At 40.7% G+C, this 230,686-nt stretch carries 194 protein-coding genes, 7 tRNA genes, 6 rRNA genes and 1 riboswitch (2 of these 208 only partly in view); of the genes, 84 read left to right on the top strand and 123 right to left on the bottom strand.

All coding sequences use genetic code 11. The annotated features are described in order from the left end of the window. On the top strand, positions 1-397 hold the 3' portion of the coding sequence (locus tag JG479_RS01575) for a sensor domain-containing diguanylate cyclase (RefSeq protein WP_138488409.1). Its footprint begins 2,168 nt before the window's first position; the window shows 397 of its 2,565 coding nt (coding positions 2,169-2,565); the start codon falls outside the window, past its left edge; its stop codon occupies positions 395-397. Positions 398-412: 15 nt separating this feature from the next. Here JG479_RS01575 and rep read toward each other — a convergent pair whose 3' ends face one another. Beyond that, positions 413-2,431: a DNA helicase Rep gene (gene rep / locus JG479_RS01570; RefSeq protein ID WP_024605304.1), complete on the bottom strand. Its 2,019-nt coding sequence runs from the start codon at positions 2,429-2,431 to the stop codon at positions 413-415. Positions 2,432-2,592: 161 nt separating this feature from the next. Between rep and ubiK the strand changes: the two genes are divergently transcribed. Further along, complete coding sequence (gene ubiK, locus JG479_RS01565) at positions 2,593-2,856, top strand: ubiquinone biosynthesis accessory factor UbiK (RefSeq protein WP_002959905.1); 264 nt, start codon at positions 2,593-2,595, stop codon at positions 2,854-2,856. A 217-nt stretch (positions 2,857-3,073) separates the two neighbouring features. Here the strand turns inward: ubiK and JG479_RS01560 are convergent, their stop codons facing one another. The 8 genes from JG479_RS01560 to ilvG form a co-directional block, all read right to left on the bottom strand. After that, positions 3,074-3,718: an NAD(P)H-binding protein gene (locus JG479_RS01560; protein WP_039486098.1), complete on the bottom strand. Its 645-nt coding sequence runs from the start codon at positions 3,716-3,718 to the stop codon at positions 3,074-3,076. A 4-nt stretch (positions 3,719-3,722) separates the two neighbouring features. Beyond that, positions 3,723-4,385 (bottom strand): carbonate dehydratase, encoded by a 663-nt coding sequence (gene can / locus JG479_RS01555; protein ID WP_039485938.1) that lies wholly within the window; start codon positions 4,383-4,385, stop codon positions 3,723-3,725. Positions 4,386-4,415: 30 nt separating this feature from the next. Then, the gene (locus tag JG479_RS01550) at positions 4,416-5,591 is read right to left on the bottom strand and encodes a methyltransferase (protein WP_039485940.1); all 1,176 of its coding nucleotides are present in this window, start codon (positions 5,589-5,591) and stop codon (positions 4,416-4,418) included. A gap of 60 nt (positions 5,592-5,651) precedes the next feature. Continuing rightward, positions 5,652-6,686, bottom strand: coding sequence for an ABC transporter substrate-binding protein (locus JG479_RS01545; protein ID WP_052201200.1), 1,035 nt, complete (start codon positions 6,684-6,686; stop codon positions 5,652-5,654). 97 nt (positions 6,687-6,783) lie between these two features. After that, positions 6,784-8,337 (bottom strand): threonine ammonia-lyase, biosynthetic, encoded by a 1,554-nt coding sequence (ilvA, locus tag JG479_RS01540; protein ID WP_039485942.1) that lies wholly within the window; start codon positions 8,335-8,337, stop codon positions 6,784-6,786. A 2-nt stretch (positions 8,338-8,339) separates the two neighbouring features. Beyond that, positions 8,340-10,196 (bottom strand): dihydroxy-acid dehydratase, encoded by a 1,857-nt coding sequence (gene ilvD / locus JG479_RS01535; RefSeq protein WP_024596945.1) that lies wholly within the window; start codon positions 10,194-10,196, stop codon positions 8,340-8,342. A gap of 103 nt (positions 10,197-10,299) precedes the next feature. After that, the gene (gene ilvM, locus JG479_RS01530) at positions 10,300-10,545 is read right to left on the bottom strand and encodes an acetolactate synthase 2 small subunit (RefSeq protein WP_002959893.1); all 246 of its coding nucleotides are present in this window, start codon (positions 10,543-10,545) and stop codon (positions 10,300-10,302) included. After that, on the bottom strand, positions 10,542-12,191 hold the full coding sequence (gene ilvG, locus JG479_RS01525) for an acetolactate synthase 2 catalytic subunit (RefSeq protein WP_002959891.1): 1,650 nt from the start codon (positions 12,189-12,191) through the stop codon (positions 10,542-10,544). The genes ilvM and ilvG overlap by 4 nt, the downstream gene beginning before the upstream one ends. A 540-nt stretch (positions 12,192-12,731) precedes the next feature. Between ilvG and JG479_RS01520 the strand changes: the two genes are divergently transcribed. From JG479_RS01520 to JG479_RS01495, 6 genes are all read left to right on the top strand, one after another. After that, positions 12,732-14,402, top strand: a complete 1,671-nt coding sequence (locus JG479_RS01520; RefSeq protein WP_200219781.1) for a phosphoethanolamine transferase — start codon at positions 12,732-12,734, stop codon at positions 14,400-14,402. Next, positions 14,399-14,770: a diacylglycerol kinase gene (locus JG479_RS01515; protein ID WP_007582120.1), complete on the top strand. Its 372-nt coding sequence runs from the start codon at positions 14,399-14,401 to the stop codon at positions 14,768-14,770. Before JG479_RS01520 ends, JG479_RS01515 begins: the two co-directional genes overlap by 4 nt. Next, positions 14,761-16,707: an LTA synthase family protein gene (locus JG479_RS01510; protein WP_200219780.1), complete on the top strand. Its 1,947-nt coding sequence runs from the start codon at positions 14,761-14,763 to the stop codon at positions 16,705-16,707. The genes JG479_RS01515 and JG479_RS01510 overlap by 10 nt, the downstream gene beginning before the upstream one ends. Positions 16,708-16,770: 63 nt before the next feature. Then, positions 16,771-17,445 (top strand): response regulator transcription factor, encoded by a 675-nt coding sequence (locus JG479_RS01505; RefSeq protein ID WP_200219779.1) that lies wholly within the window; start codon positions 16,771-16,773, stop codon positions 17,443-17,445. Then, the gene (locus JG479_RS01500; protein ID WP_002959884.1) at positions 17,426-18,862 is read left to right on the top strand and encodes a sensor histidine kinase; all 1,437 of its coding nucleotides are present in this window, start codon (positions 17,426-17,428) and stop codon (positions 18,860-18,862) included. Before JG479_RS01505 ends, JG479_RS01500 begins: the two co-directional genes overlap by 20 nt. A 49-nt stretch (positions 18,863-18,911) precedes the next feature. Beyond that, positions 18,912-19,790 (top strand): TraB/GumN family protein, encoded by an 879-nt coding sequence (locus tag JG479_RS01495; protein WP_033038531.1) that lies wholly within the window; start codon positions 18,912-18,914, stop codon positions 19,788-19,790. A 47-nt stretch (positions 19,791-19,837) separates the two neighbouring features. Here JG479_RS01495 and JG479_RS01490 read toward each other — a convergent pair whose 3' ends face one another. From JG479_RS01490 to JG479_RS01445, 10 genes are all read right to left on the bottom strand, one after another. Next, on the bottom strand, positions 19,838-21,247 hold the full coding sequence (locus JG479_RS01490) for an ATP-binding cassette domain-containing protein (RefSeq protein ID WP_200219778.1): 1,410 nt from the start codon (positions 21,245-21,247) through the stop codon (positions 19,838-19,840). A 76-nt stretch (positions 21,248-21,323) separates the two neighbouring features. Beyond that, positions 21,324-23,054 (bottom strand): response regulator, encoded by a 1,731-nt coding sequence (locus JG479_RS01485; RefSeq protein WP_200219777.1) that lies wholly within the window; start codon positions 23,052-23,054, stop codon positions 21,324-21,326. Between the two features lie 131 nt (positions 23,055-23,185). Beyond that, positions 23,186-25,519 (bottom strand): fatty acid cis/trans isomerase, encoded by a 2,334-nt coding sequence (locus JG479_RS01480; RefSeq protein WP_200219776.1) that lies wholly within the window; start codon positions 25,517-25,519, stop codon positions 23,186-23,188. After that, positions 25,516-25,881, bottom strand: coding sequence for a hypothetical protein (locus tag JG479_RS01475; RefSeq protein ID WP_200219775.1), 366 nt, complete (start codon positions 25,879-25,881; stop codon positions 25,516-25,518). Before JG479_RS01475 ends, JG479_RS01480 begins: the two co-directional genes overlap by 4 nt. Positions 25,882-25,969: 88 nt before the next feature. Continuing rightward, on the bottom strand, positions 25,970-26,764 hold the full coding sequence (locus JG479_RS01470) for a VOC family protein (RefSeq protein ID WP_002959875.1): 795 nt from the start codon (positions 26,762-26,764) through the stop codon (positions 25,970-25,972). Positions 26,765-27,292: 528 nt separating this feature from the next. After that, positions 27,293-27,407: ribosomal RNA gene (gene rrf, locus JG479_RS01465) — 5S ribosomal RNA — on the bottom strand. Positions 27,408-27,613: 206 nt separating this feature from the next. Further along, positions 27,614-30,503: ribosomal RNA gene (locus tag JG479_RS01460) — 23S ribosomal RNA — on the bottom strand. Positions 30,504-30,808: 305 nt separating this feature from the next. Then, a tRNA-Ala gene (locus JG479_RS01455) sits at positions 30,809-30,884 on the bottom strand. A gap of 50 nt (positions 30,885-30,934) precedes the next feature. Further along, positions 30,935-31,011 (bottom strand) — tRNA-Ile (locus tag JG479_RS01450). 76 nt (positions 31,012-31,087) lie between these two features. After that, positions 31,088-32,623: ribosomal RNA gene (locus JG479_RS01445) — 16S ribosomal RNA — on the bottom strand. Together the 16S, 23S and 5S rRNA genes with 2 tRNA genes alongside form the textbook arrangement of a ribosomal RNA operon. A gap of 666 nt (positions 32,624-33,289) precedes the next feature. On the opposite strand from JG479_RS01445, the gene JG479_RS01440 reads away from it, so the two are divergent. Beyond that, entirely contained in the window at positions 33,290-33,769 is a 480-nt protein-coding gene (locus tag JG479_RS01440; protein ID WP_024596401.1) for an RNA recognition motif domain-containing protein, read from the top strand. Here the strand turns inward: JG479_RS01440 and murI are convergent. Next, positions 33,732-34,532 carry a glutamate racemase gene (gene murI / locus JG479_RS01435; RefSeq protein WP_002962063.1) on the bottom strand — a complete coding sequence of 267 codons (801 nt, stop codon included), beginning with the start codon at positions 34,530-34,532 and terminating at the stop codon, positions 33,732-33,734. The two genes, JG479_RS01440 and murI, sit on opposite strands and share 38 nt — an antisense overlap. 65 nt (positions 34,533-34,597) lie before the next feature. Further along, on the bottom strand, positions 34,598-35,737 hold the full coding sequence (locus JG479_RS01430; RefSeq protein ID WP_200219774.1) for a DUF5610 domain-containing protein: 1,140 nt from the start codon (positions 35,735-35,737) through the stop codon (positions 34,598-34,600). Positions 35,738-35,899: 162 nt separating this feature from the next. On the opposite strand from JG479_RS01430, the gene trmA reads away from it, so the two are divergent. After that, complete coding sequence (gene trmA, locus JG479_RS01425) at positions 35,900-36,997, top strand: tRNA (uridine(54)-C5)-methyltransferase TrmA (protein WP_200219773.1); 1,098 nt, start codon at positions 35,900-35,902, stop codon at positions 36,995-36,997. A gap of 65 nt (positions 36,998-37,062) precedes the next feature. Here the strand turns inward: trmA and JG479_RS01420 are convergent, their stop codons facing one another. From JG479_RS01420 to ccoG, 4 genes are all read right to left on the bottom strand, one after another. Next, positions 37,063-37,701 carry a thiol:disulfide interchange protein DsbA/DsbL gene (locus JG479_RS01420; RefSeq protein ID WP_002962055.1) on the bottom strand — a complete coding sequence of 213 codons (639 nt, stop codon included), beginning with the start codon at positions 37,699-37,701 and terminating at the stop codon, positions 37,063-37,065. 16 nt (positions 37,702-37,717) lie between these two features. Then, positions 37,718-38,341, bottom strand: coding sequence for a thiol:disulfide interchange protein DsbA/DsbL (locus tag JG479_RS01415; protein WP_002962054.1), 624 nt, complete (start codon positions 38,339-38,341; stop codon positions 37,718-37,720). Positions 38,342-38,375: 34 nt separating this feature from the next. Continuing rightward, positions 38,376-39,350, bottom strand: a complete 975-nt coding sequence (locus JG479_RS01410; protein WP_024596396.1) for a serine/threonine protein kinase — start codon at positions 39,348-39,350, stop codon at positions 38,376-38,378. Between the two features lie 85 nt (positions 39,351-39,435). Then, on the bottom strand, positions 39,436-40,866 hold the full coding sequence (gene ccoG, locus JG479_RS01405) for a cytochrome c oxidase accessory protein CcoG (RefSeq protein ID WP_002962052.1): 1,431 nt from the start codon (positions 40,864-40,866) through the stop codon (positions 39,436-39,438). A gap of 288 nt (positions 40,867-41,154) precedes the next feature. On the opposite strand from ccoG, the gene JG479_RS01400 reads away from it, so the two are divergent. Together JG479_RS01400 and JG479_RS01395 are read left to right on the top strand one after the other, a co-directional pair. After that, the gene (locus JG479_RS01400; protein ID WP_002962051.1) at positions 41,155-41,514 is read left to right on the top strand and encodes a hypothetical protein; all 360 of its coding nucleotides are present in this window, start codon (positions 41,155-41,157) and stop codon (positions 41,512-41,514) included. Beyond that, positions 41,514-41,720, top strand: a complete 207-nt coding sequence (locus JG479_RS01395) for a hypothetical protein (RefSeq protein ID WP_002962050.1) — start codon at positions 41,514-41,516, stop codon at positions 41,718-41,720. The genes JG479_RS01400 and JG479_RS01395 overlap by 1 nt, the downstream gene beginning before the upstream one ends. Before the next feature lie 27 nt (positions 41,721-41,747). Here JG479_RS01395 and JG479_RS01390 read toward each other — a convergent pair whose 3' ends face one another. The 13 genes from JG479_RS01390 to gspC form a co-directional block, all read right to left on the bottom strand. Further along, on the bottom strand, positions 41,748-42,335 hold the full coding sequence (locus tag JG479_RS01390; RefSeq protein WP_002962049.1) for a UPF0149 family protein: 588 nt from the start codon (positions 42,333-42,335) through the stop codon (positions 41,748-41,750). A 22-nt stretch (positions 42,336-42,357) separates the two neighbouring features. Continuing rightward, positions 42,358-43,116: a type II secretion system protein N gene (locus JG479_RS01385; protein WP_182683009.1), complete on the bottom strand. Its 759-nt coding sequence runs from the start codon at positions 43,114-43,116 to the stop codon at positions 42,358-42,360. A gap of 3 nt (positions 43,117-43,119) precedes the next feature. Continuing rightward, positions 43,120-43,593 (bottom strand): type II secretion system protein GspM, encoded by a 474-nt coding sequence (gene gspM, locus JG479_RS01380; protein WP_002962046.1) that lies wholly within the window; start codon positions 43,591-43,593, stop codon positions 43,120-43,122. Further along, positions 43,590-44,798 (bottom strand): type II secretion system protein GspL, encoded by a 1,209-nt coding sequence (gene gspL / locus JG479_RS01375; RefSeq protein ID WP_039488555.1) that lies wholly within the window; start codon positions 44,796-44,798, stop codon positions 43,590-43,592. The genes gspM and gspL overlap by 4 nt, the downstream gene beginning before the upstream one ends. Continuing rightward, positions 44,795-45,784, bottom strand: a complete 990-nt coding sequence (gene gspK / locus JG479_RS01370) for a type II secretion system minor pseudopilin GspK (RefSeq protein ID WP_002962042.1) — start codon at positions 45,782-45,784, stop codon at positions 44,795-44,797. The genes gspL and gspK overlap by 4 nt, the downstream gene beginning before the upstream one ends. Then, on the bottom strand, positions 45,777-46,415 hold the full coding sequence (gene gspJ / locus JG479_RS01365) for a type II secretion system minor pseudopilin GspJ (RefSeq protein ID WP_165744596.1): 639 nt from the start codon (positions 46,413-46,415) through the stop codon (positions 45,777-45,779). Before gspJ ends, gspK begins: the two co-directional genes overlap by 8 nt. Next, positions 46,416-46,790: a type II secretion system minor pseudopilin GspI gene (gspI, locus tag JG479_RS01360; RefSeq protein WP_002962039.1), complete on the bottom strand. Its 375-nt coding sequence runs from the start codon at positions 46,788-46,790 to the stop codon at positions 46,416-46,418. It lies immediately after the preceding gene. After that, a complete protein-coding gene (locus JG479_RS01355; RefSeq protein ID WP_002962037.1) occupies positions 46,790-47,377 on the bottom strand; it encodes a pilus assembly FimT family protein in 588 nt (195 codons plus the stop codon). The genes gspI and JG479_RS01355 overlap by 1 nt, the downstream gene beginning before the upstream one ends. Positions 47,378-47,426: 49 nt before the next feature. Continuing rightward, positions 47,427-47,849 carry a type II secretion system major pseudopilin GspG gene (gene gspG, locus JG479_RS01350; RefSeq protein ID WP_002962036.1) on the bottom strand — a complete coding sequence of 141 codons (423 nt, stop codon included), beginning with the start codon at positions 47,847-47,849 and terminating at the stop codon, positions 47,427-47,429. A gap of 82 nt (positions 47,850-47,931) precedes the next feature. Beyond that, a complete protein-coding gene (gspF, locus tag JG479_RS01345; RefSeq protein ID WP_002962033.1) occupies positions 47,932-49,167 on the bottom strand; it encodes a type II secretion system inner membrane protein GspF in 1,236 nt (411 codons plus the stop codon). A 2-nt stretch (positions 49,168-49,169) separates the two neighbouring features. After that, a complete protein-coding gene (gspE, locus tag JG479_RS01340; RefSeq protein ID WP_002962032.1) occupies positions 49,170-50,735 on the bottom strand; it encodes a type II secretion system ATPase GspE in 1,566 nt (521 codons plus the stop codon). Next, complete coding sequence (gene gspD, locus JG479_RS01335) at positions 50,728-52,791, bottom strand: type II secretion system secretin GspD (protein ID WP_200219772.1); 2,064 nt, start codon at positions 52,789-52,791, stop codon at positions 50,728-50,730. Before gspD ends, gspE begins: the two co-directional genes overlap by 8 nt. Positions 52,792-52,814: 23 nt before the next feature. Further along, positions 52,815-53,756 (bottom strand): type II secretion system protein GspC, encoded by a 942-nt coding sequence (gene gspC / locus JG479_RS01330; RefSeq protein ID WP_197099179.1) that lies wholly within the window; start codon positions 53,754-53,756, stop codon positions 52,815-52,817. 209 nt (positions 53,757-53,965) lie between these two features. On the opposite strand from gspC, the gene hslR reads away from it, so the two are divergent. The 4 genes from hslR to JG479_RS01310 all read left to right on the top strand — a co-directional run bounded on the left by hslR (position 53,966) and on the right by JG479_RS01310 (position 58,360). Further along, complete coding sequence (hslR, locus tag JG479_RS01325; RefSeq protein ID WP_002962027.1) at positions 53,966-54,388, top strand: ribosome-associated heat shock protein Hsp15; 423 nt, start codon at positions 53,966-53,968, stop codon at positions 54,386-54,388. Between the two features lie 12 nt (positions 54,389-54,400). Beyond that, on the top strand, positions 54,401-55,246 hold the full coding sequence (hslO, locus tag JG479_RS01320; protein ID WP_002962025.1) for an Hsp33 family molecular chaperone HslO: 846 nt from the start codon (positions 54,401-54,403) through the stop codon (positions 55,244-55,246). A 271-nt stretch (positions 55,247-55,517) separates the two neighbouring features. Continuing rightward, on the top strand, positions 55,518-57,056 hold the full coding sequence (locus JG479_RS01315) for a phosphoenolpyruvate carboxykinase (RefSeq protein ID WP_039488561.1): 1,539 nt from the start codon (positions 55,518-55,520) through the stop codon (positions 57,054-57,056). A 182-nt stretch (positions 57,057-57,238) separates the two neighbouring features. Beyond that, positions 57,239-58,360 (top strand): PepSY-associated TM helix domain-containing protein, encoded by a 1,122-nt coding sequence (locus JG479_RS01310; RefSeq protein WP_200219771.1) that lies wholly within the window; start codon positions 57,239-57,241, stop codon positions 58,358-58,360. 597 nt (positions 58,361-58,957) lie between these two features. Here JG479_RS01310 and rrf (JG479_RS01305) read toward each other — a convergent pair. The 6 genes from rrf (JG479_RS01305) to rph form a co-directional block, all read right to left on the bottom strand. Next, positions 58,958-59,072, bottom strand: a 5S ribosomal RNA gene (gene rrf / locus JG479_RS01305). Between the two features lie 150 nt (positions 59,073-59,222). Continuing rightward, a 23S ribosomal RNA gene (locus tag JG479_RS01300) occupies positions 59,223-62,110 on the bottom strand. Positions 62,111-62,407: 297 nt separating this feature from the next. Then, positions 62,408-63,943 (bottom strand): 16S ribosomal RNA (locus tag JG479_RS01295). A 561-nt stretch (positions 63,944-64,504) separates the two neighbouring features. Then, positions 64,505-64,885 (bottom strand): diacylglycerol kinase, encoded by a 381-nt coding sequence (locus tag JG479_RS01290; protein WP_002958892.1) that lies wholly within the window; start codon positions 64,883-64,885, stop codon positions 64,505-64,507. Positions 64,886-64,941: 56 nt separating this feature from the next. After that, complete coding sequence (gene pyrE / locus JG479_RS01285; RefSeq protein ID WP_200219770.1) at positions 64,942-65,586, bottom strand: orotate phosphoribosyltransferase; 645 nt, start codon at positions 65,584-65,586, stop codon at positions 64,942-64,944. 18 nt (positions 65,587-65,604) lie between these two features. Continuing rightward, the gene (rph, locus tag JG479_RS01280; RefSeq protein WP_002958890.1) at positions 65,605-66,318 is read right to left on the bottom strand and encodes a ribonuclease PH; all 714 of its coding nucleotides are present in this window, start codon (positions 66,316-66,318) and stop codon (positions 65,605-65,607) included. 179 nt (positions 66,319-66,497) lie between these two features. Between rph and JG479_RS01275 the strand changes: the two genes are divergently transcribed. After that, positions 66,498-67,358, top strand: coding sequence for a YicC/YloC family endoribonuclease (locus JG479_RS01275; protein ID WP_200219769.1), 861 nt, complete (start codon positions 66,498-66,500; stop codon positions 67,356-67,358). Between the two features lie 207 nt (positions 67,359-67,565). Here the strand turns inward: JG479_RS01275 and tuf (JG479_RS01270) are convergent, their stop codons facing one another. From tuf (JG479_RS01270) to deoC, 15 genes are all read right to left on the bottom strand, one after another. Next, complete coding sequence (gene tuf, locus JG479_RS01270; RefSeq protein ID WP_002958888.1) at positions 67,566-68,750, bottom strand: elongation factor Tu; 1,185 nt, start codon at positions 68,748-68,750, stop codon at positions 67,566-67,568. A 62-nt stretch (positions 68,751-68,812) separates the two neighbouring features. Beyond that, positions 68,813-70,927: an elongation factor G gene (fusA, locus tag JG479_RS01265; RefSeq protein ID WP_002958887.1), complete on the bottom strand. Its 2,115-nt coding sequence runs from the start codon at positions 70,925-70,927 to the stop codon at positions 68,813-68,815. 27 nt (positions 70,928-70,954) lie between these two features. Further along, entirely contained in the window at positions 70,955-71,425 is a 471-nt protein-coding gene (gene rpsG, locus JG479_RS01260) for a 30S ribosomal protein S7 (protein ID WP_010555004.1), read from the bottom strand. Between the two features lie 97 nt (positions 71,426-71,522). After that, on the bottom strand, positions 71,523-71,897 hold the full coding sequence (rpsL, locus tag JG479_RS01255; RefSeq protein ID WP_002958885.1) for a 30S ribosomal protein S12: 375 nt from the start codon (positions 71,895-71,897) through the stop codon (positions 71,523-71,525). Positions 71,898-72,092: 195 nt separating this feature from the next. After that, the gene (rpoC, locus tag JG479_RS01250) at positions 72,093-76,268 is read right to left on the bottom strand and encodes a DNA-directed RNA polymerase subunit beta' (protein WP_002958884.1); all 4,176 of its coding nucleotides are present in this window, start codon (positions 76,266-76,268) and stop codon (positions 72,093-72,095) included. Between the two features lie 104 nt (positions 76,269-76,372). Then, a complete protein-coding gene (gene rpoB / locus JG479_RS01245; protein WP_200219768.1) occupies positions 76,373-80,398 on the bottom strand; it encodes a DNA-directed RNA polymerase subunit beta in 4,026 nt (1,341 codons plus the stop codon). 271 nt (positions 80,399-80,669) lie between these two features. Further along, entirely contained in the window at positions 80,670-81,032 is a 363-nt protein-coding gene (rplL, locus tag JG479_RS01240; RefSeq protein ID WP_002958882.1) for a 50S ribosomal protein L7/L12, read from the bottom strand. Positions 81,033-81,108: 76 nt separating this feature from the next. Then, the gene (gene rplJ, locus JG479_RS01235; protein WP_002958881.1) at positions 81,109-81,603 is read right to left on the bottom strand and encodes a 50S ribosomal protein L10; all 495 of its coding nucleotides are present in this window, start codon (positions 81,601-81,603) and stop codon (positions 81,109-81,111) included. 323 nt (positions 81,604-81,926) lie between these two features. Then, on the bottom strand, positions 81,927-82,631 hold the full coding sequence (rplA, locus tag JG479_RS01230) for a 50S ribosomal protein L1 (RefSeq protein ID WP_002958880.1): 705 nt from the start codon (positions 82,629-82,631) through the stop codon (positions 81,927-81,929). Positions 82,632-82,634: 3 nt separating this feature from the next. Beyond that, entirely contained in the window at positions 82,635-83,063 is a 429-nt protein-coding gene (rplK, locus tag JG479_RS01225) for a 50S ribosomal protein L11 (protein ID WP_002958879.1), read from the bottom strand. A gap of 214 nt (positions 83,064-83,277) precedes the next feature. Next, positions 83,278-83,841, bottom strand: a complete 564-nt coding sequence (gene nusG / locus JG479_RS01220) for a transcription termination/antitermination protein NusG (protein WP_002958878.1) — start codon at positions 83,839-83,841, stop codon at positions 83,278-83,280. Between the two features lie 4 nt (positions 83,842-83,845). Beyond that, positions 83,846-84,223 carry a preprotein translocase subunit SecE gene (secE, locus tag JG479_RS01215; protein WP_002958877.1) on the bottom strand — a complete coding sequence of 126 codons (378 nt, stop codon included), beginning with the start codon at positions 84,221-84,223 and terminating at the stop codon, positions 83,846-83,848. Between the two features lie 132 nt (positions 84,224-84,355). Further along, positions 84,356-84,432, bottom strand: a tRNA-Trp gene (locus JG479_RS01210). Between the two features lie 106 nt (positions 84,433-84,538). Further along, entirely contained in the window at positions 84,539-85,387 is an 849-nt protein-coding gene (locus JG479_RS01205) for an SPFH domain-containing protein (RefSeq protein WP_149602006.1), read from the bottom strand. A gap of 10 nt (positions 85,388-85,397) precedes the next feature. Then, positions 85,398-86,144: a deoxyribose-phosphate aldolase gene (gene deoC, locus JG479_RS01200; RefSeq protein ID WP_200219767.1), complete on the bottom strand. Its 747-nt coding sequence runs from the start codon at positions 86,142-86,144 to the stop codon at positions 85,398-85,400. A gap of 450 nt (positions 86,145-86,594) precedes the next feature. Between deoC and cysG the strand changes: the two genes are divergently transcribed. From cysG to cysQ, 6 genes are read left to right on the top strand one after another with little or no spacing between them, the layout of a single operon-like run. Then, entirely contained in the window at positions 86,595-88,022 is a 1,428-nt protein-coding gene (gene cysG / locus JG479_RS01195) for a siroheme synthase CysG (RefSeq protein WP_200219766.1), read from the top strand. Between the two features lie 49 nt (positions 88,023-88,071). After that, complete coding sequence (gene cysD, locus JG479_RS01190) at positions 88,072-88,971, top strand: sulfate adenylyltransferase subunit CysD (RefSeq protein ID WP_002958873.1); 900 nt, start codon at positions 88,072-88,074, stop codon at positions 88,969-88,971. Then, the gene (gene cysN / locus JG479_RS01185) at positions 88,971-90,395 is read left to right on the top strand and encodes a sulfate adenylyltransferase subunit CysN (RefSeq protein ID WP_024603862.1); all 1,425 of its coding nucleotides are present in this window, start codon (positions 88,971-88,973) and stop codon (positions 90,393-90,395) included. Before cysD ends, cysN begins: the two co-directional genes overlap by 1 nt. 31 nt (positions 90,396-90,426) lie before the next feature. Beyond that, positions 90,427-92,151, top strand: coding sequence for an SLC13 family permease (locus JG479_RS01180; protein ID WP_200219765.1), 1,725 nt, complete (start codon positions 90,427-90,429; stop codon positions 92,149-92,151). Between the two features lie 32 nt (positions 92,152-92,183). Continuing rightward, positions 92,184-92,777, top strand: a complete 594-nt coding sequence (gene cysC, locus JG479_RS01175) for an adenylyl-sulfate kinase (RefSeq protein ID WP_200219764.1) — start codon at positions 92,184-92,186, stop codon at positions 92,775-92,777. Between the two features lie 9 nt (positions 92,778-92,786). Continuing rightward, positions 92,787-93,557, top strand: a complete 771-nt coding sequence (gene cysQ / locus JG479_RS01170; protein ID WP_200219763.1) for a 3'(2'),5'-bisphosphate nucleotidase CysQ — start codon at positions 92,787-92,789, stop codon at positions 93,555-93,557. 131 nt (positions 93,558-93,688) lie between these two features. On the opposite strand, the gene JG479_RS01165 is transcribed toward cysQ, so the two are convergent. Together JG479_RS01165 and JG479_RS01160 are read right to left on the bottom strand one after the other, a co-directional pair. Next, positions 93,689-94,174: a hypothetical protein gene (locus JG479_RS01165; protein ID WP_200219762.1), complete on the bottom strand. Its 486-nt coding sequence runs from the start codon at positions 94,172-94,174 to the stop codon at positions 93,689-93,691. 384 nt (positions 94,175-94,558) lie between these two features. Further along, positions 94,559-95,356 (bottom strand): alpha/beta fold hydrolase, encoded by a 798-nt coding sequence (locus JG479_RS01160; protein ID WP_024597059.1) that lies wholly within the window; start codon positions 95,354-95,356, stop codon positions 94,559-94,561. A gap of 446 nt (positions 95,357-95,802) precedes the next feature. On the opposite strand from JG479_RS01160, the gene JG479_RS01155 reads away from it, so the two are divergent. Both JG479_RS01155 and JG479_RS01150 read left to right on the top strand, forming a co-directional pair. Then, the gene (locus JG479_RS01155; protein WP_193226833.1) at positions 95,803-97,086 is read left to right on the top strand and encodes an aromatic amino acid transport family protein; all 1,284 of its coding nucleotides are present in this window, start codon (positions 95,803-95,805) and stop codon (positions 97,084-97,086) included. A gap of 133 nt (positions 97,087-97,219) precedes the next feature. After that, entirely contained in the window at positions 97,220-98,563 is a 1,344-nt protein-coding gene (locus JG479_RS01150; RefSeq protein WP_200219761.1) for a M24 family metallopeptidase, read from the top strand. Positions 98,564-98,614: 51 nt separating this feature from the next. Here the strand turns inward: JG479_RS01150 and speD are convergent, their stop codons facing one another. The 9 genes from speD to JG479_RS01105 all read right to left on the bottom strand — a co-directional run bounded on the left by speD (position 98,615) and on the right by JG479_RS01105 (position 107,620). After that, entirely contained in the window at positions 98,615-99,427 is an 813-nt protein-coding gene (speD, locus tag JG479_RS01145) for an adenosylmethionine decarboxylase (RefSeq protein WP_024597058.1), read from the bottom strand. 88 nt (positions 99,428-99,515) lie between these two features. After that, entirely contained in the window at positions 99,516-99,929 is a 414-nt protein-coding gene (locus JG479_RS01140; protein ID WP_002958863.1) for an OsmC family protein, read from the bottom strand. A gap of 86 nt (positions 99,930-100,015) precedes the next feature. Beyond that, positions 100,016-100,363, bottom strand: a complete 348-nt coding sequence (locus JG479_RS01135; protein WP_002958862.1) for a DUF3802 family protein — start codon at positions 100,361-100,363, stop codon at positions 100,016-100,018. Between the two features lie 132 nt (positions 100,364-100,495). Continuing rightward, positions 100,496-101,965: a succinylglutamate-semialdehyde dehydrogenase gene (gene astD / locus JG479_RS01130; protein ID WP_200219760.1), complete on the bottom strand. Its 1,470-nt coding sequence runs from the start codon at positions 101,963-101,965 to the stop codon at positions 100,496-100,498. A gap of 15 nt (positions 101,966-101,980) precedes the next feature. Further along, a complete protein-coding gene (astA, locus tag JG479_RS01125) occupies positions 101,981-102,997 on the bottom strand; it encodes an arginine N-succinyltransferase (RefSeq protein WP_002958860.1) in 1,017 nt (338 codons plus the stop codon). Positions 102,998-103,082: 85 nt separating this feature from the next. Next, on the bottom strand, positions 103,083-104,288 hold the full coding sequence (locus tag JG479_RS01120) for an aspartate aminotransferase family protein (protein WP_002958859.1): 1,206 nt from the start codon (positions 104,286-104,288) through the stop codon (positions 103,083-103,085). A 379-nt stretch (positions 104,289-104,667) separates the two neighbouring features. Beyond that, the gene (locus JG479_RS01115; RefSeq protein WP_002958858.1) at positions 104,668-105,828 is read right to left on the bottom strand and encodes an HDOD domain-containing protein; all 1,161 of its coding nucleotides are present in this window, start codon (positions 105,826-105,828) and stop codon (positions 104,668-104,670) included. 43 nt (positions 105,829-105,871) lie between these two features. Then, the gene (locus JG479_RS01110; protein ID WP_024596662.1) at positions 105,872-106,453 is read right to left on the bottom strand and encodes an anthranilate synthase component II; all 582 of its coding nucleotides are present in this window, start codon (positions 106,451-106,453) and stop codon (positions 105,872-105,874) included. 177 nt (positions 106,454-106,630) lie between these two features. After that, positions 106,631-107,620 (bottom strand): zinc-dependent alcohol dehydrogenase family protein, encoded by a 990-nt coding sequence (locus JG479_RS01105; RefSeq protein ID WP_200219759.1) that lies wholly within the window; start codon positions 107,618-107,620, stop codon positions 106,631-106,633. Positions 107,621-107,744: 124 nt separating this feature from the next. On the opposite strand from JG479_RS01105, the gene JG479_RS01100 reads away from it, so the two are divergent. Together JG479_RS01100 and JG479_RS01095 are read left to right on the top strand one after the other, a co-directional pair. Beyond that, positions 107,745-108,641, top strand: a complete 897-nt coding sequence (locus tag JG479_RS01100; protein WP_200219758.1) for a LysR family transcriptional regulator — start codon at positions 107,745-107,747, stop codon at positions 108,639-108,641. Between the two features lie 159 nt (positions 108,642-108,800). Continuing rightward, the gene (locus JG479_RS01095) at positions 108,801-109,043 is read left to right on the top strand and encodes a YdcH family protein (protein ID WP_002958856.1); all 243 of its coding nucleotides are present in this window, start codon (positions 108,801-108,803) and stop codon (positions 109,041-109,043) included. 62 nt (positions 109,044-109,105) lie between these two features. Here JG479_RS01095 and JG479_RS01090 read toward each other — a convergent pair whose 3' ends face one another. Continuing rightward, positions 109,106-109,462: a putative quinol monooxygenase gene (locus JG479_RS01090; RefSeq protein WP_200219757.1), complete on the bottom strand. Its 357-nt coding sequence runs from the start codon at positions 109,460-109,462 to the stop codon at positions 109,106-109,108. Further along, entirely contained in the window at positions 109,462-110,292 is an 831-nt protein-coding gene (locus tag JG479_RS01085; protein ID WP_200219756.1) for an SDR family NAD(P)-dependent oxidoreductase, read from the bottom strand. Before JG479_RS01085 ends, JG479_RS01090 begins: the two co-directional genes overlap by 1 nt. Positions 110,293-110,559: 267 nt before the next feature. Here JG479_RS01085 and galE point away from each other — a divergent pair, with 267 nt between their 5' ends. From galE to glpD, 7 genes are all read left to right on the top strand, one after another. After that, the gene (gene galE / locus JG479_RS01080; protein WP_101164424.1) at positions 110,560-111,573 is read left to right on the top strand and encodes a UDP-glucose 4-epimerase GalE; all 1,014 of its coding nucleotides are present in this window, start codon (positions 110,560-110,562) and stop codon (positions 111,571-111,573) included. Between the two features lies 1 nt (position 111,574). Beyond that, positions 111,575-112,639: a UDP-glucose--hexose-1-phosphate uridylyltransferase gene (locus tag JG479_RS01075; RefSeq protein WP_182720190.1), complete on the top strand. Its 1,065-nt coding sequence runs from the start codon at positions 111,575-111,577 to the stop codon at positions 112,637-112,639. Beyond that, positions 112,629-113,777 carry a galactokinase gene (gene galK, locus JG479_RS01070; RefSeq protein WP_200219755.1) on the top strand — a complete coding sequence of 383 codons (1,149 nt, stop codon included), beginning with the start codon at positions 112,629-112,631 and terminating at the stop codon, positions 113,775-113,777. The genes JG479_RS01075 and galK overlap by 11 nt, the downstream gene beginning before the upstream one ends. 19 nt (positions 113,778-113,796) lie before the next feature. Further along, on the top strand, positions 113,797-114,801 hold the full coding sequence (locus JG479_RS01065) for a Gfo/Idh/MocA family protein (protein ID WP_200219754.1): 1,005 nt from the start codon (positions 113,797-113,799) through the stop codon (positions 114,799-114,801). 29 nt (positions 114,802-114,830) lie between these two features. Beyond that, positions 114,831-116,153, top strand: a complete 1,323-nt coding sequence (locus JG479_RS01060; RefSeq protein WP_200219753.1) for an alpha/beta hydrolase family protein — start codon at positions 114,831-114,833, stop codon at positions 116,151-116,153. A 207-nt stretch (positions 116,154-116,360) separates the two neighbouring features. After that, entirely contained in the window at positions 116,361-117,860 is a 1,500-nt protein-coding gene (gene glpK / locus JG479_RS01055) for a glycerol kinase GlpK (protein ID WP_200219752.1), read from the top strand. A gap of 211 nt (positions 117,861-118,071) precedes the next feature. Beyond that, positions 118,072-119,577: a glycerol-3-phosphate dehydrogenase gene (gene glpD, locus JG479_RS01050; RefSeq protein ID WP_200219751.1), complete on the top strand. Its 1,506-nt coding sequence runs from the start codon at positions 118,072-118,074 to the stop codon at positions 119,575-119,577. 59 nt (positions 119,578-119,636) lie between these two features. Here the strand turns inward: glpD and JG479_RS01045 are convergent, their stop codons facing one another. Both JG479_RS01045 and JG479_RS01040 read right to left on the bottom strand, forming a co-directional pair. Further along, the gene (locus JG479_RS01045) at positions 119,637-120,587 is read right to left on the bottom strand and encodes a 2-dehydro-3-deoxygalactonokinase (RefSeq protein ID WP_200219750.1); all 951 of its coding nucleotides are present in this window, start codon (positions 120,585-120,587) and stop codon (positions 119,637-119,639) included. A 3-nt stretch (positions 120,588-120,590) separates the two neighbouring features. Continuing rightward, the gene (locus JG479_RS01040; protein WP_002958845.1) at positions 120,591-121,349 is read right to left on the bottom strand and encodes an SDR family NAD(P)-dependent oxidoreductase; all 759 of its coding nucleotides are present in this window, start codon (positions 121,347-121,349) and stop codon (positions 120,591-120,593) included. A 199-nt stretch (positions 121,350-121,548) separates the two neighbouring features. Between JG479_RS01040 and JG479_RS01035 the strand changes: the two genes are divergently transcribed. Continuing rightward, positions 121,549-122,250 carry a FadR/GntR family transcriptional regulator gene (locus tag JG479_RS01035; protein ID WP_149594479.1) on the top strand — a complete coding sequence of 234 codons (702 nt, stop codon included), beginning with the start codon at positions 121,549-121,551 and terminating at the stop codon, positions 122,248-122,250. A 208-nt stretch (positions 122,251-122,458) separates the two neighbouring features. Here the strand turns inward: JG479_RS01035 and accC are convergent, their stop codons facing one another. The 5 genes from accC to cutA all read right to left on the bottom strand — a co-directional run bounded on the left by accC (position 122,459) and on the right by cutA (position 127,158). Beyond that, positions 122,459-123,799: an acetyl-CoA carboxylase biotin carboxylase subunit gene (gene accC / locus JG479_RS01030; RefSeq protein WP_002958843.1), complete on the bottom strand. Its 1,341-nt coding sequence runs from the start codon at positions 123,797-123,799 to the stop codon at positions 122,459-122,461. Positions 123,800-123,825: 26 nt separating this feature from the next. Then, positions 123,826-124,290 (bottom strand): acetyl-CoA carboxylase biotin carboxyl carrier protein, encoded by a 465-nt coding sequence (accB, locus tag JG479_RS01025; RefSeq protein ID WP_002958842.1) that lies wholly within the window; start codon positions 124,288-124,290, stop codon positions 123,826-123,828. A gap of 38 nt (positions 124,291-124,328) precedes the next feature. Continuing rightward, a complete protein-coding gene (gene aroQ, locus JG479_RS01020) occupies positions 124,329-124,781 on the bottom strand; it encodes a type II 3-dehydroquinate dehydratase (protein ID WP_002958841.1) in 453 nt (150 codons plus the stop codon). Positions 124,782-125,008: 227 nt separating this feature from the next. Continuing rightward, positions 125,009-126,838, bottom strand: a complete 1,830-nt coding sequence (locus JG479_RS01015; protein WP_200219749.1) for a protein-disulfide reductase DsbD — start codon at positions 126,836-126,838, stop codon at positions 125,009-125,011. Next, on the bottom strand, positions 126,838-127,158 hold the full coding sequence (gene cutA / locus JG479_RS01010; protein ID WP_002958839.1) for a divalent-cation tolerance protein CutA: 321 nt from the start codon (positions 127,156-127,158) through the stop codon (positions 126,838-126,840). The genes JG479_RS01015 and cutA overlap by 1 nt, the downstream gene beginning before the upstream one ends. A 178-nt stretch (positions 127,159-127,336) precedes the next feature. On the opposite strand from cutA, the gene JG479_RS01005 reads away from it, so the two are divergent. The 5 genes from JG479_RS01005 to JG479_RS00985 all read left to right on the top strand — a co-directional run bounded on the left by JG479_RS01005 (position 127,337) and on the right by JG479_RS00985 (position 130,845). After that, complete coding sequence (locus JG479_RS01005; RefSeq protein WP_002958838.1) at positions 127,337-127,813, top strand: FxsA family protein; 477 nt, start codon at positions 127,337-127,339, stop codon at positions 127,811-127,813. A 110-nt stretch (positions 127,814-127,923) separates the two neighbouring features. Beyond that, positions 127,924-128,211 carry a co-chaperone GroES gene (locus JG479_RS01000; protein WP_002958836.1) on the top strand — a complete coding sequence of 96 codons (288 nt, stop codon included), beginning with the start codon at positions 127,924-127,926 and terminating at the stop codon, positions 128,209-128,211. Positions 128,212-128,259: 48 nt separating this feature from the next. Next, positions 128,260-129,909, top strand: coding sequence for a chaperonin GroEL (groL, locus tag JG479_RS00995; protein ID WP_002958835.1), 1,650 nt, complete (start codon positions 128,260-128,262; stop codon positions 129,907-129,909). Positions 129,910-130,045: 136 nt separating this feature from the next. After that, the gene (locus tag JG479_RS00990) at positions 130,046-130,336 is read left to right on the top strand and encodes a hypothetical protein (RefSeq protein WP_033030484.1); all 291 of its coding nucleotides are present in this window, start codon (positions 130,046-130,048) and stop codon (positions 130,334-130,336) included. Between the two features lie 92 nt (positions 130,337-130,428). Then, positions 130,429-130,845, top strand: a complete 417-nt coding sequence (locus JG479_RS00985) for a VOC family protein (protein ID WP_200219748.1) — start codon at positions 130,429-130,431, stop codon at positions 130,843-130,845. A gap of 22 nt (positions 130,846-130,867) precedes the next feature. On the opposite strand, the gene JG479_RS00980 is transcribed toward JG479_RS00985, so the two are convergent. Beyond that, positions 130,868-132,343 carry an NAD(P)H-hydrate dehydratase gene (locus tag JG479_RS00980; RefSeq protein ID WP_200219747.1) on the bottom strand — a complete coding sequence of 492 codons (1,476 nt, stop codon included), beginning with the start codon at positions 132,341-132,343 and terminating at the stop codon, positions 130,868-130,870. A gap of 239 nt (positions 132,344-132,582) precedes the next feature. Here JG479_RS00980 and gmk point away from each other — a divergent pair, with 239 nt between their 5' ends. From gmk to JG479_RS00955, 5 genes are all read left to right on the top strand, one after another. Then, a complete protein-coding gene (gene gmk, locus JG479_RS00975; protein ID WP_002958830.1) occupies positions 132,583-133,203 on the top strand; it encodes a guanylate kinase in 621 nt (206 codons plus the stop codon). A gap of 124 nt (positions 133,204-133,327) precedes the next feature. Then, positions 133,328-133,603: a DNA-directed RNA polymerase subunit omega gene (gene rpoZ, locus JG479_RS00970; RefSeq protein ID WP_002958829.1), complete on the top strand. Its 276-nt coding sequence runs from the start codon at positions 133,328-133,330 to the stop codon at positions 133,601-133,603. A gap of 387 nt (positions 133,604-133,990) precedes the next feature. Next, on the top strand, positions 133,991-136,096 hold the full coding sequence (gene spoT, locus JG479_RS00965; protein ID WP_039488599.1) for a bifunctional GTP diphosphokinase/guanosine-3',5'-bis pyrophosphate 3'-pyrophosphohydrolase: 2,106 nt from the start codon (positions 133,991-133,993) through the stop codon (positions 136,094-136,096). 12 nt (positions 136,097-136,108) lie between these two features. Next, positions 136,109-136,501 carry a RidA family protein gene (locus JG479_RS00960; RefSeq protein WP_039488601.1) on the top strand — a complete coding sequence of 131 codons (393 nt, stop codon included), beginning with the start codon at positions 136,109-136,111 and terminating at the stop codon, positions 136,499-136,501. Positions 136,502-136,652: 151 nt separating this feature from the next. Continuing rightward, on the top strand, positions 136,653-138,260 hold the full coding sequence (locus JG479_RS00955) for a DUF342 domain-containing protein (protein WP_149601983.1): 1,608 nt from the start codon (positions 136,653-136,655) through the stop codon (positions 138,258-138,260). A gap of 39 nt (positions 138,261-138,299) precedes the next feature. Here JG479_RS00955 and asnA read toward each other — a convergent pair whose 3' ends face one another. Further along, a complete protein-coding gene (gene asnA, locus JG479_RS00950; RefSeq protein WP_200219746.1) occupies positions 138,300-139,295 on the bottom strand; it encodes an aspartate--ammonia ligase in 996 nt (331 codons plus the stop codon). A 197-nt stretch (positions 139,296-139,492) separates the two neighbouring features. On the opposite strand from asnA, the gene asnC reads away from it, so the two are divergent. From asnC to recG, 3 genes are read left to right on the top strand one after another with little or no spacing between them, the layout of a single operon-like run. Beyond that, entirely contained in the window at positions 139,493-139,951 is a 459-nt protein-coding gene (gene asnC, locus JG479_RS00945; RefSeq protein WP_024595831.1) for a transcriptional regulator AsnC, read from the top strand. A 41-nt stretch (positions 139,952-139,992) separates the two neighbouring features. Continuing rightward, positions 139,993-140,679 carry a tRNA (guanosine(18)-2'-O)-methyltransferase TrmH gene (gene trmH, locus JG479_RS00940; RefSeq protein WP_007580009.1) on the top strand — a complete coding sequence of 229 codons (687 nt, stop codon included), beginning with the start codon at positions 139,993-139,995 and terminating at the stop codon, positions 140,677-140,679. A gap of 58 nt (positions 140,680-140,737) precedes the next feature. Beyond that, the gene (recG, locus tag JG479_RS00935; RefSeq protein WP_200219745.1) at positions 140,738-142,819 is read left to right on the top strand and encodes an ATP-dependent DNA helicase RecG; all 2,082 of its coding nucleotides are present in this window, start codon (positions 140,738-140,740) and stop codon (positions 142,817-142,819) included. 160 nt (positions 142,820-142,979) lie between these two features. On the opposite strand, the gene JG479_RS00930 is transcribed toward recG, so the two are convergent. From JG479_RS00930 to JG479_RS00900, 7 genes are all read right to left on the bottom strand, one after another. After that, entirely contained in the window at positions 142,980-145,112 is a 2,133-nt protein-coding gene (locus tag JG479_RS00930; protein WP_200219744.1) for an alpha-galactosidase, read from the bottom strand. Positions 145,113-145,433: 321 nt separating this feature from the next. After that, positions 145,434-146,912 (bottom strand): SLC5 family protein, encoded by a 1,479-nt coding sequence (locus JG479_RS00925; protein ID WP_182682444.1) that lies wholly within the window; start codon positions 146,910-146,912, stop codon positions 145,434-145,436. 53 nt (positions 146,913-146,965) lie between these two features. Then, positions 146,966-147,727: a SapC family protein gene (locus JG479_RS00920; RefSeq protein WP_149601978.1), complete on the bottom strand. Its 762-nt coding sequence runs from the start codon at positions 147,725-147,727 to the stop codon at positions 146,966-146,968. Between the two features lie 12 nt (positions 147,728-147,739). Further along, positions 147,740-149,266, bottom strand: a complete 1,527-nt coding sequence (locus JG479_RS00915; protein WP_138489953.1) for a tryptophan halogenase family protein — start codon at positions 149,264-149,266, stop codon at positions 147,740-147,742. A gap of 192 nt (positions 149,267-149,458) precedes the next feature. Next, a complete protein-coding gene (locus JG479_RS00910) occupies positions 149,459-152,206 on the bottom strand; it encodes a TonB-dependent receptor (protein WP_200219743.1) in 2,748 nt (915 codons plus the stop codon). Between the two features lie 187 nt (positions 152,207-152,393). Next, a complete protein-coding gene (locus JG479_RS00905; protein ID WP_200219742.1) occupies positions 152,394-153,368 on the bottom strand; it encodes an aldose epimerase family protein in 975 nt (324 codons plus the stop codon). A 200-nt stretch (positions 153,369-153,568) separates the two neighbouring features. Next, positions 153,569-153,967, bottom strand: a complete 399-nt coding sequence (locus JG479_RS00900; protein WP_200219741.1) for an acyl-CoA thioesterase — start codon at positions 153,965-153,967, stop codon at positions 153,569-153,571. 33 nt (positions 153,968-154,000) lie between these two features. Between JG479_RS00900 and JG479_RS00895 the strand changes: the two genes are divergently transcribed. Continuing rightward, entirely contained in the window at positions 154,001-154,705 is a 705-nt protein-coding gene (locus tag JG479_RS00895; protein ID WP_197121328.1) for a 2OG-Fe(II) oxygenase, read from the top strand. 20 nt (positions 154,706-154,725) lie between these two features. Here the strand turns inward: JG479_RS00895 and JG479_RS00890 are convergent, their stop codons facing one another. From JG479_RS00890 to JG479_RS00865, 6 genes are all read right to left on the bottom strand, one after another. Then, entirely contained in the window at positions 154,726-155,961 is a 1,236-nt protein-coding gene (locus tag JG479_RS00890) for a cysteine desulfurase-like protein (RefSeq protein ID WP_200219740.1), read from the bottom strand. Between the two features lie 11 nt (positions 155,962-155,972). Then, positions 155,973-156,605 (bottom strand): 2OG-Fe dioxygenase family protein, encoded by a 633-nt coding sequence (locus JG479_RS00885; protein ID WP_039488617.1) that lies wholly within the window; start codon positions 156,603-156,605, stop codon positions 155,973-155,975. Positions 156,606-156,805: 200 nt separating this feature from the next. Next, the gene (gene acnB, locus JG479_RS00880) at positions 156,806-159,403 is read right to left on the bottom strand and encodes a bifunctional aconitate hydratase 2/2-methylisocitrate dehydratase (RefSeq protein WP_039488618.1); all 2,598 of its coding nucleotides are present in this window, start codon (positions 159,401-159,403) and stop codon (positions 156,806-156,808) included. Positions 159,404-159,695: 292 nt separating this feature from the next. Beyond that, entirely contained in the window at positions 159,696-160,751 is a 1,056-nt protein-coding gene (locus JG479_RS00875) for an OmpA family protein (protein WP_039488619.1), read from the bottom strand. A 390-nt stretch (positions 160,752-161,141) separates the two neighbouring features. Further along, on the bottom strand, positions 161,142-162,551 hold the full coding sequence (locus JG479_RS00870; protein ID WP_149601970.1) for a protein adenylyltransferase SelO: 1,410 nt from the start codon (positions 162,549-162,551) through the stop codon (positions 161,142-161,144). Positions 162,552-162,562: 11 nt separating this feature from the next. Continuing rightward, positions 162,563-163,258: a DNA-3-methyladenine glycosylase I gene (locus tag JG479_RS00865; RefSeq protein WP_149601969.1), complete on the bottom strand. Its 696-nt coding sequence runs from the start codon at positions 163,256-163,258 to the stop codon at positions 162,563-162,565. 191 nt (positions 163,259-163,449) lie between these two features. Continuing rightward, positions 163,450-163,650: riboswitch (Lysine riboswitch) on the top strand. Positions 163,651-163,840: 190 nt separating this feature from the next. Here JG479_RS00865 and dapA point away from each other — a divergent pair. The 5 genes from dapA (at position 163,841) to JG479_RS00840 (ending at position 169,226) form a co-directional block, all read left to right on the top strand. Then, on the top strand, positions 163,841-164,725 hold the full coding sequence (dapA, locus tag JG479_RS00860) for a 4-hydroxy-tetrahydrodipicolinate synthase (protein WP_002958800.1): 885 nt from the start codon (positions 163,841-163,843) through the stop codon (positions 164,723-164,725). Positions 164,726-164,740: 15 nt separating this feature from the next. Next, positions 164,741-165,481, top strand: coding sequence for a 2,3,4,5-tetrahydropyridine-2,6-dicarboxylate N-succinyltransferase (locus tag JG479_RS00855; protein ID WP_002958799.1), 741 nt, complete (start codon positions 164,741-164,743; stop codon positions 165,479-165,481). Then, positions 165,481-166,686: a PLP-dependent decarboxylase gene (locus JG479_RS00850; RefSeq protein ID WP_200219739.1), complete on the top strand. Its 1,206-nt coding sequence runs from the start codon at positions 165,481-165,483 to the stop codon at positions 166,684-166,686. The genes JG479_RS00855 and JG479_RS00850 overlap by 1 nt, the downstream gene beginning before the upstream one ends. A gap of 5 nt (positions 166,687-166,691) precedes the next feature. After that, positions 166,692-167,813, top strand: a complete 1,122-nt coding sequence (locus JG479_RS00845) for a succinylglutamate desuccinylase/aspartoacylase family protein (RefSeq protein ID WP_200219738.1) — start codon at positions 166,692-166,694, stop codon at positions 167,811-167,813. Between the two features lie 378 nt (positions 167,814-168,191). Continuing rightward, positions 168,192-169,226 (top strand): phospholipase A, encoded by a 1,035-nt coding sequence (locus tag JG479_RS00840; protein WP_002958796.1) that lies wholly within the window; start codon positions 168,192-168,194, stop codon positions 169,224-169,226. A gap of 72 nt (positions 169,227-169,298) precedes the next feature. Here JG479_RS00840 and JG479_RS00835 read toward each other — a convergent pair whose 3' ends face one another. After that, a complete protein-coding gene (locus JG479_RS00835) occupies positions 169,299-170,192 on the bottom strand; it encodes a bifunctional GNAT family N-acetyltransferase/hotdog fold thioesterase (RefSeq protein WP_002961136.1) in 894 nt (297 codons plus the stop codon). Positions 170,193-170,438: 246 nt separating this feature from the next. On the opposite strand from JG479_RS00835, the gene JG479_RS00830 reads away from it, so the two are divergent. Then, positions 170,439-171,146, top strand: coding sequence for a spermidine synthase (locus tag JG479_RS00830; RefSeq protein WP_200219737.1), 708 nt, complete (start codon positions 170,439-170,441; stop codon positions 171,144-171,146). On the opposite strand, the gene dtd is transcribed toward JG479_RS00830, so the two are convergent. Beyond that, positions 171,143-171,580 carry a D-aminoacyl-tRNA deacylase gene (gene dtd, locus JG479_RS00825; RefSeq protein ID WP_024597209.1) on the bottom strand — a complete coding sequence of 146 codons (438 nt, stop codon included), beginning with the start codon at positions 171,578-171,580 and terminating at the stop codon, positions 171,143-171,145. The genes JG479_RS00830 and dtd overlap by 4 nt on opposite strands. Continuing rightward, entirely contained in the window at positions 171,581-172,486 is a 906-nt protein-coding gene (locus tag JG479_RS00820; RefSeq protein WP_002961130.1) for a virulence factor BrkB family protein, read from the bottom strand. It abuts the gene before it with no gap. An 87-nt stretch (positions 172,487-172,573) separates the two neighbouring features. Between JG479_RS00820 and JG479_RS00815 the strand changes: the two genes are divergently transcribed. From JG479_RS00815 to JG479_RS00805, 3 genes are all read left to right on the top strand, one after another. Continuing rightward, positions 172,574-173,230 (top strand): DUF2959 domain-containing protein, encoded by a 657-nt coding sequence (locus tag JG479_RS00815; protein ID WP_002961128.1) that lies wholly within the window; start codon positions 172,574-172,576, stop codon positions 173,228-173,230. 74 nt (positions 173,231-173,304) lie between these two features. Further along, positions 173,305-174,384, top strand: coding sequence for an MBL fold metallo-hydrolase (locus tag JG479_RS00810; protein WP_200219736.1), 1,080 nt, complete (start codon positions 173,305-173,307; stop codon positions 174,382-174,384). 67 nt (positions 174,385-174,451) lie between these two features. Beyond that, on the top strand, positions 174,452-175,180 hold the full coding sequence (locus JG479_RS00805; RefSeq protein ID WP_200219735.1) for a CBM9 family sugar-binding protein: 729 nt from the start codon (positions 174,452-174,454) through the stop codon (positions 175,178-175,180). A gap of 367 nt (positions 175,181-175,547) precedes the next feature. Here JG479_RS00805 and typA read toward each other — a convergent pair whose 3' ends face one another. Then, positions 175,548-177,371 carry a translational GTPase TypA gene (gene typA, locus JG479_RS00800; protein WP_002961123.1) on the bottom strand — a complete coding sequence of 608 codons (1,824 nt, stop codon included), beginning with the start codon at positions 177,369-177,371 and terminating at the stop codon, positions 175,548-175,550. 507 nt (positions 177,372-177,878) lie between these two features. On the opposite strand from typA, the gene glnA reads away from it, so the two are divergent. The 5 genes from glnA (at position 177,879) to JG479_RS00775 (ending at position 182,961) form a co-directional block, all read left to right on the top strand. Beyond that, the gene (gene glnA / locus JG479_RS00795) at positions 177,879-179,285 is read left to right on the top strand and encodes a glutamate--ammonia ligase (RefSeq protein ID WP_002961121.1); all 1,407 of its coding nucleotides are present in this window, start codon (positions 177,879-177,881) and stop codon (positions 179,283-179,285) included. Between the two features lie 113 nt (positions 179,286-179,398). Next, entirely contained in the window at positions 179,399-179,920 is a 522-nt protein-coding gene (locus JG479_RS00790) for a DUF4124 domain-containing protein (protein ID WP_138489940.1), read from the top strand. An 82-nt stretch (positions 179,921-180,002) separates the two neighbouring features. Then, on the top strand, positions 180,003-181,073 hold the full coding sequence (gene glnL, locus JG479_RS00785; protein WP_002961118.1) for a nitrogen regulation protein NR(II): 1,071 nt from the start codon (positions 180,003-180,005) through the stop codon (positions 181,071-181,073). 14 nt (positions 181,074-181,087) lie between these two features. Next, positions 181,088-182,473, top strand: coding sequence for a nitrogen regulation protein NR(I) (gene ntrC / locus JG479_RS00780; RefSeq protein ID WP_002961117.1), 1,386 nt, complete (start codon positions 181,088-181,090; stop codon positions 182,471-182,473). 29 nt (positions 182,474-182,502) lie between these two features. After that, positions 182,503-182,961 carry a cyclic nucleotide-binding domain-containing protein gene (locus tag JG479_RS00775; protein WP_182674046.1) on the top strand — a complete coding sequence of 153 codons (459 nt, stop codon included), beginning with the start codon at positions 182,503-182,505 and terminating at the stop codon, positions 182,959-182,961. A 145-nt stretch (positions 182,962-183,106) separates the two neighbouring features. Here the strand turns inward: JG479_RS00775 and JG479_RS00770 are convergent, their stop codons facing one another. After that, on the bottom strand, positions 183,107-183,394 hold the full coding sequence (locus JG479_RS00770) for a hypothetical protein (RefSeq protein WP_182712460.1): 288 nt from the start codon (positions 183,392-183,394) through the stop codon (positions 183,107-183,109). A 245-nt stretch (positions 183,395-183,639) separates the two neighbouring features. On the opposite strand from JG479_RS00770, the gene JG479_RS00765 reads away from it, so the two are divergent. The 4 genes from JG479_RS00765 (at position 183,640) to JG479_RS00750 (ending at position 187,877) form a co-directional block, all read left to right on the top strand. Beyond that, the gene (locus tag JG479_RS00765; protein WP_002961114.1) at positions 183,640-184,023 is read left to right on the top strand and encodes an RNA-binding S4 domain-containing protein; all 384 of its coding nucleotides are present in this window, start codon (positions 183,640-183,642) and stop codon (positions 184,021-184,023) included. A 100-nt stretch (positions 184,024-184,123) separates the two neighbouring features. Then, positions 184,124-184,552, top strand: a complete 429-nt coding sequence (locus JG479_RS00760; RefSeq protein WP_039488637.1) for a hypothetical protein — start codon at positions 184,124-184,126, stop codon at positions 184,550-184,552. 205 nt (positions 184,553-184,757) lie between these two features. Beyond that, positions 184,758-187,502, top strand: a complete 2,745-nt coding sequence (acnA, locus tag JG479_RS00755; RefSeq protein ID WP_200219734.1) for an aconitate hydratase AcnA — start codon at positions 184,758-184,760, stop codon at positions 187,500-187,502. Between the two features lie 120 nt (positions 187,503-187,622). Further along, a complete protein-coding gene (locus tag JG479_RS00750) occupies positions 187,623-187,877 on the top strand; it encodes a hypothetical protein (protein WP_200219733.1) in 255 nt (84 codons plus the stop codon). Here the strand turns inward: JG479_RS00750 and JG479_RS00745 are convergent, their stop codons facing one another. From JG479_RS00745 to JG479_RS00730, 4 genes are all read right to left on the bottom strand, one after another. Further along, positions 187,878-188,426: a DUF4124 domain-containing protein gene (locus JG479_RS00745; RefSeq protein ID WP_165743535.1), complete on the bottom strand. Its 549-nt coding sequence runs from the start codon at positions 188,424-188,426 to the stop codon at positions 187,878-187,880. A 145-nt stretch (positions 188,427-188,571) separates the two neighbouring features. Continuing rightward, complete coding sequence (locus tag JG479_RS00740) at positions 188,572-189,312, bottom strand: phosphoadenylyl-sulfate reductase (RefSeq protein WP_002961106.1); 741 nt, start codon at positions 189,310-189,312, stop codon at positions 188,572-188,574. Between the two features lie 43 nt (positions 189,313-189,355). Continuing rightward, positions 189,356-191,053: an assimilatory sulfite reductase (NADPH) hemoprotein subunit gene (cysI, locus tag JG479_RS00735; protein ID WP_002961104.1), complete on the bottom strand. Its 1,698-nt coding sequence runs from the start codon at positions 191,051-191,053 to the stop codon at positions 189,356-189,358. Positions 191,054-191,114: 61 nt separating this feature from the next. Continuing rightward, entirely contained in the window at positions 191,115-192,929 is a 1,815-nt protein-coding gene (locus tag JG479_RS00730) for an assimilatory sulfite reductase (NADPH) flavoprotein subunit (protein ID WP_200219732.1), read from the bottom strand. Positions 192,930-193,232: 303 nt separating this feature from the next. On the opposite strand from JG479_RS00730, the gene JG479_RS00725 reads away from it, so the two are divergent. Then, entirely contained in the window at positions 193,233-194,858 is a 1,626-nt protein-coding gene (locus JG479_RS00725; RefSeq protein WP_200219731.1) for an endonuclease, read from the top strand. Positions 194,859-195,279: 421 nt separating this feature from the next. Next, positions 195,280-196,779, top strand: a complete 1,500-nt coding sequence (locus JG479_RS00720) for a DUF3360 family protein (RefSeq protein ID WP_039488646.1) — start codon at positions 195,280-195,282, stop codon at positions 196,777-196,779. 93 nt (positions 196,780-196,872) lie between these two features. On the opposite strand, the gene leuD is transcribed toward JG479_RS00720, so the two are convergent. The 5 genes from leuD to fabR all read right to left on the bottom strand — a co-directional run bounded on the left by leuD (position 196,873) and on the right by fabR (position 202,588). Then, complete coding sequence (gene leuD / locus JG479_RS00715; RefSeq protein WP_200219730.1) at positions 196,873-197,472, bottom strand: 3-isopropylmalate dehydratase small subunit; 600 nt, start codon at positions 197,470-197,472, stop codon at positions 196,873-196,875. Next, positions 197,472-198,872 carry a 3-isopropylmalate dehydratase large subunit gene (gene leuC / locus JG479_RS00710; protein ID WP_200219729.1) on the bottom strand — a complete coding sequence of 467 codons (1,401 nt, stop codon included), beginning with the start codon at positions 198,870-198,872 and terminating at the stop codon, positions 197,472-197,474. The genes leuD and leuC overlap by 1 nt, the downstream gene beginning before the upstream one ends. Positions 198,873-198,932: 60 nt before the next feature. Further along, positions 198,933-200,009, bottom strand: a complete 1,077-nt coding sequence (leuB, locus tag JG479_RS00705; RefSeq protein ID WP_149601953.1) for a 3-isopropylmalate dehydrogenase — start codon at positions 200,007-200,009, stop codon at positions 198,933-198,935. Further along, positions 200,006-201,559 carry a 2-isopropylmalate synthase gene (gene leuA / locus JG479_RS00700; RefSeq protein WP_002961090.1) on the bottom strand — a complete coding sequence of 518 codons (1,554 nt, stop codon included), beginning with the start codon at positions 201,557-201,559 and terminating at the stop codon, positions 200,006-200,008. The genes leuB and leuA overlap by 4 nt, the downstream gene beginning before the upstream one ends. Before the next feature lie 405 nt (positions 201,560-201,964). Continuing rightward, positions 201,965-202,588, bottom strand: a complete 624-nt coding sequence (fabR, locus tag JG479_RS00695; RefSeq protein WP_002961087.1) for an HTH-type transcriptional repressor FabR — start codon at positions 202,586-202,588, stop codon at positions 201,965-201,967. Between the two features lie 126 nt (positions 202,589-202,714). Here fabR and JG479_RS00690 point away from each other — a divergent pair, with 126 nt between their 5' ends. Then, positions 202,715-203,848, top strand: a complete 1,134-nt coding sequence (locus JG479_RS00690; protein ID WP_008138662.1) for an acyl-CoA desaturase — start codon at positions 202,715-202,717, stop codon at positions 203,846-203,848. Between the two features lie 13 nt (positions 203,849-203,861). Beyond that, positions 203,862-205,292 carry a Si-specific NAD(P)(+) transhydrogenase gene (gene sthA, locus JG479_RS00685; RefSeq protein WP_007378904.1) on the top strand — a complete coding sequence of 477 codons (1,431 nt, stop codon included), beginning with the start codon at positions 203,862-203,864 and terminating at the stop codon, positions 205,290-205,292. Positions 205,293-205,399: 107 nt separating this feature from the next. Here sthA and hemE read toward each other — a convergent pair whose 3' ends face one another. Beyond that, on the bottom strand, positions 205,400-206,464 hold the full coding sequence (hemE, locus tag JG479_RS00680) for a uroporphyrinogen decarboxylase (protein WP_002961084.1): 1,065 nt from the start codon (positions 206,462-206,464) through the stop codon (positions 205,400-205,402). Positions 206,465-206,993: 529 nt separating this feature from the next. Between hemE and rsd the strand changes: the two genes are divergently transcribed. Next, the gene (rsd, locus tag JG479_RS00675) at positions 206,994-207,464 is read left to right on the top strand and encodes a sigma D regulator (protein ID WP_138489928.1); all 471 of its coding nucleotides are present in this window, start codon (positions 206,994-206,996) and stop codon (positions 207,462-207,464) included. Between the two features lie 65 nt (positions 207,465-207,529). Here the strand turns inward: rsd and fkpA are convergent, their stop codons facing one another. Further along, positions 207,530-208,276: an FKBP-type peptidyl-prolyl cis-trans isomerase gene (fkpA, locus tag JG479_RS00670; RefSeq protein WP_004335950.1), complete on the bottom strand. Its 747-nt coding sequence runs from the start codon at positions 208,274-208,276 to the stop codon at positions 207,530-207,532. A gap of 215 nt (positions 208,277-208,491) precedes the next feature. Between fkpA and JG479_RS00665 the strand changes: the two genes are divergently transcribed. Further along, a complete protein-coding gene (locus JG479_RS00665; protein ID WP_138489926.1) occupies positions 208,492-209,490 on the top strand; it encodes a WD40 repeat domain-containing protein in 999 nt (332 codons plus the stop codon). Next, entirely contained in the window at positions 209,477-209,692 is a 216-nt protein-coding gene (locus tag JG479_RS00660) for a SlyX family protein (protein WP_004335946.1), read from the top strand. Before JG479_RS00665 ends, JG479_RS00660 begins: the two co-directional genes overlap by 14 nt. 32 nt (positions 209,693-209,724) lie before the next feature. On the opposite strand, the gene JG479_RS00655 is transcribed toward JG479_RS00660, so the two are convergent. Then, positions 209,725-209,928, bottom strand: a complete 204-nt coding sequence (locus tag JG479_RS00655; protein WP_007378899.1) for a YheV family putative zinc ribbon protein — start codon at positions 209,926-209,928, stop codon at positions 209,725-209,727. 132 nt (positions 209,929-210,060) lie between these two features. Here JG479_RS00655 and JG479_RS00650 point away from each other — a divergent pair, with 132 nt between their 5' ends. The 5 genes from JG479_RS00650 (at position 210,061) to JG479_RS00630 (ending at position 215,606) form a co-directional block, all read left to right on the top strand. Next, positions 210,061-211,983, top strand: a complete 1,923-nt coding sequence (locus JG479_RS00650; RefSeq protein WP_200219728.1) for an ATP-binding cassette domain-containing protein — start codon at positions 210,061-210,063, stop codon at positions 211,981-211,983. Then, positions 211,967-212,389 (top strand): TIGR02444 family protein, encoded by a 423-nt coding sequence (locus JG479_RS00645; RefSeq protein WP_200219727.1) that lies wholly within the window; start codon positions 211,967-211,969, stop codon positions 212,387-212,389. Before JG479_RS00650 ends, JG479_RS00645 begins: the two co-directional genes overlap by 17 nt. A 712-nt stretch (positions 212,390-213,101) precedes the next feature. After that, positions 213,102-214,088 (top strand): hydrolase, encoded by a 987-nt coding sequence (locus tag JG479_RS00640; RefSeq protein WP_024606596.1) that lies wholly within the window; start codon positions 213,102-213,104, stop codon positions 214,086-214,088. A 2-nt stretch (positions 214,089-214,090) separates the two neighbouring features. Next, positions 214,091-214,345 (top strand): YheU family protein, encoded by a 255-nt coding sequence (locus JG479_RS00635; protein WP_004335925.1) that lies wholly within the window; start codon positions 214,091-214,093, stop codon positions 214,343-214,345. A 64-nt stretch (positions 214,346-214,409) separates the two neighbouring features. After that, entirely contained in the window at positions 214,410-215,606 is a 1,197-nt protein-coding gene (locus JG479_RS00630; RefSeq protein WP_024606595.1) for a dipeptidase, read from the top strand. 640 nt (positions 215,607-216,246) lie between these two features. Here the strand turns inward: JG479_RS00630 and tuf (JG479_RS00625) are convergent. The 8 genes from tuf (JG479_RS00625) to murB form a co-directional block, all read right to left on the bottom strand. Beyond that, complete coding sequence (tuf, locus tag JG479_RS00625; protein ID WP_024606594.1) at positions 216,247-217,431, bottom strand: elongation factor Tu; 1,185 nt, start codon at positions 217,429-217,431, stop codon at positions 216,247-216,249. Between the two features lie 129 nt (positions 217,432-217,560). Beyond that, positions 217,561-217,636 (bottom strand) — tRNA-Thr (locus tag JG479_RS00620). A gap of 11 nt (positions 217,637-217,647) precedes the next feature. Next, positions 217,648-217,722 (bottom strand) — tRNA-Gly (locus tag JG479_RS00615). Positions 217,723-217,766: 44 nt separating this feature from the next. Beyond that, positions 217,767-217,851: transfer RNA gene (locus JG479_RS00610), tRNA-Tyr, on the bottom strand. 40 nt (positions 217,852-217,891) lie between these two features. Beyond that, positions 217,892-217,967 (bottom strand) — tRNA-Thr (locus JG479_RS00605). Positions 217,968-218,093: 126 nt separating this feature from the next. Further along, positions 218,094-218,804 (bottom strand): type III pantothenate kinase, encoded by a 711-nt coding sequence (locus JG479_RS00600; protein ID WP_039488659.1) that lies wholly within the window; start codon positions 218,802-218,804, stop codon positions 218,094-218,096. Further along, the gene (gene birA, locus JG479_RS00595) at positions 218,801-219,793 is read right to left on the bottom strand and encodes a bifunctional biotin--[acetyl-CoA-carboxylase] ligase/biotin operon repressor BirA (RefSeq protein ID WP_200219726.1); all 993 of its coding nucleotides are present in this window, start codon (positions 219,791-219,793) and stop codon (positions 218,801-218,803) included. Before birA ends, JG479_RS00600 begins: the two co-directional genes overlap by 4 nt. After that, on the bottom strand, positions 219,793-220,800 hold the full coding sequence (gene murB, locus JG479_RS00590; protein WP_200219725.1) for a UDP-N-acetylmuramate dehydrogenase: 1,008 nt from the start codon (positions 220,798-220,800) through the stop codon (positions 219,793-219,795). The genes birA and murB overlap by 1 nt, the downstream gene beginning before the upstream one ends. Positions 220,801-220,943: 143 nt before the next feature. Between murB and JG479_RS00585 the strand changes: the two genes are divergently transcribed. Then, a complete protein-coding gene (locus JG479_RS00585) occupies positions 220,944-222,785 on the top strand; it encodes a M1 family metallopeptidase (RefSeq protein ID WP_039488662.1) in 1,842 nt (613 codons plus the stop codon). A 58-nt stretch (positions 222,786-222,843) separates the two neighbouring features. Here the strand turns inward: JG479_RS00585 and JG479_RS00580 are convergent, their stop codons facing one another. Further along, a complete protein-coding gene (locus tag JG479_RS00580) occupies positions 222,844-223,443 on the bottom strand; it encodes a DUF2057 domain-containing protein (RefSeq protein WP_004334921.1) in 600 nt (199 codons plus the stop codon). A 92-nt stretch (positions 223,444-223,535) separates the two neighbouring features. Between JG479_RS00580 and JG479_RS00575 the strand changes: the two genes are divergently transcribed. The 3 genes from JG479_RS00575 to JG479_RS00565 all read left to right on the top strand — a co-directional run bounded on the left by JG479_RS00575 (position 223,536) and on the right by JG479_RS00565 (position 227,103). Beyond that, a complete protein-coding gene (locus JG479_RS00575; RefSeq protein WP_197121680.1) occupies positions 223,536-223,904 on the top strand; it encodes a histidine triad nucleotide-binding protein in 369 nt (122 codons plus the stop codon). Positions 223,905-224,123: 219 nt separating this feature from the next. Further along, positions 224,124-224,780, top strand: coding sequence for a helix-turn-helix transcriptional regulator (locus JG479_RS00570; protein ID WP_004334929.1), 657 nt, complete (start codon positions 224,124-224,126; stop codon positions 224,778-224,780). Between the two features lie 166 nt (positions 224,781-224,946). After that, on the top strand, positions 224,947-227,103 hold the full coding sequence (locus tag JG479_RS00565) for a response regulator (RefSeq protein ID WP_024606307.1): 2,157 nt from the start codon (positions 224,947-224,949) through the stop codon (positions 227,101-227,103). 30 nt (positions 227,104-227,133) lie between these two features. Here the strand turns inward: JG479_RS00565 and JG479_RS00560 are convergent, their stop codons facing one another. The 3 genes from JG479_RS00560 to JG479_RS00550 all read right to left on the bottom strand — a co-directional run bounded on the left by JG479_RS00560 (position 227,134) and on the right by JG479_RS00550 (position 230,528). Further along, the gene (locus JG479_RS00560) at positions 227,134-228,549 is read right to left on the bottom strand and encodes a mannose-1-phosphate guanylyltransferase/mannose-6-phosphate isomerase (protein ID WP_200219724.1); all 1,416 of its coding nucleotides are present in this window, start codon (positions 228,547-228,549) and stop codon (positions 227,134-227,136) included. Between the two features lie 75 nt (positions 228,550-228,624). After that, positions 228,625-229,398: an amidohydrolase gene (locus tag JG479_RS00555; RefSeq protein ID WP_200219723.1), complete on the bottom strand. Its 774-nt coding sequence runs from the start codon at positions 229,396-229,398 to the stop codon at positions 228,625-228,627. Then, the gene (locus JG479_RS00550) at positions 229,386-230,528 is read right to left on the bottom strand and encodes a methionine aminotransferase (protein ID WP_200219722.1); all 1,143 of its coding nucleotides are present in this window, start codon (positions 230,526-230,528) and stop codon (positions 229,386-229,388) included. Before JG479_RS00550 ends, JG479_RS00555 begins: the two co-directional genes overlap by 13 nt. Positions 230,529-230,636: 108 nt before the next feature. Between JG479_RS00550 and JG479_RS00545 the strand changes: the two genes are divergently transcribed. After that, positions 230,637-230,686: the 5' end (the start) of a methylthioribulose 1-phosphate dehydratase gene (locus JG479_RS00545; protein WP_004334937.1), read on the top strand. The gene runs 580 nt beyond the window's last position; only the first 50 of its 630 coding nucleotides appear in the window; it begins with the start codon at positions 230,637-230,639; the stop codon falls past the right edge of the window.

Here is a 230,686-nt window from a genome sequence, read left to right as displayed (position 1 = left end):
ACTCTGTTTATTATTTGATGAACAAGAAATTCGCCACGCATGTGCAACGCAAATAAAAAACCTCAAAACGCTATCACAACTTGGTTATTCAATTGGTTTAAACAATTTTGCTAAAGACAGGTGCGAACTTAATTTACTAACCGATATTAATTTTGATTATTTACTACTTAGCTCGACCTTTAGTAAACGTGTTTTACAACAAGAAAGTTACGATTTTCAGCTACAGGGCGTGCTTGCAATTACAAAGCTCAAAGCAATGAAGGTCATTGCTAAAGGCCCATCAATACTTAATTTTATAGCTTTATTAGATAAACACGGTTTGGCATTTTTTGTAGGAAAACAACACGCTCTAGTATGTTCTGAGTTACCTGAAGTGCAAGCAACCCAGTCTTTATAAAGTTAGCCTGAGGTATTACTCAGGCTTTTTAAACATCGCTCGTAAGTTAGCGACTCTTGCTTGGCCTTTTTCCATGCGCTCTGCTTGGGTATTTGGCGCCTTTTTGTTTTCGAACGCGAGATCGTCCTGCGGTAACTCTTGTACAAATCGGCTTAATTCAGTTTGTGAGGTTTCACCAAATTGACGACGTATCTTTGCATAAGTAAGTGTTAACTCCTGCTGTGCGCGAGTAATACCAACATAAGCTAAGCGACGTTCTTCATCTACGTTGTCCTCATCAATACTTACCTGATGCGGAAGTAAACCCTCTTCCATACCCACCATAAATACGTACGGGTACTCTAAGCCCTTTGATGCATGTAGTGTTGATAAGTGCACTGCATCGGTTTCATCTTCTTCTTCGTTACGCTCAAGCATATCGCGAAGGGTTAGCTTGCTAACAACCTCGGCTAATGTCATTGGTTCGTTGTCGGCATCACCTGTCAACATATCTGTTATCCAACGATACAGCTCTGATACGTTTTTCATACGCATTTCAGCCGCTTTTGCACTCGGTGACGACTCGTACAAATATGCCTCGTAATTAATATTACGCACTAAGTCTTTAACAGCTTCGAGCGTATCACCGCGTACTGCGTTATCAGATAGCTCAACAACCCAGCGTGCAAACCCTGCAAGCGCATTAAAGCCACGCCCTTTTAGTCTGTAGCCTAAATCGTTATCAAAACAGGTAGCAAACAAGCTCGCGTGCTTTTCATTAGCAAGCGTACCAAGCTTTTCAAGGGTAACCGTACCTATTTCGCGTCGCGGTGTATTTACGATACGTAAAAAAGCATTGTCATCATCTTGATTAACTAGCAAACGTAAATACGCCATAATATCTTTAATTTCTGAGCGAGCGAAAAACGACATACCGCCACTAATTTTATAAGGGATACGGTTACTCATTAGTGATTTTTCAAAGCCACGTGCTTGATGATTACCACGATATAAAATCGCATAATCTTTATAGCTGGTTCGCTTCATAAACTTATGTGAAATTATTTCAGCAACCACACGCTCAGATTCATGCTCTTCATCGCGGCACCCTATTACTTTAATCGGCTCACCATAACCTAGCTCACTAAATAGCTTTTTCTCTATGTCATGTGGGTTATTGGCAATTAAAATGTTAGCCGCTTTTAGTATTCGCCCTGCACTTCGATAGTTTTGTTCAAGCTTTATAAGTCTAAGCCCAGGGTAGTCTTTACCTAATAACACTAAGTTTTGCGGGCGAGCACCACGCCATGAGTAAATTGATTGATCGTCATCACCTACCACAGTAAAACGGGCACGCTCGCCTACTAGCAATTTAACAAGTTGATATTGGCTTGTATTGGTATCTTGATACTCATCCACCAGCAAGTATTTAAAGCGTTGCTGCCAGCGCTCACGAGATGTGGCGTTATTAGTAAGTAACAAAGTAGGGATCATAATTAAATCATCAAAATCCAGTGCATTATAAGCACGCAGTTGATTTTGATATCGCGCATACAACTGTGCAAACAATGCCTTTTGCGCATCACGCGCTTCGCGTATTGCTTGCTCTGGCAGTACTAATTCGTTTTTCCAACTACCAATTTCCATTTTAAGTAGTTTGAGTAAGTCCTTGTCTTTTTTTAGCTCATCTTCGGTGAGTTCACTAAGAAGCTGATTGGTATCTTGATCATCAAATAGCGAAAAGCCGGGTTTAAACCCTAATGTACTCAACTCTTTTTTTATTATTTCTAAACCGAGTGTATGAAACGTTGATACCCATAAACCTTTAGCGTCTTGCTTACCGAGCGTTTGCAGTACTCGCTCACGCATTTCTTTGGCTGCTTTATTGGTAAAAGTAACGGCGGCAATATTTCGCGCTTTGTACTCACATTTTTTCACTAAATAAGCGATTTTATTCGTAATAACACGGGTTTTACCAGAGCCTGCGCCCGCGAGTACTAAGCAGGGACCACTAATATATTTTACGGCTTCATCTTGTTTAGGATTGAGTTTCATAACGACCAAAGAAATTTAAAAGACACGCAATTTTAACGTAACCATTACAGCGAGCATAGCAATTGCCTTAATTAATTAAGGTAAAGATGATCATGTGTTAAATACCGTGGGTATAAGGTAATATTAGTTATTATCATTTAGGCAATGCCGAAGGGACAAATATGATCAACCCAGCAAAACTTGAAGAAATTGCTAAGCAAATTACTAGCAATATGCCACAAGGTGTAAAAAACCTAGCAGACACACTCGAAGGTAAAACAAAGCAAGTTCTACAAAACAAGCTTGCTGAGATGGACTTTGTGAGCCGTGAAGAATTTGATGTGCAAAGCCAAGTACTTATTCGTACTCGCGAAAAGTTAACCGAACTTGAAGCTAAAGTTTCATTGCTTGAGCAACAACTTAGCGCTAAAACTGACGCTGAATAATTATACCAATTGCATTAAATTAGTGTTCTATTATAGCGATAAGAAAATAGCTCAATAACAAGGCTAAAATTATGGTACATAGTTGTTCTATATAAATAATTTTTAACGTAGTTAGTGAGTTATTTAATACGCTAAAATGATCATTTTTTTAATAAAATTGGTATTAATTTAATGTACAAAAAAGGCAGCTTAGGCTGCCTTTTGCGTTTTACCAAGTTTATTCAAATAGCTCATCAAGTACATAATAAGACAACTTAGCCTGCTGAGCTAAACTCACACTCAGCATTTTTTGCGCAACTTGTTCGCCAGTTATTGGTTTGTAACGCTTTAAAAACGCAAATCGTGTAATAACAGGAAAAATAATACTGCCTATCTTTTCTGCCACTCTAAATTGCTCACGATCGCCTAATAATAAAGATGGTTGTAAAATACTTATTTTATCAAAAGGGAGTGCTTTAATATGTTGCTCAAGCTCTCCCTTCATTTTCAAATAAGCACTATTACTGTGCGTATTCGCCCCGCTTGATGACACTAAGCAATAATGCGTAACGCCATTACATGCCGCTAACTGCGCCGCTATAAACTGATAATCAAAATCTACTTTACGCTGAGCGTGTATCGAGCCCGCTCGTTTACGGGTTGTGCCCAAACACGAAAACAATACATCACCTTTAAAAAGCTCAACATATTGAGTTAATTTTTCAAAATCAATAACGTGATTAACTAGCTTTGCGTGTGTAATAGGCAAAGCCCGACGACTTAACGTAACTACTTTGGTATAACGATCGCTATTAAGTAACTTATGGAGCAACTCATTACCGACCAAGCCTGTAGCACCTATCAACACCGCCGTTTTAGTCATGGATTTATTTATTTTCACCCACTTTTTTAAGTACGTACTGTACTGCTTTTTTGTAGCTTTGCGTTTCTTCACTCGCGCACGTTACTACAGATTCTAAATCATGAAGATGGCCGTTTTCTAAACCATAAACCCAACCATGAACGCTTAGTTCTTGGCCGCGCTCCCAGGCATCTTGCACAATGTTAGTACGACACACATTACGTACTTGCTCAATTACATTTAGCTCAATAAGGCGGCTTAAACGTTCGCTTTCTGGCATTGCGTCAAGTTGTTCAAGATGCTTTTCTTTTACATCTCCTACATGGCGTAGCCAATTATCAATAAAGCCAAATTTAGCATTGTTTAAAACGGCTTGTACGCCACCACAACCATAGTGACCTACTACCATTATATGTTTTACTTTTAAAACCTCTACAGCGTACTGCATAACCGATAAGCAGTTATGGTCAGTGTGTACAACCACGTTAGCAACGTTACGATGTACAAATAATTCGCCTGGTAATAAATCAACTATTTGATTTGCAGGTACACGAGAGTCTGAACAACCAATCCATAAATACTCTGGATTTTGTTGCATAGATAAAATTTTAAAAAACTCAGGGTCTGCTTCACTTGTACGAGCAGCCCAACGTTTGTTGTTATCGAATAAATTTTTTAACTTTCTCATTGCATCTCTTATTAAGTCGAGGACGGAAATTTAATGGACATTAGCAAGAATCAAAATATTACGAGGCGTTAACTGCTTTTCACAAAACGTTTTAACGCTTACTTGATAACCTTGCTGTTGCAAATATAAAGCACGATCGAGCACAAGCCAAACTTCAATTGCTCTTCTGAACACATGTCGAACCAGTTCAACTCGGTCAGTTATTTTTTTTCGAGCCACCCCAACCTCTAAATATTTAATATAATCAATGTCTTGAGGTAACTTTATTGCCTTTTCATCTGCAGCCCATGCACAAAACGATTTAAACGAATCTGAGAATATAGCTTTGTTGACCGAAGGTACGCTTACGTAATATTGCTCGCCAGTGATCGACTTTCTTAGTGCATCAAAACCAAGTCGCCACTCAAGTTCTGTTTTACGCACTTTTTCCAGACGAGAAGGCGCTGTGACAGTTTCTTGTAATGCGAGCTTTAAATCACGATGCGTTAGGTTAAGCTCACTTTTATTTGCATCCTCACTCATTGCACGGTACTCATTAGCCGTGAATAAATGGTAGCAACAAGGTGAAAAGCTAATTTGCTGTACTTTCGCTAAACTTGCTTGGCGCATAAATGCTTGGTGTAAGCCACCGCATGCGTGAAGTGCTACAGCATGCATATCTGTATTAAAAAATTGAGTGACATCGTCTTTTAATACATCTGCTTGGCTAAAGTGCATTGCTAAGCCTTGTTGCTGTGCACTTTTTTGTCCTTGCTCGCATAAGCTTTGTTGCAGTTCAATACTATGCACATTGCTTGCGCCATTAAACGCAAGCATTCGACCTAAGTGCCCTTTACCCGCGCACCACTCTAAAACAGGTTGCTTGGTATTAGGTAGTGCAGATACAAAATCTTGTAACTGTGCAAACTTGCGACCTTTAATGCCGTTACTTATCCAAAATGGATAATCAGCTTGAGAGTGGGCTGAGCTAGGTAACTCACATAGCTTTGCAAGTTCATCAAGTTGGCTTATGTGCTGGCTAAAAAGTTGGTATAGCTGGTTTTGATCGTTATCAAGAACGCTTACCTGATCATCAGTTAGTTCGCTAAGTATGCCTTGTAGCTCTGGCCAAGGTATAGTGTCAAAATCAAATGCGGTGCACTGCCAATACTGACGATGACGCATTAAAAGTGAATCAAGTGCTAAAAATTGCTCAGCTAAAGTCATAACAGCTTAAAAAATAAAAAAGACAATTAATTATATCAGTTTCGGGAATTACCTAAGCAGTTAATTTTTACTAAAAATCAGCCGTAAATACAAAGGTATTGAAATAATACTTACCAAAATAGCTGCCATGAGCATCCACGATAACTGCATCTTTTCAGGTTCTTGGTATTTATAAATAAAGTGAGATTTTACTTCGTCAAATTCGTTTTGCTGTATACCATATAAGTCCGCAATTAAGCGCCACTTTGCTATCGACATATGTCCTAAACTGGTGGTGGGTGGGGTTATATAACTTTTTAGTACTTCAGCCTCAAAAGCGAGCTGATAAAAGCTTTTACCCGGTGCATAGTTTTGCTGGGTGACTGCAATGGCTTCATCCATGTTCATCATTGCATAACGCCATCCTTTTAGGCTCGCTTGGTAGAATTTTTCGACCGTTTGAGGATTTTTCTTAAGCATGTTTTCGCTGGTAAATAAAATGTCGCTATATACGTCCATACCATAACGCTGTGGGCAAACAAGTCGATGAGCAACGCCTTGTTGAGTCATATAATAAGGCTCTGTAGTAACATACACTTGCATAGCATCTAGCTTGTTTTCAATCCAAGCCTGGCCTGGATTTTCGCCATCGTAAACTTTGAGTTTATCGACATCAACGCCACTGCGTTTAAGCATAATAAGTAGTTCGGTGCCATCATTTTTGCTTACCGCAGTGATACGTTTATTAACAAAGTCACGTGGATGAAAAATATCAGACGTGTCTTTAACCATCCAGCAGTAAGGTGAAAATTGCAATAAGGCAGCCATAGCAACAAGAGGTTGGCCATTTATACGTTGCTGTAAAATACCAGAATGCCCTACTCCAAATTGTGCTTCGCCACTGGCGACAGGAGCAAAGGTATCAGGTTTCATTGGATTAGCTTGTTTAATGGTTACATCAAGGCCCGCTTCATTATAAAAGCCTTTTTGCTTTGCCATATAGTAGCCAGCAAACTGAAACTGATGTGTCCATTTTAGCTGTAATGTGACTGATTCTTGCGCCGCGATATGGCTACAAAAAAAGCACAATCCAATGATTAATCCTTTAAATAGCAACTAGGTGTCCTCAAAAAGTATGACGATTACCTGTAACTATATGTAAAACGTGTAATAAAGCAAGCACCCTAGTTAGGTGCCTGCCTTTAAAGAAGGGCTATACTGAGGCGAGTTTTTCGGCTTTTTCTGCTTGGGGCTTTGATGTTAAGAATTGGCTAAAGCACGGATTTTGTGTTTCATCTTGTACACTGTAACCTAAACGGTTTAAGTGCTCGTTAAACATCTCATACTGACTCGGCTCAATAGCAAAACCTGCCAGTACATTCCCCATCGAACCACCGTGATTACGATAATGAAATAAGGTAATGTTCCAATTACTACCTAAAGTATCTAAAAAGCGTGCAAGCGCACCTGGATACTCCGGAAATTCAAAGCGAAGTAAGCGCTCATGTAATTGCTCGGGTGCTTTTCCGCCAACCATATAGCGCACATGTAATTTAGCGAGTTCGTTATCCGACAGATCGCAAAATTGGTAATCATTATTTGTTAAGTCTTGCTTTAGCTCATTAAGCTCTTGCTCGCCTTGGCGCAGGGCAATACCTACAAATATTTGTGCTTCACCAGGTCCTGCATAACGATAGTTAAACTCAGTAATAGCACGGCCACCTAAAGAAGCACAAAACTGTTTAAAGCTGCCTTTTTCTTCTTTAATAGTAACCGCTAATAACGCTTCGTTTTTTTCACCCAGCGCAGTGCGCTCTGCAACATAACGCAGGCGATCAAAGTTTAAATTAGCACCGGATAAAACAGCCGCTAAATGTAACCCTTTTAAACCAGACTGCTGGCTCCACTTTTTAAGCCCTGCCGTTGCAAGTGCACCTGAAGGCTCTGCTATTGCACGGGTAGATACAAAAATATCCTGCATGGCAGCACATATTTCGTCGCTGGTGACGGTTATAACTTCATCACAAAACTTTTGCGCTAAGCGAAATGTTTCAGTGCCAATAATTTTAACCGCTACGCCATCAGCAAAACTACCAACGCGCTCAAGCTCTACCGGTTTACCTGCTTTAAGTGCCGCTTGTAAACATGCACTTTCGTCGGCTTCTACACCAATTACTTTTATATCTGGACGCAGCGATTTGATATAAACCGCCATCCCAGCAAGTAAACCGCCGCCGCCAACAGGAATAAACACCGCATCAAGCTCGTTTAATTGCTGCATGAGCTCACGTGCTACAGTACCTTGACCAACAATGACGTCTGGGTCATCAAATGGTGGAACAAATATACCGTTTCGTTGCTCTGTAAGCTCAAGCGCATGTGCTTTTGCGGCATCAAAATGATGCCCATGTAGCACAACTTCACCGCCAAGCGCACGTACCGCACTTACTTTTATTTCAGGCGTTGTTACTGGCATTACAATTGTGGCTTGATGCCCTAAGTGAGAAGCACTTAGTGCAACCCCTTGAGCATGATTACCCGCTGAAGCAGTGATAACCACTGAGCCTTTAGGTAATTTATTTAATTTGTTATACGCACCGCGTAACTTAAATGAATACACGGGCTGTTGGTCTTCACGCTTTAACCAAACATGGTTACCTAATTTAGCACCAAGCTCAGCCATTTCGCTGACCTCGGTAACTTTAGCCAAAGGCTCCATGTTTGCTTGAATAATAGCGCGAAAATAATCGAGCTCTTGAGAGACCATAATTAACTAAGCGCCTCCAATTTAGCTAAGTCACGCACTGCGCCTTTATCAGCACTTGTTGCAAGTAATGCATAGGCTTTTAAGGCAGACGATACATAGCGCTCACGATCAACTGGTTTGTACGCCAGTTTTCCGCGTGCTAATTGTTTTTGTTTACGTGCTTCAAGCTCTTCATCACTTAACGCTAACGTAATTTCACGGGTTGCGATATCAATAATGATTTTGTCGCCATTTTCAACATAAGCAATTGCACCACCACTTGCCGCCTCTGGTGATACATGACCAATTGATAAACCCGAAGTACCACCCGAAAAGCGACCATCAGTAATAAGTGCACATTTTTCAGCTAGGCCTTTTGATTTCAAGTAGCTAGTTGGATATAGCATTTCTTGCATACCTGGGCCGCCTCTAGGGCCTTCGTAACGAATAACCACGATATCGCCGGCTTTTACTTCATCGTTTAAAATACCTTCTACAGAATCATCTTGTGATTCGTACACGACTGCAGTACCTTCAAAATGTAGCATTTCATCAACAACGCCAGCGCTTTTAACAATACAGCCATCAACTGCTAAATTCCCCGAAAGTACAGCTAAGCCACCATCTTGACGAAAAGCATGTTCGACACTTCGGATACACCCATTAACACGGTCATTATCGCCCTCGTCCCAACGACACTCTTGGCTCATTGCTTTAGTAGTACGAATGCCCGCAGGGCCAGCACGGTAAAATTTGCGCGCTGCTTCGTTAGTAGGATCTGTTGCATCCCATTTTTTAACGAGCTCAGCCATAGTTGACCCAGCAACATGATTAACTGACATATCAACTAAGCCTGCTTTGCCAAGTTCACGTACGATTGCCATCATGCCGCCTGCGCGGTGCACATCTTCAATGTGATATTCAGGTGTCGCTGGTGCAACTTTACATAAAAATGGTGTTTTACGAGAGAGCGCATCAATGTGCGACATATCAAAATCAACGCCCGCTTCTTGCGCTGCAGCAAGTAAATGCAATACCGTATTTGACGAGCCACCCATTGCAATATCAACAACCATTGCATTCATAAAGGCTGTTTTGTTAGCAATAGCACGTGGCAATACATCTTGATTATCTTTTTGATAATACTCACGACATAAATCAACAATACGAGCCCCCGCTTCAACATAAAGTTGTTTACGGTCTTTATGAGTCGCAAGCGTCGTGCCGTTACCTGGCAATGCTAAACCAATCGCTTCTAGCAGACAGTTCATTGAGTTTGCAGTAAACATGCCTGAACACGAGCCACATGTTGGACACGCAGAGCGCTCTACTTGCTCTGAATCTGCATCACTTACCGATTCATCAGCGCCTTTAACCATGGCATCTACTAAATCAAGTTTAATATCGATGTTAGCAAGCTTAGTTTTACCTGCTTCCATTGGACCGCCTGATACAAATATTACCGGAATATTTAAGCGTAGTGCTGCAAGCATCATTCCTGGAGTAATTTTGTCGCAGTTTGAAATACAAATCATCGCATCAGCACAATGACCATTTACCATATACTCAACTGAGTCAGCAATTAAGTCGCGTGAAGGCAGCGAATAAAGCATGCCGCCGTGACCCATTGCAATACCATCATCAATCGCAATAGTATTAAATTCTTTAGGGACGCCACCGGCTTGTGTAATGGTTTCAGCCATAAGTTCACTTAACTGATTAAGGTGAACATGCCCTGGTACAAATTGTGTAAACGAGTTAACTACGGCAATAATCGGCTTACCAAAATCGGTGTCGGTCATACCTGTTGCGCGCCATAATGCACGAGCGCCTGCGCGTTTACGCCCTTCAGTTGTTGTTGCACTTCTTAATTTAGCCATAGTTACCTCAGTTTTTGCCGCAAAATAAGCGGGCATTCCTCATTCTAAAATTGGTGAGTAACCGAGTGATTCAGTTACTCGTAAATTGTTTTTCAGTTCGTAATTACACAGCCTGTTGTTGCTGTAAATTTTGTAAAGTGACTTCTTTGACATCCACCAGCTTATTTAACTGGCTGGTTAAAAGGTGAATTGGTTTATCACTATCTACCGTCATGTCTACATTATAAAAACCATCATCCATATTGAGCTGAAAATGCGTAAGGTCAAAACCACGATGACGCACCACTCGTAAAAAGCGCTCTACCGCTATACTTTGGCTTTTTAATGCAATAGTTAGGCTATGTTTCATTTTGCTTTCTCCGTCATCATTTCGTCGTTAGCAGCCCCAGGTGGTACAAGCGGCCAAACATTTTCTTTATCATCAATACAGGCATGTACTATGTACGGACCTTTACTGTTAACTAATGCAGTTATCGCATCATCAACTTGGTTAGCGTGAGTAATTGTTTGCCCTGGGATACCAAATACAGCAGCTAATTGCACAAAGTCTGGGTTATCCGACAGGTTAGTTTCAGAATAACGCCCTTCAAAAAATAGTTCCTGCCATTGGCGAACCATTCCTAAACGCTGGTTATCTAAAATTAATATTTTTACAGGTAAATTGTTACGACGAATCGTGGCCAATTCTTGAATATTCATCATTATAGAACCATCGCCCGATACAGTGATAACAAAGTCATCAGGGCGTGCTACTTGTGCACCAATAGCCGCAGGTAGACCAAAGCCCATTGTCCCTGCACCACCACTGCTTAAATGATTACTCGGATGAGTAAACTTCATGTGTTGTGCTACCCACATTTGGTGCTGACCTACATCGCAGCACACAACCCCTGTTTTTGGCATGCGTTGGCTTAATTGGTTTAATAAGTACGGTGCAAAAACCTTCTCACCTGGGTAGTCGTAACGCCATGCATGCTTAATATTCATTTCTTTATTTGTGTCACACCAAGCTTTAGGTGTTACAAAGCACTCAAGTGCGGGTAACGACGTTTTTAAATCAGCAATTAATGAAGCTTTAGCAGGTTTTCGCTTACCAACTTCAGCAGCATCTATATCTAAATGGATTACTTTAGCTTTAGCTGCAAATTTAGCTAAGTTGCCTGTTACGCGGTCATCAAAGCGTGCCCCGATACATACAAGTACATCACATTCTTGCACTGCGATATTAGCAGCTTGACCACCATGCATACCCAACATACCTAAGTAATGTTCGTAATCTGGTAATACACTGCCTAGCGCTTTAAGTGTTGATACAGCTGGCATCTGAGTTTTATTTAAAAATTGCATTAGTTCGTCTTGCGCATCAGCGGCTTGTACACCACCACCTACATACGCTACAGGCTGTTTAGCCTCACTCAACAATTGATTAGCAATAGCAACTTGCTTTAAATCTAACTCTGGTAAGTATTCATCAGCTGCTAGCCAAGGTTTAAAAGGGACTTGCGCCATTTGAATATCTTTTGGGATATCGACAAGTACAGGACCTGGGCGGCCGCTTTGCGCTAAATGAATTGCTTCTTGTAATATCTCTGCTAAGTCTTCAGCTCGTTCTACCATGTAGCTGTGCTTAGTACACGAAAGCGACATACCTAGTACATCTATTTCTTGAAACGCATCTGAACCAATCGCTGCAGTAGGCACTTGGCCGGTGATCGCCAATAATGGTACTGAGTCCATCATCGCATCAGCAAGAGCGGTTATTAAATTAGTTGCACCTGGGCCCGATGTTGCAAAACATACGCCTAATTTACGTGTGCTACGAGCATAACCAACAGCTGCAAACCCTGCACCTTGCTCATGGCGAGTTAGGTAGTGTTTGACTGGCGCGCCATACAGCGCATCGTAAATTGGCATAATAGCTCCGCCTGGGTAGCCAAATACTTCATTTACGCCGTGTTTGGCCAATAAGTCGATTGTTAGTTCTGCGCCTGTCATTAATAAACCCTCATTCCTCAGTGACAACCCAATTACAAATTTTACCCTTAAAACTAAAAAGCCCTCCGAACGGTTAAGTGCGGAGGGCTTTTTTAATGCTTAAGTTTTTAAAGCACTACGAAGCCCTCGCGGGAATAATCACCACGATAATAATCAGGACTAGGTTAAGTGCGTTTGTAAGCATGTAATTAATACCAAATTTTGTTCAATTATCGCGAAGGTTATTCCTTCGCTCTCTTTTTATATTAGTACCGCGCTAGGCCCTTTAAGTCAACACCAAAGTTAATCTAACAAAAAGACTAAAAGGCAATTTATCAGGTTTTAAAATTCATTATACAAGCTAGTAGTGGTTTTTTTATGCTCTAATTTTAATCTCAGAAATTCACTATTCTTATATCCCTTATTTAAGGTTTGATTAATTTTTGAGAATATTTTTATAAATAAAATTATTTATCACCTTCAGGTAATGCGTAGGTTCTCTTAAGCGACTCTTAAGTGTTGTTGCATAGCATGGCGTTGTTATTTTAAACGAGCCTAAATATGAACATAACTAGCCAAACACCAGCACAAAAAAAGCCAAATCGTAGTAAGCGGTTTTACATTCACTGTAGTGCAAATGCCTTTGTAGTGATGATTGCCTGTTATTACTGTTTAGTTATAAACATTCCTTTTATTCAAGGTTCGTTTAGCGCCATCACCTCCCTTGCATCTTTTTCGTGGCTATTTTTATTTTCAGTGCCACTGCTGTTGTTATGCCTTTTAATTATTTTCTTTTCAATAGTGTCGGTTAGGTGGTTACTAAAACCAATTAACTACCTTTTACTGATAATTTCGAGTGCCGTACTTTACGGCTCATTAAATTACGGCGTCGTGTTTGACTATTCAATGATTCAAAACACGTTCGAAACCGATTCAAGCGAAGCGATGAGCTATTTAAACCCTCAGCTCATAGGCTTTCTACTACTGTTTTGTGCGCTACCTGTTTTTGTATTAAGCAAAGTAAAAATACACTTTACCCGCCCTCACCAAGAAGCAATTAGTCGTATAAAACTTATTGTAGCGTGCTGCTCATTAATTGCTTTAGTGGTCGTAAACTTTTACGCCGACTACGCAGCCACTGGCCGCAATAACCGCATTTTGAAAAAAGAACTCATCCCATTTCAGTATCTCTCTAGCGGTTATAAATATATGCGCGATCAGCTGCTGTATACCAATATGGAATTTAAAAATATAGATGCAACACCTACCTTAATTGCGCCTAACACCACCAGCGTAACAGTTATGGTTGTTGGCGAAACCGCACGAGCAGAAAACTTTGCTTATCAAGGTTATAAGCGCAACACCAACCCTTATACACAAAAGTATAATGTGACGTATTTTAATAATATGGCGTCTTGTGGCACCGCTACTGCAGTGTCTGTGCCGTGTATGTTTTCACTGCAAACACAAGATAACTTTGATCGATTAGCAGCCGACAACCAACAAAACCTGATTGATTTAGCACAACAAGCTGGCAGCGACGTACTGTGGGTTGATAACAACAGCGGCTGTAAAAACGTATGTACCCGTGTTGTTAACATTGATATCCCAACCACCCCATCAGCGCTTTGCGATGGAAAATATTGTTTTGATGAAGCACTGCTTGCTCCACTTAAGCGCAAACTCGCTAATTTGAGCCAAGCTAACACCGTTATCGTCCTACACATGATGGGCTCACACGGACCAACCTACTTTAAACGCTACCCAGATAAGTTTAAGCAATTTACGCCTACGTGCGATAGAAGCGACATTCAAAACTGCTCACTCGATGAATTAGTTAATACCTACGACAACACAATTGCGTACAGCGACTTTGTTAACGCCCAGGTAATTGAGCAATTAAAAGCGCTGCCAAACAATATAGATAAGCAGTTTTTATATGTCTCTGATCATGGTGAATCACTTGGCGAAGCCGGGGCTTATTTACATGGTTTTCCGTATAGCTTTGCACCTAGCACACAAACGCACGTTCCTCTTTATATCTGGGCTGATGAGCATAACCAGCGCATTACTAATACCTGTTTAGCTAATTTAGACACCCGCGCTGCGCGCTCACATAACAATATTTTTCACACCCTTTTAAATTTAATTGGCATTAAAAGCAAAACCTATCAGGCATCGCTCGATTTACTTGCTAGCTGCCAAACAACACCAAGCGAAATAAAACTATGAGTAATAAAACCGTTATAAAACGCCAAGGCTTAATGCGCCTTATTTTTACCTTAAGCCATTCTTTTAACGGCTTAAAATGGATGAGTCGATTTGAAGCGGCGTTCCAACAAGAGCTAGCACTGTTTTCGTTACTCGGTGTGTTTGTGTGGCTACAAGAAATTGCACTAAGGGATAAATTACTGCTTATAGCCAGCCTGCTTTTTGTATTGTTTGCTGAGCTGGTAAATACGGCAGTTGAGGTTGTAGTTGATAGAATTGGCAGTGAATACCATGAGCTTTCGGGGCTAGCTAAAGATATTGCCTCTGCAAGCGTGTTTATAGCTATGCTAATTGCCGCTCTTATTTGGTGGGCTGTGTTATGGGCATAAAGCTAACTTTTATACCTAAAATACAAAATGCACTTGGCCCTGTATGGATTTTTGTTGTATTTACTGTTTTGGCACTTAGCTTTTTAACACTTGCTCGCTTTGGATTAAGTGTATGGCAAGGGGAGCGTGTATTTGGATCGCATGCGTGGTTGTCTATATTTATAGGTGGTTTAAGAGTTGATATAGCCACTCTAAGCTACATTATTATGCCCGCATTACTACTTACTTTACTGATGCAAAGCGTAGGTTGGCAAAATAAAGTACGCGGCCTCATTAAAATTTATTTAGTGGGAATGTCTGCTTTACTTGTTTTTTTTGAAGTGATTACGCCTACGTTTATAAACGAGTACGATTTACGCCCAAACCGCTTATTTATAGAATATTTAATTTATCCTAAAGAAGTCTCAAAAATGATTTTTTCAGGCTATAAGTTAGAAGTATTTATTGCTGTTATAGCACTTATTTTAAGCTGTAAATTTGCAAGTAAAGTATTTAGCAATCAATGGCAAAGCAAGTCATCACTAACAGGCTTAAACCAATCAATTTTAGCGCTCGTTTTAGTATGCTTAACTATTTTTGGCGCCCGCAACTCATTAGGACACAGACCACTTAACCCCGCCATGGTCTCGTTTTCTACCGATCATTTACTTAACGACTTAACCCTTAACTCACTTTATAGCGTCGCGTTTGCAGTTAAGCAACTTTCTAATGAGCAATCGAGCCAAGACTATTACGGTAAAATGCCCACCGATGAATTACTTAGTATTGTGCGTAATAACATGCAAAATACGCAAGGCACATTTAGTGATGTAACCGCCCCTACAAAAACGTTTCATGGCGCAAGTAATACAGGTAAACCCAAAAATTTAGTCATTATTTTACAAGAAAGTTTAGGTGCTCGTTATGTAGGCACGCTTGGCGGTTTACCGCTTACACCTAATATAGACGCCCTTTATAAACAAGGCTGGGGGTTTGATAATTTATACGCCACGGGCACACGTTCAGTACGTGGAATTGAGGCAGTAATTACAGGATTTACACCAACGCCTTCGCGTGCAGTTGTTAAGCTTGATAAATCACAACGTGACTTTTTTACCATTGCTGACTTTTTAGCGAAGCAAAATTACAACACGCAGTTTATTTATGGTGGCGAAAGCCATTTTGATAACATGCGCAGCTTCTTTTTAGGCAACGGTTTTAAAAGTATCGTAGATACAAATAACTTTAAAAAAATAGACTTTAATGGCTCGTGGGGCGCATCAGACGAAGACTTGTACGACCAGGCCGACATAGAACTTACTAAGCTTAAAAATCAAAACAAACCCTTTTTTAGCCTTATATTCTCAAGCTCTAATCATAGCCCGTATGACTTTCCTGACGATAAAATAACGCTGTACGATAAACAAAAACAAACCCGTAATAATGCTGCCAAGTATGCCGATTACGCACTAGGCACCTTTATCGAAAAAGCTAAAAAATCGAGCTACTGGGATGATACTGTATTTATAGTTATTGCCGATCACGACTCGCGCGTATCGGGTTCAAATTTAGTACCGGTTGATCACTTTAAAATTCCGGCCGTTATTTTTGGAAAAGGTATTACCCATAAACGAGATAGCCAACTAGCCAGTCAGCTCGATATTCCTGTTACTCTACTGTCTTTAATTGGCGCAAGTGGTAAGCACCCAATGATAGGTCATGATTTATCAAAGCCAATTAGCGACAACAAACAACGCGCAATGATGCAATACGACAAAAACTTTGCCTACATGCACGATAATAAAGTGGTGGTGTTACAACCACAAAAACCAGCAACCACCTATACGTATAGCAATAACCAGCTTGTACCATGTGAAAATGATGAGCAACTAGTTAGAAAAGCCCTAGCCCACGCGAACTTGGGTAATTTAGCCTACACAAATGGTTGGTATCATTAACCAAGTGACTTGATAATAAAGCCTTGTTAAAGTAACAAGGCTATTTTTATAAACCGAGTAAACATGAAAATCCTCGTTATTGAAGACTCTGAAGCACTAAGACGCAGCTTGCAAGTTGGCCTTAGCAACCTTGGTTTTACCGTAGATGAAACTGGTGATGGCTCAGAAGGGCTGAGTATGGCACTGAGTGGAAACTACGACCTCCTCGTACTTGATTTAATGCTACCGAGCGTTGATGGCATGAGTATTTTACAAGCACTGCGCAGCAGTAATAGCCAAAGCCGTGTGCTAATTTTATCGGCACGAAGTGAGCCTCAAGATAAAATTAACGGCCTTATGAAAGGCGCTGACGATTATTTAACTAAGCCATTTTCGTTTGAAGAACTCCATGCTCGTGTCCTTGCATTACTTCGTCGTGGTTCACTGCAAAACCAACAAAATACCCTAACCGTAGGTGATTGCGTATTAGATCTCTCCCTTAAAACTCTTCACTACAAGCAACATGCTATTGAGCTCACGCCTAATGAATACAAAATAATAGAATGCTTATTTAACGCCCCAGAGCGAGTATTGGGGCTTGAACTTATAAGTGAAGCGGTGGTAGGTCAGTTTGATATGCTCTCTAAAAATGCGCTTGAAGCACACATCTCAACTATACGTAAAAAAGTAAGACAGTTTGATGGCGAGCTCCCGATAAAAAATAAACGTGGATTTGGTTATGTCGCAACAACAAAATAAAAATCACTCAATAAAACGTAAACTCGTTAATAATATTAGCGCTGTGATCTCAGTTATTTTGTTCACCATATTTTTAACCGTTGATTTAAGTGTTGATACTTGGGTGGAAGATCAGTTCAATCAGTCTTTAACTAATAAAGCTAACTACTTAAAAACCTTAGTTGAAGATGACAACAACGTGGTTGAATTTGATTTTGCTGGTGAGTTTATGTCGGAATATGAAGCTGCAGATGCTACGGAGTTTTACCAATTATGGCATGGCCGTGATGTGTTTGAACGCTCGGACTCATTAGCGCTTTATGAAAATGCTAACCTGCCTTTTTTAGAAATGCCGATAAACGAATCTAAAATTATAGATTACGAGCTTCCTAACGGGCGTGATGGTCGCGCACTTATAAGTCACTTTGTAGCCCAAAAAGATGATAGAAACCCCACTCACTCTGCTGTTTTTAATACCATGACGCTTGCAATTGCAGCGCCCACCTCTGAGCTTAATAAAGTACTGATTATTATTGATGTGGTCTTTATTTTAACCTGTGTACTTGGTGTGTTTGGTGTGCGCTATTTAGTGACACGTATTGTAAATAAAGGCCTGCACCCTCTACACAATTTAAACGACCAAATTAAGTTACTCGATATTACCGGTGTTGCGCAAACAATAGAAAGCGACTTTAAAGTAGAAGAAATAGAACCTATACGTAACGAGCTAAATAAGTTTATTACCGTTAATCAGCAACTCTATAGTAATGAAAAACGCCTAACAAGCGACATTGCACACGAGCTAAAAACCCCAATAGCTGAACTCATAAGCCTCTCAGAGGTGGCTATTCGCTACCCTGACGATAAACGTATTAGCGACACCTATACAAGTGATGTACTTAGTATTTCACAGCGTATGAAAACGATTGTTAACAACCTCTTATTATTGCAGCGCTCAAGTAGTAGTGCTATGCAATTGAATGCGCAAAATATCATTCTAAATAACTTAGTAAATCAAATTATTGATGAGCTGACCTTTAAGCATCCAAGTATCAAAACGCGTTTAAATAACGAAATAAGTGGCGAACTTATGCTTAATGTTGACGAATTTAGTTTAAATACCATTTTGTGTAACTTAATCGATAACGCACTATTTTATGGACTCCCTGAGGCGCCAATTAAATTAACTGCCGTAAATAACAGCACAAACATGAGCATCTCTGTTAGTAACAAAGTAAATAAACCACTAAGTGGTGAACAGCTAACTGCTATTTTTGACCCGCTCTATCAGCTAGATTCATCTAGAACTAATAATCAGCGCCATGGTTTAGGATTATCTATTGTACAGAGCTTATGTAACTTAAATGGCTTTACTATTAAGGCCAGTAATACCGAAAACAATACGCTAACGTTTATATTAACGTTACCTCTGAAGTAAATTTAGGTTAGTATTTACACTACTAATTTTGAGATTTTAAGGACAAACCATGAATGCTCTTACCCGTATTAGCCACTTTTTTATTGTGGCGTTACTTATAACATTTAGCCTGAACAGCTATGCAGCTCCTGCCTTATATAAAATAGAAAAAAATGGCGTCAGTTCTTACCTATTTGGCACTGTACACGTTGGTGATGCCAGCATGAAAGGCTTACCTAAAAATGTAACCGATGCAATTAGTGCAAGCAAAGAAGTGATTGTTGAAGTTGATATAAGCAAACTTACACCACTTGAAATGCAACAGCGCTCAATGCCATTTATGATGCTAAGTGACGGTAAAACACTGCAAACTGAGCTTTCAAAGCAAAATTATACCAAGCTAAAAGATTACTTTGCTAAAAAGTCGATTGATATTGCTATGTTTAATGGCTTAAAGCCTTGGGCTGTTATGGTGACTATGATGCAAATTGAATTTCAAAATGCAGGATATTCAGATAAAACCGGCATAGACAAGCAAGTGCTTAGTTATGCTAAAGAGCATAATATTAAAATTGGCGAGCTTGAAACCCTAGAGCAACAACTACAAATGTTTGATGGTATGGCGCTATTAAGCAATGAAATGATTGAAGAAACCTTTGAGCAACTAGCCGATATTAATACTTACTTTATCAAGTTAGTTAATGCATGGAAAAGCGGTGACATGGACACACTAACCGATTACTACAACATGAGTTTTGATGACAGTAATTACGGTGAAATTAGCGAGCAAGTAATGCTAACTAACCGCAATAATAATTGGGTTAAGCAACTCACACCGCGTTTAGCAAACGAGCAGCTATTTATTGCTGTAGGCGCTCTGCATTTACCTGAAAAACACGGGTTACTTAAACAGCTTCGAGATAAAGGCTTTAGCGTTACTCGTCTTTAAAATAAAAATGGGTTGAGTGAATTCTCGCTCAACCTTTCTCTAAGCTTTTAATGAAAGTCTTCCATTTTTAAGTAATTCTCTATTCCTTTAATTTTGTCTGCCGCATGATGATTTACATAAATCACAGTACTTGTATTGGCAGCACAAATTTTCTCTATTAGTAGCAGTACACGCTGCCTGTTTGCTTCATCTAAGCCTAAGCAAGGTTCATCTAAAATAAGTAACGTTGGATGTTTTACCATAGCCCGCACAATTAATAACATACGCTGATCGCCGTACGATAGCTGGGTGAATGAGGTGCTTTGCTTGTCACTTAAACCAATAAATGCCAGCCACTGCTTAGCAATATTAATTTGTGCGTCGCTCGGTTTTTGATATAAACCTATGCTGTCGTAAAATCCTGAAATAACAGTATTTAAAGCCGATATACTTACGCGGTAATCCATATGTAGCGCGTTAGATATAAAACCAATATGCTGTTTTATATCCCAAATACTCTCCCCTGTCCCACGTTTAAAACCGAACACTTCAATGTCATTGTTATAACACTGTGGGTTATCACCTGTTATTAAATTTAATAAGCATGTTTTGCCTGAACCGTTCGCTCCACTAAGCTGCCAATGCTGATGCTTTTTTATAGTCCAATTGAGATTTTTGAATATGCTTACATTACTGTAACTAACTTTAGCATTACTCAATTTAACTAAGGTATTACCGGTGAATGCCTTTTGCTCTTGTTCGGTATCAGGAGATGGCACATCCAATGAGGTATGTTCTAAATGAAGTAGTTTTAGTAAATCACTCAATTGCTCACTACTTGGCTTTGCCAAAGTATGTAACAAGCAACCTTGGTTTACATAGCCATAGTGAGTAATGAATGAAGGGATTTCGTCTAGGCGGTTTAGTACAAAAACAAAAGTAATAGTTTTGCTAAGTTCTATGAGTATTCTATTAAGCTGCTGGCAAGATTGTACGTCGAGTCCATGAAATGGCTCATCAAGCACGACTAACTCACTATGGGAGCTGAGTCCTTTTATAAGTAGAAGTTTACGAGTTTCACCCGTTGAAAGGTCTCTAAAATGCCTATTTAGTAATGAGCTAAATTTAAATAATTCTATTAGCTGCGCTAATAATTCATCATTATTACTATGCCCTGTAAAAATAAGGTCTTTAACGAGGGTGTGCTTTTCATGCTCTAATTCTTGAGCTAGTAACTGTTTATGTGAATCTGAAGACACGAGCATAAGCTTATTAATACTACTTATACGCTTACCACTTTCACACTTAGCCTCACCGATTAACGCAGCTGTCAGAGCAGATTTACCAGCTCCATTAGCACCTAAAAGTAACCAATGTTCTCCTAGGTTCACTTGCCAATCTAGGTTGCGTATATCGTAACGGCTTTTACCTTGCCCTTGTAAGTAACCATTAAATTGCTCAAGCGTAATTGACTGCACTAACTTTTCCTAATTAACCTTAAAACAGCAAGTTAACGTATATTAAAAGTGCTTAGCAAGCTTGTTATCTGCAAAATTAATTTATTTCACTAACAACGCTAATACTATTTAATGCGTCTTTAATTGCTTGCTGGCTTATTGGCTTATGAATATGGAGGTTAGCTCCGTATTCATAAACTCGCTCTATATCATTTTGTGAGGTATTTGCTGTTATAACAATAATTGGCATTACTTTATTAAGATCGGAACGTATTTTTTTAATAGCCTCAAACCCATCCATTACTGGCATGTTTAAGTCCATAAAAACAATATCGTACTGATTTTCACTCACCATATCACACGCGACTTTACCATTTTCTGCGCAATCATAGCTTAAACCTAATAAGCTAAGTATGCGGGTTAATAACATAGTGTTTAATGGGTTATCTTCAACGACTAAACACGTTAGCTTGTTGTTTACTTTAAGAGGTGTTGGGAGGGCTTTACTTATTGTCACTGGTAAATACAAAGACACCAAAGCACCATGAGTTTTATTATTTGTAAAAGTAATTTCACCATGCAGTGCTTTTACAACGTATTGAACCCGGGTTAGGCCTGTTCTCAACCCTTGAAAGTGATTAGTTTGTTTAAATGAGTCAAATTCAAGACTAGTAATCTTCTTCGAAAAGCCACTGCCAGTGTCACTCACCGTTAAATGAAATTCATCATTTAAAAGCTTAGCTGAAACAGTAATTTCACCTTTTTGTGTAAACTTAATTGCATTACTAATTAACTCTGTAAGTGTGTGCTGCAAACGTTGATGATCCAATTTACATACACAATTTAACGATTCATCTAAAGAGCTAACTAGTTTTAGGCCTTTTTGCTTGCACGCATGCTTGTAAGCTATTACTACTTTATTACACGACTCTAAAAGGTTTTCGTCATTTAAATGCGGTACCCATTTACCTGCACTTAAAGCCTGCAAGTCTTGTAATTCATCTAATATGGCTATTAACCTAAGCGCGCAATAGTTAGCTTGGGTTTTAACGCTTTGCTGTTTATTAGAAACCTCTAGCTCCTCAATAGACGTAATAAGTCCCTGCAAAGGTGTTCTAAATTCGTGACTAGCTCTGGCAATAAAATGTTCTTTATTTTGACTTGTTTGATAAACAAAATCTTTTTGTTTTTGTAGCTCTAAAAGCGTGTCTGAAACCTCTTTTTCCATTGGTATAAAAACAAATCTTAACTCAATAAGTAATAATGTCATTGCCAATAACCAGCATAGTATCTCTAGGTTGGCGACCCAATTTACTTTTTTAACAGCTTGAGATTCAAATAAGCTCACTGCCTTATCAAGCTTTGTTAATAACGTTTCAACATGCTTTATAGAAAATACTGAGTGGTTTATCTCTCCTTGCTGATACAAAAGCCGCTCTGTTTGTTCTATATAGTCAAATACCGCTTTATCTAACCCAATCGTTTCACCAAAATATAAGTCTACTAACGCTGGATTTAAGTAAATGTATTCGTCATCAGAGTTTTTAGTTAATAATATTTGATGGGACTTTTTAAATGTATTGAGGGACTTTTCAAGTGACTCAGTATGAGCGGGCGAGTAATTACTGATGTTAAGCATAGCATTACTGTGCCAAGCAATTTTCTGTGAGAGCATACGCTGGCTACCAGCGATGTTAATAATTTTTGCATCAAACTTTTGAACAGAAAAACTATGCTGCATTAATAAAGCAGAGCCACTTATTAATAGCGCTATTGCAATTAGTGCCCATCGGTAACGTGTTCTCACGCTTTTAATAATATTGAACATGTATAAACCAGTTTTTTATATAAGTGTAGACTAATTTTTTAAAACGAAGAATCAGTCAAAATAATTAAGCGAATTATTAATACCCAATAAAAAAGCCCAGCATCAAGCTGGGCCATAGTAGTAAAATTATATTAGCGATTCTCTAATCGATTATAATCGAACATTCCATATTCTATCCCACGATACTTTTTAGCTGTATCGTGCAATATATCGCTGTATTGCCAAAACTGTGGATGAGTACGTCGAATGCCAAACTTAGATTTCAAAGCACCATAATCGGCTTCTATTTGCATCATAGGCAATTGCTCGGCAAAAGCATTTACTTGCTGCTCGTTATTTAAATACCAAATAGCTGCTGGGTAATCACCGATAAAGCCAGGAACAATAGTCGCGGTATCTTCATCATAAGCACGTTGACCATCTTCGTTTAATAAACTAGAAATATTGTAGTGCGCATTATGATGAATAATAGTGTAGCCCTTATGACTATTATCTTTTTGCTTTACAAGTACAAAAGAAAGCTGAGGTAACAAGTTTACCGCTTTTGCTGGCATATTACTTACTACATTTAACGGCTTTGGTACTTCAGTGTAGTTGTATCTTTCACTTAAAACTGGCGCTAAGGCTTCTTTCATCAAAGTATATAGCTCATGCTGTGGATCATCAGTTTTATAGTTAATACCACTTGGCTGACTAAATTCTCGGTTATTTTTAAAGAACTTAGATAAGTCAGGTGGTGAATTACGATACCACTGCTTTTTAATTTGATTACGTTTAGCCTCAGGTAACAATGCTAAAAAGTTTTGCTCTCCCTCTAAACGTAAAAAATCCATATATAGGCGTGTCACTAATTGATGGCCTATATTTCCGTACACATCAAAGCCTGCTACAAGCAAATAGTGAATACGCTCAAACAAAGCATAATCTAATATCCAGGTGGTTTTAGGCTCTTGACCAATAAAACCTTTAACTACAGTTGCACTATCAAAATGGCGGAAAATAGTTAGTGCCGCATTTTTATTATGCCCATCACCTTTCCAAAGTAAGTCTGTTGTAAGGTGCTCACCACCTTTGAACATTTTGTTAGCCAGCTCAACTTTCGCCTGTAAATACTTTTTCTCGCGAACTGAATATTTAACCCAGCTAGAAATGGGTAAGGCATTACTTTCCTCAGCGGCAGGAAGTTCTAATGCCTCTTCATGTTGCATTAGCATTTCCCCTACAGCCGGAGTCGCTACTTTATTAGGATCAGCAAAAGCTACCCAAAAATGATCGTTTATAACATTTAAAGCAATCTGACCACGACAAACAGGCCCTTTTATAAAGCCCATAATAATTAACTCTGCCTCATCAAGCATAAATTGATACTTAGAATTAATTGGAATAACTTCAAAAGTTTTAAAAGGGTTAGATGCTGCCTTAGGCTCATAACTAGGCATTTTCGTAACAGTATAATCTGGCGCAATAAACTGCTCATATAAACGCAGTAATTTAGCTTCATTAAGCTCAAGTGGTAAATGTGTTTTAGAAAGTATGGTTGTACGTTCTTGCATAAAACGATAATAAACACGGCTAACTTTAGGGTCATCGTATGGGCGGCGCGTGTTAATTAACTTTATTTCCTCACCAGGAGGCGTACTTGAGCGAACTAGTTTGAAAAAGCTTTGTGGATTTTCTGAAGTAAAATAAATATGTGCTAAAAACCAATGCTCATAAATATACCGTGCTGATAACTGATACTTTAAGCTATCTTGATTTAAAAATGCTTCCCAACCCGCTATTTTATTCTGATCATATTTACTTGGTGGCTGAATATGTGACATTTTACCACCACCTTTAAGCCAGTTCTGTAAGTGATTAAACTCTTCACGCGAAACACCAGGTAAACCATAAGGCATGCCGCCATGAGGTTGATCACTTGCCAATCGATCGAACTCACCCATTGTTGCGCAGGTTTGCGAACGCGCTAACGAAAAGTCAAACTCATCACCTAACACTTCATTTACTGGCAATTCATGGCTTTGCTTTAACACTAAGCTATTAAATAACACACTGCCCGCTAAGTTAGCTTCTTCACTTTGCACGCGCTCATTTAGCACTGGCGTAAAGTTTTTCTCTCGCCATTGCTGAGTATTAGTTGCATCAAATAATAAACGGCTTGGGGTCGTTGCCAATAAACGAGTTCCATCGTAAACGAGCTCTTTACTCAAACCTCGGTCAATACCTTCAGGGGATGAGAGCTTAAGCTGGCAAGGTGCGTCGTAACAACCATGACAAACGACGCAGCGGGTATCGAGTACTGGTTTTACATTTTGTAAAAAATCAGCACCAGCACCTGTTGTATGAGGCACCATTCTCTCTTGTGTTTGTTCAGGTCCAAAAAGATCATCGTAGTGAGCATTTCCCAAATATGCACAACCGCTTAAAATAATGAGTACTATCGTACTTATTAGTATTTTTCTCATTCGTCGTCCTCATCACCTAAATCAAAGGTGGGCATCATATCCATTTGAGGAGAAACGAATGTATTCTGACCTTCAGTATTCAAAACAATACTTAAAAGAGGGCCATGCGTTAATGTTATCTGCGCATCGTGCTCTTGATCTAATATAGCTAAGTACAGAGGATTAGTTATAAGCAACTCATAACCGCTAACAGTAATAGCGACACTGCTATCTTCACTTGGGTTCTGGCAAATTTGAGCAAGTAACTCATCATCAAGTCCAATTGATATTTCAAAATCAGGCTGCTCTAAGTCTCTATTACTTAATAATTCATCTAATAGAAATAAAGGGAGGGTTAAATTACTATCTTGTTCAAATTCCATTGCGTTCTCTGCACTTTCTGACGATTTAATTGACGAGTATTATATCAAACTAGCGAGCAAATTAACGCTAAAGCTAATTTAACTGTGTTTAAACGTCATCCATAACAGATTCGATCACCGAAAATACAGCACCTTGAGGGTCGCATATAACACTAAAACGACCAACATCGGGGATATCTGTTGCAGGAACACATACTTGTCCACCTAAGCTAGCGGCTTTACTAACAATTACATCGCAACTCTCTACTGCAAAATAAATCATCCAATGAGCAGGGGTATCATCAGGCCATTCACTTGTCATTTCAAGCATACCGGCAATTGGTTGTCCATCGACTAAAAATAAAATGTAGTCCATCCCTTCCATAGGCTTTATTTCGCTTTCCCAGCCTAGTAAAGCACAGTAAAAGTCTCGACTTACTTTACTATCTCTTGTTGCTAACTCATGCCAATAAGGCGTATTTAATTCACCTAAGTGCTTACAACCTTTATGCTCATTCCCCTGCCATAGTGCAACAGTTGCGCCTACTGGATCTTTTAGCATCAACATTCGTCCTGCATTCATAACATCATGAGGACCGGCAATAACTTCAGCACCTAGTTCTTTTGCTTTTAGCGCACAATCATCAACATTATCGACGGCAATGTAAGCCAACCAATGACTTGGGATCCCTGCACTAATTTGCTCTTTAGGCATTTCGTACATTGCAGCGATATCATCACCTTGCTTTTGTAGCATGGTGTAGTATATGTTCTCTCCAATAGGTTGATCGTCATGCCCCCAATCAAATAAAGATGTATAAAACGCCTTACCGTCTTTCCAATTGTGTGTACAAAGCTCTGACCAACAAAAAATACCATGCGGATGGTTTTCAACTTTACTCATGATTAAGCCCTTATTATTCTAATTTCACCTAAACGAACTCTGTCACACTTTATAAACGAAATAATGGAACAGACTATAAATTGAGATTAGAGCAATAACTAAGCAGAGTCGATAAAAGAAGGGCAAAAATTCGTTATTCAGTTGTTTCATATTTGAGGTTTTTAACGCAGTCAGGGTCAGATTTAACCTCTCAAATGGATTAAATATTATTGCTGATTGATATAAATGATTTACTAAGAAGTCCTTCGCTCTAGAGGAATCCCTAAATTACTTTTCTGCAGACGTAAAAAAGCCCGACTATTTCTAGTCGGGCTCTCTACAATTTGAAGTCTGGTACTGTCGTAGTGCCCACAGCGGTGGAGAGTCACATAACAAATGCTACACTATCGTTGGTCGGGGCTCGCCTTCGAGCTGTTTTGTTTGACTACCGAGTTCGGCATGCAAGTTCTATATAGCCTATAGGCTTTTTCTAAACCTCAGAAAGCAAAAAACCCGTCACATTGCTGTAACGGGTTTCTTTAATTTGAAGCCTGGTAATGTCCTACTTTCACATAGCAAATGCTACACTATCATCGGCGCTGTTTCGTTTCACTACTGAGTTCGGCATGGAGTCAGGTGGGTCCAAAACGCTATTGTCACCAAGCAAATTAGGTGCAAAGAATCAATGACAAGCACGTAGTGCTACCATTTTCTTTGCGCAAGGTGCCTCAACTTTAACGCTACGCGCTAAGAGTCACCTCTTGAATTTGGAAAATATCTGATAATATTTTTTAAGTCTTTCTAAGTAATTTCTACTTTAGTTATATTAACTTCTGTCTAAACTGTCGCATAAAACGCGTTTGGCGTTGTATGGTTAAGCCTCACGGGTAATTAGTACAAGTTAGCTTAATGGCTCACACCACTTCCACATCTTGCCTATCAACGTTGTAGTCTTCAACGGCCCTTCAGAGACTTTAAAAGTCTAGTGAGAACTCATCTCGAGGCCTGCTTCGCGCTTAGATGCTTTCAGCGCTTATCAGTTCCGAACGTAGCTACCGGGCAATGCCATTGGCATGACAACCCGAACACCAGCGGTTCGTTCACTCCGGTCCTCTCGTACTAGGAGCAACCCCTCTCAATTCTCAAACGCCCACGGCAGATAGGGACCGAACTGTCTCACGACGTTCTAAACCCAGCTCGCGTACCACTTTAAATGGCGAACAGCCATACCCTTGGGACCGACTTCAGCCCCAGGATGTGATGAGCCGACATCGAGGTGCCAAACACCGCCGTCGATATGAACTCTTGGGCGGTATCAGCCTGTTATCCCCGGAGTACCTTTTATCCGTTGAGCGATGGCCCTTCCATTCAGAACCACCGGATCACTATGACCTACTTTCGTACCTGCTCGACGTGTCTGTCTCGCAGTTAAGCTGGCTTCTACCATTACACTAACCGTACGATGTCCGACCGTACTTAGCCAACCTTCGTGCTCCTCCGTTACTCTTTAGGAGGAGACCGCCCCAGTCAAACTACCCACCAGGCACTGTCCGTAACCCCGATTCAGGGGCCAACGTTAGAACATCAAAACTACAAGGGTGGTATTTCAAGGTTGACTCCACAACAACTAGCGTCGCTGCTTCAAAGTCTCCCACCTATCCTACACATGTAGGTTCAATGTTCAGTGCCAAGCTGTAGTAAAGGTTCACGGGGTCTTTCCGTCTAGCCGCGGGTACACAGCATCTTCACTGCGATTTCAATTTCACTGAGTCTCGGGTGGAGACAGCGTGGCCATGGTTACACCATTCGTGCAGGTCGGAACTTACCCGACAAGGAATTTCGCTACCTTAGGACCGTTATAGTTACGGCCGCCGTTTACCGGGGCTTCGATCAAGAGCTTCTCCCTAAGGATAACCCCATCAATTAACCTTCCGGCACCGGGCAGGTGTCACACCGTATACGTCATCTTGCGATTTTGCACAGTGCTGTGTTTTTAATAAACAGTCCCAGCCACCTGGTCACTGCGGCTCCCGTCCGCTTAGAGAGCAAGTCTCATCACAGATAGGAGCGTACCTTCTCCCGAAGTTACGGTACGATTTTGCCTAGTTCCTTCACCCGAGTTCTCTCAAGCGCCTTAGTATTCTCTACCTGACCACCTGTGTCGGTTTGGGGTACGATTCCATATAATCTGAAGCTTAGAGGCTTTTCCTGGAAGTATGGCATCAACAACTTCATCACCGTAGTGACTCGTCTCGTGTCTCAGTCTTAATAGCAACCCGGATTTACCTAAGTCGCCAACCTACTCACTTTCACATGGACTACCAACGCCATGCTTGTTTAGCCTGCTCCGTCCCCCCATCGCAATTATATCGAGTACAGAAATATTAATCTGTTTCCCATCGACTACGCCTTTCGGCCTCGCCTTAGGGGTCGACTTACCCTACCCTGATTAACATGGGATAGGAACCCTTGGTCTTCCGGCGTGGGAGTTTTTCACTCCCATTATCGTTACTCATGTCAGCATTCGCACTTCTGATACGTCCAGCATACCTCCCGGTACACCTTCAACCGCTTACAGAACGCTCCCCTACCACTCAGAATAAATTCTGAATCCGCAGCTTCGGTGCATAGTTTAGCCCCGTTACATCTTCCGCGCAGACCGACTCGACCAGTGAGCTATTACGCTTTCTTTAAAGGATGGCTGCTTCTAAGCCAACCTCCTGGCTGTCTGGGCCTTTCCACATCGTTTCCCACTTAACTATGACTTTGGGACCTTAGCTGGCGGTCTGGGTTGTTTCCCTCTTCACGACGGACGTTAGCACCCGCCGTGTGTCTCCCGGATATTACTTTACGGTATTCGGAGTTTGCAAAGGGTTGGTAAGTCGGGATGACCCCCTAGCCTTAACAGTGCTCTACCCCCGTAAGTATTCGTCCGAGGCTCTACCTAAATAGATTTCGGGGAGAACCAGCTATCTCCCGGTTTGATTAGCCTTTCACTCCTAGCCACAGGTCATCCCCTAACTTTTCAACGTTAGTGGGTTCGGTCCTCCAGTTGATGTTACTCAACCTTCAACCTGCCCATGGCTAGATCACCGGGTTTCGGGTCTATACCTTGCAACTAGTCGCCCAGTTAAGACTCGGTTTCCCTACGGCTACCCTATTCGGTTAACCTCGCTACAAAATATAAGTCGCTGACCCATTATACAAAAGGTACGCAGTCACCCAACAAGTGGGCTCCTACTGCTTGTACGTACACGGTTTCAGGTTCTATTTCACTCCCCTCACAGGGGTTCTTTTCGCCTTTCCCTCACGGTACTGGTTCACTATCGGTCAGTTGGGAGTATTTAGCCTTAGATGATGGTCCACCTATATTCAGTCAAAGTTTCACGTGCTCCGACCTACTCGATTTCACTTAAAATGTCTTTTCATGTACGGGACTATCACCCTGTATCGTGGCACTTTCCAGAGCCTTCCATTAACACATAATAAGCTTAAGGGCTGTTCCGATTTCGCTCGCCGCTACTTTCGGAATCTCGGTTGATTTCTTTTCCTACGGGTACTTAGATGTTTCAGTTCTCCGCGTTCGCCTCGTTAACCTATGTATTCAGTTAACGATACCTGCAAGCAGGTGGGTTTCCCCATTCGGAAATCCTAGTCTCAAGCGCTTTTTACTAGCTTGACTAGGCTTATCGCAAGTTAATACGTCCTTCATCGCCTCCAACTGCCAAGGCATCCACCGTGTACGCTTAGTCACTTAACCATACAACCCAAACGGGTCTTTGTTTTGTGACAGTTTAACTTCGCCAGAAGTCAATATTGAATACTAAAGTAGATACCAATCAATCAACTCATAAGAGTTAATTAAATGGCACTGAATGGTACTGCTACCATTCTTTTTTTACTTTTGAAAACTCTTGATAAATACAATGTATTCATCAGAATTTTATTATCAGCTTTTCCAAATTTTTAAAGAGCAAGAGATACAAAACCTCTCAAAATTAAACACACTCTATTCTCAGGCGGTTAATGGCCCGATAAAGAATATTTATTTTTAAGAAGTAAAAGTGGTGGAGCTAAGCAGGATCGAACTGCTGACCTCCTGCGTGCAAGGCAGGCGCTCTCCCAGCTGAGCTATAGCCCCACATATGCTGGTACTTACTGTTTTAACCATCTTCTTGATTAGACAAGAAGTGGTGGGTCTGAGTAGATTTGAACTACCGACCTCACCCTTATCAGGGGTGCGCTCTAACCAGCTGAGCTACAGACCCAAAACAATAAGTGTTGTTCTCTTTACAATAACAATCATCTGTGTGGACACTACGAACAAATAAGTTCTAAATCGTATAAGGAGGTGATCCAGCCCCAGGTTCCCCTAGGGCTACCTTGTTACGACTTCACCCCAGTCATGAATCACTCCGTGGTAAACGTCCTCCCGAGGGTTAGACTATCTACTTCTGGAGCAACCCACTCCCATGGTGTGACGGGCGGTGTGTACAAGGCCCGGGAACGTATTCACCGCGTCATTCTGATACGCGATTACTAGCGATTCCGACTTCATGGAGTCGAGTTGCAGACTCCAATCCGGACTACGACGCACTTTAAGTGATTCGCTTACTCTCGCGAGTTCGCAGCACTCTGTATGCGCCATTGTAGCACGTGTGTAGCCCTACACGTAAGGGCCATGATGACTTGACGTCGTCCCCACCTTCCTCCGGTTTATCACCGGCAGTCTCCTTAGAGTTCTCAGCATTACCTGCTAGCAACTAAGGATAGGGGTTGCGCTCGTTGCGGGACTTAACCCAACATCTCACAACACGAGCTGACGACAGCCATGCAGCACCTGTATCAGAGCTCCCGAAGGCACCAAACCATCTCTGGTAAGTTCTCTGTATGTCAAGTGTAGGTAAGGTTCTTCGCGTTGCATCGAATTAAACCACATGCTCCACCGCTTGTGCGGGCCCCCGTCAATTCATTTGAGTTTTAACCTTGCGGCCGTACTCCCCAGGCGGTCTACTTAATGCGTTAGCTTTGAAAAACAGAACCGAGGCTCCGAGCTTCTAGTAGACATCGTTTACGGCGTGGACTACCGGGGTATCTAATCCCGTTTGCTCCCCACGCTTTCGTACATGAGCGTCAGTGTTGACCCAGGTGGCTGCCTTCGCCATCGGTATTCCTTCAGATCTCTACGCATTTCACCGCTACACCTGAAATTCTACCACCCTCTATCACACTCTAGTTTGCCAGTTCGAAATGCAGTTCCCAGGTTGAGCCCGGGGCTTTCACATCTCGCTTAACAAACCGCCTGCGTACGCTTTACGCCCAGTAATTCCGATTAACGCTCGCACCCTCCGTATTACCGCGGCTGCTGGCACGGAGTTAGCCGGTGCTTCTTCTGTCAGTAACGTCACAGCTAGCAGGTATTAACTACTAACCTTTCCTCCTGACTGAAAGTGCTTTACAACCCGAAGGCCTTCTTCACACACGCGGCATGGCTGCATCAGGCTTGCGCCCATTGTGCAATATTCCCCACTGCTGCCTCCCGTAGGAGTCTGGGCCGTGTCTCAGTCCCAGTGTGGCTGATCATCCTCTCAAACCAGCTAGGGATCGTCGCCTTGGTGAGCCATTACCTCACCAACTAGCTAATCCCACTTGGGCCAATCTAAAGGCGAGAGCCGAAGCCCCCTTTGGTCCGTAGACATTATGCGGTATTAGCAGTCGTTTCCAACTGTTGTCCCCCACCTCAAGGCATGTTCCCAAGCATTACTCACCCGTCCGCCGCTCGTCAGCAAAGTAGCAAGCTACTCTCTGTTACCGCTCGACTTGCATGTGTTAGGCCTGCCGCCAGCGTTCAATCTGAGCCATGATCAAACTCTTCAATTAAAAAGTTTTATGTCTTTCGACAGCTCAATGAATTCTGAATTTTTGTTTTTGTTGCCAAAAACGAATTGACTGTGCGTTATTATTTTCACTTTTAAAAAAGTGAAATCAAAACAGCTCAAGGCTGAATCTTTTAATAACATATGGTCACTCAGTTTCAATTGAGACTCTAATTTGTTTGCCTCACTACCTAAGTAGCTTGGCTGTTAGAACTCAATCTGTACGAGTGCCCACACAGATGATTGCTTTATATTGTTAAAGAACGTTTTGAGTCGCTTTAGCGTCTCAAGGGATGCGAATAATACACCCTTTATTTTTTGAGTCAACACTTAGTTTTAAATTTTCTTTTGGAAGATTTAAAACCGAAGTTTTATTTAACTCTCTGAGTAGTTCGTGCCTCGCTATGCGTTGGCGTTTCCCGTCTCAGTGGGGTCGCATTATAGGGAGATCCGAAAACAGATCAACCCTTTTTTTAGATCTTTTTACTGTTCGAACAAAAATAGAACAAAACCACGTAAAACCACATGAAAACCCGTCTAAGATGATGCTTTTTTATGCTCTTATTTATTATTTAATACAAATATCATTGCTATGTTTGATTTAGGCGTTAAGATAGCAAGTTCACAATGTTAAATTAATGTTTATTTCCTGTTTATTGGTAGATCTAAAATGAAATTACCCGATCAAAAATCTTTTATCTTCTCTGTTATTCTTGCTGTAGTTGGTTTTGTTGTTGTTGAGTTTGCTTTAGGCGGCTTAGCTTTAAACCCTGCATTACTATTTGGTGCTGGTTTATTAATAGGTGCGATTGCTATTGCTGCAATATCATCTGATGTGACTGAAGAAGCTGAAGTTAAAACAAAAACGCTTTATGTTGGTAACCTTCCTTATCGTGCAAACGAAGGTGTGGTTCGTGCATTATTTGAAGAACAAGGCAAAGTATTCAATGTTCGTTTATTAAAGGATAAGAATACTGGCAAACGTCGTGGCTTTGGTTTTGTTGAAATGGCGCAAGCTGATGCAGACAATGCAATTGCTAACTTGAACGATAGCGAGTTCCAACAACGTACTTTAAAGGTACGTGAAGCAAAACAAAAACAAGAAGATGATTCTAATGCTCTACGTACTGAGACGGATCAGTCAGTGTAACTAGCTTTACCGCTAGCTTATTGCTAAACACATCAGCCGTTGCATAATATTGCAGCGGCTTTTTTATGTCTGTTTGTTTATCCGCACATAAGTTAAGTTGGTTAAGTAGGAAGTTGACTCTATTTGCTATCGCTACACCTGAATCAAGTAATTTTACATTCCCTTCAAAGTACTGACTAATCGGCCCTGCTAATATCGGAAAGTGCGTACACCCTAGTACAAGTACATCTATAGTTTTATCTATATGTAGTTCATCAAGTACTTGATACAACTTATTTGTATCTAAAGAGCCTGTAAAAAAGCATTCCTCAGCTAACGTTACTAATTCAACACTGCTATACAGATTAACGATCACATTACGTGCATGTTCAGCAATTAATGTTTTTGTGTATGAACTGGCGACCGTTGCCGGTGTGGCTAACAAGCCAATATGATTTGAGCGTGTTAATTCTGCCGCAGGCTTTATTGCTGGCACAACACCTACAATAGGAATATCCGTAATTTGGCGAACAGCGCTGAGTGCAGATGTAGAAGCGGTATTACACGCTATTACAATTAAATCGACGTTAAGCGTGTTGGCTTTGATGAAATGAATAAGTGAACATAATCGGTTAATTATAGTTTGTTGGGACTGAGCACCATAAGGTAGTAATGCATTATCCATAAAATAGCTGTACTGAGCATTGGGGATACTTTGCTTGATATGTTCAAGTACAGTAGTTCCACCAATACCTGAATCAAAGACCATTATATGCGCTGACAAACTACCGTTCCTACTTTACTTTAAGAACGGCAGTTTGCCATGGGGTATTTATAAAAGAAAGTAGTTTAACTTTGCGTGGTTTCTAAATCAGTAAGCCTGTCGGCTGCTGAATTTAACTGATTAAGGTTTTCGAACATAGACTTTGTATAATCTACTAACTTATCTATTTGTTCCTGATCTTGATTAAACCATTGGAGAATGCCAGCTAGCTGATTTTGTAATCCAAGCTCACCCGCTTTGTCAAAAGCATTTTTAAGGTCGTCATTAAAAGGGGCTAACCCCTCTGCTACTTGTTTTTCTGGTGCTGGTTTATATTCTTCATAGCTTTTAACTGTTGCTATTGTTTTTGTTTGGCGTAAATCCATAGAAAAAGCCACCAGCTGATCGCTGTCTAAACTCAGCTCTTGCGCTTGTTCAAATGCTTCATCTAAATCACCACCAAAAAAGGTTTTACTTAAATCTTGTAAGTCTTCCATCATCGCATTAATAGCTTCTTGCTCTTGCTCGTTTAAGTCACCATTTACCGACATCGAAAATGATACCTGTCGAGATTGCGATGATGAGCTTGCAAACGACTCACTATTACTATTTTGCTGATAGCCACTTGCCGACTGAGATTCAAATGCATCAGCAAAGCTAATACTTACCTCATCGCCTTCTGCGGTTGTAAATTTATACTCTGCATTACTCGTCATACTGACGTATTGGGCCTGGCTTATATTTACGCTGGCAGGTTGTGGGTTAAATAACGACTCTTCAAACTTATCCAGCCCATTGTAAATTCCCTCTTTGGACTTATTAATGCCCTCTTCCATGTCATCATTAAATACGCCAGTACCTTTGAGTTCATCAACAGCGTCATCAATCCCTATTTGGACTCCTTTGCGCGCATCGCCTAGCATATCTTTGAGCTTTTCGTCATCAGCGCCGTTAGCTTTTGCTTTATTTACAGCACTACTTACAAAATCGAGTACGTTTTTTACTATTTCATCAAAATCAAATAGTGGTTTATCTGCTTTTTTTTCTGCGATAGGTAATCCAAGCTGCTCAGCCATTTTATCGCCAAGCACCTTTGCGGCCAACTCTCGGCCTCGTTGTTGATAGCTATCTTGAGGAGACGTAATTGTAGGTTGCTGTATATCAGCTTTATTATTGAATTTATTGATGTTGTTGTTTGGCGTAAAGCCATAATTACCTATTTTCATGATTCGTCTCCTAAGCGTGCGTAGTTTATTATCGGCTATAACAACAAAAACTAAAGTACAATGTTCAATAAAACAGCATAAATGCTAGCCAAAACTAGACAAATACGCAGCGCTCCCTACAATAGCGCCGATAAACAGATCTTAGATAAGGTAGTAGCGTTAATGGCAGTTATTAAAATAGATACCACACAGTACCAAGCGCAGTTAAGTGAAAAAGAGCAGCGCATTAGTACGCAGTTTCAACGTTTTGGTGTGGAGCAACTAGAAGTATTTAGCTCAGAGCCAACTAACTACCGCCAACGTGCTGAATTTAGAGTATGGCACGACGGTGATGATCTGTTTCACATTATGTTTGATCAACAGACAAAAGAAAAAATCCGTGTTGATACATTTGACCCAGCAGCGCCTCTAGTAGGTGAAATAATGCAGGTGATGATTGAAAATCTTAAGCCTTGTGAAATATTACGCCGTAAGTTATTTCAAATCGATTATCTATCAACGCTAAGCGGTGAAATTTTAGTAAGCTTGCTTTATCACAAACCACTGGATGATGAATGGTTAAGTGAAATTAAAGCACTGAAAGAAAAGCTTAGCAGTAAATACAAAATTGACTTTATAGGCCGTGCTCGTAAACAAAAAGAAGTACTAGGTGATGACTTTGTAACTGAACGTTTAACAGTTAATGGTCAAGAGCTTATATACCAACAAGTAGAAAATAGCTTTACTCAGCCTAATGCAAAAGTAAATATTAATATGCTGGAGTGGGCACAAGATTTATGTAAACCACTTAAAAATGATTTACTAGAACTGTATTGTGGTAACGGTAACTTTTCAATTGCATTAGCGGGCTGTTTTAATAAAGTATTAGCGACGGAAATATCAAAATCATCTGTTCACTCTGCTCAATACAACATTGCTAAAAACAACGTAGAGAACTTAGATATTATTCGTATGTCGAGTGAAGAGTTTACTCAAGCAATGAATGGCGAACGTACTTTCTCTCGTTTAGAAGGGATTGATTTAAAAAGCTATGACTGCCAAACCATATTAGTTGATCCACCACGCGCGGGTATGGATGAATTAACGTGTGACTTAGTGGCTAACTACGAAAACATAATTTATATATCGTGTAATCCTGAAACCCTTGAGCGTGACCTTGATCACTTAACACGTACGCATAACGTTAAGCGCTTTGCTATATTTGATCAGTTCCCTTATACGCATCACATTGAGTCGGGCGTTTTCTTACAGCGCAAATAAATACGCTCAGTAAACGTTACCCATAAAAAAAGCTCCTTAAGGAGCTTTTTTTGTTTTAGCTAAACTTACTTGTTAGCTAAGTAATTAATTAATTTGCTAATGTCTTCAGGTTTAGTAATACCCGACTCACGACCTAGGTTTAATTTGTACTTACCATTTACAATAAAGGTAGGTACGCCACGTAGTGCGCCTTTTTCTTTAAAGTAGTCTTGATCGCGTTTCATTTTAGAGCTCAGCGTACGTACCGAGAAGCTTTTAAACAGCTTATCAAACTTATCACCATCAACGCCCTGCGCTACAAATATATCTTTTACATCTGCAAGCTCATTAAATTTAGCGCGCTTTGTATGGATATGATTAAAGATTGCAGAAATAATCTGATCTTTTTGTGGAAGCACTTCAGCTGTCGCCAGTGCTTGGCTCATCATCTGTTGGTTTTCGGGGTCACGTACACCTACAAAATCAACATGACTCTTTTTAAATTTAACGTTTTTATCAAGCTTAGGCTTAAACTCACCAATTAGTGCTTCCATGTTATTACATGCAGGGCAGTAAAATGAGAAGAACTCTTTAACCTCTGGCTTTTTAGTTGCACGCTCAGAAACTACGTCGTAATGCACGCCTTCTTCATACGTTGCTGCAAAGCTTGTTGCTGCCATAGGAAGTAATATTGCAAGCAAACCTGCTTTAACTAATTTAATCATTATTATACTCCGAAATTTATAGTGCTAATAAAAACGCTACTAACTCATCAAGTTCTTTTTGATTTTTGATGGTGTTGAGGTTTATTTTATATTTATCGTTAACAATAAAAGTAGGTACACCTGTAAGTGCGCCTAATTTTGAATATTTATTCTGTTTGTTTTGCATTGCTTGCTCAGCTGAAATAACAGGCATGCTTGCAATCTCTTGATCAAACGTTGCGCTATCAATACCATTTACTTCAAGTAATTTTTTAACGTCTTTCATTTCAGTTAATGGTGCACGTTGAACATGGATACTTTTAAAAATTTGATCGCTAATACTTTGCGCCTGACCATGCTGCTTAGCAATTAAGTAGGCAAAGCTTAAATTACTTTGTGCTTGTGGTGACACGCCACCTAAAAAGTTCACGTGGTTTTTAATAAACTCCGCGCCTTCAGGCAAGCCTTTTTCAATTGCTTTTGCTACTGGTTCAAACTTAAAGCAATGTGGACAGTAAAATGAGAAAAACTCGGTTACTTGCGGTGACTTGCTTTTGTCTACATCTATAACAGTGTATTGATTATCAACTTCAAACTGTGCAGCAAGTGCTGCAAATGGTAAACATAAAAGTAATAAACTCAGTTTTAATTTTTTAAGCATTTGTATCTCGTTGTACTTGTCTTTAAATAAAATATTACGGCAATAACTTTAACGGTGCTTCTTGCAATGCTGCAAGTTGCTCTTTCAGTGCTAAAATTTGTTGCTCCCAGTATTTGTCATCAGCAAACCATGTAAAGTTCCGCACAAAAGCAGGATCACTCCATCGTTTAGCTACCCATCCCATATAATGGATAATACGCATCGCTCGCAGCGGTTCAATTAATTTGAGTTGAGAGTGATCAAAATCGCAAAACTCTTCATACGCATTTACAAGGGTGTCTAACTGTAACAGTTGCGTCGCTCTATCGCCACTGAGCATCATCCATAAATCTTGGATTGCAGGACCTTGGCGGCTGTCATCTAAATCAACAAACATTAGCGCATCACCTGCCCATAAAATATTACCAACGTGGCAGTCACCATGTAAGCGAATACTTTGCACATCTTTATACTGTTTTTGCGCCTGCTCTATCACTAAATCTAAAATAGTATAAAAGGCAGTATTTATTCCCATGGGCACTAAGTTACTTTTTTGAAGATGAACTTTGGCTGTATGCAAATACTCCTCGCAGGTAACTGTTGGCCTATAAGTAAAAGGTTTTGTTTTAGCTACTTGGTGCATACGGCCAATCAATCGCCCCATTACATCAAGCTGATCTAAATTATCAACCTCAAATAAACGCCCACCTACACTTGGAAACAACACAAACAAATACCCTTCGTGTTCAAACAAGCTTTGCCCATTATATAAAATAGGGGCAACAACGGGTACTTCTGCATCCGCTAGTTCAAATGCAAAGTCATGCTCTTCTTGAATTTGCTCTTTACTCCATCGCTCTGGGCGATAAAACTTCACTACGTAACGCAGGCCATCATCCGCTTTAAATTGGTATACTCTGTTTTCATAGCTATTGAGCGCTAATAAACCAGATTCGGCGTACACACCTACGCTTTCTATTGCATCGAGTATTAGGTCAGGTGTTAAGTCAATAAAACTAAATTTACTCATACTCTTCTTATATAAAATAAAAGCGGGTTATATACCCGCTTTTGTTAATTGCTATATCAACTTACCTAATTAAGGTAAGTTGCGATTATCGCGCTTTAAAAAAGTTACTCGACTGCGATATTGTCTCATCCGGCTCATCTACCGGTGAAAGCACAAAGTTAAACTCAGTCATCGGCGCCTTCAAATCATAAGGGTCCATTACAAGTGACAATGGTACGTTATGAGATTCCCCTGCCTGCACAGTAAATGACTGCTTACCAATATACTTAAAGTTATCTAACCCTTGTACTTTAATATTAAAGGTTTGCTCGTACTGCGCTTTATTAATTACCTTTAATGTATAGGTGTTCTCTACTAAACCATCAAAATCGACACGATATAATTGGTTTCGGTCACGAATAATATCAAAGTCCATTGTTTTACGCAGTGCTATATTAGCGACAAGCGCTCCCGTAAGCACAACAAGTATGACCGTGTAACCAATAATTTTAGCTCGCAGTGGATTCGTTTTATTTTCTGGGGTTTCAAGATTTCGCTCTGTCGTATATGAAATAAGCCCACGCGGGTATTCCATTTTATCCATTACGCCATCACACGCATCAATACATGCACCACAGTTGATACACTCAGCTTGTAGCCCATTTCTAATATCAATACCTGTTGGGCACACTTGAACGCACAAGTTACAGTCTATACAGTCGCCTAGTTCTAAATCTTTATGGTCTACTTTACGTGAACGAGGACCACGGCTTTCACCTCGGCTTTCGTCGTACGTTACGGTGTATGTGTCTTTATCAAACATAGCTGATTGAAAACGAGAGTAAGGACAGATGTGTAAACACATAATTTCTCGCATCCAACCGGCATTACCATAGGTACACGCAGCAAAGAAAATAATACTGACTAGTGCATAACCGCCTACATCAAACGTTACAAAGTCAGGGAGTAACTCCCTTATTGGCGTAAAGTAACCCACAAAAGAAATAGCGGTATACAACGAAAACAATACCCAACTAGTATGCTTTGCCGTCTTACGCCAAAACTTATCAAAATTCATGGGTCGTTGATCGAGTTTTTTACGTTGATTAGCCGTGCCTTCAAGCTTTTCTTCGAACCAAATAAAAATAAAAGTCCAAACAGTTTGCGGACATGTGTAGCCACACCACACCCGTCCATAGAAGGTGGTCACTAAAAACAACGCAAATGCTGCCAACATAAAGATAAACGCTAATATAGTAAAATCTTGAGGCCATAGCGTTAAACCAAAAATATTATATTTTTGACCAATTAGATCAAACAGCACAGCTTGCTGGCCATTAAAATTAATCCAAGGTAGTAACATAAACGCAAGCAGGCCTAAGAAGCCAATGCGCTGTCTAAGTAATTGATGTAGGCCTTTTACAGCACGCACATAAATACGATTTCGGGGATTGAACCTATCATCTTGACGGCTTAAATCCGGTTTTTGGATTTTCACCTCTACAGGGATATTCTTTACTTTAATTTGCTTGTCCATCGAAGTTCCTCAACGCCGCTTGGAAATAAAAATCCAGCAATACTCAAGTACTCTATACTTAAAGTTAGCAAGTTACTTGCTAGGCATATTTACTTTAATAAATTGCCTTCTCGAATACTTTCAGATATTTCAGAAATATCTGACTGCTGTTAACCATTATAACAATGTTGGTTAAAATTACTGGCATAGATTGCTAATAATTTATTCATCCCAGTTACTTGCTTTTAAAATGCAGTTTATTACACTGCATGGTAATTCAACCCTACTTAGATCAAGGTTTACGTATCCATGAAAAAATTTATTATTTTGGTAGTTGTGATCCTTGCCTTTTTTACAATCGATCACCCACTTATAAAAGAACCTCGCGAAAGGTTACTAGGTGAAGGCATTGGCTTTTTAAGTGATGCAAGTAAGGTCAACAGAAGCCCAGCTGCAAATATGGCTAAAAATAGGATCAGCAGTCAACTTAAACTATCTGAATCTGAAGGTGAGTATGTAGAAAAAACGTTTACAACAGATGACTCTGTTCAGTTATTTCACCTACGCTATTGTCGTGAGCGTGACTTAAACCTTTATTTTTATGACGACCGTTTAAATACGGTATGTAAAATAGTGACTGAAGCATTAGAGCAAAAGCGAGCAAAGTAGTGGATTTTTCAGGATTAAATAAAAAAGCAAGCGACTCATTTCATAAGCAGCGCAATATGCTCAAGCAATTAGCGCAAGGCAAAACATTAAAGTGTGAGAAGTGTAATGGGGTTTTAACACTTGATTTAGCCACCAGCGAGCCTGGTAAAGGCATAGTAAAGTGCAAACAAGGCTGTACGGATATTATATTAGAGCTAGGCACTTAGATTAAACTAAGCGCCTAGTATTAATAATTACTCTTCCCAACTCTCGTCGGTTATCAAGCCGCTATTAATTGCGACCACTTCAATTAGTTCAGCAAACCCTAATGCAAAGTCACCCATAGATTCATACTGATACTGACACAAAGCTTCTATTGTCATGTTATTTTGTTTGGCAATCTGAGCTATTGCTAGCTGGTCGAGTGAAAAAAAGCTTAGTGTGCTTAACGCACTTTCTAGTGCTTGTTTAAAATCAACGTCTAATTGCGGTGCATTTAACAAAGGTTCTGCATAAGCTTTCGTTGCAACTAAGAAGCCTTTACTCCACGACTTACAAAATTCAGCATCAAATGTGTCTGGTAATTTATATCCAGTTTCGAACACCTGCTCACTAATTTTGTGATAAAGCGCCATAAACAAAAAAAGCATTTCTTCATCTAAATCATTAGCTGTGTTTGGCAATATCTGCTCAAGCCACTCATGTACATCTAATGGGTTGGGCGAACAAATTACACCAAATAAATAGCCTTGGCTTTGTACAAGGGTCATTGCTTGAGATTGGGTATTTAAAAATGAGCTGAGCTGCTTTGCGTGCAACTCAGTAAATTGGGGTATTTGCATTAAAACTCTTTATATTAAAACATTAAAAGTTGAGCGGATAGCGACCTTGGTTATCTGGTCGGCCTAAAAACTTAACCGCATCATGTACATCTTTAGGTAAGCTGGCATCTGGTTTTACATAACCTGCCACTCTAAAGTCGAAATTAGCTTTAAGTGTAGCATCTGCCTCAAGGCCAAGCGTATTATCTGGGTCAATTAATATAGCAACATCACCCGATTTACAGCTTAACTTACCAGCTAGAGGACCAATATTAAACCATCCATTTAAGCCTTGAACATCAATATTAGGGCTCGCTATTTCACCTTTTAGTGAATCACAATAAGGTGCGCCTGAGCTGTATTCATCAAGTTCTAAAATCACACGCCCTTTAGCGGTAACAGGCAGAGGAAGTTGCACACGTTGCATTGCACGCTCTACTGTTGAGCGCACTAGGGCATCAGTCACTATTACTTTTTTATTAAAAAACCCATAACTTACATCTGCGTAACCCGAAATATCACTGCGTTCTCGTGGATTACCAAATTTTATGTTCGCATTTAGTTTGCCTGTAAATAATTTCCAGCCTGCAATATCCCAACGCACATTATTTAACTGCTCACCATCAAAACGAACTTGCATCATTTGACCTTGCCAAACAGTACCTACAGTTTGCCCAACTTCTAATTGCTTTGGAAAATACGGCTTAGCTATATCAAGCGCAATACTGGCTGGTAATTTAATAATACAAAACACAATAAAACTAATTAAAAAGACAGCCGATAACGTTATTATTTTTTTCATTAATTAATTCTCTAATACTAAACGGCTTACGCGCACATAGCCTGATTTATCATCGCGACTTAAATCTAAATTTTCAATTTTTAAACCATGCTGATTTACTAGCTCATCTAGCCATTCTATTAACTGATTAAACTCTACTGAGTCAAGCGTCAAACGAAGTGAATCACTACTGGGCTGCATTTTACTAATATTGATTTTATAGCGTCCACGAGTAGAGTTTACCACTTGGCTTAAGTTTGTATTGCTAGCAACACTGGTGTTGCCTGCAGCCTTTAGCCTAACAATACTGTCATCAACCCAAGCTAATAGCTCTTGTTGTTTAATTTGAGATTGCTGTGCTTTTTCTATCGCGTTATTTAATGGCCTAAATATTCCCATTACTAAAACAAAAATAATAAACACGCCACCAGCGACCATTACCAATTGTTGTTCTTGCTCTTTAAGCGAACGCCACTGTTTCATTAACTGCTTTTTCATACTGCACCTCGCAGTTTAATTTCACCTACGACATAATCACCGTCATTATTTAAAGACCCTTGCTCAACAGTTAAACCTTGCTTTTCAAGTATGATTTTTACTTTACCAAAAGTTTGGAAGTCTTTAGCCCGTGCACGAATGCGCAGCTCATTACGACGTTTGTCATAACGAAGTGTTTCAGGTGTAAATTCGCTGACTTGCGAAAATACATCAACCAAATTAGTCGTTAAGTCTAAAAAGCCGGATTCACTTGAGCCTTGTATTTTATCTAACGCGCCTTTAATTTGGCTTTTAATTAGATTAGGGCGAACTTTAGTTCCCGGAAATGCTTTTTGATACCTGTCGACTACTTGAGCTTTAGCTACTTCTACTTGTGTATTAAGTTGGTGTAACTCAATAGCTTTTATTGTAATTGTAGAAACCAATGCAACACTTGCTATAATTGCGGCGCCTTTCCAGTAACCCCACCACAAAGCGCTTTGTTTTTTAAGCTGATACATACCTTGGCGTAAGTTAAAATTAACGCTATCTAACTGTTTTGCAAATAATGCTAAAGGTAAGTCGTAATCGCTTGTTTGGGCTTGTAAGTTAACGCTTTCAGGAAACTGATTAGCAGGACTAAAATGTTTAATGTCGGGGTTACCCATGGCTGTTAAATAGCCATTCAACCAACTAGATTCAACCGCACCAATATGCCACTGCCCTTGCTTAAACAACCATTGGTTGTTGAGCTCAATAGCAGTTACGGCGCCATCATCTGCAAGCGGTAACAACAAAGCATCGGGTAATATTCTGTATACTGATAGATTATGCTCAGCAAATAATGCAAGCCATTGTTCAAACCATTCACGGTCTGTCATTGCTACACGAATTGCATGTTGCTCACCAAGCATTGTCGGCTGCGCTACTGCTATAAACAGTTCATCTACGTCACATGCTATATCTTCTTCAAGCATGTATGGCAATGCTTGCTCAAGCTTGCGATTCCATTTTGTTGGCAAAGCGACCGTTTTTAATTGCACTTGGTCACTGGGTAATAACACGACAACTTCTCGGGTAAGTGCTTTTTCGCTTAGCTCACTTAAATGCTCTGCATTTGGTAACTCGCCACTGGCTATTATTTCTTGTTCTTGTGGTGAGTAAATTAACCAGTTAAGTAATTCTTGTTCGGTTTGACCCGTGCGGATCAACAGTATTTCTGTCACTGTACGCCTCCAAATTTTCGCGCCAGTATCGTTACGTCGCCGTCTTTAGCGTGCAGTAATGTGGTCATCGAAAAACGCAGGTCGACAAAGTTTGCCTGCGTTTGTAATTTAAAATATTCGCTTTTAATACTAAATAAACTTTTTATTGAGTCAGTATTAGTACCGCCTTGCTGCTTCACCTGTTCAAAAAATTCATCGATGGTGTCAAATCCAGTTTGCGGTCTTGCGCCTAACACCGCTTCTGCGCCAGATAAGCTCAAGCTTTCTATCAAGGCACTGAGTATGAGCGCTTGCTCTGGCATTAATGTATTTACGTTAATTGATAAAAGCGTACTGCCTGGTATTACACATACATATGGCAATACTTTTTCCATCACTAATGGGTTAAAGCCCTTAACTAAACGCAGCTCCGATGTTGATGCAAATAAACTATTGGCTGTCATATACGGAAAATCTCGTGATAAGTACTCGTCTTCTTCTGCGCCTGAGCGATACGTAATACTGTTCTCATCAAGCCAATCAAATACGCTATCTGCCATTGTCTCTTCTGATTCATCAGCAGGTAAATCTTCAATGTTTTCAAGTAATGCAAATAGTGCTTTATGTGCAGGGTTTGTTTTACTTGCGCTATTTTCTTCTGGCGCTATGGCTAAAGCATTTAAATTTAAACATGCTTGTAAATCTGTAATTTTGCCACTTAACGTGCCGTTATCAACAGGGTATGAAGCATCTCCTTGAGTTGCCCACACTTGATCGAGTGTGGTTTTATCGGCATCATCTTTTTTACTTTGTATTAGCCCTTTAATAGCAAGCTCTTCTGCACCGTAGGCGTACCATTTAGCTTGTTGGTGACCTTGCAAGTTTGTACTTTTTTGCACTTGAACCATTAAATTAGCACTCATTTCTACTGCTAAAATAGCCGCTAATGCCACAATAAACAAAACAATAACAAGTGCTGCGCCGCGCGATGATTGCTGCTTAACCATTATTCACATCCGTAGTTTGTGTAGCAACAACTTTGCCTTGCCCAGGAACTAAAAATACACGACGAATTGGCTCTGCTTCTATTTGTTGCAACGTAACAGCAACCGCTTTTGGGAGGGCTTTAATTTCCCACTGTTCTTGCCATTCGTTTTTATCATCTAAAAACTCAAACTTAAGCTCTTCAATATTTTCCAGTACACGTTGAACCCGCGGCTCCATATTATCAAGCTGATCAACATAAACCCGATAAACACGCTCAAGGTTATCGTCAATCACTCTATAACCAACAGCTTGTAGTTCTGAACGTGGCAATAAGTTAATTGGATTTATCCAGCCATCTCGCACAAACGCGATACCATCGTATTGGCTTTCTAAAACGTAACGACCAGCAAGTAAATATTGTTCTTGAACATCACCCGACTCATTGCGAACTGCGCGTTTGGTCATTTGGCTAAAATCTTGATCCATTAATCTAAATGTTGTTTGCAATCCATTTAGCTCAGCAATCTTTTCATCGGAGGCATCTTTTGCTCTTGTTGTCGTCTCGAGTATTTGATGCGTAGCAATAATAACAAAAGCTAAAATACCCAGTGCAACCATAACTTCAAGTAATGTAAACCCGCGCTGCTTCACTTACTTTTTGCCTTTATTTAAATACGTTGATAACTCATATGCTGAATGCTCATATTTTTCATCCGTAAAAACATTTATGGTTAGTTTTACAAAGCTTTTGTCAGCAGTGGCTGTAACTTCTTGTTGCCAAAACCATTCAACACCGCCCATTACTTCGCTGCCTTTAAGGTTATTTTTACCTTGCCATTGTTCGCCTTTAGTACGCTGTTCAATAATAACGTTTTCGGCGACCCAAGATGCATAGGTTTGCTCTTCAATAGTCGTTAAGTGGTGTATATGCTCGCTTGTTGCTTGCATTGCAGCTATACCCGCCATGGCACAAATACTTAATGCCACTAACACCTCTAATAAGGTAAACCCTTTAGTGCGCTTCATTATTCTGGCTCTCGGCGAAAGTTTACTGGTGCAGTAAATTCACCTTCAATGTAATACACAGGCTCGCTTTGCTCTTTTAACTCTAATATAAGTTGAAACGCGCTTACCTCACCTGATGACAAAATAAGTACTTGTGGGATTTTTAACTTTTTAAGCTCAAGTAAACTGTCTTCATCGCCGCCACTCATAAGCTCGCGCCAGTTAGATTGCTCTAAGAGGTTATCTTGCGCCCACGCTAAATCTTCTAAATTAAGCGTGAGCTTTAATCTTTCATCTAATTCTATTGGTTTAAAAAGATCTTCACGGTCAAAAGTAATCCACTTTTCACCATCGAAAACTAAATACTCTAATGTATTTTCTTCTACTAATAAGCCCAATTCAACTTGGTTTAAAATAGCAAATTCCGATGCCATATTAATGGTGGTATGCAGCCTTAGTGCTTGAGTATCTAACTCCTCCTCAGCACCGCCTTCTAAGCTATATACCACCATTTTGGTGGCAAAAGCGATGATCACTAATACCACTAAAATTTCTATTAAACTAAAGCCTCTGTTTTTTGCATGGCGCTGCTTAAGGCTTGCTTTCATAGCAAGCCTCTAGCATTAACATGTTCATACAGAACGGTGTACTTAAGCATTATTGTTTTTCTTCGTCCCAGTTACCGATATCGTCATCAGTACCTGCTTCACCGTCTGGGCCCATAGAAAAAATATCAAACTTGCCAATTTCACCTGGGCTAATTAACTGATAAGTATTACCCCAAGGATCTTCTGGTAATTCATTAATAAAGCCACCATCAGGGAAACGTTTTGGAACCGGTTCAATGCTTGTTTGGGTAACTAGCGCTTCAAGACCTTGCTCTGTGCTTGGGTAGCTCTTATTTTTAAGCTTGTATAAGCTCATTGCATCTTCTAATTGCTGGATATCTAGATGTGCTTTATCAATAGCGGCCTCTTCTTGCTGACCCATAATGTTAGGTGCAACAATTGACATAATCATCCCGATGATAACCAGTACCACCATCACTTCTAGTAAAGAAAAACCTGATTGTTTATTCACGTAATTACCTCATTATTCTAAAAACATTTAAGTAAAAATGGTTTAGGTAAAACCATTAATATATTTAAAAATTTATTCTAACTTAAAGTCCAACAGCTTTATTCATCGCCATTATTGGCTGCAATATTGCCATTACTATAAATAATACAATAACCGCCATTGAGGCGATCATCGCAGGCTCTAGTAGTTTAAGCGATACATTAACCATGCTCTCAAATTCGCGATCTTGGTTATTTGCAGCACGCTCTAACATTTGCTCTAGTTCACCTGATTTTTCACCACTTGCTATCATATGCAGCATCATTGGTGGAAACAACTTAGTTTGCTGAAGTGCAGCTCTTAAGCTTGCACCCTCACTCACTCTATCGGATGCATCTGCAACCGCTTTTTTAATTTTTTCGTTAATTAATACGCCACCCGAGATACGCATTCCTTCAAGTAATGGTACCGAGCTTGACGATAAAATACTTAAAGTACGCGCAAAACGTGCGGTGTTAATACCACGAGCCACTTTACCTATACCTGGCATATGTAGCACTCGGTCATCCCACCAAAAACGTATTTTAGGCTGCTTAAGTGCATGCTTAATTCCAATGGCTATAGCTGTAATAGCTATTAAACTAATAAACCAATAATTTTGCACAAAATGGCTGCCTGCCATAACCCATTCGGTTGTCCAAGGAAGTACTTGTTTTGTTTTTTCAAACGTTTTTAATATTTTTGGTACTACGGTGCCCAGTAATACCGACACAATACCAATTGCAAATACCACTAATATAATAGGGTAAACCATAGCCTGAGTTATTTGGCTACGCATATGTTGGCGCTGCTCGGTATAGTCGGCTAAACGATTAAGAACTTGGTCAAGGTGACCCGACTTTTCGCCTGCGGCTACCATTGCACGATATAAATCGTCAAAAACATGAGGAAACTCACTAAGACCATCGGCAAGGGTGTAACCTTCAACTACTTTTGAGCGTACCGACATAAGCATCCGCTTTAAACGCGGCTTTTCGCATTGCTCAGCAACCGCCATAACAGCGCCTTCAACAGGGAGTGCCGATTGAATAAGTGTTGCTAATTGCCTTGTAATTAATGCTAAGTCTGAAGTTGAAATTGTCGGCTTAAAAAAGCCACCGAGTAAAGGGGCCTTTTCGCCTTTGACCTGTTTATCACTTTGCGCCGCAGGAACAACTTCAAGCGGCGTTAGTTTTTGATCACGTAAAGTTTGGCGGATTTGTTTAGCTGTATCGGCTTCTAAAATGCCTTTTTTTTCTTTACCTCGGCCATCTAAGGCACGATATTCAAACGCCGCCATAGTTAACCTTCCTCACGGGTAACACGCAATACTTCTTCAAGTGTTGTTTTGCCTGCCAGTACACGGCTACACCCATCTTGACGAATACTTGGGCTGCGCTTACGAATGTATTTTTCTACGCTTTGCTCGCCTTTACCGTTGTGAATCATTTCGCGTATGGTTTCATCAACTACAAGTAACTCATGAATACCTGTACGACCACGGTAACCATTAAAGTTACACTCCTCACACCCCACCGCTCGATAGATTGTCGGTTGGCTTTCAAAAGGAACTCCTAACAGCTGGCATTCATGCTCATCAGCCGTGTGACCTTCTTTACAGGTATTACATAACGTACGTACTAAGCGTTGCGACAATACACCGAGTAACGACGATGAAAGTAAAAAGGGTTCAACACCCATATCTTCCATACGTGTAATTGCACCCGATGCGGTATTTGTATGCAAAGTAGACATAACAAGGTGACCGGTAAGTGACGCTTGAACACCAATTTGCGCAGTTTCAAGGTCGCGTATTTCACCCACCATTACTACATCAGGATCTTGACGTAATATTGCACGTAAACCACGTGCAAATGTCATATCAACTTTTGCATTAACTTGTGTTTGCCCAATGCCTGGAATTTCGTACTCTATCGGATCTTCAACGGTAAGAATATTACGATCGCGTGAGTTAATTTGGCTCATACCAGCGTATAAAGTGGTACTTTTACCAGAGCCCGTTGGCCCTGTTACCAAAATAATGCCGTGGGGTTTACTAATTAAATCTGAAAACAATGCGCGATTTTCTGCAGTCATACCTAAGTCTTCAAGGTTTAATCGCGCGTTATTTTTGTCAAGTAAACGCAGTACTACGCGCTCACCAAAGCTCGATGGCATTGTAGATACACGCACATCAACTGCACGCCCTGCAATACGTAAGCTAATACGACCATCTTGTGGAATACGTTTTTCAGCTATATCAAGCTTAGCCATTACTTTAATTCGAGATACAAGTAACGATGCAAGTTTACGATTAGGCTTAAGTACTTCTTTAAGCACGCCATCGACCCTAAAGCGAATAACAAGCTCTTGCTCGAAGGTTTCGATATGAATATCAGAAGCCCCTTCTTTAATCGCTTCACTTAGCATGGCGTTAATAAGCTTGATGATTGGTGCATCATCGTCACCAGCAAGTAAATCTTCAGTTTGCGGGAGCTCATCAGCAAGTGAGAATAAATCAACCTCGTTGCCAATATCCTCCATCATTTGTTGCGTTTCAGAGCTATCACGTTGGTATGACGCTTCAAGCAATAGCTCAAATTTATCATCATCCAATTGCTCAAGTGTAAAACCATGGCCTGCGATACGGCGTACTTCTAATAGTACCTCCACATCTAGCTCACCACGGTAGTAAACTATACGATGATCTTTGTTTTTACCCAGTAACACACCTGCGCGTCTTGCATAGGAAAATGGCAAACGCTTTGCTGGTAACTCAACTAACACATCACTCGTTAATAGCTCATCCTGATTATGCGTTTGAGGATGAACCACATCTTGGTTTATCTCTTGAATCGCATTAGTCATCTTTACGCTCTTGTGCATTTTGTTTACGTAGAGACTCTTCATACGTAGGTGGAAGTACTAGTTCGTCATTCCACTCAGGTAAAATAGGCGTATCAGTCATTGGCATTAACTCAATACCATCTTCTTTTTGTTTAAACTGCTCACCACGAATAAAGTTATATTTATTAAAGCTTAACTTATTCATGCTTACACCATCACGAATAATGGTTGGGCGAATAAATACAATAAGATTACGCTTACGGCGCGTTGTATTTGTTGATCTAAACAGCTGACCTAAAATAGGGATATCGCCTAATAACGGTACCTTAGAAACACTTTCTTGTACGTCTTCGTCAATTAAACCGCCAAGTACAACCATACCGCCATCATCGGCCATAACCGTTGTTTTAATTGCACGTTTATTAACTGAAATATCAACAGCAGTTGCACCACTTACACTCGATACTTCTTGCTCAATAGTAAGTTGTACTGCAGAGCCATCGTTAATCTGTGGCGTAACTATCAGTTTAATACCGACTTCTTGACGCTCAACTGTTTGAAATGGGTTAGCATTATTACTGCCCGTTTGTGAGCCTGTAATAATAGGCACTTCTTGACCGACTAAAATAGAGGCTTCTTCGTTATCCATTGTAGTAATAGAAGGGGTAGCCAATATATTTGAATTTGTATCAGTGGCAACAGCCTGAATAATTGCGCCCCAATCATTTTTAACAACGCCCAGCGCTAAACCATTAATGCCACTTAGCAATGAAGCAAGCGCATCATAGTCACCCTCAGTCGTTTCGTCATAACTAGTAACGGTTCCAGTTTCTGTACCAATGATAGTTTTAGTTACGGTTGTATCTTGTGCTTGCTCTGCAGCAACAGCTAATGAACCCACGGGAACCGTAGTGCCGTTGTTAAACTGCAGCATACCGCCCTGCTCAGAAATCCACTGCAGGCCTAAGTTAACCCCGTCGCCTTCCATTACTTCAATAATAATGGCTTCAACTAGTACTTGGGCACGGCGAATATCAAGGCGTTCAATTACAGATTCAAGTGATCGCATTGTGTCTGGCTGTGCGGTAATAATTAATGAGTTTGAGTCAGGGTGAGACTCTATACTGCTTTCATTATTGCTTCTGCTACGAGTTTTAGTAGTACCGCCTTGTGCATCTTCAACAAGTGACTTACTAACACCTTGCAATACTTTGACCAAATCTTCAGCTTTAGCATAATTTAAGTAAAACACCTTGGTGTTACCTTGGCTTTCTAGCTCACCATCTAAGCGCTTAATGAGCTCAATAGCACGTGTACGTGCTTGGCCTTCACCACTTACAATAACGCTATTAGTTCGGCCATCAGCCACAACTTTTGGAATTAAGAATTCAGGTACGCTGCCTTTACCGCTGTCTTTATAAATATTATCTACCACAGAGACAACATCATCTGCCGTCGCATATTTAAGCTTAACGATGTCTACACGCTTGTCACCCGCCTGATCAACAGAACGAATGATCTCAACTAAGCGATTAACCGATGCTGCATGACCCGTTAGCATCATAACGTTAGCCGCATTAAAGTTGGCAACGTGGCCACCATCTTTTTGATCGCTAAATTGGCGAACCAAAGGGCCAAGCTCTTGTACACTTACATTTTTAACACGTACAACACGTGTAATCATCATGTCGCCGCTAGCTTCACTACCTTCGTCAATAAGTGGTACATTTGATTTTTTGGCGTCTGAACTTTTTTCTATCTTAATTATGCCATTGTCCATTTCAACAGCTGAGTAGCCATAAACTTCCAATACATTTAAGAAGAACTGATAATAAAGTGCTTCGTCCATTAACTCATAGCTGCGAACATTTACTTTGCCGCGCACGTTAGGGTCAATAATCACTGTTTTATTAAGGTTTTTACCAACAATATTAATAAACTCGTTGATATCAGTTCCTTTAAAGTTAGCAGCATATTCAACAGCAGAAACAGACAAAGAAATACTTGCCGCCAAAAAAAGTGCTGCGTACTTAGCTAACCCTTTTTTAATTTTTTTGAGGTGTAGCACCTGAACCATTATATTAAAACTCCAAAGCTAAATTATTGCAGACTAAATTGCACATCGATTTGTTCACCATCACGTTCTATAGTGATATTGGCATCTGTACTATTACGCAGCTCGTTGATAGCTGACATAGCCTGTTTTAAATCTGTTAATTGATAGCCATTTATAGAAATAGCCAAATCGTTATTTTTTAATCCCATTTGTTTAAACAGTTCAGGCTCTTTACCTGGACTTAAACGATATCCGATTAGTTCGCCATCATTCATGGCTTGTGAAACACGTATATAGTCAAATAATTTGCCTGGCTCTTCGAGCAGTTCTTCACGTGTTTCTATAATTGCTTCTTTAACGTCTGGATCTGCAGTAGCATCTATTTGTAGTTCACTTGGCTCTACTTTTTGCGGACCCATTTCAGCATCATCACGGGCAGCGAGTACTGGCATAGATACCGTTTTATTAAAATCGAGCCCATCAAGCATCAATGTCTCAAAACGCCCATTAACATTCAAAATAACACGATCTGGTAATATTTGTGCTACTTCAGCGCGCGTGCCTAATACAACTTCTTCAACAAGATAGCTTACTTGCTTACCTTGTGATTCAATAATTGCGATACCTGCTTTATCATCGTTATTAACCGCTACAATACCGGTTAAATTTATACTTAGGCGTGTTTCTGGCGCATTGTTTATAACCTGCGATTGCTTTGCAGTATTATTGTTGTTTGTTACAGTTTTTTTACCAAATAAGAATTGCTCAACAATATGCTGCGCAGAGTTATTACTCGCACCAGATGACTGATTAGCATGATGGCTAGGGGTAAGCAGAGTTATCGGTGGTTTTGGCCACAAAAGCCAAACTAGTTTTGATAATAAAAATGCAAGATAAACAACAACTAAGAGTGTCACTAATGCACTTAACTTAGCATGCGGTAAACGAGTTAAAAATTGTTTTAGTTGTTGGATTTGCTGTTCCATAAATAGTGTTCTTATTTTAATTTACTGCGTTAGCGCGTACCCATAGTACCCTTTCATTTTTCTTTCAACAAGCACACTAATATTAAACTTTGTAAACAGATTCAATTAACTTTACATAACCGTATAAAAAGTAAACGGCTGTTGTAATACCTTCATCCTACGATGATTTCATGATAAATTTTAAGCTATAAAACGCGGGGAAATGCCTTATGAGTAAAAAAAGTAACGCTAATACCAACTCAGACCATGCGGATGGGTTAAAAGTTCGATTAGATAAATGGTTGTGGGCTGCGCGATTTTATAAAACTCGTGCTATTGCACGTGAAATGGTACAAGGCGGCAAAGTGCATTATAATGGACAACGTACAAAAGCGAGTAAAATAGTAGAAGTTGGCGCAAACATAAAACTTGCACAAGGAGTAGATGAAAAGCTGATAACCATACTCTCAGTGCTTGAAAAACGCCAAAGCGCCCCCATTGCACAGACCATGTATCAAGAATCTGATGCCAGTATTGCTAAACGCGAAGAGAACAGCATCGCACGCAAAAATAACAGCTTTTTTGCCCCCCATCCGGATAAAAAACCGGATAAAAAGCAAAGACGCGAACTTTTAAAAATGAAATCAAGTTAGGTATAGCCGCTCATGCAACAAGATTTACTTCACCGTTATTTATTCAACGAACTAGATGTTCGTGGCGAACTCGTACAAATCGAGAGTGCTTATAATGAAATGATTGCCGACCATAATTACCCAGACCCTGTTAAAGCATTACTTGGTGAGTTACTCGTTGCAACCTGTTTACTTACTGCTACCTTAAAGTTTGAAGGTGAAATTGCTGTACAGCTTCAAGGTGATGGCCCAGTTAAATATGCTGTTATAAATGGTGATGACAAACAAAATATGCGTGGTATTGCACGCCTGCAAAGCGAAATTACGGGCACAACTGTAAAAGAGCTTATTGGCCAAGGCTATATGGTAATCACTATTACCCCTGAAAAAGGTGAACGCTACCAGGGTATAGTGCCGCTAGAGCATGATACTCTTAGTGAATGTATCGAAAGTTACTTTGAGCAATCTGAGCAGCTAAAAACACGTCTTTGGTTTGCAACTGACACTACTGAAGGTAGCGCAAAAGCATGTGGTCTATTTCTACAAGTGCTTCCAGTTGATAAACAAAAATCAATTGAAGACTTTGCACACCTAGAAGCTTTAAGTAACACGATTAAAAATGAAGAGTTGTTACACTTAGATGCGAACACTGTTCTTACACGTCTTTATCACGAAGATAATCCTCGCGTATTTGAACCTCAAGCTATTAAATTCAAATGTGGTTGTAGTCGTGATAAAACAATTACTGCGCTTGTTAATATTGGACAAGAAGAGCTACTCAAAGATGTAGCTGAGAAAGGGACTGTTAACATTAACTGTCATTACTGTTTAAAAGAGTATGTTTTTAACGAACAAGACATAAAAAGCATTTTCAACTAAATGTTCAGCTTCATTTATATATAGTAATTAAAGCCGCAAAATATGCGGTTTTATATTATAAAAAGATGATACCGGTGTCATGAATTTTGTTAATTTACTGACACCGGTATCATTGAAATTATTCATGTTTTTTAGCAAATATATGTGTTTTTAGAGGCTTTACGGGCTCGAATATCTCAAAACCTTCTGTTACTATAATTTCAGCTTAAGGGCACTGATAACCCCAGAGCTATCCCGTTCAAACTCTCACACATTATAGTTAGGTATAAACATGACTACAGGCGCTACACGTTTTGTCGATTTAACCGCAGCTGAACTTGTCGAGCATGCGATCCGCCGTGGCGAAGGTACTTTAGCCGCAAATGGTGCTTTTGTTGCAATTACAGGAAAACGAACTGGCCGTTCACCAAAAGATCGTTTTATTGTTCAAGAAGCGACAACTCAAGATGACATTCAATGGGGCAACGTTAACCGCCCATTTGATGCAGAAAAATTTGACGCATTATGGGCTCGCGTAGAAGCACATGTTCAAAGTAATGACCACTTCACCTCTCACCTAGAAGTTGGCGCTGACCCTGAGCATTATCTACCTGTAGTCGTAACTACAGAAACAGCGTGGCACCATATTTTTGCCAAAAACATGTTTATCGAACCACAAAACTATAACGCCTCAAACTTACCACAATGGCAAGTAATGAACGTTCCTTCGTTTGTATGTGAGCCGGAACGTGATGGCACAAATAGCGATGGCACCGTTATTATTAACTTTGCACAGCGTAAAGTATTACTAGCAGGTATGCGCTACGCCGGTGAAATGAAAAAATCGATGTTCTCTGTACAAAACTTCCTACTACCAGCAAAAGGTGTATTACCAATGCACTGTTCTGCTAACGTTGGTGAAGCAGGCGATACAGCATTATTCTTCGGTTTATCTGGTACGGGCAAAACAACTCTTTCAGCAGATCCTACTCGCTTTTTAATTGGTGATGACGAACACGGTTGGGCACCTGGAAGCGTGTTTAATATTGAAGGCGGTTGCTATGCTAAATGTATCGACCTGTCACAAAAGAACGAACCTGTAATTTGGAATGCAATTCGCTTTGGTACTATTTTAGAGAATGTAGTGCTAGATGAAAAAGGCGTTCCAGATTTTAACGATACTAGCCTTACTCAAAATAGCCGTGCAGCATATCCACTTGAACATGTTGAAAAACGTAAAGTTGAAAATCGCGCAGGCGAACCAAAAGCTGTTGTATTTTTAACTTGTGATGTAAGCGGTGTATTACCACCGGTATCTGTTCTTAGCGAAGAAGCTGCTGCTTTTCACTTTTTAAGTGGATACACAGCTAAAGTTGGCTCAACTGAGATTGGCTCTACTAGCGATATTGAATCAACGTTTTCAACCTGCTTTGGTGCGCCATTCTTCCCACGTCCTGCTGGTGTTTACGCTGAGCTTCTTATGAAGCGTGTACGCGAGTTTGGCGCTAAAGTATACCTTGTGAATACAGGTTGGACTGGCGGTCCTTACGGCACAGGTAAGCGCTTTGATATTCCGACTACTCGCGCAGTAGTTGATGCAATCGTATCTGGTAAATTAGCCGGTGTTGAAACTCAGCACATTGATGTTTTAAACCTAGATGTACCGGTAGCAGTTCCAGGTGTAGATACTAACTTACTTAATCCTATAAATACGTGGGAAGATAAAGCTAAGTACAATGAATATGCAGCAAAACTTGCCGCTGACTTCACTGAAAACTTTGCTAAGTATGACGTATCAGACGATATAAAAAATGCAGGGCCAAAAGCTTAAATAAGCTTCAAGCTTGTATTTTGACGCCAGCCAAGGGCTGGCGTTTTACTTTCTAAATACCTAATTGAATAAGTGCGACAAAATGCCGCACAACTCATATCAAAAACCATATAATATACCGCGTAATTAATCATTCCTTAATGCCCAATAAACCTGCATTACTCATTACGGCTATTTAATTAATGACACTAAAGCTTTCATGGCGAAAAACATTCAGGCGGTTACATTTATACTTAGGCCTATCAGTAGGTGTTTTACTTACTATTATCACTCTTTCTGGCTCTATATTAGTTTACTATCCGCAAATAGACTTACTGCTAAATCCAGCAAATGACGCTACTACAAACATAAAAACGCCTAATTGGGATCAAGCATATAATACGCTAAGAGCCAATTTCCCTTCAAAGCAAGGGCCATGGCGATTAGAAAACACAGGTATAAACTCAGTAATTCCCGCGCGATACTACAATCCAACAGAAACAAAAGAACAAGGCTTTGCCCCCTTAATGGTATGGCTATCTAGCAGTAGTGATAAAGTAATACGTAAAAACTATTGGGGAAAATACTTAGTAACTTGGATGTACAACTTACATTTTTCATTACTAACAGGAGCAACGGGCACTCTCGTCGTTGGCTATATAGGCATAGCCTCAATAGTTCTTCTTATCTCTGGGTTCTTTGCTTGGTTTCCAAAGCCTGGGCAGTGGGTAAAGGCACTAAAATTTAAATCTCGTAGCTCTAAAATAGGTTTGCTATACGACTGGCATAAACTAATTGGTTTAACCTTCTGCATACCGCTACTAGCTTTAACTGTTACAGGTGTTATGCTCGCTATTCCAAAACAAACAGATCCTATATTAACCGCTCTAGTTAGCGATATAAACTCCCCACCAAAAACACAAATTCAACCGAGCAAACAAACCGATATTTCTTTATCACAAGCGGTATTAATAGCTGAAAAAGCATTACCGAATGCGCGTTTAGCTTGGATTGAAACACCATCAAACTTAAATGCTATTTACAGATTAAGATTTCAAACTGTAAACGATCCTTCGTATCGCTTTCCACATAGCTATATAGAGGTTAATGCACTTACAGGAAAGTTAGAGAGCGTGTTTAATATAGATAAGCAAAGTACGGCTAGTAAAATAAAAAACTGGATACACCCTCTACATGACGGCAGCATTGGCGGTAACATTTTAAAAGTCATTTGGGTGTTAAGTGGCTTCGGATCTGCTGCATTGTTCATTATCGGCGTATATAGGTGGTTAGTTAGAACCAAGAGAATACAAAATAAACTTTAGCTGAAGGAGTACATGAATTGCTTTTCAGTAAGTCTTGTCGATAGTTTTTAATATAAAGTATATGGCCTTCGTTAATCTTAGGATTAAAAATTAATAACGCTCAGTACATATGAAATTAAAGCAGCCCCTAAACGCCTATCTGGCTATAAAACAATTAATGAAGGGTAGTTAATACTGCAAGTTTAGATAGGCACTCCATGAACACTATTATTTAAAAACCTCATGCCCCTTAGATTTAAGTTCTATGCGTAAACCTCTGTATCAACCTCTGCCTAACTACTTTTATTCTCTTCAGTAACCTACCCAAAGCGTATATAAGGGCTTAAAGTTCATGTTCAATACTTATCACAAGACCAGATAATTAACGCTTTTATATTAGGTCAGATGTTAAACCAATTGGTATTATTTACCCATAGTACAAATGCTACCACTCATTGTCGAGCGGAGGTTTTTTATGCTTTTGACGTCGGGAGTCGCTACGCTCGCCCGACCTACGTGATGGGTGTTGCTGTGAGTGTGTATTAATTACGCGTATTTTACTTTTCTGCAGACGTAAAAAAGCCCGACTGTTTCTAGTCGGGCTCTCTACAATTTGAAGCCTGGTAATGTCCTACTTTCACATAGCAAATGCTACACTATCATCGGCGCTGTTTCGTTTCACTACTGAGTTCGGCATGGAGTCAGGTGGGTCCAAAACGCTATTGTCACCAAGCAAATTTGGGCGTTAATTCGTATTTCTACGCACTAACTGAATTTGGAAAATATCTGATAATATTTTTTAAGTCTTTCTAAGTAATGTCTACTTTAGTTATATTAACTTCTTCGCTTGTTTCACTATCACATAAAACGCGTTTGGCGTTGTATGGTTAAGCCTCACGGGTAATTAGTACAAGTTAGCTTAATGGCTCACACCACTTCCACATCTTGCCTATCAACGTTGTAGTCTTCAACGGCCCTTCAGAGACTTTAAAAGTCTAGTGAGAACTCATCTCGAGGCCTGCTTCGCGCTTAGATGCTTTCAGCGCTTATCAGTTCCGAACGTAGCTACCGGGCAATGCCATTGGCATGACAACCCGAACACCAGCGGTTCGTTCACTCCGGTCCTCTCGTACTAGGAGCAACCCCTCTCAATTCTCAAACGCCCACGGCAGATAGGGACCGAACTGTCTCACGACGTTCTAAACCCAGCTCGCGTACCACTTTAAATGGCGAACAGCCATACCCTTGGGACCGACTTCAGCCCCAGGATGTGATGAGCCGACATCGAGGTGCCAAACACCGCCGTCGATATGAACTCTTGGGCGGTATCAGCCTGTTATCCCCGGAGTACCTTTTATCCGTTGAGCGATGGCCCTTCCATTCAGAACCACCGGATCACTATGACCTACTTTCGTACCTGCTCGACGTGTCTGTCTCGCAGTTAAGCTGGCTTCTACCATTACACTAACCGTACGATGTCCGACCGTACTTAGCCAACCTTCGTGCTCCTCCGTTACTCTTTAGGAGGAGACCGCCCCAGTCAAACTACCCACCAGGCACTGTCCGTAACCCCGATTCAGGGGCCAACGTTAGAACATCAAAACTACAAGGGTGGTATTTCAAGGTTGACTCCACAACAACTAGCGTCGCTGCTTCAAAGTCTCCCACCTATCCTACACATGTAGGTTCAATGTTCAGTGCCAAGCTGTAGTAAAGGTTCACGGGGTCTTTCCGTCTAGCCGCGGGTACACAGCATCTTCACTGCGATTTCAATTTCACTGAGTCTCGGGTGGAGACAGCGTGGCCATGGTTACACCATTCGTGCAGGTCGGAACTTACCCGACAAGGAATTTCGCTACCTTAGGACCGTTATAGTTACGGCCGCCGTTTACCGGGGCTTCGATCAAGAGCTTCTCCCTAAGGATAACCCCATCAATTAACCTTCCGGCACCGGGCAGGTGTCACACCGTATACGTCATCTTGCGATTTTGCACAGTGCTGTGTTTTTAATAAACAGTCCCAGCCACCTGGTCACTGCGGCTCCCGTCCGCTTAGAGAGCAAGTCTCATCACAGATAGGAGCGTACCTTCTCCCGAAGTTACGGTACGATTTTGCCTAGTTCCTTCACCCGAGTTCTCTCAAGCGCCTTAGTATTCTCTACCTGACCACCTGTGTCGGTTTGGGGTACGATTCCATATAATCTGAAGCTTAGAGGCTTTTCCTGGAAGTATGGCATCAACAACTTCATCACCGTAGTGACTCGTCTCGTGTCTCAGTCTTAATAGCAACCCGGATTTACCTAAGTCGCCAACCTACTCACTTTCACATGGACTACCAACGCCATGCTTGTTTAGCCTGCTCCGTCCCCCCATCGCAATTATATCGAGTACAGAAATATTAATCTGTTTCCCATCGACTACGCCTTTCGGCCTCGCCTTAGGGGTCGACTTACCCTACCCTGATTAACATGGGATAGGAACCCTTGGTCTTCCGGCGTGGGAGTTTTTCACTCCCATTATCGTTACTCATGTCAGCATTCGCACTTCTGATACGTCCAGCATACCTCCCGGTACACCTTCAACCGCTTACAGAACGCTCCCCTACCACTCATCCTAAGATGAATCCGCAGCTTCGGTGCATAGTTTAGCCCCGTTACATCTTCCGCGCAGACCGACTCGACCAGTGAGCTATTACGCTTTCTTTAAAGGATGGCTGCTTCTAAGCCAACCTCCTGGCTGTCTGGGCCTTTCCACATCGTTTCCCACTTAACTATGACTTTGGGACCTTAGCTGGCGGTCTGGGTTGTTTCCCTCTTCACGACGGACGTTAGCACCCGCCGTGTGTCTCCCGGATATTACTTTACGGTATTCGGAGTTTGCAAAGGGTTGGTAAGTCGGGATGACCCCCTAGCCTTAACAGTGCTCTACCCCCGTAAGTATTCGTCCGAGGCTCTACCTAAATAGATTTCGGGGAGAACCAGCTATCTCCCGGTTTGATTAGCCTTTCACTCCTAGCCACAGGTCATCCCCTAACTTTTCAACGTTAGTGGGTTCGGTCCTCCAGTTGATGTTACTCAACCTTCAACCTGCCCATGGCTAGATCACCGGGTTTCGGGTCTATACCTTGCAACTAGTCGCCCAGTTAAGACTCGGTTTCCCTACGGCTACCCTATTCGGTTAACCTCGCTACAAAATATAAGTCGCTGACCCATTATACAAAAGGTACGCAGTCACCCAACAAGTGGGCTCCTACTGCTTGTACGTACACGGTTTCAGGTTCTATTTCACTCCCCTCACAGGGGTTCTTTTCGCCTTTCCCTCACGGTACTGGTTCACTATCGGTCAGTTGGGAGTATTTAGCCTTAGATGATGGTCCACCTATATTCAGTCAAAGTTTCACGTGCTCCGACCTACTCGATTTCACTTAAAATGTCTTTTCATGTACGGGACTATCACCCTGTATCGTGGCACTTTCCAGAGCCTTCCATTAACACATAATAAGCTTAAGGGCTGTTCCGATTTCGCTCGCCGCTACTTTCGGAATCTCGGTTGATTTCTTTTCCTACGGGTACTTAGATGTTTCAGTTCTCCGCGTTCGCCTCGTTAACCTATGTATTCAGTTAACGATACCTGCAAGCAGGTGGGTTTCCCCATTCGGAAATCCTAGTCTCAAGCGCTTTTTACTAGCTTGACTAGGCTTATCGCAAGTTAATACGTCCTTCATCGCCTCCAACTGCCAAGGCATCCACCGTGTACGCTTAGTCACTTAACCATACAACCCAAACGGGTCTTTGTTTTGTGACAGTTTAACTTCGCCAGAAGTTAATATTGAATACTAAAGTAGATACCAATCAATCAACGTAAAACGTTAATTAAATGGCACTGAATGGTACTGCTACCATTCTTTTTTTACTTTTGAAAACTCTTGATAAATACAATGTATTCATCAGAATTTTATTATCAGCTTTTCCAAATTTTTAAAGAGCATATTAATTAGTTATTCCGAAGAACAAGCACTAATTAACAATCATCTGTGTGGACACTACGAACAAATAAGTTCTAAATCGTATAAGGAGGTGATCCAGCCCCAGGTTCCCCTAGGGCTACCTTGTTACGACTTCACCCCAGTCATGAATCACTCCGTGGTAAACGTCCTCCCGAAGGTTAGACTATCTACTTCTGGAGCAACCCACTCCCATGGTGTGACGGGCGGTGTGTACAAGGCCCGGGAACGTATTCACCGCGTCATTCTGATACGCGATTACTAGCGATTCCGACTTCATGGAGTCGAGTTGCAGACTCCAATCCGGACTACGACGCACTTTAAGTGATTCGCTTACTCTCGCGAGTTCGCAGCACTCTGTATGCGCCATTGTAGCACGTGTGTAGCCCTACACGTAAGGGCCATGATGACTTGACGTCGTCCCCACCTTCCTCCGGTTTATCACCGGCAGTCTCCTTAGAGTTCTCAGCATTACCTGCTAGCAACTAAGGATAGGGGTTGCGCTCGTTGCGGGACTTAACCCAACATCTCACAACACGAGCTGACGACAGCCATGCAGCACCTGTATCAGAGTTCCCGAAGGTACCAAACCATCTCTGGTAAGTTCTCTGTATGTCAAGTGTAGGTAAGGTTCTTCGCGTTGCATCGAATTAAACCACATGCTCCACCGCTTGTGCGGGCCCCCGTCAATTCATTTGAGTTTTAACCTTGCGGCCGTACTCCCCAGGCGGTCTACTTAATGCGTTAGCTTTGAAAAACAGAACCGAGGCTCCGAGCTTCTAGTAGACATCGTTTACGGCGTGGACTACCGGGGTATCTAATCCCGTTTGCTCCCCACGCTTTCGTACATGAGCGTCAGTGTTGACCCAGGTGGCTGCCTTCGCCATCGGTATTCCTTCAGATCTCTACGCATTTCACCGCTACACCTGAAATTCTACCACCCTCTATCACACTCTAGTTTGCCAGTTCGAAATGCAGTTCCCAGGTTGAGCCCGGGGCTTTCACATCTCGCTTAACAAACCGCCTGCGTACGCTTTACGCCCAGTAATTCCGATTAACGCTCGCACCCTCCGTATTACCGCGGCTGCTGGCACGGAGTTAGCCGGTGCTTCTTCTGTCAGTAACGTCACAGCTAGCAGGTATTAACTACTAACCTTTCCTCCTGACTGAAAGTGCTTTACAACCCGAAGGCCTTCTTCACACACGCGGCATGGCTGCATCAGGCTTGCGCCCATTGTGCAATATTCCCCACTGCTGCCTCCCGTAGGAGTCTGGGCCGTGTCTCAGTCCCAGTGTGGCTGATCATCCTCTCAAACCAGCTAGGGATCGTCGCCTTGGTGAGCCATTACCTCACCAACTAGCTAATCCCACTTGGGCCAATCTAAAGGCGAGAGCCGAAGCCCCCTTTGGTCCGTAGACATTATGCGGTATTAGCAGTCGTTTCCAACTGTTGTCCCCCACCTCAAGGCATGTTCCCAAGCATTACTCACCCGTCCGCCGCTCGTCAGCAAAGTAGCAAGCTACTTTCTGTTACCGCTCGACTTGCATGTGTTAGGCCTGCCGCCAGCGTTCAATCTGAGCCATGATCAAACTCTTCAATTAAAAAGTTTTATGTCTTTCGACAGCTCAATGAATTCTGAATTTTTTAATATCTTTCGATATTGAATTGACTGTGCCGAATAATTACCGAAATAACTATTCTGTTGGTCACTCAGTTTTCAATTGAGACTCTAATTTGTTTGCCTCGCTACCTAAGTAGTTTGGCTGTTAGAACTCAATCTGTACGAGTGCCCACACAGATGATTGCTTTATATTGTTAAAGAACGTTGCGATTATAAAGTTGAACTTTATCTCGCTAGGGGCTGCGCATATTACGCTTTCCTATTTTTTTGTCAATACTTAAATTTAAACTTTCTAAAAAGATTCACTCTAAGTTTTACTTAACACCCTGAGTTGTTCGTGCCTCGCTATGCGTTGCTGTTTCCCGTCTCAGTGGGGTCGCATTATAGGGAGATCCGAAAACAGATCAACCCTTTTTTGAAGAAAACTTGAAATAATGTGCTGTTCGCTGAGTATTTGAGCTAAACGCGTTAAAAACACAACATAACCATCAAATTATTAACAACTAAGGGGGTTTAAACCTATTTTATATTAGAAGTAGAGTTAAACGATCTTCATATAGAGGCTTACACCCCAGATGATCAATACGATCGTTAATGAAAGTGTTACGGCTGCAGATCCCATATCTTTGGCCCTACCTGACAATACATGTAACTCTGTACTTACTCGATCTGTTAATGCTTCAATGGCGGAGTTTAGTAATTCAACTATTAATATAATAAGCAGTGAGCTAATTAGTATTGCCCAGTGTAATAGTGATGAAGCAAGCCAAAATGAAATAGGGAATAATATAAGGCTTAATAGTAGCTCTTGCCTAAATGCTGCTTCTTCTTTAAATGCTGCTTTAAAGCCGAGGTAAGAGCAATAGGTTGCTTTGAAAACACGCTTGAGGCCTAAGCCATTTGGTTTTAATACATCTTTCATTAATAAACTCTATGAATGAAGGTCAAAATAAAGCCCCGCACTGCGAGGCTTTTTATTTATGCTACGCCGTATTGATCACGGTAAGCTTTAACTGAGGCTAAATGCTCATCCATTGTGCCTTGGCTTTCAAGGTAACTGATAAGATCAGCTAATTTTACAATTGAAATCACTTTGGTATTAAAGTCACGCTCAACTTCTTGAATAGCTGATAATTCAGCTTTACCCTTTTCTTGGCGATCTAACGCAATTAAAACACCACTAAGGTCAGCACCATTTTGTGCAATGATTTCCATCGACTCACGAATAGCAGTACCTGCAGTAATTACATCGTCAACTAGCATAATTTTGCCATTGAGTTCTGAGCCTACTAATGTACCGCCTTCACCGTGTGCTTTTTTCTCTTTACGATTAAAGCAATAAGGTACATCTTTATCATGGTGATCTGCCAGCGCTACTGCGGTAGTGGTTGCAATAGGAATACCTTTATAAGCTGGGCCAAATAAAACGTCGTATTCTATTGCAGCGTCTTCAAGGGCTGATGCATAAAAACGCCCCAAACGTGCTAAATCACGTCCTGTATTAAAAAGGCCAGCATTAAAAAAGTAAGGACTTGTGCGTCCAGACTTTAATGTAAACTCACCAAATTTTAACACCTGCTTCTCTAGAGCAAATTCTATAAACTCTTTTTGATAATCTTTCATATCTTGTGGCCTACCTATTTATGCTAATGCTTGCTTTTGTACGTCAATAATTTCGCGAATAGAATGTTTAGCTAAAGTAAGTAACTCATCTAGCTCATCAAACGAAAAAGGTTCGCCTTCAGCTGTACCTTGAATTTCAATAATTTTACCTGTTTCGGTTAAAATTACGTTCATATCAGTCTCTGCTGCTGAATCTTCAATGTATTCTAAATCGCTAATTGCTTGGCCTTTGTAAATACCAACTGAAATAGCTGCAATCATATGTTTAAGTGGGTTTGAATTAATCATACCTTTTGCACGCATATGTGTTAGTGCATCAACAAGTGCAACACATGCACCACTTATAGAAGCTGTACGTGTACCGCCATCAGCTTGAATAACGTCACAGTCAATGGTAATTGTGTTTTCGCCAAGTGCTTTTAAGTCAACAGCCGCACGAAGTGCACGTGCAATTAAGCGTTGAATTTCCATAGTACGACCGCCCTGCTTACCACGTGCAGCTTCTCGAGCATTACGCGTATGCGTTGCTCGCGGTAACATACCGTATTCAGCATTGATCCAACCTTTACCCTGACCTTTCATGAAACGAGGAACGCCCGATTCAACAGTAGCTGTACAAAGTACTTTGGTGTTACCAAACTCAACAAGTACTGAGCCTTCAGCATGCAAAGTATAATTACGTGTAAATGTAACAGGTCTAATTTGGTTAGGTGTTCTTTCGCTTGGACGCATTGACGATCCCCTTAATTCAGAATTTGCGACATTATAAGTGTATGTGGGTATAGATACCATGTTGATTTAAATAAATAGCTGTATGCAAAATATTCAGTGTATTAAATTTTCCCTAGAGCTTAAGCAGTGTTACGGTATAATCATAATAATATTGTATTTATAAATTTAGGAAAATATCCATGATCCACAGTATGACAGCTTATGCGCGTCGCGAAATAAAAGGCGATTGGGGTACTGGCACTTGGGAAGTTCGCTCAGTAAACCAGCGTTACCTTGAAACATTTATACGCGCACCAGAGCAATTTCGTGGCATGGAGCCAGTTATTCGTGAGCGTTTACGCAAACACTTACAACGCGGTAAAGTTGAGGTCTTTTTAAAGTTTGTGGCAAATCCAGCCCACGTTGGCGAGCTATCAATTAACCAAGCCCTTGCTGAACAACTAATAAATAGCGCTAAATGGGTTCAACAACAAAGTAATGGTGATATTAACCCTGTTGATATATTACGTTGGCCTGGCGTTATGGAAGCAGAAGAGCTTGATATGGATAGCGTTAATACAGCATTAATAGCTGGTCTTGATCAAGTAATCGAAGATTTTAAATCTGCACGTGGCGATGAAGGTGCAAACCTTGAAGAAATGATAGCAATACGCCTTGATGCAATTCTAAAGCAAGTAGAAATTGTAGAAACGCATATGCCTGAGATTGCTAAATGGCAGCGTGAAAAACTTGCTCAAAAGCTAGAAGACTTAACAGCAAACATTGACGAGTCACGCCTTGAACAAGAACTAATTTACCTTGCGCAAAAACAAGATGTGGCTGAAGAATTAGATCGCTTAAAGTCTCACGTTAAAGAAACTAAAAAAATCCTTAAAAAAGGAGGCGCATGTGGCCGCCGCTTAGATTTTATGATGCAAGAATTTAATCGTGAAGCTAACACGCTAGCGTCTAAGTCTATCAATAGTGACATCACTACTGCAGCCGTAGAGCTAAAAGTACTAATTGAACAAATGCGTGAGCAGATCCAAAATATTGAATAGTTTTCAGCTAAGTATGACACATTCATAACTTATCAAAACCCGAGCTTAGCTCGGGTTTTTAGTAATACCACTAATGATACTTTGAGTATTGTTACCAAGTATCTTCACCTAAGGTTAAAGCGGCATCTTAAATCGTACTTTATTTTAGACATTAAAAAGCCCGAGACTAAGCTCGGGCTTTTTGGTAATAATTAGCTAGGCTAATAATTACGCTACGATAGTTGCTACAACACCAGCACCTACAGTACGACCACCTTCACGGATAGCAAAACGAAGACCTTCATCCATCGCGATTGGTGCGATTAGAGTTACTGTCATCTTGATGTTATCACCAGGCATTACCATTTCTACGCCATCTGGTAACTGTACGTCACCAGTTACGTCAGTTGTACGGAAGTAGAACTGTGGACGGTAACCTTTGAAGAATGGAGTATGACGACCACCTTCATCTTTAGAAAGTACGTATACTTCTGAAGTGAATGTAGTATGTGGGTTGATTGAACCAGGCTTAGCTAGTACTTGACCACGTTCAACGTCTTCACGCTTAGTACCACGTAGAAGTGCGCCGATGTTTTCGCCAGCACGACCTTCGTCAAGAAGCTTACGGAACATTTCAACACCAGTACAAGTAGAACGAGTTGTATCATTGATACCAACAATTTCTACTTCGTCATTGATGCGGATGATACCAGCTTCAACACGACCAGTTACAACAGTACCACGGCCTTGGATTGAGAAAACGTCTTCGATAGGCATGATGAATGGCTTATCGATGTCACGCTCTGGCTCTGGGATGTAAGAATCAAGTGCATTTGCAAGCTCAACAATCTTATCTTCCCACTCTTTCTCGCCTTCTAACGCTTTAAGCGCAGAACCAGCGATTAGAGGTAAGTCATCACCTGGGAAATCGTATTCAGAAAGAAGTTCACGAACTTCCATTTCTACTAGTTCAAGTAGCTCTTCGTCATCAACCATGTCACATTTGTTCATGAATACGATGATGTAAGGAACGCCAACCTGACGAGAAAGAAGGATGTGCTCACGCGTTTGTGGCATAGGGCCATCTGTCGCAGCAACTACTAAGATCGCGCCGTCCATTTGAGCAGCACCAGTGATCATGTTTTTAACATAATCGGCGTGACCAGGACAATCTACGTGTGCGTAGTGACGTGTAGGTGTATCGTATTCAACGTGAGACGTTGAAATAGTGATACCACGTTCGCGCTCTTCTGGAGCGTTATCGATTGATGCGAAATCTTTAGCAACACCGCCGTATACTTTTGCAAGTACGTTAGTGATTGCTGCAGTTAGTGTAGTTTTACCGTGGTCAACGTGGCCGATTGTACCAACGTTTACGTGCGGTTTTACGCGTTCAAACTTTTCTTTTGCCATCTTAAAAAATTCCTAATAAAGAAATTAAAGCCTGACTCACTATTGAGCCAGACAAGCTAAAATTATATAACAGCGCGAGCTGAAATTATTGTATCTGCGACATTTTTAGAGGCTTCAGCGTACTTCACAAACTCCATAGAGTATGAGGCACGGCCCTGTGTTGCAGATCGTAAAGCAGTTGCATAACCAAACATTTCAGAAAGAGGAACTTGCGCATTAATTTGCTTAAGTCCACCTAATGCATCTTCCATGCCTTCGATTATGCCGCGGCGACGGTTTAAGTCGCCAACTACATCACCCATATTTGAATCAGGAGTGAGTACTTCAACCTTCATTACTGGCTCTAAAAGTACAGGGTTAGCTTCAAGCGCCCCGTTTTTCATTGCCAGTGAACCTGCTATTTTAAATGCCATTTCATTCGAATCTACATCATGGAATGAACCATCATATAAAGTCGCTTTAACGCCAAGTAATGGGTAGCCTGCCAGTACACCTTGAGACATTTGCTCTTGGATACCTTTGTCTACCGCAGGAACGAATTCTTTAGGAACTGAACCACCTACGGTTTCGTTAACGAACTCGTAAATTGGTGACTCATCATCCGTAATATCCATCGGTTCAAGTTTAATCCAAACGTGTCCATATTGGCCACGACCACCTGACTGACGTATAAACTTCCCTTCAACCTTAACAGTTGAACGAATAGCTTCTCGGTATGAGACCTGCGGCTTACCAACGTTACATTCAACACTGAATTCACGTTTCATACGGTCGACGATGATATCTAGGTGAAGTTCACCCATGCCAGAGATTATAACCTGGCCTGATTCTTCGTCAGTTTGTACGCGAAAAGAAGGATCTTCAGCAGCTAGTTTACCTAGTGCGATACCCATCTTATCTTGGTCAGCTATAGTGCGGGGCTCAACCGCAATAGAGATTACTGGTTCTGGGAATTCCATACGCTCAAGCGTAATAATAGAATTCGGATCACACAGTGTTTCACCTGTTGTTACGTCTTTAAGACCAATAGCTGCCGCGATGTCGCCTGCGAAAACTTCTTTGATCTCTTCACGAGAGTTTGAATGCATCTGTACGATACGGCCAAGTCGCTCACGCTTACTTTTTACTGGATTATATACCGTGTCACCCTGTTTAACAGTACCAGAGTAAACACGGAAAAAGGTCAAGGTTCCAACGAACGGGTCTGTTGCAATCTTAAATGCGAGTGCAGCAAACGGCGCTTTATCATTAGCTGGACGTTCTTCCTCAGTACCATTTTCTAAGATACCTTGGATTTGTTTCACTTGCTCTGGTGACGGCATATATTCAACAACGCCATCAAGCACAGCTTGAACGCCTTTGTTTTTAAATGCGCTACCACAAGTAACTGGAACAATCTCATTTGCTAATGTTCGTTGGCGTAAAGCATTTTTAATTTCTGCTTCACTTAACTCTTCACCTTCTAAGTATTTATCCATTAGTTCTTCTGTTGCTTCAGCAGCGCTTTCAACTAAATGAGCGCGCCATTCTTCAGCTAATTCCAGAAGTTCTGCCGGTATTGCCTCATAAGAGAAAGTCATACCCTGGTCCGCTTCGTTCCAGTTAATCACTTTCATTTTTATAAGGTCAATAACACCTTTAAAGTCGTCCTCAGCGCCTACAGGCAACTGAATTGGAACAGGCGTTGCTCCAAGACGAGATTTCACCTGGCTGACCACTGCTAAGAAGTCTGCGCCCGTGCGATCCATTTTATTTACGAAGATCATTCTCGGAACTTCGTATTTGTTCGCTTGACGCCAAACTGTCTCAGTTTGCGGCTGTACACCAGATGAAGCACAAAGAACAACTACCGCACCATCTAGTACGCGTAAAGAACGCTCAACTTCGATAGTGAAATCTACGTGTCCTGGAGTATCAATAATATTGATACGATGGGCGTCAAATTGAGCGTCCATCCCTTTCCAAAAACACGTTGTTGCAGCAGAAGTGATTGTGATACCACGCTCTTGTTCCTGCTCCATCCAATCCATAGTTGCAGCGCCATCATGTACTTCACCGATCTTATGAGAAAGACCTGTGTAGAACAGAACACGTTCTGTTGTGGTGGTTTTGCCTGCATCTACGTGAGCAACAATACCTATATTACGATAGCGCTCAAGTGGAGTTGTACGTGCCATATGATCCTCTTAAAGGTTAAAGACAGATTACCAACGGTAATGAGCGAATGCTTTATTCGCTTCAGCCATACGGTGAACGTCTTCACGTTTCTTAACCGCAGTGCCTTTATTATCAGAAGCGTCAACGATTTCTTGAGCTAAACGTAAGCCCATAGATTTTTCGCCACGCTTACGTGCAGCGTCTACTAACCAACGCATACCTAATGCGTTACGACGAACTGGACGTACTTCAACTGGTACTTGATAAGTTGAACCACCAACACGGCGAGATTTAACCTCTACCTGTGGACGGATGTTATCAAGTGCAGTTTCAAAGATTTCTAGGTGCGACTTGCCTGATTTCTCAGCAGCCACGTCTAGCGCACCATAAACAATTTTTTCAGCAGTAGATTTCTTGCCGTCTAACATCACGATGTTAACGAATTTAGCAAGAAGTTCCGATCCGAACTTAGGATCTGGAAGAATTTTACGTTGACCGATTACGCGTCTTCTAGGCATTTTGTATCTCCGGTTTATTCAGGTTTGCTCTTTCGAGTCAATCACCCAAAACAATAATTATAAATATTTAGTGCTTGGCCTTACTAACGGAATACAATTACCCTTTAGGGCGTTTTGCACCGTATTTAGAACGAGCTTGACGACGATCGCTAACGCCTGCACAGTCAAGTGCACCACGAACAGTGTGAAAACGCACACCTGGTAAATCTTTAACACGACCACCACGGATTAGGATTACACTATGCTCTTGAAGGTTATGACCTTCACCGCCAATGTATGAAGTTACTTCGAAACCGTTAGTTAAACGTACACGTGCTACTTTACGTAACGCCGAGTTTGGTTTCTTAGGTGTAGTTGTATATACGCGAGTACATACACCGCGCTTTTGCGGACACGCTTTTAGTGCAGCTGAGTTACTTTTCGTAACCTTGCTACGGCGTGGCTTACGCACTAGCTGGTTAATAGTTGCCATTTAAATAGCTCCTGAAATTAAAATTACTACTGAAAAAAATAAAAAAATCCGCCCTTTATTTACGAGCCTGCATTAAGCACACAAGTAAATGGGTGGCGGAATTTTAATGAGCAAAGTTTAACCTGTCAACCTAAACTAATCGTAAGACAGCATATAACTGCCTTACGATCACTTAATCTATTGATTAAGAACAGTTTATTGATTTCCAGACAAATCAGCATTTAGAGCGTCTGTAAGTGCTTGAGTCGCCTCTTCTGCACTTACTGTTTGCTCTTCTACTACTACTTTGCTTTGTTTACGGCGAGCCATACGTTCTTGATGATACGCAAAACCGGTACCGGCTGGGATCAAACGACCCACAATTACGTTTTCTTTAAGACCGCGAAGCTCATCGCTCTTACCATTCACTGCCGCATCTGTAAGAACACGTGTTGTCTCTTGGAAAGACGCTGCAGAGATGAAAGATTCTGTTGCTAGTGATGCTTTTGTGATACCCATTAACTGGATTTCAAACTTAGCTGGTATCTTACCTTGTTTTTCAAGGTCACGGTTTGCGATATTAACGCGCGCCACTTCGATTTGTTCACCAGCTAAGAAGTCAGTATCACCGCCGTGCATAATGGTACATTTACGTAACATTTGACGGATAATTGTTTCAATGTGCTTGTCATTGATCTTAACGCCTTGCAAACGGTAAACCTCTTGCACTTCGTTAACGATATAGTTAGCAACATGAGTCACACCACGTAGGCGTAAGATGTCATGCGGTGATTCAGGACCATCGGCAATAACTTCACCTTTAGACACTTGCTCACCTTCAAACACGTTAAGTTGACGCCACTTAGGAATCATCTCTTCGTAATGATCACCTTCAGCTGGAGTAATAACTAAACGCTTCTTACCTTTAGTCTCTTTACCGAAGCTAATTGTACCAGTTACTTCAGCTAATATAGCTGGATCTTTTGGCTTACGAGCTTCAAATAAGTCGGCTACGCGTGGTAGACCACCCGTGATATCACGAGTTTTCGAACCTTCTTGCGGAATACGTGCTAACACGTCACCTGGGTTTGCTGTAACGCCGTCAATAACTTCAATCGTAGTGAATGAAGGAAGACGTGTTTCTTGCAGACCGCGCTCTTCACTTTCAATGATAAGCTTTGGTTCTTTCGTATTTACTTTAGCAAGATCTTTTACAACTACACGGGTTAAACCGGTTAGTTCATCAGTCTGTGCTTCAGTATTTGAATCATCGATATCGCTGAACGATACTTTTGACTTATGCTCAAGAACGATTGGGTGACTATGCGGGTCCCAAGTAGCAACGATGTCGTTACCTTGAACTTCTGCATTGTCTTGCACTGTTAGTACCGCACCGTAAGGTACTTTATAACGCTCTTTCTCACGACCATGACTATCGATGATAGTAATTTCCGTAGAACGAGAGGTAATAACAATCTTACCGTCTGTGTTTAATACGTACTTAGAGTTATGAAGTTTTAATGTACCGTTAGTTTTAACTTGTACATTATTTTCTGCAGATGCTCTAGATGCCGCACCACCGATGTGGAAGGTACGCATTGTTAACTGTGTACCCGGCTCACCGATTGATTGAGCCGCGATAACACCCACTGATTCACCAGCGTTAATGATGTGACCACGTGCTAGGTCACGACCGTAACAGTTAGCACAAACACCAAAGTCATTATCACATGTGATAACAGAACGTACGCGAACTTCATCAACTGAGTGCTCTTCTAAAAGGTCACACAGTTTTTCGTCAAGCATAACATTGCGTTCAACAAGTACAGTATTAGTACCTGGAATTACAATATCTTCAGCAACAACACGACCTAGAACACGTTCGCGAAGTGCTTCTACAACATCACCACCTTCAATAAGCGGTTTCATTGTTAAGCCATCTTCTGTGCCACAGTCATCTTCATTGATTACCAAATCTTGTGCAACGTCTACTAGACGACGCGTTAGGTAACCCGAGTTTGCTGTTTTAAGTGCTGTATCGGCAAGACCTTTACGCGCACCATGCGTTGAGATGAAGTACTGAAGTACGTTTAGACCTTCACGGAAGTTAGCTGTGATTGGCGTCTCGATGATTGAACCATCTGGACGTGCCATTAGACCACGCATACCCGCCAACTGACGAATCTGTGCAGCACTACCACGAGCACCTGAGTCGGCCATCATAAACACTGAGTTAAATGACGGTTGCTCTACTTCTTCACCTTTTGCATTGATAACTGTATCTTTTGACAAGTTAGCCATCATCTCACGTGATAAGTTTTCGTTTACACGTGACCAGATATCGATAACTTTATTGTACTTTTCACCAGCCGTTACAAGACCTGATTGGAATTGTTGGTTGATTTCAGTCACTTCAGCTTCAGCTGATTCAATTATCTGTGCTTTAATCGGTGGGATAACTAAGTCATCAATACCGATAGAAACACCTGACTTCATTGCATAATGGAAACCGGTGTACATAACTTGGTCAGCAAAGATAACTGTATCTTTAAGACCTAGACGACGGTAACACTCATTCAATAAGCCAGAAATCTGCTTTTTACCTAGCGGCTGGTTGATTGACGCAAACGGCATGCCTTTAGGTAAAATTAGAGACAGAATTGCACGACCAACAGTTGTATCGATAACAGTAACAGTGTCTTCTACTATGCCGTCCTCGTTTTTAACTGATTGGCTAATACGTACTTTCACGATTGCGTGAAGGTCTGCATTGCCGCTGCGGTATGCTTTTTCTGCTTCTTTTGGATCTTTAAATATCGCGCCTTCGCCTTTAGCGTTAATGCGGTCACGAGTCATGTAATAAAGACCCAATACAACATCCTGTGAAGGAACGATGATTGGCTCACCATTCGCAGGAGATAGAATGTTGTTTGTTGACATCATTAAGGCACGAGCTTCAAGCTGTGCTTCGATTGTTAACGGTACGTGTACCGCCATTTGGTCACCATCGAAATCGGCGTTGTAGGCCGCACATACTAATGGGTGCAAATGAATCGCTTTACCTTCGATAAGCACAGGTTCAAACGCTTGGATACCCAAACGGTGAAGTGTTGGTGCACGGTTAAGTAATACTGGATGTTCACGAATTACTTCGTCAAGTACATCCCATACTTCCGGAACTTCACGTTCAACCATCTTCTTAGCTGCTTTGATTGTCGTAGCCATGCCGCGACGTTCTAACTTGCCATAGATGAATGGTTTGAATAGCTCTAGTGCCATCTTCTTAGGAAGACCACATTGGTGAAGCTTAAGTGTAGGACCTACTGTGATTACAGAACGGCCTGAATAATCTACACGCTTACCAAGTAAGTTCTGACGGAAACGACCTTGCTTACCCTTGATCATATCAGCAAGAGATTTAAGAGGACGTTTGTTAGAACCTGTAATTGCACGACCACGACGACCGTTATCAAGTAGCGCATCTACCGCTTCTTGTAACATACGTTTTTCGTTGCGTACAATAATGTCTGGTGCTGCTAAATCTAGTAGACGCTTAAGACGGTTATTACGGTTAATAACACGACGGTAAAGGTCGTTTAGATCAGATGTCGCAAAACGACCACCGTCTAATGGTACTAATGGGCGTAGATCAGGTGGCAATACTGGAAGTACTGTCATGATCATCCACTCAGGGTTATTACCTGATTGGTGGAACGATTCCATTAACTTAAGACGTTTAGTGATTTTTTTACGCTTAGTTTCAGAGTTAATTGTTGGTAACTCTTCACGCATCTCAGCAATTAATTGAGCAAGATCAAGTTCACGAAGCAAGTCTAAAACTGCTTCAGCACCCATCTTCGCTTCAAATTCATCACCGTGCTCTTCTAGTGAATCTAAGTATTCTTCTTCACCTAATAGTTGACCACGCTCAAGCGTTGTCATACCAGGCTCAGTTACTACGAATGATTCGAAGTAAAGAACACGTTCAATATCACGAAGCGTCATATCTAGCATTAAGCCAATACGTGACGGTAATGATTTTAAAAACCATATATGTGCAACTGGGCTCGCAAGGTCGATATGACCCATACGATCGCGTCGCACTTTAGTGAGTGTTACTTCAACGCCACACTTTTCACAGATCACACCACGGTGTTTAAGGCGTTTATATTTACCACATAAACACTCATAATCTTTCACTGGGCCGAAAATACGGGCACAGAATAAGCCGTCGCGCTCAGGCTTGAAAGTACGGTAGTTAATAGTCTCAGGTTTCTTTACTTCACCGTATGACCATGAACGAACCATGTCTGGTGAAGCAAGACCAATGCGAATTGCATCGAATTCTTCGGTCTTATTTTGTTGCTTCAGAAACTTAAGTAAGTCTTTCACCTTAGCTCTCCTGTCGGAGTTAATCTTGAGGACGGATAGTCTCGTCCCTACATTCTATTCAGCCGTAACAGATGCTGCAGCGTTAACTGCAGCATCTAATTGGCTTAATTTTCTTCCAACTCGATGTTGATACCCAGTGAGCGGATTTCTTTCAACAATACGTTGAACGATTCTGGCATACCTGGTTCCATTTTATGGTTACCATCAACGATGTTTTTATACATCTTAGTACGACCGTTCACGTCATCCGATTTCACTGTTAGCATTTCTTGTAGAGTGTAAGCAGCACCGTAAGCTTCAAGTGCCCATACTTCCATCTCACCAAAACGCTGGCCACCGAACTGTGCTTTACCACCCAGCGGCTGCTGAGTAACAAGGCTGTAAGAACCAGTAGAACGTGCGTGCATCTTATCGTCAACCAAGTGGTTAAGTTTAAGCATGTACATGTAACCAACAGTTACTTGACGTTCAAACTGATCGCCAGTACGGCCATCATAAAGTGTAACCTGACCACTTCGAGGATATCCACCAAGCTCAAGCATGTCTTTGATTTCGCTTTCTTTCGCGCCATCAAATGCAGGAGTAGCTATTGGTAAACCACCTTTTAAGTTTTCAGCTAGACGACGAATTTCGTCATCAGTGAAGCTAGCAATGTCTACAACTTGGCGAGATTCACCAATTTCGTAAGCTTGCTTGATGAATTCACGTAGCTCATGAAGCTCACGTTGTTCTTTCATCATCTCTTCAATACGTTCACCGATACCACGTGCAGCAAGACCCATATGTGTTTCAAGGATCTGACCGATGTTCATACGCGATGGTACACCTAGTGGATTCAATACGATATCTACCGTACGACCTTTGTCATCGTAAGGCATATCTTCTACTGGTACGATAGTCGAGATAACACCTTTGTTACCGTGACGACCCGCCATTTTATCACCCGGTTGGATGCGACGTTTAACAGCTAGGTATACTTTAACAATCTTAAGTACGCCTGGTGCTAAATCATCACCTTGGGTAATTTTACGACGTTTGTTTTCAAACTTTTTATCGTATTCAGCTTTAAGCTCATCGTACTGTGCAGCTAGTTGCTCAAGCTCAGCTTGCTTGTCTTCTTCAGCAAGGCTTTGCGTAAGTACTTTTTCAGCATTAAGAGATGCAAGTTTATCTTCATCAAAACCAGCAGCTATAAGTAGCTTGCGTGCACGGTCTAAAACGCCTGCTTCTAAAATACGGAACTCTTCGTTGAAGTCTTTCTTCGCTTCGCGAAGCTGCATGTCTTCAACTTCTAACGCACGTTTATCTTTTTCAACACCATCACGGGTGAAAACTTGCACGTCAATTACAGTACCAGTTACAGAGTTTGGTACGCGTAAAGAGCTGTCTTTAACGTCAGACGCTTTTTCGCCGAAGATAGCACGTAGTAGCTTCTCTTCAGGTGTAAGCTGTGTCTCGCCTTTAGGAGTCACTTTACCTACTAGGATATCGCCGCCTTTAACTTCAGCACCAATATATACAACGCCTGATTCATCAAGCTTGCCTAGCGCAGATTCACCCACATTCGGGATATCTGCAGTGATCTCTTCAGGACCTAATTTAGTATCACGGGCAACACACTGTAGTTCTTGAATATGGATAGTCGTTAGACGATCTTCTTCAACTACGCGCTCTGATAACAAGATTGAATCTTCGAAGTTGTAACCGTTCCATGGCATGAATGCCACGCGAAGGTTTTGACCAAGGGCTAAGTCACCTAAGTCAGTCGAAGGACCATCTGCTAACACGTCACCACGAGTAACCGGTTCGCCAACCATACAAGTTGGTTTTTGGTTAATACATGTATTTTGGTTAGAACGTGTGTATTTGGTTAAGTTGTAGATGTCGATGCCCGCTTCACCAGGGATGCGTTCTTCTTCATGTACATTTACAACGATGCGACTTGCGTCAGCATACATTACTTCACCACCACGTTTAGCAACGATAGTTACACCAGAGTCTTTCGCTAGTGTTAACTCAATACCAGTACCTACTAACGGTTTATCCGCTTTCAATGTTGGTACTGCTTGACGTTGCATGTTTGAACCCATCAATGCACGGTTAGCATCATCGTGTTCTAGGAACGGGATAAGTGCTGCCGCTACAGAGATCACCTGTTGTGGTGATACATCCATATACTGCTGGTCCATGCGACCCATAAAGGTAGATTCACCTTTGTGACGACATGGAATAAGTTCATCAACAAACTCATTGGTTTCAGTTAAGTTTGAGTTCGCCTGTGCGATAACAAACTGACCTTCTTCAATGGCTGATAAGTAATCAACTTCATCAGTTACAACACCATTTACCACTTTGCGGTAAGGTGTTTCTAAGAAACCGTAGTCATTCGTACGTGCGTACGTAGACAACGAGTTAATTAGACCGATGTTTGGACCCTCAGGAGTCTCGATTGGACATACGCGACCATAGTGAGTTACGTGAACATCACGTACTTCAAAGCCTGCGCGTTCACGAGTTAGACCGCCCGGACCTAATGCAGAGATACGACGTTTATGCGTAACTTCTGATAGTGGGTTATTTTGGTCCATAAACTGTGATAACTGAGACGAGCCGAAGAACTCTTTAACCGCTGCCGAAATAGGCTTAGCGTTAATAAGATCTTGTGGCATTATCGCGTCAAGGTCACCTAAGCTTAAACGCTCACGTACAGCACGTTCAACACGTACTAGACCAACACGGAATTGGTTCTCAGCCATTTCGCCAACACTACGTATACGACGGTTGCCTAAGTGATCGATATCATCAACATCGCCTTGACCGTTACGAATAGCGATTAATACTTTCATAACAGACACGATGTCTTCTTTGCTTAATGTGCCTGGGCCTGTGTCTGTATCGTAACCAACACGGCTATTGAACTTCATACGACCTACAGTAGATAAGTCATAACGCTCTTCAGAGAAGAACAAGTTCTGGAATAAGGCTTCAGCCGCGTCTTTCGTCGGTGGCTCGCCTGGGCGCATCATGCGGTAAATTTCTACTAGTGCTTCTAAACGGCTGCTTGAAGAGTCAATGTTCAATGTATTTGACATGTAAGCACCGCTGTCCACTTCATTGATATATAACGTATCAATTTTAGTGTGACCGGCTTTAACCAATTCAGCCATTAGCTCTAGGGTTAGCTCGTCATTTGCATTTGCAATAACTTCACCAGTTGACTCATCAACATAGTTTTTAGCTACAATACGGCCAATGATGTACTCATGTGGTACTTCTAATTGCTTAATGCCTTTCTTCTCGATGCTCTTGATGTGGCGAGCCGTAACACGACGACCGCTTTCAACAAATACTTCACCGTCTTCGCTCTTGATATCAAAAGCGGCAGTTTCACCACGTAAACGCGAAGGTACAAGTTCCATAAGAACTTTACCATTCGTTACTTCAAACGTAGTGTTATCGAAGAACATATCTAGGATTTCTTCGCTAGAATACTCTAAAGCACGTAGGATGATAGACGCCGGTAATTTACGACGGCGGTCAATACGTACATATAAGTTATCTTTTGCATCAAATTCGAAGTCTAACCATGAACCACGGTAAGGTATAACGCGTGCGTTATATAATACTTTACCCGATGAATGGGTTTTACCGCGGTCGTTATCAAAGAATACACCAGGGCTACGGTGTAGCTGAGAAACGATAACACGCTCTGTACCATTGATTACAAAAGTACCGGTATCTGTCATGAGCGGAATTTCGCCCATGTAAACTTCTTGCTCTTTAATGTCTTTAACTGTGCCTGGTGCTTCTTTGTCCATAACAACAAGACGCAGTTTCACGCGAAGTGGAGCAGAATAAGTCACACCGCGAATTTGACATTCTTTTACATCGAAAACTGGCTCACCAATACGGTAACTTACGTATTGAAGCTCAGAATTTCCCGAGTAGCTTTTAATAGGGAACACAGAACGGAAGGCAGCTTCCAAACCATGATCGCCATCAGCGTCCGGCACTAAGAATTTTTTAAACGATTCTAACTGTGTAGACAGTAAAAAAGGTATATCCAAAACTTGTGGACGTTTACCAAAATCCTTACGGATACGTTTCTTTTCAGAATAAGAGTAAGCCATGGGGTTCCTCAGCTTGCTGATCTTTGACCCGACCTGTTCTTGTAAGAACAGACTTAACTGGCAGCTATGCCAAGATTTTACAACATTTAACTGTTGTTCTAATTAGATCCCACTTTAACACTAGCAAACTATAAAGCGTTGAAAGTAAAGAAAAAATCAGATTTTATTTGAACTAAAAGAGTGCATCACTCTATAGCGCAAAAAGGCCGGTGATTAAATAATCACCAGCCCTTGCCTGATTTCTCAGGCAGCGAACTTAGCAAAAGCTAAATTACTTAACCTCAACTTCAGCACCAGCTTCAGTAAGATCTTTTGCAAGTGCTTCAGCTTCTTCTTTAGATACACCTTCTTTAACAGGTGTAGGAGCAGCTTCAACAAGAGCTTTCGCTTCTTTAAGGCCAAGGCCAGTTGCGCTACGAACAGCTTTGATTGCAGAAACCTTGTTAGCGCCAGCGCCAGTAAGGATTACGTCAAATTCTGTTTTCTCTTCAGCAGCTTCAGCAGCTGGACCAGCTACCATTGCAGCTGCAGCAGTTACGCCGAATTTTTCTTCCATTGCTTCGATAAGAGCAACAACGTCCATTACTGACATTTCAGCAATTGCGTCAAGGATTTGGTCTTTAGATACAGACATTACAAATTTCCTAATAATTAACGGACATTAAGTCCAAATAAATTTTACACCGAAAGTGAGATTAAACAGCTTAAAATTAAGCAGCTTGCTCTTCTTTCTGTACACGTACTGCTTCAATTGTTTTACACAATTTGCCAGCAGACGCTTCTTTCATAGCACTCATTAAGCGTGCAACAGCTTCATCGTATGTAGGTAATGTAGCAAGCATTGCTGCATCAACAACATTTCCTTCAAAAGCGGCCGTTTTAAGCTCGAATTTCTCATTCTTTTTCGCGAAATCTGAAAAGATACGCGCAGCAGCACCTGGGTGCTCTGATGAGAAAGCGATTAAGCTTGGACCAACAAATGAATCAGAAAGACACTCAAAATCTGTTCCTTCAAGAGCACGTTTTGCTAAAGTGTTACGGACAACTTTCATCCAAACACCATTTGCACGAGCTTCTTTACGAAGGGCAGTGATTGCGCCAACTGTTACACCACGAGAATCTGCAACAACTGCAGATAGAGCACCATTGGCTGCTTCGTTGACTTCAGCAACTATTGCTTTTTTGCCTTGAAGATTTAAAGCCATGGGTGTTACTCCTGGTTTAATGGGGGTACCGATTATCGGATTCCCCTGTTCTACTCTTCCCTACCAAACAAGGTAGAGATGCTTTTTACGGCGAGAGCCAGAAGGATTAGGAAAAATCTATCTGGGGTCTACACCGTCTACGTAGGTGAATATTAAGGCCGAAGCCACCTACGGTCTTGGACGGAAGCCCAATTTATCGTTAACCCCAAAGGCTTAACGAAATTATGGACTTCAACCCGAATTCTTTACTTTGCAAATTAATAAATTAATCAACAAAATGGCGCGAAATTATAGTACAAATTTCACGCCATGTAAACACTCAATTAAGCAACAATAGTGCTTAAAGTGTTTTGGTCAACAGAAACACCTGCGCCCATTGTTGTAGAGATAGTTACTTTCTTCAAGTAAACACCTTTAGCTTGAGAAGGTTTAGCCTTCTTAAGCGCAACAATTAGAGCTTCAAGGTTTTGTTGTAACTGCTCTGCAGTGAAATCAACCTTACCAATAGTAGTATGGATGATGCCATTTTTGTCATTACGGTAACGTACTTGACCTGCTTTAGCATTTTTAACTGCTTCTGCAACGTTAGGCGTTACAGTACCAGTTTTAGGGTTTGGCATTAGACCACGTGGGCCTAAGATTTGACCTAGTTGACCAACAACACGCATAGCGTCTGGTGATGCAACAACAACGTCAAAGTTCATCTCGCCTTTTTTAACTAGTTCAGCAAGATCTTCCATACCTACTAATTCAGCACCGGCTTCTTTTGCAGCTTCTGCATTAGCGCCTTGTGTGAATACAGCAACACGAACGTCACGACCAGTACCGTTAGGTAGTACAGTAGCACCACGAACGTTTTGATCAGATTTACGAGCATCGATACCAAGGTTAACGGCAACGTCAACACTTTCTACGAATTTAGCTGTCGCTAACTCTTTTAAAAGAGCAACTGCTTCATTGATTTCGTAATCTTTAGTTACTTCCACTTTTTCGCGGATAGTACGCATACGTTTAGTTAATTTAGCCATTTCTTAGTCCTCTACGTTCAAGCCCATCGCACGCGCAGAACCTGCGATAGTGCGAACCGCTGCGTCCATATCGGCAGCTGTAAGGTCAGTTCGTTTTGTCTCAACAATTTCTTCAAGTTGAGCACGAGTTACTGTGCCTACTTTATCAGTGTTAGGACGGCCTGAGCCTGACTTGATACCAGCAGCTTTCTTAAGTAAGTAAGCAGCAGGTGGCGTTTTCATGTCGAACGTAAATGAACGGTCACCGTAAACAGAGATCACTACAGGAACTGGAGCGCCTTTTTCGATAGACTCTGTACGTGCGTTAAACGCTTTACAGAATTCCATGATGTTTACACCGTGTTGACCTAGTGCAGGACCTACTGGAGGACTAGGATTAGCCATACCAGCGGCAACTTGTAGCTTGATTAGAGCTTCAACTTTTTTAGCCATTATAAATACCTCATTTGGTGGGTCTCAGCCTTGTGCGCGCGAGGACGCGTACTCTAACGGCTTCCCAGTTTAAAAATTGGTTTCGTACTTTTTGCACAGTAAAAAATAAATTTTACCTTAATACAAAAAGGCCGCTGATTATAAGTTAATCAGCGGCCTTTTTCAAGCTTCATGCCAAAATTTAAATAAAAATTAGCGAAGCTTTTTTAATCAATTACTTATCTTGCTCAACTTGACCGAATTCAAGCTCAACTGGCGTAGAACGACCAAAAATAAGTACAGATACTTTTACGCGGCTCTTTTCGTAGTCAACTTCTTCAACTACACCACTGAAATCTGCAAATGGACCATCTGTAACGCGTACAACTTCACCTGGTTCAAATAATGTAGCAGGTTTAGGTGCTTCAGCATTTTCTTGTAGGCGATTAAGAATGCGCTCAGCTTCTTTAGGGCTGATAGGAGCAGGACGATCAGACGTACCACCAATAAAGCCCATAACGCGCTCTGTGCTGTTCACTAAGTGCCAGCTTGCGTCATTCATATCCATTTGTACTAATACATAACCTGGGAAGAATTTACGCTCAGATTTACGCTTTTGGCCAGCGCGCATCTCAACAACTTCTTCAGTTGGTACTAATATCTCACCAAAGCTCGATTCTAGACCTTCGATTTTAATATGTTCAATTAACGTTTGAGCTACACGCTTTTCGTAACCAGAAAAGGCCTGTACTACATACCAACGTAACTTAATTTCTTTGTTCTCGTTCTCATCCGACATGGGATCAGATCTCCAATCCAGTTAAAAAGCCTACAGCGCGGAATAAAATGCCATCTAATCCCCAAAGGATAAGTGCCATAATCACTGTTGCAACCATTACAATTAATGTCGTGTGGGTAGTTTCTTGGCGCGTTGGCCAAATAACTTTGCGTACTTCAATTCGAGCTTCTTTAGCGAAAGCAAGAAAGTTACGTCCCTTAAATGTTTGCGAGGCAATTGCTAATCCGGCCGCTATTGCAACAACAACGCCAATAGCACGTAGTAATACAGATTGATCTGCATACATGTGATTACCAACAACTGCGCCTGCAAGTAGCGCGATTGCTACTAACCACTTTACTGACTCCATCGCACTTGATGGTGTTTCTACATTCGTGCTCATAATATTATTACCTTAACTACAGACACAACAACCCTACACTACGGCAGGGTTAATCCATTAAAATCTAAACTTAAAAACAGACTTAATTTAAACCGGTTTTTAATCTCAGACTACTCAAATAACAAGTAAAACTGGCAGGGGCGGAGAGATTCGAACTCCCAACCATCGGTTTTGGAGACCGCTGTTCTACCAATTGGAACTACGCCCCTGCAAAGTGGATGCCTATTATACTTACGCAAATCATTTACACAAGTCTAAAAGGTACCCACAATGCAAAATCGCTATAAACAATTAAGTACTTAAATAATAAAAGACTTAATTTGCACCTTTAACAATCGGCACACCATTGTTTCCAACCGGTATATACACTGTTGTGTGGTTAGGTGACGATGCCATTTTTATTTGTGCATTTATGGCTTCATGCTGAATATAATTAGCTGTTAGCGTTGCATTAATAATTTTTTGCGCCTGAGCAATACCTTTGGCTTCTTCTACCCTAATTTCAGCGTCTTTTTTGGCAATCTCTTTTTGTGTTTCTTTTTCCGATAATAACTGCTGAGCTGCTAACTTTTTCTCAACTGCATTAGCAACAATATCAGGGTAATTGATGTTGCCTACTACAACACTTGCAAGCTTAAATGGCGTTGTAGAGAGGTAATTTTGCAAACGCAGAGTGACCTCTTTAGCTATTTTTTCACGATTTGTTTTAAGTTCACCACTATCGTATTTTTGCACCGTGTCACGTACATATGTTCTAAATGTTTCACGTACAAAACGTTTATACCAATTTTCGGCACCGTACTGCTCGACTACAGTTTTAACTGAGCCACTTTCAATAGCAATAACAGCATGAAAATCAAATTTAATACTTAAATCATCATTCGCTAAAATTCTAAATGTCTCGGTATATGTATTAGGTCGCATATCGATGTTTACCACTTCATTTCGCAGTAACGACATACCGTAATTAGATGGGCCCTTCATTGTTCCTTGATAACCACCTTCACCAAATACACGCGGCTTTTCGAATACGTAGCCTTCTTCACCTGCGGGTGTGCTTGGGTTAGTACATGCAGTTAATCCAAAACCAACGACTCCTACAACCAATGCACCTTTAAATAGGTTATTAAACAATGTTTGTGTCCCGGAGTTTCTTGCTCTCATCATCTTTCCTTTAATTACTTTTTAATATTTTATAAACGTCACTTAACAAGCTTGAAGCACCAAACCTAAATGTATTTGCTTGCAAATAATCATCACCCATTATTGCGCGTGCTAGTGCTAAATAATCACTAGCATCGGCAACAGTTTTAACACCGCCGGCCGCTTTAAAGCCCACACGTTTGTTTGATTTTTTAATGGCTGTTAGCATAATTTTTGTTGATTCAAGCGTGGCATTTACAGCCACTTTACCCGTACTGGTTTTTACAAAATCAGCACCGCCTTCAATTGCAAGCTCCGTGGCTTGAGTAATAAGCGCGTCGGTTTTTAGCTCGCCGCTTTCTATTATTACTTTAAGTTGCGCGCGCGACCCACACGCTTTTTTACTTTCGCTTACATAGTTAAGTACAGTTTGAGCATCGCCCGCGATTAACTTTTTATAAGGAATAACCAAGTCAATCTCATCAGCGCCGCGCTCTATTGAAATAAGTGTTTCGTTAATTACATCACTCAGTGGTGCATCACCCGTTGGGAAGTTAGTGACTGTTGCGACTTTTACGTGGTTAAGCTCACGCGCTGCGAGTGCTATTTTTGCATCATCAACAAAGTCGCTATAAACACATACTGCGGCAGGCGTACCTAAGGTAGGATTTATGCTATCAACAAGTGCTTGAATGCTTTTGGTGGTATCGCTGGTGTTTAAGCTTGTTAAATCCATCAGTGCGACTGCTAATGCGGCATCTTTTTGGTGTTGTGTCATTAGAGCTCCGTTGCTTATGTAATACCAATTTTATTAAAAACATGATCATTTTAGTGTATTAAATAACGCACTAACTAGGTTAAAAACTATTTATATAGAACAACTATGTATCATAATTTTAGCCTTGTTATTGAGCTATTTTCTCGTCGCTATAATAGATCACTAATTTAATGCAATTGGTATAAGTACAAAATTTGATATGCCTCCATATTAACAAATTTAACCAAACTCGCTATAGCTCATAACCAAACACTATAAGCTGGTTATTTTACTTGTAACTCGGCGCAATCCCTTGTTAACTAGCTCTTAGGCCTAAAAAGCCCACCTATTATAACTTTTGGTTATATCAACTTGGTTTTAATTATTTTTTACTTATTGATAGCCGCTATATTCTGCTTATCAGAATAAAGCGTTTTCTTATATTTGAATTTGTTTAGGGGTGTTATAAACGTGCAGTATTTACCTATCTTTACCAAACTCGACAACAAACCAGTATTGGTTGTTGGCGGTGGAGAGGTCGCATTACGCAAATGTCGCGCGTTTTTAAAAGCGAGAGCAAGCGTTACTTTAGTAGCACCTTGGTTTTGCGACGAACTAAAAGAGCATGCACATAATAATGAAGTAACGCTTATTGATGCTTATTTTGATGAATCGCACCTTGATGGCAAAATGCTTGTTATTGCAGCAACCGACCGCGATGAAGTAAACAACAACGTATTTGAACTTGCCAATGCCCGCAATGTGTTTGTAAACGTGGTTGATGACCAACCTAAATGTACGTTTATATTCCCATCCATTGTTGACCGTGACCCAATTACGATTGCTATATCAAGTGCTGGCACAGCGCCCGTACTTGCACGTCGCTTACGCGAAAAGCTCGAAACTCTTATTCCACATCATATTGGCCCACTTGCAACACTTGTCGGTGGCTTTAGAGACAAAGTAAAAAAACGCTTTAAGCATTTTTCAGACCGCCGCCAATTTTGGGAAGGCGTGTTCGACTCATCTGTCGTGAGTAAAGTACAAACCGGCGATACCCAAGCCGCACAGCAGCAACTAGATCAAATGCTAGATGCGAAAGCAGAACCTGAAGGCGAAGTATATGTAGTAGGTGCAGGCCCTGGCGATCCAGAGCTTTTAACTCTTAAAGCACTGCAACTTATGCAACAAGCCGACGTCGTCGTTTATGACTTTTTAGTCTCTGACGAAATTATGGAACTAGTGCGCCGTGATGCTGACCTTATTTGTGTAGGCAAACGTTTAGGCGATCATAGTGTTGTTCAAGAAGATACCAACCAAATGCTGGTCGACCTTGCTAAACAAGGCAAAAAAGTATGCCGCATTAAAGGTGGTGACCCGTTTATTTATGGCCGTGGTGGCGAAGAAGTACAAGTACTGGCTGCTAACAACGTAAATTATCAAATTGTACCAGGTATTACAGCCGCTGCAGGTTGTAGTGCTTACGCGGGTATTCCGCTTACTCATCGCGACCATGCACAAGCCATTCAATTTGTAACTGGCCACTGTAAAAAAGACGGTCAAGAACTTGATTGGCAATCGCTGGCAAAAGCAAATCAAACGCTGGCTATTTACATGGGCGTAATTAAATCGCCGCACATACAAGGCGAGCTTTTAAAACATGGCCGCAAAGCCGACACCCCTGTTGCCATTATCGAAAACGGTACACGTAAAAATCAGCGTGTAGTAACAGGCCAATTAGGCGAACTTGCCGACTTAATTGAACGCAACAGCATTATATCGCCTGCGCTACTCATTATTGGTGAAGTAGCCGCCCTGCACTCGCAACTAGCGTGGTTTGGGAAAAACGAGCAAACAAGCAGCTTTGCACAGCCGCTAACAGATGTATCAAATACATAACCGAATTTTAAATTTGTAACTTTTAATCATTTTAGTAGGACGACTAACAATGGCTTTAACTCACCTTCAGCAACTTGAAGCTGAAAGTATCAAAATCATGCGCGAAGTCGCCGCTGAGTTTGAGAACCCAGTAATGCTTTACTCTATTGGTAAAGATTCGTCGGTACTTTTGCACTTAGCGCGTAAAGCATTTTACCCTGCAAAAATTCCGTTTCCGTTATTACACGTAGACACCAACTGGAAGTTTCGTGAAATGATCGAGTTTCGCGACCGTATAGCTAAAGAATACGGCTTTGACCTACTGGTACACAAAAATCCAGAAGGCATTGAAATGGGCGTAGGCCCGTTTACGCATGGCTCGGGTAAACATACCGACATAATGAAAACCCAAGGCTTAAAACAAGCGCTAGATAAATACGGCTTTGATGCTGCATTTGGTGGTGCACGCCGCGACGAAGAAAAGTCACGCGCAAAAGAGCGTGTTTATTCGTTTCGCGACAAACACCACCGTTGGGACCCTAAAAACCAACGCCCAGAGCTTTGGAATACCTACAACAGCCAAGTTAATCCGGGTGAGAGCATTCGTGTTTTCCCATTATCTAACTGGACCGAGCTTGATATTTGGCAATACATTTATCAAGAAAACATCGAAATGGTGCCATTGTACCTAGCTAAAGATCGCCCAGTAGTTGAACGCGACGGTACTTTGATTATGGTTGACGATGAGCGTATGCCTCTTAATGAAGGTGAAGTACCGCAAATGAAATCGGTACGTTTTCGTACATTAGGCTGCTACCCACTTACCGGTGCAGTTGAATCAACAGCCAGTACTTTAACCGAAATCATCGAAGAAATGCTGCTATCTACGTCATCTGAACGTGAAGGTCGTGTTATTGACCATGATTCAGCCGGCTCAATGGAGAAGAAAAAACGTGAGGGGTATTTTTAATGTCTAGCCAAAATAACGATACATTTAACGAAGTAAAAGAAATAGGCATAGACGCCTACCTAGCACGCCAACAAGACAAAAGCTTATTACGCATGCTTACTTGTGGCAGCGTAGATGACGGTAAATCAACACTGATTGGCCGCCTACTGCACGACAGCCACCAAATTTATGAAGATCAGCTAGCAGCCCTTCATAAAGATAACGAAAAAGTAGGTAATGCAGGTGAAGATCTTGACCTTGCTTTATTAGTTGATGGCCTACAAGCTGAGCGTGAACAAGGTATTACCATTGACGTAGCGTACCGTTACTTTTCAACGGCTAAGCGTAAATTTATTATTGCCGACACGCCTGGGCACGAGCAATACACGCGCAACATGGTAACTGGTGCATCAACAAGCGATGTCGCCATTATTTTGGTTGATGCGCGTTACGGCGTACAAGTACAAACTAAGCGCCATAGCTTTATTTGTGACTCGCTGGGCATTAAACAGTTTGTTGTTGCCGTTAATAAAATGGATATCGTTGATTTTGACGAAACCGTGTATGAAAAAATTAAGGCCGATTACCTTAAATTTGCTGAGCAACTTAACGTATCAAACATTAAGTTTGTGCCTATGTCGGCGCTTAAAGGCGACAACGTAGTAACACGCTCTGCACATACACCGTATTACACCGACAAGCCGCTACTAGAATTACTAGAAGATTCGCCAGCAGCCGAAACAGATACAGGCTTTGAAGCGCGCCTACCTGTGCAATATGTCGTGCGTCCTAACTTAAACTTCCGTGGTTTTCAGGGCACACTGACATCGGGCAAGATGCACGTAGGCGATGCTATAAAAGTATTACCGTCGGGTAAAACATCAAGCATTAAAGAAATTGTTACCTTTGATGGCAATTTAGATAGCGCCGAAGCAGGCCAAGCAATTACCGTTACCCTAAATAACGAGATTGATATTAGCCGAGGGGATGTAATAGTACCTGCAAATTCAACGGCCGCTGTTACTAACCAGTTGCAAGCTAAAATTGTGTGGATGCATGAATCGCCATTAGTGTTAGGTAAAAGCTATAACCTAAAACTAGGTAGCAAAAACACCTCAGCTATTGTTAAAAAAATTGATTACACAATTGATGTAAACACGCTTGAGCACGGCACTAGCGACTCATTACAGCTAAACGAAATTGCGATTGTAACGCTTGAACTAACCGAAACTATTTTGGCAGACGAGTACCACAGCAATCACGAAACAGGCTCGTTTATCCTAATCGATCGCTTATCAAACCTAACGGTTGCTGCGGGTATGATTGAGCAAGTACTGCAAAGCCAAACAAAGCAAAGTAACTTTAGCGAATTTGAAGTTGAATTTAACAGCTTAGTACGCAAGCACTTTCCGCATTGGCAAGCGCTTGATATTTCTAAGTTATAAGTTAACTTTAGCCTGTTAGGAATTTAAAAGCATGGTAGAACAGCTCGTTTTAACAGGCATTATGCTTACCTTAGTCGGGTGCCTTTTTGGCACCCGTATTAATCCAGCATGGTTATTTGTAAGCGCTATTGGCACCAGCTACTTAGCCGGGCTAATCGATCTTGAAAGTATGTTAGTTAACTACGCTAACCCGTCGCTTATCACTTTAGTGCTATTGGTGTTAGTGTCGACCGCAATAGAAAAAACCACCCTAATTCAAAAGTTAGCGCAATCGCTATCTAAAGGTAGTTTAGTAAAATCGGTAACAAAATTGGGGTTATCAACCGCCTTTTTATCATCGTTCACTAACAATACCGCAGTTGTTGCATCGCTTATTACCGCAATAAAAGACAACCCTAATCACTCCCCTTCAAAGCTATTATTACCGCTGTCGTACACTGCTATTTTGGGCGGCACCATTACGCTTATTGGTACATCAACCAACTTAATCGTTAATGGTTTTGCAGTAGATGCGGGCATGGAACCGCTGGGCTTTTTTGACTTTACCTTAGTGGGTTTAGGCGCGTTAAGCGTAGGCCTAATTACCATTTTAGTGATGCTTAAATACTTACCCGACAACGGTAAAAGCGACCAAGAAGTCGTGCCTTTTTACCTAGAAGGTAAAGTACAAGCAAGCTCAAAATTAATAGGCCAAACCGTAGAAGAAAACGGCCTGCGTGATTTAAAAGACTTATTCCTCGCGGAAATCATTCGCGACGGGAGCCGTATTTGCGCAGTCACCCCGCAGCAAATTATTCAAAAAGACGACGTGCTGCTGTTTGTAGGTGACATAAAATCGGTGCCATTACTTACCCGTTTCGACGGTTTAAAAGTAGTGCACGAGAATCATCAAAAAGACATAGAACACTTAGTAGAAGTAGTCGTAAGTCAATCTTCAAAATTTATTGGCAAAACCGTAAAAGAAGCCCGCTTTAGAGAGCAGTTTCATGCTGCTGTTATTGCCATTCGCCGTGGGCACGACCGTTTACAAGGCGGTCTTGGGCAAGTGCAATTACAAGCTGGCGACTCGTTAATACTCGCCCCAGGCAAAAACTTTTACACCTTGCCTAATTTAAAGCGCGAATTTGTGTATATTTCAGGGTTTGACTTACAAGCCCACCTTGCACCTAAGCAATCAAATATTGTGCTACTAAGCTTTGCCGCAGTACTGGGTTTAAGCATTATTGGCATAGTGCCGCTGGTTAAAGGCTTATTAGTATTACTGATTGGCTTAATGCTCAGCGACACCATAAAACTTAACGAAGTAAAACGCCGTTTTCCTATCGAGTTATTAGTGGTAGTAGGCAGCGCCATTGGCCTTGCTAAATTAATGATAGGCACCGGACTTGCCGGGCAAATATCCGACGCTCTATTTATGGTACTTGGGGATTTTGGCCCGTACGGCGCATTTATTGCCATATTTTTAATGACCGTATTATTTACCGAGCTTATAACTAACAACGCAGCTGCTGCCTTATCGTTCCCTGTTGCTTACTCGCTCGCGGTTGGTTTTAATGTAGACCCGCTACCGTTTATTATGGCGGTTGCCTTTGGCGCATCAGCCAGCTTTATATCGCCATTTGGGTATCAAACTAACCTAATGGTTTATAGCGCGGGTAACTATCGCTTAAAAGATTACATAGTGATGGGCTTACCCCTTTCAATTATTTATTCAATCACGGTATTAACCCTGATCCCGCAGGTATTTCCGTTTTAATACCAGCGCTCACAGCATAAGAGACTCTCACTATGGATGAAAATATAGTTTGGCATAACTACGCAACGACAAAAGCACAGCGTAGTGAGCAAAAAAAACATAAGCCCGCTATTTTATGGTTTACCGGCTTTTCAGGCTCTGGCAAAAGCACCGTAGCAAACGCACTAGAAGCGGCGCTTAATCAGCAAGGTACGCACACTTACCTGCTCGATGGCGACAACTTACGCCACGGTTTATGTAAAGATCTAGGCTTTAGCGACGAAGACCGCATTGAAAACATTCGCCGCGTAGGCGAAACCGCAAAACTAATGACCGACGCTGGCTTGTTAGTACTTACTGCGTTTATATCGCCTTTTAGAGCGGAGCGCGATATGGTGCGCAGCTTAGTAGATGATGGCGAATTTATCGAAGTATTTATCGATACCCCACTGGATGTATGCGAAAGTCGCGATCCAAAAGGCTTATACAAAAAAGCCCGCGCAGGGGAGATAAAACACTTCACTGGTATCGATTCAAGCTACGAAGTGCCAAACAATCCAGAAATAATTTTAGATACAAGTAAAAACACCCTAGACCAATCGGTTACACAACTGATAACGTATCTAAAACAAAAGCACATAATATAGGTTAACCCCATGAATCAAACCGAACTGCTAGAAGAAACCCTCATCCTTGCCCGCAAAGCAGGCCAAGCGATAATGGGAATTTACGAAAAGGACTTTAACGTTGAGTACAAAGCCGATGAAAGCCCCGTAACCGACGCCGATTTAGCAGCTCATAAACTGATTGTGGCAGGGCTTCAACAGCTCACACCCGACATTCCAATACTCAGTGAAGAAAACGCCGACATAAGCTGGGATGTACGCCAAACGTGGAAAAGCTACTGGTTAGTTGACCCAATCGACGGCACTAAAGAATTTATTAAAAAGAACGGTGAATTTACCGTAAACATCGCCCTAATTAAAAACGGCATTCCTATTTTAGCCGTAGTTGATGCACCCGCCCTTGGCGTATCGTACTTAGCCGCCGAAGCCATTGGCGCATTTAAAGATAAAGGCGATGAGCGAATTGAGCTTAAAGTAACGACCAAATCTAATAAAGGGTTAATTCGAGTTGTAGGCAGCCGCTCCCACCCATCACCCGATTTAGCCGAGTTTGTAAAACGCTTTGACGAGGTTGAAATGGTGTCTAAAGGCAGCTCACTAAAACTCTGTTTAGTCGCTGAGGGCAGCGCCGATATTTACCCGCGCTTAGGTCCAACTTGCGAATGGGATACAGGCGCAGGCCATGCAATCGCCGAAATAGCCGGTGCTAAAGTGACTAAGCTTGATGGCAGCCCGCTTATTTATAACACCAAAGATGAATACTTAAATCCGTATTTTATTGTGAGTGCGATAGAAGAGTAAGCGCAGTTTTAAGTGGTTAGCTATCGGTTGTTAAAAAGACAATTGGTAGCTTTTTCTCTTCATATTATGAAAAGGTGACAACTACACGTTGAGAAGACTATTACCCTGTTGAAAGCGCTTATTATATGCCTTTAGTTTGCAGGCTTATTTCTGTATCTTCGCAACTTTCTTAACAAGTGTTCGGGATCTTCGTCAGAGCCTTTAGCTCTCAAATATTCTTCGGCTATTTCATATTTCGAACGTTTTTTCTTTTTGTTACCAATGGCTTCCATAGATAATGTCATCTCTAAAAATTTAACGTCTTCCTTTTTTGCTTCTCGCCCAGAAAAGTTTCCAATACCTTTAATGGGCTTCCCATAAAATGATTCTTCAAGATCAACTTTACCAGCTTGTAACATATACACTTCATAAATCTCTGATATTTTTAGTAGTAATTCAGGTGGTGGGTAAATCCCAAATTCCATAAAATATGCAAGTTTACCAAGTGGATTTTCCGACTCTATAGGGCGATTACTTTCTAAATTTAACTCACTATAAAAATGTTTATTGAGGTACTTCCACGCCTCCTCTAATTCATTAATGGTTTGCTCATTAATATCTAGATATTTACTCTTCATAGCCAACCTTTAAAATATTACTGTAAAAATAAATGCAGCAATTATGCTACCTAAAGTATTTAACGCTAATATACCACTTGGTTTCTCGTACCACTTTATTGAATTATTACTCATACTATTCCCCCTTAATTAGTTAAGTAATAATTATTAATTAAATAAACCTAATAAGTAAGGACACTCAAGCTTCTAGATATCCGTTGCCACACCTATTCAGATAAAATCTAAAAAACTATAAAATAAAGTAAGAATTGACGGGAGCTATGGCGTGTTGGGTTTATTACTTTAGGTCTTGTTTTTCGTTTAGGACGAAAGCCAAAAAGAATGATCTAATCCAATTTACTAAGTACTTACCCCTCATTGCACACTTTTTAAAAGCTACAACCCTCAACGGTTTTGCTGGGCGATAAACGCAAGCGAATGCTGGTTAAATAAGTCAGGGCGTTCCACATTGCAGACATGGCCGCAATGGTGAATAGTTTGCAGTACGCTATTTTTATGACGCTTAACCATTTCTTTAACAGGGCCAAGGAACATATGATCTTCCTTACCCATAATGTAAAGAATGGGAATATCAATGTCTTTTTCTTTGAAGTATTGCATTAAAGGATTTACGTCCATGGCTAATTTAAACCATTTTATAAACTCTTTTTGGCACAAGCGTTTTGCTTCACGAACAAACAAAAGTCGAGATTCTTTATGACGCTTTTTCGGCATCATAATAAAAGCAAATAAGCGATACAGCCACATATAAGGCAAGAAGTGTTTAAAAGTATTGCCTAAATAAACCAATGTATTACTGCGGGTATTAAAACGAGTAACCGCTCCACCTAGCACCATGCTAGAAACATATTGCGGCGCAATTTCAGCAATATTTCGAATGAGTATTGTGCCCAATGAAATACCAACAAAGTGTGCGCTGGTGATATTGTTATGATCTAACACATCGATAATGTCTCTAGAGACATTATTAAATGAATAATTATTATCAACAAAGTTTTGTACTAAGTTATTCGATTTACCGTGACCACGAAGATCTAGCAACAACACATTATATTCTTTTTTATAGGCTTTAAGCTGACGAAACCAAATTGCCGAACTACCACCTGCTCCATGGACAAATACAACCCATGTTTTACTGGTTTCGTGCGCAAAAGTAGTATGGAAGAGAATCTCTTTGCTCATTACAGTTAGTGGCCTATTTACTTCGTTTGGCATATTCAATTGCAGGAAGTATAACGGAGTTTAATAAAAATCGCTTATGAAGTTCAGATCAATGGCTTCTACTTAACAGCTTTTGGGAGCAGACTTTGATTTTTAAATGAAAACCAATAAAAATAACCAGTCCCTAGTTTTGCGTTATGAAAACCGCCTACCTCGGCCTTGCTGCTCGCGTGACACTATAGCGTGTTGGGTTTCGCTGCGCTCTAACCAACCTACTTTAAAATTATAATGTGGTGCTGCCGCTTAAGGGTGTTGCTCACTTTTACACCGCTGTTTCGTATTCATGACACTTACCCTTCAATTTGGTCTAATTAATTAGTCTACAAATCCTCTCAAAACATGAAATTTTTAGCTAAAAACTATATTCTTGCGCGCGATTATTATTTAAATAATGGATAAACACACACATGACAACATCTCAAGATGCAACGCTTTCAAATGCATCAACAACAGGTGCACACACACCTTCAAACACACCCACTTCTAAATGGAACCTGCACGATACGCAGTGGACTTTAAGCCTTTTTGGTACCGCCGTTGGTGCGGGTATTTTATTTTTACCTATTAATATTGGCATTGGCGGTTTTTGGCCGTTAATTATTTTGGCATGCTTAGCATTTCCAATGACCTTTTGTGCACACCGTGGATTAGCGCGTTTTGTACTTTCATCAAAAAATAAAGATGCCGATTTTACCGATGTAGTTGAAGAGCACTTTGGTGTGACTGCGGGGCGGTTAATTTCTTTATTATACTTTTTATCTATATTCCCAATTTTGCTTATTTACGGTGTGGGCTTAACTAATACCGTTGATAGCTTTATGGTTAATCAAATGGGGATGGAATCACCTTCTCGCGTGTTGCTTTCGGGTGTATTAGTTGCAGGTATGATTAGCTTAATGATGGGCGGAGAGCGCTTAATGCTGCGTGCCTTTGCTATTTTAGTTTATCCGCTTGTGGGTATATTGTTCTTTTTATCACTTTATTTAATCCCAAGCTGGCAAATGCCAGATATGACAATGCCTGAAATGGGCAGCTTTGGAAAAACGTTGTGGTTATCGATTCCTATTATTGTGTTTTCGTTTAGCCACGCAGCGGCTATCTCAAGCTTTGTAAACGTGCAACGCGGTCACTACGGTGAACAAGCTACACATAAGTCTGAGGCGATTTTAAAGCGCACTAGCTTACTACTTATTACCTTTGTACTGTTATTTGTGTTCTCTTGCGTGCTGTCGCTTACAGGCGAGCAAATGGTAGCGGCTAAAGCCGCTAACGTATCGGTTTTATCCTACCTTGCTAATATTACTGATAACTCGTTTATTGCCACACTTGGGCCGCTTGTTGCCTTTATTGCTATTACATCGTCGTTTTTGGGTCACTTTTTAGGGGCGCGTGAAAGCTTTACGGGTTTAGTAACTAAACAAACAAGCTTAAGCGCAAAAGCGGCTGATAAAATTGGTGTGTTAATTATGTTTTTAGCTATTTGGTTTTGCGCTGTTAAAAACCCAAGTATTTTAGACATGATGGATCAGTTATCGGGCCCTATCATCGCGATGATTTTATTCATCATGCCAATGATCGCAGTTTATAAAGTGCCTGCACTTCATAAATACCGCAACCGTTTAAGCACGCTATTTATATTAGCGGTTGGCTCACTTGCTGTATTTGCACTTATTTACAGCATGATTAATTAATACGCTATATATTCAAAAGCCCAGCTAAGTTAATTAGCTGGGCTTTTTTGTTTGTACGCTTTGTCTCAAATTATTTTTTTATAGTGTGGGTTCTGGCATGTTAAGTACAAATTAGCCTAAAAATAGCCCAACTATGCAATACAATAAATTATTACTAATAAGCGCATGTTTGCTCGCAACACTATTTGTAAGCCCTTTAGTTAAAGCCTCAGAACCTCCAATAATTTTATCAATGAAAGAGCGCGCAGCGTTTATAGATAAAATAACTGAGCTTAGAATCAATAGCTTAATGCCCTCGTTAATGAAGCAGCACAACACTGATATGTGGCTTCTTATAAGCCGAGAATACAATGAAGATCCAATATTAAAAACAATGCTGCCTGCAACATGGCTTTCAGCCAGACGCACCACCATTTTGCTATTTGCACTTAATAAGCAAGGTGGGGTTGATGCTTACGCTATTGCGCCTTATAAAATAGGTAATGTATTTAAAAAAGGCTGGGATAAGCAAACACAACCTAGCCAGTGGCAGGCGCTCAATACGCTTATTGAGCAATACAAACCTCGCAACATTGCGCTTAATACTTCTACCGACTGGGCACATGCCGATGGCCTTGTGCTAGGCGATTACAAAACCTTAATGGCTAACTTACCCGCCACTTATCACAATAAAATAATTTCTGCAGAGCCGCTTGGTGTTGCGTGGTTAGAACAACGCATTCCTGAAGAAGTTGAAATGTATAAACATATTGTGGCTATTGCTCATCATATTATTGCAGAGGGGTTTTCGGGTAAAACAATTACGGTGGGTGAAACAACTAGCGATGACTTGGTATGGTGGTTTAGAGAGCGCGTAAAAGAGCTAAAACTACAAACATGGTTTCATCCAAGCGTTGCTATTCAACGCGCCGATGCGAAGTCGTTTAATCATGAAGAAAGCTTTACCAATGGCTACGATGATAACGTTATACAAGCCGGTGATTTACTTCATGTCGATTTTGGTATTACTTATTTACGTTTAAATACCGACACGCAGCAACATGCGTATGTGCTCAAAGAAAACGAAACGAGTGCGCCTAGTTACTTAGTTGAAGCACTAAAAAGCGGTAATAAACTCCAAGATATATTTACCAATCAATTTGCGGTAGGAAAAACCGGTAATGAAGTTTTAGCTGCAGCACGAAAAGCCGCTATTGCTCAGGGATTAAAACCCACTATTTATACTCATCCTCTTGGCTTTCATGGTCATGCTGCTGGTACTACATTAGGTATGTGGGATTCTCAGCAAGGTGTACCGGGAGATGGGGACTATCCGCTACATTTAAATACGGCTTACTCAATTGAGCTTAACAATGCGGTGTTTATAAAGCCGTGGAATAAAGAAATAAGAATAATGCTAGAGGAAGATGCTATTTTTGATAAAAGCGGTGTCTGGTATTTAAATGGCCGACAAACACAATTATTGCTTATAAAATAAAGCAAAAAAATGGCGCTCACTGAGCGCCATTTTTAATTTAATTCGTTGCTATTATTCTGTATCTGGCAGGTTACGGCCATAGAATATTTCTTGCATTTCGCGAGTCAGCTTAGAGCGAATTTCGTCTTCTTCTTCATCCGATAACTCATCAGTAGAAAGGCCGAATAAATAGGTATTTAAGTCGGTTTCTTTTAACATCATTTTAGTATGGAACAGGTTTTCTTGATACACGTTCACGTCCATCATTTGGTACGCTTCTTTGGTATCTTCTGTCATGAAGTTTTGAATCGAGCTAATAGCATGATCAATGTAGTGCTTAACACCGTTTATGTCGCGGGTAAAACCACGTACGCGGTAGTCTATTGTTACTACGTCTGACTCAAGGCTATGAATTAAGAAGTTTAACGCTTTAAGTGGCGAAATAATGCCACAGGTAGATACTTCAATATCAGCACGGAATGTACAAATACCATCATCAGGGTGAGCTTCTGGGTATGTGTGTACACAAATGTGGCTTTTATCTAGGTGTGCAACAACTGAATCAGGTAATGGGCCTGGTGCTTCGTCAGCATCGTAATTTTGCTGCTCTTCTACTGGTTCTTCTGAAACCAAAATAGTTACACTTGCGCCTTGCGGTTCATAATCTTGGCGCGCTACATTTAAAATGTTAGCACCAATAATATCAACAACTTCACCTAAAATATCGGTTAGTCTATCTGCACTGTACTGCTCATCGATATATTCAATATATTCTTTACGTTGTTGCTCGGTCTTTGCGTAACAAATATCATAAATACTAAAGCTTAAACTTTTGGTTAAATTGTTAAAGCCATGAAGTTTAAGTTTATCGAAGGGTTTGTTCATAATAAACCAACCTATAAATTAGTGGGTTCTGCACCTGCAGAATGAAAAGTTCGCGGATTTTATACGAATTTTCCTCGTGGAAAAAGCGTTATTTTGCTTGATCTTGCACAACTTCGTGGCTATGCGTAATTTCTACTGTTTTATCAAGCATTAATGCAACCGAGCAATACTTTTCAGCAGAGAGTGAAACTGCACGTGCAAGGTGCTTTTCAGACACATTATTGCCTTTAACAACAAAGTGTAAGTTGATTTTGGTAAACACGCGCGGTGCTGTTTCGGCGCGTTCTGCACTGAGTTGCACTTGTACGTCTGAAAAATCTTGTTTAGCTTTTTTTAAAATACTAACCACATCAACTGATGAGCAACAGCCAACTGACATTAAAACCATTTCCATTGGGCTTGGTGCTGCGCTATCGCTGCCGCCATCAAACACAACATTGTGGTTAGAATTAGAACGGCCAATAAACGTATCGCCTTCAACCCATTTTACATTTGCTTGCATTGTTATATCTCAAAAAAATATTTTCTTGATTGTAAGCAACTTAGCCGTAGTTGCAAATGAAAATGCAACGCAGGGCTATAAAATGGCTAAGATTGTTGTGCTAATGCGCTATCAAAGAGGTTTTTCACTAAACCTGCAAATTCATCTATAAAAGCATGCTGTTCAACCGTGACAGGCTGTGAGGTGATGCTGCTGAGGACTTCTTCTAAATCGTAAACTATGCCATCAACTTCACGTACAATTTGACTACGCTGCTCTGTGTTGAGGTCTGTGTGCTGCTCGCAAATAAGCATCACATTTTGTGCAATAACGTCTTCGATTAATTCCATTACTGTTGGAGCGCCTGGTTTTATTTCGCCTGGCTTCTCAAACAATGCTAAATTTTGAGTTAGATACATGATCAAATCATCGTACCCTTGCCTATCTAAAACCATTATGCGAACCACCTAAATATATTTAATTATGCTGATTTAAGCAGAAAGAGTCGATAATTACTAGCCTTGTACGATAGCAATACAAAAAAAGCAGCCGAAGCTGCTTTTATAATGATTAAGTAGTATTACTACTTAATCTATTTTTAAGCCTGGGCTTAGTGTTGCTGGCATCGCTACTTTTTCAAGCTCTACTGAAGCAACTGGGTATGCACAGTAATCAGCTGCGTAATACGCGCTTGCTCTGTGATTGCCCGATGCGCCAATACCACCAAATGGTGCTGCGCTTGATGCGCCAGTAATTGGGCGATTCCAGTTAACAATACCAGCGCGAATACGACGTAAAAAATGGTCGTAATCTGCTGCACTATCACTTAATAAACCAGCCGATAAACCAAAGGTTGTATCGTTTGCTTTATCAATGGCTTGGTCAAAGTCGTCAAAGCGGAATACTTTTAAAAGTGGTCCAAAATGCTCTTCATCTGGGAAGTCACTAATATTTGTACACTCAATAATACCTGGTGTTACAAAACCGGTATTGACTGTGTGCTCAAGCTCTACTAATACTTGAGCGCCAAGCTCAACAAGCTCGTTTTGCGCTTTAACCATGCCCGCTGCTGCCGCTGATGAGATCATAGAGCCCATAAATGGCTGGTCTGCATCATCGTAGTTACCTACTTTAATCGCTTTAGTTGCAGTGATAAGGCGCTCTAAAATTGCATCGCCTTTGCTACCTTTAGGTAAAAACAGTTTACGTGCACATGTACAACGCTGGCCGCTTGAGATAAACGCTGATTGAATAATATCGTGAACAACCGCTTTAGTGTCTTCAACGTCAGTAATAATAAGTGGATTATTACCACCCATTTCTAGCGCTAAAATTTTACCCGGTTGACCCGCAAACTGTTCATGTAAAATATGACCAGTACGCGAAGAACCCGTAAAGAACAAGCCATCAATACCTTTGTGAGCAGCAAGAGCTTTACCCGTTTCTACTTCACCTTGAACTAGGTTAATTACACCGGCTGGTAAGCCTGCTTTTTCCCACAGTTTAAGCGTAAGCTCGGCAACTTTAGGAGTCAGTTCAGACGGTTTAAATACAACCGTGTTACCTGCTAAAAGCGCTGGCACAATGTGGCCGTTAGGTAAGTGACCCGGAAAGTTATACGGACCAAACACAGCTACAACCCCATGTGGCTTATGACGAATCATCGCACGGCCAAGTGGCATTGCGTTTTCTACATCGCCAGTGCGCTCTAAAAATGCTTTTTCAGAAATGGCAATTTTACCAACCATAGCACCCGCTTCTGTGCGAGTTTCCCACAGTGGCTTACCTGTTTCTTGTGCGATAGTAATAGCGAGCTCTTCGCTGTTTTCTTTTAATTGCGCTGCGAATGCTTTAATTATTTCTAAACGCTCAGTAAAGCTTTTATCAGCCCATACATAAAACGCTTCGCGCGCTGCATTTACTGCGGTGTCTACTTGCGCCGCAGTTGCTGATGATGCCTGCCAAATAACGTCGTTATTTGCAGGATTTACTGAATTAAATTCTGTGCCTTGGCCTTGTGACCATTGACCATTAATAAATTGTGCAGGATGAGTCATATACTTTCTCCTAAATTAAATCGTGGTTGCACTAACAATATCGCCAGTTTGCAAATGCAATGCATCTGCTACTTCTTGCGATAAAATAAGGCTTTTTGCGCGCTCGTCAAATGTCATTGGTGCAACGGTTGCTCTAAAATCTTCAAGCTTTTCGTTAGCTAGTAACACCATGGTGTCGCCAGTCATTTCGCCAATTTCAACGTTAAAGTTATTTGCATTACGAATCGTCGCAATGTTATCTACTTTTGCTTCAACCGTTGGGCCGCCGTCAAAAATGTCTACGTAGCCATTAAACGTAAAGCCTTCGCTTTTTAATAACTCGATTGCTGGGCGTGTGTTGTCGTGTACTTTACCTATTACGGCTTGCGCATCTTTACTTAGCAAATTTACATAAATTGGGTATTTAGGCATTAATTCAGCAATGAAAACCTTTTGGCCAATACCTGTTAGGTAGTCGGCTGTTGGAAAATCCATTGAGAAAAAGTGCTCTTCAAGCCACTGCCAAAAAGGGCTACTGCCGTTTTCGTCAGACACACCGCGCATTTCTGCAATCACTGTTTGTGCAAAACGCTCTTGATGCTGCTTTATAAACATAAAGCGCGCTTTTGAAAGTAGCTTACCGTTACAATTTTTACGATAGCCATCTTTTAAAAACAATGTGCAAAGCTCTGTAGCGCCTGTGTAGTCGTTACATAGCGTTAAAATATCAACCGCTTTGTATACGTCTAATGTGCGCGAAGAGTGAATCACTTTACTTAAGTGATAATGATAAAATGCATCATCAAGCCCTACCGCAGCTTCAATTGCAGACGTACCTACAACATCACCGGTTTCGCTATCTTCAAGAACAAACAGGTAGCCTTCGTCACCGGGTTGTGACGTTTGCTTAGCAAATGAACTTACAGAATGGTCTATTTTCTTTTGCAATAGTTCTTCGTTTAATGGCAAAGACGTAAAACCATGCCCAGATTCGTGGGCAATTTTCAGTAATGCTGAGTAATCATTTTGCTGGATTGGGCGAAGGATCATCATGAGTCCGCTTGCTCCCTTATAAATAACGGTAAATAGGAATTGCAGGGCAAGCGGTGCTTGCCCTTAATTGGTTGGCTTAAGTCGCTTATGCGTTTACTACGCTTGCTACTGCTTTTTCAAAGCGTGCCATACCTTCGCGAATGTCCGCTTCAGGAATTACTAAAGATGGAGTGAAACGTACTACGTCTGCACCGGCAACTAGTGACATAAGGCCTTGCTCAGTACCTGCCACTAAAAACTCTTTTGCACGACCTTTGTATTGCTCGTTCACTACTGCACCAATTAATAAACCTTGGCCACGGATTTCGCTAAATACGTTGTATTTTTCGTTAACCGCGCTAAGTAGTTCATTAAATAATGCGGCTTTTTCTTTTACGCCAGCCAGTACTTCTGGGGTATTTACTGTATCAAATGCAGCTTCTGCAACAGCACACGCAAGCGGGTTACCGCCATAAGTAGAACCATGTGTGCCTACTTTAAGGTGCTGTGCAATTTCAGTTGTTGTGATCATAGCGCCAATAGGAAAACCGCCGCCAAGTGCTTTAGCCGAAGTTAAAATATCAGGTACTACGTTTAAGCCTTGGTATGCGTATAAATCGCCAGTACGGCCAACACCTGTTTGAACTTCATCAAAAATAAGCAGTGCGTTATGTTTAGTACATAAATCGCGAACACCTTGAGCAAACTCATCAGTTGGTGAAACAATACCGCCTTCACCTTGAAGAGGTTCCATCATTACGGCACATGTTTTATCGCTGATAAGTGCTTCAAAAGCAGCAAGGTCATTGTAATCGCAATGTACAATGTCGCCAGGCTTAGGGCCAAAACCATCTGAATATGCAGCTTGGCCGCCAACAGTTACGGTAAAGAATGTGCGACCGTGGAAACCTTTGTTGAACGCGATGATTTGTGATTTTTCTGCGCCAAACTTATCAAGTGCAAAACGACGTGCTAATTTAAGCGCGGCTTCGTTTGCTTCTGCGCCAGAGTTGGCAAAGTAAACTTTTTCAGCAAATGTCGCATCAACCATTTTTTTAGCTAGGCGAAGTGCCGGCTCATTGGTCATTACGTTAGATAAATGCCAGATTTTTTCGCCTTGCTCTTTTAATGCGCCTACTAATGCAGGGTGGCAATGGCCAAGACAGTTAACTGCAATACCACCAGCAAAGTCGATAAACTCTCGACCTTGTTGATCCCATACGCGAGAGCCTTCGCCTCGAACAGGAATTACGCTTGAAGGTGCGTAGTTAGGAACCATTACGTGATCAAATAATTCGCGATTGACTGTCATTTTATTTCCTCTTAATTGTGAGCAACACAAAACATCAAAATAGGTGTTTGGTTAATATTTGTAACCAACTTTATAGGCAAGATCAGTAACCTGATAATTGCGCAAAATTGCTTTGTGGTTCAATTTTCAGACGCACATTATTTCAGAATTACTTATATCTGTCTCGTTAAAAACTTTCATGTATCCCTTGAAAATAAAGGGCTAAAGATATTATTTCATAGATAGTGAATAACTATTTGCATAGCTATTTATGCTTATTTTTAGGCAACTAACCGCATGAGTACAGAGGCGCACACGCTTTAATCGGCAAATATGTAATATAACAATAAGATGAAAATGAATGGTTAGTCGCAAAAAAATTAACAAAAAATTCAGATTTTTAGTCAATTTGAATAGCTAAATTGGTAAAATTACTCGATTGGAGGGTTTTTAGTTCCGTTTTAGTGAACTTAAAGTGCGAAAACCAGCTTAGAGCTTCATCAGGTTCAATAAGTTGATGTTCTTTTAAATTAAGATATTGAGAATAGCACCGTGCCTTTAGCATTACTTCTGTTAATGGCAGTAATGTATCGCCCTTATCTACCCCATTTACTAGCTGCTGCATTACCCCTTTAAACGGTAAATATTTAAAAGCCATTTTGTCTATTACCTTAGCGCTTACTTCTATCGATTTATTGCTAAGTAGAGTGGTTAAAAATAACGGGTCGGGCTGTAGCTCTAATAATGCGGTGTGTAAATCTTTTTGGTTTTCATTTCGGGCTAGCTGTACTTTACGTTGCCATATTTGCTCAAACGTTTTTAAGTACAAGCGCACTAATGCAATTCGCCCTACATCTAAAAGCATACCAAGGGTAAATGCATGAACGTCATTTACATTGTTAATTTGTGCAATTTTTTGCGCAGCAATGGCGTTTGCCATGGCACTGTCACGTAAACGACGTTTTAATAACGAAAATGGTTCGGTGCTATGTGGCATCCAATGGCGGGCAGCAAATGTAGGAATAACTAGCTGTAAGTTATCAAGGCCAATATAACGAAGGGCGAGCGATGGCTTATCTACTTTTACAGACGTGTTTTTACTACGTTGATTACGATAGTAAGGTAAATTAACGAGCGTTACTAACTCCCTACCCAACCAGCTTATATCATTAACCAATGGCTCTAAACGCCCTACCGACGCTGACTTTACCGCTAATATATCGAGTATATTGGCAATACCATCTTCAATACCTATGGTGCTATGAATTACGCCATCTATATCTTCGAGCTGCTTATATATAGCTGTTTCAATTGTTTTGTGCAGTTGCTCACTGGCTTGAGCGCGGTACTTATGATGTGCAGTACTGCTTTGCTGGCGTTTATTCTGTGCGGCCACTTCAACCTGAAGCAAGGTACGCTGCTTCATGGGTTCGCCGTAATCTATATCTAATGTATGAATGAAACCAATTTGCTGATGCGCAAAGCTATGCCCAAGCAATAAGTCATGAGCTCGTTGGCTTAGTATTTTGGCAGTACGCTGCTGGGCTACAAGTTCAGTCATGACATCCATTAATAAAGTATAAAATGCTATGTGTATTATAACATTAGAAGCGAGTTAAAAAGTTATCAAGCAGTTCTAAGCCTTGAGCAGTTAAAATAGCTTCGGGATGAAACTGCACACCTTCGATAGCAAGTTCATTGTGTAACAACCCCATAATTTCGTCAAACTCGCCTTGCTCAGTTTGAGTCCATGCGGTTACTTCAAGCTCTTTAGGCAGAGTTTGCGCTTTAACCACTAAAGAATGATAACGACATACCGTTAACGGATTAGCTAAGCCTTTAAACACCCCTTTATTAGTATGAACTATGGGTGATGTTTTACCGTGCATTACTTTTTTAGCACGAATTACATCTCCACCTAAAGCTTGCGCGATAGTTTGATGTCCCAAGCAAATCCCTAAAATAGGATATTGCCCTTTTAGTTGCTCAACAACATTTAGTGAAATACCCGCTTCGTTAGGGGTGCATGGCCCTGGCGATAACACGATGTGCTGCGGGTTCAACTGTTTTATTTGTGCAATGCTTAGCTCATCATTACGTTTTACTAAAACGTCTTGATCTAAACGCTGAAAATATTGCACTAAGTTGTAAGTAAACGAATCGTAGTTGTCGATCATCAACAGCATTACACAACAGACCTTATAAATTATTGACCACTACTTTACACAAGTGGTACTAAGCGCTGCATTCTACCACTATTAATTCGTCAACATAAATGAGGTTTGTTTATCTTATGTTAGAGCTATCTTTAGAAGGAATATTAGAATTATAAAGAAGCCGGCTAAAAAGCCGGCCTTAATGCATTATTGTACGTTTATAACCACTTTACCCAGTGCTTGGCCACTTGCTAAACGATCATGCGCTTTAGCTGTATCTTCTAATGTAAAATCTTGCTCATCAAGTACTGGGCGCATACCGCCAGCTTCTACAATTTGTGCAAGCTTTGCTAGTTTGTCGCCATGATCTTGACGATTAAAGTCGTGGATCATCGGGATAAGCATAAAGATTACGTTTAACGATAACCCTTTAAAGTGTACTGGGCTTAAGTCTACTTCTAATAAAGAAAGCGTTGTAGATATCTGTGCATTTAGCTTTGCTGCAGCAAATGAGTTAGTAAGGTTACCACCACCTACTGTATCAAATACCATGTCAAAGCCCATATTACTGGTGTGTTTTTCAACGTATTGCTCTACAGTTTCGTCTTTAAAGTTAATGCCTGTAGCGCCAAAGCTTTCTATTAGTGCTAGTTGCTCTGCGTTACCGCCAGTTGAGTAAACATCAGCGCCAAAGTGTTTAGCTAGTTGTACTGCTAAATGGCCTACACCACCTGCACCACCGTGCACTAACACTTTTTGTCCTGCTTTTACATTTGCACGTGTTAAGCCTTCGAGTGCTGTAATACCTACTAGTGGAATAGCGGCTGCTTCTTTCATGGTTAGATTTTTAGGTTTGTGAGCAATTAAGCGCTTATCAGCAAGCATAAACTCAGCAAGTGCACCTGGTAAATCGCCTAGGCCACCAGCACAACCGTAAATTTCATCACCTACAGTAAACTCTGTTACACCGTCTCCCACAGCTTCAATAGTGCCCGCAAAGTCCATACCTAAAATGCCTGGTAACTTTGGAGCAAATGGTAAATCGGCACCCATTTGACGAATCATCATATCAATTGTATTTACGCTAGTTGCAGCAATGCGAACCAATACGTTACCTGCGGTTACTTGTGGTTTTGCAACCTCTGCTGCTACAAACTCTTCAGTGCCACCAAAATTATTAATTGTCATTGCTTTCATGAGTGTTGCCTCTATTAGCTGTTTATAGTTAATGTGTAATGAGGTTTCATTGTAGCTTTGCCTTTAATAAATGATAATAAGGCTAAATACACAATCTGTTTCAACATAATATTGAGAATCGAGTATGAATAATGACCACCTTGCTTTGTTTGTACGCATTGCTAATACATATAATATAAGCCTAGCAGGAAGAGAGCTTGATTTATCACCAGCAGTAGCGAGTGCATATATTAGCAAGCTTGAGGAGAACTTAGGAGTACGACTTATTCATCGTACTACGCGCAAGGTGTCGCTGACCGAAGAAGGCGAGGCATTTTTACCTCATGCACAAGAGGTGCTAGCAACATTAGAAACCGCACGCGCCTCGGTAGGTGCAGGAAGCTTAGTGCCGCAAGGTATATTACGTATCACTGCGCCTGCTTCTTTTGGACGCATGCATATAGTCCCTGCCTTAAAAAGCTTTATGCAAAAATACCCAGGGCTGACTATAGATTGCCGCTTTAGCGATACTATTGTTGATTTAGTAGAAGGCGGTTTTGATATTGCAATTCGCGATGCGGCACTTAAAGATTCAAACCTAATTGCTCGCAAACTGGCATCTGATAACCGTATTGTATGCGCATCGCCTGAGTATATAGCTAAAAACGGCTTGCCTAAAACACCGCAAGATTTAGTTAATCATCAAACTATTAACTTAGCCAGTATAGAGAGCTGGGGTTTTAAATCAGGTAAAGACACTCTTAATATTAAAACCAAAGGCGCACTTCGTTTTGATAACGGTGAAGCCGTTCGTGATGCGTGCGTACAAGGGTTAGGTATTACTATTAGTTCAAATTGGTGTAGCTATAAATATTTAGAAGATGGCAGCCTAGTAGAAGTGTTAAAAGACTTTCCGCTGGTAGCTAATGCCGATATTTGGGCTGTATATCCAAGCAATAGATTATTAGCCCCTAAGGTGCGTGCGTTTATCGATCATTTTATTGCCTACTTTGGTGAAGTCCCTTATTGGGAAAAACAGTAACGGCTAAAAAGTAAAAACGGTTGTTTGCGCTACATCAAATTAACGGCTCGATGGTTGAATTATATCTATGTAAGCCCCAGTGTATTGTATGAAAGGCAGTAATTCACTTATACAACTCACTTACTTGTGAGCTCATTTATATCCTACAAAGGAGCGAATATGTTAGGCGAAGACCACTCATTAACAAATGACTTTCCAGAGTACTTAAAGACCATTGCCGAGTTAAATGAAAGCGATACTGAATTTGCAAAAAAAGCAGATAAGTACGACAAGCTAGATAAAGAGATTAGAGTGTTAGAGCTCAAAGATGCGCCCATAAGCGATGAACAAATGCATCTATTAAAACACGAACGTACAGAACTAAAAGATTGGCTATACGAACGCTTGCAGCAAGAGCAGTAATGCAACTAAAAAAAGAGCTCACTGATGAGGTGAGCTCTTTAGATCAACAATGGGTATTTTCTCTAAAACTTTACAAAGCCACCCACAGGTTTCATAAATACACTGCTTGGGCCTGCAAAGGCTTGTGCAAACTCTTCTGATAATTGACTAAATACCGTTACTTTATCCATATCAACTACGCTTAAAAATAGTGGGCCACTTTCGCCCCAACCAGCAAGATGCGCTTTAGCAGCATCTTCATCTTGGTAACGCTCGTAAATATGTACCTTGCGTTTGTCTTCACTTACTGCCCACTCATACATTAAAGTGCCCGCTTCACTTTTAGCCAAAGTAACTAATTGTGCCATTACCAGTAAAAACTCATCGTATTTACCTTCTTTAATTTGGCCTTGTACTGTCCAGCTAACATGATTTTTCATTATGCTTTACCTAATTTAAGCTGTGCTAAAATACTGTCTAACGTATCTACTAGTTGTTGATTTTTAGCATTATCAAGTGCATCAACATGAGGAGGCGCAAAGCGTCCTGTATCGTTATCAAAATACAGGCCTGCGGCATCTTTAAATTCATCACTAAGCGCTGCGCGACAAAAAATATTTGCGCCAATTTTTAAATCCCCACCATCTATAGCGTAAGCGTCTTTTACCATTTTGCTTCCCAGTAACGATTTAGGGTTTACCGATACAACTAATGGCCCAGTATCTTTAAGCTCAAGCCCTAAATGACGCGACCACATAGTAATAGCCAATTTACTTTGTGCATAAGCCGCACTATCAGAAAGTTCAGTGTTACCCATAAGTGCATTTAAGTTAACGCTTGATTGCGCAGCTGATGACACATTAACCACTCGCGAATCATGACCAAGGACAGGTAATAATAGTTTTGTAAGAAGATATGGCGCAATCGTGTTTACAACAAAGCGAGCATCAAGGCCATCAATTGTTGTAGCATCAACTAATTGATAAACGCCTGCATTATTAATAAGTACGTCAAGCTGGTTATTATTTTCGGCCAAATCGGCTAATACATTTTTTGCCAAAGTTTGAACTTGGCTCATATCGCTTAAATCAGCAATATAAGTATGTGTACTTGCCTTTGGGTATTGCTCGGTTAAAGCTACTTGTAGCGCATCGAGCTTTGCTTGGCTGCGGCCATGTAATAATACGGTGTGACCTTGTGCTAATAACATCTTTGCAGTTTCTAGCCCAATGCCATCGGTAGCACCGGTAAGTAAAATTGTTTTGTTCATGTTGATCTCTCCTTACTTTATTTTCGCTATATTAGCACCCCGACTTACTGCTGATAATTAGGCCAATAGTTGAATCAGTTTATAGAATTAATTGATAAAGCTAAGCCTATGTTAGTTAATATAAAAGCATTCCTTTAAAAGGCAGATGAGTGTTTAAGCTGAATATTTTTTATGCTTTTATTTGAATTACTCAGCAATCATAACTATTGTTTTTAAACCACCTTAATAGTAGTATTTATCATATAAATACACTTTTCGAGAAATAACATGAAAGTTTTAGTTACTGGCGGCATGGGTTACATAGGTAGCCACACATGTATTGCATTGCATGAAGCAGGTATTACACCTGTTATTTATGATAACTTGTCTAATGCAAGTGCGCGGGTACTTGACCAACTCGAAAAGATTACGGGTACTCGGTTTGAGTTTATTTTGGGGGACATACAAGACGAGCAACAGTTTAAGCTCGCTCTAAAACACACTAAAGCCGAAGCTGTCTTTCACTTTGCAGCTTTAAAAGCCGTTGGCGAATCTACCGAGCAACCGCTGCGTTATTATCAAAATAACGTGTCGGGAACATTAAGCATGCTACAAAACATGCAAGATGAAGGCGTTAACCATATTATATTTAGCTCATCGGCTACTGTGTACGGCGAGCCAGACTACCTCCCTATTGACGAAAAGCATCCTATACGCGCAACTAATCCTTATGGTTGGACTAAAGTCATGGTTGAACAAGCCATGCAAGACGTATGTAATGCCAACAGTCAATTTATGGGTATTGCGCTTCGTTACTTTAACCCAGTAGGTGCACACCCAAGTGGTTTATTAGGTGAAAGCCCTAATGGTATTCCTAATAACTTAATGCCCTTTATTGCTCAAACTGCAGTAGGTAAACGTGACGTGGTCAATATTTTTGGTGACGACTACGACACCGAAGATGGCACAGGCGTGCGCGACTATATTCATGTTTTAGATTTAGCTAAAGGTCATGTTGCGGCATTTATGCAGCATAAAACAGATACCGCCTTTCATGCTTACAACTTAGGCACAGGGCAAGGTTATTCTGTACTTGATATGATCAACGCATTTAGCGCATCAGCCAATAAAGATATTCCGTATAAGATTGCACCGCGTCGAGCAGGTGATATTGCCTGTAACTACGCCGATGCCACAAAAGCGCAAAACACACTTAACTGGCACGCAGAACTAACACTTAGCGACATGACAAACGACACATGGCGCTGGCAAACTAATTACCCAAGTGGGTTGGAGAGTTAACATGGCTTTATTAGAAAGTACTCACAGACGTAAAAATCCGCTAACGGGTCGTTGGGTATTAGTGTCACCACATCGTAATAACCGCCCATGGTTAGGCGCAACAGAAGCCGTTAACGAAAACGTATTACCAAAACACGATGAAAACTGCCCACTTTGTCCAAGCAACACCCGTGCAAATGGCGACAGCAATCCAGATTACAAATACACACACGTATTTAGAAATGACTTTGGCGCATTAACACCTAATGCCAGCGAGCAATTACAAAGCTTAGAATCAGACAGCGATTTATTCATTGCCGACGAAGCCAGTGGCGAATGCCGCGTAATTTGTTTTTCTCCAGAGCACAACAAAACACTACCAGAGCTTAGCCAAAACGCATTGCACGAAGTAGTGAAAACCTGGAAACAAAATTACACAGAGCTTGCACAGCAGTACGAATGTGTACAAGTTTTTGAAAATAAAGGCGAGATCATGGGTTGTTCGCAACCTCATCCTCACGGCCAAGTTTGGGCTCACTCGCATTTATCAACCGAAATAGAAGCCGAAGATACCCAGCAGCTTGCTTATTATAAAAAGCATGGCACAGCTATGCTTGCCGATTACGCGCAAAAAGAGCAAGCAGATCAAACACGTGTTGTATTTGAAAACGAACATTGGCTTGTAGTGGTGCCATTTTGGGCAGCATGGCCGTTTGAAACAATGCTAGTAACTAAAGATAACATTCAAAACTTTAGCCAGCTAAACGATGCGCAAACAGACTCTTTGGCTCAGGCACTTAAAGTATTAACCACTAAGTACGACAACGTATTTAATTGCAGCTTCCCATACTCAATGGGATGGCACAATGCACCGGCTAACAGAGGCTCTGATGAGCAACATTGGCGTTTGCATGCCCATTTTTATCCGCCGCTACTTCGCTCTGCTACTGTTAAAAAACACATGGTAGGCTACGAAATGCTAGGCGAAAGCCAACGCGATTTAAGCGCAGAAACCGCTGCTTCTATTTTAAAAGCAGCCAGTACAACACACTATAAAGATACAGCAGGACACACAGATGAAGCTTAACGAATTCCAACAACAATTTTTGTCACTGTATGGCGCGCCTGCTCAAGGTATTGCTGCAGCACCGGGGCGTGTAAACCTTATTGGCGAATTTACCGACTACAACGACGGTTTTGTTTTACCCTGTTCGTTAGAGTTTCGTACCCAAGTAATGTTCAAAGAGCGCGACGACAATATTATTACTGTGCATTCTTTAAATTACCCAGGCGAAAAAGACAGCTTTAGTGTTGATGAAGAAATCACTGAAGGCCAGTCGCAGTGGGGTAACTACATTCGTGCTGTTACTTATGTTCTTAAAAGAGCGGGCTACACACTGCGTGGTGCCGACCTACTAATTGACAGCAACTTACCGCAAGGTAGTGGCTTGTCGTCATCGGCCGCACTAGAAGTTGCAGTTGGCGGTATGTTTAACCATATTGCACAGCTTGGTTTACCGCCAGAGCAAATTGCGCTATTTGGCCAAGAAGCCGAAAACGACTTTATGCATTGCCAATGCGGCATTATGGATCAGCTTATTTCAGCTAAAGGCGAGAACGGTCATGCACTATTAATCGACTGTGAAAACTTAGCAACTAAATCAGTTAAAGTTCCTGATGATTTAAATATTGTTATTGTTAATTCAAACTACCCGCGTAAGTTGGTTGATAGCGAATATAACCAGCGCCGTATTGACTGCGAACAAGCTGCTGTAAAAATGGGTGTAGAAACACTTCGCCAAGCCACCATGGCTGGCCTGCAAGCAGTAAAAGCGACATTAAGCGAAAACGAATATAAACGTGCACATCACGTAATTAGCGAAAACGACCGTGTAATTGCAGCAACTACTGCACTACAAAATAACGATATGGATGCACTTCGCACGCTAATGGCAGCATCGCATCAATCTCTTAAACACGACTTTGAAGTAACCGTACCAGCAACCGATGGCCTAGTAGAAATTTGTAAAGAAGCGATGGGCGATCGCGGCGCAGTTCGTATGACAGGGGGTGGTTTTGGTGGTGCTATTGTATGTTTGTGTCGCGATGCGGAAGTACCTCTTATTAAAGCTGCGGTAGAAAAGCATTACTTTGAGCGCTTTAGCTTAAATGCTGATATTTACGTATGCTCAGCGGGTTCAGGATTACAAATTACGTCTTTTTAAATAAACTTAAGGAATAAGCATGGCAAAGGTTAATTGGGGAATTATTGGGTGTGGCAATATAGCTCACACCTTTGCTAAAAGCATTGCGCATTGCAGTGATGCACAGCTTATTGGCGCTGCATCAACGAGTATGCAGCGCGCTAAAGAATTTGCCACACCGTACAATATTCAAGGCTATGAGAGCTATCAAGCTCTTATGCAATGCCCAAATATAGATGCTATTTATATTGCCAATACGCACGATCAACACTTTAAAACTATCGCCCAATGCTTAAAACACAATAAGCACGTGCTAAGCGAAAAACCAATTACCGTTAATGCTAAGCAGTTGCAAAGTCTCACTGAGCTTGCAAAGCAACAAAACTGCTTTTTAATGGAAGGCGTTTGGATGCGATTTTTACCCGCCATAGTAAAATTACAACAGCTTCTAAATGAAGGTGTTATTGGTAATGTGCACAGTGTTAATGCCAACTTTAGTTTACCCGGCAGCTTTTCCGACACTCACCGATTAATGAACCCTGTAACAGCGGGTGGCGCCCTACTCGATTTAGGTATTTATCCTATTTCGATTGCTGATGTGGTATTTAATAAAGCCCCTGAACACATCAAATCCTTTGTACATAAAAGCACAACCGGCGTTGATGAGCGAAGCACTGCTATAGTTGATTACGGTAACGGGCAATTTGCATCTCTTGCCAGCGCACTACAACAAAGTGGCCCCACAGAAGCATGTATTAATGGTGAGCTTGGCTATATTCGAATACCTCAGTTTGTAGGTGCAAAAACACTAGAGCTACACATAAACGACCAAGACCCGCAATGCTTTGAATACAACTTTAGTGACGATGAAAACTTTAAGTTTGAAATTGCACATGTCACGCAGTGTATATTACAAAAACAAACCCAAAGCAGCGTGTTGCCCCTCAGCACTAGCTTACGAGTTATGAACATAATGGATACCTTACGAGCACAGTGGCAGTTGCAATATAGCAATGCCGTCGAGTCGGCTGAACTGACAAATTAAAAAATAAAAATACACAACAAGGACACACAATGACACACACACTCAAGGCGCTTTCAAAAGCCATGTTACTTGCTACGTGCAGTTTATCTGCCAGTGTAGCTGTGGCTCAATCTAATAAACCAGAGCAGCTATACCCGCCAATCACTAGCGAAGTACTCCCAGAGCTTGCAGCTAAAGGTAGCTACAATGTAGGTGTGCAAACACTTGATTTAGTTAACCCTGCGCAATTTGACCCCGCTACACAAGGCCAAAAAGATCGTCCTTTAAAAGTAGAAGTGTGGTATCCGGCTGCAAATACAGCAAAAGCGCCACTTACCAGCTACACAGATGAAACTCGCTCAGGTAAAGAATTTACTTTGCAAGCCGATGCAATGCGTGATGTCGCCATTAATAATAAAGAGCACTACCCTGTCATTGTGCTTTCGCACGGTTATACCGGTTACCGTACAATTATGTACTACCTTGGCGAGCATTTAGCGTCGCACGGTTACATTGTGGTAGCTATTGATCATACTGACTCAACCAATGCCGATGTTGATTTTGAAAACGCACCGTTCTCTGGCTTTTTTAGCACGCTTATAAATCGCTCACGCGATCAGCAGTTTGTTATTAATTATTTTAATGAGCAAAACAACTTTGCAAGCAAGCAAGTAGACAACAAAAGCGCAGGTGTAATTGGTTACTCAATGGGTGGCTATGGCGCGGTAAATACAATAGGTGGTTGTTTCGCTTTTAATGAGCAAACTACGGCTATGTTTACGGGTATGAAAGACCCAGCTCAAATTAAACAAGTACAGCAATTACTAAACAGCTGCGCTGGTGGACAATACCAAAATCCAAAAGTAGACCCTCGTATAAAAGCCATGGTGGCCTTTGCACCGTGGGGCGGACAGCACGCTATATTTGATGCCAAAGCAATGGAAAATATTAAAGTACCTTCGCTTTATGTAGCTGGTAACTTAGATGACATTTCAGGCTATGAAGGCATTAAAAGTCTTTATGAACAAACAGGCAGCAAAGATAAGTACATGCTTACTTACAAAAATGCACGCCATAATATTGCACCACACCCAGCCCCTGCTATTGCACAAAGCAGCAGTGAGCTAGATATAGGTCATTACTACGAGCCTTCGTGGTCTATGCGCACACTAAACGAGACCAACAAACACTTTGTACTTGCCATGATGGATTGCCACGTAAAAGGCATAGCCAGCGAGTGTAAATACTTAGATTTACCACAAAACGGCGACCAAGCTGTTGTTGATGGTAAGCCGCTGCCACAGTGGCGCGGGTTTGATAATCGCTTTTCTACCGGTATGGATTGGCAACAAGCTAAACCTCACACCAAGTAATAATAAGCTTTAAGCGGTTGTTTTAATCAATAGCCGCATACGCCCTTAAAATAATGCAAAAATAAAACGCCTTTTATATAAAAGAGTTACCAGCAAATATTGGCGTGTTTGTTTTTTAATCTGCTATTTTAAGAAAAAACCATTGCCATTAACTTCGGTTAAAGGCAATCTAGTCATATATAAGATAAGATAAATAACACAAATATCATGTCCAAATACATACTCTCAATTGATCAAGGAACCACAAGCTCTCGGGCCATCTTGTTTACAAAAGATGCAGACGTTTTTGGTACAGCACAACAAGAATTTTCGCAGCATTTTCCACAAAATGGTTGGGTAGAACACGACCCTAACGATATTTGGCAAACAGTGCTTAGCACTAGTCGCGAAGTGTTAACTAAAAACGATGTAAAGCCTGAAGAAATTATTGCCATTGGTATCACCAATCAGCGCGAAACCACTTTGGTATGGAACAAAAAAACAGGCAAAACAATTTATAACGCTATTGTATGGCAAGACCGTCGCACCAGTGACTATTGCGAAAGCCTAAGCACTGATGAGCTTTGCCAAACAATAAGCGATAAAACAGGCTTACTGCTCGACCCTTATTTTTCGGCCACTAAAGTTCGTTGGATTTTAGATAACGTTGAAGGCGCACGCGAACAAGCCCTTGCAGGCGAACTCGCCTTCGGTACGGTTGACACTTACCTACTTTGGCAGCTAACTGGCGGTAAAGAGCACCGCACCGATGCAACCAATGCATCGCGCACCATGTTATTTAATATTCACACCCAGCAGTGGGATCAAGAGCTTTTAGAGTTATTCGATATTCCAGAATCTATGCTGCCAGAAGTAATGGATTCAGCTGACGAGTTTGGTTCAACCAGCGCTGATATTTTTGGCGCGCCAATTCGCGTATGTGGTATTGCAGGCGATCAACAAGCTGCGCTTGTAGGACACGCATGTTTTGAACAAGGCATGGCTAAAAGTACTTACGGTACTGGCTGTTTTTTAATGCTTAACACTGGCGAAAAAGCACTGACCTCAGAAAACCGCTTACTGACCACTGTTGCCTACAGATTAAACGGCAAGCCAACTTATGCCATTGAAGGCAGTATATTTATGGCTGGCGCAACTATGCAGTGGATTGTTGAAGGCTTAAAACTACTTAGCCATGCTGGCGAAAGTGAGTCAATGGTTAAAGATGTACCGCTCGATCATGGTGTATTTTTAGTGCCTTCGTTTACTGGTTTAGGCGCTCCTTATTGGGACCCTAATGCACGTGGCGCTATTTTAGGGCTAACACGCGACTCTGGTATTAGCACTATTGTTGCGGCTGCTTTGCAATCAGTTGGTTACCAGACCAAAGATTTACAAAAAGCGATGGAGCGTGATGGCCTTCGCCCAAGTGTGCTTCGTGTAGATGGCGGTATGGTAAAAAATAATTGGGTTATGACTTTTTTATCAAATATTTTAGGTGCAACAGTTGAGCGCCCAACAGTGACCGAAACCACTTCTTTAGGGGTCGCTTATTTAGCGGGCTTGCAAGCAGGTGTGTACGAGTCGACTGAACAGTTATCTAAAATGTGGACATGCGACCGTCGCTTTGAGCCCACCATGAGTGCCGACGAGCGTAACGATCTATACGCAAAATGGCAGCACTGCGTAGCTCAAGTCTGCTTAACGAATAAAAACTGCCCGCAGTAAATACTAAGTGGCTAAGGCCAGTACTTTAGCCACTTTGCTTTTTTAACTTAGCTAAATGCTAGATTTAAAAGGCATGCTTTACTGCTTAAAATTGAAAATGGATTGGCGTCAAAATTAAAGAATAAAAAACTGGGTTTTCTATTGTCAAATGAAAACAGCAGCTTTATTATGCTTATGTCTTATTTATATTACAAATAAAAAGGTTAGCTCGGTGGAATTAGCAGATAACGAATATGACTTACTAGTCATCGGTGGCGGTGTAAACGGCACTGGAATAGCAGCTGATGCAGCTGGCAGAGGGTTAAAAGTTCTATTGTGCGAACAATCAGACCTTGCCTGTGCAACATCTTCAAACAGTTCTAAGCTGATCCACGGCGGTCTGCGCTACCTTGAGCACTACGAATTTAGATTAGTAAAAGAAGCCCTAGCAGAGCGAGAAGTGCTACTTAAGAACGCACCTCACATTATGTGGCCACTTACTTTTAGATTGCCGCATCAAAAGCATTTACGCCCTGCGTGGATGATTCGCATTGGTTTGTTTATGTATGACAACCTAGCGAAACGCGAAACACTAGCGGGTTCTCGAAGCATTAAATTTGGTGAAAATAGCGTTTTAGAACCCTCTATTACCAAAGGATTTGAATACTCTGATGGCTGGGTTGATGACTCTCGCTTAGTCGTTTTAAACGCCCTTGCAGCGCAGGAAAAAGGCGCCGTTATTACCACACAAACTAAGTGTGTAAATGCTAAACGTGAGCAAGGTAAATGGCAGGTAACGCTTGAGCAGCAAAAGAGTAAAGCTAAATACACCATTTCTGCCAAAGGCATTGTTAATGCTGCGGGTCCTTGGGTAGCTAAATTATTTGATGAAGCCCTAACAGAAAAATCACCACAAAATATTCGCCTTGTAAAAGGTAGCCATATTGTAGTGCCTCGCATTCACGATGAAAAACAAGCTTATATTTTACAAAATAAAGATCAGCGCATTGTGTTTGTTATTCCGTTTGAAGATGACTTCTCACTTATTGGCACAACCGATGTAGAGCACAAAGGTGAAGCACAAGACGTTAAAATTAGTGATGAAGAAATTGATTACTTAATTGATATTACTAATATCTACTTTAAACAACCGATTAAACGCGAAGACATAGTACATACCTTTTCTGGTGTACGCCCATTACTTGATGACGAATCAGTTAATGCACAAGCCGTTACTCGCGATTATAAATTAGAGCTTTCGAGTGATGCTAAGCAAACACCTCTACTGAGTGTGTTTGGCGGAAAAATTACAACTTATCGCAAACTTGCCGAAGCTGCGGTTAATAAGCTTGAAGACTTTTATCCGCAAATGAGCAATGCGTGGACCAAACATAGTCCGCTCCCTGGTGGTGATTTTAGCTCTGTAGAAGCACTTAAATCAGAGCTAAAAGCAAAATACGAATGGCTACCTGAAATAACACTTAAACGTTTTGTACGCACTTATGGTACTCGTGCTAAACATATATTAGGTAGTGCAACTGGGTTGAGTGATTTAGGCCAAGATTTTGGCCATGGTTTATTTGCAGCAGAAGTAGATTACTTGCTAAATGAAGAGTGGGCAGAAAACGCATACAATATTTTATGGCGCCGCAGTAAATTAGGACTACGTTTTAATGAGGCGCAAGTTGCTGCGCTTAATGATTATATTGAGCATAACCAAGCAGCTAAAAGCGCTTAATTATTCAGTTATAATAGCTTCCTGCTAACCCCTTTATAATTTAACCGTTATAAAGGGGTTTATTTTTTTGACTCTAAATTAAATAAATAATTAAAGCCGCTAAGCGTCGCTGTTTTAATATCAAACTCAACACACTTCACACCTATTTGGTTAAGCGCCGTAGTAAAACACTTATTCAGCTGCTTTGTGCCAATCACCACAACTTGCGTATCACTTAATAATTGCCATTCGCTAGCGTGGCGAGCTGCTCGTACATCGCTGCCAATTAATACACCCGACAAATAGGCTTTAGCTTGCACTGGCGTTAACTCCTTTGAAAGCTGGCGGGTACGCACACTAAAAATACCATGTGCCAAGTTACCGCTATCACTACCTAAAGTTAGCTCACAGCCTTGCTCAAATGCTTTAAAGTCAAACTCACCTTCTGCGCAGTCGTTAGGAATTAAAACACTTTGATGACATAACAAATCATATAACTCGCCGGTCATGGCTGTTTTAAAGCAAATGATTTCGCCGTTGTTTATAAGCACCCATTTAGTATGTGTACCAGGCAAACATAATAATATTTTACCTTGTTGATACTGTGGATTTTGTTTTAAAAACCCTAAAATTTGCAGCTCTTCGCCGCGCATTACATCAAATAAGCTATTTTGCAGCGTACACTTTGTGCCAGGTAACGCTTTAATAATATGTCCATCGCAATCAAAGCTAACAGCAGCATTAAGTAACCCTTCGGGATTAATCGGGCATTCTAAATAAGGCGTTTCGTGCCAGCCGATGCTTGAGGTAATTTGCCCAGCAATATATATAGGTAAGCTGCCATATTCTTGCTTCCACACTGCAATGGTGTCGATTAGGGTTTGCTCAAAATTTTGATTTGCCTTAACAACACCTGGGCCATCACGTTGTGCTAATAGTTTAAGTGTTGATTGCGCTCGTACTTCGCACAAATAAGCGCGTAAATGGCTCGTGCCCCAGTCAACAGCAATAAAAAGAGATGAAGTAGCCAAGCTTTAAAGCCTCCCACCGTCAATTTTAATACTTTGCCCGGTGATCATACTGCTTTCATCGGCGGCTAAAAAGAGTGCCAAATTAGCAACATCTTCAGGAGTTACTAATTTTTTAAGCGCCATGGCTTCCATCCACTTAACTTGCTCTTCTTCGGTAAACCAGCTTGCTAGTTGACGGTCGGTAGCCACCCACCCTGGTAAAATAGCGTTAACGCGAATACCAAACTCGCCGTAATCGCGAGCCAGTGCCTTAGTCATACCAATTAGGCCTGCTTTTGCGGTTACATAGCCTGCCATTTGAGGTTGCCCCATAATAGCGTTAATAGAACTAAAGTTAATGATACTGCCCGCTCCATCGCCCTTCATAAAAGACATAGCAACTTGAGAGGCAAAAAATGCAGGGTTTAAGTTTATTTGTAAGCACTGATCCCAGTCTTGCACTGTAACGTCTTCGCTTGCTTGACGGCGATCGTTCGCTACATTATTAACTAGTACATTAATGGCACCAAAAGCGGCGCATGCATCCACAAGTGATTGCTGAAGTGCATGAGAGTCAGTTACATCAACTTGCCTATACCATAGTTTTGCATTGGGTAAATCACGAATAAGCGATTGCGCTGCCTTATCATCAATATCTATAAATGCTACTTTTGCATTTTGGTTTACAAAGGATTTAACCATTGCTCTACCAATGCCTGATGCACCGCCTGTAATAAAAATAACTTTACCAGAAAGACTATGATATTGAGCTAGGGTGTTCAAATTCAACTCTCCATACAGCGCATTTTCAATTTTAATTAAACCCTTTATAAACTTACATTTACAGTATAAAGAGCCAAACTAAGTTGTTATTGCTGTGCTAAAATATTTAACTAATTAAAAGTTTATATCATATCCTTAAGTACATTAATATGATATATGATATATAATAAAGCAATATATCAACTCGGAATCCTGCGCAATGAAAAGCCAACCCCGTCAAAATTTAACACAACAATTAACCCACGATTTGGGTTTTGCTATTGTGCGTGGTGTTTACCCTGTAAGCGAAGGCCTGCCTTCTGAAGCCGATTTATGTATAAAGTATGATGTAAGTCGCAGCGCTACCCGCGAAGCGGTAAAAATGCTCTCTGCTAAAGGATTAATTTCATCGCGTCCTAAGCAAGGTATTCGTGTATTACCTGAAAGTAGCTGGAACATGTTTGATACCGACGTACTTCGTTGGATTTTAAGCAGCAAGCCATCACTGTCGTTATTAAAAGAGTTTACTCAAGTACGCGTTGCCCTTGAACCACAAGCGGCCGCTCTTGCAGCACTAAATGCAACTGCAGAACAACTCGCTGATATAGATAATGCCTTAGCCCGTATGGCTGAAGCAGACGAAGGCTTAGACGACCCATTAGAAGCCGACATTGCTTTTCATACCAGCATATTAGTGGCCAGTAACAATCGCTTTTTTGTGCAGTTAACTGAGTTTATTAGTACTGCCCTTAGAGTAAGTATTCGTTATACAAACCACATTAAAGGTGTACCGGGCGCAGATGTTGCCAAGCACGCTGATATTTTAGAGACCATAAAGTCACGCGATCCTGAGCGCGCTAAAAAAGCAGTAGAAACAATTTTAGAAGAAGCACTACAGTTAATTGAATCTAAATTAGTGTAATGTTAGTTCAACATATTATATAAATATTGAGTCCATAGAATTTACTCTTTGCAGTATATTTTATGGACTTTTTTATTGCCTATAAAACTTAAATTACAGGCATTAAAAAATCCGATATCAGTCTCCTGATATCGGATTTTTAATTATTTAAATCAGCTTAATAACTCGGGTTATTAACTAAGATAAAACGCCTTTTTACAGGCTAGAATTACAATCCTAATTTCTTCTCAAGATAGTGGATGTTAGTACCACCATTTTGGAAGTTTTCATCTGCAAGAATTCTCTTATGCAAAGGAGTATTAGTTTTAATTCCGTCAATTACTAGCTCGTTAAGTGCATTGCGCGCGCGGGCGATAGCTACGTCACGGTTTTCACCGTAAGTGATTAACTTACCAATCATTGAATCGTAATGTGGTGGAACCGTATAGTCAGCGTAAATATGGCTGTCCCAACGAATACCTAAGCCACCAGCAGGATGGAAACGTGTAATTTTACCCGGTGAAGGGATAAACGTTTCAGGGTCTTCAGCATTAATACGACACTCAATAGCATGACCACGAATAACAACGTCGTCTTGCGTGAATGATAATGGTTGACCGGCAGCAATTTTTAACTGCTCTTTGATTAAATCAATACCAGTAACCATTTCAGTTACAGGGTGTTCAACCTGAATACGTGTATTCATTTCGATGAAGTAAAACTCGCCGTTTTCGTATAAAAACTCAAACGTACCTGCACCGCGGTAACCGATTTCGATACATGCACGTGTACAGCGTTCACCAATAAATTTACGTGTTTCTGCAGTAATACCTGGCGCTGGTGCTTCTTCAACTACTTTTTGGTGACGACGTTGCATAGAACAATCACGTTCACCTAAATGTACTGCATTACCTTGGCCATCGGCTAATACTTGAACTTCGATATGGCGTGGGTTTTCAAGGAATTTCTCCATGTAAACCATGCTATTACCAAAGAACTGCTTAGCTTCTTGCTGTGTTAATGCAATTGAATCAATAAGTTCAGATTCGCTACGAACAACACGCATACCACGACCACCACCGCCACCAGCGGCTTTGATGATTACCGGGTAACCGATTCGTTTGGCGATTTGCATGTTACGTTCTTTATCATCTGATACCGGACCATCAGACCCTGGTACACATGGAACGCCTGCTTTACGCATTGCTGAAATAGCAGAAACTTTATCACCCATAAGGCGAATAGTGTCACCTTTTGGACCAATAAATACAAAACCACTTTGCTCAACTTGGTCGGCAAAATCAGCGTTTTCTGCAAGGAAACCGTAACCTGGATGAATCGCTACAGCGTCAGTTATTTCAGCCGCAGCAATAATGCGCGGGATATCTAAATAACTTTCAGTTGCTGATGGTCTACCAATACAGATGGTTTCATCTGCAAGCAATACATGCTTAAGATCGCGATCCGCCGTTGAATGCACAGCAACCGTTTTGATCCCAAGCTCTTTGCAGGCGCGCAATATACGAAGTGCAATTTCACCTCGGTTTGCAATGACTACTTTATCTAACATTAGAGTTGGCCTTTTAGGTTACGCTATTATTCAATGATGAATAGAGGTTGATCAAATTCTATTGGCTCGCCATTTTCAGCTAAGATAGCTCTTACTGTACCGGCTTTATCTGACTCAATTTGGTTCATCATTTTCATAGCTTCGATAATACAAAGCGTATCGCCAACTTTAACTTGCTGACCAACTTCTACATACGCTGGAGCTTCAGGAGACGCTGCTGCATAGAAAGATCCAACCATTGGTGATTTAACTTGATGGCCAGTAGGTTCTGCTGGAGCTGCTGCTTCAACTGCTACAGGAGCTGCTGCAACTGGAGCTGGGGCTGCTGGCGCCGGTGCATATTGCTGTGGAGCAAATTGCGGGTAACCAGGGCCTGCGCTCATGTTGTTACGGTTAATACGTACTGACTCTTCACCTTCAGTGATTTCTAGCTCAGCAATACCTGATTCTTCTACTAATTCGATAAGCTTCTTTATCTTGCGAATATCCATTACACGACCCGCCTGTTTGTTTGTGTGTTAATTTAAAATTAAATCGAGTTTTTCAACCGGCTCACAGCGGCATTTAATGCTGCGTGGTAACCCATTGCACCTAATCCACATATCACGCCTTGTGCCACATCAGAAAAATACGAATGATGACGAAAGGCTTCACGTGCGTGCACATTACTTAAGTGCACTTCAAAAAACGGAATATCAACACTTAGCAATGCATCACGTAATGCAACGCTTGTATGCGTAAATGCAGCAGGGTTAATTATTATGTAATCAACCGCTTGCCAAGCACTGTGTATTCGCTCAATGAGGGCTTGCTCACTATTACTTTGAAAATGTGCTAACTCAACATCTAGACTATCAGCGGCACTGGTTAGTTCGCTCATAATTTCACTTAGCGTTTGAAAACCGTATTTATCCGGTTCACGTTTGCCAAGCATGTTCAAATTTGGACCATTTATAACTAAAAGGTTAAATTTTGCAGCCATAATACGCGATATATCCTATAAGTAATGAGTTAAGCGGTTGCTAAGTAGTTTTTCGCTTTTAAGTAAGCAGAAAAAGTAATGTAGCAACAAATTCTCACGTTAACCAACTATTATAGTGATTTCGATGTAAATAGCAGCAAAATACTGGTCCAATCTCTATTTTGGGAACGAACAACTAGGAGGGAGTCGTAAGCCACTTAATATAACCAAGTGGCTCTATTGCACTATTATTGTGCGCTGGCGCGCACTGTAGCAAGGTGTTTAGCAAAATCTTCTGCGTTTAAAAAGCCGGTTACACGTTGTGTAGTTAGCTCTTTACCTTGGGTGTTAAAAAACAAAATACTAGGTAAACCAAACACGGTGTACTCTTCCATTAACTCAATTGTTTTATTGTCACTGTTAGTTAAATCAACTTGAATTAGCTGATAATGGCTAAATTCACTTTGCACTTTGGCATCTGGAAACGTGTAATGCTCAAACTCTTTACACGCCACACACCAGTCGGCATATAAGTCGACCATAACCATTCGACCTTCATTACTCGCTTGCGCTACGGCTTCTTTTAGCTCAGCTAAATCCGCCACCTTTTTAAACTCATTACTTTGTGAGCTAACTTGCATAGCTTGTACTGGCCAAAAGTAGTTTTTAGTTAACGTAAACCCTGTCATAACTAATAGCGTTGCAGCAAACCATAATGCAGTTTTTAACTTGCTTTGTGTTTGGCTACTTTGCCAGTGATGTAGATAAAGTGCCGTTGCTAATGCAAGCACACCTGCCATTAATAATATAATGTCGGCGCTGATTAGGCGCTCAAGTAATATAAGCGGCACAACAAGCATTACAAAGCCAAACAAGGTTTTAACTTGCTCCATCCAACCACCTGCTTTAGGAAGCAACTTACCGCCAGATGTACCAAGTAATAAAAGTGGTAACCCCATACCTAAACTAAGCACGTATAGTGTTAAACCACCTACTAAGTAATCACCACTTTGCGCAACAAATAAGAGCGCCGCCGACAGTGGCGCAGTAGTACACGGTGATGCAATTAACCCCGACAGTACGCCCATTAAAAATACGCCAACGTAGTTGCCGCCTTTTTGATTGTTACTTACTTGGGTTAGCTTGCTCATCATACTACTTGGCAATTTAATTTCGTACCAACCAAACATCGACATAGCCAATAATACAAATAGTAAACTAAAGCTAACTAGTACAAATGGATGCTGTAAATACCCCTGAACTTGCCCACCAAGCGCCGCAACAACTAAACCAAGCGCTGCATAGGTAACTGCCATGCCTTGTATATATACAAACGACAACGCAAACGCTTTTTTAGTTGAAAGGTTTTGCTGACCCGCAATTAAGCTCGACAAAATAGGAAACATAGGGAATACGCAAGGCGTAAAAGCAAGGCCTACACCAACAACAAAAAATATAAGTAAATTAGTTATTAAGCCCTGACTTGCTAACTGTTCAGTAAAAGTAAGTTCTTTTTCGGTATCATCCGAATTTGTTGTAGGTTCAGTAGCTGGCTCGTTGAGTGCTGCAAATGTACTTTGCGCTGTTGCCGCTTCATCGGTAGCGCTATTTTGATCTACATTTTTAACCTGTGCGCCACTAATAACACTAAGTGGGATGCTAATTACTTCTGGTGGATAGCAAAGCCCTGCTTTTGCACAGCCTTGGTAACGAACTTTAACCACGGCGCCTTCGGTTACATTACTTAGCTTACTAATAACACTCGCGGAATTAAAAAAAACCTCTGTTTTACCAAAAAATTCATCTTCAATAATTTCGCCACTGCCGGAGTCGCCTACTTGAATGTTTGCACCTTTGGCGATAATTTCTATTTTCTTTTTATATAAATAATAGTCTGGCGCTATATCCCAACCTACAAACAAGGTACTGCCTTGTTGGTCAAAATCAAAAACAAACGCTTGGTCTACAGGTAAAAAAGTCTGTTGCGGAGGCCCAAGTAGATCACCAAGCACATTATTAGTCGCAGCCTTTACGGGTACGGTTAATAATGTAATCAACAATAAAAAGAAAAAACGCATTAATTCAGTACCTCGTCCATCCAATTAAAATACGCCAAATTACCAGTTGAAACTTCTACAACCTGAATCTCCGGCACTTCGTAGCTATGTAGCTCTTTTATTGTTAAAAACACATCGTTCATTTTATCTGCTTTTGTTTTTATAAGTAGCTTGGCTTCAGTTGCTTCTGCTACTTCGCCCTCCCACATATAAATAGAGCCCATGTTAGGTAAAATATTTACACAAGCTGCTAGCTTTTTTTCTACCAACGCCCTTGCTAGGCTGCGTGCTTCTGCTTCGTCTTTGCAGGTCGTAAAAATCATTTTAAAATGCGTAGTCATTATGAACCTATTCTTATTGGACAGTGTCTAGCTTCATAGTATCTGATAGCCGATACAATGTGTAGACGCTTAAATATCAGTAAAATGACTATACCTATGCCCTAACCTTGAAAAGAGACCTAGTCACCCTCATTTATATTTCATCAACTCTTTTGAGTGTCATTATTTAGAGAGCGCTATGTTTAGATTTTTATTTGTGTTGTTTATCATCATCCCTATTATCGAAATCGCCTTACTGATTCAAGTAAGCGATGTGATTGGCGGATTTGCAACAATTGCACTTGTTGTTATTACCGCGATTTTAGGTGCCAAAATGGTTAAAACACAAGGTATGGGTGCGCTGCAAAACGTACAAGCGCAAATGGCGCAAGGGCAAATGCCAGCCAAAGAATTATTTACCGGAATATGCGTTGTAATTGCAGGGGTATTATTACTTACCCCTGGCATTATGACCGACGTGTTTGGGTTACTATTATTAACGCCTGCAATTCGTAACAAACTGGCCGCAGGCCTTGCTAGCCAAGCAACTGTTAGAATGAGCGCAGGTAGGCAACAAGGGCCATCGCCGTTTGCTGGGCAGCAACATGCTGAACGAGAGCAAGGGCAAATGGAACGACCAACGACTATTGATGGCGAATATGAGCGAAAAGATTAAAAATTTATCATTTTTTCTCTTGGAATTTTACACTCTACCCCCATTAATGAATGCAAATTAGAAAAGCTTTTTTCTGTACTGTTCAGAAACTGTTAGGAGAACTAAAAAACATGAACATTCGTCCTTTACAAGATCGCGTAATCGTTAAACGTCTAGAAGAAGAAACAAAATCTGCTGGCGGTATTGTATTAACTGGCTCTGCAGCTGAAAAATCAACTCGCGGAGAAGTTGTAGCCGTAGGTAATGGTCGCGTTTTAGATAACGGTGACGTGAGAGCGTTAGAAGTTAAAGCCGGTGACACTGTGTTATTTGGCTCATATGTTGAAAAAGTTGAAAAGATCGAAGGTCAAGAGTACCTGATCATGCGTGAAGATAATATTTTAGGCATTGTAGGCTAAACCTACTTTTCGTTTATAAACATTTAAGAATTTAGAGGAATTTAAAACATGGCAGCAAAAGAAGTACTTTTTGCAGGTGACGCACGCGCTAAAATGCTAACTGGCGTAAACATCCTGGCAAACGCAGTAAAAGTTACATTAGGTCCTAAAGGCCGTAACGTTGTACTAGACAAATCATTTGGCTCTCCAGTTATCACTAAAGATGGTGTATCTGTAGCAAAAGAAATCGAACTTGAAGACAAGTTTGAAAACATGGGCGCACAAATGGTTAAAGAAGTTGCATCTAAAGCCAATGATGCAGCCGGCGATGGTACAACTACCGCTACAGTACTTGCACAGTCTATTGTTAATGAAGGCCTTAAAGCTGTTGCAGCAGGCATGAATCCAATGGATCTTAAGCGCGGCATCGACAAAGCAGTTATTGCTGCTGTTGCAGAGCTTAAAGCGTTATCTGTTCCTTGTTCTGATACTAAAGCAATTGCACAAGTAGGTACTATTTCAGCTAACTCTGATCAAGAGATTGGTAATATCATTGCTCAAGCAATGGAAAAAGTAGGCCGCAACAGTGGTGTTATTACTGTAGAAGAAGGTCAATCACTTGAAAACGAACTAGATGTTGTTGAAGGCATGCAGTTTGACCGTGGTTACTTATCTCCTTACTTTATCAACAGCCCAGAAAAAGGCACTGTTGAACTAGATAACCCATTTATTCTACTTGTAGATAAAAAAATATCTAACATCCGTGAATTATTACCAACATTAGAAGCGGTTGCTAAAGCAAGTAAACCACTACTAATCATCGCAGAAGACCTTGAAGGCGAAGCACTAGCTACATTAGTAGTTAATAACATGCGCGGTATTGTTAAAGTATCAGCTGTTAAAGCACCTGGCTTTGGCGATCGTCGTAAAGCAATGCTACAAGATATTGCTGTATTAACTGGCGGTACTGTTATTTCTGAAGAAATCGGCTTAGAGCTTGAAAAAGCAACAGTTGAAGACCTAGGTACAGCTAAACGCGTAATTATCACTAAAGATGATACAACTATCATTGATGGTGCTGGTGAAGAAGCAGGTATTACTGGTCGTGTTTCTCAAATTAAAGCACAAATTGAAGAAGCTACATCTGACTACGATAAAGAAAAACTTCAAGAGCGCATGGCTAAACTAGCTGGCGGTGTTGCAGTAATCAAAGTAGGTGCTGCTACTGAAATCGAAATGAAAGAGAAAAAAGACCGCGTTGAAGATGCATTAAATGCAACTCGTGCAGCGGTTGAAGAAGGCGTAGTACCTGGCGGCGGTGTTGCACTTGTACGTGCTGCTAGCAAGCTAGTTGATTTAGTTGGCGACAACGAAGATCAAAACCACGGTATTAAAGTTGCACTTCGTGCGATGGAAGCACCACTTCGTCAAATCGTAACTAACGCAGGTGACGAAGCATCAGTTGTAATTAACGCAGTTAAAGGCGGCGATGGTAACTACGGTTACAACGCAGCAACGGGCGAATACAACGACATGATTGAAATGGGTATCCTAGATCCAACTAAAGTAACACGCTCTGCACTACAGTTTGCAGGGTCTATTGCGGGTCTAATGATCACTACTGAAGCAATGGTAGCTGAAATCCCTAAAGACGAATCTGCTGGTGCACCTGATATGGGTGGCATGGGCGGAATGGGTGGTATGGGCGGAATGATGTAATAAATATCACCGTTTAAGCACCTCGCTTATATAAAAAACCAGCTTCGGCTGGTTTTTTGCTTTTTAGAATAAAAATCATTGATATTGTTTAATTTATACCCATACCTAAGTTACGTATAACTAAGATTTATATTAAATGGATTTATTAAATAATAACGAAATATTCATCTTCTTTGTTTTTGTTGCTCTTGTGACTGGGTTATTTTCATTCGTAGTTTGGGCTATGCTCAAAATGGTCACGTGGGGTAAAAGTATGTCTAAGGGGGCTTATTTATTTTTAGCATTCTTTCCGCTTATTTCTATTATTCCTATCCCACCACCTACCTACGAAAATGTACAAAAAGCAAAACAAGAACAAAGAAAACGCAAAGAAGACTCAGGTGATCCACCCGATGATGAAGATGATGAAGACGAACTTACAAGTTAGTTAAAATTACACTCTACGAGCATATACCCTGCGTAGTCGCTAACTAATATGATAAAAAGCACATTTATTTAATAGTACGGAGTAAACCAAACATGACTAACGCTCAACAGCATATCGGCAGCATTGCATTAGTTGTTAAGGACTACGACGATGCCATTGAGTTTTATACTCAAAAGCTTAATTTTGAGTTAGTCGAAGATACTGATTTAGGTGATGGTAAACGCTGGGTGTTAATTTCACCTCCAAATTCAAACAGGGCTAATTCGAGCAGGACTAATCTACTACTTGCTAAAGCCACAACACCCGAACAGATCAGTGCTATTGGTAATCAAACGGGTGGTCGCGTGTTTTTATTTTTGCATACTAATGATTTCTGGCGAGATTATAATTTAATGCTTTCTAAAGGCGTTACATTTAACGAAGAGCCTAGAGTAGAACCCTATGGCACCGTAGTGGTTTTTGAAGACCTATATGGTACAAAGTGGGATTTACTGCAGCCTAATAATTAGTTATGTAAAGTGACGCTTTAACTCACGTCACTTTATTAACTAACTCTCTTACAATTGGGAATAGATCACTGGGTAGCATTCCCCTTTGCCCATCTCGCTCACTTGCGATATCACCGGCTTTAGCGTGCAGTGTTACGCCATAGCGTGCTGCTTCATCAATATTTAAACCTTGAGCAAGTAATGCCCCAATAATACCAGTGAGTACATCGCCACTGCCGCCAACGGCCAGTGCTGGGTTGCCATCTTCACACACCCACGTGTGCTGGGCATTAGCTATTAATGTTCCTGCGCCTTTTAATACACAAGTCGCGTTATAGCGCTTGGCGCAAAGGCGGGCATAATTAAAGCGGTCTGATTCTATGTCGCTGGTACTAACACTTAGCAGTCGCGAAGCTTCGCCTGGATGTGGCGTAAGTACGCATTGCTCTAACATATACGATGAGGCTTGCTTAGCGAGTAAATTAAGGGCGTCTGCATCTATAACCAATGGCATTTTATTGTTTTGGCAATATTGCATTACTTCATCGAATGTTTGTTGTGCCCACTCGTCTTGCCCAAGCCCTGGGCCAATAACAACGCAGCTTGCCCACTCTAGCGCTTGATGTAAGTTATTACTGCTTACCATAAGCTCTGGTCTGCCAATACTAATAGGCGTTATTGAGCTTTCGTGTGTATACACCCTTACCATGCCAGCACCCGTTCTAAGAGCTGCTTCACTACTTAACCTAATTGCACCTGCAGTACCTTGATTGCCACCCACACATAAAAGCTTGCCATGGCTGCCTTTGTGACTATTGATTGCCCGCGTGGCTATTCCTTTAAAGCTATTAATATTTATCAAGATTCCTGATGATTGAGCTATACAAGTAAACGCATCGCCAATTGCTAAATCATCAAAAACTAACTTACCGCTATATTGTTTACCTGCCGTCGTTGTGAGCCCTTGCTTTATACCTACAAAAGTAACGGTTGAAGTAGCTTGTACTGCGCACCCTAAAGGCTGTCCTGTATTTGCTTCAATGCCTGATGGAATATCAATGCTTATTACGGGCTTACCACTGTTATTTACAGCGTTAATTATATTCGCAAAATTATCGCGTACGGCGCTATTAAGCCCAGTACCAAGGAGCGCATCAATAACGATATCGTACTCATTAAGAGCATCTTTTGTAAAATGAGAAACCACCCCACCCGCTTCTATCCATAGCTGCTGAGCTTTTGCAGCATCACCTTTTAATGTTTTGTCGGGTTCAGCAGCGCATACTGTTACCTTTTTACCTGATTGCATAATAAGCCTAGCTACAACGTAACCGTCTCCAGCGTTGTTACCATGGCCAACAATGACTAATGTATGCTGTGCATCAAATAACTGCCATTGCTTATATACAGCCTCTCCTGCCCGCTGCATTAAGGTAAATAAATCGCAATGACTATTTTTAGCCGCTAAAGCTTCATTATCTCTTACTTGTTGCGCGGTAAATAAGGTTTTATTAAGCATAAAGGCTCCTTTAATAGGTGATACTTCACCTTATCAAATACTTATATCTAGCGGCTAGTTCTGTTGGCAATTTTAAATTGCAATTTTATTTAAAGTCTAACACTGCCACTTCAATTTGGGCATGGCTCACTTGAGCACGTCTAACTTGAGCAAGGTAAGCTAATTAAAGTACAATGTAGTTAATTAAAGGCTTGGTTTACTTGTAATCCAAGCCTGTTTATTTTTAGGTAGAGAAAAGTATGGCACAAACTCGCGGTAACTTATTTATTTTATCAGCCCCTTCAGGTGCTGGTAAATCAAGCTTAATCAATGCGTTATTAAAAAAGCACGCTGATATGAAAGTATCTGTATCACATACAACTCGCGCCCCTCGCCCAGGCGAAGAAAATGGTGTGCATTATCACTTTGCATCTACAGATGAGTTTAAAGCGCTTATTGCCAAAGATGACTTTTTTGAATGGGCCCAAGTGTTTGACAATTACTACGGCACATCAAAGCAGGCTATTGAGTCGCAACTTGATGCGGGTATTGATGTGTTTTTAGATATTGATTGGCAAGGCGCGCAACAAGTGCGCGAAATAATGCCAAGCGTAAAAACAATTTTTATACTACCTCCTTCAAAAGAAGAGTTAGAGCAACGCTTAAATAATCGCGGCCAAGATTCGGCCGAGGTTATTGCCTCTCGTATGGCAAAAGCACAATCTGAAACATCACATTATAACGAATACGACTATGTAATTGTTAATGATGACTTTGAGACTGCGCTTGGCGACATAGAAATGATTGTAATGGCTCAGCGCTTAACCCTAAAAGCGCAAGAAGAACGCCATCAAGTTTTACTAAATAGCCTGCTTAAATAATTTAAGTCTATTTAAATCATGCTTAGACAAGTAAAACTGATAAAAATTGAACACTGGCTATTGGCGAAAGTGGCTGCTTGCAGTAAACTACGTCTTTGATTTAAATTATTTTTGGAGTGCTGTGATGGCCCGCGTAACAGTTGAAGATGCAGTAGATGCAGTTGGTAATCGTTTTGACTTAATTTTAGTTGCGGCTCGTCGTGCCCGCCAAATTGCTGTTGGTGGTAAAACTCCACTAGTAGACCCTGAAAACGATAAGCCAACGGTAGTTGCTTTACGTGAAATTGAACTAGGTTTAGTTGATAGCTCTTCAATGGACTTAATTGACCGTGAAGAACAACAACACCAAGAAGCAGCTGAATTAGCTGCTGTTGCTGCTATTGTTGGTGGCAACCAATAATCGACCTCCCGGTCTGATTTAGCCAACGGCGCAGTATTTCTACTATAGCCGTTGGCAATCCTCTCTTTTCATCGTATATTCGTAGCTTACCTAATTTGCTTCACTAGGGCTGTTTATCTTTCGAGGTTAAATTTGCAGTAGTATGTTTGGTATTTAGGCAAGGCAGAGCCTATGTAGTGTGGTTATTCCCCATAAATAGGCGATAACGCAGCATAAATGCAAAACATGCGCTGCCTAAAGGGTTCTGCCTAGGGGCACTTTACTCTTTGTTGCTCGATTTTTACTTAGCCCGCTAGGCTAAAAACCTCGCGCCGCAATTAAATCGCCCCTAGATTGAACAAATTTTAATCCTGAAAGGTCAACAGGCCCTAGAACATTGGAGTGTGAATGTATCTTTTTGAAGGTCTTAAAAAGAAAATCTCAGAATACTTGCCCGCTGCTGATGTAGAGCTGGTTCAAAAATCTTACGTGGTAGCCCGAGAGGCCCATGAAGGACAAACTCGCTCGAGTGGCGAACCTTACATAACGCACCCAGTAGAAGTAACCCAAATTCTTGCAGGCATGCATCTTGATCATGAAACACTCATGGCCGCGCTAATGCATGATGTAATTGAAGATACTGATTTTAGTCAACAAGATTTAGCCGAGATATTTGGCGAAACTGTTGCAGAGCTAGTTGAAGGTGTGAGTAAGCTCGATAAGCTTAGCTTTAAAGATAAAAAAGAATTCCAAGCTGAAAACTACCGCAAAATGATTATGGCAATGACTCAGGATATTCGAGTCATTTTAATCAAGCTTGCTGATAGAACACATAACATGCGTACTTTAGGCGCATTGCGCCCAGATAAGCGCCGCAGAATAGCGCGTGAAACACTAGAAATTTACGCACCAATTGCAAACCGCTTAGGTATTCACGATATTAAAAATGAACTTGAAGACTTAGGTTTTCAAGCTTTATATCCTATGCGTCATCGCGCACTTAAATCGGAAGTTGCTAAAGCACGCGGTAATCGCAAAGAAGTTATTACTAATATCCAGCATGAAATAGAAGCACGTCTTGAAGAATCAGGCATTAAAGCAACTGTGTCAGGCCGTGAAAAACATTTATATAGTATTTATAAAAAAATGCTTAATAAAGAACTGCTATTTAACGAAGTTATGGATATTTACGCGTTTAGAATTGCAGTTGACTCTATGGATACGTGTTATCGTGTATTAGGTGTAGCTCATAGTCTTTATAAACCTATTGAAACACGCTTTAAAGATTATATTGCAGTACCAAAAACAAACGGTTACCAATCGCTTCATACTTCATTAGTTGGTCCACACGGTATACCTGTTGAAATTCAAATTCGTACTCACGATATGGATCATATGGCCGACAAAGGTGTAGCGGCGCATTGGATGTATAAAAAAGCAGGTGATGGTGCAGGTAATACTTCGCAGCAACGTGCTCGCCAGTGGATGCAGAGCTTATTAGAGCTTCAACAAAGTGCGGGTTCATCATTTGAATTTATTGAAAATGTAAAAACTGAGCTATTCCCAGAAGAAATTTACGTATTTACACCAGATGGGCGTATTGTTGAGCTACCGATGGGCGCTACCGCAGTCGATTTTGCTTATGCCGTGCATACAGATGTAGGCAACACCTGTGTAGGCGCGCGCGTTAATCGCAAGCCGCACCCTTTAAGTAGGCCCTTAGATACAGGGCAAACTATAGAGATAATAACAAGCTCAGGTGCCCACCCTAATGCAACATGGCTAAACTTTATTGTTACTGGTAAAGCGCGTTTGGGCGTTCGTAATTACCTTAGAAGTCAGCATCATGAAGAAGCTATGCTTTTAGGGCGCCGCTTACTTGATTCAGCATTAGGTGAAAACAAACTAGATAGCATTGCTGATGAAAATATAGCAAGAGTACTTGAGGAGCAAGAACTAACAACGCTTCTTGAATTACTTGTAGAAATTGGCTCTGGTAACCTAATGAGCATGTTAATTGCCAAACGCCTATTACAAAATGACAGTGACGACTTAACTGATATTACCAGCCAAGCCAAAGCGACCATTATTGGTACTGAGGGCATGCTAGTTAATTACTCTAAGTGTTGCCGACCTGTACCTGGCGATGCTATTACAGCTCATGTAAGCCAAGGTAAGGGCCTGACCGTTCACCGCCAAGAATGTAAAAACATCCGTGGCTGGGAAAATGAGCGCTCTAAATACTTAGTTGTAAAATGGGACGATAACCCAGAGAAAGAATATATTGCAGCTCTGAGAGTTGAAATTATTAATCATCAAGGGGCCCTGGCTAAATTAACCAATGTTGTTACTACAACCCAAGCCAATATTGTAGAAATTACCACCGATGAAAAAGAAAGTAATTTATACGTGATAGATTTAGGGGTTACCGTTAAAAACCGTATCCACGTTGCTAACATCATGCGCCGCATTCGCGTTATGCCTGATGTACAAAAAGTCTATCGTAAAAAGTAAAATAGGAAACACATGAATAAAGCATTTATCTCTACCGACAAAGCACCTGCTGCCATTGGCACTTACAGCCAAGCAGTTAAAGTAGGCACCGCTGTTTATTTATCTGGTCAAATTCCATTAGTGCCAGAAACGATGGAAATGATTTCAGAAGACTTTAGTGAGCAAACGCATCAGGTATTTAAAAATATCACTGCGGTATGTGAAAAAGCAGGCGGGCAAATTCAAGATTTAGTGAAAATAAATATTTATCTAACTGATTTATCTAACTTCGCTACTGTAAATGAAGTGATGAGCCAATACTTTAAGCAACCTTACCCAGCGAGAGCTGCATTAGGTGTTCGTGCACTTCCAAAAGGTGCACAAGTTGAAATAGATGGAATAATGGAACTTCCTTCTACCAATTAAGTATTACAGGCTATAGAGCCTCTCTATAGCCTTTCTTTCCCTCTTAGCACTTCGTTCTCTGTGACTTCTTGACTCAAATGTAAATTTCTAGCAATCTGTAGTTGTGTTTTAAAAAACAAACTTAACTTAAGTAGTAAAAAAGGATTAACTCGTGTTTAAGCTTGCCAACAATGGAAATGTTTTACTTGATGTAAAAGAACATATTCCTCCCAGCGCTGCATTTATTTTAGAGGCTCTCGAAAAGTCAGCTTTTTGCGACTGCAAAATAGATCATGACGCTATTAATGATTTTTTTAAAAACGAAAACACACAACACACTCTGGTTGTAGCAACAAAACACAATGCCACTTTAAATGTAACAATTAGCGACGATAAAATGCTGGCCATTGGCGAGCTAACCCTTGCCCAAGGCGGAAAATTATTAAGTTTAGAAGATGCAAAAAAACAACTCGTTAAAGCAGGAATTGTGCGTGGCTATAAGCAAGCATTTTTAGAGTTGCTACTGCAAAAACAGTTTGAGCATACAGCGGGTTCTGTTGTTAAGGGAGTATTAGCTAAAGGCAGACTACCAAGTGATGGTTTGGCCACTAAACTAATAACAACTGTAGAGACTTTAAAAGACCGTTTAAAAACCCCCAAGCTCAAAGAAGATGGCAGCGTGGATATGCGCGACTTTGGCAAGCTTGCAAGCGTAGAGCCAGGCTCTGTGCTTATTCGCCAACAACCAGCAACCCCTGGTAAAGAAGGCTTCACCGTAATAGGTGACATACTGCCCGCAAAACCCGGAGAAAATAAACAATTAGTGGCAGGCGAAGGCACCGAAATATCAAAGCTGAACCCGCTTGAACTAGTCTCTACTATTGCAGGTGTTCCGGTTGAAATTAATAATGGTATGCGTGTCGACGATATTTTTACCATTTCAGATGTAAACGTAAAAAGCGGCCACATAGACTTTCAAGGCAGTGTTATTGTTACCCGCAATATAGACCCTGGAATGAAAGTAACAGCCAAAGGCGATATTACTATATTTGGCACGGTTGAATCTGGAGAGCTTACCGCAGGCGGAAACATCACCGTTAAACAAGGCATTATTGGCCATCAAAAAGCCGACGAACAATCACTGTCTTGTAAGCTTATTGCACGAGGTGATATTCGCGTATCTCATTCACAGTATTGCTACCTAGAAGCAAATAATATTTTTATTGATCGCCAAACAAGCCACTGTGTAATGAAAGCTAAACGCTTACTGCAAGTTGGTCAATCCGACTTACCTAAGGGTAAAATATTTGGTGGCGAAATACTCGATGCAACAACCCTCATTGCTGGCGAAATAGGGAATGAATCAGGCGCTAAAATGATTATTAACCTAGCGGCTTCTGGCGCCGAAATAACAGCAGATACTGATAATTGCTTTAAAGACTTAGCTAAAACAGATGCACAGCTAGACACGTTGCAAGCAGCGCTAGAAAAAACTGATTTAGTGAAAGATGCCGAAAAGAAAAAAATATTAATTACTAAAATTGGTGCTACTCAAAAGCATTATTGTGAGCAGGCAGAGCAATTAGAAAAACGTCTTTCAAACTTAGATCACGACTTACACGATTTACTTAACGACGCTAATTTAGCGGTAAATTCTGTTTTGCATTCAGGTGTAGAGATTCATATTTTTGATAAAGTACTTAAAACAATCCGCAATTACCCTCCGTGCAACGTTAAACTTTTGAATAACAAAATTGAAATAGAGTTCAAAACAAGCTAATAACTGAGTGCTCTATTGAGCACTCAAATTTATTCACATTTAAAGTAAACCGCTTACCTCAGCATGTGTTTGCTGCGGCCATACACCCACTTGTACTTGACCAATGTGCTGCTTTTGTAGCAAGAGCATAGCCAAGCGCGACTGCCCTATTCCACCGCCAATTGTTTGCGGAAATTTACTTTGTAGTAGCGCTTTATGCCAATCAAACTCTAAGCGGTCTTCATCTCCAGTAACCCTTAACTGCGCTTTTAAAACTTCAGGACTTACGCGTATACCCATTGATGAAATTTCAAAGGCGTCTTCAAGTACTGGGTTCCATACTAAAATATCACCATTTAAACCCATGTATTGATCGCATGTTGGCGTAGACCAATCATCGTAATCTGGGGCTCTTACATCATGGATTTTGCCATCACCAAGCGCGCCACCAATACCAATTAAAAATACAGCACCATATTCTTGTGCAATGGCTTTTTCGCGTTGTTTAGCGCTAAAGTCAGGGTACATTTTACGTAGCTCTTCACTGTGCACAAACTTAATGTCGTCCGGTAAAAAAGGCGTCAAACCATAAGACTCACTTACAAAAGCTTCCGTCTCTTTTATCCCTTTATAAATAGATTGAACAGTTTGCTTTAGTGTTGCCAGCGAACGCTCTGTAGTTTCATTAATTACTTTTTCCCAATCCCATTGATCAACATATACAGAATGAATAGGACTTAATGAATCTTCATCTGGGCGCAAAGCTTTCATTTGAGTGTAAATACCCTCACCAACACCAAAGCCATAAGTTGCTAGTGTTTTACGTTTCCACTTAGCCAGTGAATGCACCACTTCGTAGCGGCTATCTGTAATCGCTTTCACATTTACAGCAACTGCGTTTTCATGGCCGCTTAAGTTATCTTGCGTACCGTCGCCAACCTTAGCCAAAATAGGGGCTTGAACCTCAACCAGCCCAAGTTGGGTTTCAAGTTGCTGTGAAAAAAATTGCTTAACTTTACTTATTTGCTGCTGTTGCTGCACATAGTGTGAACTCATAATAATTGGCCTCATTCCCAGTTATTGTTACTTGCTTAATTGATAAAAAGCGCCCTAATGAGCGCCTTTAATGAGGTTAATGTAACGATTTGATGTATTAATTCAATATCCCATAATAAAAATAGCTTTAACATATTAAAACCATCAATTAAGTGGTATAAAAATCATATATTCGATAATTTTATGATAAAAATATAATGGAAAATTATTTAATCGATAATCTCGATAAACAGATACTTCATGCATTAATGGAAAATGCCCGTACTGCGTACGCCGAATTAGCAAAAAGATTTAATGTAAGCGCTGGGACAATTCACGTAAGAATTGAAAAAATGAAGCAAGCAGGAATCATTACAGGCACCCAATTAACGATTAATACTAAACAGCTAGGCTACGATGTGTGTTGCTTTATAGGTATTAATTTAAATAACGCACGTGACTACCCACAAACACTTATAAAGCTAGAAGCATTGGAGGAAGTGGTAGAGGCTTATTACACAACAGGTAACTACAGTATATTTATAAAGGTAATGACAAAGTCCATTGATCACTTACAAGATGTGCTGATTAATAAAATACAGGCAATAGAAGCCATTCAGTCAACAGAAACACTTATTTCTCTACAAAATCCAATTAGCCGTACGGTAATGCCTTAACTGCAAAAATCTCGTATAATTGCCGAAAAAAGAGGATAACCATGCAGCAAACTCGCTACCAAAGAATCGAAGACGTACTTTCGCGCCGTCAAACAGACCTAACCGTGTGTTTAGAAGATGTGCACAAACACCATAACTTATCTGCAATAGTACGAAGTGCTGATGCGGTTGGTTGCCATCACGTACATGCTGTATGGCCTGAAAAGCAAAAATGGCTAACAAATAACACCTCAGGTGGCAGTAAAAACTGGCTAGAGACGCACTTACATAGAAATATTGATGATGCAGTTACTGCAATGCGTGAACGCAATCCAGAAATACAAATATTAGCGACTCACTTATCAGAAGATGCCGTTGATTTTAGAGAAGTAGATTACACCAAGCCAACGGCTATTATTGTTGGACAAGAAAAAACGGGGATCTCAGAAAAAGCCCTAGAATATGCCGATCAAAATATTATTATTCCAATGCAAGGCATGGTGCAATCGCTAAATGTTTCAGTTGCTGCTGCGCTAATATTATTTGAAGCACAGCGCCAACGCGAGCTGGCTGGTTTATATAATAGGGATATGTTGAGCGCCGAAGTTAAACATCCACTTTACTTTGAAGGCTGCCACCCTATTATTGCAAGGCAGTGTAAACAAAAAAAATTACCTTATCCTGCACTTGATGAAAACGGCGAAATAGTCGCTGACGAGCAATTTTGGCAAGCTTTAAAACATACTTGATGGACTAAAGCTCTGTAAGTACACTTAACTTATTCACAAATAATAAGATTGATATAATTTGTCTAAACCTAGCTTAAATCAATACCCAATTACAGAGCTCAAAGGGGTCGGCCCAAAAATGGCTGAGCGTTTGTTAAAGCTAGGTATTTTAACTGTGCAAGATATGCTTTTTCATTTGCCACTTCGCTATGAAGATCGCACTCGCTTATACGCGATTAATGAGTTGTCACTGCACAGCCACGTGAGTGTTGAAGCAACAATTGAAACAAGCCAAATTACGTTTGGTAAAAGGCGTATGCTTGTTTGCCAAATCAATGATGGTACTGGCAGACTAACATTACGATTTTTTAATTTTACCGCCGCACAAAAAAACGCATTTAGCGCTGGTAAAATAATACGTTGTTTTGGTGAAGTGCGCCGTGGCCGCGTTGGCTTTGAAATGAGTCATCCTGAATACAGCATCAGCGATACCTCTAACGAGCAGCCGGTAGCGACAACATTAACGCCCGTTTATTCAACAACCGAAGGCTTAAAGCAACTATCGATTAGAGCTTTAAGCGAACAGGCTATTGATTTACTAAATAAATACTCAGTAGAAGAACTACTGCCTTCACAGTGGCAGCCATCAAATATGCCGCTAAGTGACGCACTATTATTACTGCACCGCCCACCAAATGATGTTGATGTAACTGCATTAGAGCAAGGTACTCACCCTGCTCAACAGCGCCTTGTATTTGAGGAGTTACTTGCTCAAAACCTCAGCTTATTAAAAGTACGAGAGCAAGGGCAACAAGTTAAAGCCGTCGCATTAAATCCGGTAAACACATTAGAAAGCCAATTTTTAGAGCAACTTCCTTTTGCACCCACAAATGCGCAAAGCCGCGTAGTTGCTGAAATTAAAGGTGACATGCAACACGCGTATCCCATGATGCGTTTAGTACAAGGCGATGTAGGCTCAGGTAAAACCCTAGTAGCAGCACTTAGTGCACTAACAGCCATTGCGCAGGGCTTTCAAGTAGCTTTAATGGCTCCTACTGAAATTTTATCAGAGCAACATGGCGTTAATTTTACAACGTGGTTTAATCAACTAGGTATAACCGTTGCTTGGCTTGGCGGTAAAACAAAAGGCAAAGAGCGCGTAGCGACACTTGAAAAAATAGCCTCTGGTGAAGCGCAAATGATTGTAGGTACTCACGCCTTATTTCAAGATGAAGTTAAGTTTAATAACTTAGTGCTTATCGTTATTGATGAACAACACCGCTTTGGTGTCCACCAGCGTTTATCACTGCGCGAAAAGGGTAAGTTTGGTGATTGTTACCCTCATCAACTAGTTATGACCGCAACACCCATTCCACGTACACTCGCCATGACCGCATATGCCGACTTAGAAACCTCTGTGATTGATGAGCTGCCACCTGGGCGTACGCCAATTACAACAGTAGCACTTCCTGATACTCGCAGGGACGATATTATTGCCCGCGTTAAATTAGCGTGTAACGAGCAAGGCCGCCAAGTTTATTGGGTGTGTACACTTATTGATGAATCTGAAGTACTGCAATGCCAAGCCGCCGAAGACAGCGCACTGCAGTTAAAAGAAGCATTACCAGATCTAAACGTAGGCTTAGTACATGGGCGAATGAAATCAGCTGAAAAACAAGCCATTATGAGCGAGTTTAAAGCAGGTAATATACACGTATTAGTAGCCACTACGGTTATTGAAGTTGGTGTAGATGTCCCTAATGCGAGCTTAATCATTATAGAAAACCCCGAGCGCTTAGGCTTAGCACAGCTGCATCAGTTACGTGGGCGGGTTGGCCGTGGCGCTACTGCATCGCATTGCGTGCTTTTATACCACGCACCACTGTCTCATACTGCTCAAAAGCGATTAGGTGTACTACGCGATAGTAACGATGGCTTTGTGATAGCAGAGCGCGATTTAGAAATTCGTGGCCCTGGTGAAGTACTCGGTACAAAACAAACAGGGTTAGCCGAGTTTAAAATTGCCGATCTTACCCGCGATAAGCACATACTTAATCAAGTAAGACCGATTGCACAGCAAATGCTTAAGCAACATCCAGAGGTTGTTGACCCACTAATTCAACGTTGGTTGGGTAACAAGCAAAATTACGCGCAAGCGTAACCACTTTATTTTCTATACTTTTGAGTTTACTAAGTTAATTTACTAAATTAGCTTACTAAGGATATAAAAAAGTCAGCTCTAAACAATATAAAGCTGACTACTAATATCTCAATAGAGCAGCTTAAAAGCGATTTTCACCCTTTACTGCTCTTAGTTAAATTTAAGCTTTGTTAAGCTCAAATATAAGCGATGTTTGCGGGAATGAAATTGGCATTTGTAAACCAAACTGCATTAGCGCTTCACCGGTAAATGTTTGACCATTTACCGCAGCAATAGAAGATGGGCGATACTCTTCAAATTTTACCGGCCACACTAAATTAAGTGTGTACTGCGCATCGGCATCTAGGCCAACAAAACGAAGCTTATTAGGCGCTGTACGCGGTGTTTCGCGAACGCTGTTATAGGCAAATAACGCTTTTGTTTTTTGCTCATCAATTAAACCAAAGTTAATTGATAAATCGTCGCTATCAAGGCGGTATAAATCGGCGCTATGAATAAACTCACGATGCTCTTTGTGAAGTGCTATTGCCGCTTTAAGTGCATTGTATTCGTGATCGGTCAGCTCACGTGGGTCCATTTCGATTCCCATGTGGCCAAACATTGATACCGCAGCACGCATTTCAATACTTACATTACGCCCTGTGATATGACAATCGCGTGGGCCTACGTGTGCCCCCATAACCGACGATGGGAAAAAGAACGAACATCCACGCTGTATTTCAAGGCGATCAAGCGCATCGTTTGAATCTGACGTCCATACACGGTCTGTGTGTGCAAGTACGCCGTAATCTACACGTGCACCACCTGACGAACAGCTTTCTATTTCAAGCCCTGGGTGCGCCGCTTTAATACGGTCAATTAAACGATAAAGTGCTAATGTTTGCTGGTGCACTGCTGGCTTACCATCAAAATTACCCGCATGGTTAATATCGCGGTTCATATCCCATTTAATGTACTTAATAGTTGGGTATTCAACTAAAATATCGTCAATCGCTTTGTATAGGTACTCAACAACCTCAGAGCGCGTTAAATCAAGTACTAGCTGATTTCTAAAGCTTAACTGCTCGTTATTTTCTGAGCCTAAAACCCAATCAGGATGCGCGCGGTATAAATCACTATCTGGGTTGACCATTTCTGGTTCAAACCAAATACCAAACTCCATGCCTAAGCTGTTTACATGATCAATGACTGGCGATAAGCCATCTGGGTAAATTTTGTAATCTACAGTCCAATCACCTAAGCCTGCATTGTCACCACGGCGGCCTTTAAACCAGCCATCATCAAGTACAAAACGCTCAATACCTAACGGCGCTACTTTGTCGGCTAGTTGCTTAAGCGTGTCTACGTCGTGATCAAAGTAAATACCTTCCCACGTGTTGTAATGCACAGGGCGCGCTTTTTCACGTTGCGCTTGGCTAAGTAAATTAGCTTTAACAAAACGATGGAAATTACGAGAAAGCGCACTAAAACCTTCACTTGAAAACGAGCCATAAATGCTCGGGCTTTGATACGTTTGACCTTTAGCAAGCGTAAGCTCACCAGGAAGTAATAGCTCACCCATTTGTACATAACGACGACCTTCAGCTAGAAGCTCTGCGCGTAGTTTATTGTTGCCGCTCCAACCTAAATGAAAGCCGTAACATTCGCCGTGTTGCTCGCCTGCATTTTCGTTATGCACTAATAAACCAGGAAACACATCGTGTGATGTTTTACCTTTACGGTTTTCACGTACAAAGCTCCCAAGCACTAAATCAACAGATTGACGCTGGAATTCGTTTGACCAACGACCTTCAAAGCTCACTATTTTGCTTACGCTATCTGGCAATTGAAATGTTGGCGCGGCGCAAAAATTAACGCCCAGTGGTGAGTCACCTAAATTAGTTAATACAGTATGTGCACTTAGTACGTCACTGTTGTTGTCAAGCGTAATGCTGTGCACGACTTCAATACCACGGAGCTTATCTACACTTACAAACTCAACAGTCGCACTTGAAGGTTGACGCACTTCTTGAAGCTCTGGCCCAACTGACCATGCGATTGAATCATTTACTAGCTCAAGCCCTGGCGCGCCAGTAAAGCCTTCGCCTAATAAAGGAGATAGAGAAATAGGCGCTTCTTCAACCACGGCACATTTTACTTCTTGACGGGTAGCAAGCTGAGTAAGCATTGTTTCTGTTGTTTGCTCAGATAGGCGCTTACCAAAGTACAGTAACGCCGGTGTTTTGCTCTGGCAGTCGAAAATAACGGTGCTGTTTACACTGTTTAATCGATAAAATGATTTAGTGTCGGCCATGATTTTCCTATCCTCTTGTTCATTGTGTGAGTTATAAATATAACGAAAATTAGTAAGCTACACTATTTACTAAATGTATCTCTTTGCTTGAGCCACAATCTATCAGATGGTGACACTCAACAATAATAGTATATATCATACAAATTAGGTTTTGATAGTCTTTACATCGCAAATAGTCAGATAAACTCACTGGAAGTACCACTGTAATAAAGAGTATTAAACCAACTCTCACTTTAAAGCTCTGTTATTGCTTTTAATATATATAAAAAATCGGCCAGAGTTGCCCCATGACCGATTTTGTCAGCTTAAACTATTTACAATCTATTTTTGTACTTGTACTTGTCCTGCGTCATCAAGTGCCGGTGTTTTACCTGCCCACTGCGCATTCAAACCAAATACCACTTTATTTACTATCAATGCAAAAGCTACACATACAATCAGTGTAATTGGCATTAAGTGGATGTAATGAATGTCAGTATGTAGTGGTGAGTTTGCAAACGTAAGCATGCCGTACATTACAACACCTAAAATTACTGCTGCAATACCTGCACGTGCATCAACATTTTTAAATAATAAGCCCACTACAAAAATTGAGAATATAGGCATACTTAATAAGCCATTTAATTGCTGTAGCAAGTTAATAATACTGTCGGCTTGCTGGTAAATTGGTACAAGTACCAGTGTTAAGCTTGTTAGTAGCAATGTTACGTAACCACTTAGCTTTACAACACTTGGCTCTTTATTAAAGTAAGCTTCGTGAATGTCACACACGTATAGTGCTGTAGCTGAATTTAATAAACTGTTGTAAGTAGACAGCACTGCCGCCGCCATTGCCGCTGCAAACACACCGGTTAACCATGCTGGCATTACATCACCTACAATTCGACCATAAGCAGCGTCGCCAATATCGCCGTAAAGTTTAAACGAAATAATACCCGGTAATACCACAATTGCAGGGACGATTAAAAAACGAATTCCCGCTGCGGCAAATATACCTTTTTGTGCTTCTTTAACATTTGGAGCAGCCATGGCTCGTTGTGTAATTGTTTGATTAGTACCCCAGTAATACATTTGAATAAAGATCATACCGGTTAAAAGTGTTGGCCATGGAATAGGTGAATCAGCATCGCCTATGAGTGTTAAGCGCTCCTCAGGAATACCCGTAAAGTCATAATTAATCGCATTTAGTGCTAAAAACACCACTAAAACAGCCATACCCAGTACCAGTAAACCGTTGTAAGTATCAGACACTGCAACTGCACGTAGACCACCAAAAAACGCATAAATAGCACCTACAATAGCAAATGCGGTGGCAATATACATTAGCGGAATATCAACCTTAAACATGGTTTGCATAAACAGCGCACCTGAGTAAATTACCGCTGGCATGTAAATAAGTGCATTACCTAAAAAGAATAATCCCCCAATAACAGCGCGAATATGTTTATTATTATAGCGCTTTTCTAAAAGCTCTGTGGTGGTAGTACAATTGTATTTGTAATAAACAGGAATGAAGACTTTAGCTAAAATAATTAAGCCAATAATCGCCGCAAGCTCCCACCAAACAAGCAAAGCCATTTGGTTACCATTCATACCTACTAGTTGGTCGGTGCTTAAGTTAGTAAGTGTTATTGAACCTGCAACAAACATCCAAGTAAGGCCACCGCCTGCTAAAAAATACTCTTTGGTTTGGCTTTGTCCGTTATTACGATTTTGGCCTCGGCATTTCCAATAAGTAAGGCCACCAATTAAAGCGGTGACAAAAACAAAAACCACCAGCTGTAAAATGTTATCTGACATGTGTGTGTCTCCTACGCGTTACGCGCAATGTCTGTGTAATAAAAAAGTGCACGCTACAGCGCGTGCGCATCTCGACTTAGTTCTAACTTAATTTGCTTTAAAGGCATAAGTTCGGGACGTTGGTTGTGCAGCTTTACCAATGCATTTAACTGAAACAGTGAAATAAGCATACTGTTAAGCACACTTAGGTAACCTTGCTTGTGTAAGTTTGCAACGGTATCGCTATCTAAAGTTTGCAGTTTGTCTTCATCAACGGTGCTCAAACCTTGAATAGTTTGGGTTTCGCCTTGTTCAAACTGCAATACAATATCTATGTTTTTAATAAGCCCTAAGCGCGCTACTTCTTGGGTAAATTGATACGTTTGATAATCATTTTTTAAATCGCTTTCAAGTAGCTTTTGCTGAGAATTTAAAAATAAGCTTGGGTTACCTTTAGCATCAAATAGTGCCTCGCCTTGCTGCGTATTTACGGCTGAGCTTTGATCATCAATCGCAATAAAGTAGTCGCTGCTATTTGCTTCATGGGTCATTAAATAAAGAGGGTGAGTTTGTATACATACCGGTCTGTAAAGCGCCTGCCACTGGTTGTTATTAACCAATAAACTTTGCCCAGCACTAAAGCTTGTTAAACCCGATACGGTATAACTGCCGTTTTGCGCATTTCGCGCTAAAAATATAGGTAAGTCGCATGCAGCTTTTGCCACTTCGTTAGCTCTTAAATTAACTAAATGCTGCGTTTTTGCATATTCAATACCTGCATTAGGGTTAATTTTTAATGTTTGGTGTTTGGTGTTTACTAGTTCACTAATAGCCATAGTTACACATCCTTAAACTGGGTTAGCCGCTAACCACTGCTCAATATAAGCGCGGTGTGGCGGCAAAGTTTGCAACATCTGCTGTGTAAGCTGGCTGTTACGTTCAATTATTTGTTTGGCTTGCGCGTCTTGTGAATACAAATAAGCCTGTTTAGTAAAGTCTGGTTTGAAGCCCATACCATATAAAACGTACTGGTAGCTGGCGGCTGGGAATAACTCTAATGCACCATGAAAATCTTGAATAAGCGGGCCACGGCTTCCCCAAAGCAGTAAATCTTCTTGCAGGGTTTGTGGAATAGTGTCCGGATGTACATGTGCTTGCCAGTAAGGTTCTGGGCGCTTGGTTAGCATGTAATGGAGCTTTAAAAAGTCGATAATGCGCTGCCAGCGGTAGTCCATTTGCTCGTTAAAGCGTTTAGCTACAATAGGCATTACTTGTGTATCTGCTGGCATATGCTCTGCTACAAAGCGTGCTGAAATTTCAACAAGCATAATAGCGGTTGCTTCAAGCGGCTCTACAAACCCTGCTGACATACCCACTGCAACACAGTTTTTATGCCAAAACTTCTCACGATAGCCCGACTCAAAGCTAATTTTACGGGCAGTTAAACCGTTTGCTGCATCGCCTAAATAGTTTCGTAAGTTTTGCTCTGCTTCATCGTCTGATAAAAATTTGCTTGAATATACATGCCCTACACCACGGCGATGCGTTAAACCTATATCCCAAATCCATCCAGCGTTTTGCGCTGTTGCTATGGTATGGCTGGCTAAGGAGTCATCGTTTTCATCGTAAGGGACTTGCATCGCCAGTGCGCTGTCGTTAAATAGCACGTGGTCCATTTTTTTAAACGGTACGTTGAGCGCTTGGCCTAATAACAATGATGAAAAACCAGTACAGTCTATAAATAAATCGGCGCTTATAATGCGGGTTTGATCTTTTAGAGTAAGCTCATTTATTGCACCATCGTCATCAAGTTTTACCTGATCAACAGTACCAATAATATGCTCTACGCCAAGCTTACTTTTACAATGCTGTTTAAGCATTTCTGCAAAAGCGCCGGCATCTAAGTGATAAGCGTAATTACAGTTACCTTGATATTCACCTTGCGCTATACCTCTTGGGGCTAAGCTTGCTTCGCAAATATCATGTTGAAAATTAGTTTGCTGTGCAAAATCTTCAACATTATCTAAATAAGGGGCTAAATCTATGCGGCCGTAGCCTAGCGGTACAGTAAATGGATGGTAGTAAAAGTCGTTGTTGCCGTGCGTCCAATTTACAAATTTACCACCTTGCTTAAAGGTAGCGTTACAGGCTTTAAATACATCAACTTCACGCAAACCTATTTGCTGAAGTGTGTTTTTCATAGTGGGCCAGGTACCTTCACCTACACCAATTGTTGGAATATCTGACGATTCAACCAACATCACTTTTAAGCCATCACCATTTTTACCTTGGTGATACGAAGCTATAATTGCAGCGCTCAACCATCCTGCTGTGCCGCCACCAATTACTGCGATTGTTTTTATTGCTTTATTCATAATGGACTACTCTTTGAGTATCTTTGATAACGTTTTATACAACAAATGCCCGGTAGGGCATTTGGATTTAATGTGGCTTCATTTTAGACAATTAGGTTAACTAATATACATTACTGTTAAATTAACCTAATTGGTATTAGCACTAATGTGCTGCAATGAAACAAGAGGCGAGAAGTTCGCCTCAAACATTAATTAAAACGATCCGCGAATACCAAACGCGTAACGTGAGCCATTATCTTCCACTGAATAAATTTGGTTAGCAAAACGACCTGTTTGTACTAACTCTTCCTCAGTGATATTGATGCCTTCAGCAAAAATAGTGAAGTTTTCGTTAATATCGTAGCTTGCACTAATATCCCACTGGCCGTAAGTTTCTACGTTCACTGGTTCACCATTGAAGCCGTTATCAACTAAGCGTAAAAAGCCTTCACGGTTGTTAAATGCAACACGTGCTTGCCAGTTGTCTTGCTCATAAAACAATACTAAGTTTTGTGAATCGCCCAAACCTTCTAGTGCAAATGTTTGAGTTGTATCATCACCTACACTAATGTCGCTATTCACAACAGTCGCATTGGCAATAAAACCAAAGCCATTTTCAAACATGTGAGTAACACCCACTTCGAAGCCGGTTACAGTTGCAGACTCACCATTTTGAGGACGGCTTACAGTGTAAACTTCTGAGCTACCAATAAGTTCGTCATCTGTTTGGTCTGTACATGTAGTACACGCAAAATCAGGACCTGAACGGTCAGACATTTCGTATGTTTCTGCACCCGTTAACGTAACAATAAAGTCGTCAACTTCTTTACTAAATACTGCAAAGCTAAATAAGTTAGCATCGTTGTAGTACCACTCGTAAGAGATATCCCAGTTTTCTGATTGGAATGGTTTAAGTGCTGGATTGCCACCACTTGCCGTTAAGTTTTGACGACGTGGTTCGTTAAAGTTTGTCGCAGGAGATAACTGAGACATAGTTGGACGAGTAATACTATCGTACGCGGCAAAACGTAAAATCATATTATCTTGTAGCTCAAGCTTAACGTTGAAAGACGGTAGTAAGTTTGAGTAGCTAGTACCTTGTTCAATATTAGTCGCAGGGCCAAATACATTAGCAAACAATGTCGCATCTGACGTTGGTATAACATCGCTAATAAAGCTTTGTATTGCAGCAACTTCAATATCAGTTTCTGAGTAACGAGCACCCATATTAACGGTTACTGGCATATCAGCTAAATCAAAACCAAGCGTAAAGTCCATGTATAAACTAGTGATGTCTTCGTTAATTGTGTAACGGTTATTTTGTAGCGTTGGCTCTACTGGGAAACCTTGATCGGCTAAGTAATCAAGCATTTTATCGCCGTCGTAGCTATAAAATGTATCGATCAAACCAGGGAAGTAATTACTCGCTGTATATGCTTCAAAATCAATTTCATCAAGCGGTGCTTGTGTACCGTAACCACAAAATTGACATTGGCTACCAAATACTTGGAAGCTTGATTTTTCACGCTCTTGGCGATAAGCACCAAAGTTAATACGCTCTACTGGGCCTTTATCTGGCACGTATTCAAAATCGGCTTTTACTTCAGTGATTTCATCTTCATCAGTAAATTGGTTACCAATTTCGTTGTAGTGAAGACGCGCTAGGCTTGGATCTGGCAATGAACCATTTTCAAAGCCATCATGCTGTACGGTAGGGATGCTGCCTGTACCGTCAAAGCTATAGCTGTTAATAATACCCACTACGTTAAAACGATCATTACCTGCACGGTCGTTTTCAGCTGTTGAGCGAGATACATCAAATTTTGCTTTTAATGAATCATTTACTTGCCAATCTACGTTAATACCAAATGCTTTGTTGGTTACGTCACGTGAGTTACGCGTGTGTGATACAAAATCACTTGCAGGGTCGCCACTTGGTGCGCCTAAGCCAACTTCTTGAGAGAAAGTTAAAAGCGTACCCGTTTCAGCATCAATTGTTGCACTACCTACGCGGTCTGGTTCAAACCAAGATGCTAAATCACGCACTGTTGAATCAACTTCAAATTTTGAAATCATTCCATCAACCGTAATCGTAACATCGTCAGACGGTGCATATTGTAGTACTAAACTTGCGTTTGTACGTTCACGGTCTTGCTCATCAACTACTTGGTCCCAGTTACGTGGAATGTAGGCATTTTCAAACAATACACCATCAGTTGGGTTAGATATTGTTTGGCCACCGCGCCAACCTGCCGTTAAAATTTGGTTGTTTTGAAGTTTACGTTGCTGATTAGTGATGGCAAAAAGCACACCTAGCTTGTCATCGTTAAACGTATTACTTATTAAAAATGATGTTGATGGAGATACTTCCTCAGAAAGGCTTTCGTACATACCTTTAACTGAACCTAAAATATGTAAACCACCAAAATCAAAAGGACGTGCTGTAGTTACGTTAACCGTACCACCAATGCCGCCTTCTTGAAGCGTTGCTGTATTACTTTTATAAATATCAGCACCGGTGATTTGATCCGCCGCCAATACATCAAAATTGAATTCACGACCTGCACTGTCTGTCGCAATTTGACGACCATTAACAAGTACAGTATTAAATTGTGGACCAAAACCACGAATAGTTACCGCTTGGCCTTCACCACCACTGCGGTCAATTGCTACACCTGTAATACGTTGCAGAGACTCTGCTACGTTTAAATCAGGAAATTTACCAAGATCTTCTGCTTTAATCCCGTCTGTAACAACATTAGATGCTTTTTTATCTAACATTGATGAACGTAAGCTGCTGCGGATACCCGTTACTGCGATAACTTCAACATCTTCATTTACTACTGTAGGCGTATTGCCTTCAGCGCCTTGAGCTGCAACGCTTCCGCTTGCCAATATACCAGTGATAGCAATACTGAGCGCGGTTTTCTTGTTGAACGATAACTTATTGTTAATTATCATTTTTTAAAAACTCCTGATTGTGTGTAGTCGTTGTGTCGTTGTGGTAGTGCGTATAGTTTCAAATACTATTTATATTATAAATACTTTAAACCGGCAAAAAGTGCAACCTTTTCCTTAATTATGGATAGCATTTAATTACCGTATATTTTCTTTTGATTTTCTTTTAATTAACATTAAAGAACTGTATTCACTCAGAAAAAGCGTAAATAATAACCTGTTCGTATTTCTCTGCTGGCAATAAATTAGCCTTTGGAAAATTTTCACGATTTGGCGCATCTGGCCAATTTTGAGCTTCAAAACACAAAGCTTGCCGTGCTTTAAAAGGCGAACCAACAAAGTTTGCGGTATAAAGCTGCATGCCTGGCTGTGTACTTTTAAGGGTTAAACTAACGTTCGTGTGTGGCGAAGTTAATGTAGCCATCGTCTTTAAACTGCTGTCATCATTAAAAATATAGCAGTGATCAAAGCCATTTCCAGCTTCTAGCTGAGGATGAACGGCGCTTAAGGCCTCACCAACTTGAGCTGGCTTAGTAAAGTCAAAGCAGGTACCGCAAACTAAAGCGGCTTCATTAAGTGGAATACTAGTTGTATCAATAGGAAGGTAACGATCGGTATTAATTTGAACAAGATGCTCATTAATTGATTCACTGCCATCAAGATTAAAATAGCAATGGTTGGTAAAGTTAACGAGCGTTTCTTTATTGGTTATGGCTTTAAAGTGCAGAGTAAGCTCGCCGTTTTTAGCGCTAATAGTTTGCCAAACCTGCAACTCACCGGGGAAACCTTGTTCGCCGTCGGGCGAGCAATAATAAAGTTCAACTTCACTTTCAGTTTGTTTAGTTACTTGCCAAAGTACTTTATTAAAACCTTTAACACCGCCATGTAGGCTATTAGGACCGTTATTTGCCTCTAGTTGATACTGCGTACCAGATAAGTTAAAACGCCCCTTTGCAATTCGATTAGCGTATCGACCTATTGTAGCGCCTAAGTAAAATGGGTTTTCAAGATAGTATTGAGGGTCATCGACGCTAAGCGTCATTTCTTGTTTTTTAAATTTAATGCTTTTTATTATTGCGCCAAACGGCAAAATTTCAGCTGCTAAATTCTCACCATCACTGAGCTGAATAACTTGTAAAGGCTGGTTACTGGCAATAGATGTCACACGCATACTCCAATCAAATTACCGAATTGACATTTCCTGTTATAACGGCGCAACAATATATAATATAAATAGTATATAATTGAAGCCTGCAACTCAATCTAAATACGTTAAAATTTCTCGACAAAAATTTACAGCTGCCATTATTTATTTACACTAATCCAGCTCAGCATGAGCTTATATAAAATATAAGCTTTGTAAGGTTAACTGCCTTGGTAAAAATGCTCGTTAAGCGCCGTTTTTTCGTCAATGCTAAGCGCTTGCTTTGATTTTGCAATAAAGTCGTATCTCACCATCACAGCTTTGCCTATCGCACAGCATTTATCGTGTTGCCATGCTTCTTGCCTAAGTATAAAAGAGCTAGTTCCTATATGCTCTACAGAGGTTTTTACGGTCACTTCGTGGCCATAAAATAATTCGCCTACAAACGACACTTCAACTTTGGCGATAATCAATTTCCAATCATGTGGATTTAAGTCCGGTGTAAAAAACTTAAAAATAGGTCCACGTGCGACTTCAAACCATACAGGGAGTACGGTATTGTTAATGTGTCCGAGTGCATCTGTTTCGCTAAAGCGCGGCATCACTTTTTCAATAAACATAAAAATCCAATAATAATTATATAAAGGTAAACCATGACGGACTTTATACGCGTTATTGATAACGCATTAAGCGATGAGTTTTGCGATGAATTTATTTCCACATTCGCGCAAAGCCCGCATGTAAGACAAGGGGTAACATCGGGCGGTGTCGACTTAAAGAAAAAAGACAGCCACGACCTACACTTAAATAATCACCCCGAATATGCACAACAATTAAAACATATACAACAAACGACTGCACAGCATGTTTTTAAGTATGTTGAAGAGCATATTTTTATGATGATTGGGGCATTTGGCTTAAAGGTTTATCATCCAAAAACAGGCGAAGTAGTCGATTTAACCCAAGAGAATTTTGAAGAAGTGGGTAAACCGCAATTACCCGTTTTAGTTCAGCAAATTTTTAGACTCGGTAACATTCAAGCGCAAAAATACGAAGTAAACAAAGGTGGCTACCCGTACTGGCACAGTGAAGTTTATCCGCAGCTACAGCACAATGAAGCTTTGCATCGCGTGTTGTTATTTATGTTTTACTTAAACGATGTAGAAGAAGGTGGTGAAACAGAGTTTTATTATCAAAACCGTAAAATCGCCCCTAAAAAAGGCACTATGGTAATAGCACCTGGCTACTTTACACATACTCATAGAGGCAATAAGCCAGTATCAAACGATAAGTATATTTTAACCTCGTGGGTATTGTTCAACCGTGCAGAACAAATATATGGTGCGCCTAAGAGTTAGCGCACCAAAATCAGTATTATTTAACCGAGCAGTTCATCAAATAAATTAAACAACTGATCTAGCTCTTCAATGGTGTTGTAGTGCATACAACCAATGCGCACTACGCCGCCTTTATCAAGCACATCTAATTGCTTGCACAACCCTTGCGCGTAAAAATTACCATCCCACACGCAAATATGCTGCTTACCTAGAAATTCTGAAACGGCGCGTGGCTCAAGCCCTTCAAAAATTAAAGCAAAAGTAGGTGTACGCTCATTAAGGCGATCAAAATCATCAATACCAAATAACTTAATACGTGGATAATTAACTAAGCGCGTTAAAAAGTGTTCGCTAAGCGCCATTTCGTGCTGCTTAGTTTTAGCAAAAGCAACGCTTAACTTTTCGCGACGTGAGTGGCTATCGTCAAGTTCGCTAATCGCCGCAATGTAATCAACAGCTGCGATAAAACCAGCCATTGCTTCAAAGCTTTGCGTGCCGGTTTCCCAGCGACCTGGTGCTACGTCTTTAGCTGGCTCAACCTTGTAAGGCGTAAACCCGTCTAAATGTTCTTTTTTACCATAAACCATACCTAAATGCGGGCCAAAAAACTTATACGCAGAGCACGCTAAAAAGTCGCAATCAAGTGCTTGTACGTCAATAAGTTCATGCGGTGCATAGTGTACGGCATCAACATAAACAAGTGCACCTACAGCGTGAGCAAGCTCTACAATACGTTTAATATTGTTAATTGAACCTGTGGTATTTGACGCATACGTTACCGCTACAAGCTTAGTGTTGCTGTTTAATAAGCTTTCAAATTGCACCATATCTAAGCTGCAATCAGCTTCATTAATTAAAGCCGTATTAACTTTAACGCCTTTATCTTCTGCAGCTTGTTGCCACGACGATACATTCGAGAAGTGATCGGCATTGGTTACAATTATTTCATCGCCAGCCTGCCAGTCGCGTGAAATTGCACGGCTAAAACTAAACGTAAGGCTGGTCATGTTTGGACCAAACACAATTTGTTGTGAGCTAGGTGCATTAAGTAAGTCAGCGGCGGCTTGGCGCGCATTCGCCATCAACTCAACCGTTTTATCACTTGAAAAAAACGCGCCACCTAAGTTCGAATTATAATGACCTAAATAAGCTGTCATCGCAGTAAGCACCGATGTTGGTACCTGCGAGCCACCTGGTCCGTCTAAAAATATTGGCGATTTACCATCAACGTTCTGCATTAATGCTGGAAACTGCTCACGTAATTGCGTTATGTTCATGCCTAACTTCCTTAAGACGTTAATACAAAACAATCCAGGTAACCTGGTTTGCTAGCATCAATTTTGTTCATAGGTGTTGCGTTATGCCACACTTGACGGTCGTTTATTAATGCAAACATGCCGTCTTTTATTTCCATTTTAAAACAAGGCTCAGCTTGCTTGTTTTCGTACACAAGCAGTTCGCCGCCTTCTAAGTTCTCGTGAGAAACACCGCATATACATACATGGTCAAAACCATCTTGATGCACGCCTTCTGGCGCTGCAGGTGTATCGCTATCGATGGCAAGCATACGGAACTGATGAATTTCAATATTACGCTGCTCATCAATACCGGTAAGTTGGCGAAACTCATTTACAATGCTTTTCATGCCCTCTGACTCAAGTAAACTTTGCTCTAAATTTTCGTAAGTACGCTCTACATTACCTTGAAAAGTATTAATTGAATCATCTTGAACAAATGCTTTGGCTTGCTGTAGCTTTATTTCACCATTTTGCATTTTTACTACTGAATAACGACGTTTACGAAAGGCACCATCTGCATAAAGGTTTGCAGGAAGGTTATCAAAAGAAGGTTTAACCAAATCAATATTTGCTTGGTTAACAAAACGTAGCTGCAATAAATTCTGGTTGTTTAATGCTGTCATAAAATCTCGCCTAAAATAATGAGAATATTGATAAGGATTTTAATGCATTTTGATAGGAATTTTTGCGCGATTAATTACTTTAAAAGCAATTTAAGACTAGAGTTAATACAATAATACAAAAAAAGAAGCATGAACTATCTAATATTTGTTTTAGCCAATAAAAAACCCGCCGAAGCGGGTTTTTAAACAAACTCTAAAAGTTATACAGCTTGTTGAATAATCACGTTGTCTGCTTTTTTAGTGTAAGCAGGCATACGGTGGAAGTTTAAGTAACGGTAAGTATCTGCAGCCGTTGCATTAATCTTCGCTGCGTATTCTTGGTACTCAGCTGGAGTAGGTAGTTTACCTAAAATAGCCGCTACTGCAGCAAGTTCTGCTGAAGCTAAGAATACGTTCGCGCCATTACCTAAACGGTTAGGGAAGTTACGTGTAGAGGTAGACACAACCGTTGCTTTGTCTGCAACGCGTGCTTGGTTACCCATACATAGTGAACAACCTGGAGTTTCGATACGTGCACCTACACGACCAAAGATACCGTAGTAACCTTCGTCTGTAAGCTGATCTTTATCCATCTTAGTTGGCGGGGCAACCCAAAGCTGAGTTGGGATACGACCTTTAAAGCCATCTAGTAACTTACCTGCTGCGCGGAAGTGACCGATGTTAGTCATACAAGAACCGATGAATACTTCGTCGATTTTCTCGCCAGTAACATCAGATAATAAACGTGCATCATCTGGGTCATTTGGAGCACAAAGGATTGGCTCTTTAATATCTGCTAAATCGATTTCAAGTACATGTTTGTACTCTGCATCAGCGTCAGCTTCCATTAGTTCTGGGTTAGCTAACCAATCTTGCATTGCAGTAATACGACGCTCAATAGTACGTACATCGCCGTAACCTTCAGAGATCATCCATTTAAGCATAACAATGTTTGATTCTAGGTATTCTGCGATAGACTCTTTAGAAAGTTTAACCGCACAACCTGCTGCAGAACGCTCTGCAGATGCATCTGATAGTTCGAACGCTTGCTCAACAGTTAGGTGTTCAACGCCTTCAATTTCTAGTACACGACCAGAGAATTCGTTAATTTTACCTTTTTTCTCAACTGTTAATAAACCTTCTTTAATACCGAAGTAAGGGATTGCATGTACAAGGTCACGTAAAGTGATACCTGGTTGCATTTCACCTTTAAAGCGAACCAAAATTGACTCAGGCATATCAAGAGGCATAACACCTGTAGCTGCTGCGAATGCTACTGCACCCGAACCTGCTGGGAATGAAATACCTAATGGGAAACGTGTATGTGAATCACCACCAGTACCTACAGTATCTGGTAATAACATACGGTTTAACCATGAGTGAATTACACCATCACCTGGGCGAAGTGACACACCGCCACGGTTCATGATGAAATCAGGAAGCGTATGGTGAGTGTTTACATCGATTGGTTTAGGGTAAGCCGACGTATGACAGAAAGACTGCATTGTTAAATCTGCAGAAAAACCTAAACATGCTAAGTCTTTAAGTTCGTCACGTGTCATAGGACCTGTTGTATCTTGCGAGCCAACAGTTGTCATTTTAGGTTCACAGTATTGGCCTGGGCGAATACCTGGAACGTTACACGCTTTACCAACCATTTTTTGCGCTAGTGTGAAGCCTTTTTCAGACACTTCTGTCACTGTTGGTACTTTAAATACATCAGTTGGACCTAGGCCAAGTGATGTACGTGCTTTATCAGTTAAACCACGACCAATGATAAGTGGTATACGACCACCAGCACGAACTTCATCTAAAATTACATCAGATTTAAGTTCAAAAGTTGAGATTACTTTGTCAGTACCGTGGCTCTTAACAACACCTTCGTACGGGTAAATATCGATTTGCTCACCCATGTTAAGCTCATCAACATTTAATTCGATTGGTAATGCACCTGAATCTTCCATTGTATTGAAGAAGATTGGAGCAATTTTATTACCTAGACATACACCGCCAACACGCTTGTTTGGTACGAATGGGATATCATCGCCCATGAACCAAAGTACAGAGTTAGTTGCAGACTTACGAGAAGAACCAGTACCAACAACGTCACCTACATATGCAAGTGGTAAGCCTTTAGTTTTTAATTCTTCAAGCTGAGAGATTGGACCTACTTCGCCTGGCTTGTCTGGTGTAATTCCATCACGTTCAATTTTTAGCATTGCTAAAGCATGAAGTGGGATATCTGGACGAGACCATGCATCTGGTGCTGGTGATAAGTCATCAGTATTTGTCTCGCCAGTTACTTTAAATACAGTAACTGAGATCTTTTCAGCAACAGCTGGCTTATTAGTAAACCATTCTGCATTTGCCCAAGACTCAATAATTTGCTTAGCGAATGTATTACCCGCTTTTGCTTTTTCTTCAACATCGTAGAACGCATCAAACATAAGTAATGTATTTGAAAGGCCTTTAACTACGATTGGTGCAAGTGTTTCGTCATCAAGTAGGTCAATCATTGGCGCGATATTGTAACCGCCCAGCATTGTACCTAATAATTCTGCCGCTTTTTCTTTAGAAACAAGTGGAGAATTAGCTTCACCTTTAGCTACAGCTGCTAAAAATCCCGCTTTAATATAAGCAGCATCATCAACACCAGCTGGTATACGCTGAATGAACAAATCTAAAATGAATTCTTCTTCACCTGCAGGTGGGTTTTTTATTAATTCAATAAGATCAGCAGTTTGCTGAGCATCTAATGGCGCTGGTACGATACCTAACGCGGCACGTTCTTCTACGTGTTTACGATATTCTTGTAGCACAATATTGCCCTCTTGGTGACGTGAAAGTATCCGGTAGCGCTTTGGGCGCAAATAAGTTACCCAATACTTATAGTATTCTAACGCGTAATTATAAAGCTTTTATGGATAGATGAAAATCCATCCAGTTGCGCAACTGATTATACCGATTATAAATACTATGAATAGTGGTTGTGGTAAAAACTATTTTCATGAATACTTGTTAAGTAAGAATCATTACCATTAACTAGTATTAATTTATTACAGGCATAAAAAAACCCAGCACTTGGCTGGGTTTTTATTACAAACTATTTAATTAACGTAAAACTTTAACGTTTTTGATAGTTTTGATATGCGCTTCTACACGACGGTTTTCTGCGTTTGCAGCTTTAGTGTTTGCATCATTTTTAAGACGCTCTTCACCTAAACCAACTGTAGTAATACGATCTTCAGCAATACCATCAGCAACAAGTTGCTTAGCTACAGCATCAGCACGTTTTTTAGATAACCATTTGTTGTAAGTTGCTTTACCTACAGCAGAAGTGTGACCTTCTAATAGTACTGTTGTATCTGGGTACTCTTTTAAGAATGCAGATACTTTTTCAATATCATTTAAGTATTGAGTAGATACTGCAGAAGCATTGTTAGGGAAAGTCACTAATAAGCTTACTGTTACTTCTTTATCTTCATATAAAGTACAACCAGTACCATCTACAGCATCAGTCATAGGTGTGTTAGGACACTTATCATCTGTATCAGCAATATTATCGTTATCGCTGTCTGCAGGGGCTACAGCTACTTCAACAACTTCAGGAGCAGGTTTAACTTGCTCAACCGGTGCAGAGTTTTGGCCAAATAAATAGTTAATACCAATTTTAGCGCCAACATCTGTATAACCACGGTCAAGACCTTGATATACAGCTGTTTCAGCATTTACAAATAAGCCATCTGTAATGAAATGCTGGTAACCAACACCTGCATTTAAGAATGTGTTGTCATCAACTACGTCAATTTCTTTAATACCGAAAAGACCATAGAAAGGACCGCCGTCTAAATGGTAAAGAGCATCAATACCGTAACGCTCGCCATCAATATTGTTACGGTTGCCAGCAACTTTATCAAAAGCATTAAAATCCATGTCTGCATATTCAAGACGTGCGCTCCAGTAATCACTGAAACGGTAACCAGCTTCAACACCCCAGCCAGTTGATTCGTTTACGTCAAGACCGGCTTGATCACGCATGTTTTTCCAAGATGCGTCATAGTAGTCACCAAATGCGCCAATGTAGAAACCTTCTTCTTTATCAGCAGCGAATGTAGATGCGCTAGTTGCAGCCAACGCGATTGCAATTGTAAGTGTTTTTAATTTCATTGTTTTCTTCCCATTTGAACAATTTTAAATTGTAGCTAATCGATACTAGCTCAATCAGTTTTATATAGACTAACTGAGCCTTTGTTAATCAATACTTAACGAAAAATAAAGTTTATAACTTTTTTTCTATGCCTTGTCACAACACACATCCACTTACTATAGGCGAAATTAAAACTTTATTGAAAAATAAATATAGTAGTTTTTGTAAATTAGTACTTAGCAAGGAATGTAAGAGCAATTAAATTGAATGCACTTATAAATGCAAAGAAATATTGCTTGCTTTATATTGTGCGCATAATACCACCAGAATTAGCATTCCCCTAGGTATATGCGCATGTTTGATTAAAAAATGACTCTTTTTAATCATGCGGTTATATTTAAAGTTAAGTATTAAGTACCACAAAAAGTCTGGTAGTCATTATCATTAGTCGGTGGAGAGCAAAATTCTGATAATTCTTCACCGTTAGAGTATGGATTGCCGGCTATTTTTATAAAGCGCTGTAGTAACTCGCTAGATCCTGTAGCGTTATATTGTGCAATTATTTCTTCGATCACATGATTTCGCGGTATAACACGAGGATTTGCAGCTCTCATTACTTCATAACTATTATCGTCAGTTAAGCTTACCCACTTAGCTCTCCATTCAATTAGCGACTCAGGTACGCTTTTTTCTCCTTTTAAGGATTCAGTAAGCGCATCAAAGGCATTGGTGTAGTCGAGCTGATTATCTTTTAATAGCGTTAACAACTCTGCTATTAACTCGCCACTACTATCGCTAGATTCATTTAAACCCAGTTTTTGTGCCCACATAGCCGTAAACTCAGTATTAAACTGCTCAGCAAAACTATTAATAAATGGCGTCATTAATGAAACCGCTTGCTCGTCATCATCGCTAATAAGTGGTATTAAACTCTCAGCTAGGCGTGCGCAGTTCCAGTTAGCTATATTAGGTTGATTACCAAATGCATACCGACCTTGTTTGTCGATAGAGCTAAATACGGTATCAAAGTCGAAGCTATTCATCATGGCACACGGGCCGTAATCAATGGTTTCTCCGTTTACTAGCGTATTATCGGTATTCATTACTCCATGAATAAAGCCAACACGCATCCAGCTCACAACTAGCTTAACTTGGTTTTTAATCACAGCGCCTAAAAATGCTAAATAGCGCTGCGATCCTGTATCCGTTATTTCTGGGTAGTGTCGCTCTATAGCTAAATCGGCTAAATTTTTAAGCCCTTCAACATCGCCTTGCGTTGCTAAATATTGAAACGAGCCAACACGAATATGGCTCGTTGCTAAACGAGTAACTATAGCCCCTGCTTGTGGCGGATTACGATAAACCGTTTCACCACTACCAACAACCGCTAAGCAGCGTGTGGTTTTAACTCCCAGCGCATGCATTGCCTCGCTCATTACGTATTCACGAATAGCAGGACCAAGTGCGCAACGCCCATCCCCTCCTCTTGAGTAAGGAGTAGCACCAGAGCCTTTTAATTGAATATCCCATAACTGGTTTTCATCATCACTAATAGCGCCCAGTAAGTGCGCTCGTCCATCGCCTAAGCGTGGTGAAAAATGTCCAAATTGGTGCCCAGAGTAACCAAGTGCTACTGCAGGAATCGCCTGTTTTTCGTTACCGCTAAAAGTGCTGGCACGCAAATCAGCCGCAACGTTAATATTAAACTCTTTTGCTAAGCTCTCATTCCACAGTAATAACTGAGGAGAGGCGACACTTGCAGGGAAATCTTCTATTGCGAAGTTTTCCGCAATATCTGTGTATCTTGGCACTAATTTCATGGTAATTCCTATTATTGCTGACTTATACCAACACGGTTGTCACCTACGCCATAAGCAACAATTAAGCTTAACTCTTGCATACTTAAGCCGCTTTGCTTTTGCATTTCGTTAAAAAAAGCTTGGGCTGCATTTAGTGACTTTTTAGTTTGTAAGCCGCCGTCTATAATTTTATGGGCACGCAAATAATTCTCTACATCGCGTGATAGTAAAAATGTATCTTTACCAAGTGCTCGCAACGCGTAAGGCCCTGTATTTCCGCCTAAACGCGAACCATGTTTTTTTAAATACGCCCACAAACCAATAATATCGTCTGTTGGCCAATTAGCGATAAACTGACTAAAACTGCCATGTTCCCCTGCTATTTCGTGGATCATGTAAGCATTTTCGGTAATTGTTTTTACTTTTTTATAGTTACGAACAATTCGCTCATCCGTTGCTTTTTGTTCCAGCATATCGGGTGGCATCATTAGTAACTTATCAACGCTAAAATCCCAAAAAACCTCTCTAAAGCCTGCCCACTTATTATTTATGACTGACCAATAAAAGCCGCTTTGAAATACTTTTCGAGTAAATTCTTCAAGCCAATCGTCGTCACTTAACGTGCTTAGTTGTTTTTTAGATAGCGGTTTTGCAAGTAATAATTTAAGCATTTTTTCAGAGCCTTTTCGCTCTACCGCTCGCTTATAAATATCGCTAAATTTTTCCATACTAATTAAATACCTCACTACTTATATTGCTAGTGTACGAGAAAAGCACCTAATACGTAACCACCCCTCTTTTCGATGAATTAATCTGTATTTAGTCGCTTGACACCTAGACGGCTAAAATGCTTTAATCGCCGTAATTACCCTATTTAAATTGCACAGGTTTGTAAGTTTTACCCTACAAACAGGTGCAAAGGGCTAGAAGAGGTGCGTTATTCAGGTAGCGTATGTTAGGAGCGCAAACTCCAGTAAGCATACGTGAGGGGAATTAACGCCGAGAAGTAACCACTTTTGCGAGGTGTTTATTTCGGGCGACTAGGTTGAACCCTAGCGACTGTCACCAATAGCTGCTTATAAAAAGCAGCTTGTTAGTTTGGTGGAGAGCTTCTGGTCTTAAATATTAAGGCCGTGCGCCCTATTATTTTAAGCCCATTCGCTCTTCGAATTATTAGTTCGAACGACGTTAATGCGGCTCCTTCCATAAAGCTTTTTAACTCTTCGAATAATACCAATTGCATTAAATTAGTTATCGCTAAAATGATCACGTTTTTAATAAAGTTGGTACAAATTATAAGTTCGTGAGAGATGATCAACAACTTCAATTTAAACGACTACTCACTGTGGACCGCGCTCGTTACGCCATTTGATCAACACGGCGATGTTGACTACAACACGTTAACTAAGCTGGTTAGCGATCAAGAAGCGGCACATAACGGTATTTTGCTACTTGGCAGTACGGGCGAAGGTTTAGCACTAACGCTAAAAGAGCAACAAGCCATTGTTGAACACGTATGCCAGCTAAAACCAACAGTACCACTCATGGTTGCTGTGGGCGGTAGTAACTTAAAGCAACAAATTGAGTGGGTTAATTACTGTAATACACTACCAATTCATAGCTTTTTACTTGGCTCACCGCTTTATGCAAAGCCTGGTGCTATAGGTCAAACTCATTGGTTTGAAAGCCTACTAAATGCAAGCGCTCACCCATGTATGCTTTATAACGTACCGGGTCGAAGCGCTGTTAGCATCCCAGCGGCAACAATTCAAAACTTACAAAACAATAAAAATTTATGGGCGTTAAAAGAAGCGAGCGGCAGTATTGCTCAGTTTGAAGCTTACCGCCAAGCGGCGCCTAATTTAGCTATTTTTAGTGGCGACGATGCGCTAATGCCTTATTTTGCTCAAGCTGGCGCAAAAGGTTTGGTGTCGGTAGCTGCAAACGCATGGCCTGAACAAACTCACGAGTTTGTTAAGCGCAGTTTAAGTGGTCAACACCCTAACTTATTTGCCCAGTGGTCAAGCGCTATTAATAGCCTATTTGCTGTCGCAAACCCTATTCCCGTAAAGGTACTGATGCATTTGCAAGGCCGCTTAAGCAGCCCGCAACTTCGTCCACCTTTAACACATCTTGAGTTAACTCAAACCGATTGCATTACAACTGCAAACAACACCATTTTATCTTGGCATTAAATACAGGTTTTTATAATGAGCTGGTTAGAACTATTAAATAATTTAGAATCGGGCGCAGTACGCGCAGCATCACAAAACGAAAGCGGCCAATGGCAAGCTAACGTAGAAGTAAAGCAAGGCATTTTAGAAGCCTTTAAAAATGGCACTAATACTGAGTTTGCAGGCGGCTTTGTTGATAAACATAACTTAGCTCCGCAAGAATTTAGTACTGATGATGGCGTTCGTATGGTACCAGGTGGCTCAAGTGTTCGCCGTGGTGCTTATGTTGCTAAAGGCACGATTATTATGCCACCAGCGTATGTAAACATTGGTGCATATATCGACGAAGGCACAATGGTAGATAGCCACGCATTAGTGGGTTCTTGTGCACAAGTAGGTAAAAACGTACATTTAAGTGCTGCAGTTCAGCTTGGTGGTGTACTTGAGCCAATCGGTGCAAGCCCAGTAGTTGTAGAAGACGACGCCTTTATTGGTGCAGGCTGTATTATTGTTGAAGGCGTAGTCATTAAAAAAGGCGCAGTACTTGCCCCAGGCGTGCGTTTATCAGCAACTATTCCAGTATACGACTGCGTAAACGAGCGCCAACTTGATAAAGGCGAGCCAATCCCAGAGTACGCGATTGTAATACCAGGCTCTCGCCCTGCGTCAAACGAATGGGCGCGCGAGCAAGGCCTAAGCATGTCGTGTGCGTTAATAGTTAAATACCGCGACGAGAAAAGCGATGCATCGTTATTGCTTGAAGAGGTTTTACGATAATGAGCTTTTTGAGCACGCCTATCAAAACCGCTGTAAATACTATTACACAACAACTTGATACACCTTTTTTTGTTTACGACTTAGATAAACTAAACACGCATCTTGCGCGTTTAGTTGCGCAAACCGACGTAAAACTATGGTACGCGGTAAAAGCAAATCCATTGTCTAAAATTATTCAAAGCTTAGACAACGCTGGTTTTAATTTTGACGTAGCAAGTAAAGGTGAGCTTGAGCAAGTACTCGCACAAGGTATTAGCTCACAGCGCGTGCTCAACACAGGGCCTGCAAAAAGCCCTAAACAAATTAAACACTTTATTGAGCGCGGCGTGCGTATATTCGTAGCCGAAAGCCTCAATCAAGTACGTTGGTTAAACCAACAAGCACAATTACAAAATACGCAGTTACAAGTATTACTGCGTGTACAATTACGTTGGCCTGAAGGTGAAAAAAACCCACTGGGCGGCGACAGCCTTACGCCGTTTGGTTTGGGTTGTAATGAATGGCAAGCACTCAATGTAGCTGACTACCCTGCGCTTAAATTTGACGGCCTGCATATCTTTCAGTGGGGCAACATGCTTAGCACGCAAAAACTAAGCGGCTTGTGGTCACAAATGATTGCACCTCTTAGCCAACTTGCCAGCGATTTAAATATTAGCCTTAAGATTCTCGATTTAGGCGGCGGCTTAGGTATTCCTTATACACAAAACGAAGCAACACTTGATTGGGATGACTTAATTGCTGCGCTCGCTAAAATTAAAAATGATGCGGGTGTAGAAGAATTATGGATGGAACTTGGTCGCTATGCCGTTGGCGAATGCGGTCATTACGCAAACCCAGTAGTAGAGCGCAAACAAAACTACAATCAAGAACAAGTAATTTTAAGCGGCGGTATAAATCACTTATTACGCCCTGCTGTTACCAGCCAAGACTTTCCTGCTGCATTACTGCGTGAATCCAGTGCTAAAACTCAAGCGGTCACTTTATATGGCCCACTTTGTACAGCGCTTGATTGCTTGGGTGAACATAACTTACCAAGCGATTTAAATGAGCACGACTGGCTAGTGTTTAGCCAATGCGGTGCTTACGGCTTTACCGAAAGTATGCCGTATTTTTTATGCCATGAGCTAGCTGCTGAGTACACCTTGCAAAACGGTACACTTACCTGTGTTCGCCAAGCCGAAAATGCCAGCCATTATTTAAGGTAACAAGTATGAGTAATACAACACACATTAGCCAAGAGAACATTGTAGTAGGGGAAGTTGCAAACGGCTTACCGCTTACAATTCCTGTGTATCGTTTAAAAGGCGATGGCACAGGGCCAAGTGTTTACATTCAGGCCAATATGCATGGCGCTGAAGTGCAAGGTAACGCAGTTATTTTTCAGCTGCTTGAGCAATTAAAACACCTTAACCTTAGTGGCGATATTACCCTTGTACCTTATGCAAATCCGATTGGTTGTAATCAAAAATCTGGCGAGTTTACCCTTGGCAGGTTCGATCCGATTACGGGCACTAATTGGAATCGCATGTATCACTACAATAAAAATTTAGTGACACAGTTTGCACAAAATCATACTCAGTATGACGACGCTACATTAAAAAGTAACTTCAAAAAGGCACTTATTGACGAAGTAGACAGCAAACTTCACGGCCCTGCTTATTTACTCAATACGGGTAAACGCATTGCGCTTAACTTACAAAAGCTCGCTCATCAGGCTGATATAGTACTCGATTTACACACAGGCCCTATTTCAAGCAAGCATCTGTACTGCCCAAGCTATGCAACCGACAGCGCACGTTACTTTAATATTGAACATGTATTGCTTATTCCTAGTGATTTTGACGGCGCTATGGATGAAGCTAACTTTTGCCCATGGTGGCATTTAAGTGATGCACTTAGCGGACAAGGTCGCGAATTATCAATACCTGTAGAAGCATTTACTGTAGAGCTAGGCAGCCAAGAAAAAATAGACTTAAAAGAAGCATTAAACGATGCAAACAGCATTTTAAGTTACTTAAATCACAAAGGCGTATTACAAAACGCACCGCATACGCCAGCTAATATCACTCGTTATGCATGTAACTTAGATGACTACTTTGCCTATTATGCCCCTATTGGCGGCATGGTTGAATACTTAGCTCCACTTGGCGGGCACATTAAAGCTGGTGAGCCTATTGCCAATATTTTACGCATGGAGCGCTACTTAAGTGAGCAACCATTGCAAACACTTACTCTTGATTGCGATGCAATTGCTATTTTGCACTTTGCCTCAGCGAGTGTTAATCAAGGTACCGAGCTTTATAAGTTTTTTACTAACATATTTGAGCTTTAGCTCACCCTTCTCATTGCGTGAGAGTAATACCAATTGCATTAAATTAGTGATCTATTATAGCGATAAGGAAATAGCTTAATAACAAGGCTAAAATTATGGTACATAGTTGTTCTATATAAATAATTTTTAACGTAGTTAGTGAGTTATTTAATACGCTAGAATGATCATGTTTTTAATAAAATTGGTATAAATTAACTAAAATAGTTAATTTGCATTAGAAAAGCGGCTTAGGCCGCTTTTCTTTTGATCTATATTTACTTTGTATACGTATAGACCTTGTTATAAATGAAAATTCAGTAAAAGTTCACCGTTACATATGTAAAAAGACGTTATAATTAAATTAACGCATACAACAACCCAAACTCACAAGGAATTACAATGAGCTGGCGCCACTGGATAACTCTTTCTGCTTTAATTAGTACCGCTACCTTCGCACAAGAAGAAGTTGCTACAAACGAGCAAGATAACGACATCGAGCTTGTAAAACAGTGTATTTTAAATGAGGTAATTGGCGGGGATGGTAAACAGACATTAGATGATCTTCGTAAAAAGTGTTCAGCTCTTGAAGAAAATAAACAACTTACCGCGCTTGATAAACGCCAAGCTCGTGAAGAAGTAGGTAAAAAAAATAGAAATGTAATTACGCCACATAAGCGTAACTATATTTTACCGCTTTCGTACGTATCACACCCAAACGATCGCCCATTTGATGGCTTTGATGCACTAACCGACGACAACGACGGTGAACCGCTCGACAACCTAGAAGCAAAATATCAGCTATCGATAAAAGTGCCTCTTTACGATGATTTTTCGGATAAAGACCAAGCCATATTTTTTGGCTTTACACTGCAATCATATTGGCAAATTTATAACTCAGAAATTTCATCTCCATTTCGTGAAACAAACTACGAACCAGAGATATTTTGGATAAATTACCTCGACCCAGAAAACGTATTATGGGGCGACGAAATGGCAATCGCATTAGGTATTTCGCATCAATCAAATGGTCGAAGCCAACCAAACTCGCGTTCGTGGAACCGTATTTATGCAGACTTTATCTGGGAAAACAGAGGCTTTGTTTTTAGCTTTAAACCTTGGTACCGAATAGCTGAGGACGAAAAAGAAGATATTTTAGAAGCCAATGGCGACGACAACCCAGACATATATAAATACATGGGTTACTTTGAGTTTAGCGGCGCGTATCGTTTTCATGACCATGAATTTAGCTTTATGACACGTAACAATTTAAATTCAGATAATCGTGGTGCAATTCAACTCGACTGGTCGTTTCCTTTATGGGGTCGCGTTCGTGGTTATGCACAATACTTTAACGGTTATGGCGAAAGCTTAATTGATTACAATGCGGATGTAGAACGTATTGGTGTCGGTATATTATTAACCGATTTGCTGTAATACTTCCCTAAGTTTTACGCACAAAAAAGCCAAGCATTGCTTGGCTTTTTTGTGTTTAGAGCAGCTAAACAGTTATTTTTTTACTACAAACTGCCCTTCAAATTCTGCAACCACGTTATCACCATCGTAAATAGTTACTGGCACGACGTAACTTGCTTTACCGTCGGTTTCTAAATCGCTTAACTTGCCCTTACAGGTTTGTATATCAACACAACCACGTGGGTCGGTAGTAAGCGGTTTTAAGTACTTAATGTTAGCATCGGCTAATACAATATTACCTTCAAGCCCAGCTTCTTTAAGTGCTAAGTACGTAGCGCCCCAACCTGTTAGCGTGGCCAAGCTATAAATAGAACCTGCAAACATAGTGTTATGTAGGTTTAAGTTAGCGTCTAGGTCGGCGCTGGTTGTAAATTGCCAATCGGTATAGCTTTCTACCTTAATCCCCATCGCGTCACTAATTGGAATAGACTCACGCCACGTATTTTGTAGTACTTGCGTCCAATTAGGGTGACGAAACCAACCTGGCTCAGACGGTTTTTGCTTTACCATTTTAAAGTGTTGAACATCGCCATACGCTAAGTGCGCTTTTTCTTTTAATTCGTAACCGTGGCGTTTATAAAATTCAAGCGCTCGTTCGCGTGCAAACAATACAAGCTCACCTGCGTTTTGAACCCATGCAATTTTTTCAAGCTCGTGCAGTAAGCGACTACCAATATGCTGGTTACGATTACCCTCTGCAACCGCCATATAGCGCACTTGTGCTTGCTCATGATTGTTAAAGTGCAAACGTGCTACACCTAGCACTTCACCTTCTTTATTTTTTATAAAGCGGTGCTCAGAGTCTTGTTCCATATCGTCTTGTTCAGAGCCACGTGGCTCGCCCCAAGGCGCGCGTAATACCTGCCAACGCAATTGGTAATACGCTTGCCAATCTTCGCTACTTTGTGGGGTGCTTACCTGAAACATACATACTCCTGTTGTTATATAAGCCGTAAATAAAAGTCAAAAAAGGCTACGGCGCTATACTAATAGTATTGATTATCTACCAAACTAAAAAGCTTAAATAATTAAGTCCGTTGGTATTATTTATGGCAAATACCATACTCCATCTTAAAAAAACTGCAAATACGACTTTGGTGATGGCTGTAAAATAACGTAAAAAATAATGGCAAAGGCCATTGCGCTTTAACGTTGCTAGTTTATGCTGAGAATATGATGGAAAAAATCAATTATATAAATTCACTGACGGGTTTGCTGGGCGATCAATTTATTGAAAATAGCCACAGCGTTGGTCAGTTAATCTATTGGCATAAATGCAGTGGCGATCACATTCAAGTACGTGAGCACGAGCCGTTACGCTGGTTACTGATTAACGACACTCTTCAATCTGTTATTGATTTAAATAACCCGGATTTATTACTTTTTCCACACTTATTATGCCTAGGTAAGCACTGGCAGGCTCTTAAGCCGCCACAAAAAGTGTTAGAACTCGGCCTCGGCGGCGGAGCAATTCGTAATTATTTACAACACAAATACCCTAAAGCAAAAATAACATCGGTTGAAAAAAACGCCGATATTATTGATTGCTATACCCAATTTTTTTCGTCAAATAAGAATGAGCAACTGCTGTGTGCCGATGCGCAACAGATTTTAAAAAGTGCGCAAAATATTGATTGGATTATTTTAGATTTGTTTAGCCAGATAGATGCACCTCGATTTTTATTTGAAGAGGCATTTTATAAAAAAATTTACTCGGCTTTAAATAACAATGGTGTGCTATTTATTAACTTTTTATCGCAGCATGAGTCGCAATTAAAACAACTTCAACAGCTATTACTCGATGTATTTGGTTGTAACATTAGCCCGCAAAAAATTACGGGCTATGTAAATCATATTGTCGTGGTTACTAAAAAAGTTTAAACAGATAAGTTAAACGTAACGGGCCCATCGTTACACAAGCTTACTTGCATATCGGCACCAAACTCACCTGTGGCTATTGTAAGCCCCAACTCTTTAGCTTGAGCTACAAAGTATTCGTAAAGCTCGTTAGCTTGGCTTGGCGTTGCCGCAGATGAAAAACTAGGGCGCATACCCTTTTTAGTATCAGCCGCTAGCGTAAATTGCGAAACCACCAGTAACTCACCTTTAATATCTTTAAGGCTTAAGTTCATTTTGTCGTTTTCGTCAGTAAAAATACGATAATTACTTACCTTGTGTAAAAGCTTATCGGCCGTTTGCGTATCGTCGTGCTTTTCAACGCCCAGCAACAACAATATACCTTGGCTAATTTCACCTACTACTTGGTTGTTAATTTCTACTTTGGCATGCTTTACGCGTTGTATTAAACCTTGCATTTAAACTGTGTCCTTTACTGCTGGTTCATCATCTTCTAGTTCAAGTTCTGGTGTTTCTGGAATATCATTTGGGCTAATACACGCAGTAAATTCAGCACCAAGCAAAACAACCACCCACGACAAATACACCCATACAAACAAAATAGGAATGGTTGCTACTGCGCCGTAAATAACTTCGTACGAAGGAAAATGGCTAATATAAAGTGCAAACCCTTTTTTAGTCAGCTCAAATAAAAGTGCCGCAAAAAAAGCGCCAGGTATTGCCGCTCTGAACGATACACGCGTATTAGGCACTAAGGTGTAGAGCATAATAAAGCCCACCATCGAAATCCCATACGGCAATAACTTTAACAAAAACCCGCTAAACCCAGGAATACCCTGATCAGCAAACGATACCAAAGATACAATATAAGAGGTAACACCAATACTCGCTCCGAGTAATACAGGCCCTAAGCTCAAAACCATCCAGTACACAGCAAATGAGATCATCATTGGGCGTTTTTTCTTAATTCGCCAAATTCGATTTAGTGTGGCATCTACATTACGTATTAACAGCAAGGCTATTGCAGCTAAAAAGCCAATACCTACCGCCGTCATTTGATTAGCGTTACCGGCAAAGGAGCTAATGTGCTCTCTAATAACATCGGTAGAGGTAGGGACAAAGTTGGTAAACAAAAAGCTCTCAATTTCCATGCGAGTAGATTCAAAGCCCGGAAAAGCTGAAAATATAGCAACACCCACCGCAATTAATGGCACTAAAGAAAGAAGGGTTACGTAAGCAAGGTAACCTGCATTAACCGTTATCTGATCGTCTATACAACGATTAAAATACTGCATCCACCAACCAGGCTGCTGGCGTATAAAGGACTTAACTTGCTGTTTGTAATGTGAGAGCTTATCATTCATACAATTGACTTGTGCTTATATAGTTTTGATTATAATAACAATCAGCGCCATAATTTACAGCACTAACGCTCGTAAACAGGAATTCAAATGAAAAAACAAACATTACTCAGTGTTTCAATGCTTGTAGTAACACTTACTTTAACTGGCTGCCAATCAGCTTATTATTCTGCGATGGAAAAAGTGGGTGTTCACAAACGCGATATTCTTATTGACCGCGTAGAAGAAACCAAAGACTCTCAGCAAGAGTCACAAGAAGAATTTAAATCGGCATTAGAGCGCTTAACGACTCTAATCGATTTTAATGGTGGCGAACTACAAGACACTTACAATCAATTAAACGACGATTACGAGTCGAGCTTAAATGCCGCTAACGAAGTCTCAACTAACATCAATAAAGTAGAAGACGTGGCAGAAGCTCTGTTTGATGAGTGGAGCGATGAGCTAGAGCAATACAAAAGCGCATCACTTAAGCGTGAAAGCAGCAAAAAGCTAACCGCGACTAAGCGTCAATTTGATCAGCTATTACGCTCAATGCGCAGCGCAGAGAGTAAAATGGAGCCAGTATTAACCTCGCTTCATGATAACGTTTTATACTTAAAGCATAACTTAAATGCACAAGCGGTATCGGCTATTAAAGGTGAATTCACTAACCTTAAGCGCGATATTCAATTGTTGATGAACGACATGAACAAATCGATTGCCGATTCAAATAAATTTATTGAGCAAATGAATAGCGCTGGCTAATCATTTGTTACTTTAACAAGCCTGCTTAATTGCAGGCTTTTTTATGTTAAAGGGAATACTAAAAGGGATTTACAATGAAACGCTTTTTAATCGCAACAACGCTCTTATGTATATTAACGGCCTGCGGTGCACCTAATAATATTAATCGTATTACCAGCTCTGACTCAGTTGTTGTTATTAATGATAAGAACGGCCGTTATAAAAATTTATACACAGGTGAAAAAACATATCCCACTACCTGTACTGAAAACTGCTACCCAGCCCACCCAGACTTACTATGTAAAACAGGCAGTGAAAACTGCCAGTATCAGGGTAAACAAACTAAGCCCCAGCTTAACACTGGCTATACTGTTCGCTGGCTTGGCCACGCTAGTTTTATAATTAATGCCCCAAATGGTCAAAGTGTGCTGTTTGATCCGGTAAAAAATCAGTTCGATTCTCCAGTTGCGCTTGGCTTTAAACTTGGTGGTGGTATTTATCGTAAAGCAGGCGCTTGGCCTAGTGAGCAAGAACTGGAAAATATTGATGCGGTAATGTATTCGCATATTCATTACGATCATTTTAATAAAGCCGATATACAAAGCATTGGCAATAAACCTCGCTATTTAACACCACTCGGGATGGCCGACAACTTCCCTACCGGCGGTTTTAACATTACCGAAATGCCATGGTACTCAACAACCAACATTGACGACTTAGTTATTAACGCCGTGCCAGCTCATCATTTTAGCGCTCGCGTATTAGTGCCCTTTATTTACGAAGATAACAATAAAGACTTATGGAATGGCTGGCTGCTTGAACAAAACGGTAGCACCTTATTTTTTGCAGGCGATACAGGCTACTCAAAACACTTTAAAGACATACAGCAAAAATATGGCGATATAGATGTGTGCTTAATACCAATCGCTTCTTACTACAGTAAAGACGATCCTAACTGGTACCGTTACGTGCATACCACACCAGAAGACGCGCTCAACGCAGCACAAGAGCTTAACTGCAAAGTAATGATACCGTGGGGATACGGTAACTCAAGTTGGAAAATGGGCGACCACACCAGTCATTCAGCCTTACTTCGCTTATTGCATATGTACAATAAAATGGATTCAACAGTACCGCTGTATATTTTAAACGAAGGCGAAAGTATTTCACTGTAACTATTTACTTAGCTGTTTTAAGATTGTTATTACATTAAGACAAATCGACAATAAAATTGAGAGATTAATGAAGAAATTAGCACTCGCCTTAAGCTTTTTATTAAGCACGCCAGCAATGGCTATTGATGTTGAACATACATCAACTCCAATTACTGTTGATGGCGTATCAGAAAGCGCATGGGATAAAGCCGCTTGGCACGACATGCCTTATTTAATGGATGGCACACTGCCATCAAACGATGCCGACTTTAAAGGGCGTTATCGTTTATTGTGGGATCAAAACTATTTATACCTACAAGCCGACATTGTGGATGATGTTTTAATAGATACACATGCAGATCCAACCTATAAATATTGGGATGACGATGCGCTTGAAGTATTTATTGATAGCGATGCATCGGGTGGTAATCATCAATTTAATCACACCGCTTTGGCGTACCACATTGGCCTTGATAACCAAGCTGCCGATTACGGACCTGATAAAAAAGCCCATTTGTACACCGACCACCTAGTCAGTAACTGGAAGCGCAACACCACCGCACCTTTTAACATTACCTGGGAAGTAGCAATAAAACTCTACCCTAATGATTATAAAGAAGGGGTTAAAAACACGCCACTTACACTTAGCGAAAAGCAAGTGATCGGCTTTATGTTAGCGTATTGCGATAACGATGGCAGTGACGTGCGCGAGCACTTTATGGGCTCACACGAAGTACAACCAGTAAATGGCGACAGAAACCGTGGTTTTATAGATGCCGACGTATTTGGCAAAATAACCCTACTTCCTAAAAAGTAAGTAGCTACCAATAAAATAATTGAACACGTATGTTGGGTTGAGCGAAGCGAAACCCAACGAAAAAAGCCCACCAACAAACGCAGCTACTTTGCATTATCGGCTGTTTCAGCTCTCTCTTTCTCTTCTCATTCCCTTCTCCTTGTGCAAAAGATCTTTAAGTAAATTATTCACAAAGAGGTATAAGAGGCGCTGCGCTTTTAGAGGTAAATATATTATGGAAATTTCATCTCAAAACAGTAGTCATATAATTTTGAACTAAATACTTTCAACTGACGACTATAGCTAACAGCTCTTATTTTCATCCACAAAAAAGCCGCTATATTTTTCAATACAGCGGCTTTTAAAATCATTATTCTAAATTAATAGATTATGACTTAGGTGCACGACCCGCACGTTTACGTTCGTTTTCTGTAAGGTGTTTCTTACGGATACGAATGTTTAGTGGAGTAACTTCAACTAGCTCGTCATCATCGATGAACTCAAGCGCTTGCTCAAGTGAGTAGTTAAGGTGCGGAGAAAGCGTTTGCGCTTCATCAGTACCAGATGCACGTACGTTAGTTAACTGCTTGCCTTTAAGGGCGTTAACTGTAAGGTCGTTATCACGGTTATGAATACCGATAACCATACCTTCGTATACTTCAACACCGTGACCGATGAATAAACGGCCGCGCTCTTGTAAGTTAAATAATGCGTTAGTAAGTGCTTTACCAGTTGCATTTGCAATCATTACGCCGTTCTTACGAACACCGATAGCGCCACCTTTATGAGGACCATAATGATCGAACGTATGGTACATAAGACCAGAACCCGAAGTAAGCGTCATGAAATCAGTTTGGAAACCAATTAAACCACGGCTTGGGATCATGAAGTCTAAACGCATACGGCCTTTGCCATCTGGAGTCATGTTAGTAAGTTCACCTTTACGTAGGCCAACTTGTTCCATAACAGAACCTTGATGCTCTTCTTGACAGTCAATAGTCACTGTTTCAAACGGTTCTTCTAGAACGCCATCTACAGTACGTAGGATAACTTCTGGACGAGAAACTGAAAGCTCGTAACCTTCACGACGCATGTTTTCGATTAAGATACCTAGGTGTAATTCACCACGACCAGAAACACGGAAGCTATCTGGGCTTGCAGTATCTTCAACGCGAAGTGCTACGTTGTGTACTAATTCTTTGTCTAAACGCTCACGGATATTACGTGACGTTACAAACTTACCTTCTTTACCACAGAAAGGTGAGTTATTTACAGAGAATGTCATTGTTACAGTTGGCTCATCAACACTTAGTGGTGGTAATGCTTCAACGTTTCCTGGGAAACAAACTGTATCAGAAATCTTAAGCTCACCAATACCTGTTACAGTTACGATGTTACCAGCGTAAGCTCTATCAGTTTCGATACGCTCAAGACCTAGGTAGCTTTGTACTGCACCAATTTTACCATTACGTGTAGTGCCATCAGCACTGATAATAGTAACTTGTTGGTTAGGAGCAACAGAACCACGTTTAATACGACCAATACCAACTACACCAACATAAGAGTTGTAATCTAGTTGAGAAATTTGCATTTGGAAGTCACCTTCAGGATCTGCATCCGGTGGTGATACTTCTTCAACGATCATCTTGAACATAGGTTCCATGTTGTCTGATGGTTCGTCTAAATCTAGTGTTGCCCAACCGTTGATTGCTGAAGCGTAGATTACTTTAAAGTCTAACTGTTCGTCAGTCGCGCCAAGGTTGTCGAATAAATCAAAGATTTGATCCATAACCCAATCTGGACGAGCGCCTGGCTTATCAATTTTATTGATAACGACGATTGGCTTTAAGCCTTGCGCGAATGCTTTTTGCGTAACGAAACGCGTTTGCGGCATTGGACCTTCTTGAGCATCAACAAGTAATAATACTGAGTCAGCCATCGAAAGTACGCGTTCAACTTCACCACCGAAATCGGCGTGTCCCGGGGTATCTACGATATTGATATGGTAGTCATTCCAAGAAATGGCTGTGTTTTTAGCCAAAATGGTAATACCACGTTCTTTCTCAATGTCGTTTGAGTCCATCACGCGCTCTTCGTTACCGCCGCGTGTTTCTAATGTACCTGATTGCTCAAGTAGTTTGTCAACCAGTGTTGTTTTACCATGGTCAACGTGCGCGATAATCGCTATATTTCTTAACTGTTCGATGCTCATATATTTACTCAGAGAAATTAAATTCTCATTGATCCTGCAAGATCTACGCACTCATCCACGCTTTCGCGAGATGTCCCAGCATAGGATTTAAAAGGGCGCATATTATCCCTCATTAATGACATGGATGAAAGTTTATCCAATATAAATTTCAAAACTTTCTCAATACTTTTACTAAGTATCTGTTTTATATATGACAATTATATGAATTAAATTTCAAATTTTTTTTGAAAAACAGCCTTTTTGGCTATTTTGCTGATCTTTTTGGTACTCTTTTGCATTTAGGTTATGCTATTTCCGAGCGATTAAATTAGCAGCAAATTGTGCCCTGTAAATTTTGCACCAAAAAGGAAAATTTACGCACCAACATAGTGCGTTTGTACATTCCATTTTGATGCAACGATATTTTTTTAATTTATAAACAGCTAGTTATAAAAATGGCACAAAATCAGCTTAGTAAATCCCAAAGCAATTATGCAGCAATAACAAAACCCAATAGTTGGAGGACACATGTCACAATCGGTTTTAGATTTTATTAAAGAAAATGACGTTAAGTTCATTGATTTACGCTTTACTGACACTAAGGGTAAAGAACAACATGTATCTATTCCTCATCACCAAGTTGATGAAGACTTTTTTGAAGACGGTAAAATGTTTGACGGTTCTTCAATTGCAGGCTGGAAAGGCATAAACGAATCAGACATGGTATTAATGCCAGTTGCTGAATCAATCAAACTAGACCCTTTCACTGAAGAATCAACATTAATCGTACGTTGTGACGTAGTAGAGCCTTCAACGCTTCAAGGTTATGAGCGCGACCCGCGTTCTGTTGCTAAGCGTGCTGAAGATTACATGCGCTCTACAGGTATTGCAGATACAGTTTTATTTGGCCCTGAGCCAGAGTTTTTCGTATTTGACGACGTTAAATACAAATCAGATATGTCTGGTTCTATGTACAAAATTGATTCTAAGCAAGCTGCTTGGAACTCAGATAAAGAATATGCAGATGGCAACACAGGTCACCGTCCAGGTATTAAAGGCGGTTACTTCCCAGTTGCTCCTGTTGATGACTTCCAAGATTGGCGTTCAGCTACGTGTCTAGTTCTAGAAGAAATGGGCCAAGTAGTAGAAGCACATCACCACGAAGTTGCAACAGCAGGTCAAAACGAGATTGCTACTCGCTTTAATACAATGGTATTAAAAGCGGATGAAATCCAAGAAATGAAATATGTTATCCATAACATGGCTCACTTATACGGTAAAACAGCAACGTTTATGCCTAAGCCTGTTGTTGGTGATAACGGTTCTGGTATGCATTGTCACCAGTCACTTGCTAAAGATGGTGTAAACCTTTTTGCTGGTGATAAGTACGGCGGCCTTTCTGAAGATGCGCTTTACTACATTGGCGGTATCATCAAGCATGCTAAAGCAATTAACGCTTTTGCAAATGCCTCTACTAACTCGTACAAACGTTTAGTACCAGGTTTTGAAGCACCAGTTATGCTTGCATACTCTGCACGTAACCGTTCTGCATCAATCCGTATCCCAGTGGTTCCATCTGAAAAAGGTCGTCGTATTGAAGTACGCTTCCCAGATCCAACAGCTAACCCATACCTTGCTTTCTCAGCAATGCTTATGGCTGGCCTTGATGGTATCAAAAACAAGATCCACCCTGGCGATGCTATGGATAAAGATTTATACGACTTACCAGCTGAAGAAGCAGCAGAAATCCCAACTGTTGCAGCATCACTTGACGAAGCACTATCTGCACTTAGCGCAGACCGTGAATTCTTAACTCAAGGTGGTGTATTCACTGATGACTTAATCGATGCTTACATCGAACTTAAATCTAAAGAAGTTGAAAAGCTTAACATGACAACTCACCCAGTTGAGTTTGAAATGTACTACAGCTGTTAATTTAGCTGTATAAAATATGTGTGTTCTCAAGCCCGCTTTGCGGGCTTTTTTAATGGTAAAATTAATCAATCTCCACTAAAGTTAAGTTACCGACAAAAATGCAGGGCTGCAGAGTGAACAACAAGATTTTATTACTATTAATTGCTTTAGGATTAAGCAATTATGGTTACGCTGGTGAAACAAAGATATACGCTTGGAAAGATAAAAATGGCGTATTAGTGTTCTCTGACACCCCTCATAAAGGTGCTAAAGAGGTAAAGCTTACCAGCCAAGATCTTAATATGCCTGCAACAAATACTGACATTTTTGACGAGCAACCCCAGCCTCAACAAGCGGGCTTTAGTATTGCCATTTCCTCACCTGATCATAACCAGACTATTCGTGAAAATACCGGCACTGTTTATGTTACTAGCCGAATAAAACCGCGCTTTGAAACTGGTTTTACTATACAACTTTTTATTGATGGCAAAGCACATGGCCCAGCCAGTGACAGTTCAACCTTTGCAATAAGAGATGTAGAACGTGGTGAGCACACACTACAATTAAAGCTTTTTAATAGTAAAAACCAAGTTATTGCTATAAGTGAGCCCTGCATATTTTTTATGCACCGAAAAGGGCTAAACCTAAGTAACTAAATTGGGGCATTACTAAACGTGCAGCAGTGTATTTTACTATATAACTTGCTTGTAAATATTCACGCACTAAAATGGTGCAGCTATGATTAATAATAAAAACTTTAGCCCTGAGCTACTCGATGCTATTTGGCAAAATCAAACAACCGCTATCATGTTGCTTGATAAAAACTTCACCGTTGTCTATGCCAATACCAGTACTAGCGAACTGCTTGGCCTTGGTAACAAGCGCCTATTAGATCAGCCTTTCGACAGTCTTTTTAATTACCATTCAATCGATTTGCAGCGTATAGAACAATACTCATTAGTTGAAGGTGTAGATTGCCAGCAGCACAGAGCTGACGTGGTTTTTAGCGATTCTCGCCATGCAAAAGTAGCCGTAAGTACACGACAAATTAAGTTTGATGGCTCACTTTATATTTTATTTGAGTGGCGCCAAACTGATGACGAAATTAAGCACGACCAAGCATCTAATCAAATGCATCAATACCAAGCAGCCCGAAATCTAATTAGAGGCTTAGCTCACGAAATTAAAAATCCTTTAGGTGGAATTCGCGGAGCGGCGCAGTTATTGCAGTATGAGGTTGATCAACAAGAAAGAGACCAATGTGCTGAACTTATCATTGAGCAAGCTGACCGATTACGCGAATTAGTAGATAGGCTTTTAGGGCCAAATCAGCTTCCGCAAAAATCGTATGGCAATATACATCAATCACTTGAATCAGTTGCACGACTAAGTACGTTAGATAATTGTTCTAACATTAGCTTGGTTAAAGATTACGACCCAAGCATTCCTGATGTATACATTGATCAAGGCAAAATTCAGCAAGTAGTATTAAACATTGTTCGAAATGCTCAGCAGGCGCTTGTAGATGGCGGTGAAATAACAATAAAAACCCGCATTAATCATCAACATCGTCGCCCAGGTAAAGCACCTAAAAAAGCCTTGTTGATCCAAATATCTGATAACGGACCAGGTATTGATCCCAGTGTACGTGAAACACTGTTCTACCCTATGATCACCAATAAAGAAGATGGCTCAGGGTTAGGACTCTCAATAGCGCAAACGCTGATAGATCAACATGATGGCTATATAGAATGTGATAGCTGGCCTGGACATACTGAATTTAATATCTATCTGCCCTTTGCAGATTAATGTTTGGAGTTTGCATGAAAACAGTTTGGCTTGTAGATGATGATGCTTCTATTCGATTTGTACTTGAAAAAGCACTAACCCGTGCAGGGTTTAACGCAGAAAGCTTTGCTAATGCGCAAGATGTATTAAGCGCATTAAAGTTTAGTCAACCTACTGTTTTAGTTTCGGACGTACGAATGCCTGGTATGGATGGCATGGCGTTGCTTGAGCTTATAGCAGAGCAAAACCCTGGGCTGCCGGTTATTATAATGACAGCCCACTCTGATTTGGACTCTGCAGTTAATGCATTCCAAAAAGGTGCTTTTGAATACCTAGCTAAGCCGTTTGATTTAAACGAAGCAGTGGCGCTAGTCGAGAGCGCATGCAGAGCAAACTCCACTAAAAAAACTAAGCGAAAGCAAGCTCCACCAAAAAGTGCCCACATTATTGGTGAAGCACCCGCTATGCAAGAAGTGTTTAGAGCGATAGGTAAACTATCGGCCTCAAGCATGAGCGTATTAATAAATGGTGAATCTGGCACAGGTAAAGAACTTGTCGCCAGCGCCCTGCACAATCATAGTCCACGTAAAGAAAATCAATTTATTGCACTTAACATGGCGGCCATTCCAAAAGAGCTTGTTGAGTCAGAGTTATTTGGCCACGAAAAAGGCGCGTTTACGGGCGCCGATAGCGTACGTAAAGGCCGCTTTGAGCAAGCCAATGGCGGTACACTATTTTTAGATGAAATTGGTGATATGCCACTTGATGTGCAAACACGTTTATTACGCGTTCTTGCCGATGGTGAGTTTTATCGCGTTGGTGGCCATCAAAGTATAAAAGTGGACGTACGCATTATTGCAGCTACGCACCAAAACCTTGAAGATTTAGTTAAACAAGGCAAGTTTAGGGATGATTTATTTCATCGTCTTAATGTTGTGCGCCTACGTTTACCTGCACTTCGAGAGCGTACTGAAGATATAGAAAGCTTATCGCAACACTTTTTACATAAAAGCGCTAAAGAGCTACAAGTAGAAAGCAAAGTGCTGAGCCCTAAAGCTACTGAGCAACTACGTTTATTTAATTGGCCAGGTAATGTACGCCAATTAGAAAATACGTGTCGCTGGCTGACAGTTATGGCACCGGGTGAGCTTGTAAGCGAGCAAGATTTACCGCCGGAGATTCTGGATGCTTCACCAACCCAAGAAGAAGGTGATTGGTTAGATGCGTTTCAACAATGGCTTAATCAAGAGCTAAAAAAAGGCAAAGAAAATATTTGGCCTGACATTCAAGCTCAACTAGAAACTCGCTTAATAAAAACAGCCCTGGCTAATTGTTCTGGTCATAAGCAAGATGCTGCTATAAAAATTGGTTGGGGACGCAACACGTTGACCCGAAAATTAAAAGAGCGCAATATTAGCTGATTAAACGCTTTTAACACATTTGGTTATTGATGAAGCTAATCGAACATATTCCATTATTCAAACAAATGGAAATTATAAACAGGCTGCACTTTTTTAAAGAATTTACGCTCAGCGAGCGCCAAGTCTTATTGGAGTCGTTCGGCCTGTTATATTTAGTAAGTCAGCATCAATTTTTATTTAAGCAATACGATAACGACAAGCGTTTGTACATTGTACTTAGCGGCGCATTATTAGTATTTAAGCATAACCATTTACTAGAACTTGGCACTATTGAGCCCGGTGAATTTATAGGTGAGGGTGCCTTTATAAATAACCGAGAGCGCAGTACCAGTGCTCGCGCTAAAACCGACACCATAGTACTTGCCATTACCCCTGAAGCACTCACCCGCTTACCTAATGTTATCCGCGAAAAAATTAAAGACCGAATTATTGAAGGTATGAGCCTGCGCATTGCCAAATTAAGCGAGCATATAGAAATCCACGGTTAGAGACTGTTTATATCCCCAAGTTGATTCTAGCTGCTACTTTTGAGTTGCACTCAACGTTTATGTATAAATATACGCAGTCGGTTACTGACACATACTTAATAAAATGGCTAAGCACACTAAAACTATATTTTTGATAAATAGCAAATCAGCTAATTTGGCTATCTAACCAAGCATCAACACTTTTGCGAGTATATAAAACTTCTTTAAACAAACGATGACGTTCAAATTCAAGTTTTGTTTTTCTCGTGGCATCACCACTAACTAAACGGCTATGGGTATCATTGAATTTTGAAATTACAGAAAAACCGCGCTCACCTTGATCAGCTTGCTTTTTTACAGAATTAGCAAGGTGCTCTCTAACATCGTCAGCAGTTAACATACCTGAATTATCTAATCCCATTAGCTCTTTTTTCATTGCTAATCTTACGCCCATTTCCTACTCCATTTAATGAAAAATATTTATTCCGCCAAAGTTTTAGCAATTAGCAGGCCATACGTAAAATTAACTGCTGCAAAGATTACTCTTCAATTGCTTCAGTTTTTTTAAAGACAGATAAAATACATAAAAACTTTCGTCGTTATTTCCCTATTACAATTAGCTAAAGTTACTTGCTTTGGTGCAAAAGTAGCTGCAAGCCTTTATACTACAGCTTGTGCGTTACCCCACCGAGAGCAAATATGAACGAAGAATACATAGAAATAGAATTAGAAGAAGAGCCGATTGAGCTCTGTAAATTATTAAAAGTACTAAACTTAGTTGAAGGTGGCGGCCAAGCTAAAAACCTAATTACTGAAGGCTATGTGGGTGTTAACCATGAAATTTGTACAATTAAACGGAAAAAATTATACAGTGGTGATGTACTAGAGTTTGATGGTGAGTTTTTTAAACTCTCACTAAGTGAAGATGCAATCCCTGCAGAAAAACCTGCGGTACAAACTCAAGCAGAGTCAAAGCAAGCTGCACCACAACCAACAAATCAACCAGCTAAAAGTAAGCGTAAGCGAACTAAAAAACCAAAAGTAGATGATAAAACAGGTCGTCGTCCTATTTCATTTGGTTAAGCATTTAAAAGCACTCTTTTTATAAAAAAGGCCAACTTGTATAGTTGGCCTTTTTACTCTTTAATAACCTCGTTAATAATAATAAAAACAAGGTTATAAAATGTCTGTAAACACACCTAAAAATTGGTTTAAACCCGTTGTATGGGCGGCACTCGTATGGAACTTACTTGGCGTTATTGCATTTGCTATGCACATGATGATGACACCCGAAATGATAGGTAAACTTCCGTTAGATCAACAAGCTGCCTACTCTGACATCCCTCTTTGGTCAACCATTGCATTTGCTGTAGCTGTATTTGGAAGCACTTTGGGTTGTCTGTTTTTACTTGCTAAAAACGCGCTGGCAACACCTACTTTTGCGCTATCGCTCGGCGCTATTTTAATTCAGCAATATTATAATTTTGTGGTCATAAATAGTATTGAGCTACTTGGCGCAAGTGCGGTATTTATGCCTATTTTTGTAATCATTATTGCCATCGCTTTACTTTGCTTGAGTATTAAAGGTAAGCAACAAGGTTGGTTACAGTAATTAATAAGGGTCGAAATAACTTTTGACCCTATCTCTTCTTTTAAATCATCTCTTGAAATTAAATTTTTCAGCATCATCTCTACTATAATAACTGTATAAAATTCGTTCTCTAAACGCGATTTTTTACACTGGTATGTACTTTGCAACTCGAACACTACAGAGGTCACTCTTCAAAACATTTTTATAATTCATAAAGGGGCAAATAATGAATAATAGTTTCGATACCCAACATCAGCTCACAATAAATGGTGAGCAATATCATATTCATTCTCTAAAAGGACTTGGCGACAAAGCGAAACGATTGCCCTTTTCCTTAAAAGTACTACTTGAAAACCTTCTTCGTAACGAAGATGGCGTAAATATAAAAGAACAAGACATTCAAGCCCTTCTTAATTGGGATCCTCAAGCAAAGCCTTCATCTGAAGTTGCCTTTACTCCCGCCCGTGTTGTTATGCAAGATTTTACCGGCGTACCCGCTATTGTAGATTTAGCCGCGATGCGTGACGCAATGGAAAAGCTAGGTGGAGATCCTGCAAAAATAAACCCGTTATCGCCTGCTGAACTTGTGATTGACCATTCGGTACAAGTAGATGGCTACGGAAATGATGGTGCATTTGATTTAAATGCAAAACTTGAGTACGACCGAAATAAAGAACGTTATGAATTTTTACGTTGGGGACAAACCGCTTTTGATAATTTAAAAGTAGTGCCACCAGCAACCGGCATTGTTCACCAAGTAAACCTAGAATACTTAGCGCGCGTTGTTTTTAATGAAGAGCGCGACGGAAAAAAATTCGCTTACCCAGATACGCTTGTAGGGACTGACTCTCACACCACCATGATTAATGGCTTAGGCGTGCTTGGTTGGGGTGTAGGCGGCATTGAAGCTGAAGCAGCCATGCTTGGTCAGCCAATTAGCTTACTCATTCCACAAGTAGTAGGTATGAAGCTAAGCGGACGTTTACCTGAAGGTACTACCGCAACCGATTTAGTGTTAACAGTAACCGAAATACTGCGTAATCATGGCGTAGTGGGTAAATTTGTAGAATTTTATGGTGACGGCCTTGCCGACCTACCACTTGCCGATAGAGCAACCATAGCCAATATGGCACCAGAATACGGCGCTACGTGTGGTATTTTTCCAATTGATGATGAGACCATTAACTACCTTCGCTTAACAAACCGCGACGAAAAACACTTAAAAGTAATTGAAGATTACGCTAAGCATCAAGGCTTATGGCGTAACGATGGCGACGAAGCTAATTATACCGATACACTTGAGCTTAAATTAGATGACGTTGTACCAAGCCTTGCAGGCCCTAAACGCCCACAAGATAGAATTGCCTTAAACGAAGCTGGCAAAGTTATTGGCGATCATTTAAAAGGCTTCCAAGACGAACGTATGGCTCGTCGTGATAAAAGCGATGAAGAACAAGCTCGTATTGAGAGTGAAGGGCCGACAACAAATCCAGATGAGCCAGTTAACGAAGCGCAGTTTATGGGTGCCGCTAAGGTTAAATTTAAAGGCCAAGAGTTTGAGCTAAACGATGGCGCTTGTGTTATTGCCGCAATTACCAGCTGTACCAACACCTCTAATCCAAGTGTTATTTTAGCTGCTGGTTTGGTTGCTAAAAAAGCGAAACAGTTAGGCATTAATGTAAAACCTTGGGTTAAAACATCACTTGCTCCAGGCTCAAAAGTAGTTACCGACTACCTAGAAAAAGCAGGCCTGATGGATGACCTAGAAAGTCTTGGCTTTAACTTAGTTGGCTACGGCTGTACTACGTGTATTGGTAATTCAGGGCCACTTGCAACTGAAATATCAGACGCGATTCAAAAACATAAATTAGTAGTGAGCTCTATTTTATCGGGTAACCGTAACTTTGAAGGGCGTATTCACCAAGATGTTAAAATGAACTTTTTAGCCTCTCCTCCGCTTGTCGTAGCTTATGCCATTGCAGGTAGAACCGATATTGACGTATACAACGAACCCCTTGCTCAAGATGCTAACGGTAACGATATTTACCTTAAAAACATTTGGCCAAGCGTTAAAGAAGTAAGTGACTTAGTTAAAGAAACCGTAACTAAGGAAATGTTTGAAAAAAGCTACGCTAACGTTTACGAAGGCGATAGCCGTTGGCAGCAAATTAAAATACCGGATGGCAAACTTTACGATTGGGATGATGCATCTACCTACATTAAAAAAGCACCCTTTTTTGATGGTATGAAAGTAGAACCACCGGGCATTCCTTCTATTGAAGGTGCACGTTGTTTAGCTAAACTTGGAGATTCAGTAACCACTGACCATATTTCTCCAGCGGGTGCTATTAAAGCAGAAGCCCCAGCAGGTTTATACTTGCAAGAGAAAGGTGTAAATAAAGCGCAATTTAACTCGTACGGCTCACGCCGTGGTAATCACGAAGTAATGATGCGTGGAACGTTCGCTAATGTGCGTCTTAAAAACTTACTAGCTCCTGGTACTGAAGGTGGCGTAACACGTACTCAGCCTGGCGATACGCTAGAGAGTATTTATGATGCAGCAATGGAGTATCAAAAAAATAATACGCCACTCATTATTTTAGCGGGCAAAGAATATGGCACGGGTTCATCTCGTGACTGGGCTGCTAAAGGCTCACTTTTATTAGGCGTTAAAGCCGTTGTAGCACAAAGCTATGAACGTATTCATCGCTCTAACTTAATTGGTATGGGTGTATTACCGCTGCAATTTAAAGAGGGTGAAAGCTACGAGACACATGGGTTAACAGGGCAAGAACAATTTGATATTGATGGCCTGTACGATAAAACCGATGAAGTTACCGTTATTGCTACAAATGCCGAAGGTAAAAAAGTAACCTTGAGTGCAGACGTACGTATTGATACCCCTAAAGAGTGGGATTACTACAAACACGGCGGCATTTTACAATATGTACTGCGTAATATGCTCGACTAACAAAGACAGTAGTTAATACATCTAAAAGCCCAGTTTAGTAATAAGCTGGGCTTTTTTATATTTGCTGTTTGTTGCCTTAAATCAATGCTAAGCATTTAAAGCGTGCCTACTGAGGTAACTATGTCGCCAACAATGATAATTAGACTGCTTAAAACATCAATAGTGCTTGGGTTGTCCCTTATCGTGACTGGCCATACGTTAATTGTATCGAACTACTTTACTGTCGAGCATGGTATTAAAGGAATAATTATAGCAGCGGCATGCATTGCTGTAGGCGTGCTGCTGTCGCTTCCCACTAAAATATATTTAACAGTATTATTGATGGAAGCCGAAAAACGTTATTTAAAAAACAATAAAAGCACTCACTCTAAATAATTAAAGTGCACTTAAATTATTAATTTCTTTATTACGTTTTTCTAGTTTGTCTTTTACATTTTCGGCGTCATTAAATAGCTTTTTAACCGAATCTGGGTTCAAAATACTGATCCCCTCTGGTGCAGCCGACATTGTGTTTGGAGTTGAAGAGGTATTTAAAATAGACGTGTCTTCTGCAGCAATAACAGTAATATCTTTAGGATCGAGTTTTACTTCAATACTTTTTGCATGTGGGTTAGGTGTATCAGAAAAGTGCCATTGGCCTGTTTCGTCTTGCCACTTAAAAATTTTACCACTTGAGGTGGCATTTGTAGCAATTGGTTCATCAGAAATACTGCTCGCAATTTTATCGCCAGCTTGCTTAACGCCCAGCACTGCTTGGTCCAAAGTATTGCTAGATAGCGCGACCATTTTTTCTTTAATTTGCTGAGATTCATTGCTAATTGATGATGCAGAAAGCCATGTTTGACCATCAGGCTTTTTTAAATAAAACAAAGAGATGACTGCAATAGCCATGATTGATATAGCTAAGTAGGTAAAGTATTTCATAGCGTTCCTGCTTTAATTAATCCTTTAATGCCTTGAGTCTAATAAAAAATACTTAATTAGGCAATTTTTTCTACCCGAATAAAAGAAAATAAAAACGCAGCCGAAGCTGCGTATTTATTTGCGATTTAACTGCATCGTAGTGACGTTAAATACCGTCACCATCCATGTGTAGTCCACATTCTCGGTTTAAACCAAAAAAGCGAGTTTCTTCCTCTGTCATTCCTGGCTCTAACTTACGTGTTGTATGTACGTCACCCATCGACACATAACCTTGTTCCCATAATGGGTGGTAAGGTAAATCATGCTTAGTCAGGTACTGATACACGTCGCGGTTAGACCATTCAATAATCGGGTACACTTTAACGGTACCACGGCTTATTTCTACAAACTGTTTATCAGCACGTGTAGATGATTGATCGCGACGCAAACCACTAAACCACGTGCCCGCTTCTATCTCTTTAAGTGCGCGGGTCATCGGCTCAACTTTATTAAGCTGGTTATATTGCTTGATGCCGTCCTCGCCTTGCTCCCACAACTTGCCAAACTTAGCTTCTTGCCATGCTGGGCTTAGCTGCGCTCTATACACCTTTAAGTTAAGTGATAAACGCTCACTCATTTGTTCAATAAACTGATACGTTTCAGGAAATAAATAGCCTGTATCGGTTAATACAACGGGAATATCTGGACGTTGTGAGGTCATTAAATGCAGCATTACTGCCGCTTGAATACCAAAGCTAGATGATAAAAAAGCCGTATTAGGCAAGTTATCAAGCGCCCATGCAACACGCTGTTCTGCGCTCATATTCGCTAGCAAACCATTAGCATCAGCTAACATAGCCGCTTGGCTTTGTTTATCTAGCTGTAAAATGTTTTTAAATTCACTCATGGTAAATTCCAAACCTCACCAGCGCCAAAGCGCTGGTATTTAATTAAGCGTGAAAATCGGTTACTGATACTTTTACTTCAGCAACTATGCCTTTGCGTATAACAAAGTCACCAAAACACTCACCGTCATTGCGCTCTTTTGCCCATTGCCCAATGAGCTTATCGAATGCTTCTAGGTAAACGTCTTCGCCTACGTTCTCAAGGTACAATTTAGGAATACGTGTACCTTCTAAATTACCACCTAGGTAAACGTTGTACTTACCTGGCCCTTTACCCACTAAACCAGCTTCTGCAAGCATTGCGCGGCCACAACCGTTAGGGCAACCTACAACGCGCATAATAATGCTGTCATCTGGTATACCGTGCTTGGCAAGTAATGCTTCAGTTTTTTCTACTAGGCTTGGTAAGTAACGCTCTGCTTCGGCCATTGCAAGTGGGCACGTTGGCAGTGAAACACACGCCATAGAATTTTTACGCTGCTGCGAATCTTTGTCGTCAATCAGGCCATGGCTACGGGCAATCTCTTCAATCACGGCTTTTTGATCTGCAGGTACGCCAGCAATAATTAAGTTTTGGTTTGCCGTCATACGCATGTCACCTTGGTGAACTTCTGCGATTTTACGACAACCTGTTTTAAGCGGCTTGCCTGGATAGTCTAAAATACGACCACTTTGAATGAATAGTGTTAAGTGGTGCTTACCATCAATGCCTTCAACCCAACCAATACGATCGCCACGATGAGTAAACTCAAATGGGCGGCTTGGTGCAAACGTAACGCCTGAGCGTTTTTCTACTTCTGCTTTAAATACATCAACGCCAACACGGTCTAATGTGTATTTAGTTTTTGCATTTTTACGGTTTGAACGATTACCCCAATCGCGCTGCACAGATACAACATGCTCTGCAATTTTTAAGGTATCTTCGAGCGTAATAAAGCCAAAGTCATCAGCCTTACGCGGATAAGTTGCTGTATCGCCGTGCGTCATCGCAAGGCCACCGCCCACTAATACGTTAAAACCAACAAGTTTGCCGTTATCAGCAATTGCCACAAAGTTTAAATCGTTAGCGTGTACATCAACTTCGTTGTTAGGTGGAATAGTCACCGTGGTTTTAAACTTACGCGGTAAGTAATTAGATCCTAAAATTGGCTCTTCTGTGGTTTCTGCTTTTTCGCCATTTAACCAAATTTCGGCATACGCTTTCGTTTTTGGTAATAAATGTTCAGAAATTTTTGCAGCCCAGTCGTAAGCTTCTTGGTGTAACTCAGACTCAACAGGGTTAGTAGTACAAAGCACGTTACGGTTAACATCGCCCGCAGTTGCAATAGAGTCTATACCTACGCTGTTAAGCATTTGGTGCATGCCTTTAATATTCGGCTTTAATACACCATGAAACTGAAACGTTTGACGCGTAGTTAGACGAATGCTGCCGTAGCTTGTTTTTTCATCAGCAAACTTATCGATTGCTAACCACTGCTCTGGCTTAATAATACCGCCAGGCATACGTGCACGTAACATTACATTATGTAGCGGCTCTAGCTTTTGCTTAGCACGCTCACCACGTATATCGCGGTCATCTTGTTGATACATGCCATGAAAACGTATTAACTGAAAGTTATCGGCAGTAAAACCACCGGTAATTTCGTCTTTTAAATCTTGCTCTATGGTGCCACGTAAAAAGTTACTTTCTCTTTTCAAACGTTCGTTATCAGAAAGTTTTACGTTTTTATCTTGTTCGCTCATTTTAAATCCTAAATTTGTTACAGTGACGGCTGTTAGCTGTTAAATAAAATAAGAAACGTGATTAATACACGTCTTTCTGATAGCGGTTTGCGCTACGCAAATCTTTTAAATATTGCTCTGCGTCTTCATTGCTCTTGCCTGTGTTTTCTTTAACAATATCAAGCAAGGCGTTGTGTACATCTTTTGCCATGCGATTTGCATCGCCACAAATATAAAAGTGAGCGCCAGCTTCTAACCACTCAAACACGTCTTTACTGTTACTGCGTAATTTGTCTTGTACGTATACTTTTTCTGCTTGGTCACGGCTAAATGCAACATCTACTTTGTTAAGTAAACCCGATTTTAAATAACCCTGTATTTCTACTTGGTATAAAAAGTCTTGAGTGAAATGTGGGTTACCAAAGAACAACCAGTTTTTGCCTTGTGCTTGACGCGAATCACGCTCTTGTAAAAATGCACGGAACGGCGCAATACCCGTACCAGGACCAACCATAATCACCGGTGTATCATCGTTAGTTGGTAGGCGGAAATTGTCGTTGTGTTCGCTAAATACTTTAACTTTACAACCTTCTTCTGCACGGCGAGTTAAGTAACCTGTACAGCCACCTAAATGCTCGCTATCAAATGCATCAAACTGCACTAGACCTAGTGTTAAATGTACTTCGTCTTCAACCTCAGCTTGACTAGATGCAATTGAGTACAAACGAGCTTGTAGTTTACGTAGGCAATCTACTAATGTTTGCGCATCAATTTTTGCTGGATTTTGGCGAATCACATCAAATATTTGGCGAGGTTCAATATACGCACGCATTGCAGCTTTATCTTCTACAAGCTTTAATAATTCAGGCGTACCTGTTGCTGTTGCGTATTTTTCTACAAAACCTGGGTACGACTGAGTCAGCTCTAGCTTTTCAATAAGTGCATCGCGTACGCTTAGCTCTTCATCACCTACTTTTACAATGCTTGTTACATCTATTTGAGTAAGTGTAAGTACTTCATCAACTAATACATCGTCATTTAAAAAGTACACACCTAATGAATCACCTGGCGTGTAAGTAATGTCAGAACCTTCAAGCGAAATTTCAACGTGGCGTACATCTTTAGTTGAGTCGCGACCGGTGATTTTTTGAACAGTTAATAGCTCTGCTTCAAATGGATTTTGTTTTGTATATTGGCTTGTTGCAGAGGTAGGAGCGCCAAATGGCATTGATACAACTTGACCACCAGCGGCCTCTTGCTGCGCTTTTAAATCAGGTTCAAATGCATCAACTGCACCGGCGATCCACGTAGCAGCTTCATCTTCGTAATCTACATCTAAATCAGCACGTTGATAGATAGTTTGTGCACCGAGTTTATTTAAACGCTCTTCAAAATCTTTTGCTGTCTGACAGAAAAACTCATAGCTAGAATCACCTAAGCCAATAACCGCTATTTTTACATCGTCTAGTTTTGGCGCTTTTTTAGTGGCTAAAAATTCGTGGAGTGTTTCTGCGTCTTCTGGTGGCTCACCTTCGCCGTAAGTAGATACAACGATAGTTAAAAACTTTTCTTTTTTCAGGGCTGTTGGTTTGTAATCTGACATGCTAACAAGCTTAACTGCTAAGCCTCGCGACTCAGCCTGCTCTTTCATTTTGGTAGCTACACCTTTTGCGTTACCTGTTTGCGAACCATATAAAATAGTTAGCGCTGCTGCATCACCCGCAGCTGGTACGCCTGCCGTAGGAGCACCTAACGCAGCCGAATTAGCATTTGCAGCTAAGTAACCACTCACCCACGCTTGTTGAATTGGATTAAGTTCAGCCACTAAACCTTGCAGCTTTTGTACTTGATCTTGCGATAGCGGGCTTGCCGCAGCATTTAGTTGACCTAACAACATGAATCGATTCCCCATAACCCTGAAAATTAAACACAACACACTTTGTGTATTGTTAAAAATGAGTTTTACCTCATCCAGAGCGTATCTGTTGAGGTTTTCTAAGTTAGTAGGATAACGGGCTCAGCATAGATAAAAAAAGAATAGAATCTGCTTTGATATTCCATTTAGTTATTAATTTATAAAAATACCTTCAAAAACAGATTAAAGACTTATTATTGCTTTTTACTGCACTTTAAATTAACAATTTTGTAACCTAACTAATGTAGGGTATATTCTTCATTCAAAATAAAAATAGGAACAACTATGTTACACGGGAAATATAAAAATAAACTACTTAGTACCGCTTTGTTACTTGGCTCATTACCTGTAATGGCCAATGTAGCTAATGGCGGATTTGAACAATGGTCAGGTAATTCACCTAGCTCTTGGAGCACTATTGATAGCGGAATCAGCTTAACGCGCTCAACTAGTACAGTTAAAAGCGGTAGTAGCTCTGCTGCTGTCAATGTAACAACAGGATCGCAAAGTAACACTGATTTACTACAACAGGTTGCTGTAGAAGCTGGTAAAACCTATAACTTTTCGGCTGATGTTTACCACACCGAAGGTAAAATTAAAGCGCGCTTATATGTAGATGGCTATCAAGGCTATTCAAATCAAGCACAAACTAACCAATGGCAAACAATTAGCCATAGCTATACAGCAAGCAGTGATAAAACAATTAGTGTTGGGCTTAGGTTTTACGATGTAAGTGGATTTGATGGCAGCGAAATCGTATACGTAGATAACTTTTTACCAAATGCTGATGGCAACGCATCAACAAGTTGCACCGACAATAGCCTTACCTTAACGCTTAACACCGATAATTACGGTAGCGAAACTAGCTGGGCCGTTAATAACAATCAAGGTAGCGCTGTTGCTAACGGCAGTGGTTACGCATCAAACACTCAGTATGATGAGCAAATATGCCTAACTGATGGTACTTACACACTTGTTATTAGTGACAGCTACGGCGATGGCATGTGTTGTTCGACAGGTAGTGGCAGTTATGCGCTTAAGCAAGGCTCTACCACACTTGCTAGCGGTGCAAGTTTTAATAATACAGACAGCACGGCATTTACTTTAGGTAGTGGCTCTGGTGATGGCGGCGGGACCAACCCAACACCCACTGGCTACTATGTTACTGCTCAAGGGTTATCAGGTTATGCACTAAAAACTGAGCTTTATAATATTATTAAAGATCATAATGCACAGGGTTACTCGGCTATTTGGAATTTTTACGACTCATCTGCACGTGATAAATACTTTGAAAACGATAACAGCATTTTAGATATGTATAGTGAGAAACCAAACGGCTCAGATAGCTACAATTATACTGCGGTGAGTGACCAATGTGGTAACTATAGTGGAGAAGGCGGCTGTTACAACCGTGAGCATTCATTTCCTAAAAGCTGGTTTGGCGGCACTATTGAGCCAATGAACTCAGATGTGCATCATATTTACGCAACCGACGGTTATGTAAACTCAAAACGTAGTAATTTCCCATTTGGTGAAGTAGCAAGCGCTTCATTTACATCAACCAACGGAAGTAAATTAGGTTCTGCCGCAAGTTCATTAAATTACTCAGGTACTGTATTTGAGCCAATTGACGAATTTAAAGGTGACTTTGCTCGCGCTTATTTTTACATGGCAACGCGCTACGAAAATGTAATAGGCACTTGGCAAACCAAAACGACCTCAAGTAATGCTGTACTTAATGGTTCAAGCAACCAAGTGTTTGAAAGCTGGGTTGTAGCCATGCTGCTTAACTGGCATAACAGCGATCCTGTAAGCCAAATGGAACTTGACCGTAACCAAGCAGCCTTTGAATTTCAAGGTAATCGTAACCCGTATATCGACCACCCTGAATTTGTAGAAATAATTTGGTAAAAGCTAGCAGTTAAAACAAAAGCCTTTGCAAATGCAAAAGCTTTTAACCTTTAGTGTGTAGTATTTTTGAAGGGATTACCTCACCACCTAGCGTATTTTCAATAAAAACACTCATTTCACAGCCACTAAGACTAAAGGATAATAACCTGCCGTTAACACTATACTATTAGGTAAATAGTGCTCCGCCTCCTTAATGACTCATTCAAGATTATGATTTATAACAACTTTTAATCACCTTCTGTAGTTTTATAACTTTTAGTGTAAAGCAGTTTTTTAAATTAACTGTATTAAAAACAACCATGCACGACCTTTTGCCTATACATAGCAGCCTAAAAGCTGATCTACCCTGCATATTCAATATTCATTTGCTTTAACAAAAGCCGTATTTATTTGATTAAGCAACAATGTTGCAGGAGAACGCATGCAAACTACACCACCCGGTGATGCACCATCAAACACGCACAAGAATGCTCAAAGCTACGAGCAGCTTCACAAACCGAGTTCAGAGTTTAATACTCGCGACGAGTATCTCGAACATGAATTACAGATTATGCAGCCTAAGCGCTGGCGTCCTAATTTACCGTTTAGAGATTACCGATTTGAATTTGAAGACACCATTCCTGCAATGGCGGGCACTATTGGTAAAGTCGTTATGGTGGGGGCTATTGCAGCAACATTTGCAGCGCCTCTTGGTTTAAGCGATGCCTTTGTTTTAGAAAATGTGCGCTACGAATTACTCATTGTTTCTATTTTTATCATCTTATTCTCAGGCTTTATTTTACCAACAGCTAACTTGGCTGGTACTCATGGCCCTCTTATACCGTTAATTCCTATTGTAGTTGCAGCTGGCGGTCACCCTATGGCGTTTGGCTTACTCATTGGTGCCTTTGGTTTTATTTTGGCCATAACCAAAGGAGGAAGTATGCTCGCGCGCCTAACCAGTAAAGGTGTATGTGGCGGGCTACTCATTTATTTAGGTTTTATTGGTACTATTTCGCAGGTTAAAAAGCTGTTTGCCTGGGCTGAGGCTATTGATATGGCGCATATTGCGTTTATTGTTATTTTAGCCACCATTTTATTGTATGCGCTATTAGAGCACTTTAAAAAGCGTTGGTTAGCTGTGCCGTTAAGCTGCCTTATTGGTGGCGTGGTCGCCTTTGCCTTAGGTGCACCGTTTGAGTTTCATACTGCACCGGGTTTACCAAATATGAACCCAGCTTACTGGTGGGGCGAAAACACGGGTTGGATGCTAGGTTTACCAACGCTTGAAAGCTTTGTTGTTGTACTCCCATTTGCAGTGCTCGCCGTTGCTATGTGGTCTCCTGATTTTTTAGGCCATCAAGTATTTCAAAAAATAAGCTATCCGCAACGCACCGAAAAAGTGCAAATGAATATCGACGACACCATGCTGAGCGCATCGGTTAGACAAACATTTGGCTCACTTGCCGGTGGTGCTAACTTTACCTCATCGTGGGGAACCTACATTGTACCTGCTGCTATTGCTAAACGCCCTATTCCGGCTGGCGCCATTTTAACAGCCGTATTTTGTATTATTGCTGGTTTATGGGGTTACCCTATGGATTTAGCCATTTGGCAACCTGTGCTTTGTGTAGCGCTTATTGTAGGGGTGTTTATTCCGCTACTTGAAGCTGGCATGGAAATGACGCGCGAAGGCAAAACAACGCAATCAGCCGCTATTGTGGTGTTTGCCTCAACCTTGGTTAACCCGGCTTTTGGTTGGTCGCTTACTATGTTACTTGATAACTTAGGGCTTATTGGCTGTAAAGAACGTAGCGCTGAGCTAACTAAGATGAGCCGCTGGGTGATTCCACTTATTATGTTTGTGCTACTTACCACTGTAATGGCTATTGTAGGCATGTTACCTGGTATACCTGCGTTAATGGCTGACTTTAGACATTAAGCCTTAGGTACTGAATCTAATATTTACCCACAAAAAAGCACGGCAATTGCCGTGCTTTTCAATACGTGATTTTACTATATACAGATTAAACAATTACTGCCAAGGGCGCTCAGCTGCTAGTTTTTTTTCAAACGCATCAATCTGTGGGTTTAGTGTTTCGGTTACACCAATAAAGTCTAAACCACTTAACAAACGTTCTTTTACCTCTTTACTAATATCAAAACTAATTGGCGCAAACTTACTGCTTGTTAGTGTTTGATTTTCAAGATCGATTTCAATGTTAATATCGTCATGCTGCTCGCTAAGTACAAACAATTGCTCAAGCGTGTCGGCAGGTAACGCTATGGCTAACATTTGGTTGTTACCACAGTTATTAAAGAAAATATCTGCAAAGCTTTCAGCTAAAATAACTTCAAAACCATATTGCTTAAGTGCCCATGGCGCGTGCTCGCGAGATGAGCCACAACCAAAGTTGTCGCGCGTTAATAATATTTGCGCGCCTTGGTAGCATGGGCGATTTAAAATAAAGTCAGGGTTTGGCTCACCGTTATCTAGGTAACGCCAATCATAAAACAAGGCAGCATCAAAACCTTCACGGCTAGTTGATGTTAAAAACTGCTTAGGAATAATTTGGTCAGTATCTACATTGTTTTTATCAAGTGGAGCCATTAAGCCACTAAAAAATACGCTCATTATGCTTCTCCTCTAATATCAACAAAGTGACCATGTATTGCAGCGGCTGCCGCCATTGCAGGACTAACTAAATGTGTACGCCCGCCACGACCTTGGCGACCTTCAAAGTTACGGTTAGAAGTAGATGCACAACGCTTGCCTGCTTCTAGGCGGTCATCGTTCATCGCTAAACACATAGAACAACCTGGTTCGCGCCATTCAAAGCCTGCGGCTTTAAAAATATCGGCTAAGCCTTCGTCTTCAGCTTGTTTTTTAACTAAGCCAGAGCCCGGTACAATTAACGCCTCTATGCCGGCTACAACTTGCTTGCCTTCAACAATCTTTGCAGCAGCGCGCAAGTCTTCAATGCGGCTATTTGTACATGAGCCAATAAATACCGTGTCTACTTTTGCGCTTGATAATTTATCGCCCGCTTTTAAGTCCATGTATTTAAGCGCGCTGCGAATTGCATCAGCTTTAATTAAATCTGGTTCTTTATCTGGATCGGGTATGCACTCATCAACACCAATTACTTGCTCTGGGCTTGTGCCCCAGGTAATTTGTGGTTGAATGTCGTCAGCATTTAGCTCAACAACTAAATCAAAGTGTGCGCCTTCGTCTGTTTTTAAGGTTTCCCAATATTCAACGGCTGCATCAAAATCTGCGCCTTTAGGTGCAAACGGACGATCTTTTAAATAATCATAAGTAATTTGGTCAGATGCAATTAAACCCGCTTTTGCACCCATTTCTATGCTCATATTACATAGCGTCATACGGGCTTCCATTGAAAGCGCTTCAATGCCTGCACCACAAAACTCTGCTACATAACCTGTGCCACCAGCAGTACCTAACTTGCCAATTACCGCCATAATTAAATCTTTAGCCGTAACTGTTGGACGCAATACACCGTTAATTTGAATTTTTAACGATTTCGCCTTTTTTTGCTGTAGCGTTTGCGTTGCTAATACGTGCTCAACCTCAGACGTACCAATACCATGCGCTAATGCGCCAAACGCACCATGCGTAGAAGTATGGCTATCGCCACATACAATGGTTGTGCCTGGCAAAGTAATACCTTGCTCTGGGCCCATTACGTGCACAATGCCTTGGTTAATTGAGTTTAAATCGTAAAGTACAATACCAAACTCTTTACAGTTTTTATCAAGCGCCATTAATTGGTTTTTAGATACTTCGCTTGCGGCATCAAGTGATCGGCTCTTAGTCGATACGTTATGATCCATCGTTGCAAAGGTTTTTTCTGGGCAACGTACAGTACGGTTTTTTTCACGTAGACCTGCAAAAGCCTGCGGAGAAGTAACTTCATGCACTAAATGGCGGTCAATATAAAGTAAGTCGGTTTGCTCATTTATGCTGGCAACGGTATGTGCTTGCCAAATTTTGTCGTATAACGTCTGGGCCACTTGCTAATTCCCTAATCTGTTTGAGTTGCAGCATAACGGTGCTGCAACTTTAATATGTTATTAAATGCGTGAAACGATAGCGGCTGCCACATCGCTTGTGCTGTAACCGGCATTTGGATATATATCTGGCGTGCCTACACCTGCTTCTACGGCTTCTGCTACTGCTTTTTCAATGGTGCGCGCAGCTTCGTCTTGCCCTAGCGAGTAACGTAACATTAATGCGGCACTTAAAATTTGTGCTATTGGGTTTGCAACGCCTTTACCTGCAATATCTGGTGCTGAACCGCCTGCTGGCTCATACAACCCAAAACCCGATTGATTCAAGCTTGCCGAAGGTAATAAACCCATTGAGCCTGTGATCATCGCGCACTCATCTGACAAAATATCGCCAAATAAGTTATCGCAAAGTAGTACGTCAAATTGGCTAGGCTGTTTAACTAACTGCATAGCGGCGTTATCTACGTAAATGTAATCTAGGCTGACTTCTGGGTAGTCTTTGCTTACTTCGGTTACTACTTCGCGCCATAATACGCTTGATGCAAGTACGTTTGCTTTATCAACAGAGGTAACATGGTTACTACGTAATTTTGCAGCTTCAAAAGCAAAGCGTGCAATACGTTCGATTTCTTTTCGTGAGTATGTTTGCGTATCAAATGCAAACTCTTCTTCGCCTTCGCCGCTACGGCCTTTTTCGCCAAAATAAATGCCGCCGGTTAGCTCGCGCACACATAAAATATCAAAACCTTTTTCGCTAATATCAGCGCGAAGTGGTGACGCTGCACTTAATGCAGGTAATAACTGTGCAGGGCGCAGGTTACAAAACAAACCAAAGTGCTTACGAAGCGGCAATAACGATGCGCGCTCAGGCTGCTCGTTTGGTGGTAGGTTTTCCCATTTAGGACCGCCTACCGAACCAAATAAAATAGCATCAGCGTTTTCGCACGCAGCAAGTGTACTCTCTGGTAATGCTTTACCAAATTCGTCAATGGCTGCGCCACCAATTGCATAATGCTCACGGTTCAGGGTAAAACCAAACTTATTGCTCACAGCATCAAGTACTTGTTCTGCTGCTGCCATCACTTCTGGACCAATACCGTCGCCAGCTAATACGGCAACGCTGTAGTTTGTTTTACTCATCCTGCTTTCCTTTGTTGTTTTAAATCAGACACTTTTTGTGCACGATAAATTAAGTTATAAACACGGATCATGGCGCGTACCGACGCTTCAACCACATCCGCTGCAATGCCCGCACCGTGGTAAGGTCGGCCATCGTATTTAGCTATAATATTCACTTGGCCTAATGAGCTTGCACCTTGGCCTGTCGCTTCTAAGTTATATTCAATCATTTCAACGCTCATACCGGTTAAGCGCTCAATAGCTGCAAACGAGGCTTCTACTGGACCATTACCTGTCGCGGCTTCTTGTTTAGCTTCGCCATCAATGCGCATTCCAATCGTAGAGCTTGCTACCGATTGTGAGTTAGAAGCTGAGTTAACAAATTCTAATTGGTATTTTTCGTCTTTATCGTTAATTTGATTAAAGTAAATCATCGCCTCAAGGTCGTAATCGTATACGGTGCCTTTTTGGTCAGCCAATTCGATAAAGCTTTTATATAAGCCATCCATATCGTAATCAGATTTTTGATAGCCTAACTCTTCTAAACGGTGCTCAATAACATGACGACCCGAACGCGAAGTCATATTTAATTGGTTACTTGGCACACCAACGCTTTCTGGCGACATAATCTCATAAGTATTTTGCGCTTTTAATACACCGTCTTGGTGAATGCCAGAACTATGCGCAAAGGCGTTTTCGCCAACAATCGCTTTATTTGGTTGTACTGGCATATTACAAATTTTAGCCACTTGGCGAGATGCGCGGTAAATTTCTTCACTTTTAATATCTGTGTATACTTTTAAATGGTCTTTACGCATTTTCATGATCATCGCCACTTCTTCAAGCGAGCAGTTACCAGCCCGCTCACCAATGCCATTAATAGTACACTCAATTTGGCGTGCACCGGCTTGCACTGCAGCCACCGAGTTTGCTACTGCTAAACCTAAATCGTTGTGGCAATGCACACTTAAACGCGCTTTATCAATATTTGGCACGTTATTCATTAAATGACGGATCATTGCGGCGTACTCATCTGGCGTTACAAAACCAACGGTATCTGGCAAGTTAATAGTTGAAGCTCCGGCGTTAATTGCCTGCTCAACAATTTTACATAAATCCCAATGCGGGGTACGACCGGCATCTTCACACGAAAATTCAACATCATCAGTATAGTTACGTGCTAATTTAATTGATTTAACAGCCATTGCCGTTGCATCGTCTAGGCTCATACGTAATTTATGTTCAAGGTGCAAAGGGCTTGTAGCAATAAAAGTATGAATACGGCTTTGCTGAGCTGTGCGAAGTGCTTCGCCACAGGCTTCAATGTCTTTGGCAACAGAGCGTGCTAAACCACAAATAATCGGACCTTTTACCTCGGTTGCAATACGTTGCACCGAGCGAAAATCAGCAGGGCTCGAAACCGGAAAACCCACTTCCATCACATCCACATTCAAGCGGCTAATTGTATGCGCTAATTGAATTTTATCATCTTCAGTAAGGCTTGCTTTAAGTGCTTGCTCACCATCACGTAAGGTGGTATCAAAAATCCATACTTTATCTTGCTCTTGCATAACTGCCCCTCATTCCTATGTTACCCAAATTTCAATTAATCCCAGCCGCGAGATAAAAAAAACCCCGCAATTGCGGGGTTTTTAGTGTTCAACTCGATGCAAACACACTAATCCCCGCTCACTGACCATAGCAGTAAGAGGTTAAGTTTTAGTGTAATTAAACGAATAATATGCATCTTGTTTTCTTGTGTGTGTGTTCAGTGAAGCCTATTTTTAACATTACAAAGCGACGGAAGCAAGCATAAAAATTCCACAAAACAGATTTAAAAACGATTCAATTGGGTTTTTTAATTCAACCAAGACACCTATTAAGAATTAAAATAACAAATACATGACTAGTGACGCTTAAATTAATAAGCACTGCAATATACCGTGCTTATATTAACTTTTTACAATTTTTTTAAGCTATGCTTCTTTACTCGTTTCTCTTACGTAATGCCCGGCTCCACGAGTAATATAACGCAGCTGCCAAATAACGCGCTCAATCAATTCGTCGCGTTGCAATCCTTCTATATCGAGCGCCTCTGCACCCGCATTAAATACGAGCGTTACCATAGATTCCGCCTGAATATAGGCATGCATAGCATTACATTTAGTTTCGCTTTCTAAATAATGAGCCAGCTCTAAAATAAAATGTTTTACCTCGCGCGCTACTGCGGCTCTAAATGCTTTAGAAGTCCCGGAGCGCTCTCGTAGTAATAATCTAAATTGGTTACTTGAGTTATCAATAAACTCCATAAAAGTAACCACTGAGGTATTTATAACACTGCCGCCATCGTTCGCTATTCGTCTGCGAGCTTGACGCATAAGTTGGCGAAGGGTTAAACCGGCTTCGTCTACCATGGTTAAACCTAACTCATCCATGTCTTTAAAATGACGATAAAAAGAAGTTGGGGCAATACCAGCTTCTCGTGCTACTTCGCGTAAACTTAAATTCGAAAAACTATGATCAGCACTCAGCTGATTAAATGCCGCTTGAATTAACGCCTGTCGTGTTTTTTGTTTCTGTTGCGCTCTAACACCCGACATCAACAGCTCCCTGAATTATTTTATATGAATATTTAGTGATATTAGCTCAATTGTACAGTCTAATACTTGACGACAAGAGTTTGAAATACTATTTTAGCTTACAGTTGTACGCTGAGATTGAGAATTATGAATAAACCACCGATTATTTGGACAAACGTCCTATTTTTTAGCCTAACCTTTTTGGCGGCTGCCACACTTGTACCTTGGTACGCCATTAGCTACGGATTTACCAGCGCGCATTGGATTGCTTTTGTAGGCTGCATGTTTTATGCGGGCTTATCAATTACTGCCGGCTACCATCGATTATGGGCACATAAAACCTATAACGCACACCCTGCAGTTGAATTTATTTTTGCACTTGGCGGTGCTTTTGCACTGCAAAACAGTGCATTGCATTGGAGTAGCGATCACCGTATACATCACGGTCAAGTTGACGACCCAATAAAAGACCCTTACGCGGCGACCAATGGTTTTTGGTATAGCCATATCGGATGGATGTTACGTGACTACCAAGGCGATAGCTACGGTGATTATAGTAATTGTCGTGATTTACAGCGCAATAAAATAGTTATGTGGCAACACAAACATTACTTAAAGCTTGTGATTGCTATGAACGTAGGCTTGCCTCTAGCACTTGGTTTATTGGTTGGTGATGTGTGGGGGATGTTAATTCTTGCAGGTTTACTACGTTTAGTACTGAGTCAACACTTTACCTTTTTTATAAATTCGGTTGCACATATTTGGGGCTCTCGCCCATACACCGAAAAAAATACGGCACGCGATAACGGCTTTTTAGCGTTATTTACATACGGTGAGGGGTATCACAACTTCCACCATATTTTTGCAAGCGACTACCGTAACGGTATTAAATGGTTTCATTACGATCCAACAAAATGGATGATTCGCTCTTTAGCAGCTGTTGGTTTAGCCAATAAGTTAAAGCGTACCCCTGTTGAACGTATCGAAAAAGCGAAGGCCGAAACGCTCATGAGCAAAACGCAAACGCGTCTTGCAAAATTGCCTTTAGCACAAGATAAGATTACATTATTACAACAAGAGTACGATTTACTGCTGAAAAAACTGCAAAATTATTGTTCACTACAAAAACAAGTGTTAGAAGTTAAAAAAAATAACATGGCAAAGCAGTGTGAACGCTCAGCATTAATGGCACAATACCATGAGTTGGAAGCCGCCTGGGAAAATCAAAAACAGGCATGGCTAGCACTTAATGCGAGGTTATTAAAAGCCTCTTTTAATTAATTTAGGAGTGGCTGTGGCCAAACAACCAGAACAAAAAAAAGTACCCGTGACATACCAATATGATGCAATAATTATTGGCACGGGTCCTGGCGGTGAAGGTACCGCCATGAACCTTTCAAAAAACGATAAAAAAGTAGCGGTTATTGAACGCCAAGAATCAGTTGGTGGCGGTTGTGTACATTGGGGAACAATTCCTTCAAAAGCGCTTCGCCACTCTGTTAGCCGCTATATTGAATACAAAGCAAATCCGTTATTTAATGTTGGTGAGCGCCCTAGCCGCTTAACATTTCCTGATATTTTACGTCACGCAAGTTCTGTTATTTCTAAGCAATCTAATTTACGTAGTAGCTTTTACGATCGTAACCGCATTCATATGTTTCAAGGTGATGCGAGCTTTGTAGATAAGCACACAATTGAAGTAAAACGAAATGATGGTTCAACTGAGCGACTGACTGCTAAAACGATTGTTATAGCAACAGGTTCACGCCCTTATCGCCCACCTGAGGTAGATTTTACGCATTCTCGTATTTACGAAAGTGACACAATACTTGGCCTTGAGCATGACCCTCATCGTGTACTGATTTATGGTGCAGGTGTAATTGGTTGTGAGTACGCGTCAATATTTAAAGGTTTAGGCGCTAAAGTTGATTTAGTTAATACACGTGACCGACTACTTGCTTTTATGGATGCTGAAATATCTGACGCGCTTAGCTACCACTTTTGGAACAGCGGTATTGTTATTCGTCATAACGAAGAGTTTGACCGAATAGAGACCCGTGACGACTGCGTTATAATGCATTTAAAATCAGGTAAACGCGTAAAAGCTGACTGTATTTTATTTGCTAATGGTCGTACTGGTAACACTGATACACTAAATCTTGAAGCCATTGGCTTAAAAGCCGATAGCCGTGGCCAATTAAAAGTTAACGAAACATACCAAACAGAAATTGATAACGTTTACGCTGTAGGTGATGTAATAGGCTATCCAAGCCTTGCAAGTGCTGCGTTTGACCAAGGTCGTATAGCTGCTGATGCAATTGCATGTGGTAACTGCGATGACAGGCTGATTGTTGATATTCCGGCCGGTATTTATACCATCCCAGAAATGAGCTCAGTAGGTAAAACAGAGCAAGAGCTTACAGCCGCTAAAGTACCGTATGAAGTTGGCCGTGCTCAGTTTAAGCATTTGGCTCGCGCGCAAATTGCTGGTACTGAAGTAGGTAGTTTAAAAATATTATTCCACACTGAAACCAAAGAAGTACTTGGCGTACATTGTTTTGGCGAACGTGCCTCTGAAATTGTTCACATTGGCCAAGCTATTATGGAACAAAAAAATGGTGGCAATAATATCGACTACTTTGTAAATACCACATTTAACTACCCAACCATGGCTGAAGCCTACCGTGTTGCGGCATTAAATGGCTTAAATCGCTTATTTAAATAACCGCTTAAATAAGTAGTTTTAAAAGCCTTTATAAATAGGTAACAAAAAACCCGCAACTTAGCGGGTTTTTTACTTTTAAACAGTTTTAAAGCTCGTTTAAGTGACTATTACTTATGGTACTTAGCACTTAGCTCATGTACTGCATTAATAAATACGCCAGCATTTTCAGGGTCTACATCTGGTGTAATACCGTGGCCTAAGTTAAACACGTGGCCATTGCCTGTACCAAAGTCTTCTAAAATAGTGCCTACTTCTTGGCGAATACGCTCTGGTGTACCGTGTAACATAGATGGGTCCATATTACCTTGTAGAGCTACTTTATCACCCACACGGCGCTTGGCGTCGCTAATATTAATAGTCCAATCAAGACCGATTGCATCACAGCCTGTTGCTGCAATAGCTTCAATCCATTGACCACCATTTTTAGTGAACAAAGTAACCGGTACTTTACGACCGTCGTACTCACGAATTAAGCCATCTACAATTTTATGCATGTATTGTAGTGAAAATTCGTTGTAATCGCGCGGGCTTAATACACCACCCCATGAGTCAAATACCATTAGCGATTGCGCGCCAGCTTTAATTTGAGCATTTAAATAATCAATAACTGAGTCAGCTAACTTATCGAGTAATAAATGAAGTGTTTGCGGTTCTGCAAACGCCATTTTTTTAATTTTACCAAATACTTTGCTGCTACCGCCTTCAACCATATACGTTGCTAGCGTCCAAGGTGAACCAGAAAAACCAATAAGCGGTACTTCGCCTTTAAGCTCACGACGAATAGTGCTTACTGCGTTCATTACGTAGCCAAGCTCGTCTGTAGGATCTAACTTTGGAATTTTTTTAACATCAGCAAGAGATGAAATAGGACGTTCGAACTTAGGGCCTTCGCCAGTTTCAAAGTAAAGACCTAAACCCATCGCATCTGGAATCGTTAAAATATCACTAAATAATATAGCGGCATCTAACGGGTAGCGACGTAGTGGCTGCAGTGTTACTTCACATGCAAGCTCAGCATTACGGCACAGGCTCATAAAATCGCCCGCTTGTGCACGTGTAGCGCGATACTCTGGTAAATAGCGTCCTGCTTGGCGCATCATCCATACCGGAGTTACATCAACAGGTTGTTTTGCAAGTGCACGTAAATAACGGTCGTTTTTTAATTCGCTCATGGCGTAAATGATCCTAAGACTTGTATAAATTGTGCAAGATTGTACCACCATATTCTCCGACCCTCTATTGCTTAGGGACGAAAACAGCTTTACCTAGAGGTAGATCAATAGAATAGAGTTTTTTAATCCCTTTTGACTATAAAACAAACAAAAAGGAATAACATTTAAAACTTTTTATTAATATGTTTGCAACATTACAAAATCCTTGTTATTGTTTGTCCCGCGTTAACAAAAACAATAATAAAAATCTTAAAACAATAAAAATAAATGTTTTAAAATAATAACAATAAAAATCATCTCATAAAAATAAGAAAGCTTGTTATAACAAGTCACTGAAAGAAATTAGACCACCGTAACTGGTGGTTTTTTCTTGCCTAAAATAAAATCCCTCACCTCTGTTTATATAAAAAGGTACAACCCTCAAAGTAGCTCAACTTTACTTGTTGATATACGCGCAAATTAAATATATCTTGATGTACATAAACTTATTATATTTAAATTAAAAACCAACCCAGCTAGGAGAACAGTTATGCTGACGCGTGTAGAAAAAGCTCAACAGAAATGGGGTGGTAGCCACACAGTAATTGATAAATGGCTAAACGAACGCCAAGAACTTATTGTACTTTACTGCAAAATTGCAGGCTTTACGCCGTACGAGAAGCAAGATCAAGCATTGCCAGAGCCAAAACTAATTGAATCATTTTGCCAGCTTTTAATGGATTACCTATCTGCAGGCCATTTTGAAGTATATGACGATATAGCAAAAGCATGCGAAAAAAAGGGCTTACAAAGCCAAGAGCTTGCAAACTCTATTTACCCGCGTATTTCTAGCACAACCGATGTGGCGTTAGATTTTAATGATAAGTACGCAGAAGTAGACAAAGAAGACTTATTAAAAGACTTTGATAATGACTTATCTGTTATTGGTGAGGCATTAGAAGCACGTTTTGCACTTGAAGATGAGCTTATTGATAACTTGTTTTCTAATCACACGAATTAATACGTTACTTACGCATATTAAAAAAGGGACCTAAGGTCCCTTTTTGCATTTACACAATAAGCTTATTATTGTGCTGGTGCTTCTTCATTTTGAATTTCAAGTAATTCAACTTCAAATACAAGAGTTGAATTAGCTGGAATCTTACCTAAGTCACGGTCGCCGTAAGCAAGTTCTGAAGGAATAGTGAACTTGTACTTAGAACCCACTGACATAAGTTGTAAACCTTCAGTCCAACCCGCAATTACGCGGTTAAGAGGGAAAGTTGTCGGTTCGTTACGTGCATATGAGCTATCAAACTCAGTACCGTCTAATAAAGTCCCTTTGTAGTGTACTTTAACTACATCAGTTGCCACTGGCTTTTCGCCATCGCCTTCGCTAAGTACTTCGTACTGTAGACCAGACTCAGTTACTGTAACGCCTTCTTTTTTAGCGTTGTCAGCTAGGTATTTAGCGCCTGCTTCTTTACTTTTTTCAGACTCTACTTTAGCTTTTTCTTCTTGCTTAGTACGTACTGATGTATCTAGTGCAGTTAATACTTCGCGAATTTTTTCTTCGTCAATTTTTGCATTGCCAGCAAGCGCATCTTCAAAACCACGAATTAAAAGTGCTTGGTCTAGTTCAATACCAATTTCTGTTTTGTCTGCTAGGTCTTTATTTAAAAAGTTACCTACAGATGCACCAATACCGTATGCTTGTTGCTGTTCTACAGTGTCTAATTTAACTTCAGCTTGTTCTTTTTTTGCTTCTTGATTACAAGCTGTAAGCGCTAAAACTGACGCTGCAATCAATGACAATCTAATCGTCTTTTTCATTTTAAATCTCCGACACACTTTGCAGTTGTCATTTTAATGTATTATTACTAGTGAAAGATTAACGGCCCACATGATAGGCTGCTTGTTTAATGACTAAATTCCATATTGTTAGCTAAACTAAAAACATATCCAGTGATTAGACAAACAACCTAGGCATTTAACGCGTCCTAGTCTAACCTCTCAGTCACTAAGAGTTAAGGGGAAATACCTGTAATATGTCGATATTTCGTACTTTTTTAATCGTATTTAGCTGTTTTTTAGCCATCGCCTGTACCGATAAAAAACAACACGCTGTAGCAAGTTACGAACATGCTGCACAAGGTGCGTTTTCATCAACAGTTTCAAACGATGGTAAATACAGTTTGATCTCCTCTATCAACCATGGGGTCGCTCTGTGGGATAATCAACAGCAGGTGCTAAAATACCAATGGTTTCAGCAGCAGTCACAAGACAGCCTAGTGTACGCTGTTGCCATTGCTTTTGATAACAGCGTGGCAGTTACCGCCGAAAAAACCACATTTGCTGTGTGGGATATAACCACAGGCAAAAATAAAGGTTATTACAAAATACAAAAAGCCAGTATTCGCGATATTGCCATTAGCAATCAAGGCCGTAGTGTTTTATACGGCCGTAGCGACGGCGTTGTCGTATTTGTAAACCTAGAAACCGGGCGTCGTATTGAGTTTTTAGGTCATCAAGATAAAGTTAACACCGTTGACCTGTCACCTAACGGACGCTTTGCCTTAAGTGGTTCTAACGATTATGTTGCTTACTTTTGGGATACACGTACCGGACAAGTAATTCATCGTTTTAATCACCCAACGCGTGTTACCCAAGTGACGCTCGATCCACAAGGTCGCTATGCGTTTACGGCCGATAGTATGGCACAAGCAAATGTATGGAAGCTGACTACAGGTGATCTTGTGAGTAAACTGAAGTATATTGCGCGTCAGAAAATTTTTACTGCTGTGCGTTTTAACGAACAAGGCACTTTGCTTGCAACCGGCTCGCCAAATAAGCGCGTAGATTTGTGGCAAATACCAAGCGGTGAAAAAATTCAAACTTGGCAGGTTACCCCGCGCGAAGGCAGTAAGCCTAAATCGGCGGTGGTGCTAGATGTGACATTTACAGATAACGGTAAGTCGTTGTTAACCGAAAGCTCCAGCGGGATCGCAGAGCGATTTATTATACGAGAGAATAATGAACACAATTGAACATCGCTTAATGGAACTTGAAGCCAAAGTGGCTTTTCAAGACGAAACGATTGAAGTCTTAAATGATGAAATAAAAGTGCACCAACAGCTGTTAGCAAAAATGAAACGCCAAACCGAGCTGCTAGCAGAAAAAATTAAAGAGTCGCAGTCATCATCGTCTATGATGTCTGAAGTACCTGAGCCACCTCCACCGCATTACTAAAACCGGTAAAAATTAAGCAATAAAAAACCGGGTTAGTCGCCCGGTTTAAACACACCAATTACTTGTTCAAATTGGCGAGTAGACGCCTGCACAGCATTATCGGGTTGCGCCATTTTATGACCACACTCAACACACTCTACTTTTTCAACATCATGTTCTCTGTATAGCATCATAGTATCCATGGCTTTGCAGTCAGGGCACGATGCACCAGCAATAAATCGCTTCTTTTGTCTCACAACATTTTTCCTGTGGTTTGAACTGCTGTCATTTTATCGTATAACTTCACTTGTTGATACGCTTGATAAGAGCATTAAGTTCTATGTTATGATAGCGCCAACTTAACAAGGGCATAGCAAAGTAACGCATTCATGATCCAAATCTCAGAAATAGAACTACTTCGTGGCGGTAAAGCCTTATTAAAAAACGCATCAGCTACGTTATTCCCAGAACACAAAGTAGGCCTTGTTGGCGCTAATGGCTGTGGAAAATCAACGTTATTTGGTTTACTAAAATCAGAACTACAACTAGATGCCGGTAACTGCAGCATTCCAAAAGATTGGTCTATCGCCTCTGTTAAGCAAGAGACACCTGCACTTGAAATAAGCGCGATTGATTATGTACTTCAAGGCCACCCAGAATACTACGCAATGCGTATAGCACTGCGTGAGGCCGAGGAAAACAACGATGGCGACACACAAGCCAAAGTACATATTCAGCTTGAGAACATTAAAGGCTATAGCATTGAATCAACAGCAGGTGAGCTATTACACGGCTTAGGCTTTGCTAATAACCTAATAGAAAACCCTGTAAGCTCGTTCTCTGGTGGTTGGCGTATGCGTTTAAACCTTGCCCAAGCATTAATACGTGACGCCGATTTACTACTTCTCGATGAGCCAACAAACCACCTTGATTTAGATGCCGTTTATTGGCTTGAACGCTTTTTGCGTGCTTATACCGGCACCCTTGTACTTATATCTCATGACCGTGAGTTTTTAGATGCGGTGGTTGATCAAATTTGGCACGTAGATAAGCAACTTATCAACGTGTACAAAGGTAACTACTCGCAGTTTGAGCGCCAAAAAGCTGAGCGCTTACTACAACAACAAGCAATGTTTGATAAGCAACAAGATCAAATTGCTCACCTTGAGCAGTTTATAACGCGCTTTAAAGCAAAAGCCAGTAAAGCTAAACAAGCACAAAGCCGTGTGAAAGCGCTTGAACGCATGGAAAAACTGGCGCCAGCACATGCCGACTCGCCGTTTAACTTTGAGTTTGCAGAGCCAAAAGCATTACCAAACCCACTAATGACGATAGATAAAGCCAAAGCGGGTTATGGTGACGTCACCATTTTAAATAATATAGAGCTAAACCTTGTACCAGGTAGCCGAATTGCTTTACTTGGTCGAAACGGCGCGGGTAAATCAACGTTAATTAAACTGCTTTCTGGTGATTTAGAGCCGCAAGCTGGTGAAATTGTTCAGCATCACGGATTAAATATTGGTTACTTTGCGCAGCATCAGCTTGAATCCCTTGATTTAAAAGCCAGTGCAATAATGCATTTACAACGCCTCGACCCAAAAGCCACTGAGCAATCACTACGTGACTTTTTAGGTGGTTTTGCCTTTATTGGCGATAAAGCACTTGAGCCTGTAGCCCCGTTTTCGGGCGGCGAAAAAGCACGATTAGTGCTTGCCATGTTGGTATATCAAAAGCCAAACTTATTACTACTCGATGAGCCAACTAACCACCTTGATTTAGAAATGCGCCATGCACTTGTTATGGCACTACAAGGCTTTGAAGGCGCTATGGTTACCGTATCCCATGATCGCCATATGCTTAAAAATACTGCCGATGAGTTTTACTTAGTAGATGACGGCAAAGTAACCCAGTTTGGTTACGACTTAGATGCGTATTATCAATGGTTACTCAATGCCAATAAAGAAGCGGTTAAAGCGCAGCAAAGCGACGAGCCTAAAGCAAATCCGGGTGTTAACCGTAAAGAGCAAAAACGCTTAGAGGCTGAGTTTAGAAAGGCCACTCAGCCACTTAAAAAGCAAATTGAAAAGCTTGAAAAGCAACTCGATAAATTCACCGCGGAATTAAGTGAAGTGGAAGTGACCTTAGGTGATAACGAACTCTACAACGACGACAACAAAGCCAAGCTTAAAGAGTTATTAGCTAAGCAAGCAACGCTTACACCTAAACTTAACGACGTTGAAGAAGAGTTACTTATGGCACTTGAAGAAATGGAAGAAAAAGAGCAGGCATTCGCCGATGAACTTGCTCAATAGCCAGCATTTTTGGCAATTTTCGTGCACTTTGTACGCAAAGCCTGAGCAACAAACAACCTTGCTGGCACTACAAAACCAGCAAGGAAAAAACGTTAATTTATGCTTATTACTGCTTTATTTAGACTCATTAAATTTAAGTGTTAATACCCAACAGCTAAACGAGTTAATAAACGTAACTAGTGACTTTGATACTCATACATTACGACCCCTACGCGCCGCTCGTAGCTATTTAAAAGCTAACCAGAATGCAATAAGTGATTACGCCACAATACGCGCAGAGTTGCTAAGCGCCGAGCTAAAGCTTGAAAAACAACAGCAACATATGTTGATTGAAACAGTAAATGAGCTTGAATTAGTTAATCTTTCAGAGCCAAACAACATTGAGCTATATGTGAAAGCCACTTAGGGTATTAGTTTTTATACCCTCCTCCACTTCTTATTTTCTTTGTGCAAAAAACCTTCAAGTAATTTACTCACAAAGAGGTTAAGAGGCGCTTCGCTTTTAGAGGAAAACAAACTAAATTACTTAGATATAAATATTGAGCAGTTTGTTGCTCTACCCTCATTTACTTCTCATTCTTTTCTCTTTGTGCAAAAAATCTTTAAGTGGTTTACTCAAAAAAGGTTAAAGCGTTTCGCTTTTAGATAAAGTGAAAAAACATGAGTTACGATCAGCTCACTATTTTAAGAAAAAACTCTCTTAGCTCTCAGTGATAATAACTTACCAACCCTTAAAACATGATCTAAATCAACTTAGCGTCACTCCTACAGCTGCTTAGAAAAATAACTTGATCTCGATCACGTTGCGACCTGCAAACACAGCCTATGATTAACCCATCAACAACGAGGGGAGCAACTCATGAACGTATTCTTTAGAGACTTTTTTACAGATCCAGTTTTATTTATGTCTTTTGGGTTTTTAACCATAGTTGTTTCTTTGTGTATCTTTTTTGCTTTTTTCTTTTTGAAAAAAATACATGACGCAGAAATTCCCGAACAAAATTAAGCACGACGCACTAAAGCGCCTTATTAGTTTACTAGTTAGGCGCTTTTTATTTTCTGAAGCGAAAAATTTGATACACTAGCTTTTCGTTTAATACAAAGTGCGTAGTACAAACATGATCTCTCAGTTCAAACCAGCATGGTGGATGACCAATCGTCACGTTCAAACCATAATGCCGCGTTTTTTCCGCCCATTTCACAATACGTCCTACGAACTTGAGCAACTTGATACACCTGATGGTGACTTTATTGAGCTTGCATGGTCACTTCCACATAATGAAACCGCACCACTTGCTGTTGTTTTGCACGGACTCGAAGGCAATATAAATAGCTTTTATGCCAAAGGCATGATGAAGGCGTTAAAAAAACAAGGTTATGCAGTTGTGCTTATGCACTTTAGAAATTGCTCAACCGAAGTAAATCGCCTACCACGTGCTTATCACAGCGGTGACACCGCCGATTTAGCTTTTTTTATAAATCACTTAAAGCTACAATTTCCTAAGCGCACTATGGTAGCTGTTGGTTTTTCATTGGGCGGTAACGTACTTGCCAAATACTTAGGTGAAGAACGCGAAAAATGCCCATTAAGTGCAGCAGCGGTGGTATCTGCTCCTTATGATTTGTCGTCATCGAGCGATGTTATTCGTAAAAGCTTAGGTAAAATTTACCAAAAATATCTGCTCGATCGGATGAAAAAATCAATGCAGCGAAAGCTGCCACAAATTAAGCAGCAAATTTCATTAACGCCAAAACAGTTAATGAAAATTGACGATTTATTAGAGTTTGATAATCAGTTAACAGCCCCTCTACATGGTTTTGAAAACGCACACGATTACTACCGTAAAGCCAGTGCTATGCCGTACTTGAAAGATATCGCTGTGCCCACACTTATTATTCATTCCAAAGACGACCCTATGCTCTCAATTAAAGCCGTACCGAGTAGGCAAGACGTAAGTGAGCATGTTACGCTGCGCATCTCTGACAAGGGCGGGCATGTTGGTTTTATTAGCGGTAAAAATCCGTTTAAACCTATATTTTGGTTAGAAAAAGCCGTCCCTCATTATTTTAGCCAGCACGTATCAAATAAAGCGAGTAACAAGTAGTAATGATTATCCCTTTTGAACAACTCGATCAAGACACTCTTTATAACTTAATCGAAAGCTACGTATTACGCGAAGGTACCGATTATGGTGAAGTAGAGGCAAGCATCGAATCTAAAGTAAGCCAAGTAAAGCTGCAGCTTAAAAATGGCGAAGCGATGGTGTTTTTCTCAGAATTACACGAGTCTGTAACTATAATTTCAAAAGGCGAATTTAAAGCGCTGCAAAGTGAAGAGCATCAAGCACAGTCGTTTGATTAAGGCGTAGTACTTGTAACTTTTGAATTGAACGTACACAATGGCTTTTTACCCAAAGAGCCAAAACATGATAAAACTCAGCACTCTAGTGGTAGCCATATCACTAGCTTTAACTAGCCAAGCCCAAGCAGAACAAACAATAACAGCATCTGATAAGGCAATTAAACTCGCTAAAGATACCATTTTAATTGATACCCATATTGACGTACCTTATCGAATTCACGAAAGCTGGGTTGATGTAACCAAAGCAACTAGTGATGGCGATTTTGACTATCCTCGCGCTGTAAAAGGCGGTTTAAACGCACCGTTTATGTCGATTTATATTCCTGCGCATTTAGAGTTTGAAGGTAAAGGAAAAAGCTACCAGCTAGCCAATCAAATGATTGATAGTATGGAAGCCATAGTCCAGCGCGCACCCGATAAGTTTGCTATTGCGAGCTCAAGCTCTGATATTGAAGAGCAATTTAAACAAGGTAAGCTGTCTATAGCCATGGGTATGGAAAATGGCTCTCCAATCGAAGGGGATATGAAAAACCTTCAGCACTTTTACGACCGTGGCATTCGTTACATCACGCTAGCGCACTCTCAAAGCAACCATATTTCGGATTCGTCTTACGATATACGCCGTAAATGGAAAGGCTTAAGCCCATTTGGTAAAAAGCTTGTCACTGAAATGAATAATATAGGCATGCTAATTGACGTATCGCATATTTCTGATGATGCGTTTTATCAGGTTATGGAGCTTTCTAAAACACCAGTAATTGCCTCTCATTCATCACTTCGTAAATACACGCCTGGCTTTGAGCGTAATATGAATGACGATATGTTATTAGCGCTGAAAGAAAATGGCGGCGTTATTCAAATCAACTTTGGATCAAGCTTTGTTACCGCTAAAGCAGGTAGTTGGGGCAAGCAATTAAAAAGTACAAAAGAGTCAGCTAAAAAAGAAGGCACTAAGTTAAGTAAAGATTTTGATGCTGCGTACCGTGCTAAAAATCCGTATCCATTTGCAAGTCTTGAGCAAGTACTTGACCATATTGATCACGTAGTTGAGCTAATTGGTATTGATTATGTAGGTATTGGCTCTGATTATGATGGAGTTGGCGATTCATTACCTATCGGCTTAAAAGATGTATCTAGCTACCCAAATCTTGTCCAAGGTTTAATGGATAGAGATTATAGCGACAAAGATATTAAAAAGATTTTAAGTGGCAATTTATTAAGAGTTTTAAAACAAGCGCAAGAGTATGCGAAGAAGCACTAAAGCTTTTATCATATATTAGTAATTGGCTAAAAGACCAAGAGCTAACTCAATATAAGCGCGGCCTAGCCGTGCTTATATTTAAGAGCTCAGTTATTTTCAGCAACCTTTTTCCTCAGGCTTCGCAAAACTCAACCCAAGCTACGGCAATAATTCTATATCTAGGAGCAAATCACTTTTCTTCAGGCATTAAAAAAGGCCACCTGAGTGACCTTTTTCTAATAATTAACTTAAAAGTTAATTATTACTCTTTGATCGTTGCTACAAAGCACCTACGCCTAAGGTAAGAGCACCACCTTCATATGACACTTTTCTTCAGGCATTAAAAAAGGCCACCTGAGTGACCTTTTTCTAACAATTAACTTAAAAGTTAATTATTACGCTTTGATCGTTGCTACAAAGTACCTACGCCTAAGGTAAGAGCACCACCTTCATATGACACTTTTCTTCAGGCATTAAAAAAGGCCACCTAGGTGACCTTTTTCTAACAATTAACTTAAAAGTTAATTATTACTCTTTGATCGTTGCTACAAAGTACCTACGCCTAAGGTAAGAGCACCACCTTCATATGACACTTTTCTTCAGGCATTAAAAAAGGCCACCTAGGTGACCTTTTTCTAACAATTAACTTAAAAGTTAATTATTACTCTACGATAGTTGCTACAACACCAGCACCTACAGTACGACCACCTTCACGGATAGCAAAACGAAGACCTTCATCCATCGCGATTGGTGCGATTAGAGTTACTGTCATCTTGATGTTATCACCAGGCATTACCATTTCTACGCCTTCTGGTAACTGTACGTCACCAGTTACGTCAGTTGTACGGAAGTAGAACTGTGGACGGTAACCTTTGAAGAATGGAGTATGACGACCACCTTCATCTTTAGAAAGTACGTATACTTCTGAAGTGAATGTAGTATGTGGGTTGATTGAACCAGGCTTAGCTAGTACTTGACCACGTTCAACGTCTTCACGCTTAGTACCACGTAGAAGTGCGCCGATGTTTTCGCCAGCACGACCTTCGTCAAGAAGCTTACGGAACATTTCAACACCAGTACAAGTAGAACGAGTTGTATCATTGATACCAACAATTTCTACTTCGTCATTGATGCGGATGATACCAGCTTCAACACGACCAGTTACAACAGTACCACGGCCTTGGATTGAGAAAACGTCTTCGATAGGCATGATGAATGGCTTATCGATGTCACGCTCTGGCTCTGGGATGTAAGAATCAAGTGCATTTGCAAGCTCAACAATCTTATCTTCCCACTCTTTCTCGCCTTCTAACGCTTTAAGCGCAGAACCAGCGATTAGAGGTAAGTCATCACCTGGGAAATCGTATTCAGAAAGAAGTTCACGAACTTCCATTTCTACTAGTTCAAGTAGCTCTTCGTCATCAACCATGTCACATTTGTTCATGAATACGATGATGTAAGGAACGCCAACCTGACGAGAAAGAAGGATGTGCTCACGCGTTTGTGGCATAGGGCCATCTGTCGCAGCAACTACTAAGATCGCGCCGTCCATTTGAGCAGCACCAGTGATCATGTTTTTAACATAATCGGCGTGACCAGGACAATCTACGTGTGCGTAGTGACGTGTAGGTGTATCGTATTCAACGTGAGACGTTGAAATAGTGATACCACGTTCGCGCTCTTCTGGAGCGTTATCGATTGATGCGAAATCTTTAGCAACACCGCCGTATACTTTTGCAAGTACGTTAGTGATTGCTGCAGTTAGTGTAGTTTTACCGTGGTCAACGTGGCCGATTGTACCAACGTTTACGTGCGGTTTTACGCGTTCAAACTTTTCTTTTGCCATGACGGAACCTATCAGTTTTGTGTATCTAAATTACATATGAAAATAATCCACCAAAGGTAGATTAAGTTAATCTTTTTCAAATAGTATTTTCTGACAGATAAAGGAAGTAATCAAGGAGATTCTTAGGACTGGTGCTGATAGGCAGAGTCGAACTGCCGACCTCACCCTTACCAAGGGTGCGCTCTACCAACTGAGCTATATCAGCAACACAAGAACTGGAGCGGGCAGCGGGAATCGAACCCGCATCATCAGCTTGGAAGGCTGAGGTAATAGCCATTATACGATGCCCGCATAAAAATCTGTTCTTAAACTACCTCTAACCGTCAAGAATAAAGTGGTGGAGGGAGCTGGATTCGAACCAGCGAAGGCTGAGCCGTCAGATTTACAGTCTGATCCCTTTGGCCGCTCGGGAACCCCTCCACGATAATTCTCTACTAATTCACTTCCGGTAAAAGGAAAGTGGTGCCGACTAACCGAGTCGAACGGTTGACCTACTGATTACAAGTCAGTTGCTCTACCAGCTGAGCTAAGTCGGCACTGCTTTAGTACGGGGCGAGATATTAGAGTAAGGTTTATTAGGATGCAACTATAAAATTAAAAAAAGTGTAAATTTTTAGTTTAAATGCTCAATATTCACGCGAAAACACGTTTTTTGCACTTTTTTATGTTGTTTTGCTTAGCTGGTGCCAGTAATTTAACCCCTTCATTACGAGTAATGAATCAAAAATACTTCCCTCAAATTGCTGTTGTAAAAGCAAGCCATAGCCACCAGCAAAAATTATTTGTACTTTTTGCTCTGTTTTTTTATCCGTTAAGTGCAACTTAGCTTGCTCAATTGCTCCAATGGTTGCCACTAAAGCACCATTTTTTAAACCATTAGGCGTGTTTTTACCCAGTTCATTGGTAAATGGAGTTTTACCATCATCAAAAACACGTTGAGTATTTTGTGTAAGTGATGAGGTCATTAAATCAAGCCCAGGTAAAATCCAGCCACCTAAATGCAACCCTTCACTACTAAGCACATCAATTGTTGTCGCAGTACCCGCATCAACAACAATGCATGCTGTGTTTGGATATAACGTAAATCCAGCAATAAGCGCAAGCCACCTGTCTATGCCTAAGTTAGCTACATGCTCGTAAGCGCATACAAGATTTCCAAGCGTTTTGGTTACCTTGGCTTCAAAACAAATAATATTATTGCTAACCGCTTGCGCGAGAATATCGTTTAGTAAATCACTGCGCCCTACACATGCATAAATCACTTCGGTTATTTGTAACCAAGGCAGGTTATTTATATCTGCCGGTTGTGCTTGCTCGTTATGCCACAACACAGCTTTTAATGATGTATTTCCTACGTCGATCAATAATCTCATAATTGCGCCTTTCTAAGGGAGACTTCCCCGCCGTAATAACTTTTTACTTCCCCGTCTTGGCGAATTCGTATTCCACCTTGTGCGTCAATACCTTCACATATTCCACGCCAGCTTCTGTGCCCTGTGTTTAGTTCAACATATTCACCAGCAAACGCATTGAGCGAATTCCATTGCTCATACATAGCTTGCAAACCCGTTTGACGATACTGCGCTAAACGCCGCTCCAAATGATGAGTAAGAGAAGCCACAAGTTGGTTTTTATCAAGCTTTTGAGTATGTTGATTTAAGTCGGTCCACGCTTGGTCTATATGCTGACTAAAGCTCTCAGGCATTTGTAAATTAATACCGATACCAATCACTAACTGACAAGGTCCTTGCGGTTGTCCATCTAATTCAACCAATACACCTGCAAGTTTTTGCTTATTTATATAAATATCGTTAGGCCACTTAAGTTCTACGTCAACTTGGTATAACGCTTTAATAGCATCATAAACAGCAAGACCTACTGCAATTGATACACCCATTGCAGCTTGTAAGCCGTCATCTAAACGCCAAAAGTAACTGTAATACAAATTAGCGCCAAATGGGGATTGCCAAACACGGCCGCGTCTACCACGTCCTGCTTGCTGCATTTCAGCAACAATAACAGTGCCAGACTCAAGCGTTGTTTTGGCCTGTATACGGCGCATAAGCTCGCTGTTGGTCGAATCAATAATAGGGTGTACTTCTACATCGGCAGTATTTACACCTAGCGCTTTGTAGTGCTGATCAATTTGCGTTTTATTTAAAAGGCCCACCTGACTATTCAAACAATAGCCTTTGCCAGTCACTTTAAAAATATCCAAGCCCATTTCTTGTAACGTTTTAATATGTTTACTTACCGCAGCTCGGCTAATACCTAGCTTTTCACCCAAGGCTTGACCAGATACAAACCCTCCTTGGTTGAGTGCATTTAAAATAGCGAGTTTGTTTCCATCAGGTGCTTTCATTACTTAGGCTCCGCGTTAATATGGCATTCGCTGCGTGCATCCATTAAACGTACTTCGTGCTCTAACATAATGTTGTAACGCGTATAAACCACTTGCTGAATGTGTTTAATCATTTTTATTAGGTCGCTGCCTTCACTATTTCCGTGATTAACAAGTACTAGAGCTTGTTGTTGATGCACTTCTATACCTGCCTCGCGGTGCCCTTTTAAACCACTTTGATCGATTAGCCAGCCTGCTGCGACCTTGTGATGACTTTGCCCATATTCGTAATGAGGTAAATCGGCAAATTGCTTTAATAGCTCAGCTAACTGCTGGTTGGTTATTATTGGATTTTTAAAAAAGCTGCCCGCATTGGCAAGTGTATATGGGTTAGGTAATTTGCTATTACGCGTTTTTATAACCTGATCGAATACAGCTTGCGGGGTGATGCTTGAGAGCTGCTGCAAAGGGCCATAATTTAATACTGGTTGCCATTTTTTTGGGAGCGCTAAGTGTACTTGCGTGATCACCGCTTTATTTTTAAGGGCATGTTTAAATACTGAGTCTCTGTAAGCAAATTCACATTGCTCGTTATTTAATGAATGCATAGTGTTAGTGGTTATATCAAAGTACTCTACCAACTCAACAAATTTAGCTATCTCAACGCCATAAGCACCAATGTTTTGTACCGGCGATGCGCCAACAGTGCCCGGTATAAGTGCTAGATTTTCAAGCCCTGGTATATTTTTCTCTAATAAATAGCTAACTAGTTGATGCCAGTTTTCGCCTGCGGCAATACTTATTAGTGTGTCGTTCTCGCGCTCGGTAATTTTAATACCTTTTAAAGCTATTTTTATAACCGTACCCATGTAGTCATTTAAAAATACGGTATTACTGCCCTCGCCCAGCAAACAAAACGGTGCACTAAAATTTTGCGTTTTAAGTTGCTCAAGCTGAGTAATTTCAACAAAATTTTGGCATTGGCTGTTTAATGCGAATGTATGAAAGGAGTGTAATGAATGCGCCACAAAGCTCTCTAAAAATACCGGTAACTAATCGCAATAGTTTACCTCATCGTCGCAAATGTGGCACTAGATTGTAAAAATCACTCAACCCGCCGTGTCAATCGTGATATAAAACCAGCACTTTTTTATTTGTGTTCAGAGTAATGATGAAAATTAAACCTCTTTTTTTAAGCCTCGCTATGGCGGGTATGTGTTCGCAAGCAATGGCTAATGCGATTGACCAAAACTCGTATGCTAACCTTGATGATGTTGTTACTACTCACTTAAACCTTGATTTAGATGTCGATTTTGCCGACAAGCAGTTAGAAGGTTTTGTAGAGCATACTCTTCAGTGGAACAACAGCAAAAGTAGAACTCTCGTACTTGATACCCGCGACTTAGACATTGATAAAGTAATGTACAAAGATCAAAGCGGTAACTGGAAAAAAGCGACTTTTGATTTAGCTAAGCGAGATGACGTTAAAGGTTCAAAGCTTACTATTGTGTTTAAAAACCAAGCTGAAGTAGTTCGTATTTATTACAACAGTCGTCCAGAAGCTTCAGGCCTGCAATGGTTAACACCAGAGCAAACGGCAAGTAAAACGCATCCATTTATGTACAGCCAATCGCAAGCAATTCATGCACGTAGTTGGATCCCAGTGCAAGATACACCCGCAATGCGTGTAACTTACTCTGCACGAATTCATACACCAAAAGATATACGTGCTGTAATGAGTGCCGATAACAAAGATGCGCTTTATAAAGATGGCGACTACATTTTTGATATGCCACAAGCAATTTCACCTTACCTAATTGCTATTGGCGCAGGTAACTTAGAATTTAAAGCAATGTCGCATCAAACAGGCATATTTGCTGAACCGACAATTTTAGATGCCTCAGTTGCTGAATTTGACGACACCCAAGCCATGATCGATAAAACAAACGCGATGTACGGCGAATATGCATGGGGTCGCTACGACTTATTAATGCTACCACCAAGTTTTCCGTTTGGTGGCATGGAAAACCCACGCTTATCATTTATTACTCCAACGGTTGTTGCTGGTGATAAAAGCTTAGTTAACCTTATTGCCCATGAGCTTGCTCATTCTTGGTCAGGTAACTTAGTAACTAACGCAACGTGGGAAGATTTATGGTTAAACGAAGGTTTTACCTCGTACGTTGAAAACCGCATTATGGAAGAAGTATTTGGCCGTGACCGTGCGGTTATGGAACAAGCACTTGATTCAGCGTCTTTACGCGCACAACTTAAAACAATTGATGCACCAGATACACGCCTTAATTTAAAACTTAACGGCCGCGACCCAGACGATGCATTCAGCTCAGTGCCTTATACTAAAGGTCAATTATTTTTAATTTACCTAGAAAACAAATATGGTCGCGATAAATTTGACCCGTTTGTAAAAGCGTACTTTAAAGAGTTTTCGTTTAAATCTCTTACTACCGCGCAATTTGTTACTTACTTAAAAGCTAACTTAATTGAAAAGTATCCTGGTGTTGTAAGCATGGATAAAGTAAACGAATGGATTTTTGAACCTGGATTACCAAGTGATGCGCCAAACCCTACTTCTGATGCATTTGATAAAGTAGATACTGCAACAGCAGCATGGTTAAAAGGCGACACAACTGCAGCTCAACTGCCAACAGCTGATTGGTCTGTGCATGAGTGGCTACACTTTTTAAATAACTTACCACGTGATTTAAGCCAAGAGCACATGGTAGAGCTTGACTCAGAATTTAACCTAACACAGTCAACTAATGCCGAACGTGCATTTGCTTGGTTTATGCTAGCAGTAGGAAATGGTTATCAACCAATTTACCCTGCACTTGATAAGCACTTATCAGGTATTGGCCGTCGTAAATTAATTGTCCCGTTATATAAATCCCTTATCACTAACGGTAAAAAAGAGTGGGCACAAAGCGTGTACTTAAAAGCACGCCCTGGGTATCACCCACTTGCACAAGGTACTATTGACGCATTATTTGAATAAATAGCGTTAACTAGAAACTAAAAAGGGCCAAATTTGGCCCTTTTGTTTTGCTATTTTTCTACTTTGTCACTTTTTCTAAAAAAGCTTTACGCTCTGCAGTTGTGGCTTGTTGCCACCAAAAATCAAGCATTTGCGGCGCACTTGGCATGCCTTTACCTGTAATGGGTGCTATCGGCTTTATTGGCTGACTAGGACGAGAAGGTCCTGCAGGCATTGTATTTTGCATTACCGGTTTATTGCTTGCTAGCTGCGTGTTAGAAATAACACTTAAAGGCTTAGCAACAGCGCTACTTTTTGCTTTTAAACTAACTTGTGGTGCTTCTGCAAATACTTTTGCAGATACTGCATTTTCAGCACGATTAAACACTAAGGTATAATCTTTACCTGCTTCAACAGTTACACTTACCCAAAATGGTTCCGACTCCACAACTTCATGCGTGTCATAATCATCTTCATATAAATCGGTATATTTTAGCCTAAGCTGGTAAGTTCCTGGCGCAAGCTCTACATCATCAATACGGCTAAACAAAGAGCTTTCTAGCATTTTATCGCCCACTTGTAGTGGTACAATTTCTTCTGGAAAGTGAATGTTTTCAGCATTAGCCGAAAAACTAAGTAGTAATGCAACTGCGCTACTGATTAAAATTGGTTTAAGCATATTAACTCCTTTATTTGATTTCAGTTTGACACTGCTTTGAAAGTTTGTCATTAGTGAGCTTAAAATTCATAACACTTAATTAGGAACACACTATGAGCCAAGAGACTATTTTTACCAAAATAATTAATCGTGAAATTCCGGCTGACATTGTCTACGAAGATGAAGACACCCTCGCATTTAAAGATATAAATCCACAAGCGCCATTTCATGTGTTAATTATCCCCAAAAAAGCAATTGCTACTATAAATGATATAAATCCTGAAAACTCACATTTAATAGGCAATTTATACGTTGTTGCGGCAAAATTAGCTAAGCAACACAATTTTGCTGAGGACGGATACCGCGTGGTTATGAACTGTAACGAACATGGTGGACAAACCGTTTATCACATACATTTACATATGCTTGGCGGTAAAGAAATGGGATGGCCACCTTACCAAAATGTAAAAAAAGTAAATTAATTAAAGATTTTTATCTAACTATTCTGCTCAGCCAATTAGTTACAAATGTTATGATTTTTCATGGTTATAAAGAATAAATAGTTACTTATTTGCAACATTTTATGTTTAAATAATCGTAAAATCGTATTTGTTATTGAGTGCTTCAGCGACTTTCTAATACAAAAGGTGCGGAAGTCGTGATAAACTTAAACAGTCAGCTTTATAAAAGAGTATAAAAACATGAGCAGTTCAGCCTTTTTGTTATTAGATCAAGAGCCAATTAACACTATTGGTATTAACGTTTTAGAACCTTTGTTAAAAACGCAAGGCCTTGACGTAACCACGGGTACTAATATTTTAGATATACCTGAAGGGACTCGACTTTTGTTTATCGAAACATCTAGCAAGGATGCATGGGGAAAACTAAAAGAACAACTAGTAAACCTACGTATTAAATGCGATATCATATTATTTAATCTAGACGAAAACCCTGAGCTTGCTAATCGTGCATTGTTGAGCGGTATTCGTGGCGTATTTTACACAACAGATAACGCCGATGTATTAATGAAAGGTATTCGCTTACTACTTGAAGATCAGCTTTGGTACCGTCGCGATATTATGTGTAATGCATTAAATCGTATGCTGCAATTTAATAAAGATGCGCTGCATAAACTAACCGAAGGCGATATTGAGCCTGTTAAACTTACTAAGCGAGAAAAAGCAATAATCTCACTAATGAGTAAAGGTTCGAAGAATAAAGAAATCGCAGAAGATTTAAGTATCAGTCCACACACAGTTAAAACACATTTATATAGCGCATTTAGAAAAACTAAATGTCGTAACCGTATTGAGCTCCTATCTTGGGCACAACAAAATATCCCTGATGAAATTCGTTAATCATATATTTAGTTTAAAATTAAAAACAGACACTTAGGTGTCTGTTTTTGTATGTGTTACACACTGATTTAATACCAATTTGCTTGCCTAAGTGATCTGTTTTGATAATTGGTATAAGTGTATACTTTTGATAATCTTAGTTTAAAACTACTTTGCTGGAATATTAATGCTCGACTCTTTCACTCTTTATTTTGCCAGCATCGCCATCATGGTTGTAATGACCTTACTTAACTTTTTAACATGGCGAACGAACAAACAAATATCGGGCACGCTGCTATACATTTTCTATCCTATATTGCTTTTAGGCTCTGTTATTGGTTTTACTCTTGTTGGTGATACACATAATTTAGTGATTATTAGCGCTGCCAGTAGCATGATGTTTGCCGCATCAATAGTGCATTGTTTATCGCTCAGTCAGTTTTTAAATTATCACGGTATTGGTTTTAAATTACTTTGCTCAGTGACCGCTTTTTGCACTGTAATGCTTGGTTATTACACCTTTTTTGACCCATCTTTACACGAAAGAGTGATTGCATCCGATATACAGCACATAGCAGAAGCCGGTTTTTTACTCTTTATATTTATTAAGTACGCGCGCAAACCCTATCCTAATGGCAGCATTGTATACATAACCATTTTAACGCTTGTTGCTTTGAGCTTTATTGGCCGCTCGTTATTTATGGATAACATTGAACAAAAAAATCTTTTAGTAAACGGCTGGTTTAGCTCTTTGCTATTTTTAAATGGCGTAATTGCACCCATGTTTTATGCTGCAGGTATGGCGTTATTATGTAATGAGCGCAGAGAGCAGCACCTCAATAAACTCGCCGATAAAGCACAAAAAGACTTAGAAATACGCGGGCTCTTTTTATCAACAATAAGCCACGAAATTCGCACCCCACTAAACGGTATTTTAGGCAGCGCCCAACTTGTTATGAACCAAACAAGTGATACCCGCAATAAAGCCTATTGCGAGGCGATTATAAATTCTGCCGAATCACTTAACTTGTTGGTAGATAAGGTCCTTGATTACGCGAGCCTAGATCAAAGTGACGAAGCGCTTTACGAAGAAGATGTAGAGTTTAAAACATGGCTTAATAATTTATGTTTATTACTAAGCCCTATGGCCGAGCAAAAGCAGCTAAAATTTGAGCTTATCTATAATATCCCTGAGCAAGCCTGTTATTACTGCGACCAACAAAAACTTAGACAAATAATTATTAATTTAGTCGGTAACGCTATTAAATTTACAGATCACGGAACCGTTAAAATTCAGGTTGATTTAGTATTAGAAAAACAACTTGAGCACACGATAAAAATTAGTGTAAAAGATTCAGGGCCAGGTATTGAAAATGATGAGATAGCCTACTTAACAGAACCTTATGTACAAAGTAGCGCAGGCAAAGAAAAAGGCGGAACCGGCCTTGGTTTAGCTATTACCAGTCGCCTGCTTGAAAAACTCAGTAGCCGACTCGAAATAGCCAGCCAGCTTGGTACTGGTAGTGTATTTAGCTTTACCGTTACTTTTACTTTAGGTGAATTAAGCCTTGTAGAGCAGCGCCATCAAACTAAAGATTACTTAACAGGTCTTGATGTACTACTGGTTGAAGATTTAGATTTAAATCAAAAAATTGCTATAGAATTTATGGCCGACGATGAACACAAAATTAAGCTCGCAAAAGATGGAAAAAGCGCCATAGAGCTCATGCAAGCCCACCACTTCGATGTTGTTTTGCTTGATATGAACCTACCTGATTTAACAGGCCAAGAAGTACTTAAACGTCTAAAACGCATTGATCATAAAAATCAACGAACGCCAGTACTCGCGTTTACTGCAAGCCTTAGTCCTGACGAGGTAAAAGAGTATTTAGAATTAGGAATAAAAGACATTGTAGGCAAGCCTATTAAGCATGAAAAGCTTCGCCAAGCACTTAGCGACTCTCAATCTAATCAAACTGCGAGCATTGCAGTAGAGCTTATTGATACCTTGTATGACAAAACAGCGGCCGAAACACTCACCAGCTCATTTAGTGAAGATGAAGTATCGTCGATTTATAATGAATTTGTGCTTTCGGCGCGTAACAAGCTAATTCGCTGTCAAAAGCTTATTGACCAACAACCAGAGCAATGCATTAAACTTTTACATCGCCAAGCAAGTACCGCTCTGCAACTTGGTTTTAATCGCTATGGTATTGAGCTTAAAAAAATAGAGCGCCGTTTACTCGATAAAAAGCCACATAACGACATGCTTGATGAAGCGTTGGATCTGTGGCAACGCAGCTTAGAGCAATATTTAAAGTTTGTGCGTGGGCAGTTAGAGTAATAGTGAATTAGCTTTAAAAAAAGCTAATGATTAGCCTCTTCCATATTTATCATCAAATCGCTCTATATCGCTTTCATCAAGTACAGTACCGGTTTGCACTTCAATGACAATTAACGGCTCTTTTTGGTTATTAGCCAAACTATGAATTTGCTTAGCCGCGATATAACACGATTGGTCGTGCGTTAGCGTATACGCTTGCTCATTAATACACACATCTGCAATACCCGAAACCACCACCCAATGCTCAGCGCGATGCTGATGGCGCTGCGTCGAAAGCTTAGCACCGCTGGTAACAGTAATTTTTTTAACTTTAAAGCCAGTGCCTTCAACCAAAGTACGGTAATTCCCCCATGGACGAAAAACCACTTGATGATGATTAAGTTTATCAGCCTGTGTTGTAGCAATTTTCTTAAGCAACAAAGGCAAAGAATCTAGCTCATTTTGGTTTGCAATTAACGTGGCATCATGAGTATGAATAATTGCTAAATTGCTTACTCCAAGCGTGGCAATAGTGTGTTCAGCCTCGTTAATAACTAAGTTATTAGTGCTTTTTTGAGCCATATAATTAGCATTTAAGCTATTACCGTTTTCATCTTTTTTTGTAAGCGCATCAAGGGATGAAAAACTACCTACATCACTCCATTTTAAATCAACAGGCATAACAACTACGTTATTACTGCGCTCTAAAATGGCGTAATCAATTGAATCGCTTGGGCAGTGTTCAAGCGCACTGTTACTTGGGCGGGTAAACCCTAAATCTTTGGTAAATTGCGCCGCTGCAGCGACACTCGTTGCTATTTTTGGCGCAAACCGCTCGAGCTCTTTTAAATAGGTCGCTGGGGTAAATAAAAACATGCCGCTATTCCAGCTATAACCACCTTGAGCTAAATAACGGTTCGCTGTATCTAAGTCAGGCTTTTCTTTAAATTGAGCAACATCGTAACAACCCGTACCGGCAATAGCCGCGCCTTGTTTTATATAACCATAACCGGTATGCGGCTCTGTAGGAGTAATCGAAAACGTCACTAACTTACCTTGCTCAGCAAGTTTTACAGCTTCTGAGAGCTTAGCTGTTAATACATCAAAGTTTTCAATATGATGATCGGCAGGCATCACTAATAGCGGACCAGTGATCCCATTTTGTAGTGCATAATGGGCGGCTAATGCGATAGCAGGCGCGGTGTTTTTACCTTTGGGTTCGAGTAATAATGCAGTAGGAGCTGAGCTTTCAGCTTGCTCGGCGGCAATAAATCGGTGCTGCTCATTACACACTAAGATAGCATTATCAAACAACTCATTAGAAACACGCGCCAATGTACTTTGCAGTAATGACGTGTTTTCACTAAGTAGTGGTAAAAATTGTTTAGGCATTGCTTGGCGAGAGAGCGGCCACAAGCGAGAGCCTATGCCACCTGCTAAAATTACAGGAGTGATTAAAGTGTTCATAATGTACATTAGCCGCCAACAAAAATATCAGCGACTATTTTAACACTTTATTGGCTCTGCGCTAAATTAACGTGTTTATACTAATGTAAAAGGGTCTGCGTCTAAATAGGCAGGAAACGCCGCTTTAAACTCATCCAATGGCGCTTTTTCAAGCGTGATAGTAACTAGTTGCTCTGCGTCATCTTGCGCTTTAGTTAACGCATCACCTTTGAAGTCGTATACCGCTGTACCGCCATTGTGCGCCACACCATTACCGTCTTCCCCCACGCGATTAACACCTACTACGTAACATAGGTTTTCCATTGCACGCGCCATAAGTAACGTATCCCAAATATGGCGGCGCACAGCAGGCCAGTTTGCTACGTTTATCATTACATCGTAGTCGTTATTATTGCGTTGAAATACCGGAAAACGCAGGTCATAACATACCTGCGGTAATAGTTTAAAGCCATTGATTTCAAAAACTTTGCGCGCTTGCCCTGCTACAACGTAATCGCCCTCGCTGCCTAAGCGAAATAAATGGCGTTTATCGTAATAACTCACCTCACCATCGGGTTTTACCCAATAAAACCGATTCGCTTTTTTATCGCCTTGTGCAACAAGTACCGAACCGGCAATAACCGCATTATGTTTATGAGCCTGCGCCTTTAACCACGTCAGTACTTTACCGTTTTCAGGCTCTGCACAATCGAAATTGATAGCAAAGCCAGTCGAGAATGTTTCGGGCAGTAAAATAAGATCGGGCTGATGCGTAATTGCTTCAAGCTGTTTATTAAACATGGCTAAATTAGCATCTTTATCAAGCCAATAAAGCGAGCTTTGCAATGCTGTAATGGTTAAAGTTGACATAATATTTGCGCAGCCTCTATGAGAGTGTTGTCGTTTTTAGCAAAGCATAAACGAATTACTTTGTCGGTTGGTGGATTTTGATAAAAAACACTTAACGGAATAGCCGCAACACCGGCTTGCTCAACTAACCAATGGCAAAATTCAACATCGTTTAAATCCGATACATCGCTGTAATCTAACAATAAAAAGTAAGTGCCTTGGCTAGGTAAAATTTTAAAACGGCTGTTACTTAAATGACTCGCTAATAAGTCACGTTTTTGCTGATAAAACCCGCTTAGCTCATCTATATGCTCACCTTGCTGCTCGAGCATATCGGCAAGCGCATGCTGTGCGGGGGTAAAACTTGAAAACGTAACGTACTGATGAATTTTTCTAAATTCGACAGCTAAATCGGCAGGTGCAATACAGTAACCCATTTTCCAGCCCGTGCTGTGAAACGTTTTACCAAAACTCGATACAACAAAGCTTTTGGCAAATAATTCATCATCGCGTAATACGCTTAAATGCGGTTGTTCATCAAACGTAATGTGCTCATATACCTCATCGCTTATTACATACAAATTGTGAGTACCAACTAACTCTTTAAGCGCTTTTATATCTTTTGGCTGTAATATTTTACCGCTTGGGTTATGAGGCGTATTTATAATAATTGCACGGGTATTTTTAGTAATTGCTTGGCTTACTACTTGCCAATCAATGGTGTAATTTGGCGCACTTAAAGCAATGTGTACCGACTTTCCACCAGCGAGTTCAATTGCCGGTTGGTAAGAGTCATATGCAGGGTCAAATACAATCACTTCATCACTGGGGCGTACAATTGTTTGAATAGCCACAAACAATGCCTCTGTTGCACCTGAGGTAACAGTCACTTGATCAGCCGCGTTTATATCAACTGCATATTTGCGCTTTGCTAAATCAGCAATTTGTTGCTGTAATCGTGGTACACCACTTGAAGGTGAATATTGATTAACGCCCTGCTGAACATAATAATTTAGCTGCGTTTTTAAAAGATCAGGAGCATCAAACTCAGGAAAGCCCTGAGAGAGATTAATTGCCGAAAACTCATTAGCCAACCCACTCATTTGGCTAAATATACTAACGCCTAAATTTGGTAATTTACTTTCAAACACGAGATGCCCTTAATGATGGTTTTGCGCTTAAAGCGATGCTATCATTGCTTAAAACAGAAGTATAGCCGTCTAAAAACAATTAACTTTACGCCCATTAGTGAGGAATGTATGCAAAACAATACCGCTATTTCACAACTTATTGAAGCCGGAAAATGGGT

The sequence above is a fragment of the Pseudoalteromonas sp. LC2018020214 genome (assembly GCF_016598755.1).
Taxonomy (GTDB): Bacteria; Pseudomonadota; Gammaproteobacteria; order Enterobacterales; family Alteromonadaceae; genus Pseudoalteromonas; species Pseudoalteromonas distincta.
Note: the sequence above shows the minus strand (reverse complement) of the source record. Positions and strands in the feature narration are given on the sequence as shown.

Coding starts and splice junctions, on each gene's coding strand:
- ccoG (WP_002962052.1), bottom strand. CDS start 40,866: ATGGACAAGCAAATTAAAGTAAAGAATATCCCTGTAGAGGTGAAAATC.
- trmH (WP_007580009.1), top strand. CDS start 139,993: ATGCAGCAAACTCGCTACCAAAGAATCGAAGACGTACTTTCGCGCCGT.
- JG479_RS01310 (WP_200219771.1), top strand. CDS start 57,239: ATGACACTAAAGCTTTCATGGCGAAAAACATTCAGGCGGTTACATTTA.
- JG479_RS01430 (WP_200219774.1), bottom strand. CDS start 35,737: ATGAAAATAGGTAATTATGGCTTTACGCCAAACAACAACATCAATAAA.
- trmA (WP_200219773.1), top strand. CDS start 35,900: ATGGCAGTTATTAAAATAGATACCACACAGTACCAAGCGCAGTTAAGT.
- leuD (WP_200219730.1), bottom strand. CDS start 197,472: ATGAGCGTATTTTTTAGTGGCTTAATGGCTCCACTTGATAAAAACAAT.
- gspE (WP_002962032.1), bottom strand. CDS start 50,735: ATGACTAATGCGATTCAAGAGATAAACCAAGATGTGGTTCATCCTCAA.
- JG479_RS00910 (WP_200219743.1), bottom strand. CDS start 152,206: ATGATAATTAACAATAAGTTATCGTTCAACAAGAAAACCGCGCTCAGT.
- JG479_RS00915 (WP_138489953.1), bottom strand. CDS start 149,266: ATGAATAAAGCAATAAAAACAATCGCAGTAATTGGTGGCGGCACAGCA.
- JG479_RS00600 (WP_039488659.1), bottom strand. CDS start 218,804: ATGAGATTATTGATCGACGTAGGAAATACATCATTAAAAGCTGTGTTG.
- ntrC (WP_002961117.1), top strand. CDS start 181,088: ATGAAAACAGTTTGGCTTGTAGATGATGATGCTTCTATTCGATTTGTA.
- JG479_RS00570 (WP_004334929.1), top strand. CDS start 224,124: ATGAGCAGTTCAGCCTTTTTGTTATTAGATCAAGAGCCAATTAACACT.
- JG479_RS00920 (WP_149601978.1), bottom strand. CDS start 147,727: ATGGCTATTAGTGAACTAGTAAACACCAAACACCAAACATTAAAAATT.
- JG479_RS01110 (WP_024596662.1), bottom strand. CDS start 106,453: ATGCTGTTGATGATCGACAACTACGATTCGTTTACTTACAACTTAGTG.
- JG479_RS00770 (WP_182712460.1), bottom strand. CDS start 183,394: ATGGGCGTAAGATTAGCAATGAAAAAAGAGCTAATGGGATTAGATAAT.
- pyrE (WP_200219770.1), bottom strand. CDS start 65,586: ATGAAAGATTATCAAAAAGAGTTTATAGAATTTGCTCTAGAGAAGCAG.
- JG479_RS01485 (WP_200219777.1), bottom strand. CDS start 23,054: ATGTTCAATATTATTAAAAGCGTGAGAACACGTTACCGATGGGCACTA.
- JG479_RS00650 (WP_200219728.1), top strand. CDS start 210,061: ATGATCCAAATCTCAGAAATAGAACTACTTCGTGGCGGTAAAGCCTTA.
- birA (WP_200219726.1), bottom strand. CDS start 219,793: ATGAAAGCACCTGATGGAAACAAACTCGCTATTTTAAATGCACTCAAC.
- JG479_RS01015 (WP_200219749.1), bottom strand. CDS start 126,838: ATGCGTTTTTTCTTTTTATTGTTGATTACATTATTAACCGTACCCGTA.
- cysI (WP_002961104.1), bottom strand. CDS start 191,053: ATGAGCGAACAAGATAAAAACGTAAAACTTTCTGATAACGAACGTTTG.
- aroQ (WP_002958841.1), bottom strand. CDS start 124,781: ATGGCTGCAAAATTTAACCTTTTAGTTATAAATGGTCCAAATTTGAAC.
- JG479_RS01400 (WP_002962051.1), top strand. CDS start 41,155: ATGAAAAAATTTATTATTTTGGTAGTTGTGATCCTTGCCTTTTTTACA.
- JG479_RS00820 (WP_002961130.1), bottom strand. CDS start 172,486: ATGAATGATAAGCTCTCACATTACAAACAGCAAGTTAAGTCCTTTATA.
- JG479_RS00990 (WP_033030484.1), top strand. CDS start 130,046: ATGGATTTATTAAATAATAACGAAATATTCATCTTCTTTGTTTTTGTT.
- JG479_RS01165 (WP_200219762.1), bottom strand. CDS start 94,174: ATGAAGAGTAAATATCTAGATATTAATGAGCAAACCATTAATGAATTA.
- rph (WP_002958890.1), bottom strand. CDS start 66,318: ATGCGTCCAAGCGAAAGAACACCTAACCAAATTAGACCTGTTACATTT.
- JG479_RS01090 (WP_200219757.1), bottom strand. CDS start 109,462: ATGAAAAATCATGTTAGCTGGACAGTACAAGGCCAAATTAAAGAAGGT.
- tuf (WP_024606594.1), bottom strand. CDS start 217,431: ATGGCAAAAGAAAAGTTTGAACGCGTAAAACCGCACGTAAACGTTGGT.
- asnC (WP_024595831.1), top strand. CDS start 139,493: ATGGAAAATTATTTAATCGATAATCTCGATAAACAGATACTTCATGCA.
- JG479_RS00810 (WP_200219736.1), top strand. CDS start 173,305: ATGAAACGCTTTTTAATCGCAACAACGCTCTTATGTATATTAACGGCC.
- ilvG (WP_002959891.1), bottom strand. CDS start 12,191: ATGACAGGCGCAGAACTAACAATCGACTTATTGGCCAAACACGGCGTA.
- JG479_RS00845 (WP_200219738.1), top strand. CDS start 166,692: ATGAGTAATACAACACACATTAGCCAAGAGAACATTGTAGTAGGGGAA.
- hemE (WP_002961084.1), bottom strand. CDS start 206,464: ATGAGCGAATTAAAAAACGACCGTTATTTACGTGCACTTGCAAAACAA.
- JG479_RS00830 (WP_200219737.1), top strand. CDS start 170,439: ATGATGGAAAAAATCAATTATATAAATTCACTGACGGGTTTGCTGGGC.
- ubiK (WP_002959905.1), top strand. CDS start 2,593: ATGATCAACCCAGCAAAACTTGAAGAAATTGCTAAGCAAATTACTAGC.
- JG479_RS00760 (WP_039488637.1), top strand. CDS start 184,124: ATGTCTGTAAACACACCTAAAAATTGGTTTAAACCCGTTGTATGGGCG.
- JG479_RS01095 (WP_002958856.1), top strand. CDS start 108,801: ATGTTAGGCGAAGACCACTCATTAACAAATGACTTTCCAGAGTACTTA.
- JG479_RS00875 (WP_039488619.1), bottom strand. CDS start 160,751: ATGAAATTAAAAACACTTACAATTGCAATCGCGTTGGCTGCAACTAGC.
- JG479_RS01495 (WP_033038531.1), top strand. CDS start 18,912: ATGAATGCTCTTACCCGTATTAGCCACTTTTTTATTGTGGCGTTACTT.
- accB (WP_002958842.1), bottom strand. CDS start 124,290: ATGGATATTCGCAAGATAAAGAAGCTTATCGAATTAGTAGAAGAATCA.
- JG479_RS00855 (WP_002958799.1), top strand. CDS start 164,741: ATGAGCTGGTTAGAACTATTAAATAATTTAGAATCGGGCGCAGTACGC.
- JG479_RS01550 (WP_039485940.1), bottom strand. CDS start 5,591: ATGACTTTAGCTGAGCAATTTTTAGCACTTGATTCACTTTTAATGCGT.
- rplA (WP_002958880.1), bottom strand. CDS start 82,631: ATGGCTAAATTAACTAAACGTATGCGTACTATCCGCGAAAAAGTGGAA.
- JG479_RS00835 (WP_002961136.1), bottom strand. CDS start 170,192: ATGTTTCAGGTAAGCACCCCACAAAGTAGCGAAGATTGGCAAGCGTAT.
- fabR (WP_002961087.1), bottom strand. CDS start 202,588: ATGTCGGGTGTTAGAGCGCAACAGAAACAAAAAACACGACAGGCGTTA.
- JG479_RS00925 (WP_182682444.1), bottom strand. CDS start 146,912: ATGTCAGATAACATTTTACAGCTGGTGGTTTTTGTTTTTGTCACCGCT.
- JG479_RS01120 (WP_002958859.1), bottom strand. CDS start 104,288: ATGACAGTCAATCGCGAATTATTTGATCACGTAATGGTTCCTAACTAC.
- JG479_RS01180 (WP_200219765.1), top strand. CDS start 90,427: ATGGTAGAACAGCTCGTTTTAACAGGCATTATGCTTACCTTAGTCGGG.
- spoT (WP_039488599.1), top strand. CDS start 133,991: ATGTATCTTTTTGAAGGTCTTAAAAAGAAAATCTCAGAATACTTGCCC.
- gspF (WP_002962033.1), bottom strand. CDS start 49,167: ATGGCGGCGTTTGAATATCGTGCCTTAGATGGCCGAGGTAAAGAAAAA.
- JG479_RS00980 (WP_200219747.1), bottom strand. CDS start 132,343: ATGCTTAATAAAACCTTATTTACCGCGCAACAAGTAAGAGATAATGAA.
- JG479_RS00930 (WP_200219744.1), bottom strand. CDS start 145,112: ATGGCCGACACTAAATCATTTTATCGATTAAACAGTGTAAACAGCACC.
- JG479_RS00740 (WP_002961106.1), bottom strand. CDS start 189,312: ATGAGTGAATTTAAAAACATTTTACAGCTAGATAAACAAAGCCAAGCG.
- rplK (WP_002958879.1), bottom strand. CDS start 83,063: ATGGCTAAAAAAGTTGAAGCTCTAATCAAGCTACAAGTTGCCGCTGGT.
- galE (WP_101164424.1), top strand. CDS start 110,560: ATGAAAGTTTTAGTTACTGGCGGCATGGGTTACATAGGTAGCCACACA.
- JG479_RS01005 (WP_002958838.1), top strand. CDS start 127,337: ATGTTTAGATTTTTATTTGTGTTGTTTATCATCATCCCTATTATCGAA.
- JG479_RS00565 (WP_024606307.1), top strand. CDS start 224,947: ATGCTCGACTCTTTCACTCTTTATTTTGCCAGCATCGCCATCATGGTT.
- JG479_RS00720 (WP_039488646.1), top strand. CDS start 195,280: ATGCAAACTACACCACCCGGTGATGCACCATCAAACACGCACAAGAAT.
- JG479_RS01155 (WP_193226833.1), top strand. CDS start 95,803: ATGACAACATCTCAAGATGCAACGCTTTCAAATGCATCAACAACAGGT.
- glnL (WP_002961118.1), top strand. CDS start 180,003: ATGATTAATAATAAAAACTTTAGCCCTGAGCTACTCGATGCTATTTGG.
- groL (WP_002958835.1), top strand. CDS start 128,260: ATGGCAGCAAAAGAAGTACTTTTTGCAGGTGACGCACGCGCTAAAATG.
- leuB (WP_149601953.1), bottom strand. CDS start 200,009: ATGAGTAAAACAAACTACAGCGTTGCCGTATTAGCTGGCGACGGTATT.
- JG479_RS00645 (WP_200219727.1), top strand. CDS start 211,967: ATGAACTTGCTCAATAGCCAGCATTTTTGGCAATTTTCGTGCACTTTG.
- cysQ (WP_200219763.1), top strand. CDS start 92,787: ATGAATCAAACCGAACTGCTAGAAGAAACCCTCATCCTTGCCCGCAAA.
- rpoZ (WP_002958829.1), top strand. CDS start 133,328: ATGGCCCGCGTAACAGTTGAAGATGCAGTAGATGCAGTTGGTAATCGT.
- JG479_RS01115 (WP_002958858.1), bottom strand. CDS start 105,828: ATGACTGAACTTGTAGCCCAGCAGCGTACTGCCAAAATACTAAGCCAA.
- JG479_RS00635 (WP_004335925.1), top strand. CDS start 214,091: ATGATTATCCCTTTTGAACAACTCGATCAAGACACTCTTTATAACTTA.
- JG479_RS01275 (WP_200219769.1), top strand. CDS start 66,498: ATGATCCACAGTATGACAGCTTATGCGCGTCGCGAAATAAAAGGCGAT.
- JG479_RS01440 (WP_024596401.1), top strand. CDS start 33,290: ATGAAATTACCCGATCAAAAATCTTTTATCTTCTCTGTTATTCTTGCT.
- cysC (WP_200219764.1), top strand. CDS start 92,184: ATGGATGAAAATATAGTTTGGCATAACTACGCAACGACAAAAGCACAG.
- dapA (WP_002958800.1), top strand. CDS start 163,841: ATGATCAACAACTTCAATTTAAACGACTACTCACTGTGGACCGCGCTC.
- acnA (WP_200219734.1), top strand. CDS start 184,758: ATGAATAATAGTTTCGATACCCAACATCAGCTCACAATAAATGGTGAG.
- JG479_RS00870 (WP_149601970.1), bottom strand. CDS start 162,551: ATGAAATTAGTGCCAAGATACACAGATATTGCGGAAAACTTCGCAATA.
- JG479_RS01085 (WP_200219756.1), bottom strand. CDS start 110,292: ATGAACAAAACAATTTTACTTACCGGTGCTACCGATGGCATTGGGCTA.
- speD (WP_024597058.1), bottom strand. CDS start 99,427: ATGAACAAACCCTTCGATAAACTTAAACTTCATGGCTTTAACAATTTA.
- JG479_RS01500 (WP_002959884.1), top strand. CDS start 17,426: ATGTCGCAACAACAAAATAAAAATCACTCAATAAAACGTAAACTCGTT.
- JG479_RS01065 (WP_200219754.1), top strand. CDS start 113,797: ATGGCAAAGGTTAATTGGGGAATTATTGGGTGTGGCAATATAGCTCAC.
- fkpA (WP_004335950.1), bottom strand. CDS start 208,276: ATGAAAAAGACGATTAGATTGTCATTGATTGCAGCGTCAGTTTTAGCG.
- JG479_RS00630 (WP_024606595.1), top strand. CDS start 214,410: ATGATAAAACTCAGCACTCTAGTGGTAGCCATATCACTAGCTTTAACT.
- JG479_RS00885 (WP_039488617.1), bottom strand. CDS start 156,605: ATGACAGCATTAAACAACCAGAATTTATTGCAGCTACGTTTTGTTAAC.
- JG479_RS01385 (WP_182683009.1), bottom strand. CDS start 43,116: ATGAAAAAAATAATAACGTTATCGGCTGTCTTTTTAATTAGTTTTATT.
- JG479_RS01075 (WP_182720190.1), top strand. CDS start 111,575: ATGGCTTTATTAGAAAGTACTCACAGACGTAAAAATCCGCTAACGGGT.
- JG479_RS00665 (WP_138489926.1), top strand. CDS start 208,492: ATGTCGATATTTCGTACTTTTTTAATCGTATTTAGCTGTTTTTTAGCC.
- deoC (WP_200219767.1), bottom strand. CDS start 86,144: ATGACACAACACCAAAAAGATGCCGCATTAGCAGTCGCACTGATGGAT.
- tuf (WP_002958888.1), bottom strand. CDS start 68,750: ATGGCAAAAGAAAAGTTTGAACGCGTAAAACCGCACGTAAACGTTGGT.
- fusA (WP_002958887.1), bottom strand. CDS start 70,927: ATGGCACGTACAACTCCACTTGAGCGCTATCGTAATATAGGTATTGTT.
- asnA (WP_200219746.1), bottom strand. CDS start 139,295: ATGAGTTCACACTATGTGCAGCAACAGCAGCAAATAAGTAAAGTTAAG.
- JG479_RS01390 (WP_002962049.1), bottom strand. CDS start 42,335: ATGCAAATACCCCAATTTACTGAGTTGCACGCAAAGCAGCTCAGCTCA.
- can (WP_039485938.1), bottom strand. CDS start 4,385: ATGAGAAAGTTAAAAAATTTATTCGATAACAACAAACGTTGGGCTGCT.
- JG479_RS01150 (WP_200219761.1), top strand. CDS start 97,220: ATGCAATACAATAAATTATTACTAATAAGCGCATGTTTGCTCGCAACA.
- JG479_RS01135 (WP_002958862.1), bottom strand. CDS start 100,363: ATGGTTTTAGATAGGCAAGGGTACGATGATTTGATCATGTATCTAACT.
- JG479_RS00640 (WP_024606596.1), top strand. CDS start 213,102: ATGATCTCTCAGTTCAAACCAGCATGGTGGATGACCAATCGTCACGTT.
- JG479_RS01355 (WP_002962037.1), bottom strand. CDS start 47,377: ATGAAAGCAAGCCTTAAGCAGCGCCATGCAAAAAACAGAGGCTTTAGT.
- JG479_RS01520 (WP_200219781.1), top strand. CDS start 12,732: ATGAACATAACTAGCCAAACACCAGCACAAAAAAAGCCAAATCGTAGT.
- JG479_RS01000 (WP_002958836.1), top strand. CDS start 127,924: ATGAACATTCGTCCTTTACAAGATCGCGTAATCGTTAAACGTCTAGAA.
- JG479_RS00805 (WP_200219735.1), top strand. CDS start 174,452: ATGAAGAAATTAGCACTCGCCTTAAGCTTTTTATTAAGCACGCCAGCA.
- JG479_RS01505 (WP_200219779.1), top strand. CDS start 16,771: ATGAAAATCCTCGTTATTGAAGACTCTGAAGCACTAAGACGCAGCTTG.
- JG479_RS01160 (WP_024597059.1), bottom strand. CDS start 95,356: ATGAGCAAAGAGATTCTCTTCCATACTACTTTTGCGCACGAAACCAGT.
- JG479_RS01105 (WP_200219759.1), bottom strand. CDS start 107,620: ATGAAAGCAATGACAATTAATAATTTTGGTGGCACTGAAGAGTTTGTA.
- JG479_RS01415 (WP_002962054.1), bottom strand. CDS start 38,341: ATGCTTAAAAAATTAAAACTGAGTTTATTACTTTTATGTTTACCATTT.
- JG479_RS00575 (WP_197121680.1), top strand. CDS start 223,536: ATGAGCCAAGAGACTATTTTTACCAAAATAATTAATCGTGAAATTCCG.
- JG479_RS00775 (WP_182674046.1), top strand. CDS start 182,503: ATGAAGCTAATCGAACATATTCCATTATTCAAACAAATGGAAATTATA.
- cysN (WP_024603862.1), top strand. CDS start 88,971: ATGTCTAGCCAAAATAACGATACATTTAACGAAGTAAAAGAAATAGGC.
- glnA (WP_002961121.1), top strand. CDS start 177,879: ATGTCACAATCGGTTTTAGATTTTATTAAAGAAAATGACGTTAAGTTC.
- astA (WP_002958860.1), bottom strand. CDS start 102,997: ATGATGATCCTTCGCCCAATCCAGCAAAATGATTACTCAGCATTACTG.
- rpoB (WP_200219768.1), bottom strand. CDS start 80,398: ATGGCTTACTCTTATTCTGAAAAGAAACGTATCCGTAAGGATTTTGGT.
- cutA (WP_002958839.1), bottom strand. CDS start 127,158: ATGACTACGCATTTTAAAATGATTTTTACGACCTGCAAAGACGAAGCA.
- JG479_RS00895 (WP_197121328.1), top strand. CDS start 154,001: ATGACGGACTTTATACGCGTTATTGATAACGCATTAAGCGATGAGTTT.
- rep (WP_024605304.1), bottom strand. CDS start 2,431: ATGAAACTCAATCCTAAACAAGATGAAGCCGTAAAATATATTAGTGGT.
- glpK (WP_200219752.1), top strand. CDS start 116,361: ATGTCCAAATACATACTCTCAATTGATCAAGGAACCACAAGCTCTCGG.
- JG479_RS00890 (WP_200219740.1), bottom strand. CDS start 155,961: ATGAACATAACGCAATTACGTGAGCAGTTTCCAGCATTAATGCAGAAC.
- nusG (WP_002958878.1), bottom strand. CDS start 83,841: ATGTCGGATGAGAACGAGAACAAAGAAATTAAGTTACGTTGGTATGTA.
- JG479_RS01205 (WP_149602006.1), bottom strand. CDS start 85,387: ATGAGAGCAAGAAACTCCGGGACACAAACATTGTTTAATAACCTATTT.
- JG479_RS01290 (WP_002958892.1), bottom strand. CDS start 64,885: ATGAAAGATGTATTAAAACCAAATGGCTTAGGCCTCAAGCGTGTTTTC.
- dtd (WP_024597209.1), bottom strand. CDS start 171,580: ATGCAAGGTTTAATACAACGCGTAAAGCATGCCAAAGTAGAAATTAAC.
- JG479_RS01510 (WP_200219780.1), top strand. CDS start 14,761: ATGGGCATAAAGCTAACTTTTATACCTAAAATACAAAATGCACTTGGC.
- JG479_RS01410 (WP_024596396.1), bottom strand. CDS start 39,350: ATGAGTAAATTTAGTTTTATTGACTTAACACCTGACCTAATACTCGAT.
- JG479_RS00585 (WP_039488662.1), top strand. CDS start 220,944: ATGAAAATTAAACCTCTTTTTTTAAGCCTCGCTATGGCGGGTATGTGT.
- JG479_RS01140 (WP_002958863.1), bottom strand. CDS start 99,929: ATGCAAGCAAATGTAAAATGGGTTGAAGGCGATACGTTTATTGGCCGT.
- JG479_RS00745 (WP_165743535.1), bottom strand. CDS start 188,426: ATGAAATACTTTACCTACTTAGCTATATCAATCATGGCTATTGCAGTC.
- JG479_RS00560 (WP_200219724.1), bottom strand. CDS start 228,549: ATGAACACTTTAATCACTCCTGTAATTTTAGCAGGTGGCATAGGCTCT.
- JG479_RS01475 (WP_200219775.1), bottom strand. CDS start 25,881: ATGGAATTTGAACAAGATAGTAATTTAACCCTCCCTTTATTTCTATTA.
- gspI (WP_002962039.1), bottom strand. CDS start 46,790: ATGAAGCGCACTAAAGGGTTTACCTTATTAGAGGTGTTAGTGGCATTA.
- astD (WP_200219760.1), bottom strand. CDS start 101,965: ATGACTCATCCTGCACAATTTATTAATGGTCAATGGTCACAAGGCCAA.
- JG479_RS00690 (WP_008138662.1), top strand. CDS start 202,715: ATGAATAAACCACCGATTATTTGGACAAACGTCCTATTTTTTAGCCTA.
- leuA (WP_002961090.1), bottom strand. CDS start 201,559: ATGCAAGAGCAAGATAAAGTATGGATTTTTGATACCACCTTACGTGAT.
- JG479_RS01035 (WP_149594479.1), top strand. CDS start 121,549: ATGAAAAGCCAACCCCGTCAAAATTTAACACAACAATTAACCCACGAT.
- JG479_RS00850 (WP_200219739.1), top strand. CDS start 165,481: ATGAGCTTTTTGAGCACGCCTATCAAAACCGCTGTAAATACTATTACA.
- rplL (WP_002958882.1), bottom strand. CDS start 81,032: ATGTCTGTATCTAAAGACCAAATCCTTGACGCAATTGCTGAAATGTCA.
- ilvM (WP_002959893.1), bottom strand. CDS start 10,545: ATGAAACATAGCCTAACTATTGCATTAAAAAGCCAAAGTATAGCGGTA.
- hslR (WP_002962027.1), top strand. CDS start 53,966: ATGAGTAAAAAAAGTAACGCTAATACCAACTCAGACCATGCGGATGGG.
- JG479_RS00765 (WP_002961114.1), top strand. CDS start 183,640: ATGAACGAAGAATACATAGAAATAGAATTAGAAGAAGAGCCGATTGAG.
- gspC (WP_197099179.1), bottom strand. CDS start 53,756: ATGGAACAGCAAATCCAACAACTAAAACAATTTTTAACTCGTTTACCG.
- JG479_RS01560 (WP_039486098.1), bottom strand. CDS start 3,718: ATGACTAAAACGGCGGTGTTGATAGGTGCTACAGGCTTGGTCGGTAAT.
- rplJ (WP_002958881.1), bottom strand. CDS start 81,603: ATGGCTTTAAATCTTCAAGGCAAAAAAGCAATAGTTGCTGAAGTCAAC.
- gspM (WP_002962046.1), bottom strand. CDS start 43,593: ATGAAAAAGCAGTTAATGAAACAGTGGCGTTCGCTTAAAGAGCAAGAA.
- gspK (WP_002962042.1), bottom strand. CDS start 45,784: ATGGTTAAGCAGCAATCATCGCGCGGCGCAGCACTTGTTATTGTTTTG.
- JG479_RS01470 (WP_002959875.1), bottom strand. CDS start 26,764: ATGAGTAAAGTTGAAAACCATCCGCATGGTATTTTTTGTTGGTCAGAG.
- JG479_RS01515 (WP_007582120.1), top strand. CDS start 14,399: ATGAGTAATAAAACCGTTATAAAACGCCAAGGCTTAATGCGCCTTATT.
- JG479_RS01420 (WP_002962055.1), bottom strand. CDS start 37,701: ATGATTAAATTAGTTAAAGCAGGTTTGCTTGCAATATTACTTCCTATG.
- JG479_RS00750 (WP_200219733.1), top strand. CDS start 187,623: ATGTCGCCAACAATGATAATTAGACTGCTTAAAACATCAATAGTGCTT.
- JG479_RS00555 (WP_200219723.1), bottom strand. CDS start 229,398: ATGTCAACTTTAACCATTACAGCATTGCAAAGCTCGCTTTATTGGCTT.
- JG479_RS00865 (WP_149601969.1), bottom strand. CDS start 163,258: ATGGAAAAATTTAGCGATATTTATAAGCGAGCGGTAGAGCGAAAAGGC.
- JG479_RS01315 (WP_039488561.1), top strand. CDS start 55,518: ATGACTACAGGCGCTACACGTTTTGTCGATTTAACCGCAGCTGAACTT.
- typA (WP_002961123.1), bottom strand. CDS start 177,371: ATGAGCATCGAACAGTTAAGAAATATAGCGATTATCGCGCACGTTGAC.
- JG479_RS00725 (WP_200219731.1), top strand. CDS start 193,233: ATGTTACACGGGAAATATAAAAATAAACTACTTAGTACCGCTTTGTTA.
- gmk (WP_002958830.1), top strand. CDS start 132,583: ATGGCACAAACTCGCGGTAACTTATTTATTTTATCAGCCCCTTCAGGT.
- rsd (WP_138489928.1), top strand. CDS start 206,994: ATGCTGACGCGTGTAGAAAAAGCTCAACAGAAATGGGGTGGTAGCCAC.
- secE (WP_002958877.1), bottom strand. CDS start 84,223: ATGAGCACGAATGTAGAAACACCATCAAGTGCGATGGAGTCAGTAAAG.
- JG479_RS00960 (WP_039488601.1), top strand. CDS start 136,109: ATGAATAAAGCATTTATCTCTACCGACAAAGCACCTGCTGCCATTGGC.
- JG479_RS01100 (WP_200219758.1), top strand. CDS start 107,745: ATGAATAATGACCACCTTGCTTTGTTTGTACGCATTGCTAATACATAT.
- JG479_RS00580 (WP_004334921.1), bottom strand. CDS start 223,443: ATGCTTAAACCAATTTTAATCAGTAGCGCAGTTGCATTACTACTTAGT.
- gspD (WP_200219772.1), bottom strand. CDS start 52,791: ATGGTTCAGGTGCTACACCTCAAAAAAATTAAAAAAGGGTTAGCTAAG.
- ilvD (WP_024596945.1), bottom strand. CDS start 10,196: ATGGCTAAATTAAGAAGTGCAACAACAACTGAAGGGCGTAAACGCGCA.
- JG479_RS00840 (WP_002958796.1), top strand. CDS start 168,192: ATGAGCTGGCGCCACTGGATAACTCTTTCTGCTTTAATTAGTACCGCT.
- JG479_RS01060 (WP_200219753.1), top strand. CDS start 114,831: ATGACACACACACTCAAGGCGCTTTCAAAAGCCATGTTACTTGCTACG.
- accC (WP_002958843.1), bottom strand. CDS start 123,799: ATGTTAGATAAAGTAGTCATTGCAAACCGAGGTGAAATTGCACTTCGT.
- rpsG (WP_010555004.1), bottom strand. CDS start 71,425: ATGCCTAGAAGACGCGTAATCGGTCAACGTAAAATTCTTCCAGATCCT.
- JG479_RS00660 (WP_004335946.1), top strand. CDS start 209,477: ATGAACACAATTGAACATCGCTTAATGGAACTTGAAGCCAAAGTGGCT.
- galK (WP_200219755.1), top strand. CDS start 112,629: ATGAAGCTTAACGAATTCCAACAACAATTTTTGTCACTGTATGGCGCG.
- JG479_RS00815 (WP_002961128.1), top strand. CDS start 172,574: ATGAAAAAACAAACATTACTCAGTGTTTCAATGCTTGTAGTAACACTT.
- cysD (WP_002958873.1), top strand. CDS start 88,072: ATGGCTTTAACTCACCTTCAGCAACTTGAAGCTGAAAGTATCAAAATC.
- hslO (WP_002962025.1), top strand. CDS start 54,401: ATGCAACAAGATTTACTTCACCGTTATTTATTCAACGAACTAGATGTT.
- JG479_RS01480 (WP_200219776.1), bottom strand. CDS start 25,519: ATGAGAAAAATACTAATAAGTACGATAGTACTCATTATTTTAAGCGGT.
- rpsL (WP_002958885.1), bottom strand. CDS start 71,897: ATGGCAACTATTAACCAGCTAGTGCGTAAGCCACGCCGTAGCAAGGTT.
- JG479_RS00730 (WP_200219732.1), bottom strand. CDS start 192,929: ATGTTGTTAGGTCAACTAAATGCTGCGGCAAGCCCGCTATCGCAAGAT.
- JG479_RS00900 (WP_200219741.1), bottom strand. CDS start 153,967: ATGTTTATTGAAAAAGTGATGCCGCGCTTTAGCGAAACAGATGCACTC.
- ilvA (WP_039485942.1), bottom strand. CDS start 8,337: ATGGTCTCTCAAGAGCTCGATTATTTTCGCGCTATTATTCAAGCAAAC.
- JG479_RS00985 (WP_200219748.1), top strand. CDS start 130,429: ATGACTAACGCTCAACAGCATATCGGCAGCATTGCATTAGTTGTTAAG.